This window comes from Oerskovia sp. PE-21s (assembly GCF_056158145.1).
In genome coordinates this window covers 228,668-456,246 of the sequence record NZ_JBUXJM010000003.1, presented here as the reverse complement: position 1 = coordinate 456,246, position 227,579 = coordinate 228,668, and the positions used below count along the sequence as shown (strand labels likewise).

Sequence of the window (227,579 nt, the reverse complement as noted above, 5' to 3'; positions counted from 1 at the left end):
ACCCGCGCCGCGATGCTCAGCGGGCGCAACCACCACTCGGTGGGCATGGGCAGCATCACCGAGACCGCGACCTCGGCGCCTGGGAACAGCTCGCTCAAGCCGAACACCAAGGCCCCGCTCGCCATGACGCTCAAGCTCAACGGGTACTCGACCGCGCAGTTCGGCAAGTGCCACGAGGTCCCGGTCTGGCAGTCCTCGCCCCTGGGGCCCTTCGACGCCTGGCCCTCGGGGGGCGGTGGGTTCGAGACGTTCTACGGGTTCATCGGCGGGGAGAACAACCAGTGGGACCCCGCGCTGTACGACGGGACGACGGCCGTCGAGCCGCCCGCGACGCCAGAGGAGGGGTATCACCTGACCGAGGACCTGGCCGACCATGCGATCAGCTGGATCCGCTCGCAGAAGGCACTCATGCCTGACCGGCCGTTCTTCGCATACTTCGCTCCCGGGGCGACGCACGCACCGCACCACGTCCCCAAGGAGTGGGCCGACCGGTACGCGGGCGCGTTCGACGACGGCTGGGACGCTCTGCGCGAGCGGACGCTCGCCCGCCAGAAGGAGCTGGGCGTCGTCCCCGCAGACGCCGAGCTCACCCCCCGCCACTCGGAGATTCCTGCGTGGGACGACATGCCTGACGAGCTCAAGCCCGTCCTTGCTCGCGAGATGGAGGTGTACGCGGGCTTCCTCGAGCACACCGACCACCACGTGGGGCGCGTGATCGATGCTCTCGACGACCTCGGGGTGCTCGACGACACGATCGTCTACTACATCATCGGCGACAACGGAGCCTCGGCCGAGGGGACCCTCAACGGTGCCTTCAACGAGATGGCGAACTTCAACGGCTTGGCCGGGCTCGAGACCGCCGAGTTCATGCTCTCCAAGATGGACGAGTTCGGGTCTCCGTCCTCCTACAACCACTACGCGGTCGGTTGGGCGCACGCGATGGACACGCCGTTCCAGTGGACCAAGCAGGTGGCCTCGCACTGGGGCGGTACGCGCAACGGCACGATCGTGCACTGGCCGAACGGGATCACGGGCAAGGGCGGGCTACGCAGCCAGTTCACCCACGTCATCGACGTCGCGCCGACGATCCTCGAGGCCGCGGGACTGCCCGAGCCGACCATGGTCAACGGCGTGCTCCAGTCGCCCATGGAGGGCACCTCCATGCTCTACTCGTTCGGTGACGCCGACGCCCCCGAGCGGCACGACCTGCAGTACTTCGAGATGTTCGGCAACCGCGGCGTCTACCACAAGGGCTGGAGCGCGGTCACCAAGCACCGCACCCCGTGGGTGCTCCTCGGCGGCACCACGGTCGGCTTCGACGACGACGTCTGGGAGCTCTACGACGGCACCGGTGACTACAGCCAGGCGCGCGACCTCTCGAGAGAGCATCCCGAGAAGCTGCACGAGCTCCAGCGACTCTGGCTGATCGAGGCGGTCAAGTACAACGTGCTTCCGCTCGACGACCGTACGGGCGAACGGCTCAGCTCCGACCTCGCCGGCCGCCCGACGCTCGTCCACGGCAACAGCCAGCTGCTGTTCCCGGGCATGGGCAGGCTCTCCGAGAACAGCGTGCTCAACATCAAGAACAAGTCGTTCTCGGTCACCGCGGAGGTCGAGGTCCCCGAAGGTGATGTGCACGGCGTGATCGTGGCACAGGGCGGCCGCTTCGGTGGGTGGAGCGTCTACGTCAAGGACGGACGGGCGAGGTTCGTCTACAACGTCCTCGGGATCCAGGAGTTCGGGACCGAGGCCGACGTGCCGGTCCCGGCAGGCACGCACCAGGTCCGCATGGAGTTCACCTACGACGGCGGAGGTCTCGGCAAGGGCGGGGACGTCACGCTGTACTACGACGGCGACCAGGTCGGTGCAGGTCGCGTCGAGGCCACCCAGGCCATGATCTTCTCCGCGGACGAGACCACGGACGTCGGCTACGAGTCGGGGACCTCCGTCAGCCCCGACTACACACCCCGGACGAGCCGTTTCACGGGCAAGATCCACTGGGTCCAGATCGACCTGGGCGACGACGACCACGACCACTTCATCGACCCCGACGAGCGCCTGCGGATTGCGATGGCGCGCCAGTGACCGGTCGGTGCGGCTTCCCCACCCGCGCACGGCCCGACGGCGCCGCTCACCTCGCAGGAGAGCGGCGCCGTCGACGGCCAGCGGTGCGTGGCGCTGCGGATCCCCGGATGCGCACGCGCACCGCCGGGCGCACGCTGAGACCTGCATCCGGCGCGACCACGGCGGGACCCCGGCGCGAGTCGAGCAGATGCTCGAGGGTGCGCGGCGCCGTCGGGAGCTGGACCACGACCGTCGAAGGAGCGGCCGAGGGCGCCGAGGCGACCCTCACGTGGCTCGAGGAACAGGAGATCTGACATGCCCTTCATCACCACCGCCGACGACACCCGCATCTTCTACAAGGACTGGGGGAGCGGGCAGCCCGTCGTGTTCAGCCACGGCTGGCCCCTGAACGCCGACGCCTGGGACGGGCAGCTCAACCTGGTCGCCTCCCACGGCTTCCGGGGGATCGCGCACGACCGGCGCGGGCACGGCCGCTCGACCCAGACGTGGGACGGCAACGACATGGACACCTACGCGGACGACCTCGCCGCGCTCATCGAGGCCCTCGACCTGACTGACGTCGTCCTCGTCGGCCACTCCACGGGCGGGGGAGAGGTGACCCGCTACCTCGGCCGTCACGGCACGGGCCGTGTCGCGAAGGCCGTGCTGCTCGGGGCGGTGCCGCCGCTCATGCTCCAGACCCCGGACAACCCCGACGGTGCCCCGATCGAGGCGCTGGACCAGATCCGTGCCGCGCTCCTCGCCGACCGGTCGCAGTTCTACCAGGACCTGTCGGTCGCGTTCTACGGCGGGAACCGGGAGGGCTCGGCGCTGACCCAGGGGGTGCGGGACCAGTTCTGGCGCCTGTCGATGCAGGCCGGGCTCAAGGCCGCCTACGACTGCGTCGAGCAGTTCTCCGAGACCGACTTCACCGCGGACCTGCGCTCGATCGACGTCCCGGTGCTCGTGGTGCACGGCGACGACGACCAGATGGTGCCCATCGGGGCCTCCGCGCTCAAGACGGTCGAGCTGCTCCAGGACGCGACGCTCGTCGTGCACGAGGGGCGCCCGCACGGGCTGTTCGGCGACTACGAGGCCGAGTTCGACGAGGACCTCCTCACCTTCCTCCGGTCCTGACGTCGCGTCCCCGGCACGCCGGGGCGCTCGCGGGACCGGCCGAGGCTTTGCGCTTCCCTCACCCTGCCCGACGGCGTCGCTCACCCTCGCGGTGAGCGGCGCCGTCGCGCTGTGCGGCCTGGGGCAGGGCGGGGCGGGGCGTTGTGCGGCGATGGGCGGGTCGGTCGGGATCACCCTTCTGACCTGCCCTTTTACCCGAATGGCGTCTCGATGACACCACTTTCTCAGACGGATGACGCCATTTCTCTTGCAATGACACCATTGATGGTGTCATAGTGGCGTCATGGAACTTACGAGATACGTCGACGAGCTGCAGCACCAGCTCGCCACCGCAGCCGCCGCCGGCGGGGACGAGGCCCGCGAGCTCGCCGGCCGCCTGTCGGCCCCGCTCGACGCCGCCGTCCGGCTCGTCCTGCTCGAAGCCCTCTCGACCGCGGCGACCGAGATCACGGCCGAGCTCGCACCGGGGGCGGTCGACGTCCGGCTCCGAGGGCGTGACCCCGAGTTCATCGTGACTCCCGCACCGACCTCGGCCTTCGAGGAGGACGCCGCCCCGGCGGCCGAGCCCGCCCGAGCGGCGGTGCTCGACCCCGACGACGTCAGCACGTCCCGCACGACGCTCCGCCTGCCCGACCAGCTCAAGGTGCAGGTCGAGGAAGCGGCAGCCCGTGAGGGCATGTCCGTCAACACGTGGCTCGTGCGCGCGGTCGCCGCCGCGCTCGCTCCCGTCGCCCCGTCCCGCCCGGCTCCCCGGGCCACCAGCACCTCCGGTCGCGTGACCGGCTGGGTGCGCTGACCCACCACCCACCACCGCCACACCCCGCGCCCCGCCTTCCCGGGGCGGACACGCTCACCCCTCTGGAGGATCCGTCATGCCCACTTTCGCCGCCCCCACGCCCGTCCCGGTCGTCATCGACGTCCCCTTCGGCAACCTGTACGTCGTCGCCGGCGAACGGGACGACGTCGTCGTGACCGTCCTGCCGGCCGACCCGGGCAAGTCCGGCTCCGTCCGTGCCGCCGAGGAGACCCGCGTCGAGCGCGACGGCGACGCCATCGCGATCGTCTACCCCAACGCCTGGAAGCAGTACGTCCTGCCGTTCGCCTCCGGTGGCGCGAAGGTCACCATCGAGCTCCCCGCCGGGTCGGACCTGCGCGGCAAGGCCGGCTCCCTCTACGCAGAGGGCCGGCTCGGGACCGTCGACCTCAACCTCAACGGTGGCAACGCCCGGCTCGACGACGTCGACCGCCTCGACATCAAGGTCTCGGCCGGGTCGCTCAGCGTCGGCCGGGTCTCCGGCACCGTCGAGGCCACCGTCTCGGCGGGCGGCCTGCGCGTCCGCGAGCTCGACGGCGACGCGACCGTCAAGGTGCCCAACGGCACCACCGAGATCGGCAGGACGACCGGGAGCCTGCGCGTCAACGGCGCGCACGGGGACATCTCGATCGACCGGTCGCACGGTGAGACGGTCGTCAAGTGCGCGCACGGCGGGATCCGCGTCGAGCAGGCCGTGAACGGTCGCGTCCAGCTCGAGAGCTCGTACGGGTCGATCGAGGTCGGCGTGCCCGAGGGCACGGCCGCCTGGCTCGACGCGACCTCGCAGCACGGCCAGGTCCGCAACCTCCTGCAGGACGCCGCCGGTCCCGGCGAGTCCGACCTGACGGTCGAGGTCCGCGCAGGCACCAGCTACGGCGACGTGATCGTGCGCCGTCCGCACGCCTGAGGCCACCTCTCCTCCCTGTCCCCAGCAGAAGTGCTCTCCCCGCTCGTCACTGCTCCACCTGCTCGTCCACCACCCTCGAAGGAGAAGCTCATGACCACCACAGTCCGCGGACCCGCGATCGAGGTCGCCGGCCTGCGCAAGTCCTACCGCTCGAAGTCCGGCACCCAGCTCGTGCTCGACGGCGTCGACCTCGTCGTCCCGGCCGGGACGATCACCGCGCTGCTCGGCCCCAACGGCTCGGGCAAGACGACGACCGTGGGCGTCCTGTCGACCCTGCTCGCCGCCGACGCCGGCACGGTCCGCGTCGCGGGCCACGACGTCGCCCGCGAGCCGGACGCCGTCCGTGCCTCGATCGGCGTGACCGGCCAGATCACGGCCGTCGACGAGCTGCTCACCGGCACCGAGAACCTGCGGCTCATGGCCGACCTCAACCACCTCGGGAAGTCCGCCGGACGTCGCCGCGCGACCGGGCTGCTCGAGCAGTTCGGTCTCGCCGAGGCGGCGGGCAAGCCCGTGGCCACCTACTCGGGGGGCATGAAGCGCAAGCTCGACCTCGCGATGACGCTCGTCGGCACGCCGTCGGTCGTCTTCCTCGACGAGCCGACGACGGGTCTCGACCCCCGCAGCCGACGCACCCTGTGGGACGAGGTGCGCGCGCTCGTCGAGGGCGGCACCACGATCCTGCTCACCACGCAGTACCTCGAGGAGGCGGACCGGCTCGCCGACTCCGTCGCGGTCCTCCACGACGGCCGCATCGTCGCCGAGGGCACGCCCGCCGAGCTCAAGTCCGTGCACGACGCGGGCTCGCTCGACGAGGTCTTCCTCGCACTGACCGAACCGCCCACCGAGGAGGAGGCCGGCACCGACGCCGCTGCCGCCGCCGGTCCGACACAGGACAAGGAGAACGTCCGATGACTGCCATCGCCACCACCGCCCCCACCACCACGGCCCGGCCCCGTCCGGTCGCCGACGTCGGGACCATGCTGCGCCGCAGCCTGCTGCGCGCCGTGCGCTACCCGGGCCTGACGGTCTTCATCGTCGGCGGCCCGATGGTCATGCTGCTGCTCTTCGTCTACGTCTTCGGCGGGGCGTTCGGTGCCGGCGTGGCTCCCGGGATCACGCCCGGCGCCGACGGTCGGGCCGCCTACCTGGACTACATCACGCCGACGCTCCTGGTCATCACCGTCGTCGGGGGCGCGACGTCGGTCGCAGTGAGCGCCGCGATGGACGCCGCGAGCGGCATCATGTCCCGGTTCAAGACCATGGCGATCTCGCCCGGGTCCATCCTCTCGGGGCACGTCCTCGGGTTCGCCGTGCAGGCCCTGATCGCCGTGGTCCTCGTGCTCGGAGCCGCGATCGCCATGGGCTACCGCCCCCAGGCCGACGCGCTCGACTGGCTTGCCCTCCTGGGCCTGTTCGTCCTGCTCGGGATCTGCCTCAACTGGCTGTGCGTCGCCATGGGGCTCAACGCCCGCAGCGTCGAGACCGCGAGCAACACGCCCATGCTCCTGCTGCTCCTGCCCTTCCTCGGCAGCGGGTTCGTGCCCGTCGAGACCATGCCGACGGCCGTGCGCTGGTTCGCCGAGCACCAGCCCTTCACGCCCATCATCGACACCGTGCGCGGGCTGCTCGCCGGGGGAGCGGGGCTCGCGGGCTCGACCGCGGTGCAGGCCGTGGCCTGGTCCGTCGTGATCGGGGTCGCGGGCTATGTGTGGGCGCGCGTGCTCTTCCGTCGCGAGCGTCGCCTCTGAGACGGGCACCGCGAGCGTCGGCGCGGTGAGCGCCGCCGGCAGGACCGAGGGCCGGCGTGTGACCAGTCGCACATCCGAGCGGCACCCCTCGCCAGGTGACCGCTGACCGCCCGCCCTAGGCTCGGTCGATGACGACGGACCCCCGCGAGCCGACCGTGTGCGTGCTCGCGCTCACGCCCCTCCTGGCGATCGAGATCGAGCCCGCAGGGCCGCACGAGACGTCGCCCGAGATCCACGTCCACCCCGGTGGCCAAGGGTTGTGGCTCGCGCGGATGGCGTACTCGCTCGGTGCGCACGCGATCGTGTGCGGGCCGTTCGGCGGCGAGACGGGGACGGTGGCCGCGCACCTGGCCCGCGCCGAGAACCTCGACCTGCGCGTGACCTCGACCGGCGCCAACGGGGCTTTCGTGCACGACCGGCGCAGCGGCGACCGTACCGAGGTCGTCGCTATGGAGCCCTTCCTCCTCAACCGGCACGAGGTCGACGACCTGTACGGCACGGTGCTCGTCGCGGCGCTCGACGCGGCGGTCACCATCCTCACCGGGTCGAGCACCCCTGTGGGTGTCCCGCCGGACTTCTTCGGCCGGCTGACCAAGGACCTGCACGCGGCCGAGCGCCAGGTGGTGGCGGACCTGTCGGGGGCCGAGGCCCAGTCCGTCGCGCAGGAGCCCGGCGCGGTCCTGAAGATCAGCCACGAGGAGATGGTCGAGGGCGGCTTCGCGCCCGACGACAGCGAGCGGTCGCTGCGCGCCGCCGCGGACGAGATGGTCGCCGCGGGGCCGCGCGCCGTGATCGTCTCCCGGGCCGAGGCGCCGTCGCTCCTGGTGACGCGGGAGCGCAGCTACACCGTGCAGAGCCCGTCCGTCACGACCGTGGACCATCGGGGGGCGGGCGACTCGATGACGGCGGGGATCGCCGTCGGGCTCGCGCGGGGGATGGACCTGCCCGACGCCGTGCGGCTGGGTGCCGCGGCCGGAGCCCTCAACGTGACCCGGCGCGGGCTGGGCACGGGGCACCGCGACCAGATCGAACGCTTCGCGCACCGCGTGACGGTGCGCGAGACCCACTGACCGCACCGGACGAGAAGGAGGCCATGATGCGCGCACTCATCACGAACGACGACGGGATCGACTCCCCGGGCCTGGCGGTGCTCGCCGGGGCGGCGCTCGACGCGGGGTACGAGGTCGTGGTCGCGGCACCCGCGCGCGAGTCCTCGGGCGCGAGCGCGGCCCTGCTGGGGGCCGAGGAGGACGGCCGCCTGGTCGTCGAGCCCCGGAGGGCCCCGGGCCTGCCCGACGGCGTGACGTCCCTCGCCGTGCGGGCCGCCCCCGCGCTCATCGCCTTCGTCGCGGCGTACGGCGGCTTCGGCGCCAAGCCGGACCTGGTCCTGTCGGGCGTGAACAAGGGCGCGAACACGGGCAACGCGATCCTGCACTCCGGGACGGTGGGCGCGGCCATGTCCGCGACGACCCACGGCATCGCGTCGGTCGCGGTGTCCATGGACGCCGCCGAGCCCCGCCACTGGGAGACCGCGCGCCTCGTGACGGACCACGTCGTGGAGTGGGTGGGACGCACGCCGCTCGGTCGCCGGGTCGTGAACGTCAACGTCCCCGACCGCTCTCCCGCCGACCTCCGGGGCCTGCGTCAGGCGCCGCTGGCGAGCTTCGGGCTGGTCCAGGCGCGCATCCGCGAGAACGACGACCGCAACCTGTCCCTCCAGTACTCGGGGACGGAGCGGCACTCCGAGCCGGACTCCGACACGGGGCTGCTCACGCGCGGCTGGGCGACCGTGACGCTGCTGCTCGCGCCGTACGCCGACGTGAGCCTCGAGGTGCCGGGGCTGCCCGAGCAGTGAGCAGCGCGCCTCCGGGTGGGTGGTCGACGCCCTGACGTGCAGGTGCGCGCACGGGGTGCCGAGACGGTCGGCGGGGCGTCGAGAACCCCCTCGCCCGTTGCGGGTGCGCAGTCCATGGGTGGCTGGAATGCTGCCAACATGTCACCAGCCAAGCCAGCCTCCCACGCCATCGTCCGGCAGCAGCAGGTCTTGCGAGACAGCCTGCCCTTCCAGGACACCCAGGACTTCGACGACGTCTCCCGCGGGTTCCTCGGCCGACGCACACCGAACGCGGTGACCGCCGCGGACGGCCGCGTCGTCTGGGACAACGACACCTACGACTTCCTCCAGGGCGAGGCCCCGGACACGGTCAACCCGAGCCTGTGGCGCCAGTCCCGGCTCGTCGCCACGCAGGGCCTGTTCGAGGTCGTCGAGGGCATCTACCAGGTGCGCGGCTTCGACCTCTCGAACGTCACCTTCATCGAGGGCGAGACGGGCGTGGTCGTGCTGGACCCCCTGCTCTCGGCCGAGACGGCCGCTGCGGCGATCGCGCTGTACCGCGAGCACCGCGGCGACCGTCCCGTCTCGGGCGTCGTCTACACCCACTCGCACGTCGACCACTTCGGCGGGGTCAAGGGCGTCACGACGCAGGAGGACGTCGACTCCGGTCGTGTCCCGGTCCTCGCCCCCGAGGGGTTCACCGAGCACGCTGTCGCCGAGAACGTGTACGCCGGCACGGCCATGGGCCGCCGCGCGGGGTACATGTACGGCGCTGCGCTCGCTCGCGGTCCGCAGGGACAGGTCGGGGCCGGCCTCGGCCAGACGACGTCGACCGGCACCATCACCTTGATCCCCCCGACGGTCGACATCACCACGACCGGAGAGGAGAAGACGGTCGACGGCGTCCGGATGGTCTTCCAGATGGCCCCCGACACCGAGGCGCCGTCGGAGATGCTCGTCTGGTTCCCGGACCACAAAGCGCTCTGCGCCGCGGAGGACGCGACGCACAACCTGCACAACCTGCTGACGCTGCGCGGCACCGTCGTGCGCGACCCGCACGCGTGGGCGGGCTACCTCACCGAGGTGATCGACCTCTTCGGCAGCGAGGCCGAGGTCGTCTTCGCGTCGCACCACTGGCCCACCTGGGGCAACGCTCGGATCGTCGAGTACCTCTCGCTCCAGCGTGACCTCTATGCGTACCTGCACGACCAGACGCTCCGCATGCTGAACAAGGGCCTGACGGGCACCGAGATCGCCGAGCAGATGGTCCTGCCACCCGCGCTCGAGAACTCCTGGCACGCACGGGGCTACTACGGTTCCGTGAGCCACAACGTCAAGGCCGTCTACCAGCGGTACATGGGCTGGTACGACGGCAACCCGTCGAACCTGTGGCGGCACACCCCGCTCGAGGCAGGCAGGCGCTACGTCGCGCTCGGGGGTGGCGCGGACGCCGTCGTCCTCTCGGCGCAGGCGGCCTTCGACGAGGGGGACTACCGCTGGGTCGCGGAGATCCTGAACCACGTCGTCTTCGCCGAGCCTGATCACACCGGGGCGCGCGAGCTGCTCGCGGACACCTACGAACAGCTCGGCTACGGGTCGGAGAACGGCACCTGGCGCAGTGTCTACCTCTCGGGCGCGACCGAGCTGCGCGACGGCCCGTTCGGTACGCCGACCGTCGCGGCCTCGTCGGACATGCTCGCGCAGCTGTCCCCGGCCATGCTCTTCGACGCCCTGGCGATCCAGGTCGACGGGCCGCGCGCATGGGACGAGAGGGCGACGATCGACGTCGTGCTGACGGACGTCGACGAGCGCTACCGGCTGTGGCTGCGCAACGGTGTCCTCACGTACAGCGCCGCCCCGCAGAAGGGGGCCGCCGACGTCACGCTCACCGGGACCAAGGGCGCTCTGCCGGTCCTGGCGAGCGGGCACGTCACCCCGGGCACGCTCGCCCAGGCGGGCATCGAGCTCAGCGGCGACACCTCCGTGCTCGGCCGGCTCGCCGCGCTCCTGGACCCGGGCGACAAGGACTTCGCGATCGTCACCCCCTGACGGTCAGGGTCCGTGCCGGCCGACGCCCTGGTGACCGGCACGGACCCTGCGGACGTCGCGGAACGGAACCCGCGATGCCCGCAGGACGACGAACCCGGGCGACGGAACGGCCCGCCGGGCACGGCGACCTGGCGGGGGCGACGCTCGAGGACGCGCGTCGCTCTGGCGGACGAGCGGAGGCACGAGGATGGGGAACGAGCGATCGAGGCACCACCGGATCGGCGGCGCCCGGCAGCAGTGGTCCGAGCGGGCCCGCCGGGCCTGGGCAGCCGTCGGAGCCCTTCTGCTGGCGCTTCCGCTGGCCCTCGTCCCCGCGATCCCGGCGGCCGCCGCCGACTGGGGCATCAGCAAGCAGGAGGTCTCCGCGGGTCCGTACGCCCCGGGGGACACCGTCCAGTGGATCGTCACCGTCTCCTGCTCCGACCCCAACGCGGACCCGTGCACCAACGCTGTGCTCACCGACCAGCTCCCGGACGGTCTCGAGCTCGTGTCCGCGTCGGTCCAGAGCGGGCCGGCCGGTGGTGAGATCGACGCCGACACAGACACCGGCACGGTCACCTACACCAACCCCGAGGTGTCGAACGGGGCGCAGGCCCAGATCGTCGTCACCGCACGGGTGGACCCCGACCTGCCCTACAGCGAGAACGGTGTGCCGATCACCAACACCGCGACCGTCGTGGCCGACAACGCGACCCAGCAGCAGGCCTCCGACGCGATCACGCCCGAGGTCCCGCTCGTCCTCGCCTCGACGACGACCAAGTCGATCGACCCGCCCGGGGCGCTCGCGGCCCCCGGGACGCCGGCGACCATGACGGTCGGCGCGACGAACACCTCGAACGACCCGGTCGACACCCTGGTGATCCAGGACCCGGTCGACCCTACGGCGACCCCCAACCCCTTCACCTACCTGGAGTACTCGGCGACGGGCACGATCACGATGCCCCCGAACGCCGACACCGTGACCACGCAGTACTGGGACGGGGACTCGTGGGAGACGCTCGACGGCTCGGTCGACCCGGCGGCCGTGCAGGGTGTGCGCTACACGTTCAGCGGCGACATCCAGCCGGGCGCGGCGGCGAGCGTGCCCGTGCAGGTGCAGCAGAGCGACGCGGTCGACGGCCTCGCGGAGGCGACGACGGTCACCAACGACGCGTCGTCGTACGTCACGCACACGGGCGGGCAGTCCACGGCCACCACGGCGAGCGACACGTACGTCATCACCCCGCCGGACAACGGCGTGACGGCGTCCAAGAGCTTCTCGCCCAGCACCGTGGCCGCGGGCGACCCCACGACCGTCACGATCGGTGCCACCAACACGGGGACCGCCGTCGGCTCCCTGACGATCACCGAGCCCGCCCCCGGGACCGACAACCCGTTCGAGGGCGACGACCCGCTGACCTTCACCGGCTTCGGGCCGACGGGGGACGGCACGGGCGTGCAGTGGCCCTCGGGGGCGAACGGCGCGACCGTGACCTTCACGTGCCTCGACGGCTCGACCCCCGAGGTCGACGCGACCGCCCCGAACACGCTCCCGAACCCACCGGACGGGTGCGTCGTGGTCGGCTTCACCGTGGTCTTCACGGGAGACCTGGCGACCGGCGCCGCGGCCTCGATCCCGTTCACCGCGGACACGGACCCCGACCAGACGACCGACGACGTCACGCACACCAACACCATCGAGGCCACCGTGCCGAGCGCGGAGCCCGCCACGGCCCCCGCCGACCTCGTGACCCTGGTCGACCGCCTGGCGACCGACACCGACAAGATCATGTCGCCCTCGACCATCCCCGCGGTGCCGGGGCAGTCCGTGATCGTGCAGCTCCCGACCCAGCTCCAGCCGTTCGGACCCGACGGCTCGACGACGAACGCGGACCAGGTCGTCGTCCAGGACCCGGTCGACCCGGCGAACCCCGGCGAGTTCTGGTCGAACTTCACCGCGTCCTCGGTGCGCACGACCGACGTGCCCGCGGGGTCGACCCTGACGGTCAGCTACTGGAACGGGAGCGGCTGGGTGCCCGCACCCGGCTGTGGGCCGTACACCGGACCGGCGACCGTGAGCTGCGACCTTCCCGCAGGTGCCGGAGGCGTCCGGTTCGTCTACGACTCGACCGGCGACGGCTTCCCGCCCGGGACGCAGTTCCAGCCCAACTTCACGGCCGAGTACACGGGTCCGGCCGACCGTGACACCCCGATCGAGAACTGCGGCGCGTCGAGCGCGTCGTCGGGCACGGTCGCCCCGACGCCCCCCGCGCAAGGCTGCGCCTCGGTCGACCCCTTCCCCGTGGACGGGCCGGGCGCGCTCGAGTTCGTCACCAAGGACTTCCTCGGCGGGACCCCGCCCAGCGTCCTCGCTCGTTCGGACGACCAGGTCACGGCGCAGATCACCTGGTCGACCAACGGCTTCTCGGGCGTGGACCCGATGGTGATCTCGGACGTGGCCGACCCGCAGAGCACCCCGATCGCGAGCTCGTTCTACGACGCGTTCGACCTCGTGCGGATCGAGGCGATCGATGCTGCGACCGACCCGCTGATCCCCTACGACCAGGTGACCGGCGTCGAGCTCTTCGTCGGCGGCGCGTGGGTCCCCGCGAGCGGCGACCCGTGCCCGTGCGTCGGGTCCTTCCCGGGGTACACGCTCACTCCCGACGAGCGGGCGTCGGCGACGTCAGTGCGCTTGACCTACCAGGAGTCGCCCGACCGCACCACGACGGGAGACCCGACGGCGCCGCAGCCCGGCGACGGCGTGGCGCGCTCGACGCTCGCGGACGGTCGCCACCTCGACCTGACCTTCCAGGTGCGGGACGTCAAGCGCTCCGACCCGAGCGCCCCGGTGCTGGGGTCGACCCACGGCGCGCTCTACAACACGACGGACCCCGGGATCGTCCTCGACACGGTGCGGGCGACCGGCACCTTCGAGGGCGACCAGTACACCGACACCGACGGCGCCGACGTGCTGATCATCGACCAGCCCCTCAACGTGACCGTCGCCAAGGACTGGACCGGCGGTCCCGTCTCGGTCCCGCCGTCGGACACCCCGGCGCGGTTCTACCCGACGACCGACGTGACCATCGCGGGGACCAACGCCTCGGCCGCCAAGGTGAGCCAGCTGCGGCTGGTCGAGCCGGGCGTCGCGACCTCGGGCGACGTGCAGACGGTGCCCGGGACCAAGCCCTTCGACGCGTTCACGCTGCGGGCGATCACCTTGGATCCGCCGGAGGGTACGCAGACGACGACGATCACGCTCACCTACCTGGGGGGCTCGACCGCGAGCTTCACCGAGGCCGAGGCGGAGGCGCTCACGACGAGCGACCTGGCCGACGTCGTCGGTGTCGTGACGTCGTTCGACGGCCTCGTGGCGTCCGGCGCGTCCGGCAGCATGAACCTTACGCTGCAGCTGCGCGAGAACGACCGCTACACCCTGACGCCCGTCACGGTCGCCGGGTACAGCCCGGTGCCGGACGGCGCGGTAGCGACCATCGCGGACCCGGGTGGCACTGACCAGGACGTCCGGCTCGCGTACGACGACGCGAGCATGGTCCTGCAGGACGCGGGGATCGCTCTCGACGTCGGCAAGACCTTCGACCCGGCGCAGATCGTCGAGCCGGGTACGGGCCCGGTGACGATGACGCTCAGAGGGCAGCCTCTCGGGCCGTCGCGCGCGGTCGAGATGGTGCTCGTCGACGACGACCCACGGTTCTGGAACCAGTACGACTTCGACGGCTTCGCGGGTGCCGCTCTGACGGCGCCCGTCCAGCAGGTGCGCGTGGACGCCTTCACCGGGGGCGAGTTCGTCGCGGGAGCCGGCGGCGTCGTCGTGAACGGCGGCTCGTGGGTCCTGGGTGACGAGACGGCCACGTTCGCGCTCCCCGACGGCGTGGCGCCGGGCGACGTGCAGGGCCTGCGGTTCACGTTCAGCCGGACCGACGGGTCGATCTGGGAGAACCCCGCGAACCCGACCCAGACCGTGCCTGTCTCGGTCGAGCGCCGGGAGGAGATGCGCACGGGCGGGCCGGTCCTGACGGACCTCGAAGCCAACGCGCCGGCCCCGGGCGAGAGTGCCCCGGGTGTCGCGACCAACACCGTGGACGGCACCGTGACGGGGGCCGACCTCGTCGTCGACCCCGAGAGCGGTCTGACGGTGCCCGTCTCGTCGACCGACGACCAGGCGGCGGAGCTCGTCTACGTCCACGCGACCAACGGGGTGCAGGTGGTGAAGACGTTCGACCGCGTCGTCACCGGGGGCACGCAGGCCCCCGACGCGACCTTCCCGATGAGCATCGCCGTGACCAACACCGGCAACCGTGCGATCAGCGAGCTCGTCGTCGAGGACTCCCCGATGCCGACCGACTCCGAGGGGGCGCAGCTCCGGCTGGCGGCCACGCCCGAACCGTACTCGTACCTGCTCACCGGGCCGCCGTTGGCCCCGGCCGAGGGGGACCCGCTTCCCGTCGACCCGGCCGACGTGACGGTCACCCGGACCGGGGACCTCCTCGGCCTGCGGTTCAGCTTTCCCGAGGGCACCGTGCTCGGCGTCGGTCAGACGTACACGGTCACTGTCCTGGTGCAGTTCCGCGTGGGGCTCGCCCCACAGACCCTCGTGTCGAACACAGCGGGCGTCACCGCCGACCGTCCGTGGGACCAGTGCCAGGCTCGGCTCGCCGAGCAGACGGGCGCGTGCGAGGCGGACGCCGACGTGACACCGATCCCCGCGGGCGTCCTCGCGCAGTCCAAGCTCGTACGGGCGACGAACGACGACGCGCTCGACGTCATCGTGGACCCCGCGTACAACGGCCCGCCGGTCGAGTGCACGCCGCTCCCGACGGGCCTCTACGCCTACCCGTGCACGCCGGTCATCGCACCGGGGCACGCCCAGACGTGGCACATTCGCATCGACAACGTCGGCAACCTGCCGATGGACAAGGTCGTGGTGTACGACCGCCTGCCGTCGGTCGGGGACACGGGATCCTCGTCCTCGTCCTCGCGGGGCTCGCAGTGGACTCCGATCCTGACGGTCGACCCACCCCCCGAGCTCGTCAACGCGCCCGAGGGGAGCGTGGGCTCGGTCTACTACACGACGTCGGACGACTACTGCATGGACGACCTCACCGACCCTATGGCCGAACCGGTCTGCCCCACCGACGACCCCGTGACGGGCTGGGTGCGGCTCGACGGCACCGAGGACCCCGCGCTGCTCGCGACGGTCAGGGCGCTGAAGTTCGTCGTCCAGTTCCCCGCGGACGACGAGTTCCAGCCGGGGGAGTACATCGCGATCGAGGGGACGACTCTGACCCCGGCCGTTCCTCCGGACGCAGGCGACCGGTCGATCGCCTGGAACTCGGCCGCGGCGTCGGCCGTCGTGGTCTCGCCACAGGGCGACCTGAACCTCCTGCCCACCGAGGGCACCAAGGTGGGGGTCGCGACCGCGACGGGGTCGCTCCAGGTGATCAAGCGGGTCGCCGGAGCAGGGGCCGTCAACGCCCCCGACACGTTCGACCTCTTCGTCCGGTGCACCTCTGCGCCCGGGACTCCTGTGGAGACCGTGCTGGACCCGATACCCATCACCGTGGCCCGCGACACCCCGGTCACGGTGCCCAACCTGCCGTACGGGTCCGTGTGCACCCTCACGGAGGACGGCTCGAACGGTCAGACCGAGCTGATCGTCGGGTCCGTCACGATCGGTGAGGCACCGACCGTGAACACGATCACGGCGGTCAACCGCTACGACCTCGCGAGCATCGAGGTGTCCAAGGACGTCGTGACGGACGCCGTCGACCAGGACGGGCAGCCGGTTCCCTTCGGCCCGTTCGAGGTCACGGTCGACTGCACGTTCCTGGGCGAGCCGGTCTACGCGACCGGGTACGGACCCGACGACCCGATGGTGGTCGAGATCGAGGACGACCAGACGGTCGAGCTCGACGGGCTTCCTGTGGGTGCCGTCTGCACGGTCGAGGAGACCGGGACGGGCAACGCCTCGTCCGTCACCATCACGGTGACGCAGCAGGCGAGTCCGCCCGTGAGCACGCCCGGGGCGTCCACGACGCTCACGCTGGCCGCTGACACCGACGAGGGCGCGAGCACCAACGACGTCGTGCTCACCAACGCCTTCGACGTCGGGGGGCTCGACCTTCTCAAGGTCGTCGAGGGTCAGGGGGCGCCCACCTACGGGGCCGGGCCGTTCACCCTCGCGGTGCGCTGCACGTTCGACGACGACGGCCCGGGGCCGGGCGCGCCACGCGTCGTCTACGACGACACCGTCGTGCTCGGCGCCGGGGCTCCCCTCGAGGCTCAGATCGCGAACCTGCCTGCGGGCGCGGTCTGCGACGTGACGGAGCCCGACGACGGCGGCGCGACCTCGACCACGATCGACCCCAGCCCGGTGACGGTCGCTGCAGGGACCGCCGTGATCGTCACGGCGGTCAACACGTTCGACGTGGGTGCCGTCACGGTGGACAAGGTCGTCGACGGCGAGGGAGCCGATCTCTACGGCGCCGGCCCGTTCACCGTGACGCTCAGCTGCACGGTCGACGGCCAGGCGCTCTCGATTCCGGGCGGGCCCACACGCACCCTCGTACCGGGGACGCCCGTCGTCTACGACGACCTGCCTGTCGGTGCGGCCTGCAAGGTCACCGAGACCCAGGACGGTGGCGCGTCCGCGTCGAGCATGACGGTCACGGTCGACGGTGGCGGGGCCATCGAGACCGACGGTCCGTCGGCCGACGTCGTCGTGCCTCCTGTCGACGCCCAGGGGGCGCCCACCACGGTGGGCGTCGTCGCGACGAACACGTTCGACCTCGGGTCGCTCGTGGTCGACAAGGTCGTCGACGGCGCCGGGGCCACGCTGTACGGCGCCGGACCGTTCGAGGTGTCGCTCGCGTGCACCTTCGACGACCAGGAGGTCGACGTCCCCGGCGGTGCCGTGCGCGAGCTCGTGCCCGGCGCCCCCGTGACCTACGACGGTCTGCCGGTCGGCGCGCGGTGCGAGGTCACCGAGACGGCGACGGGAGGCGCGACCACCACGGCGGTCTCCGCCGTGGGGGAAGGCGAGGCGGGCGCTGTCGTCGTCCCGGCGCTCGACGCCGGCACCGTGAGCGTGACGAACACGTTCGACGTCGGCGAGGTCCGCGTCGTCAAGACGCTGGCCGGTGCCGACGCCGCCGAGCACCAGGGTGACGTCTTCACCGTCTCGCTCGCGTGCACCCACGCCGTCGACGGCGTCCCGGTCGGCGTCGTGGTCCCCGGCGGGCCCACGCGCACGCTCTCGGCCGCCGACGACTGGGTCGCGGTGTACGAGGGCCTGCCGCAAGGCGCCACCTGCGTCGTGGCGGAGACGGACGCGGGTGGTGCGGACACGGTCCAGGTCGTCGTAGCCGGCGAGAGCACGCTCACCGACCCGGCCACGGCCCTCCCGGGGTCGGTCGAGTTCGCACTCCCTGTGGGGCCGGACGTCTGCGAGCCCGTCGAGGTCGTCAACACCTGGTCGCCGACGGGCGGCGGCATGGGCGGCGGGACGGCCGTCCACCAGGCGCTGATCACGGCCCTCACGCCCGCCGAGGTGGCGCTCGCCGCGGGCTGTGAGCGTGCGGCACCCGACGGTGCGCTGCCCGGCACGGGCGTGGACCTCGCCAGGGTCGGGACGCTCGTCGCGATCCTGCTCGTGCTCGGGACCACGGCCATGGTCGTGGTGCGTCGCCGGGACGCCTAGCGATCCTGCGCGCCCCCTCGACGTGCCGCCCGGGTGGCGAGTCGGGCCAGGTCGCCTAGGTTCGAGGGAGGTCAGGAAGTGGCCGACCGGGAGCCAGGTGCACCGCGCCTCGACCTGGTCTCCCGGGGACCGATGCGCCGGAGGGCCCGCACCTTCGCCCGTCATGTCGTGGGTCGGCACGGTTGCGCCGGCCACGCGGAGGAACCGCATGAACGCCCCAGACACACGCCGGCCGCGCCCGCAGCCCGCTCCCGACGACCCGCGCAAGCCGGACTCGCCCACCGACCTGCACACGCGTTCGTGGAAGCACGTCGCCCGGACGACGGTGCGTCAGTTCTCGCGCGACCAGTGCCTCGACCTCGCGGCGGCGCTGACGTACTACGCCGTACTGGCCTCGGCGCCTGCGCTACTGGCCGTCGTCTCGCTGCTCGGGCTCGTCGGTGACAGCGAGAAGATCGTCGACCGGGTGCTCGACATCGCGCAGTCGGTCGTCCCGGCCGACGCGATGGCGACGCTCACCCCGTTGGTCGAGCAGGTCGTGGGCGGCAGCGACCGCGCAGGCCTGGCGCTGGTCGTCGGCGTCGTCGTCGCGCTCTGGTCCGCCTCGGGGTACGTGGGAGCGTTCGGCCGGTCGATGAACCGCATGTACGAGGTCGAGGAGGGGCGGCCGGTGTGGAAGCTGCGACCCGTCATGCTCCTCGTGACCGCCGCGGTCGTGCTCATGGCGGCGCTCGTCGTGGTCGCCCTCGTGCTCTCCGGGCCGGTCGCCCGTGCGATCGGGGACGCCGTCGGGCTGGGTCCCGCCGCCGTGACGACGTGGAACGTCGCCAAGTGGCCCGTGGTGCTCCTGCTGGTGATCCTCATCGTGGCCGTGCTCTACCACACGACTCCCAACGTCCGTCAGCCCCGGTTCCGCTGGCTGAGCGTCGGAGCGGTCGTCGCGATCCTCGTCTGGGTCCTCGCGTCCGTCGGGTTCGGCTTCTACGTCGCGACGTTCGCCTCGTACGACTCGACGTACGGCGCACTGGGTGGCGTGATCGTCTTCCTGCTGTGGCTGTGGATCACGAACCTCGCGCTGCTCTTCGGAGCAGAGCTCGACGCCGAGCTCGAGCGCGCCAGGGAGCTCCAGGGAGGTATCGCGGCCGAGGAGACCCTCCAGCTCCCGCCGCGGGACACGCGCGCGAGCGACAAGCGCAGGCAGAAGCTCCAGGAGGACGTCGAGAGGGGCGGCGAGATCCGCAGGGCCGCCGAGGCCGCCCGCGCGAAGGACACGGGAGAGAGCGACACCCAGCAGGGCCGAGAGAGCTGACCGACCGACCGTAGGACGACGAGAGGACGAAGCATCATGCGAGCACTGACGTGGCAGGGCCGGGAGAAGGTCACGGTCGAGAACGTCCCGGACCCGACGATCCAGGAGGCGACCGACGCCGTGATCCGGGTCACGTCGACCGCGATCTGCGGCTCCGACCTGCACCTGTACTCCGTCCTGGGGATGTACCTCGACGCGGGCGACGTGCTGGGCCACGAGACCATGGGGGTCGTCGAGGAGGTCGGCGCGAACGCCACGCGCCTCAAGGTCGGGGACCGTGTGGTGGTCCCGTTCGGGATCGCCTGCGGGACGTGCTGGATGTGCACCCACGGACTGCAGTCGCAGTGCGAGACGACGCAGGTGCGGTCCCAGGACAAGGGCGCTGCTCTCTTCGGCTACACCCGGTTGTACGGTCAGGTGCCAGGTGGTCAGGCCGAGTACCTGCGCGTGCCCCAGGCCCACTACGGTCCGGTCGTGGTGCCCGAGGACGGCCCCGACGAGCGGTACCTCTACCTGTCGGACGTGCTGCCCACCGCGTGGCAGGCCGTCGAGTACGCGTCCGTCCCGGCGGGCGGCACCGTGGTCGTCGTCGGGCTCGGTCCGATCGGTCAGATGGCCGCGCGGGTCGCGCGCCACCGCGGTGCGGGCCGGGTGATCGGCCTCGACCTCGTGCCCGAGAGGCTCGCCATGGCCGAGCGGCACGGCGTGGAGACCCTCGACGTCTCGGCGGTCGACGACGTCGCGGGCGCGGTCCGTGACCTGACACAGGGGCGCGGCGCCGACGGGGTGATCGACGCCGTCGGGATGGAGGCCCACGGGTCTCCGGGGGCCTCCTTGTTCCAGAAGGCGGCGGGCGTCCTGCCGGACACCGTCGCCGGCGCGATCAACGAGAAGGTCGGTGTCGACCGCCTGGCCGCGCTCCTCACCGCGATCTCGCTCGTCCGCCGCGGGGGCACCGTATCGGTCGCCGGTGTGTACGGCGGCGCCAAGGACCCGTTGCCGATGATGGACCTCTTCGACAAGCAGGTCACGCTGCGCATGGGGCAGGCGAACGTCCGCCGCTGGGTCGACGACCTCCTGCCCCTCGTGGCCGACCCCGCCGACCCCCTGGGGGTCCTCGACCTGCGGACCCATCGGCTGTCGCTCGAGGACGCACCCCGCGGCTACGACCTCTTCCAGAAGAAGGAGGACGGCTGCATCAAGGTCGTCCTGGACCCCACGGTCCGGACGGCGCCCGCTGCGGAGAACGGGTCCTCGCGATGACGACACCGGTCGACGTCCGCCTGCTCGCGATCTACCTCAACGACCACGTGGCCGGAGCGACCGTGGGGGTGCAGCGGGTCCGGCGCATGGCGAAGGTGTACGACGGCACGGTCGTGGGGACGGTGGTCGCGCCGCTCGTCCCCCAGCTCGAGCAGGAGCGCGAGTGGCTCCTCGGGTGCCTGCGCCACCTCGACATCGCCGTGCGGCGCTACAAGGTGGTCGGTGCGTCGCTGGCCGAGAGGGTCGGACGCCTCAAGCTCAACGGGCATGTCCGCACCACGTCTCCGCTGAGCGCTCTCCTCGAGGTCGAGCTGCTGCGAGGCGCCGTCACGGGCAAGGCGAGCGGGTGGCAGACGCTCCTGGCCCAGGGCCGGGACCTGGGCCTCACCCCTGAGCAGGTCGCGGACCTCGACGGCCTGGTCGCCCAGGCGGACGGGCAGGTCCGGGCGCTCTCCGACCTGCTCGAGGTCCTCCATGCCAGGGTGTTCCGCCACCGGGCGCCCGACGGCGGAAGGTAGCCGTCGGGCTCAGGGCGCCGTGCGGGAGGAGCGGTCGCGCCCGCTGCGCCGTCGCTCGGTGATCCGCGCCGCCCAGCGCTCCCACGGCGGGCGGACCGCCCAGTTCACGGCGAGAGTGTGCCAGGCCCACCGGAACCGGCGACCCAGGGAGTCCGCGGACTCGAACGTGCGGCCCGAGACCCCGACGACCAGCCGGCCGTCGTAGCGCACGAGAGCGCCGCTGCCGAGCTGGAAGCTCAGGTCGGCGTCGTCGTGCACGTACGGGTCGTCGCGGTGGACCCGGTCCCGGACCTCCTGCCACGCGCTGGCTCGGAACGCCATGTTTGATCCCCACAGGGGCACGTTCGCGAGCGCGGCGCGCATGCCCCAGAAGTACCCGCGCATGTAGAAGACCCCCGTGACCCGGGCTCGCGCTCGGGGCAGGTCGTAGAAGCGGCCGGGGCCGGTGAGGGCGGCCATGTCGGGCTCGCGCACGAAGGCGGCGTGAATCCGTTCGAGCCAGTCCGGCGGCGGGAGCGTGTCGGCGTCGCAGCGCACGACGACGCCATCGGCCACGGCGTCGTATCCCGTCGAGGCGGCGGCGGGGATGCCCGGTGACGGTTCGTGGACGACGCGTGCACCGGAACGGCGTGCCACCTCGGCGCTGTCGTCACGGGAGGCGTTGTCGACGACGATCACCTCGTGCGGCCGGTGCGTCTGCCGGGCGACCGCCTCGAGACAGCGTTCGAGGTGCAGGGCGTCGTCCTTGACGGGGATGACGACGGTCAGGCGCACCGCACCACGCGGGGCGTACCCGCTCACGGGCTCCGCACCAGGAACAGGCCGGCCACGAAGGCGCCGACCCCACCGGCGACGAGGTCGCCCAGGGTGTCGCGATAGCCCACCTGGATGGCGGGGTCCACGTAGGTGGACCCCGCCCACTCACCGACCTCCCAGAGCAGCGCGAGCAGCACCCCCAGGCCCGTGGCGGTCACGACCGCGCCGAGCCGGGGTCGGCGGAGGTCGGTCGAGGGGAGCGGGTCGCCCCGGACCACGGGAGCGACGAGCGGACCGGGTACCCGCAGCGCCCCGAGGAAGACCAGGACGGCGTAGGCGAGGACGGTCAACGCCGCGGTCGCCGCCAGGTGCATCGCGAGGTCCAGCCACGGCACCCGCGCGTAGAGGTCGAGCAGCGCGATCCACGCGGCGACGCTCAGGACGAGCCCGACCGCGGGATCGACGACGCCCCTGAGGCCGATCGCCCGCGGGATCACGGTGCCGAGCAGGACGAGCGCGAGGAGCGCCGTCGCGACCGGTCCGTAGAGCACGGTGCCCACAGGAACGGCGGCCGCCGCGAGGACTCGCACGAGATCCCCGACGACCGTGGCCGTCGGGGTGCGCCGCAGGGCCTTGTCGGTGGTCATCAAGCCAACGTAGCCACCCCGCCCACGACCCGCTCGGCGATGGAGCCTCCCGCCGGTCGCGAGTCGCGCACACCCGTGCGAGCCTGCCCAGATGTCTGCCACGACCACCACGTCCCCGTCCACGCCCCTGAACCGCTCGGTCGGGGGGCGCCTGCTCTACGTCTTCATCCTGGGCGACGTGCTCGGTGCGGGGGTCTACGCCCTGGTCGGCGAGATGGCCGGGAAGGTGGGTGGCGCCGTCTGGCTGCCGCTGCTCGTCGCCCTCGGACTGTCCTTGCTGACCGCGGGTTCGTACGCCGAGCTGGTCACGAAGTACCCGGCCGCCGGGGGCGCGGCGGTGTTCGCCGAACGCGCTTTCAAGGTGCCGATCGTGTCGTTCCTCGTGGGGTTCTGCATGCTCGCCGCCGGTGTCACGAGCGCGGCGGGACTGTCCCTCGCCTTCGCCGGCGACTACTTCGGCTCGTTCGTGGACCTCCCGGTCGTGCCGGTCGCGCTCGTCTTCCTGCTCCTCGTCGCGGCGCTCAACGCGCGCGGTATCCAGGAGTCCTTGCGCGCGAACGTGGCGATGACCGCGATCGAGCTCTCGGGGCTGCTCCTGATCGTGGTGCTCGCGGCTGTCGTCCTCACGCGGGGCGACGCGTCGCCGGGCAGGGCGCTCGAGTTCGCCGAGGGCACGACCCCGGCGCTCGCGGTCCTCTCGGCCTCGCTCATCGCGTACTACTCGTTCGTCGGCTTCGAGACCTCGGCCAACCTGGCCGAGGAGGTCAAGGACGTCCGGCGGGTCTACCCCCGTGCGCTCTTCGGCGCACTGATCACCGCGGGCGTCGTCTACGTCGCCGTCGGCGTGGCCGCCGTCGCCGTGGCGCCCCCCGAGCAGCTCGCGGGCTCGACCGGGCCGCTGCTCGAGGTCGTCAAGGTCGCCGACGTCGTGCCGGAACGCGTCTTCGCCATGGTGGCACTCGTCGCGGTCGCGAACGGTGCCCTGCTCACGATGATCATGGCGAGCCGCCTCACCTACGGCATGGCGCGACAGGGTCTGCTGCCCGCAGGGCTGGCCCGGGTGCTCCCCGGCCGCCGGACTCCGTGGGTCGCGATCGTCGCGACGACCGCCGTGGCCATGGGCCTCGTCTTCACGGGGGACCTGGGTGCGCTCGCGGAGACCGTGGTGCTCCTGCTCCTCGTGGTCTTCATCAGCACCAACGTCGCGGTGCTGGTCCTGCGCAAGGACACCGTCGAGGAGGGCCACTTCCGTGTCGCGACCATCGTGCCGGTCCTCGGGACGGCAAGCTGCGTCCTGCTCCTGACCCAGCAGGCCGGGCAGACGTGGCTCCGCGCGGGAGCCCTCGTCCTGGTGGGCGTCGTGCTCTACCTGGTCACGATGCTCGCCCGCCGTCGGACGGGCGCGCCGACCCGCGGCGACCGATGATCGACGAGGTCCTGGCGCGCGAGCGGTGCTCTCAGCCGGTACCCACGGTCCGGACGAGGTCCTCGCGCAGGTGCCGTGCGTACCCCCCGGGGGTGCGACCCGTCGTGCGACCCGAGGTCAGGACCCGCCCCTCGTCGGAGGCCACGACGCGCGCGCCCGCGTCCCGGGCGCGCGCCACGAGGCCGACGTCCTCGTGCTCCGCGACCCCCGGGAAGCCGCCGGCGGCCAGGTAGAGGTCGCCGCGGATCCCCAGGTTCGCCCCGTGCACGTGCCCGTTCGCGTGTCCGACGGGATGCGTCGCCACCCAGGCAGCCCGCTGCGCGGGGGAGAGGTCGTCGAAGTCGGGACGCACCGTGCCGATCACCAGGTCGGCCCCCGCCTCCGCGAGCGCGACCTGGTGCGTGAGCCAGTGCGCGGGGACCGCCGAGTCGGCGTCGGTGCTCGCGATCCACAGCCGTGCCGGGCGGCCCCTGCCGAGCCGTCCTGTCGCGGCCTCGACCCCGGCGGCGCGTGCTGCCCCGACCCGTCGGCATCGGGTCTCCACCACGGTGAACGGTGAGGACCCGGCGAGCGAGGCCGAGCGGTCGGTGCAGTCGTCGAGGACGACCACGACCTCGACCCGCACGGCCGGTCGCTCGGCCCGGACCCGCGCGACCGCCACGTCGAGCGCGGCCAGGCAGCGGGGCAGAAGCTCCTCCTCGTCGTTCACCGGCACGACGACGGCCAGCCGTGTCACGCGGTCGGCGGCTCTCATGCGAGTCCTGCCTCCGCCGCGACCGAGCGCGCCGGTGGCCGGGCGAAGACCTCGAGCACGAAGTCCTCCTCCACGTGACGGACGACCCGCGCGAGCTCGGGGCGCGCGCCGAGGGCGGCGTGGACGTCGTCGCCCCGCAGCGGGTACTCGGGTACCGGGTGCCTCCAGTGGCACGCGACCAGGACGCCGTCCGCGGTGAGCGACCCGACCGCACGAGAGATCGCGGTCTCCAGGTCTTGCGTGCCGTAGTAGTACCCGACCTCGGAGAGCACCACGAGGTCGAAGAGGCCTTCGGGCCACTCGGCAGGCGTCTGGAGACGCACGAGCTCGACCTCGTCACCGAGGCGCTCGCGGGCTGCAGCGAGCGCGGCCGCGGCGACGTCGACCCCCACGAGACGGTCGCAGCGGGTGGCGAGGTCGGCGGTCAGGACGCCGGTCGAGCAGCCGATCTCCAGGCCGGCGCGAAACCGTGCACGCGGCAGTGACGCGAGGGTCACGGCGCGCTTGCGTTCCTCGTACCAGCGGGTCTCGAAGCCCCACGGGTCGGCCCGCCCGCGGTAGAACGAGTCGAAGAACTCCGCCGGCAGGCTCTCGGACGGTGGCGACGTCGTCGACGACTGGGCAGCCGAGGACCGGGCAGCCGAGGGGGGAGTCGAGGGCCGGAAGGAGGGGCCCGGGGCCTCGACGAACACCTCGACGTCGCGCTCGACGTGCCGCAGCATCTCCGGCCCGACCGTCGCCGCGTCCCGCGGGTCCGGGGACAGCGGCTCGACCTGCGACCGGTGCGAGGCCAGCGCGAGCCTCTTGGCGGCACGCTCGGGCGGCGTGAGCGTGAGCGTCCGCATGTGCTCCGTGCCCGCCGCGTCGTCGACGGCCGCCCAGTGCCACCACCAGACCGGGTACTCCAGGAGGCGGGCCCCCTGCTCGTGCGCGACCACGGCGGCCACCTCCCCGGCGACGCGGTGGTCGCGGTGACCGTCACCCCGCCACGGCGCGCACAGCAGCACCGGGCCGTCGTCACGGCCGGGCTCGTCCTCCGTCACCGCTGCGAGCACCGCGGACAGCCGTCGGTGCAAGGCCGCGCGGTGCTCTCGCAGCCCCCCGTCCGGCAGCCCGAGGAAGACCACGGCGGCGCCGGGCGCCGCGACGTCGAGCGCGTCCAGGAGCTCTCGGCGGCGCAGGCCTGCGAGCCGCGCGGGCGTGAGGGTCGGGGAGTCCGGGTGGGACGCCTCGCCGTCGGTCGCGACGACGACCGTGATCGGCGTGCCCTGACGGACCAGCCGCGCCACGAGCCCGCCTGCCCCGAGCGACTCGTCGTCGGGGTGTGCGGCGAGGAGGACCAGGTGAGGCACGGCGTGGGGCAGGTCGAGGGGAGGCAACCGTTCCAGCAGACCGCTCGTTCTCCAGGCGTCCTCGGTGGTGCCGGTGTCGCGATGGTCGAACGTCACCACGGCGCCCTCCCGCGGGCCACGAGATCACGGCCCAGCGACGCGTCGTCGCGCTCGGCGTGGTGCTGACGGACGTACAGCCCGAGGTCGGCGAGCCGGCGGGCGTAGCCCTCGTCGGTCGTCATCGGACCGGGGCCCAGGGCGTGCGAGCAGCGCTGCACGGTCTCCTCGACCGCACGGACGACGGTGCCACGCACCCGCCGGGCGAGCACGCCCGGGGCGACCCCGAGGTCCGGCGCGCCGTCCACGACGAGGCTCGCCTCGACGAGCACGGCTCGAGCGCCGGTCAGCGCGACGTCGACCGCTCCCAGGTGGGCCAGCGTGAGCTGGTCCGGCTCGCGACGCCGGGTCGCTGCGTACAGCTCGCGCGCGAGTCCCACGGCCCCGCCCCACCAGCAGGCCGCGACACCGATGCCGCCCCACGCGAAGCCCGGGCGGTCGAGATACCACCCGGCGTCCCCGACCGGGACCGCCGTGGCGCCGTCGAAACGTACGGGAGCGCTGACGATCTCCGGGAAGCCTCGGGCGACCCACGGGCCGTCGTCGGGCCGGACGCCCGCGGAGCGCAGGTCGACCGCGAACAGACGTCGCCCGCCCGTCGTCCACGCCGTCACGAGGGCGTGCGAGAGCGTCGCCGCGAGAGAGCACCACGGCTTGACGCCCGTGAGCCGCCATCCCTCCTCGCCCTCCTGAGCCTCCAGGCGCACGCCGGGCCCCTCAGCGGCGAAGACGCCCCAGGTGCTGGTCTCGTCGGCGCCGATCGAGCGCAGGTCCACCCCGCCCGGGACCTGCGCCAGGATGGCGAGCGCGTCGAGATGTGGTTCGAGGACCCGCGCGACGCCCACGTCGGCCGCGGCGGTCGAGGCGAGCAGCTCCCACAGGTCGAGCGTGCGCCCGGCACCCGGGGCAGGCGCGGAACGGCCGACCCCGGACGCCCAGGCCAGTGCCGCGACGACGTCCCCGCTCATCGTCGGCACCTGTGCGACGGTCGCCGCCAGGCGCCGGCTGCGCTCGTCGTCCTGGCGCGAGGGATCGAGGACGACGGCGGGGGGTTCGAGGACGGTGGTGCTCGGATCGGTCACGACTGCTCCTGGGGTCTACCGGGGGTTCCCGCAGACTAGGCGCGCTCCAGACCCCTCGCACGCCGCCGACACCTCGTGCGGCGTGAGGACGGTCACCTCGGTCTGCGACGCCAGGACAGGGTCGGGCTAGCAGAGATCCTGCCGGGTGTCCGCGACGTCGGTGATCGCGACGTCGACGTCGACGGCGTCGACCGGGGGAGCGAGGTCACCGAGGACGGAGGCAAGCTGCGCCGAGGTGGCCCGACGGACGGTCGAGGCGAGGGGCAGGAGAGGTTCGTCGAACGCCGCGAGGATCTCGATCGTGACGGTCACGAGCCGGTCCTGGTCGTCGGTCGAGCAGGTGATCGTGAGGGGAGCGGCGCCCGGTACGGCGCCGACGGCCTCGCGGAGGGTCGCGACGAGGACGTCGGACGCGACGAAGTACTCGACGACGCCGGAGGGCGAGGCGGTGCGACCACGGACCGGGGCCGAGGGGCGGAACGCCGAGAGGGCCTTGAGCAGCGCGTTCTCACGGACCAGGGTCCACCCCTGGTCGGTGTGGCGGCGCAGCGCCTGGGTGGCGCGCTCGAGGACTGCGTCGTCGTTCATCGCCATCCCTTCATCCGCTCGGCCAGTGTCGCGCGGGCCCGGTGGAGCATCCCGCGGACGGCGTCGTGCGTCGTGCCGAGGATGTCGGCGATCTCGGCGTAGTGCAGTCCTTCGACCTCGCGCAGCAACCAGCACGACCTCTGCAACGGTGGCAGAGCGAGGAGGGCGATGTCGAGGGCTTCGACGAGTGCAGCGTCGAGCGCGCCCTGGTCGGGTCGGCGGGAGGCGGACTCGACGAGCTCGTCCGGCAGGGGGACGGGGCGGCCGGCGGCGCGACCTCGATGGCGGTACGCCTGCCGGGTCGCGATCCCGAAGAGCCAGGTACGGGGTGCGGACTCTCCGCGGAAGCCGGGGAACCCCGTCCATGCCGCGACCAGGGTGTCCTGCAGGCAGTCGGCCGCGACCTCCGGATCGTGGACCATGCGCAGGACGTACCGGTACATCGCCGGGCCGTGCCGGTCGACGAGGGCCGTGAACGCCTCGCGATCTCCCAGCGCAGCGCGGCGCGCGAGCAGCAGGTCTGAGACCGCCCCCGCGTCTCCACCAGCACCGACGGCTTCCATCCGTTCGACGATAGCTCCCGGTGGACGGCTCGCCATGGGCAGGGTTGAATGTGACCTAGATCACACTTTGTAGTCGTGACGTTCCGGCGACGGGGCGGCACTCACTGGAGAACGTCGCAGACCGCCCGACCGTCGGGGCGGTCGCCCCGAGCACGAGGAGCGAACGATGAGCGAGCAGAGCACACCCACCACGGGAGCCACGGCACCCGGCACGGCTGCACGTCCCGGCGCCGCCGGGCAGGCCGGACCTGCGCGCGGGACGGTCGACCGCCCCTCCGCGCTCGCCTCCGAGCACGGCAGCACGACCATCGCGGACCAGGTCGTCGCCAAGATCGCGGGCATCGCGACCCGCAACGTCCAAGGGGTCTACGCCGTCGGGGGAGGAGCGGCCAGGGCGTTCGGCGCGATCCGCGAGTACATCCCGGGCAGCGGGAGCGACACCACGTCGGGCGTCCACGTCGAGGTCGGGGAGCGCCAGGCCGCCGTCGACCTGGATCTCGTCGCGGACTACGGCGTGTCGATCGCCGACCTCGCCCAGGCTGTCCGTCGGAGCGTGATCACCTCCATCGAGCGTATGACCGGGCTCGAGGTGACCGAGGTCAACATCGACGTCAACGACGTCCACCTGCCCGGGGACGACGCCGACTCGAGCTCCGACCGGCGCAGCCAGCGTGAGCAGTCCTCCGACAGCGGTGAGGGCGAGGACGGTGGCGGGCGGGTCCGATGACCTCGTCGCCACCTCCCGCCTCAGCACGTGGTTCCTCGGGGGAGGGCCAGGAGACGGAGACACCCACCCCCTTGGACGTCGCCGAGGCGTTCGAGCACGCGCATCCGGGGACGGGGCTCGGCGAGCCCCTGCGCCCTCCCTCTGGCCGTGTCCCGCCGCCGCTGCCCGACGACGTCGCCCAGGGCGAGACGGCCGAGAGGATCGTCGCCGCCGTGCTCGCCGTCCCAGGGGTCGTGCGACTGCACGCCGGGGTCTTCGGCGAGGTCGCCACGTACCTTCCCGGTCGTGCCGTCACCGGTGTCCGGCTCCGTCCCGAGGAGACCGAGGTCCACCTGGTCGTCTCGACGGACCGCCCGATCCCCGCGGTCGCTCGTGATGTCCACGAGTCCGTGCGTGCGCTGGCCCCCGGGCCGGTACGCGTGTACGTCGAGGACGTCGAGTCCCCGCCCTCATCATCGTCCGCGCTCTGAGCGGACACGTCCAAGGAGAGCACATGTCTGTGTCAACGATCGGTCTGCTGACCGGCATACTGCTGGCCCTCGCCGCGATCCTCGGAGGGTTCTGGGGGTTCGTCCTCGCGGCGGTCCTGGGCGGGGTCGGATGGGTCGCAGGAGCCCAGATCGAAGGGCGCATCGACCTCGGTGCTGCCTTCCGCAGCCGTCGCCATGTCTGACACGTCGTTCGCCCAGCCGTTGCCTTCACAGGGCTGGGAGGCGGCCTCCTCGGACGAGACGGCCGACGCTCAGGAGCGGGGCGCGCTGCGCGTCGCAGACCGGGTCGTGGAGAAGGTCGCCCGTGCCGCCGTGCTCGGCGTCCCCGGTGTCGCGCCCGTCGGGGCCACCGCCGGGACCGTGGGCCGAGCACTCGGCCGGACGTACCCGCACATCACCTGTTCCCGCGCGGGGGACCGTGCCCGGGTCCGGCTCGAGATCGCGATCGTGTGGCCGTACCCGGCCGCGGGGGTCGCCCATCAGGTCTGCGAGGCCGTGACCGAACGGCTCCGGGACCTCGCGGGGGTGCACGTCGACGAGATCCGCACCACCGTCACGCGCATCGTGGACCCGTCCGACGTCCTCGGTGCCACCGGTACGACCAAGGAGCGACGAGTCCTATGAGCACACCCATCGTCCCCTCCGCGCGGACCGTCCCTGCCCCGGCGAGGTCGCCGCGGGCCGGCCTCGTCCTGACGTCCTGGGCCTTCGTCCTGGCGATCCTGCTGCTGGTCGTCGCGGTCCTGGCCGGGCAGTCCGCAGTCGTGGCCGCGCGCGGGCAGGGCACGAGCTGGTTCCTGTCGCTCGCGGACGCCCTGGACGGACTCGAACCCGAGACGTGGGTCGGCGTGGCCGGGGCGCTCGTCGCCCTGGTCGGGCTCTGGTTGCTCTGGCAGGCCGTCCGCCCCCGTCCCCGCACCACCCAGCGCGTCGCGGCGGCCAGCGGTGTCCACCTGCGCTCGGCCGACATCGCGCGCTGGGTGAACGCGACCGCACGAGACGTGCCCGGTGTGCTCGACTCCAGCACCGCGGTGTCGCGGCGCGCCGTGCGCGTGACCGTCCGCACGACGGGCTCGCCCGACATCCTGACCGACGTCGACGCCGAGGTCGCCCACCAGCTCTCGGCCCTCGACAGCCCACCGCGCCTGACCGTGCGGGCCGGCGAGGGGCAGCGACCATGAACCGCGCCGTCCTGAGGCTCGATCGCGTGCTCCTCGCGCTGGCCGGGCTCGTGCTGATCGTCGCGGGTGCCACTGCGCTGCTGTGGACCACCGGCACCCTGGCGCAGTACGTCGAGGGCGTCCCCTCCTCGCTCGACACGTCCGCCGCGACCGACGCCACGGCCCAGACGTGGTGGCCCTACGTCACGGGAGCCGTCGCCGTTCTCCTCGCGACCGTTGCGGTGTGGTGGATGCTCGCGCACCTGCCGTCCCGGGCCGTCCCCGAACAGGACCTGCCGGGCTCCACCCGCACGGAGCGCCTGCGGATCGACCGGGGCGCCGTCGCGGAGGCGACGGCTCGTGCGGCCCAGCAGATCCCCAGCGTGCGCAAGGCGACCGCCACGCTGCGCGACGAGGGCCCCGAGCTCGTCCTCAGTCTGCTCGTCAAGGTCGACCCCGCCACCGACCTGCCCCGCCTCGCCACCCAGCTCGACGACCTCGTCGCCGACGCGGCGACGGTGCTCCCCGACGACAGGCTCCGCTCCCGCACGACCGTCAGGATGAGGACCAGCCGCCGTTCGGACGCAGGGCCCCGTGTCGAGTAGCGACCTGGACCCGCGCGAGGAGCGACCGGGCCGGAGGTGACGGTCGGACGTGCGTCCCGTCGGCGGTGCTCGCGGCGTCCGACTAGGTGGTCGGCCCCTGCTGCACCGCGTGACGACCGACCGCGACGACCGCGACGTCGTCCTCGCGGCCCGCGTCGTCGAAGGCGGAGACGAGGCGTTCGCACATCGTCGCCGGTGCGATCCCGGCGTTCTCGGCCGCCAGCAGGGCCAGCCGGTCGAGGACGTCGGGGAGAAAGGCCCCCCGGCGCTCCACGAGTCCGTCGGTCACGAGCACGAGCAGGTCGCCGTGCTGCAGCACGTCCTGGTGCACGGGCCGACCGTCCGGGTTCGGCAGGCCGAGGAGGCGTGAGCCTTCCTTCACCTGGAGCACCGTGCCGTCCGCGCGGACGACGAGCGCAGGCAGGTGGCCGGCGTCGGTGATCTCCACCGCGCCCGTCCGGGGGTCGAGCACGCAGACGCACACGGTCGCGTACTCGGGGTGGTCGCTGCGCAGCGCGTCGTTCAGGAGGTTGAGTGCGTGCCGGGCGTCGTGGCCCTCTCGGAGGTAGGCGCGGAGCGTGACGCGCACCTCCGCCATCACCGTTGCGGCGCGGAGCGAGTGCCCCTGGACGTCACCGATCACGACGGCGACCCTGCCGTCCGGGAGGTCGAACGCGTCGTAGAAGTCCCCGCCCACGTCGAGGCGCGCGTCGGAGGCCTCGTACCGGGCGGCGACCTCGAGGCCGCCGCTCACCTGCAGGCTCGACGGCAGGAGAGCCCGCTGGAGGGCGAGTGCGATGCGCTGCTCCTCCGCGAACGTCCGCAGGTTCGTGAGCGCGACGGTCGCGGCCTCGGCGAAGCGTCCGACGATCGCCTGATCCTCCTCCGAGAGCGTTCCGTCACCCTCGCCGAGCTGGACACCGAGGCCGCCGACGAGAGCGCCTCCGGCGTCGACGAGCCACATGGTCCACCATCGCGAGGGCCCGACCCCCGCCTCGTGGAGCAGGGGCTGCCAGGGCGCCGGGACGTCGTGGGGCGCGAACACGAGGGGCTTCCCGTCGCTCGGGGCCACCACCGGGACGGGGCCACGTCCGCGGACCAGCGTCGACCCTTCTGTGACACAGACGGAGCGCAGCACCAGGCCCGTCTCCGCCACCACCATCGCGACCACGGCCCGGCCGAGGACCGCGCAGGCGCTGCGCGCGGTGTGGTCCACGACGGCCTCGTACGAGCGGGCCTCGTGCAGGGGAACCAGGGCGTTGGTGAGCGCTTCGAGACGGCGAGCCGTGCGTCCCGCGCCCCGCTGGGCGTCGTGGCGTCGGCACAGTGCGCTGATGGTCGCGAGGAACTCGTCCCGGTCGAGCGGCTCGGGCAGGTACGCGTCCGCGCCACCTTCCAGGCCGGCGGTCCGGGAGGCGGCGTCGACGGCCGTCGCGGACACGTGCAGGACGGGGATGTGGGCGGTCGACGGGTCGGCCTTGAGCCTCCGGCAGACCTCACCGCCGTGGATGTCCGGCAGGTTGACGTCGAGCACCATCGTGTCGATGTGCGGGTTCGTGCGGACGAGGGCCTCGGCGCCGGTCGCCGCCTCGATCACCTCGAAGCCCGCACGACGGAGCCAGCTCGACATGATGTACCGGTGCGCTGCGGTGTCGTCGACCACGAGCACGGTGTGGGGCGAGGTCACCGGGCCTCCTTGGCCCGCCGCAACGTCGCGACGAGGGTGTCACGGGAGATTCCCGCCTTGGGGAGGAAGAGGACGCCGTCGAGGTCGTCCCGCACGGGCAGGGACGCGCTCGACATGAGCACGGTCCCGGTCGCCGGGTGCACCTCGCGGATCCTCGACCGGAGCGTCGGCCCGTCCGTGCCGGGGAGCCGGACGTCCAGGAGCGCGAGGTCCGCCGCGCCGTCGTGCAGCAGGGCCAGGGCGTGCGACGCGTCGTGCGCGACGCTGACGCGCGCGGCGTGGCCCTGCAACATCGCGACGATGACCGAAGCGAACGCCCGGTCGTCGTCCACGACGAGCACGTGCCCCAGGTCGGCGCCCTGGGGGACGGCCTCGGTGCGCATGGGCCTGACCGACACCTCGGACGGGAGCGACGGCAGGCGGAGCGTGAACACGCTGCCGACGTCCGGCTGCGACGAGGCAACGAGCGTCCCACCGAGCGCCTCCGAGGTCCGTCGTGCGTACGGCAGCCCCAGACCTGTCCCGCGCACCGAGGGCTGCAGACGGTTCGGCACCTGGACGAACTCCTCGAAGACCGACTCGACGTGGTCCTCGGGAATGCCGAGGCCCGTGTCACGGACGTCGAACCGCACCAGGTCTCCCTCCCTCTCCGCACGGAACTCGATTTGCCCCTCGTCGGTGAACTTCGCGGCGTTCGCCAGGAGGTTGCGCAGCACCCTCGCGGTGAGGCGCCGGTCCGTCACCAGGACGAGGTCGGGCGGGGAGGAGGTCCTGAGCGTCACCCCGGGCCGCAGGAGCGGCAGGGTCGTCCCCTGCAGCTCGTCGAGCAGCTGGGCGACGTCGACGGGCGCCGGCTCCACGTCCTCGTGGCCGGCCTCGGCCCGTGCGAGGTCGAGCAGCTCGTCGACGAGCTGGAGCATCGTCGTGGCGCTCTCGCGCAGGTAGGTCGCCTGCTGGGCCTGTTCCGCGTCGAGGTGGGAGTCGGCGAGCAGCGACGTCAGCCCGAGGATCGAGTTGACCGGGGAGCGCAGCTCGTGGCTCACGTTGCGCAGGAAGCGGGTCTTCGCCTCGTTCGCGGCCGCGAGCTCGCGACCGCGCTCGTCGAGCTCGGCGTAGAGGGCGACGACCCCCGTGTTCGTCTCCTCGAGCTCGGACGAGAGCTGGTCGTACATCGCGAGCACCCCACGGTTCGTCTCCTCGAGCTCCTCGTTGAAGCGCCGGAGGTACTCCTTCTGCTGCGTCAGCTCGTCGAGGGTGCGCACGAGCTCCGTGTTCTGCACTCGCAGCTCGTCCAGCGCGTCGGCGACGTGGGCTGCGGCGGTGGACCGTCGGACGCGGGCGAGCGAGGCCTCGTCGACGCGGGCCGTGACGCTCAACAACTTGGTGAGGACGACCCGGGTGCCGGTGGGTTCGATCTCGAGGTCCCGGACGAGCCGTCGCGCCGCCGGGACACCCCCGTCGCTCGAGTCACCGTCGAGCACGAACGCGACGTCGGGGGTGATCTCGGCGCGGAGGGTCGCCTGGGGGGTGCCCGGGACGACGGCGATGACGACGTCGGCGGTCCCGGTGGCGACCGCAGCTCTGCCCATCTCCGACAACGCGGTCGCGACCCGGACCTGGTCCTGGACGTCCAGCCCGAGCTGGCGGCAGATCTCACGGCCGGCGCGGCGCAGGGCGATCACGTCGGCGTCGGAGCGTAGCTGTGTGGCGAGGATGGGCATGGTCAGGTCTCCGACCACGTGACGGGCAGCACCGCCACGCACGAGTCGTCGGGGCGCACCGCGTGGTCACGCAGCAGGACGCCGGCGACGACGAGGGGGGATCGGGCGGCGAGGCCCGGATAGTCCCCGAGCGACCAGCGGTTGGTGAGTCCGTCGCTGTGCATCACGACGACGTCGCCCCGTTCGACCGGGTAGGTCGTCTCGCGCAGCTGGCGCGTCGGCACACCGGCGATGCCGGGGTGGGACACCAGGCCACGAGCGCGGTCGCCGTGGACGGTCCCGGAGATGTTGCCGAGGCCCGCGTAGCGCAGCACGCCGCCGTTCACCTGGGCGATCGAGACAGCGGCCCCGCGCGTTCCCGACAGGGCGCCGTGCACCCGCTCGAGGAGCGCGACGGGTGATCCCGCGGGAGCGTCGAGGAACGTCCGTACCGCAGCACCCGAGGCGGCCGCGGCGAGGGGCCCGTGTCCCAGGCCGTCCGCCACCATGAGGGTCGCGATTCCGGCGTCGTGACGGACGGCGAACGCGTCTCCGCACGCCTCCTGCCCGGTCATGGGTCGGGTCACGCCGGTCGGGCGACGCAGACCTGCCACCGTGCCCTGCCCGGCGAAGGTCGCGGCGATGACCGTGCCCTGTCCGGGCGAGGTCCACGCGTCCCACGAGGAGGCGAGGCGGGGGACGGTGCCGAGCCCGATACCGAGGGTTCCGCGGGTGGAGACTCCGTCCTGCATGGCTGCCGTGATGTCGCGCATGCCGGGGCCGGAGTCGGCCGCGAGCATCTCGAGCTCGGCGGCGTCCCCGGTCCGGCAGACACGCACGAGCACCCGCCCGGACCCGGCGTGCTTGACCTGGTTGGTGGCCAGCTCCGAGACGACGATGCCGACCTTCGCCGCACGGTCCTCGTCGAACCCCAGGTCCCGGGCGACGACGCTCGCCGCACGGCGAACGCGACCGACCGCCGACGGGTGGTCAACGGTGTACCACGTGCCGTTCTCGACGATGCTGCGGCGCTCGTCGACTCCGCTCGATGTCGTCATCGCGACCAGGTCGCGATCTCGACGCGCGTGCCGGCCCCGGCCGCGGTGTCGATCGCGAAGTGCTGGACGAGCCGGCGCGATCCCGACAGGCCCAGGCCGAGCCCGCCACCGCTGGTCCATCCGTCGGTCAGCGCCAGGTCGAGGTCCGGGATGCCTGGGCCGTCGTCCTTGAAGACGGCGCGCACGCCGGTCCGCGGGCCGTTGGCGACGAGCTCGACCTCGGCGGTGCCGCCGCCCCCGTACACGAGCGTGTTGCGGGCCAGCTCGCTCGCCGCGGTGACGAGCTTGGTCTGGTCGACCAGCGAGAGGCGCGCCTGCTGGGCGAGGGTTCGCACGAGCTGACGCACCTTGACGACGTCGGAGTCCGTGAGGATGGGCACGCGTTCGACGGTCGCCGTCGGGGCGCTCATCTCTCCTCGCGCTCAGCGGCGGCGAGAAGGACGTCCTCCGCCGACTCCTCGACCGTGCCCAGGAGCGCGAGGGCACGCTCGACGTCGAGCGCGGTGCGGACGTTCCCGAGGGACAGCCCCAGCTCGACCATCGTGATCGCGACGGCAGGGCGCATGCCGACGACGACGGTCGTCGCGTCGAGAACGTGCGAGATGCTGGCGGCCGAGGCCAGCATGCGTCCGATGAACGAGTCCACGATCTCCAGGCCGGAGATGTCGATGATGACCCCGCGCGCTCCGGTCTCCGTGATCCGCGTCGCGAGATCTTCCTGGAGCTGCAGGGCGGTGTCGTCCTGCAGGTCCACCTGGATCGAGACGAGGAGCGTCGAGCCGATCTTGAGAACGGGGACGCCGTCGGTCACGCGGGCAGGCCCTTCTGACGTGCCCCGCGGTCTGAGCGGAGGGCGTCGACGAGGGCGTCGGCGAGCGTCGCACGCGTGCGGATGTCGCCGAACTCGATGCCGAGGGCCACGATCGTCTGCGCGATCTGGGGCCGGATCCCGCTGATCGTGCACTCGGCCCCCATGAGGCGTGCCGCGACCACGGTCTTGAGGAGGTGCTGCGCGACCTGGGTGTCGACCGCGGGGACCCCCGTGATGTCGATGATCGCGTGCTCGCTGCCCGTGTCGACGAGCGTGTTGAGGAGGCGCTCCATGACCACCTGGGCGCGGGCGGAGTCGAGCGTGCCCACGAGCGGCACCGCGACGATGCCCTCCCAGAGCTTGACCACGGGGGTCGAGAGCTCCAGGAGCTGCTCGGCCTGCTCCGTGATGATCGACTCACGGGCGGCGGCGAAGGTCTCGAAGGTCAGCAGACCGAGCTGGTCGACGAGCTGGAGCAGCGGCACGATGTCGGTGTCGGGGGAGGCGAGGGGGTACAGGCCGTCCTTGAGGGCGAACAGGCCGATCGCGGTCTCGCGCGGCGTGAACCCGAGCCGGGCGCGGACCGCCGAGACGTCGGCGAGGATGCCGCGGAGCTGGTCGAACGCCGCGTCCGTCACGACCGTTCCACCTGCCCGGAGTCCGTCGACCAGGGCGTCGAAGATCTCGGCCTGCTCGCGCTCGAGCTCACCGCGGGAGGTGCGCCCGTGGAGCTCGCGCGCGGCCGCGTCGAGCCACGCGCTGCGGATGTCGTCCGCGCGGGTGGCAAGTGTCTGGGAGAGGGCTAGGGGTGCAGCTGTGGCGACGTCGGCCATCGACATTCCTTCCATGTCTTTGCCGCCTGCTCAAGGTCTCCAAGCAGTGGCGAGGGCTCATTCTAGCGGGGGTGGGCAGGGTCTTTTCCACCGTCCCGGACGCCGGTCCTCGGAGCGTCGGCCACCGTGCCGCGCGGCGGGTTCAGTCGCTCGGCGCAGCCGCCCTGAGCCTGTCGAGCAGGGGCCCGGCCGCCTGGTCGAGGAAGTCCTGCTGGCCCTCGTCGCCGACCTGGACGAGCGCGACGTCGGTGAAGCCCGCCTCCCAGTACGCCGACACCGCCTCGACGATCGCGTCGAGGTCGGGCCCGCACGGGATCGACTCCGCGACGTCCTCGGGACGGACGAACGCGCTGGCGCTCGCGAAGGCCTGCGTCGTCGGGAGGTTGGCGTTGACCGGCCACCCCAGGCCCGACCACCGGAACTGGTCGTGCGCCCGGGTGAGGGCCCGCTCGTGGTCGGTGTCCCAGCAGATGGGGATCTGGCCGATCTTGCGCGACGGCGGGAGCTCGGCCGCGTCGCGCGCCCGGTCCCAGGCGGTGACGAGCTCCGGCTTCGGTTCCGTGGCCACGAGGTGGTCCGCGAGCGTCGCGAAGGACGCCACCGACTGCGCGCCCGACACCGCGATCCCGATCTCGACCGGGGAGTCCGGCAGGTCCCACAGGCGGGCCGAGTCGACCTGGAAGTACTCACCGCGATAGCTCAGCAGCTCGCCCGTGAACAGCTCGCTGATGATGTCGACCGCCTCGACGAGCAGCCCGTGCCTCTCGTCGACCGCGGGCCAGCCTCGACCCACGACGTGCTCGTTCAGGTTTTCCCCGGCGCCGAGCCCGAGCGTGAAGCGACCGTCGGACAAGATCCCCAGCGTCGCCGCCTTCTGGGCGACCACGGCAGGGTGGTAGCGGATCGTCGGGCACGTCACGTACGTCATGAGGTCGACGCGCTCGGTCGCCTGGGCCACGGCACCCAGAACCGTCCAGGCATACGGGGAGTGACCCTGAGCGTCGAGCCACGGGAAGTAGTGGTCGGAGGACACCTCGAAGTCGAAGCCGATCCGCTCGGCGGCCACCGCGTAGTCCACCAGGGCCTTGGGGCCGGACTGCTCGGTCATGAGGGTGTAGCCGAATCTGGTCATGCGTCGATCCTCACGCTGCCCGGCGAGCCTCGCACCCCGGCCGGGGGCCTGCCTCCTCGCCCGGCCGCGGTCCGCGACTTCGCCCGGGGCTCAGCGGGTCCGGTAGCGTGCGTAGACAAGTCCGCTGTCGAAGGTCCGCTCCTCGACCAGGTCGAGGTCGAGCCGCACGCCGTCGGGGAAGAAGCGCTTGCCGCCGCCGACCACGCTCGTGGTGACGAACAGGTGGTACTCGTCCACCAGGCCGGCCTTGATCGCCTGGGCAGCGAGGTTCGGGCCGTCCACGGTGAGGTCGTGCTCGGACTCGGCCTTGAGCCTGCGCACGGCCTCGGGGTCGAAGGTCCGTTCGATCCTGGTCCTCGCGCTGGACACCGCCTCCAGAGTCGTGGAGTACACGACCTTCTCCGCGGCCTGCCACCCCTGGGCGTACCGGACGATGAACGGCGGTGCCGCCGGGTCGGCGTCCGCCGTCTCCCAGAAGACCATCGTCTCGTACATCCGTCGGCCGTAGAGGTAGGTGCCCACGTCGCGAAAGACGTCGTCGATAAAGGTGTGGACCTCCTCGTCGTCCGCACCCACGCCGAGGTCGCCCTCCGCCGCCTCCGCGTAGCCGTCGAGCGAGGTGATCATCGAGTAGATGAGGCGTCCCATGTCTTCTCCTCCGGTTCGCGCGCACCGACCGACGACGGTCGTGCAGGCTGTGACTGCGGAGCGGCGTGGAACTCATCGGACGGACAGCGTCGGCGGCTGTCCGGACTCAGAACTAGAGACCCGTCGTGCTCACGCCATGCTCTGCCTGCTCTGCGGTATACCCCTCGAACGTGAGCTGGTCGATGAGCCCGGAGCGAGAGAAGGAGGTGAGCTCGAGGTAGTTCGCTGCGCTGGCAGCGGCCTGCGCGTTCCAGTCGACGCCACCTTCGGCTTCTAGGCGGGCGATCGCGAACTCCGCATCCGGGGTGCTGAAACCCTCGAACTCGAGTTGCCCGGCCAGCCCGGAGCGTGAGAAGGCGGTGAGGTCGAGATAGTTCACCGCCGAGCGATAGGCGTTCTGCTGGGCGACCGAGCCGAGCCGCGCGGTCTCAGCGGCGGCAGCTGCCGCGGCGGCCGCCTCGTCGGCGATTCGCTGCTCCTCCGCGAGGCGTTTCGTCTCTGCCTGTGCCGCAGCGGCAGCCTCCTCCTCGGCCAGTCGCTCGGCCTCCGCGGTCTCTTCGGCAGCGATCTCTTCCGCGGACTTTTCGTCGTCCTGGCCGTCCTGCGTGGCGTTACTGCCGGCGACAGGCCTTTCCGATGCTCCGTCGCCGTTTCCGCTCAGAGCGGCCACGAGCACGATGAGCAGTATCGACGCTGCTCCGATTCCGGTGAGGACCTTGTGGCGCACGAACCAGGAATTCGTCGCGCGCTTTCCCGCGAACGACGGGGGAGCCGGCTCCGCTGCGCCCGTCGAGGCCGAAGGGCTCGTCGATGTTCCCACGAAGCCGTCGAGAGAGTCGTCGACCCAGAAATCCCAACCCTGCGGCGCCGGCTCCCACGAGGGATCGGGCTTCCATCCTGGCGGAGGTGTCCATCCCTGAGGGGGAGAAGGCCAGTTCGGCGGGGAGTTGTATCGCAGTGCCATGGCCACTCCTCTGGACATTCCTGTACATCGGTATGAGCAGCTTGGCACGGCGAAAGGTCAGGGTCTATGTCCAGGGGGCGGAAAAACACCGGCGCGGCGGGTGAATTCAGAGACCTGGTCCGGATGACGAGGTGGATTGTCGTACGTACTCTCACGTTTCTTTGCAGGATTTGCGAAAGGGGGATCCGGCCTGCACAGCACGACACCCCGGCCACCACAAAGGGCGGCCGGGGTGCCATCACTGCACGTCAGGAACTCGCGACTACCACCGCGAGCACCGACGATCAGAGGTCGTAGTACAGCTCGAACTCGTGGGGGTGCGGGCGCAGGCGGATCGGGTCGATCTCGTGCGTGCGCTTGTAGTCGATCCACGTCGCGATGAGGTCCTCGGTGAAGACGTCGCCCACCGTGAGGTAGTCGTGGTCGGCCTCGAGGGCGTCGAGGGCCTCGCCGAGGGAGGCGGGGACCTGCTGGATCGCCGCGTGCTCCTCGGGGGGCAGCTCGTAGAGGTCCTTGTCGATCGGCTCGGGCGGCTCGATGCGGTTCTTGATGCCGTCGATGCCGGCGAGGAGCTGTGCGGCGAAGGCCAGGTACGGGTTGGCCGACGGGTCCGGCACGCGGAACTCGACGCGCTTGGCCTTGGGCGAGGAACCGGTGACCGGGATGCGGATGCACGCGGAACGGTTGCGGGCCGAGTAGACCAGGTTGACGGGGGCCTCGTAGCCGGGGACCAGGCGGTGGTAGGAGTTCACCGACGGGTTCGTGAAGGCGAGCAGCGAGGGCGCGTGCTTGAGCAGGCCGCCGATGTACCAGCGGGCGAGGTCCGACAGGCCGCCGTAGCCCTTCTCGTCGAAGAACAGCGGCTCGCCGTCCTTCCAGAGCGACTGGTGCGAGTGCATGCCGGAGCCGTTGTCACCGAAGATCGGCTTGGGCATGAAGGTCGCGGACTTGCCGGCCTCCCAGGCGACGTTCTTGATGACGTACTTGAACTTCATCAGGTCGTCGGCCGCTGCGGTCAGCGTCGAGAAGCGGTAGTTGATCTCCTGCTGGCCGGCGGTGCCCACCTCGTGGTGCGCGCGCTCGACGTCGAGGCCGACCTGGTCGAGGACGGCGCACATCTCGTCGCGCAGGTCCGCCATCTGGTCGTTGGGGGAGACGGGGAAGTAGCCGCCCTTGTAGCGGGTCTTGTAGCCGAGGTTGCCACCCTCCTCGACGCGGCCGGTGTTCCAGGCCGCTTCCTTGGAGTCGAGGTGGTAGTACGACTCGTTCTGGCTCGTCTTGAACCGGACGTCGTCGAAGATGTAGAACTCGGCCTCGGGTGCGAAGAACGCGGTGTCGGCGATGCCGGTGCTGCGCAGGTACGCCTCGGCCTTGAAGGCGACGTTGCGCGGGTCGCGAGAGTACGCCTCGTCGGTGAAGGGGTCCACGATCGAGAAGTTCACGATGAGCGTCTTGCGCTTGCGGAACGGGTCGACGTAGGCCGTCGTGACGTCGGGGATGAGCTTCATGTCCGACTCGTGGATCGCCTGGAAGCCGCGGATCGAGGACCCGTCGAACATCATGCCGTCCGTGAAGGCGGACTCGGCGAACTGCGAGATCGGGATGTTGAAGTGCTGCATCACGCCCGGCAGGTCGCAGAACCGGACGTCGACGAACTCGACGCCTTCGTTCTGGGTGAAGGCGATTGCCTCCTCCGCGTTCTTGAACATCCGTAACTCCTTGGTAGTGGGTCCTCTGGCCGTACCTCCAGTGGCGCCTCGAACCTAGGCCTCAGGGGTTTCCCCACCGTGTACCGAGTGTTTCGTCCGTGTTACGCAGCGGCGGGCTGCGTGACATCGGCGCGACGGCGCACGACGGCGAGCCCTGTGCGGGCCTGGCGGGGCTCCCTCGACCGGGACGAACCGGGCAGGCGCCGGAACCCGCCTCACCGCCACGTAGGCTGGTGCCGTGGTGTCGCGTGAAGATGTGGGTTCCTGGCTCGAGGGTACGCCGACCGGTGGGGAGAACGGCCGAGGCGGTCGCCTCGGCCTGCCGTCCGACGGTCCTGGTTCGCTGGCGACGGTCGGCCGTCGCGCGGTCGCGCTCGTCATCGACTGGGTGCTGTGCCTGCTCATCAGCTACCTGGCCTTCGACGCGAACTCGATGGCGACGCTCGGCGTGTTCGCGGTCGAGAACCTGCTCCTGGTGAGCACGCTCGGCTACACGGTCGGCCACCGCGTCATGGGTCTGCAGGTGCGCGTCCTGGGCGGCGAGGGACGCATGGTGGGCCTGTGGCGGGCTCTGGTGCGCACGGTCCTGCTGTGCCTGGTCGTCCCGGCCGTGGTGTGGGACGGCGACGGCCGCGGCATGCACGACAAGGCCGCCGGCACGGTCATCGTCCGCGCCTGACACGCTCTCCCCGGCACGCACCGGCACGCACCGGCACGCACCACCCGTGTGCCCGACGGCGCCGCTCGCCTCGGCGCAGGGGCCAGCCTCAGCCCTCGCCCGCCCCGGGCGCGCGCCACACGAGCGTGTACCGCCAGTAGAGCCGGCGGCGCAGCCGGGCGCCGGGCAGGACCTGCCGTGCTGCCGCACGCAGCTCGGCGTGGCTCGTGGTGACCTCGGCGATCGGCGAGCCGTGCTCCCACTCCCCGCGACGTCGTCGGGCGATCCTTGCGGCGGGGACGGCAGCCGCGCTGACCGCCTGGTCCCAGGCCGTGCGCGGCCGTGTCAGTCCCACGACGGCGAGCGTCCCGCCCGGGGCGACCAGGTCGCGCAGGCGCCGCAGTCCCGCGTCGAGCGGGAGGTGGTGCAGGGTGGCGAGGGTCGTGACCAGGTCGAAGGGCCCGGCGAGCCCGGTGAGCGGGTCCAGGACGTCGCCCGTGACGTAGTCGAGGCCGGTCTGCCCGGGGGAGCCCCCGGCGGCGAGACGCGCACGGTCCACCTGCGCGGGGTCGAGGTCGAGCCCCAGCACCTCGCCGGCCCCGGCCGCTCGGAGCCGTCGCGTCAGGAGCCCCTCGCCGCAGCCCACGTCGAGCGCTGTGCGGGTCTCGGGGCCCACGAGCCGCGTGAGGACGGGGAAGTAGTGGGTGCTGTGATTCCAGTACGGGTCGCTCACGGGGCCTCCTTGCGTCGTCAACGTCAGCGTCGGCGTCGTCGGCGCGGGACGGGGATGCACGACGGCCCGCCGGTCACCGGGAGGTGACCGACGGGCCGGGTGCCAGGCGGTGCGGGGTCAGCGCCCGCGCATGCCCTTGCGGTCGGGACGCGCACGGGTGGGGTCGATGCCCTTGGGGATCGGCAGCTTGGCGCCGCCGAGCGCCTTGAGGCGCTTGAGGACCTCGGCGGTCTCCGGCTTGGTGAGCGTCGGGCGCAGCTTCTGCACCGTGCGCGCGACCTTCTTGAGCGGGACCTGGCCCTCGCCGTTGCCGCACTGGATCGTGGTGACGGGGACGTTCGGCAGGACGCGCGTGATGCGGCGCTTCTCGCCGTCGAGCAGCTTGGTGACGCGGTGCGTCGGGCCCTCGCCCACGAGCACGACCCCGGCACGCCCGACGCCACGGAACACGAGGTCCTGCTGCGGGGTCAGGGCGACGGGCTCGTCGTCGAACGTCCAGCCGCGGCGGATCGTGCCGAGCGCGGCACGCGCGGCCCCGGGCTGGCCCTCGATGCGGCTGTAGGCCGCGGTCTCCGCGCGGCGCGTCAGGACGAACAGCGAGCCGAGGAACGCGAAGGGCAGACCCACGATGAGGGTGTAGACCCACGGCCCCCAGGCCAGACCGATCCCGATCGCGACGGCGAGGATGCCGACGAACACGGCGAGCATGATCCACGTGACCGCCGGGTCCTCGGCGCGCGTCATCTTGTACGCGTCCCAGACCTGGTGATACCAGCGCTGCTTCTTCTGCTTCTTCGGCTTGGTGCCGTCGACCCCGGTCGAGGGGTCGGTGCTCTTGTTGCGGGCCATGGTGCCTCAGTCTAGTGGTGGCGGAGAGTGCTCCGGTGAAGGGGCGGGGACGGCGGCGAGCCGGGCCCCGCCCTCGATTCTCTCGCACGTCGGCGGGGGAACGGGAGCGAGGCCCGGCTCGGGCCGGTCAGGACCCCGGGAGGTCAGCGGGCCAGCAGGCTCGCGGCCTCCTGGCGGGCCGTCGTGGGCTCGGTCAGGTGCGCGAGCGCGGCCGGGATCTCCATGCCGCGACGCTTCATGGCCTGGCCCCACAGGCGGCCCGCGCGGTACGAGGAACGGACCAGCGGGCCGGACATGACGCCGAGGAACCCGATGCGCTCGGCCTCGTCCGAGAGCTCGACGAACTCCTCGGGCTTGACCCACCGCGAGACCGGGTGGTGGCGCAGCGACGGGCGCAGGTACTGAGTGATGGTGATGAGGTCGCAGCCTGCGTCGTGGAGGTCCTGCAGGGCCTCCTTCGCCTCGTCGATCGTCTCGCCCATGCCGAGGATGATGTTCGACTTGGTCACCAGGCCGGCCTCGCGAGCCCGCGTGATGACGGACAGCGAGCGGTCGTAGCGGAAGCCCGGGCGGATCTGCTTGAAGATGCGCGGGACCGTCTCGACGTTGTGCGCGAGGACCTCGGGGCGTGACTCGTTGACCGCGTCGAGCAGCTCGGGGATGGCGTTGAAGTCCGGGATGAGCAGCTCGACGCCCGTGCCCGGGTTGAGCGCGTGGATCTGACGCACGGTCTCGGCGTAGAGCCACGCGCCGCCGTCGGCCAGGTCGTCGCGCGCGACGCCCGTGATGGTCGAGTAGCGCAGGCCCATGGCCTGGACCGACTCGGCGACCCGGCGTGGCTCGTCCGCGTCGAAGTCGGCGGGCTTGCCCGTGTCGATCTGGCAGAAGTCGCAACGGCGCGTGCACTGGTCACCGCCGATGAGGAACGTGGCCTCACGGTCCTCCCAGCACTCGAAGATGTTGGGACAGCCCGCCTCCTCGCAGACCGTGTGCAGGCCTTCCTTGCGCACGAGACCCTTGAGCTCGGTGTACTCGGGTCCCATGGTCGCCCGGGTCTTGATCCACTCGGGCTTCTTCTCGATGGGTGTCGCAGAGTTGCGGGCCTCGACCCGCAGCATGCGCCGCCCTTCAGGTGCGATCGTCACGCGGTGTCTCCCAGTCCGTGGTGGGCGGTGGCCCCCTGGAGTCGTGCCCGGTATCGGGTGAAAGTCAGAGTACGCCAGGAGCCTGCGGGAGGGCGGTGGTGTCCACGTGGGCCGGACGTGACCTGAGCGACAGCCCGGTGACGACGAGCAGGACCGCGGCGACGGCCGGCAGCGCGAACGCGGCCGCCGTCCCCACGCCCTCGGCGACCTGGCCGCCGACGCTCGCGCCGAGCGCCACGCCCACGACGTTCGCGCTCGCGAGCATCGTCATGGCGGCGCCGCTGCGGCTGCTCGGGCTGAGGTCGCCGCCGACCGTGAAGATCGTGACCATGACCGGGCCGACGAACAGGCCCAGCAGAGCGAGCGCGCCGATCAGCGCGCCGAGCGACCCGCTGCCGCCCGCGAGGAACGCGAGGACGGCCGTGACGGTGAGGCCCGAGGCGAACGAGACCCAGCGCGAGCGTGCGCCGAAGCTCGCGGGCAGCGCGACCACGGCGAGCGCCGTGATGGCCGAACCGAAGCCGAGGACCGCGTAGACCAGGCCGGCCTGCTCCTCGGCGCCCGCGTCGCGCATGAACGACGTGACGGCCGTCTGGGTGCTGCCGAAGAGCATGCCCATCGCGAGCATCCCGAGGACGGGCACCAGGACGCGGCGCAGGAGGCCGACGAACGAGCCGTGGGCGTCGGCGCCCGCCGCGGCCTGGGCGGCGGCGGACGGCTTGGGGGCGCCGGGGGTCGCGGTCGGGTGCAGCGCGAACGCCAGCCCGAAGACCGCGCACACCGCGGCGGCGAACAGCATCGCGGCCTGCGGGGACCACACGCTCGCGAGGATGCCGACGAGGGCCGGACCGAGCACGAAGCCGATCTCGTCGGCCGTGCTCTCGTAGCCCATCGCGGCGAGCAGCGTGCGAGGGCGGTGCTGGGTCATGGCGATCCAGCGCACGCGCGCGAGCGGCCCCACCTGCGGGGCGAACGCGCCCACGAGCGCCGCGGCGCCGAGGATCACGCCCGAGGCAGCGCCGGTGCTCGCGGCCTGGACGAGCCCGACGACGGCCAGGACGTTCAGCGGCACGACGACGAGGAGCACCTTGCGCTGGCCGATCCGGTCCGCGAGGGATCCCTGCGTCGGGCCGCCGAGCGCCGTGCCGACGGCGGCGGCTGCGCTCGCGAGCCCGCCGAGGGCGAGCGAGCCCGTGGTCGTCGTGACCAGGAGGAGGGTGCCGATCGTGATCATCGAGAACGGCAGGCGTGCGAGGAACGCGATGGGCAGGAACGCCTTGCCGGCCAGGCGGGGGAGCTCGCCGTACGTGGCGAGCGTGCCGCGACGGGGCTCCGCGGGCTCGGGAGCCTGTGCGGGGGCGCCGGGCGTGCCGCCGGTGACGTCGGGGCGCGCGGGCGCGAGGGGGCTGGGAGTGCGGGTCATGAGGGTCCTTCAGGGTCAACCGTTCCGCGCACCGACCCACCCGTACTCCGGTTGCGCAATGATTCCCTTGAGGTGAGGCCCATTCTAGCGGTGAAGGTCCCGGAAGGGGAGAGGGCGGCGCGCCCGGTGTGCGCTAGCCGGCCGAGCCCGCAGCGGGGACGGTCGCGGCGGTCGTGCCGGCGGCCGCGAGGAGCGGCCCCAGGTGCTCGCGCAGCGCTGCGACCAGGAGCGGCGTGGCCTCGTCGATCGTGACCCGTCGGCCGGTCTCGAGCGTCAGGGACGTGACGTCGGCGTCGGAGATGCCGCACGGCACGATCCGCGAGAACTCCCCGAGGTCGGGGGAGCAGTTGAGCGCGAGGCCGTGCATGGTCACGCCGCGCGCGACGCGCACCCCGATCGCGCAGACCTTGCGCTCGCGCCGGGCCCCGGTCGCGGCCAGCCACACCCCGCTGCGCCCTTCGACGCGGTGGGTCGTCAGGCCCAGCGCGGTGCACACGTCCATGACCGCGGACTCGAGCGCGCGCACGTAGGCGACGACGTCGACGGGCTCGGCGAGCCGGACGATCGGGTAGGCCACGAGCTGCCCCGGCCCGTGCCAGGTGATCTTCCCGCCGCGGTCGACGTCGACGACGGGCGTCCCGTCGTCGGGACGGTCGGCGAGGTTGGTGCGTCTGCCTGCGGTGTAGACGCTCGGGTGCTCCACGAGGATCACGGTGTCCGGCGCGGTCCCGTCCACGACCTTCTGGTGGACCTGGCGCTGGAGGTCCCAGGCGTCCTGGTAGTCGGTGAGACCGGGGCCCTCGGTGCGCAGGTGCATGCGGTCAGGTTAGCCCTCGCCCGGTCGAGGGTGGGCCTCGACCATGGTGATGAGGATCTCACGCAGGGTCGCGATCTGTTCGTCGGTCAGGCCCCGGGTGCTCAGCTCTTCGGCGGGGCGCGGGCTCGCGGCGGCGAACGCGGCGGTTCGGCCGTTCGGGGTGATCGCGACGGCGCGGCGGCGGCGGTCGTTCACGTCGTCCTCGCGGGTGACGTACCCCGAGCGTTCGAGGCGGGCCAGGATGCGGCTCATGGTCTGCTCGGTGATGTGCGACTCGGCGGCGAGCTGGCGCTGGGTGCGGGGGCCCGCGAGCAGGTGCAGCAGGACGGGCATCGAGGCGTGGTTGAGGTCCCAGCCGTCGAGGTGGTGGTTCCACTCACGCTCGATCCGGCGGGTCACCGCCGACAGGAGCCGGCCCGTCGGCCAGTCCTTCGGTTCCCTGCTCACCGGGTTTGCGTCCACTTGCTTCTGAGACCTCCGTCGTCAATAGTACTCAGCATGCTGAGTAATCGCTGGAGTGGTGTGCTCCGAGGCCTGGTCATTGTCGCAGTGTTGGGAGTCTGGCTCGCCATCGGGGCGATCGGGGGCCAGGCGCAGGGCAAGCTCAGCACCGTCCAGACCAACGACTCCGCGGCGTTCCTGCCGTCGAGCGCCGAGTCCACCCGCGCGGCCGAGAAGGCCCAGGCGTTCGTCTCCGACGAGTCGCTGCCCGCCCTCGTCGTCGCCGTCCCGACCGACGGCGGGGCCGTCACGCCCCAGCAGCTCGAGACGCTCCAGACCGTCGCCGCCGACCTGCCCGGGCTCCCGCTGCCCGGCGCCGGACCCGACGACCCCCAGACCGTCGGGGACGCGCTCACCGCACCCCCCGTCGTCGTGCCCTCGCAGGACGGCGAGGCCGCGATGATCGTCGCGTCGCTCGACGCGTCGCAGTCCTCGGACCTCATGGCCGACGACGAGCGCGTCAACAACGCCGTGGTCGCCGAGATCCGGGCGGAGCTTGAGACCGTCCTGGCCGACTCGGGCCTCCAGGCCTGGGTCACCGGACCTGCGGGCTTCGTCGCGGACCTCGTCAACGCGTTCGGCGGGATCGACACGGTCCTGCTGCTCGTCGCGCTCGGCGCCGTGCTGATCATCCTCGCGATCGTCTACCGCTCGCCGATCCTGCCGTTCATGGTGATCCTCACCGCGGTGTTCGCGCTGTGCCTCGCCGGACTCGTCGTCTACCTCCTGGCCGACGCCGGCACGCTGACTCTCAACGGCCAGGCGCAGGGCATCCTGTCGATCCTCGTCGTGGGCGCCGCGGTCGACTACTCGCTGCTCGTCGTGGCGCGCTACCGCGAGGAGCTGCGCGTCGTGGAGAGCCCGTACACGGCCGTGCGACGCGCCCTGCGCGCCTCGATCGAGCCGATCTCGGCCTCCGCCGGGACCGTGATCGCGGGCCTGCTGTGCCTGCTGCTGTCCGACCTGGGCTCCAACCGGAGCCTCGGCCCCGTCGGGGCCATCGGCATCGCGGCCGCGTTCCTCGGTGCACTCACGTTCCTGCCCGCGCTGCTCGTGGTCGGGGGCAAGCGCTCGCGCGGCATCTTCTGGCCGCGCAAGCCCGCGTACGACCCCGCCGCGGCCGACGAGGCCGAGACCTCGGTGGCCTCTCCGGCGGCCCCGGCAGCGTCCGGGACCGCCGCCGCGGGGCCGCGCGACCTCGCGCTCGCCGCGAGCCACGACGTCGAGGTGCACGTCGCGGGACACGGCGTCTGGTCCCGCGTGGCGAGCTTCGTGGGTCGTCGCGACCGGGCCGTGTGGATCGTCACGGCCCTCGTCCTCGCGGGGTGCGCTGCCTTCGTCCCGACCTTCCAGGCCGAGGGCACGAGCGACTCCGACGTCTTCCTCACCCAGGTCGACTCGGTCGACGGGGAGCAGGTCCTCGAGGAGCACTTCGGGGGCGTGGGCGTCCAGCCCGCGATCGTGATCGCCCCCGAGGCCGATCTCGACGCCGTGCTCCAGGCCGCGACCGCGACCGACGGGGTCGCGTCCGCCGCCGCCGTGACCGAGGGCGGAACGGGCGGTGCCCCCGGGGCCCCCGCTCAGGGGCCGCCGCTCGTGGTCGACGGCGACGTGCGCGTCGACGTCGTGACCGAGGACCCGAGCGACACCAACGCCGCGACCCAGACCGTCGCCGCGCTCCGCGACGCCGTGCACGCGGTCTCGCCCGACTCGCTCGTGGGCGGTGCCAGCGCCGAGCGCCTCGACACCCAGATCGCGGGCGACCACGACCTGCGTGTCATCGTGCCCGTCGTGCTGGTCGTGATCCTGCTGATCCTCATGCTGCTGCTGCGCTCGATCCTGGCGCCGGTCCTGCTCATGGCGGCCAACGTGCTCTCGTTCGGCGCAGCCCTCGGGGTGTCGGCGATCGTGTTCAACCACGTGCTCGACTTCCCCGGTGCCGACCCGACCGTCCCGCTCTACGCGTTCTGCTTCCTCGTGGCGCTCGGCGTCGACTACTCGATCTTCCTCATGACCCGCGTGCGCGAGGAGTCGGGGATCATCGGCACCCGCCGCGGCACGCTGCGCGCGCTCGCCGTCACGGGGTCGGTCATCACGTCGGCGGGCGTGGTGCTCGCCGCGACGTTCGCCGCGCTCGGGGTGATCCCGCTGCTGTTCCTCGCTCAGCTCGCGTTCATCGTCGCGTTCGGTGTGCTCGTCGACACCCTGATCGTCCGCAGCCTGCTCGTCCCGGCACTGGTGCACGACGTCGGACGGGTCGTCTGGTGGCCGGGTGCGCTCCGGCGCGGCGCACCCTGAGGAGCCGCGGGCCCGGGCGGGCCGCCTCGCGTCAGGCGGCTCGCCCGGGACCCGCTCCGGTCCCGGACCTTCGGTCGGTGAGGTCCGTCAGGACCCTGTGGGCAGCGGCTCGGACGGGCAGCCGTCGAGCACGGCGGCCATCGCGTCGTGCTCCGACGGGGTGACCCACAGCTCGTACGAGGCCTTCACCGCGATCTGACGCGCGATGTACGTGCACCGGAACGCGTGGTTGGGCGGGAGCCAGGCCGACGCGTCGCGCGCGCCTTTGGACTGGTTGGCCGAGCCGTCGGAGGCGAGCAGGTTGAGGGGGTCGTTCGCGAAGCGCAGGCGGGTCTCGTCGTCCCACGACTGGGCGCCCTTGCGCCACGCGTCCATGAGCGGGATGACGTGGTCGATCTGGACGGCCGAGCTCGTCTTGTTGCCCCGGACGAAGCTGATCGTCGCGCCCGTGTAGGGGTCGTCGAAGGTACCCGTGCGAACCTCGCACCCCTTGTCGCGCGTCGAGTACGTGAGGTCGGTGAGGTCGCGGGCGAGGATGTCGTTGCGGGTGTCGCACCCGTTGGCGTCCACGTCGGCCCAGGCGGAGCCGAAGTTCTCCCGTTCGTAGCCGGTCGCGGCCGCGATCCCCTTGACCTCGAGCGTCTCGAGGGCGGCGCGGGCCGTGCCGGTCGTGGGGGCCTCGTTCGCCTCGATCGTCGGCTGGTCCACCGCGTTGGCGATGACGATCCCCAACGCGAGGGCGATGAGGGTGATGCGGAGCACGCGGCGCATGCGCGCGCTCCTCGTGCTCTTCGAGCTCTTGCTCTGGGTGCTCAACGGACGACCTTCCCGAACTCGGACAGGTGCCGAGAACGACAGTTCCAGGAGAATTCGGTACATTCTGCCAGTCTTCGGGAGTGCTCCGGGACGGCGGCTAGATTGGGCGCCATGAGTGCAACTACTGCGCAGGACCGTTTTCCCGGTAGTCGGCGGACGCGGGTCGGTCTGGTCGGGTACGGCGGTGCTGGCCGCGGCATCCACGCCCGGCTCGCCAGGGAGGCCGGGCTCGTCGTGACCGCGGTCGTCGCCCGGGACCCCGGACGTCGTGCCGCGGCCGAGGAGGACTGGCCCGGGGTGCGGCTCCACGACGACCTGGCCGGGCTCCTCGGTGAGCGCGGGACCTACGACGTCGTGGTGATCGCGAGCCCGTCGGCGCTGCACGCCGAGCACGCGGCCCAGGTCTCCGCGGCGGGCGTCCCGTTCGTGCTGGACAAGCCGATCGCGCTCGACGGGGCGCAGGCCGCCGAGGTCGTCGCGACGGCAGCCGCCACGGGGACCCCCTTCACGGTCTTCCAGAACAGGCGCTGGGACCCCGAGCAGCTGACCCTGCGGTCGGTGCTCGCGGCGGGCGACCTGGGTCGCGTGCACACGTTCGAACGCCGGTGGGAGCGGTGGCGTCCCGTGCCGCAGCAGCGGTGGAAGGAGAACGACCCGGTGGGCGGCGGGCTCCTGCTCGACCTCGGCCCGCACCTCGTCGACTCGGCCACCCAGCTCTTCGGCCCGGTCCGTTCGGTGTATGCCGAGCTGCGCGCCCTGACGACCCCGACCGAGGACGACGTCTTCCTGACGCTCCACCACGCGCCGTCGGACGGGCACGAGGTGGTCAGCCGGCTCTGGGCGGCCTCGGTCGTGGGCGCGCCAGGACCCCGCACGCGGGTGCTCGGCGACGCCGGGGCCTACGTCGTGACGACGTTCGAGAACGACGCGTCGCCCTTCGAGGTCTTCGACGAGGCGGGGCCCGCCGGGACCGAGGGGTGGGTCACCCGCGGGCGCGAGCGCGTGCCCGTGCCGCGCGCCCCGGGCGGGCACGCCGACTTCTACCGTGCCGTGGCCGCCTGGATCGATGGTGGTCCGGTGCCCGTCGACCCCGCCGACGCGGTGCAGACCGCGCACGTCCTGGACGTGGCGCGGGACAGCGCGCGGACCGGGCGGCGGATCGAGGTCTGACGGGCGCCGGCGCGCAGGAGCGGGTGCGGTCGCGCACGGGCGGAGCGCCGCGGCGTCGGCCTGTGGACAACCCGCCCTGCGTGGCCTGGCTCTGCTGGGATGGGAGCCATGTCGAGCGCTCGCCCTCCCCGCGTGCCCTGGGCCCCCCGCGCGGGCGTCCGGGACCGGGACGACCCGTCGGCACCCCCTCCTGCGGTGACGGACCTCCTGGCGCGCCGAGGCTGGGGCGTCGTCGAGCAGGGGGAAAGGCCGGACCCCGGCACGCTGGGGCCACGTCGCTGGGTCGCCTCCGACGGTTCGGGGCGCTACCACGACGTCTCTCTGGTGAGGGTGCCCGCCGATCCGGCGGCGAGGGACCTGCTCGTCGAGCGGCTCGACGCCCTGCGCCTGCTCGACCACGAGCACCTCGTCCCCGTCGAGGAGATCGTCGAGGGGGGCGAGGGCGTGCTCGTGCTCATCTCCCGGAGGCCGCCGGGAGGGGGCCTACGGCTGCTGCTGGCCTGCCGCGGCCCCCTCGAGGCGGGCGAGGCCGTGACGCTGCTCGTGCCCCTGGCGCAGGCGCTCGCCGCGCTGCACGCGTCGGGGCTGTCCTACGGAGGCGTCGCGGAGACGGACGTCCTGGTGGACGCCGAGGGCCGGGCGGTCCTGCGGGCACCGCTCGAGCTGTGCGCCCTGCCTGCGCCCGACGACGTCAGGTCGCTCGCCGAGCTCGTCGTGGGCGTCCTCCCACCCCCTGCGGGTGCACCGGTGCCGGGCGAGGCCGCCCCCGAGACGCCCGACCCGTCCCTCGCGGCACTGCACGCCGAGCTCGCCACGGCGCGGCGTGCGGATCCCCGCACCCGCCCCGAGGTGGGGACTTTCGCGGCCCTCTGCTACGAGGCCTCACCCCCGACACCGATCGCGATGCCCGACGGCGCCCGGCTGGCCGCGGCGGCCATCGCCGCCCGCCCGGCGCCCGCGCCGTCCCGGCGGGAGCCCTCGGCCGGGCGGGACGTATCGAGCGACGACACCGTGGTCCGGTCGCCGCGGAGGCCAGGACGGGGCGTGCCGCCTGCCGGCACGCATCCCGGTGCGGGCGGGCAGAGGGCGCTGCGACGGCGCGAGCACGGTGCCCGACGGCGTCGCTCGGCCTCCGGGGCACGGCCCCACCCCGCGCTTCTCGCAGGCCTCGTCCTGGTCGTGTGCTCGGCGCTCGTCACGGGCGGGATGCTCGTGCGCTCGCACCTCGCGGGCGCCGACCCGTCGGCCACCCGGCGCGCCGTCGAGCACGACGGCGCGCACGAGGCCGCCGGTGCCGTGCCGCCCGACCCGACCTCGCAGGCGCAGGACCCTGCCGCCGCGGCTGTCGAGCTCACGGAGCGCCGCATCGAGCTGCTCACGGGGGAGCGCGAGCCGGGGGAGGTGCTGGCCCCCGGTTCCCCCGCCGAGGCCGTGGACGCCGAACTCCTGGACACGATCGCCGCGTCCGGTGTCACGATCGAGGGGGCACGGGCCTCGGACGTGGAGGCGCACCTGGTCGTGCCGGGTGGAGACGGTCCTCCGACGGGCACCGGGACCGGAGCGGTGCCGCTACCTGGGACCGAGACCCAGGTCGAGGTCAGGTACTCGGTCTCCGAGCACACCCAGAGGGCGGCCGACGGCTCGGCCACGACGGTCGCGGCGACGAGAGCCTCCACGGCACGCCTCACGTTGCGCTGGACCGACGACGGGTGGCGGGTGAGCGGCGTGGCGTGACCGCGGTCCAGGCCTGACGGCTGGTCGGACTGCTCAGCGACCGGCGACCCACTCGGCCGCCGCCTCCAGGTCAGGGTGCTCGAACGCGAAGCCGCTGGCCTCCAGGACCCGCGGCAGGGCGCGCTGCGACCCGAGGATGTCGGACGCGAACTCCCCGAGCGCGACCTTGAGGGCGACCGACGGGACGGCCAGGGCGGCCGGGCGGTGCAGGGCCGCGGCCAGCGCCCGGGTGACCTCGGCGTTCGTGGCGGGAGCAGGGCCCACGAGGTTCACCGGGCCGTGCACGTCGGACTCGAGCAGGTGCAGCACGGCCGAGACGTGGTCCCGCAGCGTGATCCAGCTCCAGTACTGGCGACCGTTGCCGAGCCTGCCGCCCACACCCATCCTCAGGAGAGGGAGCATGCGGGCCAGCGCTCCGCCGTCGGGGGTCATGACGATGCCCGTGCGCAGGTGCGCGACCCGCACCCCCGCGTCCTGGGCAGGGCGCGTCGCGGCCTCCCACTCGGTGACGACGCGCGCGAGGAAACCGGTGCCCGGTCCCGACGTCTCGGTCAGCACCTCGGCGCCCCGGTCGCCGTAGTAGCCCACCGCCGTGCCCTGGAGGAAGACCGGCGGGGGAGCGTCGACGTGGGCGAGCGTGCGGGCGAGCAGCCCGGTGGTGCGCGTGCGGGACTCGAGGATCGTGCGCTTGTACTCGGTCGTCCAGCGGTGGTCGCCGACCCCGGCGCCCGCGAAGTTGACGACCGCGTCCGCGCCTTCGAGCGCGCGGGGGTCCAGGGCGTCCTCGTCGGGGTCCCAGAAGTGCTCGTGCGCGGTCTGCGGAGGTCTGCGCACCAGGCGCCGCACGGTGTCCCCGCGCTCGCGCAGCCGTTCGAGCAGCTCCGTACCGATGAGACCGTGCGACCCGGCCACGACGATGTCCATGCGACCACGGTACGGCCCCGACGGGCGACGCGCGCCGCCCGCGGCGAACCGTCCTCGCGGGTCGCGCCCGCGCGCCCGGGAGACGCCGCAGGCCCCCCGCCCGGAAGGGGCGAGGGGCCTGCGGCGTGGTGGGGCTCAGCGAGCTCCGAGAGTCAGAGACCGACCTCGGACTCGAAGGCGCCCTCCTCGATGCGGTTCTTGATCGCACCCAGGAAGCGGGCTGCATCCGCGCCGTCGACCAGGCGGTGGTCGTACGACAGGAAGATGTAGCTCATCGAACGGATCGCGATCGACTCGTTGCCGTCCGCGTCGGTCACGACGACCGGACGCTTGACGATCGTGCCCGTGCCCAGGATGGCGACCTGGCCACCGGGGACGATCGGCGTGTCGATCAGCGCGCCACCGGAACCGGTGTTCGTGATGGTGAACGTCGCGCCGCCCAGCTCGTCCGGCCCGATCTTGTTGACGCGGGTGCGGCCGGCGAGGTCGGCGATCTTGCGGGCGATCCCGGCGAGGTTGAGGTCACCGGCGTCCTTGATGACCGGCACGACCAGGCCGCGCTCCGTGTCGACCGCGATCCCGACGTTCTCCTGCGGGTGGTAGACGACCGAGTCGCCGTCGATGCTCGCGTTGATCTTCGGGTAGGCCTTGAGGGCCTCGACCGCGGCGAGCGTGAAGAACGGCAGGAACGTGAGGTTGGCACCCTCGCGAGCCTTGAAGTCGTTCTTGGCCTTGGCGCGCAGCTTGGCGACCTTGGTCACGTCGACCTCGACCACCGTCGTGAGCTGGGCCTGCGTCTGCAGGGCCTCGACCATGCGCGTCGCGACGAGCTTGCGCAGGCGCGACATCTTCTCGGTGGTCCCGCGCAGCGGCGAGACGGCCGGGACGCTGGCGGCCTTGGGCGCGGAGCCCGACGGCGCAGCAGCGGCAGGCGCCGGAGCCGCCTTGGCAGCCTCCGCCTTGGCGGCCGCCTCGAGGACGTCCTCCTTGCGGATACGGCCACCGACGCCCGTGCCCGTGAGGGACGCGACGTCGACACCCTTCTCCGCGGCGAGCTTGCGCACGAGCGGGGTCAGGTAGGAGCCACCGGTCGCGCCCGAGGTGGCGCGCGACGCGGGGGCCGCAGGAGCGGCGGGCGCCTCGGCTGCCGGAGCGGGAGCGGGAGCAGGTGCTGCTGCCGGAGCCGGTGCCGGTGCGGCCGGAGCCGCCTCGGGAGCCGGAGCTGCCTCGGGAGCCGGAGCCGGAGCCGGAGCCGGAGCTGCCTCGGGGGCCGGTGCGGCGGCGGCCGGAGCCGGTGCTGCTGCACCCGAGCCGACGATCGCGAGGACGGTGCCGACCTCGACGGTCTCGTCCTCCTGGACGAGGATCTGCTGGACGGTGCCCGCCACGGGGGAGGGGACCTCGGTGTCGACCTTGTCGGTCGAGACCTCGAGCAGGGGCTCGTCGACCTCGACGGTCTCGCCGACGGCCTTGAGCCAGCGGGTCACGGTGCCCTCGGTCACGGACTCGCCGAGCGCCGGGAGCTTGATCTCCTCGCCACCCGAGGCGGCGGGCGCCTCGGCAGCGGGAGCGGGCGCTGCGGCCGGAGCCTCAGCAGCGGGGGCCGGTGCCGGCTCCGCCGCGGGGGCGGGCTCGGCGGCCGGGGCGGGGGCCTCGGTGGCGGGAGCGGCCGGGGCCTCGGCAGCGGCCGGGGCTGCGCCCGCGCCGGAACCGATCACGGCGAGGTCGGTGCCGACCTCGACGGTCTCGTCCTCCTGGACGAGGATCTGCTCGAGCACGCCGGCGAACGGCGAGGGGATCTCGGTGTCGACCTTGTCGGTCGAGACCTCGAGCAAGGGCTCGTCGATCTCGACGCTCTCACCGACGGCCTTGAGCCAGCGGGTGACGGTTCCCTCGGTGACGGACTCGCCCAGTGCGGGCATCTGCACGTTGTCAGACATGACCTCTCGGGTCTCCTTCGATCGTTGGGTCAGTTGTGGGCGTGCAGCGGCTTGCCGGCGAGGGCCAGGTGGGCCTCTCCGAGAGCCTCGTTCTGCGTGGGGTGCGCGTGGACCAGGGCGGCGACGTCCTCGGGGTACGCCTCCCAGTTCACGATGAGCTGGCCCTCGCCGATGAGCTCGCCGACGCGGGCGCCGACCATGTGCACGCCGACGACGGGGCCGTCCTTCTGTCGGACGAGCTTGACGAAGCCCGTGGTCCCGAGGATCTTGCTCTTGCCGTTGCCGGCAAGGTTGTACTCGAGCGTCTCGACGCCGTCGGCGCCGTGGAGCTCCTTGGCCTTGGCCTCGGTCAGGCCGACCGAGGCGACCTCGGGCTCGCAGTACGTCACGCGGGGGATGCCCGACTCGACGATCGGGGTCGGGTCCAGGCCCGCGATCTGCTCGGCGACGAAGATGCCCTGGGCGAAGCCGCGGTGCGCGAGCTGGAGCCCGGGGACGATGTCACCGGCAGCGTAGATGTTGCCGACGCCCGTGTGCAGGCGCTCGTCGACGATCACGAAGCCACGGTCCATGGTGATGCCCTGGGCCTCGAAGCCCAGGTCGGCTGTGCGGGGGCCGCGGCCGACGGCGACCAGCAGGAGGTCGGCGTCGAACGTCTTGCCGGACTCGAGGGTCACGTGCACGCCCGAGTCGTCCTGCGTGACGCCCGAGAAGCGGTCGCCCAGCGTGAAGCCGATGCCGCGCTTGCGGAACGCGCGCTCGAGAGCCTTGGACAGCGACTCGTCCTCGTTGGGCACGAGGTGCGGGAGTGCCTCGATGATCTGCACGTCGGCGCCGAACGACTTCCAGACGCTCGCGAACTCGACACCGATCACGCCGCCGCCCAGGACGATCGCGCTCTGGGGCACGTAGTCCAGCGTCAGTGCCTGGTCGGACGTGATGACGCGGCCGCCGATCTCCAGACCGGGGAGCGAGCGGGCGTAGGAGCCCGTGGCGAGCACGACGTTCTTGCCCGTGTAGCGCTGGCCCGCGACCTCGACCGTGTCCGCGGCGACGAGCGTGCCGTGGCCTTCGATCACCGTGATCTTGCGGGACTTGATGAGGCCCTGCAGGCCCTTGTACAGCCCGGCGATGACGCCGTCCTTGTACGCGTTCACGCCGTTCATGTCGATGCCCTGCAGCTGGCTCAGGACGCCGTACGCGCTGCCCTCACGGGCGTTGTCTGCGAGCTCGGCGGCATGCAGCAGAGCCTTCGTGGGGATGCAGCCGTTGTGCAGGCAGGTCCCACCCAGCTTGTGCGCTTCGACGAGGGCGACGTTCAGGCCGAGCTCGGCGGCACGCAGCGCGGTGGCATAGCCGCCGCTGCCTCCGCCCAGGACGAGGACGTCGAAAGGTGTGCCGGTCTCGGCCACGTGCAGCTCCTTAGGCATACGAAAAGAGGGAGAGCAAAGTTCTCGTGACATCTTGGCACTTCGGTCAGCCGTACCCCAATCGGAACGCACACTCTTGCGTGTGATGCTCAAGACAGCCACGCCGGGCACGTCGTGGTGCCCGTCGTCCGTGCGTCGCCCGGCCGGTGGGCGATCCTGTCGCGCCAGCCCACAGGGGAGGCCGAGCCCGATCCCAGGAACGCTCCAGGCCGACCAAGTACCCTTCCTCCATGTCCAGGCTGTCGCAGCTCTTCTCCCGCAAGCCCGCGAACGGAGCGGGTGCGCCCGCCGGTGCCCCGTCGAGCGCGGACCAGCGTCGCGCGACCGTCGAGCACCTCGCCGAGTTCGCGCGCACCCGCGTGGGTGTCGAGGCGTACATCGAGCCGCCGACGAACGACACCCCCACCACGCTCATGCTCATCGCGACCACGGGGGAGTGGACGAGGCGCCGGGTCCCCGACGCCAAGGCGGCGCGCAAGCTCGCCGAACAGCTCGAGCTCCCCGTCTACGACGTGAACTTCACGGGCTACCCCCAGCGCATGCGCGACTGGAACTCCAGGCAGCGCAGGCGCTGACCCCGCCTCGGATGCGTGCTGCGCCGGGTGGCGGCCGCTGCTCCCGGCGGACGAGATGCGGCCGACGGGGGTCGAAGTCCCTCCTTGACCCCGGACGGCCGCATCTCGACTCCTCGACCGGTCGCAGAAGCCCCGACCGAGGACACCGGCACCTGGTCCGGATCCGAGGCAGACCGGAACGACGGACGGGCACGACCTCGACGGTCGCGCCCGTCCTGTCGTGCTCGCTCCCGCCGCTGCGACGGCCCGTGACGGGCGCAGCGGCCGACGACTACTTCTTCGTGGCGCGCGCCTCGAGCAGCTCGACGAGCGTGCGGACCGCGACGCCCGTGCCACCGACGGGCGTGTAGCCGAACGCCGAGCCCTCGTTGAACGAGGGGCCCGCGATGTCGAGGTGTGCCCACGGCGTGGTGCCGACGAACTCCTGCAGGAACAGACCTGCGACGAGCATCCCGCCGAAACGGTCGCCGATGTTCGCGATGTCCGCGACCTTCGACTTCATCGACGCGGCGAGCTCCTCGGGCAGGGGCATGGGCCAGAACTGCTCGCCCGCCGCCTCGGCCGCCGCGACGACCTCGCCACGGACGTCGTCGGACCCCATGACGGCCGAGACGCGCGTGCCGAGCGCGACCATCTGCGCGCCCGTGAGCGTCGCGACGTCGAGCACGACGTCAGGCTTCTCCTCGATCGCCGCGACCAGGCCGTCGGCCATGACGAGGCGACCCTCCGCGTCGGTGTTGAGGACCTCGACGGTCTTGCCGCCACGGATCGTGATGACGTCCGAAGGGCGCTGCGCCGTCCCCGACGGCATGTTCTCGGCGAGGCAGAGCCAGCCGGTCACCGCGACGGGCAGGCCGAGCCTCGAGGCCGCGAGCACCGTGTGCAGGACGGCGGCGGCGCCGGCCATGTCGGACTTCATGGCCTCCATGCCCTTGGCGGGCTTGATCGAGATGCCGCCCGAGTCGAACGTGATGCCCTTGCCGACCAGCGCGACCTTGGCGTGCGGGCGCGAGGGCGAGTAGGACACCTTGACGAGCCGCGGGCCGCGCGAGGAACCCTGGCCGACCGCGAGGATGCCGCCGTAGCCGCCGGCCGCGAGAGCCTTCTCGTCGAGGACCGTGACCTTGACGCCCGTGCCCTTCGCGGCGGCCTTGGCGATGTCGGCGAAGGCCGCGGGGAACAGGTCGTTCGGGGCGGTGTTGACCAGGTCGCGCGTCGCGTGGACCGCGGCGGCGATCGTCGCGGCACGCTCGACCGCGGCCTTCGCCTTGGCCCCGCGGGCGAGCGAGGTGAGGACCTCGATGGTCGAGACGGTACCGCCAGGCTTGGTCGCGCCCGCCCCGTCCCGGTAGCGCGTGAACGAGTACGCGCCGAGCAGCGCGCCCTCGGCGATCGCGGCGACCTCGGCCTCGTCCTTGGCGGGCAGGGCCACCGCGACGGACACGGCACCCTTGAGCTCGCGCACCGCGGCACCGGCCGCACGCCGCAGCGTCTCGGCCGCGAACGTGCCCGACTCGTCACGAGCGCCGAGTCCCGTCAGGACCAGGACGCCGGCCTTGAGGTGCGAGCCCGCGGGCACCGTGCGCACCTCGTCGCGCGCACCGGTGATGCCCAGCGCGGGCGCGAGGGACTCGAGCTCGGCGACCACCTCGCGGGGGAGGTCGTCCCCCACGACGGCCACGCCGTCCGATGTCGTCTGGGTCCCGACGACGAGCGCGTCCACCTTCACGCCGGTCGGGTTCTTGCTGGAGAGAGTGAGTTCAGCCACGGCTCGATGCTAGCCGCTGCGCGGAGCGGGGCCACCGGTACGGCGAGCCGCAGACGATTCCTGCCCGCGGCCCGGACGCCGGTAGGCTCGGCCCCGTGGTCCTCCCCCTCGTCCTCCTCGTGGTCGCGCTGTGCGCGGCCCTCACCGGTTGGGCCGGGTGGTTCGTCGCCCGCGACCGTGCCGTCGTCCTCAAGCAGCTCTGGGGCGGTGCCGTCATCGAGGGCGCGATCGTCCTGCAGATGATCGTCGCGGGCGTCCTCGCCGCGACGGGGAGCTCGGCGAGCGACCCCGTGAAGCTCTGGGGCTACCTGATCACCGCCCTGTTCATCCTGCCCGTCGCCGCCGTGTGGGCGTTCGCCGAACGCTCCCGCTGGAGCTCGGTCGTGCTCGCGGTCGCCGCGATCACCGTCGCGTTCCTCGAGTGGCGGCTGTGGCAGATCTGGACCGCCTGAGGAGAGATGGCGTGACCCACCCCGAGAACCCCGAGACCGCGCCCGACCCCGCGACCCGCGTGCCGCCGTCGGGCACTCCAGACGGCGCCAGCGCCCACGATCCGCGGGGCGCCCACGACGCACCCCGCAGGACGGGCAGCGGCTTCGGGCGCGTGCTGGTCCTCGTCTACGGGATCTTCGCGATCTCCGCGACCGCGCGCGCCTCGATCCAGCTCCTGCGCGACTGGCACGAGGCCCCCGTCGCGTACGGGCTGTCGGCGCTCGCCGCGGTGGTCTACATCGTCGCGACGATCGCGCTCGCCCGCGGGTCGGCGACGTCACGGACCGTCGCCTGGACCGCCGTGACGGTCGAGCTCGTGGGCGTGCTCGCCGTCGGCGCCTGGTCGCTGCTCGACCCGGCGGCGTTCCCGAAGCCCACGGTGTGGTCCGACTTCGGGATCGGCTACGGGTTCGTGCCGCTGGTCCTGCCGGTCGTGGGCCTCACCTGGCTGTGGCGCACGCGCCCGCCCCGGACCTCCACCACCGAACCGAAGGAATCCGCATGAGCCGGCTGTACTCCCTCCTCTTCAACGGCGTCTTCCGGCACATGGACCCCGAGAAGGCGCACGAGGTGGTGTTCCCGCTCATCTCCCTCGCCGGTCGTGCACCCGTCGTGGGTGGCGTCGTCCAGGGCGCGGCAGCCCCGTACCTGGGCCGCGGCGCGAACGGCCCCGGCAGCGTGCAGGCGCTCGGGCGCACCTTCCCCGCGCCGTTCGGCCTCGCGGGCGGGTTCGACAAGAACGCCAAGGCGATCCGCGGGCTCACGATGCTGGGCTTCGCGTTCATCGAGATCGGCACCGTGACCGCGAACGCCCAGCCCGGCAACGAGAAGCCACGCATGTGGCGCGAGCTGTCGCTGCGCGGCATCCGCAACCGCATGGGCTTCAACAACGAGGGCGCGGCGGCCGCGGCCCAGCGCCTCGAGGCCCTGCGCAGGTCTGCATCAGGTCGCGCGATCATGATCGGCGCGAACATCGGCAAGACCAAGGTCACTCCGGCGCAGGACGCCGCGGGCGACTACGCGACGAGCGCCGCGCTCCTCGCCCCCCACGCCGACTACCTCGTCGTCAACGTGTCCTCGCCCAACACCCCGGGCCTGCGCGACCTGCAGTCGACCGAGGCCCTGCGCCCCATCCTCCAGGCGGTCCGCGAGGCCGCCGACGACGCCACGCGCGCGGCCGGCGTCCGGCGCATCCCGCTGCTCGTCAAGATCGCGCCGGACCTCGCGGACGAGGACGTCGACGCCGTCGCGGACCTCGCGCTCGAGCTCGGCCTCGACGGCGTCATCGCGGTCAACACGACGATCGGGCACGACCTGGGCCCGGGCGGGCTCTCGGGTCCGCCGCTGCTCGAACGAGGGCTCGACGTCGTCGCCCGCCTCCGCGGCCGCCTCGGCCCCGACGTCACGATCATCGGCGTGGGCGGCATCTCGACCGCCGACGACGCGCGCGCCTACCTGGCGGCCGGCGCCGACCTCGTGCAGGGTTACACCGGCATGATCTACAACGGTCCGTTCTGGGCCGCGAGCATCAACCGGTCCCTGGTGCGCGACACGGCCCGGGGGACCCGAGGCGGAGGCGCACGATGATCCGACCCCAGTGGGTGTGGGAGCTCGACGACGTGGACGGGCGCCCGCTCACGACGCCCGTGAGCCCGGCGTTCACCAACCAGTTCGACGCCGAGCAGTGGCTCGGCGAGACGTGGCGCGAGCTCGCCGCGCAGGGAGCGGTCGCGGCACGGCTGCTCAACGACGGCGCGCAGGCCACGGCCACCGTGGAGCTGCGCACGGCGTAGGGCAGGGCCGTGCTGCGGGGAAGCCGCCTGCGGCCGCCTAGACTCGCGGACCGTGGACGACGACGTGTTCGGTCAGGGGAGCTCGCGCATCCGGTTCGACTGGGGGCTCACAGGGGCACGCGCCCTGCGCGGGGCTGTTCCCCCCGGGGACGCGGGGTTCCTGGCCGTCGTGGTCGACGTGCTGTCGTTCACGACCTCCGTCAGCGTCGCCGTCGACCGTGGTGTCGAGGTCTTTCCCTTCCCGTGGCGTGACGAACGTGCCGCAGACCACGCCGCGCGGCACCAGGCGACGCTCGCGCGCGCCCGGTCCGAGCGCGACGTGAGCCTGTCCCCGGCGTCCCTGCGTGATGCCCCCGGTCTCGCTCGGGTGGTGCTTCCCTCGCCCAACGGGTCGACGATCTCGCTCTCGCTCGCCGAGGACGGTGGGGCCGTGGTCGCGGCCTGCCTGCGCAACGCCGCGGCCGTCGGCGCGTACGTCAGGAGGTACCTCGGCGCGGATCCGGGACACGCCGTCGCGGTCGTGGCAGGTGGCGAACGGTGGCCGGACGGATCGCTGCGCCCGGCGGTCGAGGACCTCTGGGGAGCAGGCGCGGTCATCGCCGCGATCGTGGGTCACGACGACGGCCTGTCGCCCGAGGCGGAGGTCGCGGCGACGGCGTTCCGTTCGGCGTGCGTCGGGCCCGACGGCCGTGACGGACCCGCTGCGCTGCGTCACCGGCTCCGGCGCTGCGTGAGCGGGCGCGAGCTCGCCGACCAGGGGTTCGGGGCGGACGTCGAGATCGCGGCGGAGCTCGACGGCTCGGACGTGGTGCCTCTGCTCGTGGACGGTCGTTTCGTGGGGCACCGGGCAAGCGAGTCGCGCTGACAGCAGGCGTCCGGCCAACCCTCCGCGTCGCGGGCGGGCGCGCCACCGAGCATGCGGTTGCCGCTGGTCGAGCATGCGGTTGTCGTCGCGCAGGAGGCGATTCGCGACGTCAACCGCATGCTCGGCACCGTGGAGCGACCGAGGAGCGACCGTGGAGCGACCGAGGGGCCGCTAGCCCGTCACGTGCTCCCAGGCCGCCACCAGCCGCGGGACGGCCCGGCGGATCGCCTCGGCGTCGGGCGCGAAGGTGAGCCGGACGCGGGAGGTCGCGGCGCCGTCGGGAGTGAGGGACGGGCCCGGGTTGACGACGAGGCCCCGCACCGCCGCGGCCGCGGCGAGGGCGTGCGCGAGCGGGCGCCCCAGGTCGACCCACAGCGAGAGCCCGCCGGCGGGCGCGGTCACGTGCCACGACGGGATCGCGGCGGTGACCGCCGAGCGCAGGAGGTCGCGCTGCGAGCGCAGCAGGGGGAGCCTCTCGGCGAGGACCTCGTCGCGTCGGGCGAGCAGCTCGACGACCGCGAGCTGCTCGAGGACCGACGTCGCGATGTCGCTCGCGCCGCGGACGCGCGCGAGGTGCGCGACGACGTCGGGGTGCGCGCGGACCCAGCCCACGCGCAGGCCGCCCCAGAACGTCTTGGACGCCGACCCCACGGTGAGCAGGTGGCTCGTCGCGGACCCGTCGCCCGCGAGCGGCTCGGGCGCGGGGCCGTCGAGCGCGATGTCGGTGAGCGTCTCGTCGCCGATCACCGTGACCCGGTGCCGCAGCGCGATCCGTCGGACCTCGGCACGCTCGTCGGACGTGAGGCTGTAGCCCGTCGGGTTGTGGAAGTCGGGGACGAGGTACGCCAGGCGCGGGGTCGCCGCGCGGATCGTCGACTCGAACAGCGCGACGTCGAACCCGGGACCGTCGCCCGGCAGGCCTGCGCCCACGGGGAACCCGACGACGCGCGCCCCGCGCGCGACCATCGTCTCGATGCCGTGCGCGTACGTGGGGGACTGGACCACGACCCGGTCCCGCGGCCCCAGCAGCGACTGCGCGACCGTCGCGATCGCGTGCTGCGCGCCCGTGGTCACGAGGACCTGGTCCGGGGTCGTGGGTGTCCCGCGCTCGGTGAGCCGCTGTGCGACGGCCTCGCGCAGGGGCTGGAGGCCGAGCGGCTCGTACCCGCGCCCCGACAGGTAGCCGGGGAGCGCTTCGAGCGCGCGACCGTAGGCCGCGTGGAGCTGGGGCGGGGCGGCGGGGGCCGCCTGCCCCAGGTCGACGAGGTCCTCGGGTGGCTCGACGCCCACCGGTACGGGCGCGTCGCCGCCGCACCACTGCGGCTGGGCGCGGCGTGCGGGCCGGGGCAGGACCGCGACCGTGCCGACGCCCGTGCGGCTCGTGACGAACCCGCGCTCGCGCAGGGCCGCGTACGAGGCGGCCGTGGTCGTCCGGGAGACGCCGAGCGCCGCCGCGAGGTCGCGCTCGCTCGGCAGCCGCGTGTTCGGGGCGACCGTGCCGGACAGGACCGCGCCGCGGACGGCGTCGGCGAGCGCGGCGTACGCGGGCCCGCCGGACTGCCAGCCGGTCACGAGCGCCGCGAGCGCGGGGGCGGACAGGCGGCGGTGCACGGGCGGATGTGGCGGGGCGATGACGCCGGGGGACGTGGCGAGCGAGGTGGCCATGAGGCCACTCTTCCCGAATTGGCTATGGATCACCAGTCCACTGCGGGTGCACAGTAGGGGAGTGCCGACGAACTTCAGCCCCCTGCGCCGGACCGTCCAGCTCACGCTCGGACTGTTCGGCTTCTCCCTGACCATGGCCATGCTCATCCACTCGGGCATGGGTGCCATGCCGTGGGACGTCTTCCACCAGGGTGTGGCCCTGCGCTCCGGGCTCGCGCTCGGCGTCGTGGTCGTCGCGTCGAGCGTCGTGGTCATGCTGCTGTGGATCCCGCTGCGCCAGCGCCCGGGCATCGGCACGATCGCCAACATCGTCGTGATCGGGGCGACCCTCGACCCGTTCCTCCTGCTGCTTCAGCGCATCGCCCCCGACCCCTCCACGGCCGGACGCGTGGCGCTCGCGGTCGCGGGCGTGGCCCTCAACGGCGTCGCGACCGCCGCGTACCTCGGGGCGCGCCTGGGCCCGGGCCCCCGTGACGGGCTCATGACCGGTCTCGTCGCCCGCACGGGTTGGCCCGTGCGCCGGGTCAAGACCGCGATCGAGGTCCTCGTGGTCGCGATCGGCTTCGCGCTCGGCGGGACGCTCGGGTGGGCGACGGTCCTGTACGCGCTGGGCGTGGGGCCCGTCGTCCAGGTGGCCGCGCGGTGGCTCGCGCCGCACCTGCGCCCGGCGGTCGTCCCGGTCGAGGTGTCCGACGGCGTCGCGCACCTCACGCAGGACGTCGCGTCGGCGGACGGGGCCGTCGGCCCGGGGCCGGTCGAGGGTGCGCGCGGCACGCGTGGCACGGACGGTCTGGGAGAGGTACCGGGCGAACCCGAGCCCAACGCTGCCTAGGCTCGTTCGCCGCGGTCCGCGACCGGTCGTCGGGAACGTTCCTCCCCCGAGGGGGAAGCCCGACGACGGAGCGCACCCGGGGCGCGCGGGTGCGCTCCGTCGTCGGGCAGTCGGGCAGTCGGACGGCCGGGCCGCCACTTTGGCGCCCCGGCGGGGCCTAGTGCTGGTGCGCGGGCTCGGCGTGGTCGTGCTCGTGGTCGTGCGCGTCCTCGGCGTCACGGTCCGCGCGGACGTTGACCTTCCCTGCGGTCCAGTACCCGACGACCTGGTGCCGGTCGCGCGGCATGCCCCACGCGGACCGGAGCGTGCGGCGGATGTCGCGGCTCGCGGCGCTCTCGCAGGCGACCCACGCGTAGCCGGGGGTCTCCAGGACGGGCAGGGCGCGCACGGCCTCGACGAGCGCCGCACCCGGGCGCGCGCCCTGGGGGGTCACGAGCCAGGTGTAGGTCACGTCGCCACGGGTCTCGAGCTCCTGGCGGTCCTCGGGCGTCGGCACCTCCACGATCGCGTGCGCGACGCCGCCCGGCGGGAGCTCCTCGACGATGCGCCCGAGCCCGGGCAGACCGGTCGGGTCGGCGACGAGCAGTCGCCACTCGGCATCGGCCGGGGCGTCGTAGTAGCTGCGCGACTCGCCGCCCGCGAACACGCCCAGGACGTGACCCGGCTCGGCGCGCTCGGCCCAGTCTGACGCGAGGCCGCCCGGGTGCACGGCGAGGTCGATCACGATCGTGCGGCCCTCGTCGTGGACCCGGCGGGCCGTGTAGTGGCGCCACGGCGGCTCGGTGCCCTCGACGGGCACGACCCCGTAGTCGTCCTGGTTGAAGAAGTCGATCTCCGCGACCGTCTGACCGGGGGACGGGAAGGCGAGGTCGATGCGCTCGTCGCCCTGACCGTCGGTCGTCCACCTCCAGTCGCCGACGACCTCGAGGTGGACACGGACCATGTGCGGCGTGATGCGCGTCGCCGTGACGACGCGGGCCGGGAAGCAGGGGGAAGCCATCCGGCCACGGTAGGCCGGGGAAGGGTGTCGTGTGGGGCCAGGGAGTACCGCGAACCGGCCAACGCAGGACGTCGACGACCCCGGGCGCTCGGTGAGCACCCGGGGTCGTCGACGTCGGTCAGCAGAACCTCAGCCTGTCGGTGAGGCGGCGACACGAGCTCAGCGGGGCCCGGGGGCTCCCGCGGCCGTCTTGCCGGCGTCGCGCTCGACGACGTCGCCGAGGATCTCGTCGATCTTCGCCATGAGCTCGGCGGGGATGACCACGCCGGACGCCTTGACGTTCTCGGCGACCTGCTCGGGGCGCGAGGCGCCGATGAGGGCGGCCGCGACGTTGTCGTTCTGCAGGACCCACGCGACCGCGAGCTGCGCCTGCGTCAGGCCCAGCTCGTCGGCGACGGCCCCCAGCTGCTGGACGCGCGTGAGCACGTCCTCGGTCATGAACTGCTGGATGAAGCGCGAGCCGTTCGCGTCGGTGGCTCGCGACCCGGCGGGGGCGGGCTGGCCGGGCAGGTACTTGCCGGACAGGACGCCCTGGGCGACGGGGGACCACACGATCTGGGACAGGCCCAGCTCGCGCGAGGTCGGGACGACCTCGTCCTCGATGACGCGCCACAGCATCGAGTACTGGGGCTGGGAGGAGATGAGCTGGAAGCCGAGCTCCTTCGAGAGGGCGTGACCCGCGCGGATCTGGTCCGCGGTCCACTCGCTCACGCCGATGTAGAGGGCCTTGCCCTGGCGGACGATGTCGGCGAACGCCTGCATCGTCTCCTCGAGCGGGGTCGACTGGTCGAACCGGTGCGCCTGGTAGAGGTCGACGTAGTCGGTGCCGAGGCGCTTCAGCGAGCCGTTGATCGACTCCATGACGTGCTTGCGCGACAGGCCCGAGTCGTTGGCCCCGCCGGGGCCCGTCGGCCAGTAGACCTTGGTGAAGATCTCGAGCGACTCGCGGCGCTGCCCCTTGAGGGCGTCGCCGAGGACCTGCTCGGCCTTGGTGTTCGCGTAGACGTCCGCGGTGTCGAACGTGGTGATGCCGGCGTCGAGCGCGGCGTGGACGCACTGGGTGGCGACGTCGTTCTCCACCTGCGAGCCGTGGGTGAGCCAGTTGCCGTAGGTGATCTCGGAGATCTTGAGGCCGGAGTTGCCGAGGAAGCGGTAGTTGGGCATGGGGACAACACTAAGTTGCCCGGGGCACCTCGGGGAACTGGGGCCGTCCGGCGGACCGGACGCGAGCGGCTACGCGGGGAAGCTGCCGTGCTTCTTGTGCATGGGCTTGGGCAGGCGTGCACGGCGCAGCTGGAAGGCGCGCATCACGGCGTACATCGCGTTGCCCTTGGGGGAGTCCGGCCCGAACTTCGCGACCAGGCGCTTCTTGAGGGAGCGCCACATGATGAACGCGTCGATGATCGTGATGAGCACGATCCCGTAGAGCACGAAGATGATGATCGTCGCCATGTTCAGGTTCTGGGAGAACACGAACGTCAGGACGATGAAGACCAGGGCGACGGGCAGGAAGAACTCGCCGAGGTTCCAGCGGGCGTCCACGTAGTCGCGCACGTAGCGCTTGACCGGGCCCTTGTCACGGGCGGGCATGTTGCGCTCGTCGCCCGTCTGCATGGCCTGGAACTGACGGTCGCGGGCCTCACGCTGCTGCTGGCGCGCGGTCTTGGCCGCGGACTTGCGGTCCGAGGGCACGAGCGGGCGCTTGTTGGCGGCCTCGGCGACCTTGCGCTTGGGCGTCGGCCTGCCCTTGCCGGCCTTCTCGATCTCGGCTGCGGCGGCAACCGGGTCGGGGGCGTCGTTCGACGAGGGCGCGGAGGACTTGTTGCGTGAGAACACAGGTCCAGCGTAGTCGAGGACGGGGGCTGCCTCGGCACGGGGAGTGGGCAGGAGCGGAGGCGTACCGGCGGGTAGCGTTGCCCGGGTGAACAGCACACCTGGAACCAGCACCCTTCCCGAGCCCGACGACGTCGCTCACCTGCGCGCCCGGGTCGCCGAGCTCTTCCCCGCCCTGCGCGGGGACCTCGAGGCGCTCGTGCGCATCCCGTCCGTGTCCAACTCCGCGTTCGACCAGGCGCACGTCGCGGCGAGCGCCGAGGCCGTGGCGGAGCTCCTGCGCGGTGCGGGGCTGCCCGAGGTGCAGATCCTGCACGCCACGGGTGTCGCAGGCCCGCTCGGCGCGCCCGCGGTCGTCGCGCGCCGCCCGGCCCCGGAGGGGGCCCCGACGGTCCTGCTCTACGCGCACCACGACGTGCAGCCCCCGGGCGACGCGGCCGCGTGGGACACCGACCCGTTCGTCCCGACCGAGGTCGACGGCCGGCTGTTCGGTCGCGGTGCGGCCGACGACAAGGCCGGGATCGTGGCGCACGTGGGTGCGCTGCGGGCGCTGTCCGCGCTGGGCGACCTGCCGATCGGCGTGACGGTGTTCGTCGAGGGCGAGGAGGAGGTCGGGTCCCCGAGCTTCCTGCCGTTCCTGAACCAGCACGAGGACCTGCTCGCGGCCGACGTGATCGTCGTCGCGGACTCCGCGAACTGGAAGGTCGGCGTCCCGGGGCTCACCACGAGCCTGCGCGGGCTGGTGGACTGCGACGTCGAGGTCGCGGTGCTGGGCCACGCGGTGCACTCGGGCATGTTCGGCGGTCCGGTGCTCGACGCGCTCACGCTGCTCTCACGCCTGATCGCGACACTCCACGACGAGCAGGGCAACGTCGCGGTCGAGGGCCTGGTCTCCGCGCCGGACCCGACCGTCGACTACGAGGAGGCGGACTTCCGCGCGGACTCCTCGGTGCTCGACGGCGTCCGCCTCGCGGGCGAGGGGACGTTGACGGGTCGCCTCTGGACCAAGCCGGCGCTGTCGGTCATCGGCATCGACGCGCCGAGCGTCGCGCACGCGTCCAACACGCTGACCCCGCGCGCGACGGCCAAGATCTCGCTGCGGATCGCACCCGGCCAGGACCCGGCGGCCGCGCTCGCGGCGCTGCGCGCGCACCTCGAGTCGAACGCGCCGTTCGGTGCGCAGGTCACGGTGCGCGACGGCGAGACGGGCAAGCCGTTCCAGGCGCCGACCGACTCGTCCGCGATGCAGGCCGCACGCTGGGCGTTCGAGACGTCGTGGGGCACGGCGCCGGTCGACATCGGCATCGGCGGCTCGATCCCCTTCATCGCGGACCTGCTCGACGTCTTCCCCGACGCGGCCATCCTCGTGACGGGCGTCGAGGACCCCGACTCGCGCGCGCACGGCGCGAACGAGTCGGTGCACCTCGGCGAGCTCGAGAAGGTCGTGCTGGCCGAGGCGCTCCTGCTGACGCGCCTCGCACGGGACGCGCAGGGCTGAGTCGTCGCCGAGAACGGGTCTGCGGTCGGCATCGGCTCGATGACGACCGCAGGCCCGTTCTCGACCGGCGACCCCGGTGCTACGTTCGGAGCATGACCCCGCAGGAGATCGAGGAGCTCGTGCTGCTGCGCCGCGCCCGGGATCTCATGGACCGGGAGTACGCGGCGCCGCTCGACGTCCCGACCATGGCGCGCAAGGCCCTCATGTCTCCCGCGCACTTCTCGCGTCGGTTCCGGGCGACGTACGGCGAGACGCCGTACTGCTACCTCATGACGCGACGGATCGAGCGGGCGATGGCCCTGCTGCGGGGCGGGGCGAGCGTCACGGACGCGTGCATGGCGGTCGGGTGTACGTCGCTCGGCTCGTTCAGCTCGAAGTTCACCGAGGTGGTGGGCGAGACGCCCTCGGCGTACCGCGGCCGGGAGCACGCCGCGGTCAAGGCCATGCCGCCGTGCGTGGCCCAGGTCCTGACGCGCCCGGCGCGCAGCGCCGCCGCGGGGACCGCCGCGCGCTGAGCTCGGCGCCGGCCCGGTGCCGCACGCATCGAGCAGGATCGGAGAAGCGGGCGCGTGAGCCCCGTCCTAGAGTCGCGGTCATGACCATCTCACTGAAGTTCTGCAACATCACCGTCAACGACGTCGACGAGTCGATCGCGTTCTACAGCGACGCGCTCGGGCTCAAGGTGCACAACGACGTGGGCTCCGAGGGGTTCCGTTGGGTCACGCTCGGGTCGGACGCCCAGCCCGGGCTGGGCATCGTGCTCTCGGCGCCGCACGCGGGTCGCTCGCAGGCCGACGGCGACGCGCTCCAGGAGCTCATGACCAAGGGCGTCCTGCCGATCCTCGTGTTCGCGTCCGACGACGTCGACGCTCTCTTCGAGACAGTCCGGGCGTCGGGGGCCGAGGTCCTGCAGGAGCCCATGGACCAGGACTGGGGTCCGCGCGACTGCGCGTTCCGCGACCCGTCGGGCAACATGGTCCGGATCGCCCAGGCCGTCTGAGAGTCGTCGAGCGGGCCCCGGCGGCGGAGCCTGTCGCCGGAGGCCTCGGAGCCCACGCCGGCGAGGTGGCCCTGCCGTGGCGGTGGGAGTGGTGGTGGGATAGGGGCATGGCGAACGAGACGATGGTCCCCCTCCTGCCGTGCGCGTCGATCGACGAGATCCACGACTTCGCCGTGGCCCTCGGTTTCGAGGTGACCTACCGGCAGACCCGGCCCAACCCGTACCTCGCGCTGCGCCGCGGCGGCATCGACCTGCACTACTTCGCGATGGACGGCTTCCGTCCCGAGGACTCGTACGGCTCGTGCCTGGTCGTGGTCGACGACACCGAGCCCCTGTACGAGGCGTGGGCCGCCGGGCTGCGCGCGCTCTACGGGAAGCTGCCGCTGAGCGGCTTCCCGCGCATCACGCGGCCCCGTCGTCGGGCGAACGCGGGCGGGCTCAGCGGCTTCAGCCTCGTCGACCCCGCGGGGAACTGGTTGCGGGTCGTGCGGCGCCCCGAGGACCCCGCGCCGGCGACGGAGGATCTCGCGGACCCCGGCGCCGACACCTCGGCGGACCGGTCGCCCGCGGCGCGCTCGGGCTCGGGGGAGGACACCGGCCGCCCCGTCGGCCCGCCGGGGGAGTCGCGCCTGCTGCTCGCCGTGGCCAACGCGGTGGTCCAGGCGGACTCGCGCGGCGACGTCGGGCAGGCCGTGAAGATCCTCGACGGCGCGCTGCGCCGCGACGCGGAGGCCGGGGACCTGGGCGCCTCGGCCCGGGACCGGGTCGAAGCCCAGGCCTTCCGCGCGGAGCTCGCCGTCCGGCTCGACGACGCCGCGACCGCCCGGCGCATGCTCGACGACGTGGACCGGTGCGTGGCCTCGGCCCGGGGTCAGCACCTCACGCAGGACCTGACGACGGTCCTCGCCCAGCTCGAGGACGTCAGGGCATGGTTGTCGGCCCAGGGATGACGGACACCTCGCGGTAGTGCTCGACGACCGGGAACGGGTCGTAGAAGTGGTGCAGCAGCGCCTTCCACCGGAGGTACTCGGGCGAGCCGCGGAATCCCTCGGTGTGTGCCTCGAGGCTGTCCCAGCGCACGAGCAGGAGGTACGTCGAGGGGCGCTCGACGCATCGCGACACCGAGAGCCCGCCGAAGCCGGGCATCGCGGAGATGATCGTCCGGGCCTGCGCGAACGCCCTCTCGAAGGCGGCCTCCTGCCCGGGGACCACGTGCAGCAGGGCGTGCTCGAGCACCTCGTCCGTCATGGCCCGGAGCGTAGGGCGGCCCGGGCTCAGCGTGCCGCGACGTCCACGGCCTGGGCCCAGTCGCGCACGTCGGCCGGCAGCTCGGGGCTCACGGTCGAGGTGCCCAGGAGAGCGACGACGTCGGGCCCAGGGATGCGGTCTCCCGCCTTCGAGAGGAACCGGCCCGCGATCAGGCCGCGCGCGCACAGGTCGCCGCCGCGCGTGAAGACCTGCTCGAGGTAGACGACGCGCTCGTCCCACCCGAGCACGCGCGTCGTGATCTCGAAGCGGTCCCAGAGCTGGAGCGAGCGGCGGTACTTCATGGTCGAGGAGGCCACGACCGGGTACCAGCCCTTGTCGCGCAGGAGCCCGAAGGCGCCGAGGTCCGCGAGGAAGTTGCTGCGTGCCACGTCCATCATCTGCAGGTACACGCCGTTGTTCACGTGCAGGTAGAAGTCGAGGTCGCCCGGACGCACGCGCATGCGGGTCACCGAAGGGTCGAGGACCCCGCGGCCGGGGACGGCCCGGCGCGGCAGGGTGCTGGCGATCGTGAGCTGGATCTGTCGGGTCACCGTCGCAGGCTACTACCGAGCACGGGCGGTATCAGGTATCGCGGGTCGGGCGTCGCTCCTGGGCCCGGACGGGCGGGACCCGCCGGTGGGTTCGGGCCCGTCCAGGGAGCCGTGTGAGGATGGCCCCCGTGACTTCCCGAACCGCCGCCCCCGTTCCCGACGCCGCCCCGAAGCCCGTCGCCCTCGAGCCCTCGTCCGGACCCTCGAGGACGCCCCACCACTGGACCGTCCGCGCGTTCCGCGTCGTCGCGATCGCCGAGGCCTTCTCCTGGGCCGGCCTGCTCGTGGGGATGTACGTCAAGTGGGTCGCCGAGGCCTCCGAGATCGGCGTCAAGATCTTCGGCCCGGTCCACGGCGGTCTGGTCGTCGCCTACGTCGCGCTCGCGCTCGTCGTGGCCGTCCGTCAGCGCTGGTCGCTCCTGACCGTCTTCTTCGCGCTCGCGGCGACGCTGCCGCCGTTCCTCACGGTCTTCTTCGACCGGTGGGCGCACCGCTCGGGCCGCTACGAGGAGCGCGCCAGCGCCTGACCCCGCCGGTCGTGGCGCGGGCCAGGGGCTCAGCCCTCGTACTGCAGGGCGCGCCTGACCTCCTCGGCCACCTCGGCGTTCTCGAGCCGTTCGACGAGGTGCAGCGCCATGTCGATCCCGGCCGACACCCCGGCCGAGGTGACCACGTCGCCGTCGTCGACGAAGCGGGTCTCCGTGTCGACCAGGATGCTGGGGTCGAGCCGGGCGAGCTCGTCGACGTGGTCCCAGTGGGTCGTCGCGGGACGCCCGGCCAGCAGTCCGGCGGCGGCGAACGCGAGCGACCCCGTGCACACGCTGGTCAGCAGCGGGGTCCGGGCTCGCATCGCGTGCAGCCAGGCGAGGTGCGCCCGGTCCCCGACCAGCCGTTGGACGCCGGGCCCTCCAGGGTGCACGAGCACCTGGACTGGGTCGACCTCGTCGACCGACCCGTCGGGGACCATGTGCAGGCCCTGCGCGAGCCGCACCCCGCGCCCGTCCCAGGAGAACGTCGAGACCCGCGGCTTGAGGGCAGAGCGCTCGCGCCACGTCGTGAACACCTCGTAGGGGCCCGCGACGTTGAGCTCCTCGGCGCCGTCGAACACGAAGATCCCGACGCTCAGACCGTTCCCGGTCGTCATCCGTCACCCCCGAGGGTCGATGCGATGGTGCGACCGTCGGGCCCGCCGGCGGAAGCCGACGAACCCGACGGGTGGTGCTACAGCCCCGGCAGGGCGAGCATCTGGTCGAGCGCGACGCGCGCCCAGTGGGCGTCGTAGGCGTCGACCACGATGCGGTTGACCGTGCGCCCGGCGACGAGCGACTCCATGGCCCACACGAGGTGGGGCAGGTCGATGCGGTTCATGGTCGAGCAGAAGCAGACGGTCGAGTCGAGGTAGTGCACCTGCTTGTCCGGGTGTGCGCGCGCGACGCGGCGCACCAGGTTGAGCTCGGTGCCGATCGCCCAGGACGAGCCGGGCTCGGCCGCGTCGAGCATCTTGATGATGTACTCGGTCGAGCCGACGTAGTCCGCGGCCTCCACGACCTCGTTCTTGCACTCGGGGTGCACGAGCACGTTGACGCCCGGCACCGCGGCACGGATGTCGGTCACGTTGCGCTCGGAGAAGCGCCCGTGCACGGAGCAGTGCCCTCGCCACAGGATCATGCGTGCGTCGCGCAGCTCGGCGTCGGTCAGACCGCCGTTCGGCTTGCGGGGGTCGAAGACCACGCAGTCCGCGGGGGACATGCCGAGCTTCAGCAGCGCGGTGTTGCGCCCGAGGTGCTGGTCCGGCATGAACAGGACCTTGCCCGTGCCGTCCACACCACCCACCTGGTCGAACGCCCAGCGCAGCGCGACCTCCGCGTTCGAGGACGTGCAGATGGTCCCGCCGTGCCGACCCGTGAAGGCCTTGATCGCGGCGGTCGAGTTCATGTACGTGACGGGGAGAGTGACGTCGGCGATCCCGACGTCCTGGAGGACCTCCCATGCGTCCTCGACCTGGTTGATCGCGGCCATGTCGGCCATCGAGCAGCCCGCCGCGAGGTCCGGCAGGACGACCTGCTGGGCGTCCGAGGTGAGGATGTCCGCGCTCTCGGCCATGAAGTGCACGCCGCAGAAGAGGATGAACTCGGCCTCGGGACGTGCCGCGGCCTCGCGCGCGAGCTTGAACGAGTCGCCCGTGACGTCCGCGAAGTCGATGACCTCGTCGCGCTGGTAGTGGTGGCCCAGGACGAAGGCCCGCGAGCCGAGCGCGGCGCGGGCCGCACGGGCACGTTCGACGAGGTCGGGGTCGCTGGCCGCCGGCAGCTCGCCGGTGCACTCGACTCCTCGCTCGGAGGCCAGGTCCCGGCCCTGTCCGAGGAGCAGGAGGGGGGAGGGGGCAGGTTCCGCGAAGGCGCTGTCCAACAGGGTGCTCACGGGACCATCGTCGCACAACGGTCGGTCGGTCGAGCAGCCCTGTCGGGGCGGACGGCCTGGCACAATCGCGGCATGCGCCTCCTCCTCGCCGCCGCGGAACCGCTCGCCCTGACCGACGGGATCCTGTCCGCCGAGGACGTGTGCGCCCTGGTCGCGCAGACCTGGGCGGCCACGGTGCGCGGCGACGTGGACCCGTGCCTCCTGAACCCGGGCGCGGCCGGCTTCCTGCGCTCGCTCGCGGCCCACGCCCCCGAGCAGGTGGCGGTCGTCGTGCGCGGCGCAGCCGGTGACGACGTGCCCGCGACGTTCCGGCTCGGCCCCCCGTCGTCGACCGGCGCGCGCACCGCCTGGGTCGAGGCGGCGCTCCTGCGTCCTGCGGCGACCGAGGCGAGCACCTCCGCCGGTGGGCTGGGCGCGGCGACGAGCTACGGCGTCGGGCAGGTGGTCGCGCTCGCTGCCCGACGTGCCTCGCGCGTCGTCGTGGCGACGGGGGACGGCGGCGCGCACGACGCCGGGGCCGGGATGCTCGCGGCGCTCGCGGGGACCGGGGCGGGGCCGCTGACCCGCGGTGGGTCAGCGCTCGGTGCCACCACCGCCGAGGACGCCGCGCTCGCGCTGCGCGCCCGGGAGTCGCTGCGGTCCGTCGAGCTCGTCGGCGCGGTCGAGTCCGACCTGCCGCTGCTGGGCCTGCACGGAGCCAGCGGCGCGCTCGCGGCCGCACGGCCCGCGCTGGCGACGTTCGCCCAGGAGCTCGAGCGGGCGCACGGCCACTACGCGCACGAGGTCACGCGCGCGCTGGAGGGCGCGGCGCGCCGCGACCTGCTGTCGGGCGCTCCGAGCCTCTCCGGCCCGACGGCGTCCCCGGGGCTCGCGAGAGGGGTCGCGCAGCGCGCGGCCGCCGACCGCGCGCTGACCGGACTGCCCGGCGCAGGCGCAGGCGGGGGGCTGGGCTTCGGGATCGCGGCCGCCGGAGGGCGCCTGCTGCCGGGGACGTCGGTGGTCGCGGACGTCGTCGGTCTGGACGGGCGGGTCCGTGCCGCCGACGTCGCGGTCGTGGTCGTCGACCGCCTCGACGCGTCGACGACGCACGCCGGCGCACTGCCCGAGGTCGCGCGCCGGGCCGCCGCACGCGGGGTGCCCGTCGTCGTGCTGGCCCGCGAGCTCCTCGCCGGTCGGCGCGAGCAGGCCGCCGCAGGGATCAGCGGTGCCTACGAGCTCGGGCCGGACAGGGACGCGGCGCGTGCACGGGTCGCTCGCGTGGCCCGGACCTGGGCCGGCAGCGAGAGGTGAGCCCGGGCGTCGTACACTCGGGAACAGAACGATCTCCCGTCGTGTTGACGGGTATGCGAGAAGCCTGAGGACCGATCGGCCTGCCCGGGAGCGGGAGCCGCAGACCGACGGCACACCACGGGGCGAGAGCCCACCGAAGACTGTGCGGAGAACACGATGAGCGAGACCACCGAGACCGCCACCCACGGCGTCCTGCTGACGGACTTCGCGGCCGGCAAGATCCGCAGCCTCCTCGAGCAGGAGGGCCGCGACGACCTGCGTCTGCGCGTCGCCGTCCAGCCCGGTGGCTGCTCCGGCCTGATCTACCAGCTGTACTTCGACGAGCGGGTCCTGGACGGCGACGCCCTCAAGGACTACGACGGTGTCGAGGTCGTCGTCGACAAGATGAGCGTCCCCTACCTGGACGGCGCGACCATCGACTTCGCCGACACCATCGAGAAGCAGGGCTTCACGATCGACAACCCCAACGCGGGCAGCGCCTGCGCGTGCGGCGGTTCGTTCGGCTGATCCGCGAGCGTCGGCAGCCCGGCTGCGCGACGCCGAAGGACCTCGACGGCCCGGTCACCTCACGGTGGCCGGGCCGTTCGCGTCCGGGGCCGTGCCCGCCGGCTACCCGCCCAGACGGACGGTGACCGCCCAGGTCGTGCCGTCGTCGGGCGCCGCGTCGGGGACGTCCACCACGACGCTCTCGACGACGGTGTGGCCGCGCATGCGCGCCCAGGCCGGGACGTCGTGACGGGCCGCGGGGTCGGTCGACCAGACCGTCAGGACGTCGCCCGGGGCGTGGTCGCGGGCCGCGGCCGCGAGCCGGATGACGGGCAGCGGGCAGCGCAGGCCGCGCGCGTCCACAAGCGTGCCGGGCTCGTCGCTCACAGCCCGCTCACCCCGAGCGAGGCGCGCACGCGCGCGACGGCCCCGGGCAGGACCGCGAGGAAGCGGTCGACGTCCTCCTCGGTGGTGGCCCGGTCGAGAGCGATGCGCACGTTGCCGTGCGTCAGGACACCCATCGCCGCGAGGACGTGGCTGGGTTCGAGCGTGCTCGACGTGCACGCGGAGCCTGACCCGACCGCGAAGCCCGCCCGGTCGAGCTCGGTCACCAGGGCCTCGCCGTCGACGAACAGGAACGAGAACGTCACGAGGTGGGGGAGCCGGTGGTCGGGATCGCCCACGACCTCGACGTCGGGGATCTGCCCGACGACGGCGCGCACCTTGTCGACGATCGCCCGGCGCCGCGCGTCCTGGGCCGCGCGGTCCGCCGTGACGGACTGGAGCGCGACGGCCGCCGCGAACGCTGCCGGGACGCTGACGCCGCCGGGGAACCACGGCTCGGCGTCCTCGGGCCAGGTCCGGCGCCAGCGCACCCGGTTGCGGACCGCGAGGACGCCCACGCCCGCCGGGCCGCCCCAGTCGGCGGGATCGGCGGCGAGCAGGTCCCACGCGGACGGGACCTCCCCGTGCCCGACGACGGCACCCGCGTCCACGAGCAGCGGGACCCCCGCGGCGCGAGCGGCCCCGTGGACGGCCGCGACGGGCTGGACCGTGCCCACTTCGCCGTTCGCCGCCTGGAGCGCGGCCAGCGCGACGCCAGGGCGCGCCACCGCCTCGGTCATCGCGGCCTCGTCGACCCGGCCGAAGAGGTCGACCGGGACCCTGACGAGGGCGTCGGGCGTCTCCGTGAGCCCGACCGCGAGCTCGGCGGCATGGAGCACGGCGGCGCGCTCGACCGCTGAGACGACGATCCCCGGACCCGTCCGCCGCCGCCCGAGCGCGACCGCGCCCACCGCGGCGTGCAGGGCTCCGACGTGCGAGGGGGCGAGATGGACCTCCTCGGTCCGGGCACCGAGCGCGGCGGCGATCGCCTCGCGGGCGCCATCCAGGAGCACGGCGGCGCGACGCGCCTCGGCGTACAGGCGCCGGGGATCCGCCCACCCGTCGTCGACGGCCTGGTCGAGCGCGGTGCGCGCGAGGGGGTGCAGGGCCGCCCGACCACCGTTGTCGAGGTAGACCCGACGCGGGGGCGTCGTGGTGTCGGTCACATGAGCTCCTGAGGGCGTGCGAGGCGGCCAAGGAGGGGGTCCGAGGACGCCGATCGGCGAACTTTCATTGCAGACGCGCCGAATGTGCCGTGGGCGCGACGTACACCGTGCACCGTAGCGCGGGCCGCGCGGGAAGCGACGATCTGACAGATGCGTCGAGGGTGTGCCGAACCCCGGGATCTCGCGGGAAGTTGGCGGATTCGTCACGTTCAGAAGCCGCGTTGACGGCGCGAGAGAGGGCATTTGCGCGCTAGGCTCTGTGGGTCGAGGACGAAGGTTCTGCGGGGAACTCGTGGAGAAGATCGAGCCCCCCTGTCGAACGTTGAAGTGAAAGGCCCCCCTTGCACTCGCAATCCCCTAGCCGCACACGGCGAACCATCCTGCGAGCGACGGCTTCCGCCGTCGCGGTCGCAGCGTTGGCGTCCGGTTGTGCCAGTGAGACCGTTCAGCGCGGATTCCTCCCCGGATACTCCGACGGTGAGGTGACCGACCAGACCGCCCGCATCACGTCGCTGTGGAACGGGTCCTGGATCGCAGCACTCATCGTCGGCGTCATCACGTGGGGACTGATCCTGTGGTGCGTGGCCGCCTACCGCAAGCGCAAGGACGACCACGTCCTGCCCGTGCAGACGCGCTACCACCTGCCCCTCGAGATCATGTACACGGCAGTGCCGATCGTCATGGTGCTCGTGCTCTTCTACTACACCGACCGTGACATGACGGCGATCAAGGACCTCTCCGCAGAGCCTGACGTCGAGATCCAGGTCATCGGCAAGCAGTGGAGCTGGGACTTCAACTACCTCACGGACGACGTCTACGAGTCCGGCCAGCACGAGGCCAACGTCGGCGACCTCCGTTCGGAGGACGAGATCGAGGGTGCCCCCGGCACCGCGACCTCGCTGCCGACCCTGTACCTGCCGGTCAACGAGGTCGTCCGGTTCAAGCTGGACTCCCGCGACGTCATCCACTCCTTCTGGATCCCCGCGTTCCTCTTCAAGATGGACATGATCCCGGAGCGCACCAACGAGTGGCAGGTCACCCCCACGCGTGAGGGTGTCTACGCCGGCAAGTGCGCCGAGCTCTGCGGCGAGCACCACTCCGGCATGCTCTTCAACGTCGCCGTGGTCTCCCGCGAGGAGTACGACGCGCAGATGCAGAAGCTCGAGGACAAGGGCCAGATCGGCGAGCTCGGTCTCGACCTGAACCGCCTCCAGGACCCGAACCCCCCCGTCGTCACGGAAGGTGAGAACTGATGGTCGCGCAGGCCGAAGTCATTCCCGGTCTCGCCCCGAAGCGCCAGACGCTCGGACGAACCGTCATCAAGTGGGTCACCTCGACCGACCACAAGACGATCGGGTACATGTACCTGATCACGTCGTTCATCTTCTTCTGCATCGGTGGCCTCATGGCCCTCGTGATCCGTGCCGAGCTCTTCGAGCCCGGCATCCAGATCGTGCAGAGCAAGGAGCAGTACAACCAGCTCTTCACGATGCACGGCACGATCATGCTGCTGCTGTTCGCGACGCCGCTCTTCGCGGGCTTCGCGAACGTCATCATGCCGCTGCAGATCGGCGCACCTGACGTCGCCTTCCCGCGACTGAACATGTTCGCGTACTGGCTCTACCTCTTCGGCGGGCTCATCGCCTCGGCCGGGTTCTTCACGCCGCAGGGCGCAGCGTCGTTCGGATGGTTCGCGTACGCGCCGCTGTCCAACACGACCTTCAGTCCAGGTGCAGGCGGTGATCTCTGGGTCTTCGGCCTCGCGCTCGCCGGCTTCGGCACCATCCTGGGTGCGGTCAACTTCATCACGACGATCATCACGATGCGCGCCCCGGGCATGACCATGTTCCGCATGCCGATCTTCACCTGGAACACGCTCGTCACGAGCCTCCTGGTCCTGATGGCGTTCCCCCCGCTGGCCGCCGCGCTGTTCGCGCTCGGTGCGGACCGTCGCCTCGGTGCGCAGATCTTCAACCCGGAGAACGGTGGCGCCATCCTCTGGCAGCACCTCTTCTGGTTCTTCGGCCACCCCGAGGTCTACATCATCGCCCTGCCGTTCTTCGGCATCGTCTCCGAGATCCTGCCGGTCTTCAGCCGGAAGCCGATCTTCGGCTACAAGGGCCTGGTCTACGCGACGATCGCGATCGCCGCGCTGTCCGTGACGGTGTGGGCACACCACATGTACGTCACCGGCGCGGTCCTGCTGCCGTTCTTCGCGTTCATGACGATGCTCATCGCGGTCCCGACCGGTGTGAAGTTCTTCAACTGGATCGGCACGATGTGGCGCGGCAAGCTCACGTTCGAGACGCCCATGCTCTGGTCGATCGGCTTCCTCGTGACCTTCCTCTTCGGTGGTCTCACGGGAGTCATCCTCTCGAGCCCGGCGCTGGACTTCAGCCTCTCCGACTCGTACTTCGTCGTGGCGCACTTCCACTACGTGGTCTTCGGGACCGTGGTGTTCGCGATGTTCGCCGGCTTCTACTTCTGGTGGCCCAAGTTCACCGGGCGCATGCTCAACGAGAAGCTCGGCAAGATCCACTTCTGGCTGCTCTTCATCGGCTTCCACGCCACCTTCCTCGTCCAGCACTGGCTGGGCGTGGCCGGCATGCCGCGTCGCTACGCGGACTACATGCCGGAGGAGGGGTTCACGTGGATGAACCAGGTCTCGACGGTCGGCGCGTTCATCCTCGCCGCCTCGACCCTGCCGTTCCTCTGGAACGTCTACACGACCTGGCGCAACGCGCCCAAGGTCACCGTGGACGACCCCTGGGGCTACGGTGCATCGCTCGAGTGGGCGACGTCCTGCCCGCCGCCGCGGCACAACTTCACGTCGCTGCCCCGCATCCGCTCGGAGCGTCCCGCGTTCGACCTGCACCACCCCGAGGTCGCGGCCATGGACCACGCGGAGCCCAACCCGAACGTCCTGCAGCAGATCTACGGCGACGCAGACCGCCGTGGTGAGCAGCAGGTCGCCGCGGACCGTGTCGAGGGCAAGCAGCACCCCAGCGCCTCGTCCTCGACCATGATCATCGACGAGCCGCGCGACGGCGAGAAGGAGGACGGCAAGTGAAGGTCGAATCGAGGCTCCACCTCTTCCTCGCCCCGTTCTTCCTCCTGATGGCCCTCGTCTACGGGTTCTGGAGCCACTGGGAGCCCGTCGGTTCCGCAGCGCTGTTCCTGACCTTCGGGCTCGCGGCCATGATCGGTGGCTACCTGGCCCTCACCGCCAAGCGCATCGACTCGCGCCCCGAGGACGACCCGGACGGTCTCATCGAGCAGGGTGCAGGCGACCAGGGCGTCTACGCGCCCTGGAGCTGGTGGCCTCTGGCCATCGCGGGTGCCGCTGCGATCGCTTTCCTGGGCCTCGCGCTCGGCTGGTGGATCCTCGGGATCGGCGTCGTCCTCGGCGCCGTGGCCCTCGTGGGCTGGGTCTTCGAGTTCTCTCGCGGACAGCACGCGCACTGACCGACCGCACGACTCGACGGGCCCCGTCTCCCTCAGGGAGACGGGGCCCGTTCGCGTTGCCGGCACAGGGCAGCTCGGGAGGTCCGGGCCGCGGGAGAGCGGGGGAGCGCGGGAGCGGCCGAGGTGCAGGGTCCGCAGGGGTAGTGATGGGCTCACCGATATCGGGGAGCCAGTCCTCGCGGCCGTGCCGGGCCCTCGGGGGCCTCGCCTGGAGCGCGACCGTGCGTCGAGTGCGTCGAGTGCCTCGAGCGCGTCGAGGGCGCTCAGGAGGCCGCGGGCCACGGCCCGAGTCTTGAACCGCTGGCGGACGTCGGGAACGTCGTGCACGGCAGCCTCCTGAGCGGCCTGGGCGTGCACCGTGCCCTCGTCGGGTGGGTGTCTCACGCCCAGGTGAAAGGCGCTCGTGTCGTCGACGCGGATCTCGACCCCGGTCCAGACTCCGACGACCTGCACCGCGGCACCGAGCGAGCTCGGTGCGGTCGGGATCCCGTGAGTGCCACCACCCATGGTGCGTCCGGGCTGGGAGGCACGTGGTGGAGGCCGCCCGGTTCGTGCTCCAGGAGAAGCCCGTAGCGGCCTCGTGACGCACCGAGGTCTCCCGTCGCGAACGTGCCCCTTCCGTCGACCACGGCCATGGCCGGTCCTCCTCTCGCCGGCGCCCGTCACAGACGAAAGGGCCGCACAGACACCCCGAGAAGGGGTCTGTGCGGCCCGTGGGGCGACGCAGAGGGTCAGGCGGGGATGATGAGGCCTTCGCCCTGGGTGCGGGCGCGGGCAAGGCGCGCGTCGGCGTCGGCCCAGTTGACGAGGTTCCACCAGGCGGTGACGTAGTCGGCGCGCACGTTCTGGTAGTCGAGGTAGTAGGCGTGCTCCCAGACGTCGAGCAGGACGATCGGGACCAGGCCCAGGGCGATGTTGCCCTGCTGGTCGTAGAGCTGGACGATGATGAGCTTCTTGCCGAGGGTGTCCCAGGCGAGGATGGCCCAGCCCGAGCCCTGGACGCCTGCGGCGACGGCGGCGAAGTGCTTCTTGAACTTCTCGAACGAGCCGAAGTCCTCGGCGATGGCTGCGGCGATGTCGCCGGTGGGCTCGCCGCCGCCCTCGGGGGAGAGGTTGGTCCAGAACGCGGAGTGGTTGACGTGTCCGCCGAGGTTGAACGCGAGGTTCTTCTCGTGGAGGTTGACCGCGGCGAGGTCGCCGGAGTCGCGGGCCTCGGCGAGCTTCTCGAGTGCCGTGTTGGCGCCGGTCACGTAGGCCTGGTGGTGCTTGGAGTGGTGCAGCTCCATGATGCGGCCGGAGATGTGGGGCTCGAGTGCGCCGTAGTCGTACGACAGCTCGGGAAGGGTGTAGACAGCCATGCCGGTGTGCCTCCTGGATCGGTGCGCCGCACCGCGCAGGTGCGACATCTGTGGCGAAAGGTTCGGTCGGTGCGAACCGAGCGAACACGACACCCGTGGAACGCGAACGACCCGTGAGATGTTCCGGCGTGTGCCGGACCGTCTCACGGGTCGTTCTGCTCCGAGGGGAGCGGGTCAGTGCTTGGTGCTGCCGGTGTCGTCAGGGCTGACGATGTGGCTGCCGCCGCCGACCGCCGAGCCGGACTCCACGGCGGGCGTGGTGTCCGCGGCGCCGAGCGCGTCGTGCTCGCCGTGCGAGTGGGACGCGGCCACCTCCGAGGGGGTCACGGGCTCGACCCGGTCCTCGTAGAAGAAGCGCGACAGACGCTGCATCCGGCGGTCCTTCTTGTAGCCCTTGCGGCGGACACCGCGAGAGTCGGTCGCCGGCTCGATCTCCAGGGGAGCGTGCGCCGTGTAGTTCACACGGAGCCAGCGCTCCTGGTCGTCGAGCGGACGGTGGACCTCGATGTACTCACCGTGCGCGAAGCGCACGATGCGGCCGGTCTCGTGGCCGTGCAGGACGAGCTCGCGGTCCTTGCGCTGCAGCCCGAGGCAGATGCGCTTGGTGATCCAGAAAGCGATCACCGGGCCGACGAAGAGCAGCACCCGGAAGACCCACGTGATCGCGTTGATCGACAGGTGGAAGTGCGTCGCGATGAGGTCGTTCGACCCGGCGAGAGCCAGGATGATGAACGCCGTCAGGAAGCCGACACCCAGGCCTGTGCGGACCGGGACGTTGCGCGGACGGTCGAGCACGTGGTGCTCGCGCTTGTCCTTGGTCACGGCGGCCTCGAGGAACGGGTAGACCGCGAGGAACGTGAACAGCAGGCCCGGGATCACGACCGCAGGGATCAGGATGTTGAGCGAGAGCGTGTAGCCCGCGATCACGTACTCGGTCTGCCCGGGCATGAGTCGTAGCGAGCCCTCGAGGAACAGCATGTACCAGTCGGGCTGAGCACCGGCCGAGACGGGGGAGGGGTCGTACGGTCCGTAGTTCCAGACGTTGTTGATGGCCATCGTGGCGCCCATCGCGGCGATGACGCCGAACACCACGAAGAAGAAGCCACCGGCCTTGGCGACGTACACGGGGAACAGCGGGAAGCCGACCACGTTGGCGTTGGTGCGGCCGCCACCCGGGTACTGCGTGTGCTTGTGCAGCACGACGAAGAACAGGTGGAGGGCGACGAGCGCCAGGATCAGGCCCGGGACCACGAGGATGTGCAGCGTGAAGAGCCTCGGGATGATGTGCTCGCCCGGGAACTCGCCACCGAAGATGAAGTACGACATGTACGACCCGATGATCGGGATCGACTTGACGACGCCGTCGGTGATGCGCAGACCGTTGCCGGAGAGCACGTCGTCCGGGAGCGAGTAGCCCGTGAAGCCGGCGGCGAGCCCCAGGATCATCAGGAGGAACCCGACCATCCAGTTGAGCTCACGCGGCTTGCGGAACGCCCCGGTGAAGAAGACGCGCATCATGTGCGTCACGATCGCGGCCATGAAGAGCAGGGCCGACCAGTGGTGGATCTGACGCATCAGCAGACCGCCGCGCACCTCGAACGAGGTGTGCAGCGTCGAGGCGAAGGCCTCGGACATGAGCTGGCCGTTCATCGTGGCGGGCTCACCGTGGTACGTGACCAGGCCCATGCTCGGCACGAAGAACATCGTCAGGAAGAAGCCCGAGAGGATGAGGACGACGAACGAGTAGAGGGCGATCTCGCCCAGGAGGAACGACCAGTGGTCCGGGAAGACCTTGCGGGCGAACTCCTTGACGGCCCCGGCGATGCCGGTCCGCTGGTCCAGATAGTCTGCGGTCGCTTCAGCGGGTCCCGCGGTGCTGGTGCTCACTTGAGGCGCTCCCAGTAGCTCGGTCCGACGGGCTCCAGGAAGTCGCTCTGAGCGACCAGGTAGCCCTCGTCGTCAACGGTGATCGGCAGCTGAGGGAGCGGCCGCTTGGCGGGGCCGAAGACGACCTTGGCGCCGTCCGCGACGTCGAAGGTCGACTGGTGGCACGGGCACAGCAGGTGGTGCGTCTGCTGCTCGTAGAGCGCGACCGGGCACCCGACGTGGGTGCAGACCTTGGAGTAGGCGACGATGCCGTCGTACGACCAGTCCTTGCGGTCCTCGGCCTCCTTGAGGTCACGAGGGTCGAGACGGACCATCAGGACGATGGCCTTGGCCTTCTCGGAGATCCACTCGTGCGAGGTGCGCACCTCTTCCGGCACGTCGGGGATGACGTGGAAGGCGCTGCCGATCGTGACGTCCTCGGCCTTGATCGGGCGGCCCGAGGGGTCGAGCGCGAGGCGCATCTTGGGCTTCCAGAGCGTGTGGCGGAACTTGTTGACGTTCCAGTCTCCACCCACCTCGGCCACGAGGGGAACAGCGATCGCGAGCGGGAAGAGCGCGAGGGCGGTGACGACCGCGCCCTTGAGCACGCCACGACGGGCGATGCCCGAGTCCTGGGCACCCTCGGTCAGGGCCTGCACGGCCTCGGCGCGGACGGCGTCCGAGCTGCGCTGGGCGTGCCGCTCGTCGACGTGCTCGTGGTCCGACATGAGGGTCTTGGCCCAGTGGACCGCTGCGAGACCGATGCCGAGCAGCGAGAAGGCCAGGCCGAGACCGATGATCAGGTTGGCCGTGCGGATCCCCGCGATCGAGGTGTCGTCGGGCAGCGCGAAGAACGCGACCAGCATGCCGATGGTGCCGATGATCGAGATCGTGAAGAGGATCACGACCTGCTTCTCGGCACGCTTGGCGGCCTGGGGGTCACGGTCTGCCATCCGGCTCTTGTGAGCCGGGATACCCGGATCCTGGAAGCGGTCGAGCTCGCGCCCGTCCTGCTTGGTCAGGTCCGTCGAGTTCTGGTTGTCGCTCACGACGACTTCGCTCCGATCCACACAGCGGCGCCGATCAGCAGACCCATGCCCACGATCCACACCCAGAGGCCCTCGCTGACGGGGCCGAGAGAACCAAGGTCCAGCCCACCGGCGGAGCCCTCACGCTGCTCGACGAGGTACGCGATGACGTCGCGCTTCTCGTCGGGCGTGATGTTCATGTCGTTGAACACCGGCATGGACTGCGGGCCGGTCTGCATGGCCTGGTAGATGTTGCGCTCCGAGGTGTCCCACAGCGCGGGGGCGAACTTGCCCTCGGACAGGGCACCGCCGGCTCCGACGGCGTTGTGGCACATCGCGCAGTTGGTGCGGAAGACCGCAGCACCGTTCGACGGGTCTCCGAGCGCGGCGTCGACCTGCTCGTCCGTGGGGATCGCCGGGCCGGCGCCCAGGGAGGCGACGTACGCGGCGAGCTGCGCGGTCTGCTCCTCGTCGAACTGGCGCGGCTTCTGGATGGCCTGGGGGCCTTCCATCTGCATGGGCATACGACCCGTCGACACCTGGAAGTCGACAGCGGCCGCTCCCACGCCGACGAGGGACGGAACGGTGTCCGACCCCTCGGCGTTGGGGCCGTGGCAGGTGGCGCAGTTCGCCTGGAAAAGCTTCTGGCCTGTCTCGATGTCCTCGGTGCTGGCGGTGTCAGCGCTGGCTGGACTCGGGGCAAAGGCGGCGTAGACGCCGCCGGTGACCAGCAGCGCCAGCAGCAGCAGCACGACCGGTGCGAAGCGGTGGTGTCTGCGGGCGGCGAGTGCCTTCACGAAATGATCCTCGTCTCGCAAGTGGGGGGTGCAGGGGGCAGATGTGGTTGTCCGGGCATCGGTGCCGCGGGCGTCACCGCGTCAGCGGAGGATGTAGATCACGAAGAAGAGTGCGATCCACACGACGTCGACGAAGTGCCAGTAGTAGGACGTCACGATGCCGGTGGTGGCCTCGTGGTGCCCGAAGTTCTTGGCGGCGAAGGACCGACCGAGAAGGAACAGGAAGGCGATCAGACCACCCACGACGTGGAGTCCGTGGAAGCCCGTTGCCAGGAAGAAGACCGAGCCGTAGGGGTGCGACGAGATGGTGAGTCCCTCGTGCACGAGCTCGGCGTACTCGTAGACCTGACCGCCGATGAAGAACGCACCCATGAGGTACGTGAGCGTGATCCACTCGTTCATCCCCCACCGGTTGACCTGGAAGATCGATCCGGTGCGGACGGGCTGGAAACGCTCCGCCGCGAGGACACCCAGCTGGCACGTCACGGAGGACAGCACCAGCACCGACGTGTTGATCACGGCGAAGGGGATGTTGAGCTTCTCGGTCTGAGAAGCCCACTCCTCGGCGGGTATCACCGATCGTGCGGTGAAGTACATAGCGAACAGTCCAGCGAAGAACATGAGCTCGCTGGCCAGCCACACGATCGTCCCGACCGAGACAGGGTTCGGTCGGTTGACGCTCACGTGCTGGTGGGCGTGGGGGGCAGCCGTTGCGGTCGACACATCAGCCATTATGGCCGACGTGGGCGTGCTTTGGGCCACCGATCCGGGGGGTGGCGCGCGGCAAATCTCACAAAGTCTCCAGATTCTCCCACCAAGCCCTGCACTTCATGACGGATCACGGGGAAGTGCCATGAAACGGCGGGAATTCGGGGGTCGTGACCACGGCCTGGAACGCCCCTGTCCGTCGCGGCGCGCGAGGATGTCGCCCGGGCGTCCGACGTGCCAAGATGCCCAGGAGTGCTGTGCCTCCGGCTCGGCGATCGCGGTGGTCCACCACCGCACGACCGGCAGGCACGAGCAGGCTCGACCGGGAACCGGACGAGACCCGAACCAGAAGGAGGCGACGATGACGTCGACGACGAACGGCCTGACGACCACCACCACGGAGCAGGACGCGCTCTCCGAGGTCGGGCCGGTCCAGGCCGTGCGCGCGCCGCACATCCTGCTCTACAGCGACGACGTGACGGTGCGCGAGCAGGTGCGCCTCGCCGTCGGGCGTCGCGTGCGGGCGGGAGCTCCCGACATCGTCTGGAAGGAGGTCGCGACCTCCACCGCGGTCGTGGCCGCGGCCGACGCGGGCGGCTGGGACCTCCTGGTGCTCGACGGGGAGGCCGACAAGGCCGGCGGCATGGGCCTGTGCCGCCAGCTCAAGAACGAGATCTTCCGGTGCCCGCCGGTTCTGGTCCTCACCGGCAGGCCGCAGGACGGTTGGCTAGCATCGTGGTCGCTCGCCGACGAGGCCGTCCCCCGGCCGTTCGACGCCATCGAGCTGCAGCGAGCGATCGTCTCGCTGATCGAATGACCTCATGAAGGGCAGATCCCGTGACCACGACACCGGGCACTCCGGCAACCGTCCCGTCCGTCCTCGCACCCCAGGGCGCCTCCCTGGTGCCTGAGCAGACGGCGCCGTCGTGGCCGGGTCTCCTGTCCGAGCTCATCGCGGGTCGGGAGCTGACCCCGGAGCTGACGGCGTGGGCCATGGACATGGTGCTCTCGGGAGAGGTCAGCCCCGTGCGCCTCGCGGCCTTCCTCGTCGCGCTGCGCTCCAAGGGCGAGACCGTGGGCGAGCTGCGCGGCCTGGCCGACGCGATGCTCGCCCACGCGACCCGGTTCACGGTGCAGGGGCCGGCGGTGGACATCGTCGGGACCGGCGGCGACCGTGCGCACACGGTCAACGTCTCGACCATGGCCGCGGTCGTGATCGCCGGGACGGGCGTCCGCGTCGTCAAGCACGGCAACCGGGCCGCGTCGTCGTCGTCGGGCTCGGCCGACGTGCTCGAGGTCCTGGGCATCCGCCTCGACCAGTCCCCGGAGCGGGTCACGCAGCTGGTCGAGGAGGTCGGCATCACGTTCTGCTTCGCGCAGGTCTTCCACCCCTCGTTCCGGCACTCGGCGGTCGCGCGCAAGGAGCTCGGGATCCCGACGGCGTTCAACTTCCTGGGGCCTCTGACGAACCCCGCGCAGCCCGCCGCGACGGCCGTCGGGGTCGCCGACGCGCGCATGGCCCCGCTCGTGGCCGGTGTCTTCGCGTCGCGCGGCACCTCGGCCCTGGTGTTCCGGGGGGACGACGGGCTCGACGAGCTCGCGGCGACCGGCACGTCGACGGTGTGGGAGGTGCGCGACGGCTCCGTCACGACCAGCTCGCTCGACGCCGCGGCCGAGCTGGGCCTGCAGCGGATCACGGTCGAGGACCTGCGGGGGGCCGACGCGAGGTTCAACGCCGAGGTCGCACGACGCGTCCTGGCGGGCGAGGCCGGGCCCGTGCGGGAGACGGTGCTGCTCAACGCCGCGGCCGCACTGGTCGCGGACGCGAGCCTGCCCGGCACCGCCGAGGGGACGCTCGTCGAGCGTCTGCGCGCGGGCATGGCCCACGCGGCGACGAGCGTCGACTCGGGTGCGGCGGCGGGCGTGCTGGGTCGCTGGGTCGCCGCCTCGACACGATGACGACACACGCTCGGCGCCCCGGGTGACGGGGCGCCGACGGGCACCTGTGGGTGGCGGGCGGCGACGACGAGGGCGGGGCGCGGACGGGGGACCGTCCACGCCCCGCCCTCGTGCAGTGGTCAGTCGTCGAGCCCCAGGGCGAACGCCTGCTCGAGGTCGACGTCGGAGTAGGCGCGGAACGCGATGAACGTCTCGGTGCGCAGCACGCCCTCGATCTTGCTGACCCGGTCGGCGATCACGTCGGCGAGGTCGTCGTGCTCCTTGACGCGGACCATGGCGACGAGGTCGGCCTTCCCGGTGACCGAGTAGACCTCGCTGACACCGCGGAGCGAGGCGACCTGCGAGGCCACCTCGGGGATGAGGTTCGGTTCGGTGTCGATCAGCACGATCGCGGTCAGCATGGGTCCTCCGTCGGGTCCGAGGCGCGGGGCTCGTCGTTCGACGAACCGGGGTCCAATCTAGCCTCGACGTGCTGGGCGACGCGCTGCGCGGTGCGGTCGCGGTCCGCGAAGGCGCGCGCCGAGCGGACGGGCCAGGCGAGCGGGTGCGTCACGTCGACGAGCCGGACGCCGGGCTGCTCGAGCCAGCCGAGCACGAGCTCGGCCTCGTGCGGGTGGCACGCGGGCGCGGGGGCGACGGGCGGCGCGACCTCCTCGGCCGTCGCGACGAGGGCCTCGATCGTGGGCCACGGGTCGGCCCCCGGGGCTGAGACCCCGGTCGCCGCGAGGCGGGCGTGGCGCACCACGACGATCTCCCACCCGCCCCGGTCGAGGGGCTTGGCCGCCACGAGCTCGGCGCACTCCGCGAGCGGCCCGAGCCGTTGCGCGCGTCCCGCCCCGAGCAGGAACGCCTCGAGGCGGGCGGTGACCTCGGCGGCCTGCTCGTAGCGTTCGTCGGCGGCGAGCGCGGCGATCCGCGCCGTCAGGGGGTCGACGACGTCGCTCGGGTCCGCGAGCAGCGTCCGGCGGGCGCGTCCCACCACGGCGGGGTAGCCCTGCGGCTCCTGTGCCGTCGTGCAGGGCGCACCGCACCGTCCCATCTCGGCCAGCGCGCACGCGCTGGCCCCCGGGGAGGGCAGCAGCGGCAGGCGGGGCGTGCACTGGCGCAGGGGGAGCGCGTCGTGCAGCGCGTCGATCGCCTGCTGGGCCTGGCGCCGTGACGAGTAGGGGCCGATGTGCGCGGCGTCGGGCCTGACGTCCTGGACGATCGAGAGCCGCGGGTGGTGCTCGCGCGTCAGGCGCACCCAGCTCATGCGCTCGGGGAACTTGGAGCGACGGTTGTAGCGGGGCGAGTGCTCGGCGATGAGCCGCAGCTCGCGCACCTGGGCCTCGAGCACGGTCGCGCACACCACGGGCGTCACGGCGTGCGCGATGCGCACCATCTCGGTCATCCGGCTGCGCTTCTCGGCGGCCGTGAAGTAGCTGCGGACCCGGCGGCGGATCGAGGTGGAGGTGCCCACGTACAGGACCTCCTCGCCCGGTCCGCGGAACAGGTAGACCCCGGGGGCGTCGGGCAGGCCGTCGGCGAGCGTGCGCTTGCGCCGCACGTCCGGCGGGACGGGGTCCGTCGCGGTCGCGAGGTCCTCGAGGTGCGTGATGCCGAACGGGGCGAGCCGTTCGAGCAGGGCGTGCAGGACGTCGACCGTGGCGCGCGCGTCGGCCAGCGCCCGGTGCTCGGGCGTCACGGCCGCGTGGAAGAGCGCGGCGAGCGTCGAGAGCTTGTGGTTGGGGGCCTCGTCGCGGGTCACGACCCGACGGGCGAGGGGGACGGTGTCGAGGACCTGGTTGCCCGGCCAGTCGTAGCCCGCGTCGCGCGCGGCAGCCTTGAGGAAGCCGATGTCGAACGGTGCGTTGTGCGCGACCAGGACCGCTCCCCGGGAGAACTCGAGGAACGAGGGCAGCACGGCCTGGATCGGGGGCGCGGTCGCGACCATCGCGGTGCTGATCCCGGTCAGGCGGGCGATGAACGCCGGGACGGGGGTGCCGGGGTTGACGAGGGTCTGGAACTCACCGAGGACCTCCCCGCCACGGACCTTGACCGCGCCGATCTCCGTGATGCCCGACGAGGCGGGCGAGCCGCCCGTCGTCTCGAGGTCCACGACCACGAACGTGACGTCCTGCAGGGGGGTGCCCAGCTCGTCGAGGCCGAGCTGGACGGGGATGCTCCCGGGGACGACGTCGGGGGTGAACGAACGGACCGAGAGCTGCGGGGGAGCGGCCGAGGCTGCGGCGGTCGGGGACGACATGGGCCCGAACGTACCCGGGGGCACCGACACGGTCGGTGGCGGCCGCGCGGGACGCGGTGCACGCCCGCGCCGCGCCGTCAGGACCCGACGCCCCGTTCGCCCGTAGTGTTGACCCATGGATGGGACGAGTCGGGACAACAAGGACGCCGTGCCGCGCTCGGTCGAGATCCTGGGTGCGTCCGCGGGGTCGTCTCCGGAGGGTGACGTCGCACGTCCGCCGGTCCCGCCCGAGGTCCGCACCCAGCTCCTCGAGCTGGCCGCGCGCGTCCTGGGCGCGTGGGACCCCGCGACCGTCCCGGTCGCGCTGCGCCGCGTCAGGACGTTCGCGCCGCGCCGGCGCGCGGCGTCCGGAGCGGTGCCGCTCTGGCAGGCGCTCGAGACGAGCCCGTCCTTCCGGTCCGCGGTCGCGGCCGCGTGGAGCGCCGCGCACCCGTCCGAGGCGCGCGAGCTCGTGCCCGACGGCGCCGCGACCACCGCGACGACCGGCCCCGACACGTCGGCCGGGCCGGGCGACGACGAGCGGGCCCCCGGCTCGGGCGCCGTCTCGCTCGACAGGGGGACCGAGCCCCTGGTCGCCTCCGCGGAGCCGGCGAGCGCGACGCGGACCGTGCGCGAGGTGCCCGCTCCGGCGCCCGGCGCCGCTCCCGACCGCACGTCCGCCCGCGAGGCGAGAGGCGCCGTCGGGCAGGGCGGGGAGCCCGTCTCCACGGCCGAGACCGCCCGCGGCGGGGCGGAACGCGCTCTGGATCTCGCCGTCGGCGCGTTCCTGCTGCGTCCCGACGGCTGGGAGGACTACCTCGACCGGGCGCTCCAGGACGCTCAGGAGCGCGAGCAGGAGCAGCGCCGGGCCCAGGAGGCCGAACGGGCCGTGACCGAGCGCGACAGGGCCCTTGCCGAGCTCGACGCGGCCAGGCAGGCCGCGGCCGCCGACCGTGCCGCGCTCGAGGAGGCCCGTGCGGAGCTCGCGACCCTGCGTCGTACCGAGCGCAGGCTGCGCTCGGACGCCGACCGTGCCCGCTCCGAGGCGCGCGCCGCCCGCGCCGAGGCCGACGCGCGGACGCAGGCCGCCGAGGCGCTCGCCACCCAGGCCGCCGCCGAGCGGCGCGAGGCCGCGGTCGCGCTCGAACGCGCCCACGCTGCCCGCGACGAGGCCCGCACGCTCACGCATACCGGGGCCGAGCTCGCCAACGCTCGGGCGCGACTGCTGCTGGAGACGGTCGTCGACGCGGCGGTGGGGCTCCGCCGAGAGCTCGGGATCCCCCCGACCACGCTGCGGCCCGGCGACACCGTGGCTCCCCTCGAGGTCGACGCCGCTGGCCACGGCGCGGGCAGCACGACGCGACCGGGCTCGCGCGGGCGTGCGGGTGACGACCCGGCGCTGCTCGACGACGTGCTCGCCGTGCCCCAGATGCACCTGATCGTCGACGGGTACAACGTCAGCAAGACGGGTTTCGGGACGCTCACGCTCGCGCAGCAGAGACGCCGTCTCGTCGACGGGCTCGTCCGCATCGCCTCGCGCACGGGCGCCGAGGTCACGTGCTGCTTCGACGGCCAGGAGCTGGGCCACATGCCGCCCGCGAGCACGCGCGGGGTCCGGGTCCTGTTCTCGTCGGGGGAGATCGCCGACCACCTCATCCGGCGCCTGGTCGCCGCAGAGCCCGAGGGGCGGCCCGTGGCCGTCGTCACGAGCGACCGCGAGGTCGCCGACGACGTCCAGGCCATGGGCGCGGTGGCGATCGGCTCGCCCGCGCTCGTCGGGCGGCTCGCGCGGCTCTGACGGGTCGGCGGGCGCGTCACCGTCGGCAGGCGGGTGCGTCACCGTCGGCGGGCGGGTCGAGAAGCGACGACGGCCGGCCCCCTGGTGGGGACCGGCCGTCGTGCCCGTCGTGCGGGCGTCTCAGGTCACGTCAGATCACTGCGCGGGCAAGCCCGAGTAGATCGCGTCGACCTCGACCGAGAAGTCCTTGAGCACGACGTTGCGCTTGACCTTGAGCGACGGCGTCAGGTAGCCGTTCTCGACCGTGAAGTCCGTGGCCAGGATGGTGAACTTGCGGATCGACTCGGCGCGCGAGACGGCCTTGTTGGCGCGGTCCACCGCGGTGTCGAGCGCCGCGAGGACGTCGACGTCGAGCGCCGCGGCGTCGACGCTCATGGGTTCCTTGCCGTGCATCGCGAGCCAGCCGGGCAGGCCCTCGGGGTCGAGCGTCACGAGGGCGCCGATGAACGGCTGTCCGTCCCCGACGACGACGCACTGGCTCACGAGCGCGTGCGCGCGGATGCGGTCCTCGAGCACGGCGGGGGCGACGTTCTTGCCGCCCGCGGTCACGATGATCTCCTTCTTGCGCCCCGTGATGCGCAGGAAGCCGTCCTCGTCGAGCGAGCCCAGGTCGCCCGTGCGGAACCAACCGTCGATGAACGCGTCGGCCGTGGCCTGCGGGTTGTTGTGGTAGCCCCGGAAGACGTGGTGGCCCTGGAGGAGGATCTCGCCGTCCTCCGCGATCTTCGCGCCGCAGCCGGGGAGCTGGGGGCCGACGGTCCCGATCTTGGTCGCCGTGGGGCGGTTGACCGATGTCGGGGCCGTGGACTCGGTCAGGCCGTAGCCCTCGAGGATGCGAACGCCGATGCCGCGGTAGAAGTGGCCCAGTCGCTCGCCGAGCGGTGCGCCGCCCGAGACGGCCCACTTGGTCTGTCCGCCGAGGGCTGCGCGGAGCTTCTTGTAGACGAGCGCGTCGGCGACCTTGTGCTGGATCTTGAGCCCGAGGCCCGGCCCCTTGGGGTCGTCGAGCGCGCGCGACCAGGCGATCGCGGTCGCGGCGGCCCAGTGGAAGATCTTGACCTTGCCGCCAGCGGCTGCCTTCTGCTCCGAGGAGTTGTAGACCTTCTCGAACACGCGGGGCACCGAGAGGATGTACGTCGGCTTGAACTCGCCGAGGTCCTCGAGGAGGGTCTTGGTGTCGGGGGTGTGGCCGAGCACCGTGCCACCCGCGACCACGAGCACGCCGATGAAGCGCGCGAACACGTGCGCGAGCGGCATGAAGAGCAGCGTCCGGCCGTTGGCCTCGGCGAAGACCTCGGGCAGGGCCTCGACCGCGTTGACGGTCAGCGAGTAGAAGTTCTCGTGCGTGAGCTCGGCGCCCTTGGGGCGGCCGGTCGTGCCCGAGGTGTAGATGATGGTCGCGACGTCCGCGAGGTTCGCGAGGCCCCGGCGGCGGGCGATCTCGTCGTCGGTGACGTCCTTGCCCGCCTCCTTGAGCGCGGCGATCCCGCCGTCGTCGATGACGAACACGTCGCGGAGCCCAGGGGCCTGGTCGCGGACCTCGGCGACGGTCGCGGCGTTCGCGGCGGACTCCACGACGAGCAGCTTGACGCCCGCGTCGGAGAGGATCCACTGGACCTGCTCGGCGCTCGAGGTCTCGTACAGGGGCACGGGGACGGCGCCCGCCGCCCAGGTCGCCCAGTCGAGCAGCGTCCACTCGTAGCGCGTGCGGGACATGATGCCGACGTGGTCGCCGGGCTCGATGCCCAGCGCGACGAGGCCCTTGGCCACGGAGACGACGTCGGTGTCGACCTCCCGCGCCGAGAGGGTCTTCCAGGGGGCGCCCGGCCCGCTCTTGACCTCGATCATGGGGAGGTCTGGCCCGGCGGCGACGCGGGTAGCGAAGAGGTCGTTGAGGTTGTCGAGAGGATCGACATCGATGATGCGCGGTGCGCTGAACTCGTCCATGCTGGCTCCAGTGGCAGAAGTCGACGGTGTGAGAACAGTACCCACAGGTCGCAAGTGTCGTTGACCGCCTCCGAGTCGGTACTCTTCATGGTGCTGTGCGCTGTTGCGCAAGATTTCAGGCCGTACCTGGGTGAAGACCGGGAGCGACCGGACTTCGGAGCCGACGGACGTACGCAGAACCGATGCCGAGGCGGTGCACAACCGTTACCGGCTGGTGTTCTCATCGGGAGTTCCAGACCGCTACGTGAGTGAGGACCTGACATGCATGCCATCGGAGTCGACATCGGCGGAACGAAGATCGCCGCGGGTGTGGTCGACGAGAACGGCACGATCCTCGCGCAGACGCGTCGCGACACCGAGCCCGACGACGTCGCGAGCATCGACGCGGCGGTCGCGGACGTCTACGCGGAGCTGTCCAAGGAGTTCCAGGTCGGGGCCATGGGCCTGGCCGCTGCCGGCTTCGTGAGCCCTGACCGCACGTCGGTCCTCTTCGCCCCCAACATCGCGTGGCGCGAGTACCCGCTCGCCGACAAGGTCCGCACGCTGATCGGCGACGACGACGTCAAGATCGTCGTCGAGAACGACGCCAACGCCGCCGGCTGGGCCGAGTTCGCGTTCGGCGCCGGCCGCGACGCCTCCGACATGCTCATGCTCACCGTCGGCACGGGGCTGGGCGGCGCGATCATCGTCGACCGCAAGCTCGTGCGCGGGCGCTGGGGCGTGGCGGCCGAGGTCGGCCACATGCGCGTCGTCCCCGGCGGCCACTACTGCGGCTGCGGCCACGAGGGCTGCTGGGAGCAGTACGCCTCCGGGAGCGCTCTCGTGCGCGACGGCCAGGCCGCGCTCATCGCCCAGCCCGACCGTGCGGGTGCCCTCCTCGAGCTCGCGGGCGGCGACCCGTCCAAGCTCAACGGTCCCCAGATCACGCAGGCCGCGCAGGCGGGCGACGAGCTCGCGATCGAGCTGCTCGCGACCCTGGGCCGCTGGATCGGCGAGGGGGCCGCGTCGGTCACGGCGCTGCTCGACCCCGAGCTCATCGTGATCGGCGGCGGCGTGGGTGCGGCGGGCGACCTGCTGCTCCAGCCGGTCCGCAAGGCCTTCGCGGACCAGCTCTCGGCCCGCGGGCACCGTCCCGAGGCGCAGATCGACCTCGCCCAGCAGGGCAACGAGGCCGGCATCGTCGGCGCGGCGGACCTCGCCCGCAGCTAGTCGCCCCGCCCGGCCACGGCCCCGCCCTCCACGTGAGGCCGGGGCCGTGCTGCGCGCGGGGAGCGACGTCGTCGGGCAGGGCAGGGCGTCCCGCCGGTCGCGCCGCTCGGGCCCGACGGCGCCGCACCCTCAGACGACGGCGCCCGGACCCGCGTGGTCGTCCTCGCGACGGTGCGGCATGCGCCAGAGCAGCACGGCCAGGCCGGCGAGGAAGAGCCCGCCCGCGACCTGCGCGACGATCGTCGGGAAAGGTCGGAGCACGACCATGCCGACGAGCAGCAGGACCGGGATGCCCGCGACGAGGCCCCAGGCCATGGTCATGAGCGGGTCGCGTCCCATCCCGATCTCGGGGTCCGGGGGAGTGAAGTGGCTCTCGGCGTCCTCGAGGTCCTCGACCTCGGGCGTCGTCGGCCAGTCCCGAGGCCCCGGAGCCTGGACCCAGGGGGCGACGGGGAAGGTCTCGTGCAGGTCGCGCGGACCGGAGGGCGCCGTACGGTCCGTGCCGGCGGCGGACTCCGCGGCTGCGGACTCCGCCGCTGCGGACACGTCCGAGAGGTCCGCGACGATGTCGGCCCAGCGGGCATCGACGTCGGGAAGGTCGTCGTGGGGAGTGCTCGACCCGTCGGTCGATCCACCGTCGGTCGGGTCGGTCGCGTCGTCCTTCCCGTCGTTCTCACCCTGCGGTCCTGCATTCGGTGCGGCCATGGGGTTCACTCTAGAGTCGGAAGAGCGCCTCGTGTTCGCGAGGGCCACCAAGGAGGAACGTTGTTCTACTGGTTCATGAAGCAGGTGATGGTCGGCCCCCTGCTCCGGCTGCTCTACCGTCCGTGGACGCGCGGTATCGAGAACGTCCCTGACGAGGGCGGCGCGATCCTCGCGAGCAACCACCTCGCGGTCATCGACTCGTTCATCCTGCCTCTCGTGCTGAACCGCAAGGTGCAGTTCCTCGGCAAGTCTGACTACTTCACGGGCAAGGGCATCAAAGGGCGTCTGACGGCCGGGTTCATGCGCGGCGTGGGGACCATCCCGGTGGACCGCGCGGGCGGCAAGGCCAGCGAGGCCGCGCTCACCACGGGCCTGCGCGTCCTCGGCGAGGGCGAGCTGTTCGGCATCTACCCCGAGGGCACGCGCAGCCCCGACGGGCGCCTGTACCGCGGCAAGACCGGCGTGGCGCGGCTCGCGCTCGAGTCCGGAGCGCCCGTGGTCCCCGTCGCGATGATCGGCACCAACATCGCACAGCCCATCGGCAAGGTCATCCCCAAGCCCATGCGTATCGGGATCGTGGTCGGCGAGCCGCTCGACTTCAGCCGCTACCAGGGCATGGAGAACGACCGCTTCATCCTGCGCTCGGTCGCCGACGAGATCATGTACGCGATCATGAGCCTGTCGGGCCAGGAGTACGTCGACATCTACGCCGCGACGGCCAAGGCGCGCCTCGCCGCCGGGCCCGCCGCTACCACACCCCCGGCCTCGCCCGCAGCCCCTGGTGGCAGGCCGGTCCCGGACGTCCAGGTTCCGGAACCGCCGCAGGAAGAGCCCGCGCCGTCAGTAGACTGAGGGAGCAGGCCGTCCCGCTGCCCCGGGTGATCCCCGGCGTCGAACGACGCAGGCACGGCGGCATCCTTCAACGAGAGGCTCCTTTGCTATGTCTGATCGTCGGCAGGTCCGTCGCGTCGCACTCCTGACGGCCGGCGGGTTCGCCCCGTGCCTGTCCTCCGCCGTGGGTGGCCTGATCGAGCGCTACACCGAGCTCGCCCCCGAGGTCGAGATCATCGCCTACCAGCACGGCTACCACGGTCTGCTGACCGGCACCAAGATCGTCGTGGACGCCGAGACCCGCAAGAAGGCGGGCGTCCTGCACCGCTTCGGCGGCTCGCCGATCGGCAACTCGCGCGTCAAGCTCACCAACGCGAAGGACTGCGTCAAGCGCGGCCTCGTCCAGGAGGGCCAGGACCCGCTGCAGGTCGCCGCGGAGCAGCTCAAGGCCGACGGCGTCGACGTCCTGCACACCATCGGCGGCGACGACACGAACACCACGGCGGCAGACCTCGCGGCCTACCTCCACGAGAACGACTACGAGCTCACGGTCGTGGGCCTGCCCAAGACGATCGACAACGACGTGATCCCGATCCGTCAGTCCCTCGGCGCGTGGACCGCGGCCGAGGAGGCCGCCGGGTTCGCGCGCAACATCATCGGCGAGCACCGCTCGGGCCCCCGCATGCTGATCGTGCACGAGGTCATGGGCCGTCACTGCGGCTGGCTGACCGCCGCCTCGGCCGCCGAGTACCGCAAGTGGCTCGACACGCAGGAGTGGGTCCCGGGCATCGGCCTGACCAAGGAGCGGTGGGACATCCACGCGGTGTTCGTGCCCGAGCTCGCGCTCGACATCGAGGCCGAGGCCGCGCGCCTGCGCACCGTCATGGACGAGGTCGGCAACGTCAACATCTTCCTGTCCGAGGGTGCCGGCATGAACGAGATCGTCGCGCAGCTCGAGGCGTCGGGCGAGACGGTCGAGCGCGACCCGTTCGGCCACGTCAAGCTCGACACCATCAACCCGGGCGCCTGGTTCGCCAAGCAGTTCGCGGAGAAGCTCGGCGCCGAGAAGACCATGGTCCAGAAGTCGGGCTACTACTCGCGCGCTGCGGCCGCGAACGCCGAGGACCTGCGCCTCATCAAGTCGATGACGGACCTCGCGGTCGACTGCGCGTTCAAGGGCGAGTCGGGCGTGATCGGTCACGACGAGGAGAACGGCGACCGCCTGCGCGCGATCGAGTTCCCGCGCATCGCCGGCGGCAAGGCGTTCGACGTCTCCCAGCCGTGGTTCGGCGACCTGCTGGGCGAGATCGGCCAGCCGCTCGTGCCGGCTGCACCCGCGGAGCACTGATCCGCTGATGGCGACCACGACCGGCGCGGAGATCAGCCAGGGACTGGACGCGTTCCGTTCCCTCGTCGCGCAGCAGCAACCCACGTGGCCCGACGCCGCGGCCCTCGCGGACGTGTCCGCGCGGCTCGCGGCCTCCGCGCCGCTCGTGGTCCCCACCGAGGCCGACACCCTGCGCTCGCGGCTCGCCGCCGCGGGCCGGGGCGAGGCCTTCCTCCTGCAGGGTGGCGACTGCGCCGAGACGTTCGCGGACGCGAACGCCCTGCGCATCCGTAACAAGGTGCGCACCATCCTGCAGATGGCCGTGATCCTCACGCACGGCGCGAGCATGCCCGTCGTGAAGATGGGCCGGCTCGCGGGGCAGTACGCCAAGCCGCGCAGCTCGAACGACGAGACGCGCGAGGGCGTGACGCTGCCGGCCTACCGGGGCGACATGGTCAACGGGCACGCGTTCACCCCCGAGGACCGCGTGCCGGACCCCGAGCGCCTGATGCAGGCCTACCGGATCTCCTCGGCCACGCTCAACGTGGTCCGGGCGTTCACCGGCGGCGGCTTCGCCGACCTGCGCCAGGTGCACGAGTGGAACCGCGGGTTCATGCGCAACCCCGCCTACGCGCGCTACGAGAGCACGGCCGCGGAGATCGACCGCGCGATCCGCTTCATGAAGGCGTGCGGCGTCGACTTCGACGCGCTGCGCACGGTGGAGTTCTTCGTGAGCCACGAGGCGCTCATCCTCGACTACGAGCGCTCGCTCACGCGCATCGACTCGCGCTCGGGCGACGCCTACGACACCTCGGGCCACTTCCTGTGGATCGGGGAGCGGACGCGCCAGCTCGACGGCGCGCACGTCGACTTCCTGTCGCGCGTGGCCAACCCGATCGGGGTCAAGCTCGGTCCGACCACGGCCCCCGACGACGCGCTGCGCCTGATCGACAAGCTCAACCCGGACGCGGTCCCGGGCCGGCTGACGTTCATCACGCGCATGGGCGCGGGCAAGATCCGGGACGCGCTGCCCGCGCTCGTGGAGGCCGTGCGCGAGTCCGGTGCCCCGGTCACGTGGGTCACGGACCCCATGCACGGCAACACCATCACGTCGGCCAGCGGCTACAAGACCCGCCGCCTCGAGGACGTCCTGGACGAGGTGCGCGGCTTCTTCGAGGTCCATCGCGCTCTCGGCACGGTGCCCGGTGGCCTGCACGTCGAGCTGACCGGTGACGACGTGACCGAGGTGCTCGGCGGCAGCGAGGAGATCGACGACGCGGGCCTCGCCCTGCGCTACGAGACTCTCGTGGACCCGCGCCTGAACCACCAGCAGTCGCTCGAGATGGCGTTCCAGGTCGCGGAGATGCTCCAGGCCCGCTGAGCCGGTGCCCTCCCGCGGGCAGGTCCTCCGCAGCTCGACCCCACGCAGCCCGACGGCGGCGCACCTGCAGGTGCGCCGCCGTCGGGCTGCGCCGTGGTGGGGGAGAGCGGTTCGGCCCGGTCAGAAGACGTTGATGACGATCGTCGACCCCTTGGGCGCGGTCTTTCCCGAGCCTCCCGCCGGGTCCTGCGCGTAGACGATGTTGAGCGGGCTGATCCCCTGGGGGTGCCGGATCTCGACCGCGAAGCCCGCGTCCTTGAGCATCTTCTCGGCCTCGGTGACGTTGCGCCCGTACGTGCTGGGGATCTCGACCAGCGGCGGGCCGAGCGAGATCACGAGCGCGACCTTGTCGCCCCGGTGCCCCTCGGTGCCGTTCTCCGGGGTCTGGCTGATGACCAGGCCTGCGGCGACGGTCTCCGAGTAGTCGTCGGTCGAGCTCGGGTCGAGGCCGAGGCCGGTGAGGGTCGCGAGCGCGGCATCCTTCTCGACACCCACGACCTGCGGGACCGTCACGGGGGCAGGGCCCTGCGAGACGGTCAGCACCGGGACGGTCGAGTGGGCCACGGAGCTGCCCTCGGGCTCGGACACGCCCGTCACGATCCCTGCCGGGACCGTGTCGCTGTACGCGTCGACCGGGTCGCCCACGGTGAAGCCGGCGTCCTTCAACGCCTCGGTGGCCTCGTCGAGCGGCTTGCCCACGAGGCCAGAGGGGATCTCGATCATCTTGACGCCGAGCGAGACCAGCAGATGCACCGTGCCGTCCTTGCGGACCTTCTTGCCCGCCTCGGGATCGGTCGAGATGACCGTCCCCGCGGCGAACGTGTCGTCGTAGGCCTCCGTGACCTCGTTGCGGAGGTCGACCGCGACGAGCGTCTGCTGCGCCCCGGCCTGCGGGGCTCCGACGAGTCCGCCGGGCACGACCGTGTAGGCCCCCGGGCCGCTCAGGAACCACCACGAGGCGCCCGTGACGGCGCCCACGAGGAGCAGCACGATCGCGAGGCCCCACCACCAGCCGCGGCGGCGGCGCCGAGGACCGGGGGGAGGGGCGTCGGCCGCGCCGTCGTCGAGACCCGAGCCGTGGACGGCGCCGTGCGCGGCGAGCGCGTCGCGGTCGAGCGCGAGGGTGTGCTGCGCGCCCGCGTCGACGGCGACCGGGCGGGCGCCCACGAGGGCCGCCGTCGCGACGCCGAGCACGGCCGTGTCGGGGGAGCCGGCGCCCGGCGCCGGGTTGGCGCCGGCCGCCGAGGCGGTGCTCGGCGCCGCGGTCGAGCGCCGTTCGAGCACTGCGGGGTCGAGCACCTGCCGGGTCTGGCGGACCAGGGCGAGGGCTGCCGAGGCGTCGACCGGTCGGTCCTGCGGCGAGCGCGCCGCGAGGGCGCACACGAGCACGTCGACCTCGGCGGGGATCCACGGCTCGAGGTCGGACGGCGCCGGGACGTCGGAGTTGACGTGCTGGAACGCGACCTGCAGGGGCGTCTCGCCCGTGAACGGGTGCCGGCCCGTGAGCATCTCGTACGCCAGGACGCCCACGGAGTACACGTCGGTACGTGCGTCGCAGCGGCCCGCCGTGATGAGCTCGGGGCCGAGGTAGGCCACGGTGCCGAGAATGGTGCTCGTCGCGGTCGACGCGCCCTCGCTGACGGCGCGGGCGAGGCCGAAGTCCGCGACCTTGACGCGTCCCGACTCGTCGAGGAGCACGTTCTCGGGCTTGACGTCGCGGTGGACCAGCCCCTTGCGGTGGGCTGCGGCGAGAGCGTCCAGGATCTCCTCGAGCAGGCCGAGCGTGCGACCCACGCTGAGCGATCCCTCGGCCTGCAGGACGTGGCGGAGGTTCGTGCCGGGCACGTACTCCATGGTCAGGTAGCTGGTCTCGCCGTCGATCCCCTGGTCGTACACGGCGACCACACCGGGGTGGGCCAGTCGCGCGGCGGCGCGTGCCTCGCGCCGGAAGCGTGCGACGAACTCTCCACCGTCGGTGCCCTCCGCGAGGTGCGGGTGCATGACCTTGAGCGCGACCTCCCGGTCGAGGCGTCGGTCCACGGCCAGGTACACGGTCGCCATCCCGCCGCGTGCGATCCTGGAGACGACGTGGTACCGCCCGTCGACCAGGCGGCCGACGAACGGATCAGAGGTCATAGTTGCCACGTCGGAAGTCTAGGCGTCCTGGCGCACGGAACAGGTGAGGCCGTGCTCGGGCGGTGTGCGGGTCGTGCGGACGGAGCGTGACGAAGCCCCGGCGGGCGCGAGCCCGCGCGCCCCGTAGGCTTGACCCGTGACTGACGTGACTGACCTCGAGCAGCTCGTGACCGAGTGGCTGACCCTTCCCGACCTCGCCGAGGTGCTCGGCACCGACATGACCCAGGCCCGCAAGATCGCCCAGGACAGGCGTGTGGTCGGCGTCAAGCGCGGCGAGCGCTCCTCGTTCCAGATCCCTGCGGCGTTCGTGGTCCCGGCGCACCTGGCCAACCCTGCCAACGCCAAGCCCGCGCCCGAGAACCCCGACGAGGGCCGCAAGGTGGTCCTCATGTCGCTCCAGGGCACGATCGCCCTGCTGACCGACTTCGGGTACTCGGACGTCGAGATCCTCGAGTGGCTCTTCTCGCCCGACGAGGCGCTGGGGACCACGCCCATGGCGGCCCTGCGTGCCGGTCGCAAGGCAGAGGTCCGGCGCGTGGCGCAGGCTCTGCTCTGACGTCGTCGCCGCGTCGACGGGCGGCCCCCACCGGGGGCTGCGCCCGACGACGAGCGCCCGCCTCAGGCCGAACGCTGGACGGCGGCGCGCGCGAGCTCGGCGACCATCTCGGTCCCGGGCGAGGCCAGGCCCGCCGCGTCGAGCGCGGCGAAGGCCTCGTCCGTGAGGTCGGCGATGAGGCGCTCGACCGCGTCCACGGCGCCGGTCTCGACCAGGACTCCGCGCAGGGTCTCGACGGTGTCCTGGTCGAGGTCGGGGTCCCCGAGCGACTCCAGGAGCAGAGCGCGCTGCGTCGGGGTCGCGGTGCGCAGGGCCCGTGAGACGAGGACGGTGCGCTTTCCCTCGCGCAGGTCGTCGCCCGCGGGCTTGCCCGTGACCGACGGGTCGCCGTAGACCCCCAACACGTCGTCGCGCAGCTGGAAGGCCTCGCCCAGCGGCAGCCCGTACGTGGGGACCGTGGCGAGGGCCTCGGCAGGGGCCCCGGCGATCGCCGCACCGAGCGCGAGGGGGTGCTCGACGCTGTACCGGGCGGACTTCGAACGGATCACGGCCCGCGCCCGCGCCTCGTCGGCGTCGAGGTCGACGCCCCACGGGACGGCCTGTGCCAGCACGTCGAGGTACTGGCCGACCGTCACCTCGGTCTGCATGTCGTCGAACAGCGCGCGGGTGCGCAGCGCGAGGTCCTCGGGGAGCCCGACGAGCCCTGTACGGATCTCGGCCTGGCTCGCGATGAGGCACAGGTCGCCGAGCAGGATCGCGCTCGACGAGCCGTACTGGACGTCGCTGCCGGACCAGCCGGCCTCGCGGTGGTGGGCTGCGAACGCCCGGTGGGCCGCGGGGGCGCCGCGGCGGGTGTCCGAGTTGTCCATGACGTCGTCGTGGAACAGGGCTGCGGCCTGGAACAGCTCGAGCGCCGCGCCGGTGCGCACGGCGGCGGGCCGCCTGCCGTCGTCGACCTGGCCGCCGTGTGCCCGCCAGGACCAGTAGCAGAACGCGGCCCGCAGGCGCTTGCCCCCCGTGAGGAGGGCCGCGGTCGCCTCGGCCAGCGGCGCGGCGTCCTCGCTGAGGGACGCGAGGTGGACCCGTTGGTCGTCGAGGAAGGCGCGGAGGGCGGCGTCGACGTCGGGACGGAGGTTCTCGCGGTCGACAGGCAGGGAGGGAGCGGGCGCGGGGGCGTCGGCAGGCATGAGGGCAGCCTAGGTCACGCGGGCGGCACGACCTGGCCGCTGATCGTGACCAGGCGTGCGTCGGTCGTGTCGAGGACCCCGACGGACAGGGTCTCGGTCGCCCCGTCGGCCGTGGCCCGGTTGAAGGCGACCTGGCCGCTGAGACCCCCGGGGACGCTGCCGGGCAGCGCGGCGAAGCCCGCCGCGGTCATCGACTGCGCGTAGAAGTCCAGGATCTCCTGGACGGCTGCGGGGGAGGACAGGTTGAGCGTCACCTGGCGCAGGGCCAGGCCCTCGACGTCAGCCGCGGAGCTGGCCAGGACCTCGGCGTCCGGCGGGACGGGGACGACGTCGGTGGGGAAGCCCTCGACCAGCGACCCCGCGACCGAGGAGTCGTCGAACGTCGGCATGGGCGTCTCGGGGGCCCCCGCCCCGTCGACCGGCAGGACAGGGTCCGACGACGACGTCCCGGCCCCGGGGCCCGGCTCGCGCGACCTGTCCGCCGGGGCCGTGCAGCCCGCGAGCACGCCGGCCAGGACGCAGACCGAGACGACGAGGACCGGTGCCGTGCGGAGGCGGACGGACGGTGTCCCGGAGGAAGGTGAAGAGCGACGCACCCCCACACCGTAGTCAGTGCGCGGCACCGAGCCCGACCACAGTCCATCCGGTCGTCCACAGGGCCGCCCTCGCGGCTCGCACGGTGTGCGACGGCGCTGGGATGGCGGCATGACAACGACGATCCGGGCTCGCGGGCCCCAGGAGCTCCTCGCCTACATCCCCTTCCGTCTCGGCTACCGCCCGCAGGACAGCGGCGTCCTGGTCAGCCTGCGCACGTCCCGCGGCAGGGTCGGTCTCGTCGCGCGGGTGGACCTCGACGACCTGGCGGACCTCGAGCGCGGTCCCCAGGTGGCCAGGACGCTCGTCTCGCACCTCTCCTCGGACGGTGCCACCCGTGCGGTCCTCGTGGTCTACGCCGACGTCGACCTGCGCGCAGGCGGTGCGCCCGCCGCGCGCGAGCGTGCCGCGGTCGAGCACTGGACCGACGCCGCCGAGGGGTTCCTCGGGCGGCCCGAGGTCTGGGTCGTCACGGGGACCGGCTACCACGGTGCCGACTGCGTGGACAGGAGGTGCTGCCCGCCCGGGGGGCGCCCGCTCGCGGAGATCGAGTCCACCGAGGTCGGGGCGCACATGGTCCTCGCCGGGGCCACGGTGGCGTCCAGCCGGGCGCAGGCCACGGCCGTCCCGGTGCTCGACGCCGTGGCCCGTCGCCGGGCGTCCCGGGCCGCGGCCCGCTGGCGAGCCCGACGGGACGCCGCGCTCGCGACGCACGACCACGACGCGCTCGCCGCCTGGCGCCAGGAAGGGCTCGACGCATGGCGTGCGGCGACCGCGCACGTCGAGGAGCGCTGCCGTGCGCTCGCCCAGGGCGCCCCGGGCGGCCGGTCGACGCACCCCGCTCCCGTGCAGGCGACGATCCTGGGACGTCTCGAGGTCGCGCTCGAGTGCGTCCCCGTCCGGGACGCGGTGCTGCTCTCGTTCGTCGCGGGCAACGACGAGATCGCTTTCCTCACGGCCACCTCGGTCGCGGGGGAGCAGGTCGAGGTCGGGACTGCGGCGGCGCTCGCGGCCGTCGTCGACCCTGACGCAGGACTGCCGCCCGACCCCCTGCGGGCCCGGTGCGCACGGGAGGTCCTCGAGGCCGTCGCCGGTGCCGGGCGTCGCGGTGGGCAAGCACCCGCACTGACTCTCCTGGCGCTCCTCGCATGGTGGGACGGCGACGGCGTGCTCGCGACCGACCGGCTCGCGGCGGCCCTGGACGCAGACCCCGGTTACCGGTTGGCGCTGCTCGTCGAGCGCGCGCTCGAGGCGGGGCTCGCCCCGGGGTGGGCGCGCCGGCAGGATCGGCGAGTGCGACGGGCGACGTGAGGATCGGTGTTCCGGTACCGTCGCACGTGCCGGGGTGGTCCCGGATCGCGGCACGAGCGCCACCCGCTCCACGCGCGCCAGCAGGCATGCCCAGGCATGACGGAGGAATCCCATGACAGTCGTTGTCGGTTACCTGTCCACCCCCGAGGGGAGCGAGGCGCTCTCGACCGCGGTCGACGAGGCCGTCGCCCGTCGGAGCGAGCTGCTGGTGGTCGTGAGCGACAAGGGCGGGCAGGCCTCGCCCACGCAGGAGGGCGAGCGGATCGAGGACATCGCCCGGATCACGGCTCCTCTCGACGCCGCGGGGCTGGCTCACCGGGTCGTCACCGGCACGGGGGAGGTCGCCGAGGACCTGGTGGGGACCGCCGAGGCCCACCAGGCCGAGCTCATCGTGATCGGCCTGCGGCGACGCAGCCCGGTCGGCAAGCTGATCCTCGGCTCGAACGCACAGCGCATCCTGCTCGACGCGCCCTGCCCGGTCCTCGCGGTCAAGCCCGTCCGCACCTGACGTCCGGAGCCGGTCGGCGCGTCGCGGAACCGGTCGCGAGGCCTGCCACAACGGTGTGGTGGGCCGGCGCCCCGCTCGCCAGGTGTGACGCGAACCCCTGAGGAGGGAATCTTCGGCCTCGCCGGGGCGTTGACCAGGGGACGACATCCCAGCGGGGTGGACGTGCGCAGGCCTGTCGGCGGCGACTCACCCGCGTCGGAACACTCTTCACGGCGTCCGTTGACGGATCGGCCGGTACAATATAGGTGTCCGCACATGATCCGAGAGTCCTCCGATCTCCCGGGCACGCCCCTCCAGTGATTGCCGAAAGGTCGGTTTGTGGCGCCCTCTTCACAGAACCCCGCTCTCCCGCACGAGTTCGAACACCCCGCCCTGCAGGAACTCCTGCGCAAGGGGAGTGAGAACGGTCGGGTCGACGCCGAGAGCTTCCGCAACGCCTGCGAGAGCGCGACGATCGGCGACCCCAAGCGACTGAAGGCCGTGCTCCGCGCACTGGCCGGTGCCGGTGTCGAGGTCGAGATCCCCGTCGCGACGAAGGTCGCCGCGGCCACCTCGTCGCGCTCCACGACGACGTCGCGAGCCGTGAAGCCCGCGACCAAGAAGGCGACGACTCCGCGAGCGAGCGCCGTCACGACGACGCGCACCGCAGCAGCCGCCGAGGCGGCCGCCGCTCCCGAGGCAGCCTCCGCCGAGGACGCCGCGCCCGCAGCTAAGGCTCCCGCGACCCGCAAGCGCGCCGCGACCGCCAAGACCGCCGCGCCCAAGGCGACCGCCGCTCGCAAGAAGCGCGGTGCCAAGGACGACGAGGACTCCGAGGAGGTCGTGGTCGAGGACCTGGTCGAGGCCGACGAGGAGACCGAGACCGCAGCCCCCGCGGCCAAGCCGGGCGAGGAGCCCGACGAGTCGCGCGGCTTCGTCTACTCCGACGCGGACGACGACGACGCCCCGGCCCAGCAGGTCGTGACCGCGGGTGCCACCGCGGACCCGGTCAAGGACTACCTCAAGCAGATCGGCAAGGTCGCGCTGCTGAACGCCGAGCAGGAGGTCGAGCTCGCCAAGCGCATCGAGGCCGGCCTGTTCGCCGAGGAGCGCCTGAGCTCGGGCGACACGTTCGAGCCCAAGCTGCGCCGTGAGCTCGAGTGGATCTCCTCGGACGGGCGCCGGGCGAAGAACCACCTCCTCGAGGCCAACCTGCGTCTGGTCGTCTCGCTCGCCAAGCGCTACACGGGCCGCGGCATGCTGTTCCTGGACCTGATCCAGGAGGGCAACCTCGGTCTGATCCGTGCGGTCGAGAAGTTCGACTACACCAAGGGCTACAAGTTCTCGACGTACGCCACGTGGTGGATCCGTCAGGCCATCACGCGCGCCATGGCCGACCAGGCCCGCACCATCCGTATCCCGGTGCACATGGTCGAGGTCATCAACAAGCTGGCGCGCGTGCAGCGCCAGATGCTCCAGGACCTGGGCCGCGAGCCCACCCCGGAGGAGCTCGCCAAGGAGCTCGACATGACCCCCGAGAAGGTCGTCGAGGTCCAGAAGTACGGCCGTGAGCCCATCTCGCTGCACACGCCGCTCGGTGAGGACGGTGACAGCGAGTTCGGTGACCTCATCGAGGACTCCGAGGCCGTCGTCCCCGCGGACGCCGTGAGCTTCACGCTGCTCCAGGAGCAGCTGCACCAGGTCCTCGACACGCTCTCCGAGCGTGAGGCCGGCGTCGTCTCGATGCGCTTCGGCCTGAGCGACGGGCAGCCCAAGACGCTCGACGAGATCGGCAAGGTCTACGGCGTGACGCGTGAGCGCATCCGTCAGATCGAGTCCAAGACCATGTCGAAGCTGCGTCACCCGAGCCGCTCGCAGGTCCTGCGCGACTACCTGGACTGATCGGCCCGGCAGTCGCCACGCACAGTGCCGAGAAGGCCCGCACCCCGGACGGGGTGCGGGCCTACTCGCGTCGTCGCCCGCGCAGGTCCTGCGCGGGTGGTGCACCGGGGCCGGGAGGGGCGTGGCGCCGTCGGGCGGGGTTTCCAGCATGCGACGGTCCGACGGCGGAGCGCAGCTCGGTAGGACGTCTCGCCGCGGACCCGGCCGGGCACGAAAGAACCCCGGCCGGTGGCGTGCACCGGTCGGGGTTCAGGAGTGCGGCGCGCTACGAGTGCGCGCCGGGTCGTGTCAGCGGGCGCCGTGCTCGGCGAGCAGGCGGTCCGTCTCGTCCTGGACGTGCGTGGCGATGTCTGCGAACGCAGCGGCGTGCGCGCGCGCGTGGTGGGCGCAGAAGAGGAGCTCCCCACTGGGCATGGTCACGCGCACGTAGGCCTGAGCGCCGCAGCGGTCGCAACGGTCGGCCACGGTCAGCGGTTGAGTCGTCGTAGCAGTCACGTGACCATGTAATCACCTCGGGGCGCGTTCCTCGTACCGAAAGGGCCCGGGTTCGCTACCCGCGTAGCCGCACGGTTCCGGGAATACGTCGGGATCGTGTGGAGGTCCGGTCGGCTGCGGCCCGGCGGACCGAACCTGTGGGTGGCAGCGTCTAGGCTTTCCCTTCGTGACGACCACCTCTGAGTCCAGCTACACCGCGCGGCACCTCTCCGTCCTCGAAGGCCTGGAGGCCGTCCGCAAGCGGCCCGGCATGTACATCGGGTCCACCGACTCGCGCGGACTCATGCACTGCCTGTGGGAGATCATCGACAACTCGGTCGACGAGGCACTCGCGGGCAACTGCGACGCGATCGAGGTCGTGCTGCACGCCGACACCTCGGTGACCGTCAAGGACAACGGGCGAGGCATCCCCGTCGACATCGAGCCCAAGACGGGGCTCAGCGGTGTCGAGGTCGTCTTCACCAAGCTGCACGCGGGCGGCAAGTTCGGCGGCGGCTCGTACACGGCGTCGGGCGGCCTGCACGGCGTGGGCGCCTCGGTCGTCAACGCCCTGTCCTCGCGCCTCGACGTCGAGGTGGACCGCGGCTCCAAGACCTACCGCATGACGTTCCACCGCGGCGAGCCCGGAGTGTTCGCCGACCCCAAGACCGGGCCCGACCCCGACGCGGCGTTCACGCCGTTCGTCGAGCGCTCCGAGCTGGCCGTGGTCGGCAAGGCCCCGCGAGGCAGGACGGGCACGCGCGTGCGCTACTGGGCGGACCGCCAGGTCTTCCCCAAGACCGCGGTGTTCTCCTACGACGAGCTCGTGACCCGCGCCCGCCAGACGACGTTCCTCGTGCCCGGCCTCAAGATCACGCTCCGCGACGAGCGCGGCCTGGCGGGCACACCGGGCGCCGACGGTCCGGTCGAGGAGAGCTTCCAGCACTCGGGCGGCACGGTCGACTTCGTCGACTTCCTCGCGCCCGACCCGGCCGTCACCGCGACGTGGCACCTGACGGGCTCGGGCACGTTCAAGGAGACCGTGCCCGTGCTCGACGACCGCGGGCACCTGACCCCGCAGGAGGTCACGCGTGACTGCGAGGTCGACGTGGCGCTGCGCTGGGGCACCGGCTACGACACCGAGCTGCGGACCTTCGTCAACATCATCTCGACGCCCAAGGGCGGTTCGCACCTCGCAGGCTTCGAGGCCGGGCTGCTCAAGATCCTGCGCAAGGGGGTCGAGACCAACGCCCGTCGCCTCAAGGTGTCCACGAAGGACGCCTCGGAGCGCATCGAGAAGGACGACGTCCTCGCGGGTCTCACGGCCGTGCTGACCGTTCGCCTGGCGGAGCCGCAGTTCGAGGGACAGACCAAGGAGGTCCTCGGCACGGCCCCCGTGCGTGCGATCGTGGCCCGCGTCATCGAGCAGCAGCTCGGCGCCATGCTGACCTCGACCAAGCGCGACGAGAAGACGCAGGCCTCGCTGCTCCTCGACAAGGTCGTCGCCGAGATGCGCGCGCGCATCACCGCGCGCAAGCAGAAGGAGATCTCGCGCCGCAAGAACGCGCTCGAGACCTCCTCGCTGCCGTCCAAGCTCGCGGACTGCCGCAGCGACGACGTCGAGCGCAGCGAGCTCTTCATCGTCGAGGGCGACTCGGCGCTCGGTACCGCAAAGCTCGCGCGCAGCTCCGACTTCCAGGCGCTGCTGCCCATCCGCGGCAAGATCCTCAACGTCCAGAAGGCCTCGGTCACGGACATGCTCCGCAACGCTGAGTGCGCCGCCATCATCCAGGTCATCGGGGCGGGCTCGGGCCGGTCCTTCGACCTCGAGGGCGCGCGCTACGGCAAGGTCGTCCTCATGACGGACGCCGACGTCGACGGTGCGCACATCCGCACGCTCCTGCTCACGCTCTTCTTCCGGTACATGCGCCCCCTCGTGGACGCGGGCCGGGTCTACGCGGCCGTGCCACCGTTGCACCGCGTCGAGGTCATCGGCGCGGGCTCGCGCAAGAACGAGTACATCTACACGTACTCCGAGGCAGAGCTGCGCGACGTCCTCAAGAAGCTCGACAAGTCGGGCAAGCGCTACAAGGACGACATCCAGCGCTACAAGGGCCTCGGGGAGATGGACGCCGACCAGCTCGCCGAGACCACCATGGACCCGCGCCACCGCACGCTGCGCCGTGTCACCGCCGAGCACGCGGAGTCCGCCGAGCGGGTGTTCGAGCTCCTCATGGGGTCGGACGTCGCCCCGCGCAAGGACTTCATCATCGCGGGCGCCGCGGGCCTGGACCGGGCGCGGATCGACGCGTGACGTTCCGTCTGCTGGGCACCCGGAGCCTGGTCGCGGGCTCGTTCATAGACTTCACGGTGTGAACCCCCAGACTCTTCGTGCCACCCCGGCGCGCTCGCTGACCGCCCTCGCGTCGCTCCTGCTCGCCGTCGGCCTCCTCGCCGGTTGCGGTGCGACCGACGACGCCCCGGCGGACGACACCTCGGCGTCGTCGTCGGTCGCTGCTGACGACGACGCGTCCGACGCCCCCGACGACCCGACCGACGGCGCCGACGACTCCGAGCTCTCCTACGAGGGCGTCGCCGGGAAGACGGCGCTCGAGCTGCTGCTTGCTGCCGACCCGAGCGCGACCCTCCAGGGCGAGGGCGACATGGCGTTCGTGACGGGCATCGGCGGCGTCGCCGCGGACCCGGCCGGCGAGTTCTGGGCGCTGTACGTGAACGGTGAGATGGCCCAGGTCGGCGCCGGGTCGCTCGTGACGGAGACGGGAGACGAGATCACGTGGAAGCTCGAGAAGTTCACCTCCTGACACGCTGGTGGCGCCCCGCGATCGCGGTAGCGGTCGTGACGCTCGCCGTCGTCTTCCGCCTCGTGCGCGAGGAGATCGGCGCCCCGCCGAACCTCGAGCTCGTGACGTCCGCGGCGTTCGCGGCTGCGGTCCTCGTACGCCACCGCCTGGCGTTCCTGGCCCCGCTGCTCGTCGCGGTGGTCTCCGACCTGGTGCTCGGCAACACGTCGATCGCGCTGTTCACGTGGAGCGCCTGGCTCGTGGTCGGGCTCGCGGCACTCCTGACCCGCAACACCTCCGGCTGGGGTCGCGTGGGCGCGGCCGCCGGGCTGGGCGTGGGCGGGTCGCTGTGGTTCTTCCTCTGGACCAACTTCGGCGTCTGGTTCCAGGGGCGCGGCGTCTGGTACCTGGCCGGGGTCGACGGGCTCGTGGCCAGCTACGTCGCCGGCCTGCCGTTCCTGCGCACCATGCTGATCGGGAACCTCGTGCTCCTGCCGGTCGTGGCTGCCGGGACGCTGCTCGTCGAGCGGCTCGAACGGTCGCACGGGCTCGCGGCGGTGCCGCAGGCGGCGTGAGCGCCTGCGTGCGCTCGAGGTAGGACGTCTTGCGCGAGGGAGGACGTGCTGCGTGCTACCTCGCGCAAGACGTCCTCCCTCGGTGCTGTCGTCAGGGGTCGAGGCGCTTGCGCAGGAGGCAGAACTCGTTGCCCTCGGGGTCGGCGAGCACGTGCCACGACGCGTCGCCCGTCTGCCCGACGTCCGCGCGACGCGCGCCCAGGGCCAGCAGGCGTTCGAGCTCGGCGTCCTGGTCCCGGTCGGTCGCGTTGACGTCGATGTGCAGAGGGAGCTTGCCCGTCTTCGGGTCGTTGCTCGGGCTCAGGACGATGGTCGGCTGGAGGCCGCCGAACCCGACGTCGGCCGGGCCGATCTCGATCGCCCCGTCCTCCCGCCCGAGCTCGACGTAGCCGAGGACTCCGCTCCAGAACCGCGCGAGCAGCTCGGGGTCGGCGCAGTCGAGGACGAGCTCACTGATGCGGGATGCCATGCCCCGCAGTCTACGAAGGTGACGGCGGTCACGTCAGGCGAATTCCTGGCTGCACGCTGGTCCGTGCCGCCGCCGGTGACGCGCCGGCAAGACGGTGACGCCGCACCCGTCGCGGGTGACGCAACCCGATGCCGAGGGTGACGGAATCCGGCGGCGAGGGCAACGTCGTCGGACAGCGAGGGCGACGACCACGAGCCCTGCGGTCACCCGAGCTGTTCGGCCAGCGCGACGATGATCCCCTCCGGTCCGCGGAGGTAGCAGAGCCGGTAGGCGTCCTCGTACCTGACGATCTGGCCGACGAGCGTGGCTCCGTGCCCCCGCAGCCGTTCGACCGTGTCGTCGATGTCGTCGACCGCGAACATCACGCGGTGCAGGCCCAAGGTGTTCGACGGTGCACGGCCCAGGCCGACGTCCACGGCCGCAGGGGAGTGGTAGGTGCTGAGCTCGAGTCGGCCAGGACCGTCGGGCACGCGCATCATCGCGATCTCCGACCGCATCTCGTCGAGCCCGACGACGTCCCCCGCCCAGGCGCCTTCGATGGGCGCCCTGCCCTCGAGCTCCAGCCCGAGCTCGACGAAGAATGCCACTGCCGCGTCGAGGTCGTCGACGACGATGCCGACGTTGTCGAGCCTCTGGACGGTCATGAGTGCTCCTGTCTCAGGTGTTCGGCCCGGCCTGCCGGTCGACGCCGCGGTCTGCGGCCGCCATGTCGCCCGTCGAGGGCGTGCCGTCGGCAAGACCGTAACGCAGCAGCACGGTGCCCGCAGGGCTGGCGGCGGGCGGTTGGAGCAGTGTCAGGTTGGTGGGCACGGCACCGCCGTCGAACACCGACTTCCCGACACCGAGGACGATGGGGTGCACCCACAGGTCGAGGCGGTCGAAGAGCTTCTCGCGCAGGAGCGTCTGCACCAGGCCGAGGCTGCCGACGACCTTGACGTGCTCGTGCCGGTCACGGATCTCCCGCACCGCGGCGGCGAGGTCGGGGCCGAGGAGCGAGGACCCGGCCCAGGACAGGTCAGGCTTGCCCCGCGAGGCGACGTACTTGGGGATGCGGTTGAAGAGTGCGGCGAAGTCGCTGTCCTGACCGCCCTCCTGGTGGGGCCAGTAGGCGGCGAAGATGTCGTACGTGCGGCGGCCGAGCAGGAGGGCGTCGGTGCCCTCGTACGCGGCGGCGACCTGCTCCCCGGCCACGTCGTCCAGCAGGGGCGCCTGCCAGCCGCCGAACGGGAACCCGATGGGGTCCTCGTCGGGCCCGCCGGGCGCCTGCCCGACGAGGTCCAGGGTCGTGAACAGCTCGATCTCGATCGATCCCATGATGTGCTCCGGTGGGTCGGCGGCGTGGTCAGGGTGTAGACCGGGCTGTGGGGTGGAAGTCATCGGCGGTGGTCCCGGCAACCGCGCAGGTGCGGTGACTGGCGCACCGTCGTCGCCGCAGAGGTCGAGTGCGGTGCCGGGCGCCCGGGGACGTCAGTCGCCGAACAGGTCGTAGCTGCCGCCGGCCGCGACGGGGACGGTCGCCCTGCGCACGACGACGAGGTGGCGCGGGAGTGGGGCCGGACCGTCACTAGCGGATGAACGCGGTCAACAGGGTGCGCCGCGCGTGGCGGGCCGAGGGTGCCCGCAATAGGCAGGCGTAGTAGCCGGACTCCGAGTACTCCAGCACCCACGCCGCGGGTTGGATAGCGGCCCTCACCGTGATCGCTTCCGACTGCCTTCTGAGGCGCCAACCTCTCCAGCGGCTCGTTCACGTGCCGATGTCGCGCCAGCCCGGGTCTCGAGTTCGGCGATTCGCTTCCTGGCCGCAGTCAGCTTGGCCTTCTCCTCACTGGTCTGGCCCGGCTCGAGATCATTATCGGTACGGTCCTCTCTGCGACAGGCGGAGATCGTGCGCCATGTCCGCGGGCTTGCGGCCCAACTCGAGCCGGTCCAACACCTTGCTGCCTACGGCGCTGCGGTCCCCGGCGCCAGCGCGGCTAAGGGGCAGCCCGACACCAGAGTAGGTCGAGTCAGGCGGGACGAGCAGACAAAAGCCGTGGGCGACGGGTGAAGTTGGCAGAGTGGGGACGGAACGCGGCGTGCCATCCGTCCTTGCCAAGGTTCGACGGCTAACGTTCGAACGTCATCCTGTGCGAGTTGTCGCAGGCCGTGACGTCGTTCGAAGGAGACCAGAACCAGCCATGAGGATGCGTCGGCTTCGCCTCCAGAACTTCCAGTCGTTCGGCCCTGACCCGACAGTCATCGAGCTAAACGACCTCACGTACGTACTCGGCCCGAACGGATCCGGAAAGACCGCAGTCCTACAAGCGCTGTCGCGACTCTTCAGCCCGCTGGCAACTCAGCGCAGAGTCCAGGTCCAAGACTTCCATGTACCCGCCGCCGGAGACTCCGCAAGACTCCACCTCGCCCAGCCGACGCTGTGGCTTGAGGTCGACATCGAGTTTCCGGAGGCCGCAAACGACCAGGGGCACCCGTCGATCCCGCCCTACTTCTCCCATATGGCCATCGAGACCGAGGAGGGCGTTCCGCAAGTCAGAGTCCGCCTCACCGCGGCTCTCGCGCCGGACGGGGAGGTCGACGAGAAGATCGAGTACGTTCTTGAGGTCGATGCAGACGGTGAACCCACATCCCGTGCCGACATGTCGCGCCACGACCGTGCCCATATCGAGGTGCATTACCTCCCTGCGCGTCGGGACCCGGCTGACCACATCTCCTTCACGACTGCATCGCTCATCGGTCGGGTCCTGCGGGCTGCTGACTGGAGCTCGGAGCGAGGTTCGTTGAGCGACATCATGTCGAGCGTGACTGACGTGCTCGCTGGCAACGTTGCCGTCGCCACGATCGGGACTCAACTGGCGAAGGAGTGGTCGGGCCTACATGCGGGGACGTTCTTCCAGGACCCATCCATTGCATTCGGCCACGGTGACCTGGAGGGCGTACTCCGCCGGTTGACTGTCACATTCGCACCCTCGCACGGTGACGTATCACTGCCGTTCGACCGGCTTAGCGACGGACAGAAGTCTCTGCTGTACATCTCGATGGTGCTGGCCTGGCACAGGTTGGCTCAGAGCGTGCTCGCCGGTGATGAACCAGCTCTCGACCCGGACCGACTTCGGCCGCCGGTCCATACTGTCCTCGCGTTGGAGGAGCCAGAGAACAGCCTCGCACCACAGTACCTCGGCCGCATTATCCGCCAGTTGCGCGAAGCCAGCCAGCAGGGCGACGTTCAAGCCCTGATCGCCACGCACGCGCCAACGCTGCTGCGCCGAGTGCATCCCGAGTCGATCTGCTTCGTTCGGCTCAACGGCAGGCGCGAAACCACGGTTCACCGCATTTTCCTCCCTGAAAACGACCAACTGGCCGCCAAGTACGTTCAGGAGGCGGTCCAGGCCTACCCCGAACTCTACTTCTCGCGCCTGGTGGTCCTAGGCGAGGGGGCCAGCGAACAGGTAGTCCTGTCGCGCATACTGGCGGCGGCGGGGGTTGCCGAGGATGATGCCTCGGTCTCGGTCGTGCCGTTGGGTGGGCGGCACGTCAACCACTTCTGGCGGCTACTCAACGAACTCAAGATTCCTTACGTAACGCTGCTCGACTTGGACTCCGGACGCCACCAGGCTGGCTGGGGACGGGTTCGCAACGGGTTGAACAAGGTCAACGATGTCAGGACCCCGCCTCCGTTTACGGCTGCATACTTCCCTAACCTCCCGAACTGGAGCGACGACCACAGTTTCCCGCAGTTCGATGAGCCCGGGTACCCGCCTGGTAGCGGCCCGCTCGCCGCTCTCGAGGACCAGGACGTCTTCTTCTCGGAGCCCATCGACCTGGATCTGATGATGCTCGCTGCCTATCCGGCGGCGTACGAGACGAACCCGACCCGGCCGGATGAAGCGGCGATTATAGCGGTGCTCGGCAAGGGGCACGTAAACGAGCACCATCTCGGAAGTGACGTCTTGTACCTGTTCGACGATTACCACGCCAAGTTCGACCTCAAGAGCAAACTCGCCACCCATCTTGAGGCGCTCTCCAAATTGACTGACGACGATCTGCTCGAAGGGCTTCCCGCTGTACTCAGCCGACTTGTCGAGCGCGTCAAGGTAATGCTCGCGGAGCTGCCCGAGTGATCCCGAAGTGGGAGTGGCAACCAGTTGACGACCTGCGTCTTGAGCCGAACGCTCTCAGTGCTGCGACGGCAACCAGCAGGAACGTGGTGGTCGCCGCGGGCCCGGGCGCGGGCAAGACTGAGCTGCTGGCCCAGCGGGCCGACTTCCTCCTACGAACTGGCGCGACGGCCTACCCACAGAGGATCCTTGCCATCTCGTTTAAGGTGGACGCGGCACGGAACCTGCGGGACCGTGTCCGCATCCGCTCAGGAAGCCAGTACGCCGCGCGGTTCGACAGTTTCACCTTCCACGCTTTTGCCAAGCGACTGATCGACAACTATCGACCCGCCCTCACCGGACAGAACGCGCTAGGACCTGCCTACCGGATCGACGCTACGGACCGGATCCGCGGTGAGCAGATCACTTTCGACGATCTCGTTCCGTTCGCGCTGGAGATCCTTGAGGCGAACCCGTACGCGCGAGGCGCCCTTCGCCAGACTTATAGCCACGTGTTCCTCGACGAGTTTCAGGACGCCACCAGAAGTCAGTACGAACTGCTGAGAGCCGCGTTCCTAGACACGAGCACAATCCTAACGGCAGTCGGCGATGTCAAACAACGAATAATGGCCTGGGCGGGCGCGCTCGACGCGATTCTGGAAACATTCGCCAACGACTTCCAGGCGGAATCGCTTCCCCTTTACCAGAACTTTAGGTCGGCGCCCCGACTCCGCAGAATGCAGAACCGGATGATCGAGGACATCGACCCGGCCGCTGCCAGCCCCTCCGATGACCTCCTGGGCGACGAGGGCATGATCCGCGTACTTGATTTTGACAGTCAAGTTGACGAGGCAGCTGCGATCGTCGACGTCATCGACCGCTGGCTTGATCGGGGTGTCCCGCCGAGCGAGATCGCGATTTTGATCCGTAACCAGCCCAAGCAGGTTGGAGAGGCGCTCGCCGAGCGGCTACGCGATCGCGGAACTCCGTACCGAAATGAGCAGGAGAGCCAGGACCTGGCCGCCGAGCCCATCGCTAATCTGATCTTTAACTTCGTCTGGGTCGTTGCAGGGGATCGCCGTCCCGCGGCGTATGCAGAACTGATGCGTGTTGCGTCGCGAGGAAGCGCCACCGAGGAGGTGGCGTCCCAGTTTGACAGTCAGTTGAAGCGTCTTCTTCGTACTACGCGGGCGGCGGTTCGAACCTCGCCGCAAATCCGATCCGACATCGGATCATGGCGGGCATTGATCGGAACATTCTTGGACCTTGTGTCGCGTCCCGTGCTAAGTGCGTTGTCGCCTGCGTACCAACAGGGTGGGCGTATCGATGTCGTCATAAATGCGGCGGTTGATGCGTTCGGCTTGGAGCTCGCGGTCGACGGTGAACCCATCGAAGCGCTCAGGCGCCTGTCGGAGCGAGATGCAGTCAAGATCCTGACGATCCATAAATGCAAGGGCTTGGAGTTCGAGAAGGTCGTCGTGATAGGCGTCGAGGAAGAGATGTTCTGGGGCGATGCGGCGAGGGAAGAGTTCTTTGTGGCGATCTCCCGTGCAAAGCAGGAACTCGTACTCACCTATGTCAACGTGCGAGCCCGTCCGATCCAGCCCGTAAAGTTCTGGAACGTGGACCGTAAGCCTCACGCCGAACTCCTTGCCTACGCCAAAGAAGCCTGATCCGCCCCTCGGGTGGCGGGTGGTGCAACATTAGTGTCGAACTCACAAGTCCGTCCATGCAAACTCTGGGATTGCTGCATGTCTAGGTGACTCCGGGTCGTTGCGGGCTCTGCGGGCGCGTGGGGTGGCGAGGTGCATGGTAGCTGCGACCTTGATTCAAAATTGGCGAATCTCGTTGTGTTCCGGTCCGCCGTGCGATTGGCCAGGTCGGTTTGCAGTCCGCGTTCACAATGTGGCGCGGCCGTGCCCTTTGCTGCAGTTCAGGGCCGCCCAAATTCTTTCGTTTCCCGCCAAGTCTTCCTGCCCCGCGGGCTATCACGACTTTGCTGCGTTTTGGTTATGGTGAACGGCGACCGGCGAGGCCACGTTACGTGAACGAACGAACATCCTCGCACGGTATGACCCGCATGAACGGCGCTGAGCAGGCCAGACGAGCCTCAGCCGGACCTCACACCGAGAAGTACTTCGCCTCAGCGTGGTGGAACACGAACGCGTCCGTCGACTGCTCCGGGTGCAGCTGCAGCTCGTCGGACAGCACCACACCCGCCCGCTCGGGCTTCAGCAGCTCGACGACCTTGCGGCGGTCCTCCATGTCGGGGCACGCCGGGTACCCCAACGAGAACCTCGCCCCGCGGTACTTCAGGTCGAACATCCCTTGGACGTCGTCGGGCTCCTCGCCCGCGAACCCCAGCTCGGAGCGCACGCGGGAGTGCCACATCTCGGCGAGCGCCTCGGTGAGCTGCACGGACAGGCCGTGCAGCTCCATGTACTCGCGGTACTTGTTGGCCGAGAACAGCTTGGCCGTGTGCACGTCGACGGTGTCGCCCATGGTCACGAGCTGGACGGGCAGGACGTCGTAGCGCCCGGTCTCCTCGACCCACGAGCGCGGCTTGACGAAGTCCGCGAGGCACAGGTGACGGTCGCGTCGTTGCCGGGGGAACGTGAAGCGCAACCGCTCGGTCCCCACCGGACCGCCCGAGCCGCCGTCGGGCCCGTCGTGGTGCCCGACGACCACGTCGTTGCCCTCCGACCAGACCGGGAAGTACCCGTAGATCACGGACGGGTCGACGATCCCGTCGGTGCGGATCTGCTCGAGCCACGCGTTGAGGCGCGGGCGCCCCTCGGTCTCGACGAGCTCCTCGTACGACGCCCCGGCCGCGCCTTCCGCACCGGACGAGCGCCCCGGCTTGAGACCCCACTGCCCCATGAACGTCGCGCGCTCGTCGAGGAACGCCGCGTAGTCGGCGAGCTGGATGCCCTTGACGATGCGCGTCCCCCAGAAGGGCGGGTCGGGGACCAGGTTGTCGGCCGCGACGTCGGAGCGGGCGGGCAGGTCCTCCTCGGGCGTCTGCGTCACGGTCACGGTCGCGTGCCGGCGCTTCTTGAGGGGAGGCAGCCCGACGGCGTCGCGCGCCTCTCCCCGCGCCACGCGGACGAGCGGTTCCATGAGTCGCAGGCCTTCGAACGCGTCACGCGCGTAGCGGACCTCGCCCTGGTAGACCTCGGCGAGGTCGTCCTCGACGTACGTGCGCGTCAGGGCCGCGCCGCCCAGCAGGACGGGCCAGCGCTGCGCGTACCCGCGGGCGTTGAGCTCCTCGAGGTTCTCCTTCATGACGACGGTCGACTTCACGAGCAGCCCGCTCATGCCGATCACGTCGGCGTCGTGGGCCTCGGCGGCCTCGATCATCGCGGCGACGGGCTGCTTGATGCCGATGTTGACCACGGTGTAGCCGTTGTTGGTCAGGATGATGTCGACGAGGTTCTTGCCGATGTCGTGCACGTCGCCGCGCACGGTGCCGATCACGATGGTGCCCTTGGACCGGCCGTTCGCGTCCTCGGACTTCTCCATGTGCGGTTCGAGGTAGGCCACGGCGGTCTTCATGGCCTCGGCCGACTGCAGCACGAACGGGAGCTGCATCTCGCCCTTGCCGAACAGCTCGCCCACGACCTTCATGCCTTCGAGCAGGTGGTCGTTGACGATGTCGAGGGCCTTCCAGCCCTCGTCGAGCGCGGCCTGGAGGTCGGTGTCGAGCCCCTTGAGCTCGCCGTCGACGATGCGTCGCTCGAGGCGCTCGCCCAGGGGCAGGGCCGCCATCTCGGCTGCGCGGGCATCCTTGAGCGACGCCGAGTCGACGCCCGCGAACAGGTCGAGCAGGCGGGCCAGGGGGTCGACCGTCATGTTCCCCTCGGCGTCGAACTCGCGGCGGTCCCACACGAGGTCGAGCGCGGCCTGGCGCTGCTCGTCGGGGATCTTCGCGAGCGGCAGGATCTTGGCCGCGTGCACGATCGCGGAGTCGAGCCCGGCCTCCACGGCCTCGTGCAGGAACACCGAGTTGAGGACGACGCGCGCGGCGGGGTTGAGCCCGAACGACACGTTGGAGACGCCGAGCGTGGTGTGCACGCCCGGGTAGGCGGCCTTGAGCGCGCGGATCGCCTCGATGGTCTCGATCGCGTCGCGTCGCGTCTCCTCCTGCCCGGTCGCGATGGGGAAGGTCAGGGTGTCGACGACGATGTCCTCGATGCGCATGCCCCAGGTGCCCACGAGGTCGTCGATGAGACGCGAGGCGATCGCGACCTTGGCCTCGGCCGTGCGGGCCTGGCCGTCCTCGTCGATCGTCAGCGCGATGACCGCGGCGCCGTGCTCCTTGACGAGCGGCATGATCCGCGCGTAGCGCGACGTCGGACCGTCGCCGTCCTCGAAGTTCACCGAGTTCACGACGGCGCGCCCGCCGATGAGCTCGAGCCCCGCCTGGATCACGGGCGGCTCGGTCGAGTCGATCACGAGCGGCAGCGTCGAGGCGCTCGCGAGCCGCGAGACGACCGCGCGGGCGTCCGCGACGCCGTCGCGCCCCACGTAGTCGATGCACACGTCCAGCAGGTGGGCGCCGTCGCGCGTCTGGGCGCGCGCGATCGCGACGCACTCGTCCCAGTTCTCGGCCAGCATGGCCTCGCGGAACGCCTTGGACCCGTTGGCGTTGGTCCGCTCGCCGATCGCGAGGAACGAGGCGTCCTGGTCGAAGTCGACGTGCGAGTACAGGCTCGCGACGCCGACCTCGCGCGCGGGGCTGCGCGGGGTGACGGGCCGGGCGCGGACGGCCTCGACGACCTGGCGCAGGTGCTCGGGCGTGGTGCCGCAGCACCCGCCCACGAGGCCCAGTCCGAACTCGGTGACGAACTGGGCGTGCGCCGCGGCGAGCTCGCTCGGCGTGAGCGGGTAGGAGGCACCGTTCTTGCCCAGCACGGGCAGGCCCGCGTTGGGCATGCACGTCACGGGGATCTCGGCGTGCTTGGACAGGTGGCGCAGGTGCTCGCTCATCTCGGCGGGTCCCGTGGCGCAGTTGAGGCCGATCGCGTCCACGCCGAGCGACTGGAGCGTCGTGAGGGCCGCGCCGATCTCCGAGCCCATGAGCATGGTGCCCGTGGTCTCGACCGTCACCTGCACGATGACGGGCACCGAGCGCCCGACGTCGCGCATCGCGGCGCGCGAGCCGTTGACGGCGGCCTTGGCCTGGAGCAGGTCCTGGCTGGTCTCGACCAGGATCGCGTCGACGCCGCCGTCGAGCAGTCCCGCGGCTTGCTCGGCGAACGTGTCGCGCAGGTTGGCGTACGTGGTGTGCCCGAGGCTCGGCAGCTTGGTCCCGGGTCCCATGGAGCCCAGGACCCAGCGGGGCTGCTCGGGGGTCGACCACGCGTCGGCGCGCTCGCGGGCGATGCGTGCGCCCGCGGCGGCGAGCTCGCGGATGCGGTCCTCGATGTCGTAGTCCGACAGGTTGGACCAGTTGGCGCCGAACGTGTTGGTCTCGACGCAGTCGACGCCGACCGCGAGGTAGGCGTCGTGCACGGCCGCGATGATGTCGGGGCGCGAGACGTTGAGGATCTCGTTGCAGCCCTCGAGCTGCTGGTAGTCCTCGAGGCTCGGGTCCTGCTCCTGGATCATGGTCCCCATGGCGCCGTCGGCCACGACCACGCGGGTGCGCAGGGCGTCGGCGAAGGCGGCGGATCGGGCGTCGGCGGCGTCGTGGGACATGGACGGAACTGTAGCGCCGGGGGAGCGCGTGCCGCCGGGGCGTCCGGCAAAACAGGGTGCCGCGTCCGGCGCGCGCCCCTAGCGTGGTGCCCATGAGCTCAGCACCCTCCGCCCGTCAGCCCCTCGCCCCGATCGCGGAGCGCGTCGCCGCGCCCGACGTCGTGCCCGTCCCGCACGTCGAGGGGCTCACGTGGCGGCCGCTGACCGTCGAGGACACGCCTGCGCTCTTCGGCCTGATCGCGGCCGTCGAGGAGCACGACCAGCACCCGTACCGCACCGCGCTCGAGGAGACCGAGGAGATCTTCGAGGGCGACTGGCGCGACCTGCCCCGCGACACCCTCGTCGGGCTCGACGCGGACGGTGAGCCGCGCGCCTACGCGTCGGTCGACACCCGCCCCGGCGACACGACGGTCGTGCGGGCGTTCGTCCAGGGCGCCGTCCACCCGCAGTGGCGAGGCCGGGGCGTCGGTCGCCAGGTCATCGCCTGGTCGACGGCGCGCGCTCGTCAGCTTCTCGCGGCCTCGGGCAAGGAGCTGCCCGCGCGCATCGCGGGCTACGCCCAGGACGACGACGAGCTCGAGTGCCGCCTCTTCGAGGCCGCGGGCTTCACCGCGAACCGCTTCTACTCGAACCTGCGGCGCGACCTGTCGCTCCCGGTACCGGAGGTCACGCTGGGCGAGGGGCTGCGCCTCGTGCCGTGGTCGCCCGAGCTCGACGAGGCCACGCGGCTCGCGCACAACGACGCGTTCCGCGACCACTGGGGCAGCGAGCCCGCGACGCCCGAGTCCTGGGTGCACGGACGCAGCATGTTCGCCCCCGGGTGGAGCGTCCTCGTCGTGGACGACTCGCCCGCCGTCGGGGACGACTCGCCCGCATCGGTGGACGGCTCGCCCGGCGAGGGCAGCCTGCCCGACGACGTCGCTCCCGCAGGGAGCACGGGCGGGGGTCCGGTCGTGGCCGGGTACCTGCTGTCGGGACGCTACGAGCACGACTGGCCCGTGCAGGGCTACTCGAGCGGCTACACCGAGACCTTGGGCGTGCGCCGGGCCTACCGCGGACGCAAGATCGCGGTCGCGCTGCTCAGCGCGGGCATGGCGGCGTACCGGGCGAGCGGCATCGACTACGCCGAGCTCGACGTCGACACCGAGAACCCCTCGGGTGCGCACGGGCTCTACGCGAGCCTCGGCTACGAGAAGAAGGACGGCTCACGGATGTACTCGATCGAGCTCTGAGGCTCTACCGTGTTCCCAGCCCGGCGTGGCAACGGTGCCACGCTGCTGGGACACCCGCGACCCGGGTGCCCCTCGCCTCGAAAGGGAACACCGTGGTTGCCTCGATCTCGCGCGTCTCGCACGCCCCCGTCCCGTCCACCCTCCTGAGGCGGCGCCCCGCGGCGCTCGCGGCCGGGGCGTTCCTGCTGCTCTCGGCGGTGCACCTCGGGGCGCACCTGGCCGGGGCCGAGCGGCTCGCCGAGGTCACGCAGTGGTTCGTCATGCCGCTGCTCGCGCTGGTCGTGTGGGCGGCGACGGCCGGTGGCCGACGGTCCCGCCTCGTGCGCTGGACGATCGTCGCGCTGGGCTTCTCGTGGCTCGGCGACAGCGCGCCGGACCTGTCGAGCGGGGACGTCTCCTTCCTGACCATGGTCGGGTTCTTCCTGCTCGCCCAGCTCGCGTACGCGGTCGCGTTCTGGCCGCGCCGCGGGGCGAGCCTGCTGCGCCGTCCGCTCCTGCTCGTGCCCTACGGGATCGCGCTCGGGGCCCTGGTCGCGGTGTGCGCCCCGCACGCGGGCGCGCTGCTCGTCCCGGTCATGGTCTACGGCGTGTGCCTGACCGTGATGGCGGTGCTGTCGACCGGCGTGGACCGGGTCGCGGGCGTCGGGGGCGCGATCTTCCTCGTCTCGGACGCGCTCATCGCGCTCGGGGCCTTCGTGCCGGGCTTCGAGGTCCCGGGGCCGTTCTCGTCCGGGTTCTGGGTCATGCTCACCTACCTCGCGGGGCAGGCGCTGCTCGTCGTCGGGATCCTGCGCCGGGACGCACAGGACGGGTCCGCAGCGGGCGTCTCCGGCGGGTCGTCGTCCGTCGCCGGCGGGGCGTCGGGCGCGCGGTCGGCCTGAGCGGGCGGTTGCGCAGAGCCCGCAGGAACGCGAACGACCGTGGGGTCGACCGGAGGACCCGGTCGACCCCACGGTCGTCCACCCAGGGACGGGAGGCTCAGCCGACGCCGATCGCCGTGATCGGCACGTCGAGCGGCGCGCCCGAGCCGTCGCGGCGCTGGTCGACGGGTGGCAGCTCGACGGGCTGACCGGCGGAACCGACGGCCCGGCCGGGGCCGCGCCCGACCCACGCGAGGATGAGCGTGTCCTCGCCCTTGAGGAACCGCTGGGCACGCACGCCGCCCGTCGCGCGCCCCTTGCCGGGGTAGAGCTCGTACGGCGTGACCTTGCCCGAGCCGGCCTGCGTGCCCGGTAGCGCGTCGGAGGCCCCGGCGACGGTCACGACCGTCATGAGGTCGCGGCTCGCGGCGTCGATCACGCCGAAGAACGTGACCTGCTGGCCCGGGGCCAGCTTGATGCCCGCCATGCCGGCTGCGCTGCGTCCCTGAGGGCGCACGGCCGACGCGTCGAAGTGCAGCAGGCTCGCGTCGGAGCTCACGAACACGAGCTCGTCCGCGTCCGTCACGGGGGCCGCGCCGACCACGGCGTCGCCCTCCTTGAGGGAGATGACCTCCCAGGAGTCCCGGTTGGTCGGCATGTCGCCCGCGATGACGCGCTTGACGACGCCGCCCGCGGTGCCGAGCGCGAGCGTGGGCGCGTCGGGGTCGAGGGAGACGATCGTGAGCGGCTTCTCGCCGGCCTCGAGGCTCACGATCTCGCTCAGGGGCACGCCGCCGGACAGGCTCGGGGCGCCGTCGGTCGGGGGGAGGGCGGGCAGGTCGAGCACCGAGAGCCGTACGACGCGGCCCTTGCTCGTCACGAGCCCCACGTCGCTGCGCACGCTGGCCAGCACGGCGCAGTTCAGGGCGTCGTGCGAGTGGCGGCGCCCGCCCGTGCCCGGCTCCGTCGCGTCGCCCGTGCGTGCCAGGAGCCCCGTCGCGGACATCAGCGCCCAGCACGGGGTGTCCTCGACCTCGAGCGGGACGGCCGAGATGGTCCCCAGGACGCCCTGCGCGGACGTGGGGGACGCTCCCGCGGACTCGAGCAGGATGGTGCGTCGCGGGGTCCCGTAGACCTTCGCGACCTCCTTCATCTCGGCCGAGACGACCGCGCGGAGCTTGGCGTCGTCGCCCAGGATCTCTTCGAGCTGGGCGATCTCCAGGCGCAGCGCCTCCTGCTCCTTCTCGAGCTCGAGGCGCGAGAACTTGGTCAGGCGCCGCAGCCGCAGCTCGAGGATGTACTCGGCCTGCGGGTCGGACAGGTCGAAGACCTCGCGCAGGCGGGTGCGCGCCGTCTCGGCGTCGTCGCTCGACCGGATCACCTGGATGACCTCGTCGATGTCGACGATCGCGAGCAGCAGACCCTCGACCAGGTGCAGGCGTTCCTTGCGCTTGGCGAGGCGGTAGGAGCTGCGACGACGGACGACGTCGATGCGGTGGTCGACCCAGACCTGGAGGAGCTCGCGCAGACCGAGCGTGCGGGGCTGGCCGTCGACGAGCGCGACGTTGTTGATGCCGAACGAGTCCTCGAGCGGCGTGACCTTGTACAGCTGCTCGAGCACGGCCTCGGGGTTGAAGCCCGTCTTGATCTCGACGACGAGGCGCAGCCCGTGCGCGCGGTCGGTCAGGTCGGTCGCGTTGGTGATGCCGACGAGCTTCTTCGACTTCACGCCCTCGGCGATCTTCTCGATGACCTTCTCCGGCCCGACGAGGTAGGGGAGCTCGGTGAAGACGATGCCCTTGCGCTTGGCCGTGATGTTCTCGATGCGTGCGGTGGCCCGGGTGCGGAACGAGCCGCGGCCCGTGCGGTAGGCGTCGCGGATGCCGTCGAGGCCCACGATCTTGCCGCCGCCCGGCAGGTCCGGCCCGGGGATGAAGCGCATGAGCGCCTCGAGGTCTGCGGTGGGGTGCTTGATGAGGTGCTGCGCCGCAGCCACGACCTCGACCAGGTTGTGCGGCGCCATGTTGGTCGCCATGCCGACCGCGATGCCCGCTGCGCCGTTGACGAGCAGGTTGGGGATCGCGGAGGGCAGGACCTCGGGCTGGGTCAGCTTGTTGTCGTAGTTCGGGATGAAGTCGACGACGTCCTCGTCGAGCCCGACCGTCATGGCCATGGCGGCGCTCGCGAGCCGCGCCTCGGTGTAGCGCGGCGCGGCCGGCCCGTCGTCGAGCGACCCGAAGTTGCCGTGCCCGTCGACGAGCGGCAGGCGCAGCGAGAACGGCTGGGCCAGGCGCACCAGGGCGTCGTAGATCGCGGTGTCGCCGTGGGGGTGGAGCTTGCCCATGACCTCGCCGACGACGCGCGCGGACTTCACGTGCCCGCGGTCCGGGCGCAGGCCCATGTCGGACATCTGGAACAGGATGCGGCGCTGGACGGGCTTGAGCCCGTCGCGCGCGTCCGGCAGGGCGCGGGCGTAGATGACCGAGTACGCGTACTCGAGGAAGGACCCCTCCATCTCCGTCGTGACGTCGATGTCGATGATCTTCTCGTGGACCTCGCTCGGGTCGAGCGGGGCTTTCGAGGCGGACGGTCTGCGCGCCATGGGTCGTCGGGCTCCTGCGGGTCGATGGGTCGGGTGCTTCGGTGCGGTCGGCAGTGCGGTCGGCGGGCCGGACGGCCGGGCACGAGTGCTCGTCGGCGAACGGTAGCGCGGCCCACCGACATCCGGGCCCTCATTCTCCCGCGCGCCGGGCGCGCCGCTGACCAGGGTCGCTCCGACCAGTAGCCTAGGGCGGGTGAACGGACACGACGTCCCGGCCCACCCTGACCCGGCGCCGCACCCGGACCAGTATCCGGTCGAGTGGGAGGCCGACGTCGTGCTGCGCGACGGTACGACGACGCACGTCCGCCCCATCCGGCCCTCCGACGCCCCGGCGCTCCAGCGCTTCCACATGGGCCAGAGCGAGCGCTCGACCTACCTGCGCTTCTTCGCGAACATCGAGCGGCTCTCGGACCGGGACCTCGAACGCTTCACGGTCGTCGACCACTCCGAGCGCGTGGCGCTGGTGGCCGTCAAGCGTGTCGGCCAGGACCTGCGCGAGGACATCATCGGCGTCGCGCGCTTCGACAAGGTCACCCCCCACGAGGCCGAGGTCGCCTTCAACATCGCCGACGCCGAGCAGGGCCGCGGGCTGGGGTCGGTGCTCCTGGAGCACCTGGCTGCCGCGGCCCGCGAGCGAGGGGTGCGCAGGTTCACCGCCGAGGTGCTGCCGCAGAACGGCAAGATGCTCGCGGTCTTCCAGGAGGCCGGCTATGTCGTGAGCCAGCACGTCGACGACGGGATCGTGGCGGTGAGCGTCGACCTCGACCCGACGGACCGCTCGCGCGAGGTCATGGCGGACCGCGAGCACCGTGCCGAGGCCCGGTCCATGCACGGCCTGCTCACGGCCCGCCGGGTCCTGCTCGTGGGTCCCGGCCCGACGGCGCCGCCCGGCACCGCGGACCGGCTCCTGGCCGAGCGCGTGCTCGCGAACGCGCTCCGCGACCCGGGCGACGGGACGTTCGAGGTGGTCGGCATCGCCGCGCCCCGCGGCCCCGAGCCCCCACTCCTGCCCGGTGGCGAGCACCGCGAGGAGCGTCACGGCGGAGGGGACCCGAGCCCGGTCGACGACGGCCGGGACGACCAGCACGGTCATGGCTCCGCGCACGGGCACCTGCACGACGCCGCCGTGGCCGCCGAGCTCGTCGAGGAGCTGGTCGAGGAGCTCGACCACGAGGCCGCCGCGCCCTCGGTTCGCTTCAGGGACCGCATCGCGGACGTCACCGGGCCCGTCGACCTCGCGCTCCTGGCGCTGCCTCCCCGCGAGGCGATCGCCGCGACGGCCGAGCTCGAACGCCTCGGGGTGCGCGCCGTCGTCGTGCTCTCCGCGGGGTTCGCCGAGACCGGTCCCGACGGGCTCGCGCTCCAGCGCGACCTCCTGCGCACCGCGCACACCGCGGGCATGCGCGTGGTCGGCCCTGCGACGTACGGGCTCCTGACGACCCACGCCGGGCACCGGCTCAACGCGAGCCTCGCGGAGGAGGTGCCCCCCGCGGGCAGCATCGGGATCTTCTGCCAGTCCGCGCCCACGGCCGTGACGCTGCTGGCGACGGCCTTGCGCCGCGGCATCGGCATCTCGTCGTTCGTGTCCGCCGGGCACCGCGCCGACGTCTCGGGCAACGACCTCATGCAGTTCTGGCAGGACGACCCCGAGACCTCGGTCGTGTGCCTGTACCTCGAGTCGATCGGGAACCCCCGCAAGTTCTCGCGCATCGCGCGCCGCCTGGCCTCGGTCAAGCCCGTCGTGGTCGTGACCGCCGGACGCTCGGGGCAGGTCGTGCCGCCCGGGCACGCCGTGCGTTCCACCCGTGCCCCGCGGCGCACCCTCGACGAGATGCTGCGCCAGTCCGGCGTGATCCACGCCGAGAACACCCACCACCTCGTCGACATCGCCCAGCTCCTCGCGAACCAGCCGCTGCCGACCGGGCGGCGCATCGGGATCCTCGCGTCCTCGGCAGCGCTGACGGCGCTCGTCGCCGAGGCCGTGGTCTCGGCCGGGCTCGTGGTCTCCGACCGCTCGACCTTCCTGCCCGAGGACGCCGACGACGAGCAGATCGAGTGCGCGGTCGCTGCGCTCTACGCCCCCGACGCGTGCGACGTCGTCGTCGCGGTGCACGTCCCCACCGTCCGACCCCGCGTCGGCACGGTCTCGCGGGCCGTCGCCCGGGCCGCCGCGGCGAGCGGGCGCACCACGGTCGCGAGCGTCCTGGGGCTGCACGGGCTGGCGACCGAGCTCAGCGCGCAGAACCCGGCCGACCCCGACGGGCCACGCCTGCACGTGCCCGCCTACTCGACCCCGGAGGACGCGGTCGCGGCGGTCGGCGCGGTCGTGGGGTACGCGCGCTGGCGCGACGCCGACCACGGCACGGTCGAACGCCCGGCGGGGGTCGACTCGGACCGTGCGCGGGCGATCGTGGAGGGCGCGCTCGCGGGGGACTCCGTGGTCGACCTCGACGCGGACACGGCGTCCGCGCTCCTCGCGGCCTACGGCATCGAGCTGTGGCCCTCGCGCCGTGTCCGGACGGCCGACGAGGCCGTGGCGGCGGCGCACGAGATCGGCTGGCCGGTCGCCCTCAAGAGCACCGCCGAGTCGCTCCGCCACCGTGCGGACCTCGGGGGAGTGCGCCTCGACATCGGTGACGAGGACGAGCTGCGCGACGACGTCGGGCAGATGCGGGCCTCGCTCGCGGCCGTGCTGCCCGCGGGGAACCCCGGGCGGACCGCACCGGGGGAGGACCGCGACCCGGACGCCGATCCCGCGGCCGACCGGCCGACGGGCCCCGCGCCGTTCGAGGTCCAGCGCATGGCCGGCGCGGGTGTGGCGTGCGTCCTGCGCTCGACCGAGGACCAGCTCTTCGGGCCGGTCGTCTCGTTCGGTCTCGCGGGCGACGCGGTCGACCTCCTGGGCGACGTGAGCTACGGGGTACCCCCGCTCACCGACGTGGACGTCGCCACGATGGTGCGCTCGATCCGCGCTGCGCCGCGCCTGTTCGGCTACATGGGGGCGCCCGTGGCGGACACCGCGGCGATCGAGGACCTGCTCGCGCGCATGTCGCTCATGGCGGACGAGCTGCCCGAGCTGCGCAGCGTCGAGCTGTACCCGGTCGTGGTCGCCGAGCACGGCGCCGCGGTCCTCAGCGCGCGTGTCCAGGTGGCCGGCGCGCAGCGCGCCGACGCCCTGCGGCGTGCGCTCCCGGGCTGAGCCGTCCACAGGTGCGCGGGCGGGCTGGCCCCGCCGCGCCGCACGGTGGGAGAATGCGCGGGTGCCATCTGCTGAATCCCCCTCCCGGACCGACCTGACCTCCCAGCTGCGCCGCGCGGGCTACTACCCGGAGCTCGTGCAGGACGTGCTCGACGTCGCGATCGCCGGTGAGGACCTCGTGTCCCACCTCGTCTACGTCGAGACGACGTTCGACGTCGAGGTCCGTCGCCACCTCACGGTCCTGGTCCTCACGCCGACCCGCCTGATCACCGCGCACGTCGACGACCACCCCGCGGACAGCGAGAACCCGTCCGCGTCGGCCGCGGCGACCACCGAGTCGGTGCCGATCACCGAGCTGCGCTCGGTCTCGCTCTCGCACGTGGTCGTGGACCCGGAGAAGCACCGCAGCGGCACGCCGCCCATCGAGGTGACCCTCGCGATCGGCTGGGGGGCCGTGTCTCGGGTGGACCTGGAGCCGGCCCAGTGCCCGGACCCGGGATGCGAGGCGGACCACGGTCTGACGGGGCAGATCACGCCCGACGACATCGTGGTGCGCGTGAGCGCCGAGGCAGAGGGCCGTGACGCGGTGCGCAACGCCCTCGCGTTCGCCAGGGCACTGTCGGCCGCGACGGCCCACGGCGTGGGCCGGGCGAGCCGGTGACGGTCCTGCCCGAGGTCCTCCCGGACGGGCTGCTCGCGCCGCGCTACGACGGGCTCGCCCTGAGCTCGGTGCTGCCCGGCGCCGCCGGTGCCCTCGGCGTGGACCTCACGACCTCGACCGGCACGCGTTCCCTCCAGGCCCGCGCGGACCTCGGCCTGCCCGCCGCCGACCGCGTGTGCGTCGTGCTGGTCGACGGCCTGGGCCACGAGAACCTCACCGAGCGCGCCGGCCACGCGCCGTTCCTGCGGTCGCTGCTGGGCTCCTCCCGAGTCCTCACGTCGAGCTTCCCCAGCACGACGGCCGCGGCGATCGGCACGTTCGGGACGGGAACCTCTCCCGGTCGCACCGGGATGCTGGGCTACACCCAGCGTGACTCGGTCTCCGGCCGCCTCGCGAACATGGTCTCGTGGGAGGGCGCCGCGGACCCGCGGACCCTGCAGCAGGAGCCGCCCGTGCTCGAGCGCCTCGCCGAGTCCGGGCTCGAGGTCTCGTCGGTGGGCCCCGCCCGGTTCGCGGGCTCGGGCATGACCGTGGCCGCGCTGCGCGGCGCACGCTATCTCGCGGCCGAGTCCATCGCGGACCGCGTCGACACCGTGGCGTTCGAGCTCACGGCCCCCGGGATCGTCTACCTCTACTGGGGCGACGTCGACAAGGCCGGTCACCACCACGGCTGGCGCTCGCGGCAGTGGGGCGACGCGCTGTCGGACCTCGACCGCGAGCTCGGACGCCTCGCCCGGTCCCTGCCGCACTGCACCCTGCTGATCGTGACGGCCGACCACGGCATGGTCGACGTCGACCGCTCGAAGCGCTGGGACGTCGCGAAGACCCCGGAGCTGGGGCGCGGCGTCGAGCTCGTGGGCGGCGAGCCCCGTGCGGTGCACGTCTACGCCCGCGCGGACCAGGCCGCCGCGGTCGCGGCGCGCTGGTCGTCGGTCCTGGGCGACCAGGCGATCGTGGCGCTGCGCGAGGACGCGATCGCCGCGGGCTGGTTCGGGCCCGTCGCGGACCACGTGCTCCCCGCGATCGGGGACGTGGTCGTCGCGATGCGTGGCCGTGCCACGGTCGTCGACTCGCGCACCCAGACGGCGGCGTCCCTCCAGCTCGTCGGCGTCCACGGGTCGCTGACCCGCACCGAGATGCAGGTCCCCCTGCTCGCCACGACCACCTGACCGGGACTCCCGTCCCGCCCGGCCCGCGCCCCGCGCCCGGGCGCCCTCCGGGGACCTTCCCCGTACACGAAAGGCCCACGACCGTGGCAGAGCTGGTCTTCTTCTCCGGCACGATGGACTGCGGAAAGTCCACCCTCGCCCTGCAGCTCGACCACAACCACTCGGCGCGGGGCCGCACGGGGCTCAAGTTCTCCCGCAACGACCGTGCGGGGACGGACCGGCTCTCCTCGCGCCTCGGCCTCGAGGTCGCCGCGCACGAGGTCCGAGACGACACCGACTTCTGGTCGTTCGTGGTCGACGCGCGTCGGCACGGCGAGACCGTGGACTACCTGATCTGCGACGAGGCGCAGTTCTACTCGACGACCCAGGTCGAGCAGCTCGCTCGCCTGGTCGACGAGGTCGAGATCGACGTCTTCGCGTTCGGCATCACGGCGGACTTCCGCTCGCACCTGTTCCCGGGCTCGGCGCGGCTCATCGAGCTGGCCGACCGGGTCGAGGTGCTCCAGGTCCAGGCGCTGTGCTGGTGCGGCGCCCGTGCGACGCACAACGCGCGCACGGTCGACGGCTGGATGGTCGTCGAGGGGGCGCAGGTCGTGGTGGGCGACACCGACAGCGCGAGCGAGGTCGCGTACGAGGTCCTGTGCCGACGGCACCACATGCGGCGCATGACCTCCGCGTCGGCGCGGCTGCGCTCGACGAGCGGGGACGGTCTGGCGCTCGACCTGTCGGACGACCCGGCGGCGGGCTGAGGGCGACCGCGGCGACGCGGGCGGGCGGTGGCCCGCCCGCGGTCGCTCGTCAGTGCTCGGGCTTGGCCCCGAAGACGATCTCGTCCCAGCTGGGCACGCTCGCGCGGGGCTTGCGCCCGCTGCGCCGCGGCTCGGCCGGGGGAGTCGCGGGTCGGCTGCGTTCTTCGGCGTCGTCGCGGTGGGCGCGCGCGGTGCCGACCGGTGCGTGCTCGTCGGACCCGACGTCGGTCGACCGGTCGTCCCTGGAGAGGTGCTCGTGGCGGCCCGACCCCGCGGGGTGGGCGTCGCGCGCGGCCTGGTCGGGAGGCTCCTCGGCCGGGTCCTGGCTCTCGTCCTGGCCCGCGTCACGGCGGGCCGACCGGGACGGGTGAGCGCCGTCGTCGGGCCGGTGGTGCGCTCCCTGGCGCCCGACCTGACCCAGGGTGATGACCTTGGCTCCCGCGGACTCCTCGTCGCCGCGCGCGTCGTCGCGGCGCGAGGACCGGTCACCCAGGTCGAACGTCTGCGGCGGGCCGAAGCCCTCGAAGAGCGCCGGGTCGTCGTCGCGGTGCTGACGCACCCCGCGTCGTTGGCTCAGGTCGTCGAGGATCGAGGTCGTGTCCTCGTGCAGCGGCAGGGGTTCGACGACCGGGACGTCCGCAAGGCCCTCGGACCGTTCGGTGTCCGGACCTCGCTCGGGCGACGCCGCCGACGGGGCCTGCCCGCCGCCGCGCGCCGCGTGATCGAAGATCGCGCCCCGCACGCCCCGCACGGGTTCCTCCTCGGGCATGGCCCCGGAGAGCCAGCGGGCCTCGTCCTCGAGCGCGTGCAGAGAGCGGGACGAGGGGTCGTAGGACCAGCGGGCGCTGCGGGCGCGGTCCCCGATGAGGAACAGGGCCGTGACGGTCCACGCCGCGCCGTGGGGGCGGGCCGCGGACCACTCGACGTCCTCGGGCTCGACGCCGCGGGCCGTCAGCCGCTCCGTGACGAGCTCGCCCAGGGTGGGGGAGGACTCGTCGTGCCCGAGGCGGTTCTTGCGCACCTGCTCGACGACGAACTCCTGCTCGGCGAGCACGGGCCCCTCGAAGCGGCGCACCTGCTCGATCGGGATGCCCGCCTTCTCGGCGACCTCCCGGGCGCTGTGCCCAGCGCGCAGCTGGGACTGGATCTCGCGCACGGGAAGGACGCCGGGGGCCTGGGCGCGCAGCTGTTCGAGCTGGGTGCGGTCGCGGCGCACCGCGGCGCGCAGCGCGTCGTCGATGGGCAGCGTGAACCGCGCACCGTCGGCCCCGGTGAGGACGAGGGTCTCCCCGTCCTCGTGCAACCTCACCAGCTCGAGCTCGTTCATGAATCCTCCAACGCCGTGCAGACCGGCTCGTCGCCGGTGGGCCTGCACTCCCGAGAGTGCCATCCCGGATCGCCGTCGCGGCGCAGGCGGCTCGGTGTGCCGCGTTCCGGGGTCTGCTGGGATGATTCTCCCCGTGATCGAGTTCCCGATGGACGACGTCCTCGAGCTGGGCGCTGTGTTCTGCGCCGCACTGTCCGGCGGTCTGTCCGCGATCCGCAAGTCCTTCGACATCTTCGGGGTGCTCGTGCTGGCCTGGGCGACAGGCCTGGGCGGCGGGATCCTGCGCGACGTGCTGATCGGCGCGACGCCCCCCGTGGGGATCTCGAGCTGGCGTCTGGTGGTGGCGGCGCTGGCCGCGGGCGTGGTCATCTACTTCTTCCACCCGCGCCTGGAACGCATGCGGCGCGGCATCGTCGTGCTCGACGCGGGGGCGCTCGCGCTGTTCGTGATCGTCGGGACGACCAAGGGTCTCGACTACGGGGTGGGCCTCATGGCCGCGGTGATCGTCGGCACCCTGACGGGGATCGGGGGCGGGATCCTGCGCGACCTGCTCACGAGCGAGGCGCCGCTCATCCTCCAGGACCGCCAGCTCTACGCCGTGCCCGCGATCGTGGGGGCGCTCATCACGGCGGTCCTGTGGCGCGAGGGCTGGCTCACGGGGTGGACCCAGCTCGCGACGATCGCGCTCATCTTCGGCTTCCGGCTGGTCTCGCTGCGGCTCGGCTGGACCGTCCCCGGCCCGTGGTCGGGTCGTCGGGGCGGAGCGGGGTCGGGCAGGATGTGAGGCGTGACCTTCTTCATCGATGACCCCCGCCTGCCCGACGACGTCACGATCGCGGGTCTGCGAGCCCTCGCCGAGAGCCTGGCCAGGGAGGCCGGGGCACTCGTGCGCGACGGCCGGCCCGAGCACGTCGAGGTGGCCGCGACCAAGTCGAGCGCGGTCGACGTCGTGACGGCCATGGACGCCGAGTCCGAGGCCCTGCTGCGGCGCATCATCGCCCGCGAGCGGCCCGACGACGCGATCCTCGGCGAGGAGGAGGGGGCGTCGGCGGGCACGTCCGGGCTGACCTGGGTCATCGACCCGATCGACGGCACGGTGAACTACCTGTACTCGGTCGCCTCGTACGCGATCTCTGTCGCCGTGGTGGCCGGTCCGCCCGACCCGGCCGAGTGGACCGTGCTCGCGGGCGCCGTGCACTCGATCGTCGACGGCCGGACCTGGACGGCCGGGCTCGGCGCCGGCGCGACCCTCGACGGCGAGCCCGTCGTCGTCAACCCCGCGGGCCCGCTCGCGACCTCCCTCGTCGGGACGGGCTTCGGGTACGACGCCGACCGGCGGCGCCACCAGGCGCGGGTGCTGGTGGACGTGCTGCCGCAGGTGCGGGACATCCGTCGGCTCGGCTCGGCCGCGATCGACCTGTGCCTCGTCGCGACCGGCAGCCTGGACCTGTACTACGAGCGCGGCCTCAACCCCTGGGACCTCGCGGCGGGAGCGCTCGTCGCGCAGGAGGCGGGCGCCACGGTGACGGGGCTGCGCGGGCGGGCGGCCGGGGTCGAGATGACGGTCGCCGGTGCGCCGCAGGCCGTGTCAGACCTGGTCGTGGTCCTGGAGGCGGCTGGTGCCGATTCCGACGGCGCCCCGTGAGGGAACCCGTCGGGCCTGGTGAGGGGTGACGAGGACCACTCGCGTCGGGGATGCGCCGGGGCGGTAAATGGTGCAGAATCCGTTCGCCCCCGGGAACAATTCCTGGTGGCTGAGCATTACACCGCGTACACCAGTCAGGACGTCCAGCAACACGTCCTACGGAGTGCCTGTTCGACGGCCTTCGCCGGACCGAACGACCCCCATGTTCGACCACGACGTTCCGGAGTGTGACCCCACAGATGGCAACTGACTACGACGCCCCCCGCAAGAGCGAAGAGGATCTCAGCGAGGACTCGATCCAAGAGCTGCAGGCTCGTCGCTCTGACAAGAGCTCGGGCGTTGTGGACGAAGACGAGACCGAAGCTGCGGAAGGGTTCGAGCTCCCGGGCGCGGACCTCTCCGGCGAAGAGCTCTCGGTCCGCGTGCTGCCTCGACAGGCTGACGAGTTCACCTGTTCGAGCTGCTTCCTCGTGCACCACCGCAGCCAGCTCGCGTACGAGAAGAACGGGCAGCAGATCTGCTCGGAGTGCGCGGCCTGACGGCCTGAGCCCCAACGACGGACGGCCGCCACCCCTCGAGGGGTGGCGGCCGTCCGCGCGTCCGGGGTCAGCGGGGGGCGGGCTCAGCGGGGGGACGGCCCGGCGTCGGACGCGCTGCCCGTCCCTGCGCCCGCCGCGGGGGCGCTCGCGGCCAGGGCCGCGGCGAGGTCGGCCGCGTGCCGGGTGGAGACGAGCCAGTACGGGGTCGGGTCGGCCGGGTCGACGAGCTCGACGCGCACACCGGTTCGTGCCCAGGCACGCAGGCAGACGTACGCACGGGCGTCGAGCGAGGGCCCGAGCTCGCGCGTCATGGCCGTGCGGTCGAGCGCCGTGACGGACCCCAGGAGCGACGTCGGGATCGTGGCCCGACCGGCGCGCAGGACAGGAAGGCCGTCGGGGCCGGGGGACACCGAGACCACGGGCGAGGTCCACCACGCGAGCACGAGGAGCACCACGAGGGCCACGACCGCCGTGCTGATCGACAGCACGTCGTCGACGGGCCACAGCGCCACACCGAGGATGACGGCGAAGGCGGCGGCGGCGGACCACCCGCCCGGACCGGGGAACAGGCGTTCGCTGTAGGCAGGGGCAGGCTGAGGCATGTGCCCATCATCCCAGGTCCTTCCGACGTGCTCGCCGTGCGTGGGGAGGGAGCGGGAGCACGGCCTGCTGTCCGGGTGTTCGCGGGTCCGCCCGCCGCGGACTAGGCTCTGCGGGTGCCCATCGACGAACCGGCGGCCCCGACCGCCCTCGCCCCCGTGCCCGCCCGACCGGGCGACGTCGAGGTGCTGGTCCAGCTCCTCGACGACGTGACCCCGGTCCCCGCCTACGCCCACCCGGGCGACGCCGGTGCGGACCTCGTGACGACCGTGGACGTGGAGATCGCGCCGCAGGGCCGGGCGACGGTCCCGACCGGGCTCGCGATCGCGCTGCCCGACGGGTATGCCGCGTTCGTCCACCCCCGCTCGGGCCTCGCAGCCAGGCACGGTCTGACGATCGTCAACGCGCCCGGCACCGTCGACGCGGGGTACCGCGGCGAGATCAAGGTGATCCTGCACAACACGGACCCACAGGTCCCCGTCGTGCTGCGCCGGGGGGACCGTATCGCCCAGCTCGTCGTCCAGAGGGTCGAGCACGCGCGCTTCCTGCAGGCCGAGCGGTTGCCGGGCTCGCACCGCGGCGAGGGCGGGTTCGGGTCGAGCGGCGGGTGGGTCGCGGCGCAGTGAGCCCCGCGATGCCGGGGTGTTCGCCCGTGGCCGAGGACGGTCACGCGGGCGGCGCACCGGTCTAGGGTGGTAGGAGCAGGGGTCGGTCTCGCCGTCCCGAACGAGCCGTGGTCGATGGTCGACGCGGCGAAGAGCTGAAGGAGAACGTCCGTGGGTTTGTTCCGGCGTAGTGCGTCGCAGAAGTCGAGCGACGAAGCGGTCGCCGCCGAGGGCTCCGGGACCGAGGAGACCGCAGAGGCGGTCGACACCCCGGGGACCCCGGCGCCTGTCGCGCCCGCGGCGGGCGCTCGCGGCCCGTTCGACTCCTCGCAGGTGAGCGAGCTCGGTGCTCGTGCGGACCTCGGGGCCATCTGGCTGCCGGGCGTCCCGGGCATGGAGCTGCGCATGGAGGTCGACAAGAAGACGCAGAAGATCACGGGGGCCGCCGTGGCGGTCAACGGTTCCGCGCTGCAGATCCAGGCGTTCGCGGCTCCCAAGACCATGGGCATCTGGGACGAGATCCGGGAGGAGATCGCCGAGTCCGTCCGTCAGCAGGGCGGGACGGTCGACGACATCCCCGGGACGTTCGGTCGCGAGCTGCTCGCGAAGCTCCCGGCGACGGGCCCGGACGGTCAGAAGGGCTTCCGTGCGGCCCGGTTCGTGGGCGTCGACGGTCCGCGCTGGTTCCTGCGGGGGGTCCTGACGGGCAAGGCCGCAGCGGACCCGGAGGCGGCCCGGCTGCTCGAGTCGGTCTTCGCGAACATCGTCGTCGTCCGTGACCAGAACGCCCGCCCCCCGCGCGACCTGCTCGCGATGCACCTGCCTGGCCAGGCACCGCGGCCTGCGGCAGCTCCGGAGGGGGCGGCTCCCTCGCTCCCCGCCTTCGACCCGCTCACGCGCGGGCCGGAGATCACCGAGAGGCGCTGACCATGACGCTGCGCCAGGCACTGCACTCCGTGCTGGCCTCCCAGGAGGAGATCGCCGCGGACGAGGAGCGTCACGACTCGGCCAGCCAGGTCGGGTGCTCGGCCGTCTCCGACCTTGCGAACCGCAAGCGCGCGACGGTCTCGGGCGTCATGCGCTCGGTCATCCTGCGCCCGCGCGAGGGCGTGCCGACGGTCGAGGCCGAGCTCTACGACGGGTCGGGCTCGCTCGACCTGGTGTGGCTGGGCCGCCGTCGTATCGCGGGCGTCGAGCCCGGTCGGCGTGTGCGCGTCGAGGGGCTGGTCTGCGAGATCGCGGGCCGTCGCACCATGTTCAACCCCCGCTACGAGCTGCGCCCCCGCGCAGGCGAGTGAGTCCGTGACCCTTCCTGCTGGCGAGAGAGACGACATGACGCACGAGCCCACGCGTGAGCGCGGCCCGGTGGACCCCGCCCAGGAGGTCGAGGAGGTCGCCGACGCGATCGACGACGTCGTCCCACCGGAGGAGGGGGCCGCCCGAGGCGTGCGCGCCCTGGCGGGGGAGTCGTTCTCGCTGGCCGAGACCATCGGCGGGGTGCGCGGGCTCGTGGAGTCCATGGCTCCGGGCCTCGTGTTCGTGGTCGTGTTCATCGTGACGGGCAACACCCTGCGTCCCGCGCTGATCGCGTCGGTCGCGGTCGCGCTCGTGGCCGTGGCGGCCCGCCTGGTCCAGCGCACGCCCGTCACGCAGGCGTTCGGGGGCTTCCTGGGCGTCGCGATCGGCGTGCTGTGGGCGTGGCGCTCGGGCGAGGCGCAGAACTACTACGCGGCGGGACTGCTCACGAACGCGGCCTACCTGGTGGCGATGGCCGTCTCGGTGCTGGTCCGGTGGCCCGTGGTGGGCCTGGTCGTCGAGGCGCTGCGCAGCGGGTGGACGGACGGGGACAAGGTCAAGGCCGCGGTCGCGGCGAGCGACGTGCCCGACGGCGCCACCGCCTCGGGAGCGTCCGTCGCCCCGGGGGAGGGCGCCGAGGGCAGGGTCGGCAGCGTCGAGGACGCCCAGGACGAGCCGGCTCCCGGCGCGTTCCGGGCGTGGGCCCAGCGCTGGCGCGGGGACGCGGCGCTCATGCGCCGCTACGCGCTGGCGACGTGGCTGTGGGTCGGGATGTTCGCCGTGCGCCTGGCCGTCCAGGTCCCCCTGTTCATGGCCGGGGAGGACGCGGTGGCCTGGCTCGGCACGGCCCGCCTCGTCATGGGGATCCCGTTGTGGGCGCTGACGCTCTGGTTGACGTGGCTGCTGGTCCGCCGCCCGCACGCGGACGCCGCCCCCGCGAGCGTCTGAAGCCGCTGACAGGGCCGCGCCCCTCCCCAGGTCCGAAGGCCCGAGCGGAGCCGCGCCGGCTCAGACGGGCAGGCCGGTCGTCTCGTCGATGATCCCGGTGCCCTCGTCGGGCGACGGGTTGATCAGGATCCGCAGGAGCTCGGCCTCGTCGACGTCGCGGCCCGTGACGATGAGCAGCTCGTCGCCGACCTCGAGCGTGTCGTCGATGCTCGGCGCGATGGGCTGGGTCCCGCGGACGATCGCCGCGAGCACGGTGTCCTGGGGCCAGGCCACCTGGCCGACGCGCGTGCCGATGAGCGGCGAGTCGGGCGGCAGCGTGAGCTCGAGGATGTCCGCGCCCGACTGGTGGAACGTGAAGATCCGGACCAGGTCGCCGACCGCGACGGCCTCCTCGACCATCGACGTCATGATGCGGGGCGTCGAGACTGCGACGTCGACGCCCCACGACTCGTCGAACATCCACTCGTTCTTGGGGTTGTTGACGCGTGCGACGGTTCGCGGGACCCCGAACTCGGTCTTCGCGAGGAGCGAGACGACGAGGTTGACCTTGTCGTCGCCCGTGGCCGCGACGATCACGTCGCACTCGTCGACCTTCGCCTCGGCGAGGGTCGAGAGCTCGCACGCGTCGGCGAGGAGCCAGTCGGCGTCGGCGACCTGCGCGACGCGCATCGCGGCAGGCTGCTTGTCGATGATCATGACCTCGTGGTCGTGGCTGAGCAGCTCGCGGGCGATCGAGCGCCCGACGGAACCGGCTCCGACGATGACGACGTGCATCAGTTCTCCTCGATCTTGGGGGCGTGCGTGAGGAGGCGCTCGACCGTGGGCGCGTCGGCAGCGCGCATGAGCACGTGCAGCACGTCGTTCTCCTGCAGGACGGTGCTGGGGGTCGCGAGGACGCCCTCGCCGAACCGGCCCAGGAACGCGACGCGCGCTCCGGTCGCGGACTCGATCGTCGCCACGGAGCGCCCGACCCACTCGGGGTGGAAGTCGGTCTGCGCGAGCCGGACCTGCCCCGAGGGGTCGCGGTACTCGTCGGTCGCGCCGAGAGGGAGCATCCTGCGCAGCACCTGGTCGGAGGTCCACCGGACCGTCGCGACGGTCGGGATGCCGAGGCGCTGGTAGATCTCGGCGCGGTGCGGGTCGTAGATGCGGGCCACGACGTTGTCGACGCCGTAGGTCTCGCGGACCACGCGGGCAGCGAGGATGTTGGAGTTGTCCCCGTCGGAGACCGCGGCGAACGCGTACGCGTCCTCGATCCCCGCCTGGACCAGGGTGTCCCGGTCGAAACCCAGCCCCGTCACCTTCTTGCCGGAGAACTCCGCGGACAGCCGTCGGAAGGCGTCGGGGTTCTGGTCGACCACGGCGACCGAGTGGCCGCGGTTCTCGAGAGACTGGGCGAGGGTGGCGCCGACACGGCCACATCCCATGATCACGAAGTGCACGGACGAAACGCTACCGCGCACGCGCGCCTTGCCGGTACAGGCCGGTAGACGTCGGCACCGGCCGGCACCGGCCGGCACCGGCCGGCACCGGCCGGCACCGGCTGGCACCGGCTGGCACCGGCCGGGCACACCGGCCGGCACGAGCGGGCGCGGCGGCGGGGCCGAGGATGGCGCGGCGGAGCCCTCGCGGAGATCCGTCGGGGCGGTGGAGGGGTCAACGGCACCTGGAGGGCCTAGCATGGGCCAACGTGTCGGATATCGCTGATGCCGCCAAACGCCTGTTGCTCGGACGTCCCGTCCGCAGCGACGACTTGGGGCACACCCTGCTGCCGAAGCGCATCGCGCTCCCGGTCTTCGCCTCGGACGCGCTCTCCTCGGTGGCGTACGCCCCCGACGAGATCCTCCTGACCCTGTCGATCGCGGGCCTCGCGGCCACGACGATCTCCCCGTGGGTGGGTCTCGCGGTCGTCGTGGTCCTGCTGACCGTGGTCGCGTCGTACCGCCAGAACGTGCACGCCTACCCGTCGGGCGGCGGTGACTACGAGGTCGCCACGGTCAACCTCGGCCCCACGGCCGGTGTCGGCGTGGCCTCGGCACTCATGGTCGACTACGTCCTCACGGTGGCCGTGTCGATCTCCTCGGGAGCCCAGTACGCGGCGGCAGCCATGCCGTTCCTGCGGGGTCATGAGGCGGCGTTCGCGATCACGCTCGTGGTGCTGCTGACCCTGGTGAACCTGCGAGGGGTCAAGGAGTCCGGGTCCTTCTTCGCGATCCCGGTCTACCTGTTCATGTTCGCCATCGGGATGACGGCCGTGGTCGGGTTCGTGCGGTACGCCACGGGGACCCTGCCCATGGCCGAGAGCGCGTCCTACCAGCTCGTCGCGGAGAGCCATTTCGACCAGGGGCTGACCGGGATCGCAGGGGCGTTCCTCGTCGCGCGAGCCTTCGCGTCGGGCTGTGCCGCGCTCACGGGTGTCGAGGCCATCAGCAACGGCGTGCCGGCGTTCAAGAAGCCCAAGTCCCGCAACGCGGCCACGACGCTCGCGCTGCTCGGGTCGATCTCGGCCTTCATGATCATGGCGATCCTCTTCCTCGCGCAGAAGACCGGCGTGCACTTCGCCGAGAACCCGGCCGAGCAGCTCACGATCGACGGCCAGCCCGTGCCCGCCGACTTCGTGCAGGACCCGGTGATCGGCCAGCTCGCGCAGGCGATCTTCCAGGGCTTCCCGCTCGCGTTCTACCTGGTTGCCGCGGTGACGGGGCTGATCCTCGTCTTCGCCGCGAACACGGCGTTCAACGGGTTCCCGGTGCTGGGTTCGATCCTGGCCAAGGACGGCTACCTCCCGCGTCAGCTCCACACGCGCGGCGACCGGCTCGCGTTCTCGAACGGGATCGTGACCCTCGCGGTCGCGGCGATCGCCCTGATCTGGGCTTTCGACGCGCAGGTCACGCGCCTGATCCAGCTCTACATCGTGGGCGTCTTCGTGTCCTTCACGCTCTCGCAGCTCGGCATGATCAAGCACTGGACACGCGAGCTGCGCACGACCCCGGACCCGCGCTTCCGCACCAAGATGAAGCGGTCCCGCGTCGTCAACGCGATCGGCTTCGGCATGACGGGCACGGTCCTGATCATCGTGCTGCTGACCAAGTTTACGCACGGTGCGTGGATCGCGATCCTCGCCATGGGCGTGGTGTTCGTGCTCATGCGGGCCATCCGCAAGCACTACGACTCGGTGAGCGAGGAGCTCACCCTGGGCGAGGACCCGGCCGCGGCACGTGCCCTGCCGAGCCGCGTCCACGCCCTCGTCCTGGTCTCCAAGCTGCACAAGCCGACCATGCGTGCGCTCGCCTACGCCCGTGCGTCGCGTCCCTCCGTGCTGGAGGCCGTGACGGTCGGCGTGGACCCCGAGGAGGTCGCCGAGTTCACCGCCGAGTGGGAGGCCCTGGACCTCCCGGTCCCGCTGCGCGTCCTCGACTCGCCGTACCGCGAGATCACGCGCCCGATCCTGTCCTACGTGCGCTCGATCCGTCGGGAGAGCCCGCGCGACCTCGTCGTGGTCTACATCCCCGAGTACGTCGTGGGGCACTGGTGGGAGCACCTGCTGCACAACCAGAGCGCGCTGCGGCTCAAGGGCCGGCTCCTGTTCACCCCGGGCGTCGTCGTGGCCTCGGTGCCGTGGCAGCTGTCGTCGACCAAGGGTCAGACGGGGCTCGAGAAGGAGAACTTCGCGGCCCAGCAGCGGATCAACCGCCGCTACTGAGCGCGCCACGGGCCGCCCGCGCGAGGGGGGTCGGTCTCCGGTTCGCCGAAACGTGTGCGGTCCCACGCCCCGTCGGCGAACGGTCCGGAGCCCGGAGCGGTTCGCGTCCGGGATACTAGGGGAGTGTCTGAAACCCTGAACCCCACGTCCACCGCCCCCGAGTCTCAACCTCTGGTCGAGCTCGAGGTCGGACCTGTCGCGCACGGCGGCCACTGCGTCGCGCGACTCGACGGGCGCGTCATCTTCGTCCGGCACGCGCTGCCCGGCGAGCGGGTGCTGGCCCGGATCACCGACGACGGGGAGGCTGCCAAGTTCTGGCGCGCCGACGCCGTCGAGATCCTCGAGGCCTCCGAGGACCGGGTCCCCGCAGCCTGGCCCGCGGCAGGTCCTGGCGGGGCAGGAGGCGGCGAGCTCTCGCACGTGTCCCTGCCCGCGCAGCGCCGGTGGAAGGCCGCCGTCCTGCAGGAGCAGCTCAAGCGCCTCGCCGGCCTTGACCTTCAGGTAGAGGTTGAGGGTGCCCCCGGGGACGACGAGCGGGGTGGCCTCGGCTATCGCACGCGCATCGACCTGGTCGCCGACGACCAGGGCCGTGCGGGCATGCGCGTGTTCCGCTCGCACGACGTCGTCGCGCTCGACGAGATGCCGCTCGCGACGCCCGAGGTCGCGGCCCTCGCCGAGGCCGAGGAGGTCTTCACGCGTCGCTGGCGTCCGGGGACGACCCTCGAGCTCGTGGCGCCGGCAGGGGGCGGCGACCCGATCCTGCTGGTCGACGGTGTCGTCTGGCACTCGGGCCACATCGATCGGCGACCCCACGCACGTCGGGCCGTGACCGAGACCGTCACGGTCGCCGGGACCGAGCACTCGTTCCGCGTGGCCGCCGACGGTTTCTGGCAGGTCCACCGCGAGGCACCCGCGCTGCTCGCGGAGGCCGTGCTGCGGGCCGCCGGACCGCTCGACGAGGCGACCGTGGTCGACCTGTACTCGGGCGCCGGACTCTTCACGCTGCCGCTCGCCGACGCCGTCGGCGAGACCGGGCGCGTCGTGGCGATCGAGGGCGACGAGCGGGCCGTCAAGGACGCCCGCCGCAACGCGTTCGAGAAGCCGCAGGTCGAGCTCCACCACGGCCCGGTGGAGAAGGTGCTCGCGGCCAAGGACCACGCCGCGCCGACGGCCGACGTCGTGGTCCTCGACCCGCCGCGCACGGGCGCCGGGCGCAAGGTCGTCGACGCGGTCGCCGCGCTCCAGGCCCCCCGAGTGGTCTACGTCGCGTGCGACCCCGCAGCCCTGGCCCGCGACATCGCCTACTTCGCGAAGCACGGGTACGCGGTCGAGTCGGTCACCGGGTACGACCTGTTCCCGCACACCCACCACGTCGAGGCGATCGCGGTCCTCTCGCGGTGAGCCGGGGGGCGTCCGGAGCCCCTGACCTGTACCTTCGTGCGGACGGCACCGGGACAGCCGGCGTTCGCCTGTCGCCCGTGCCCGTCTCGGGAGACGATGGGTGGACGTGCCGGGTCCCGCCGGCCTGATGAGCAGAAGAGGGCGCATGCAGGTCACCGTGGTGGTTCCGACGTTCAACGAGGGTCCGAACGTGGGCGAGCTCGTGCGCCGCCTCGGCGACGCGGTCGAAGGGCTCGACGCGGAGCTGCTGTTCGTCGACGACTCCCGGGACGACACCCCCGACGTGATCCAGCGGGTGGCCACGTCCTCGCGGCTGCCCGTGCGGCTGCTGCACCGGGACGACCCGGTCGGTGGGCTGAGCGGCGCGGTGGTCGAGGGGTTGCGGGCCGCGCGGGGCGAGTGGGTCGTGGTCATGGACGGGGACCTGCAGCACCCGCCAGAGATGGTCCCGGTGCTCCTGGAGACCGCTCGGGAGACCGGAGCCGACGTCGTGGTCGCCTCGCGCTACGTCGGGGGAGGTGACGCGGGCGGTCTCGACGGGCGCTGGCGTCACCTCGTGTCGACCGCGTCCTCGCTGCTGGCCCGCTCGATGTTCCCGGTGCGGCTGCGGAACGTGACCGACCCCATGACCGGGTTCTTCGCCGTCCGCACGGCGTCGATCGATCTCGCGGGGCTGCGCCCCCGAGGGTTCAAGATCCTGCTCGAGGTCCTCGCGCGCAACAAGGTGGCGGTGGTCGAGGAGCCGTTCGTCTTCGGGGAGAGGTTCGCCGGCGAGTCGAAGGCGACGTTCGCGAACGGGTTGCGGTACCTCCAGCAGCTCACGGCGCTGCGGTTCGGCCGGCTGTCGACGTTCGCGCTCGTGGGCGCGTTCGGCGCGGTCATGAACCTCGCGATCATGTGGGGTCTGGAGCAGTTCGGCGTGCACTACATGCCTGCCGCGGTGGTCTCGGCCGCGGTCACGATCGTGACCAACTTCCTGCTGCTCGAGCACTTCGTCTTCCACGACCTGCGCTCGGAGGGGCGCAGCGTGTGGCGGCGCGCCGCGCAGTCCTTCACGTTCAACGGCATCGAGGCCGCGGTGCGGCTGCCGTTCCTGCACTGGCTCGTCGTCCTGACGGGGATGCCACCCGTGCTCGCCCAGGCGCTGACCCTCGTCGTCGCGTTCCTCCTACGCTTCGTCTTCCACGCCCAGGTCGTCTACCGACCGCGCAAGGACACCCCCGAGCGCGTCACCCCGTTGACGGGTGAACCGTCGGGCACGACGCGCGACGACGAGTAGGACCCACGCCACCTGCCATGATGGTCGCCGCGCTCCGGACGGACGCGACCGACCGACCGGAAGGGTGCACGCATGGGGATCGTCGACAACGCGGTCTACGTCGACGGACGGCGCACGGCCAACCCGTCGAGCCTCGACGAGACCTTCGAGACGCTGCGCGAGCGGCGCGGGCTCGCGTGGATCGGCCTCTACCGGCCGAGCGAGGCCGAGATCCGTGCGGTCGCCGACGAGTTCTCGCTGCACCGTCTCGCCGTCGACGACGCGATCGCGGCCCACCAGCGGCCCAAGCTCGAACGCTACGACGACAACCTCTTCGTGGTCCTGCGTCCGGCCCGCTACCTGGACGCCGAGGAGCGCGTCGAGTTCGGCGAGCTGCACGTCTTCGTCGGGCCCGACTACGTCGTGACGGTCCGCCACGCCGAGTCCCCGGACGTCGGCGCGGTCCGCCGCCGCCTGGAGGCGACGCCCGAGCTCTTGCGCCTCGGTCCGGAGGCCATCCTCTACGCGGTGCTCGACCAGGTCGTCGACGAGTACGCCCCTGTGGTCGCCGGGCTGCAGAACGACATCGACGAGATCGAGGACCAGCTGTTCAGCGGGGACCCCGCCGTCTCACGACGGATCTACGAGCTCTCGCGCGAGGTCATCGCCTTCCAGCGCGCCACCCACCCGGTCGTCGGCATCCTCCAGGCGCTCGAGCGCGGCTCCGAGAAGTACGGCGTCGACATCGAGCTCCAGCGGAACCTGCGCGACGTGCTCGACCACTCGTTGCGTCTCGCGGAGCAGGCCGACTCGTTCCGGGTGCTCCTGCAGAACGCCCTCATGGTGCAGGCCACGCTCGTCGCGCAGCACCAGAACGAGGAGATGCGCAGGCTCTCCGAGACGAGCCTCGCGCAGGGCGAGGAGGTCAAGAAGATCTCGTCCTGGGCGGCGATCCTGTTCGCCCCCACGCTCGTCGGCACGATCTACGGCATGAACTTCGCCCGGATGCCCGAGCTGGACTGGGTCTACGGGTACCCGCTCGCGATCCTCGCGATGGTCGCGATGGGGTTCACCCTCTACGCGATCTTCAAGCACCACCGGTGGTTGTGACGCGTCCGGGCGCTCGGTCGTCCAGCCTCGACAGGGCACGGCGGCGCGCGGCGGGCACAATCGAGGGGTGAGCAGCCTCGCCGACGACGACACGTCCGCGACCGGACCCCAGGGCCCGGCGGGCGCTCCGCCGTCGGGCCGGGGGACGGGACCGCAGGACGGCGCCCCCGCGTCACGTCCCGGCGCGGAACCCGGGCTGAGCGCCCAGGAGGTCGCGGCGCGCGTCCGGGCCGGGCAGACCAACCTGACCACCCGCTCGACCTCGCGCTCGCTGACCGCGATCCTGCGCTCCAACGTCTTCACGCTGTTCAACCTGATCCTCGCGATCGCCGTGACGCTCGTCCTCCTCACGGGCAGGTGGCCCGACGCGGTCTTCGGGTTCGTGGTCGTCATCAACGCGGCGATCGGCATCGTCACCGAGTACCGGGCCAAGCGGACGCTCGACCGTCTCTCGATCCTCACCGCGCCCTACGCCCGGGTCGTGCGGGACGGCACCGAGCAGCAGGTCGCGCTCGACGAGGTGGTCCTCGACGACGTGCTGCTCGTCGGGACGGGCGACCAGGTCCCGGCCGACGCCCGGGTGCTCGACGTCACAGGGCTCGAGGTCGACGAGTCCATGCTCACGGGGGAGTCGCGCCCCGTGCGCAAGGCCGTGGGCGACGAGGTGCTCTCCGGGTCGGCCGTCGTCGCAGGCGCCGCGGTGTGCCGCGTGGTGCGGGTGGGCGAGGAGGGGTACGCCCAGCGCATCACCTCCGAGGCCAAGAAGTTCTCGGTCGTCCGCTCCGAGCTGCGCGAGGGCGTCAACAAGATCCTCAAGGTCGTCTCGATCGGGATCGTGCCCATCTCCTTGCTGCTGTTCTGGAGCCAGCTGTACTACACGGGCGGCGTGCGCGAGTCGATCGCGGACGGGACGTGGCGCGACGGCGTCGTGGCGGCCGTCGCGGGCGTCGTCGGGATGATCCCCGAGGGCCTGGTCCTGCTCACCTCGCTCAACTTCGCGATCGCGGCCACGCTGCTCGCACGCCAGAAGGTCCTCGTCCAGGAGCTGCCCGCGGTCGAGATCCTCGCACGCGTCGACGTCCTGTGCCTCGACAAGACCGGCACCCTCACCGACGGGCACGTCGCCCTGACCGCGCTGCGCCCCCTGGCCGCCGTCGAGGGCGCGCGCGAAGCGCTCGCGGCGCTCGCGGCCGACCCGGACGGCAACGCGACGTCCAAGGCGCTCGCCGAGGGGCTCGCGGACACGGCGCCCGCTGCGGTCGCCGAGGCCGTCCCCTTCTCCTCGGCGCGCAAGTGGAGCGCGGTGCGCACCGGCGCGGGGGCGTTCGTGCTGGGAGCGCCCGAGATCCTGCTCGCCGGGCGCACCGACGGTCCGGCGGCGACCGCGCTCGCCGAGGTCCACGAGTCCGCGGGCACGGGGGCGCGCGTGGTCCTGCTCGCGCACGCCCCGACCGGACTCCCGACGGCGCAGGCGCCCCTCCCGTCCGACCTCGCCCCCGCGCTGCTCGCGGTGCTCGGAGAGCGCATCCGCCCCGACGCCGCGCAGACGCTCGAGTACTTCCGGCGCCAGGGGACCCGGGCCAAGGTCATCTCGGGCGACAACCCCGACACGGTCGCGGCGATCGCGACCTCGGTCGGGCTGCACGGGGAGGGCGTCAGGGTCGAGGGCTTCGACGCGCGCGAGCTGCCGACCGACCCCGACGAGCTCGCCGACGTCGTCGCCGCGCACGACGTGTACGGGCGCGTGACGCCCGAGCAGAAGCGCGCGATCGTGCACGCGCTCCAGTCCCGCGGCCACGTGGTCGGCATGACGGGCGACGGCGTCAACGACGCCCTGGCGCTCAAGGACGCGGACCTCGGGATCGCGATGGGCAACGGCGCGCCCGCGACCAAGGCCGTCGCGCGGGTCGTGCTGGTCGACGGGCGGTTCGCGACGCTGCCCGGGGTGCTGGGGCAGGGGCGCCGGGTCATGGCGAACATGGAGCGCGTCGCGAGCCTGTTCCTCGCCAAGACGACGTACGCCGCGATCCTCGCGGTGTCGGTCGTGCTGCTCGTGTGGCCGTACCCGTTCCTGCCCCGGCACATGACGCTCGCGGGCTCGCTCACGATCGGCATCCCGGCGTTCTTCCTCGCGCTGCCGCCCAACGACCGGCGCTACCTCGCCGGGTTCCTGCGGCGCGTGCTGAGCTTCGCGATCCCGGCGGGCGTGGTGATCGGGGCCGTGATCCTGGCGGTGTACGGGTACCTGCGCCCGCTCGTCGGGACGGACGACGCACGCTCGGCCGCGACGCTCGTGCTCGTCGGGGTGTCGTTGTGGATCGTGGGCATCCAGGCGCGGCCGGTCAACGGGTGGAAGATCGCGCTGATCGCTGCGCTCGCGGCCTGCGCGGCGCTCGCGGTGGCGGTCCCGTGGGTGCGGGACTTCTTCGCGCTCCAGGTCCCGACGGCGAGCGAGGCGGTGGTCATCGCGGTCGCCGTGGTCGTGGGGTGGGTCGCGATCGAGGCCGTGTACCGCGTGCTCACGCCGCGGCTCGGGGGAGGGTCCACGGCCGGTCGCACCAAGGTCGATATCTTGACGTCAAGATAAATGCGCTATGCTGTGTGTCGGCGACATTTCGGAGCGTCGCCGGCCCGGCGTAGGCTGGGCAAAGCCCCCAGAACCATCTTGATCGTCATTCGACGACCTGCCGTGCCGGGTGCACGGCGCGGGCCGCAGAGCCCGCGCGGTGCCCCGGCCGCGGTGGTCGTCACCACCCTCGCCAGGTAGAAGGAGCAACCGTGAGCAGCGTCGACACGTTCGGGTCGAAGGGAACACTGGAGGTCGGTGAGAACTCGTACGAGATCTTCCGTCTCTCCGCGGTCGAAGGCGCGCAGCGCCTCCCGTACAGCTTGAAGATCCTCGCGGAGAACCTTCTGCGCACCGAGGACGGCGCCAACATCACCGCGGACCACGTGCGTGCCATCGCCGCCTGGGACCCCGACGCGCAGCCCGACACCGAGATCCAGTTCACGCCGGGTCGCGTCATCATGCAGGACTTCACGGGAGTGCCCTGCGTCGTGGACCTCGCGACCATGCGTGAGGCCGTCGCGGACCTCGGCGGCGACCCGTCGCGCATCAACCCGCTCGCGCCCGCCGAGATGGTCATCGACCACTCGGTGCAGATCGACGTCGCGGGCCGCCGCGACGCGTTCGAGCGCAACGTCGAGTTCGAGTACCAGCGCAACCACGAGCGCTACCAGTTCCTGCGCTGGGGCCAGACGGCGTTCGACGACTTCAAGGTCGTCCCCCCGGGCACCGGCATCGTCCACCAGGTCAACATCGAGTACCTGGCGCGCACCGTCATGACGCGTACCGTGAGCACTGCTGACGGGGACGTCCTGAGGGCCTACCCCGACACGTGCGTCGGCACCGACTCGCACACGACCATGGTCAACGGCCTGGGCGTGCTCGGCTGGGGCGTGGGCGGCATCGAGGCCGAGGCCGCGATGCTCGGACAGCCCGTCTCGATGCTCATCCCGCGCGTCGTCGGCTTCAAGCTCAGCGGCCAGATCCCCTCGGGCGTGACCGCGACCGACGTCGTCCTCACGATCACGCAGATGCTGCGCCAGCACGGCGTCGTCGGCAAGTTCGTCGAGTTCTACGGCGCGGGCGTCGCGGCCGTGCCGCTGGCCAACCGCGCCACCATCGGCAACATGAGCCCCGAGTTCGGCTCGACCGCCGCGATCTTCCCGATCGACTCGGTCACGGTCGACTACCTGCGCCTGACCGGCCGGTCCGAGGAGCAGCTCGCGCTCGTCGAGGCCTACGCCAAGGAGCAGGGCCTCTGGCTCGACCCGACCGACCCGAGCTACGTCGAGCCGGTCTTCTCCGAGTACCTCGAGCTCGACCTCTCGACGGTCGTCCCCTCGATCGCCGGCCCCAAGCGTCCCCAGGACCGCATCGAGCTGTCGAACGCCAAGTCCGCGTTCGCCCGCGACCTGCCGACCTACGCCCCCGAGGTCGTCGACGTCGTCGACGAGGCCGAGAAGGAGTCCTTCCCGGCCTCCGACTCGCCCGCGATCCACGCCAACGGGCGCCGGACCGTCCCGGTCACGGACACCAACGGCAAGCAGTTCGACCTGTTCCACGGTGCGGTCGCGATCGCCTCGATCACGTCGTGCACCAACACGTCGAACCCGTCCGTGATGCTCGCCGCGGCGTTGCTCGCGAAGAAGGCCGTCGAGAAGGGCCTGGAGGCCAAGCCGTGGGTCAAGACCTCCATGGCCCCGGGCTCGCAGGTCGTCACGAACTACTACGAGAAGGCGGGCCTGTGGCCCTACCTCGAGAAGCTCGGCTTCCACCTCGTGGGCTACGGTTGCGCGACCTGCATCGGTAACTCGGGCCCGCTCGACGAGAAGGTCTCCGAGGCCGTCAACGAGCACGACCTGTCGGTCGTCTCGGTGCTCTCGGGCAACCGCAACTTCGAGGGTCGCATCAACCCCGACGTCAAGATGAACTACCTGGCCTCCCCGCCGCTGGTCATCGCGTACGCCCTCGCGGGCACCATGGAGTTCGACTTCGAGCACGACCCGCTGGGACGCAACGAGGACGGCTCGCCGATCTTCCTGCGCGACATCTGGCCCACGCCGGAAGAGGTCCAGGCGACGATCGACTCCTCGATCGACCGTGCGATGTTCACCAAGGACTACGCGGACGTCTTCACGGGTGACGAGCGCTGGCGCGCCCTGTCGACCCCCGAGGGCAACACGTTCGAGTGGGACCAGCAGTCCACCTACGTCCGCAAGCCCCCGTACTTCGAGGGCATGTCGGCGCAGCCGTCCCCGGTCACCGACATCTCGGGTGCCCGCGTGCTGGCCAAGCTGGGCGACTCGGTCACGACCGACCACATCAGCCCTGCCGGGTCGATCAAGGCGGACTCGCCGGCCGGTGTGTACCTCGCCGAGCACGGCGTCGAGCGTCGCGACTTCAACTCCTACGGCTCGCGCCGCGGGAACCACGAGGTCATGATCCGCGGCACGTTCGCGAACATCCGCCTGCGCAACCAGCTTCTCGACAACGTCGAGGGCGGCTTCACGTTCAACTTTGTGAAGAACGCTCAGGACACCATCTACGACGCCGCGCAGGACTACGCCGCGGCCGGCACGCCGCTCGTCATCCTGGGTGGCAAGGAGTACGGCTCCGGCTCGTCGCGTGACTGGGCTGCCAAGGGCACCGCGCTCCTGGGCGTCAAGGCCGTCATCACCGAGAGCTTCGAGCGCATCCACCGCTCGAACCTGATCGGCATGGGCGTCCTGCCGCTGCAGTTCCCGGCCGGCGAGTCGGCAGGGTCGCTGGGCCTGGACGGCACCGAGACGTTCGACATCTCGGGCGTCACGGCGCTCAACGAGGGCACGACGCCCCGGGCGGTCAAGGTCACCGCGACCAAGGCCGACGGCACCTCCGTCGAGTTCGACGCCGTCGTGCGCATCGACACCCCGGGTGAGGCCGACTACTACCGCAACGGCGGCATCCTGCAGTACGTGCTGCGCTCGCTCGTCAACGGCTGACGAACGGCTCCCGCTCACGGTGAGCGGCGTCGTCGGGCCCGGGTTCTTCCCGAAGGCCCGACGGCGCCGCGCACCTCGCGCGGGACGCACGACGACGGGGCGTCCCACCACCGGGTGGGGCGCCCCGTCGTCGTGTTGATCAATTTCCCTCGTCAGGCCGTGATATGCCGCCAACCTGCCGCGTAGTTCATGAGCACCTGGACTTCTCGTCCGTTTCGGGACTCGTAGATCGATCGGGCCAGCACGGGATGTCGGAGCACCCTAGTGCCGAGGGGGACGCCCCACGTGCTGTCGTCCGGGTACCACTCCCACCGATGCTCGTAGTCGATGCTCCAGATGTACCGAACGACCGTCTCACCTGTGGCGGTAGGAATGCCGAGCCAGAGCTCTTTCGGACGGTCGTCGGCGCCTTCTATCCACCGTGCGACGTCCGCCTTGGACAGCCTCCAGTAACGGCGGCCACGCTCACGAGCATCAATGTCGTCCCATGGAGCCTCTGGATCCCACCCCGCCCGGATCTCGCCGCTACCCGCATGCTCGTGGAGGACCTTGATTCGGTTTGCGACCGGGAGCAGGGCTGGCGGTAGGGCTGGAGAAAGATCGACGCGATAGTCGCTTGCCAGGAGTTCGAGCCGCGTGCCTTTGACCAGGAGCGCGGACGTGCCTGGGCGAATCTGCGAGAGCGCGAGCGTCTCCGCCCGTATGGGGACCTCTCGAATCGTCATGGGGAGGTGGCGCGACTGCGCGTTCTCCCGGGGGGTGGGCGAAGCCGCTGATTCCGGAAGATGCTGGGACAGATCCGTGATCTCGTTGCGTACGTGGATCACCTCCTGATGGTGGCCAGGGATCGCATTGGTCAGTGGCGGAAGCCCTGCAGCGGAGAGCACCTCTGCGAGCAGCGTCATCGCGAGGGACTCGGCGGCATAGGCCGCAGACTCGTTCGGAATGTCTTGCGCAAGGATCAGTGCAGGTACCGACTCGCCGCGTTCCAGGATTTCGCGAATGCGATGGGACTTGCCGCCCAGGCGTTCGTGATCACGGTTGGTGCTCTCCAGATGGTTTCGGACTTCCCTCTCATGGTGGGCAAAGCGCCTTCCTTTCCCCTTCCCGACGTAGAACGCGCTCTGCAGGTGGTTCTTGCCCACGCGCAGTCGCGCTGGATCGAGTAGCGCATAGATGTAGTAGCAGTCGTCGTCGTGAGACTCAGCCATGGTGGCCCCCGCGTTCGTCGTGAGATTTCCGGCCAACGATCCCGTACCCGCTGGCATTTAGCCACGCCCCGCGCGGAGTGATCTGGGTGATCTCGACGAACCGTGGCTACCGACGACCGCGAGCGCTTGCAGCCGTAGGGGAGCGAGCAGTCGTGCGTGCGAGCTAGGAGTCGCGCGCCCGCTGCGTGAAGGTGCCCGCCGTCACAGCCGCGTACGACCGGCGCACGATCTCCTCCAGGACGTCGAGGTCGTTCGTCGACAGGTCCTTGAGGTACACGCAGACGAGACCGGTGGTGTGCGGGCCGAGGCGCGCGAGCAGGTCCTCGTGGGCTCCCGTGCCGTCCGGCAGGTACACCGTGGACGCGGCCTTGCGCGGCGAGAACCCCGCCGCTCCCGCGTCGCCCTGGCGGCCGCTCGCGTACTCGTAGTGGTACTGGCCGAACCCGATGATCGACGGCCCCCACATCACGGGCGGTTCCCCCGTGACCCGCTGCATGAGGGCGAGGAGCGTGTCCGCGTCGCGACGGCGGACCGTGTGGGTGACGGTCGCGAGGAACGCGTCCACGTCGCCGTCGTGCGGGCGGGTCTTGTTGTCCGGGGCCATGTGCCAGTATCTCGCCGCTGGGTGCCGGTGGCACGTATCTCGCGAGGAGGGCCCGAGGCGCGACCGCGTTCGCACGTGGACCCGGCCGCCGTACGGGACGGGCGGCTCAGTCGTCCCCGAGCACCTGCGCGAGCGTCTGGGCGCCCAGCTCGGCGAACGACGGGTTGTCGTCGGAGTGGGCCGCGAAGGCCGTGCCGAGGACCAGCGCCCACCCACGGGCTCGCTCCCACGTCGCGTCGTCCGTTCCGCACCGCGCGGTCACGGCGTCGCGGAACACACGGCGTCCCGCGGCGTCGAACGTGAGCCAGGCGGTCGCGAGATCGGTGGCCGGGTCGCCGCTCGTCATGTCTCCGAAGTCGACCACGGCCCCCAGCCGGTGGTCGCCGGGCGCGAGCACCAGGTTCGCCGGGTGCAGGTCGCCGTGCAGCCACAGCGCCGGCCCGTCCCACGGGGGAACCTCGACGAGGCGGGACCACAGGTCGAGGAGGGCGCCGTCGTCGGGCACGTGGCCCGACGTGAGGCGCTCTCGGACCGACTCGTCGCGAGCGGCCAGGGGGACGCCGCGGAACGGGTTGACGGGCGCCTCGGGCGGGGCCGGGACGTGCAGGGCCGCGAGGAAGGCGGCGAGGTCGGGGGCGAGCGCGCGGCGCAGGGCTCGGTCGACCGCGAGGGCGCTCAGCCCGTCGAACCACGGGACCACGCTCCACGACCAGGGGAAGGCCGGACCGGCTGACCCTTCGGAGGGGAGCCCGACCCGCACGGGAGCGGGGACCGGCACGGGAAGGCGCGCTGCGAGGCCCGGCAGCCACTCCTGCTCGTGACGCACGAGCCCGGCGGCACCCTCGCGGCGCGGGACCCGCACGGCCAGGTCGTCGCCCAGGCGCAGCACGACGTTGTCCCACCCGTTCGCGACCACGGTCAGGGGCAGGTCTGCCAGGTCCGGGTGCTGAGCGGCGAGCAGCGCGCGGACGAGCTCGACGGTCACGTCGACGTCGGGGGAGGGCATGTCGGGCACGGAGGAACCCTAGCGGTGCGACGGCGTCGCCTGCGCCCAGGCCTGAGACGCGCGGGCCGAGGCGAGGTGGCGAGGGCGCGCCACGACCACGATCAGACCGGCACCTCGACCGTGCGCGCCGCGTCCCACGGCTCGGCCCAGCCCAGCCGGTCCAGGAGCGCGTCGAGGATCGCGCCCGTGAACCCCCACACGAGGTGCTCGCGCCCGTCCGCGGACACCAGGAACGCGGGGCTCTTGTGCGTGTCCCGCCCACGGCGCACGACGGCGGTGCGCCGGTTCGCGGGGTCCGTCAGGTCCGCGACGGGCACCCGGAAGACGTGCGCGGACTCGGCCGAGTCGACCACGGCCACGGGCGTGGGACGCGCCCACCATCCCAGGACGGGGGTCACGAGGTGGTTGCTCACGGGCAGGGGGAGCGGGGACAGCGTCCCCAGGACCTCGACCCCGTCACGGTCGAGCCCGGTCTCCTCGACGGCCTCGCGCAGGGCCGCGTCGACCAGGTCCGCGTCCGTGTCGTCGAGGCGGCCGCCGGGGAACGAGACCTGCCCCGGGTGGTGGCTCAGCGTCGAGGCCCGTGCGAGCAGCAGCACGTCGAGGTCGGCGGCGACCGGGAGAGGCGCGGCGCCGGGCCGGGACGTGTCACGGGACGCCGCGACGTCGTCGAGCACGCCGAACAGGACCAGCACCGCGGCCTGCCGCACGCGCGACTCGTCGAGCGTGCCGATCGCGTAACGCCACGGGCGTGGCCACGGTGCGCCGTCCTGGGCGAGGGCCGCGAGGTCGGCGCGGGCCGACCTCGCGGACGGGGAGACTGTCACCAGCCCGCGGGCAGCGGACGCCCCTCCTCGTACCCGGCGGCCGACTGGATGCCGACCACGGCGCGCTCGGCGAACGCCTCGAGCGAGTCTGCCCCCGCGTACGTGCACGAGCTGCGCAGCCCCGCGGTGATCTCGTCGATCAGGTCCTCGACGCCCGGACGAGCCGGGTCGAGGTACATGCGCGACGACGAGATGCCCTCCTCGTACAGCCCCTTGCGAGCCTGCTGGAACGGCGAGCCGCCCGCGGTGCGGGCCGCGACCGCGCGGGCCGAGGCCATGCCGAACGACTCCTTGTACAGGCGGCCCGTGCCGTCGTCGTGCAGGTCGCCCGGGGACTCGTGCGTCCCCGCGAACCACGAACCGATCATGACCTGGGACGCGCCCGCCGCGAGAGCCAGGGCGACGTCGCGCGGGTGGCGCACCCCGCCGTCGGCCCAGACGTGCTTGCCCAGCTCGCGCGCCGCCTCGGCGCACTCGAGGACCGCGGAGAACTGCGGGCGACCCACGGCCGTCATCATGCGCGTGGTGCACATGGCGCCCGGCCCGACGCCGACCTTGACGATGTCCGCGCCCGCGGCCACGAGGTCGCGCACGCCCTCGGCCGTCACGACGTTGCCCGCGACGATCGGGACCTGCGGGTCCAGGGAACGCACGGCCTCGAGGGCCTGGAGCATCTTGACCTGGTGGCCGTGGGCCGTGTCGACCACGAGGACGTCGGCGCCCGCGGCGAGGAGCTCGGCGGCCTTCGCCTTGACGTCGCCGTTGATGCCGACGGCCGCGGCGACGCGCAGGCGGCCCGAGCCGTCCACGGCGGGGGAGTAGACGCTCGAGCGCAGCGCGCCGCGACGCGTCAGGACGCCCACGAGGTGTCCGTCGCGCACGACCGGCGCGACCTTGCGGCGCGAGCGGTGGAGCTCGTCGAACGCGGCCTCCAGACCGCCCGGTCCGGTGACGACCGACGCCTCGACCACCTGGGGGTGCGCGGACATGACCTGGTGGACCTGCGTGAAGCGGTCCACGCCCAGGCAGTCGGCCTCCGTGACGACGCCGACCGGGCGGTCACCCTCGAGGACCACGGCCGCGCCGTGGGACCGCTTGCCGATCAACGTCAGGGCCGTGTGGACCGTGTCCGTGGGGGAGACCACGACGGGGGTCTCGATGACGGGGTCCTTGCTCTTGACGTCGGCGATCACGTCCGCGACGACGTCGGTCGGCACGTCCTGCGGGATCACGACGATCCCGCCGCGGCGCGCGACCGTCTCGGCCATGCGCCGGCCCGCGACGGCCGTCATGTTCGCCACGACGAGCGGGATCGTGGTGCCCGTGCCGTCGTCGGACGACAGGTCCACGTCGAAGCGCGACGTGATCTCGGAGCGGGACGGGACGAGGAACACGTCGCCGTAGGTCAGGTCTGTGGTGGGCCGCTGGCCCGGCAGGAAGCGCACCCCAGCAGTCTACGGAGGGACGCCAGAGGGGGAGGGTGGATCGGGTGCGCACCGCGTGCAGACGTCGTGACCAGCCCTTTCCGGGCGCGAGCACCCTCCCTGACGGCCTAGAGTTGTCGGGCTAGTCGAATGGCAGGCGGAACGGAGCGGTTATGACCCTGTTGAGCAGCATCACGTCCCCGGAGGACCTCCGGCGACTGACCCCCCAGCAGGTGGAGACCCTCGCCGCGGAGATCCGCGAGTTCCTCGTCTCCGCCGTCTCCCGCACGGGCGGGCACCTCGGGCCGAACCTCGGCGTCGTCGAGCTGACCCTCGCGATGCACCGTGTGTTCGACTCGCCCAAGGACTCGTTCGTGTTCGACACGGGCCACCAGTCCTACGTGCACAAGCTGCTCACGGGCCGCCAGGACTTCTCCGCGCTGCGCAAGCGCGACGGCATGTCCGGCTACCCGAGCCGCGCCGAGTCGCCGCACGACATCGTCGAGAACTCGCACGCGTCGACCGCGCTGAGCTGGGGCGACGGGATCGCCAAGGCCAACGTGGTGCGCGGCCTGCGGGACCGGCACGTCGTCTCGGTCATCGGCGACGGCGCCCTCACGGGCGGCATGGCCTGGGAGGCGCTCAACAACATCGCCGAGAGCCAGGACCGGCGCCTGGTGATCGTCGTCAACGACAACGGCCGCTCCTACTCGCCGACCATCGGCGGCATGGCGCACCACCTGTCGACCTTGCGCACCACGCGCGGCTACGAGAACTTCCTCGACTGGGGCAAGCGCACGCTCTCGCGCTCGGGCGCCCCCGGCCGGTTCGCGTACGAGTGGCTGCACGGGCTCAAGAAGGGGCTCAAGGACGTCGTCGCGCCCCAGGGCATGTTCGAGGACCTGGGCATCAAGTACGTCGGCCCGGTCGACGGCCACGACATCGAGGCCCTCGAGCACGCGTTCGTGCGGGCCCGCTCCTACGGAGCGCCCGTGATCGTGCACGTCATCACGGAGAAGGGCCGTGGCTACACCCCGGCCGAGCAGGACGTCGCCGACCGCTTCCACGCCGTCGGGCAGATCCACCCCGAGACGGGGCTGCCGGTGGCACCCTCGCGCTTCGGTTGGACGTCGGTCTTCGCCGACGAGATCGTCACGATCGGTCGTCGTAGGCCCGACGTCGTCGCGATCACCGCGGCCATGCTGCACCCGGTGGGCCTCGCGCCGTTCGCCGAGGCGTTCCCCGAGCGCACGTTCGACGTCGGCATCGCGGAGCAGCACGCGGCGACCTCGGCCGCGGGCATGGCCTTCGCGGGCCTGCACCCGGTCGTCGCGGTCTACGCGACCTTCCTCAACCGGGCGTTCGACCAGGTCCTCATGGACGTGGCGCTGCACAAGGCCGGGGTCACGTTCGTGCTCGACCGCGCCGGCATCACGGGCGAGGACGGTGCGAGCCACAACGGCATGTGGGACATGGCGATGCTGCGCATCGTGCCGGGTCTGCACCTGGCCGCGCCGCGCGACGAGCCGACGCTGCGCGACGCGTTGCGCCACGCGGTCGACATCGACGACGCGCCCTCGGTCGTCCGCTACCCCAAGGGCGCGGTCGTCGCGCCGATCCCCGCGATCGAGACGGTCGACGGTGTCGACGTCGTCGCACGCCACGACGCCGTCCCGGCCAAGAAGACCGCCTCGACCTCGACCGCACCGGCCCGCAAGGTCCTGCTCGTGGGCGTCGGGTCGATGACCGGCACCGCGATGGCGGCCGGGGAGGCGCTCGCGGCCCACGGCGTGGACGTCACGGTCGCGTCCCCGACCTGGGTCCTGCCCATGCCGTCCGCCCTCGTGAAGCTCGCGGGCGAGCACGACCTCGTGGTCACGATCGAGGACGGCCTCGCCGACGGCGGCGTGGGCTCTCTCCTGGGGCAGCGGGCGGTCGAGGCCGGGATCACGGTGCCCGTGGTCCCGCTGGGCCTGCCTACGGTCTTCCTGGACCACATGTCGATCGACCAGGTCAAGGCCACGCACCGCCTCACGGCGCAGGACGTCACGCGCGACGCGCTCACGGCGCTCGCGCTGCTCTGACCTCCGCACGGCGGGGAGATCGACGAGGGGCGCGGACCGCACGGTCCGCGCCCCTCGTCGTGCGCTCCGGTGCAGGCCCGACGGCGCCGCGCCCCCGAGCGGCCGTCGCGCCTCAGGCCAGCGTCGCCTCCGCGGCCCGCTCGACCACGGCGCGCAGGTCGCCCGAGCTCGCGAACCACGTGCGTTGGCGTCCGGCGCCGCCGCCGTTCGACCACAGCCGTCCGAGCAGCTCGGTCACGGCGTCGAGGTCGCCCGCGTCGACGAGGGCCTCGCGCACGTGCGCGACGAGCTGGCCCACGACGTCGTGCGCGGTCGCGGGCTTCCACGTGAGGGGCGAGACCAGGTCGCCAGAGATCCCCGAGCGCCCGGCCCGCCAGGAGGCGGTGCGCAGGAGCTCGGGGTGCAGCATGGGTGCCGAGACGCCCGCGTCGGCCTCGCGTGCCGCGGTCTCGACGAGCCCGCGCGCCAGGGCCGCGAGCAGGGTCGCGGTGTCGGCGTCGAGGCACACGTCCGCGACGCGGATCTCGACCGTGGGGTAGGACGCGGACAGCCGGGCGTCGAAGTAGATCATCGCGGTGTCGAGGATCGTGCCCGTGGCGACCAGGGCGTCGACCGTGGCGCGGTACGCCTCGGGCGTGCCGAACGACGGGGCCGGGCCCGCCGTCGGCCATCGTGACCAGACCTGGGAGCGGAAGCTCGCGTACCCGCTGTCCTCGCCCTGCCAGTACGGCGAGTTGGCGCTCAGCGCGAGGAGCGGGGCGAGCCAGGGACCGATGCGGTCGAGGACCGCGACCCCCTCGGCATCGGACGAGACCGCGACGTGGACGTGGCAGCCGCCCGTGAGCTGTTCGCGTGCCGTGAGCCCGAACGCGGCGCGCGCCGCGAGGTAGCGGAGCTTGCCGACCGTGGTGGGGGAGACGGGGACGGGCGACGTGCCGAGGGCCACGATGCGCGCGTCGCGCTGCTCGGCGGCCTTGTTGGCCCGGATGCGCCCCTCGCGGATCTCCTGGGCGAGGTCCGACAGGTCGGCGCAGGGGTGCGTGCCGGTCTCGAGCTGCTCCTCCATGAGCTCGAGCTCGAGGTCGCCGCCGGGGGCGTCGTCGGACCGGTCCGGGCGCGAGCCGCCCGACGCCCCGAGCCCTCCCTCGGTGATCTCGGTGGTGCCGGACGATTCGATGACCTCGGTCGCGACGGCGGTGGGGATGCCGTCGGGCCCGACGAGGAGGAACTCCTCCTCGACTCCCATGGTTCGCATCGAGGCAGTCTCACACGCGCGGGGGGCTCTTCGCACGCAGTGGGGCGCCCGGCTCGTGCATAGGGGCCTCGAGGCGTGTCGGACAGCTCGCCTGAGGATGCCGCTCGTCGCCGGCCCGGGCCCAGTACCGGGGGGCGACGGGCGGCATCTCGACGTGTCCTCCCGCCCGTGGGCGTGGGGACGGCTGCGTCGGTGCGTGGGCGCGCGGGCGCCCGTAGGGTGGGATTTTGGGCGGAGCTGAGGACGGTACGGGGGCGGGGGTGGTACGCAAGGGACTTTGGTCCCGAACGAGAGGTCTAAAGACTCCCACGAAAAGGTCATGTGAAGACCGTCACAAGGTGGAATGAAGTCGCTTAGATGCATGTTGAAGAACGTAGAAGGGTTGGAATTCCGCCATTCTCGAGGCGTCGAACCTCGAATCGCCGCCGCGGCCTGTGAGCCAGGTGACAGCGTCTTTGCCACGCCGACACCCTCTGCGGGTCGTAGCCTGAAGGGGCGAAGGAGAACGGCAGGACGGCACGGATTTCCCGCGTCGACCAAGGTCTTTACCCCCGCCGCGCAGGCAGCGCGGTGTGGACGTCGAGGAGAGTGATATGACCAGCATTTCCGAGGCTCGCAGCACCACTGGCGGCCAGGACGACGCGACCGTCCCCGCATGGGCCGGCTTCACCGCAGGTCCCTGGCAGGACACGGTCGACGTGCGTGACTTCATCCAGCGCAACTACACCCCGTACGAGGGTGACGACTCCTTCCTCGCCGGGCCCACCGAGCGCACGACCGGCATCTGGGCCAAGCTCTCCGAGATGTTCCCCGCCGAGCGCGAGAAGGGCATCTACGACGTCGACCCGCACACGCCCGCCGGCATCACGGCCCACGCGCCCGGGTACATCGACAAGGACTCCGAGGTCATCGTCGGCCTCCAGACCGACGCCCCGCTCAAGCGCGCGATCATGCCGAACGGTGGATGGCGCATGGTCGAGGGCGCGCTCGAGACCTACGGCTACCCGGTCGACCAGGAGCTCAAGAAGGTCTTCAGCGAGTACCGCAAGACCCACAACCAGGGCGTCTTCGACATCTACCCGCCCAACGTCCGCGCAGCGCGCAGCTCGCACATCATCACGGGCCTGCCCGACGCGTACGGCCGCGGCCGCATCATCGGTGACTACCGCCGCGTCGCGCTGTACGGCGTCGACCAGCTCGTCGCCGCCAAGAAGCTCGACAAGCTGGACCTCGACACCCAGCCGTTCAGCGAGAAGATCGTGCGCGAGCGCGAGGAGCACGCGGAGCAGATCCGCGCGCTCGGCGAGCTCAAGGAGATGGCCGCCTCCTACGGCTACGACATCTCCGGCCCGGCCACCAACGCCCGCGAGGCCGTCCAGTGGCTCTACTTCGGCTACCTCGCCGCGGTCAAGGAGCAGAACGGCGCCGCGATGTCGCTGGGCCGCACCTCGACCTTCCTCGACGTGTACCTCGAGCGCGACCTGGCGAACGGTGTCATCACCGAGGAGCAGGCGCAGGAGATCATCGACGACTTCGTCATCAAGCTGCGGATCGTGCGCTTCCTGCGCACCCCGGAGTACGACTCCCTGTTCTCGGGCGACCCGACGTGGGTCACCGAGACCATCGGCGGCATGGGCGACGACGGTCGGCCGCTCGTCACGAAGAACTCGTTCCGCTTCCTGCAGACGCTCTACAACCTGGGCCCGGCCCCCGAGCCCAACATGACCGTCTTCTGGAGCCCGCGCCTGCCGCAGGGGTTCAAGGACTTCTGCGCCAAGGTCTCGATCGACACCTCGGCCGTCCAGTACGAGTCGGACGAGCAGATCCGCCCGGCCTGGGGTGACGACGCCGCGATCGCGTGCTGCGTCTCGCCCATGGCGGTCGGCAAGCAGATGCAGTTCTTCGGTGCCCGCGTCAACCTCGCCAAGACCCTCCTGTACGCCATCAACGGCGGCAAGGACGAGGTCACGGGCAAGCAGGTCTCCCCGGTCGTCGCCCCCGTGCCCGAGGGCCAGCCCCTCGACTACGACGACGTCCGCGCCCGCTTCGACAAGACCATGGACTGGCTGGCCGAGACCTACGTCGAGGCGCTCAACTGCATCCACTGGTCGCACGACAAGTACGCCTACGAGCGTCTCGAGATGGCCCTCCACGACAAGGAGGTCCTGCGGACCATGGCCTGCGGCATCGCGGGTCTCGCGGTCGCGGCGGACTCCCTGTCGGCCATCAAGTACGCCACGGTCACGCCCGTGTTCGACGAGCGCGGCATCGTGGTCGACTACCAGACCGAGGGCGACTACCCCGCGTTCGGCAACGACGACGACCGTGTCGACTCGATCGCGGTCGAGCTCGTCGAGTCGTTCATGGCGAAGATCCGTTCGCACAAGATGTACCGCGACGCGCTGCCCACGCAGTCCGTCCTGACCATCACGTCGAACGTCGTCTACGGCAAGGCCACGGGCAACACTCCCGACGGCCGCCGCGCGGGCGAGCCGTTCTCCCCGGGGGCCAACCCCATGAACGGCCGCGACACGCACGGCATGCTCGCCTCGGCCCTGTCGGTCGCGAAGCTGCCGTACAACGAGGCGCAGGACGGCATCTCGCTGACCAACACGGTCGTCCCGAGCGGTCTGGGCCGCACCCGTGACGAGCAGGTCGCGAACCTCGCCGGTCTGCTCGACGCGTCGGTCGGTGGCGACGGCTACCACATGAACGTCAACGTGCTGGTGAAGGAGACTCTCGAGGACGCCATGGAGCACCCCGAGAACTACCCGCAGCTCACCATCCGCGTCTCCGGGTACGCCGTGAACTTCGTGCGGCTGACCCGCGAGCAGCAGCTCGACGTCCTCTCGCGGACCTTCCACGGCGCTCTCTGAGCGCAGAACGGCGGAACCATCATGACGACTCTCTCGACGCCCGCAGCAGGCCAGGTGCCCGCGCGTGCCGCCGCCCGCTACGGGGTCGACGGGGTCGCCTCGGCTCCGCTGCCGTGGCGGACCTCCGGTGACGGCCTGGGTCACGACAGCGACCTGGACGCACCGGAGGCCCCCCGCCGCCGGACGGGGGCCGGGGTCTCCGGCCTCTCGACGGCCGAGGACCTCGACCGGCACGACAAGCTCGCGATGATGCGCTCGGGCGAGCTGGGCTCCGTCCACTCATGGGAGCTCGTGACCGCGGTGGACGGTCCGGGCACGCGCCTGACGGTGTTCCTCAACGGGTGCCCGCTGCGGTGCCTGTACTGCCACAACCCCGACACCCTGCAGATGAAGGACGGGGAGCCGGTCACGGCCGACGAGCTGCTGGCCCGCGTCAAGCGGTACCTGCCGGTCTTTCGCGCCACCAAGGGCGGGCTGACGCTCTCGGGCGGCGAGGTGCTCATGCAGCCCGCGTTCGCCGCGCGCATCCTGCGGGGCGCCAAGGAGATGGGTGTGCACACCACGCTCGACACCTCGGGCTTCCTCGGGGCGAACCTGAGCGACGAGATGCTCGCGGACACCGACCTGGTGCTCCTCGACGTCAAGTCGGGCGACCCCGAGACCTACGAGAAGGTCACGGGGCGTGCCCTGGAGCCCACGCTGACGTTCGGGCGACGGCTCGCCGAGTCGGGCCTGCCCGGCGGCGTCACGGCCGAGCACCCGGTCGAGGTCTGGATCCGCTACGTGCTGGTCCCGGGCCTGACCGACCAGGCCGAGCACGTCGACGTCGTCGCGGACTACGCGGCCTCGCTCAACGAGATCCGGCCCGGCACGGTCACCCGGGTCGAGGTCCTGCCCTTCCACCAGATGGGCCGGGACAAGTGGGAGACGCTCGGGCGCGAGTACGAGCTCACCGACACCCCGGCGCCCGACGTCGAGCTGGTCGACCGCGTGCGCGACCAGTTCCGGGCGAAGGGGCTCACGGTCTACTGACCGGCCGCCCGGCCCTGAACGACGAGCCGCGGCCCCTGGATCCTGTGATCCGGGGGCCGTTCGTCATGTCCGGGTGAGCGCGGCGGTCAGCCACGGGCCCAGCACCGGCAGCACCGCGTCCGGCTGCATGGCCCGGGTGTGGTCCAGGCCGTCGAGCAGGCGCACGTCCCAGCCCGCGGTGCGCAGCTCGTCGGCGTGCGCGGCGAGCGCGCCGCCGATGCTCACGTGCACCCCGCCCCACTTCTCGCCGTACTCGATCTCGTCGGCCGTCCCGGCGAACGCGAGTCGCGGACACGTCACCTGGTCCAGCGCGGCCCGGTCGTCGAACCCGTCGAGCGCCTCGTACAGGGTCACGAACTGGCGCGCCTGGCCCTCGCCGAGCGTCATGTCGAACGCGTCCCAGTCGAAGTCCTCCGCGTCCTGCGCGGCCGTGGCCGCGTCGTCCGGCGCCTGCGCACGCTCCTCCTGCCCGACGACGTCGCTCGCCTCGCGCTGCGTCGTCGGGCCGTCCCGGGGCTCGACCGGCGCTCCGTCGGCACCGGCCGTCATGGCATGCGTCGCGCGCGTGACCGCGAGCATGCCCGCGTACGGCCCACCCCGCGGGGGGAAGCCGCCCATGACGAGCGCGCTCAGGCGCCTCGTGCGCAGCGCGAGCTGGAGGCCGCTCAGCGCGAGCCACGAGTACCCGTAGTACGCGAAGGTCTCGGCGCCTGCGGCGTCGGCGATCGCAAGGAGGTCGGCCGCGACGTTCTCCGGAGTCAGCGTGTCGGGGGCCGGGTGAGCCATGCGGTGGCCCTCGTAGTCGGCTGCGGCCACGCGGAACGTGGGGGAGAGGGCGTCGACCAGGGTCCGGCCCAGCGCAGGGTCGACGCCCCACCTGCGGAGCTCGTCGGCCTGCGGCCCCGCGGCCGGGACCGGGTTGACCGGGAGCACGACGGCGGGGCCCGTCCCCGTGACCTCGACGGGGATGGTGCTCCCGTCGTGAAGAATCGCGGTGGTGTGGTGCGTGACCGGGGAACCGTTCGACGTCATGCGAGCCACGCTATCGCGCACCGTGGGGCGCGGTGCGAGCCCGAAATGCCTGGATCCTGGTGTCCGGATGACGGAGGATCGAGGAACACCCCACCGACCCCGAGGAGAACCCGTGCCTGCTGCCCCCGCCGCTCCGTCCAGCGCTGAGCCGTCGACCCCCGTCGCACGGCTCGTGCGCAGCCCCCGCCTGTCCGACGTCGCCGAGTACGCGTACTCGGCCGTCGTCCCGTCGGGCGCGCGGCTCGTCTACGCCGCAGGCGCGTGTCCGCTCGACGCGGACGGCGCGACCGTGGGCGTCGGGGACGTGCGGGCGCAGGCCGCCCAGAGCATGGCGAACCTCGCGGTCTCGCTCGAGGACGCAGGCGCGACCTTCGGGGACCTCGTCAAGACGACCGTGTACGTCGCCTCGGCCTCGCAGGACGACCTCGTGGCCGCGTGGGAGGTCGTGCGCGACACGCTCGCCCCGCACGACCCGCCGAGCACGCTCCTCGGCGTCGCCGCGCTCGGCTACGACGACCAGCTCGTCGAGGTCGAGGCGGTCGCGGCGATCCGCTGACCCCTCCGCTCGCGGCGCCCGGGCATACCGTGGGAGGCATGGACCTCCCACCTCAGACACCCCTGACCCCGCTGACCGAGGACTGGACCCGGGCGCTCGCGGTCGTGGCCCACCCGGACGACATGGAGTTCGGTGCGGCCGCGGCCGTCGCCCGCTGGACCGGGCAGGGCAAGACCGTGGTCTACGCCATGGTCACGAGCGGCGAGGCCGGGATCGACGGCCTCGCCCCCGACGAGGCGCGCGCCGTGCGCGAGGCCGAACAGGTCGCGTCGGCCGCGATCGTGGGCGTGGACGAGGTCGAGTTCCTCGGCCTGCCCGACGGCGTGCTCGAGTACGGGCTGCCGCTGCGGTCGGCCGTCGCGGCGGCGATCCGTCGTCACCGCCCCGAGGTCGTCATCACGGGCAACTACCGCGAGACCTTCCCGGGCGGGATGCTCAACCAGGCCGACCACATCGCGACGGGCCGCGCCGTCGTGGACGCCGTGCGCGACGCAGGCAACCGCTGGGTCTTCCACGACCAGGTCGAGGCGGGCCTGGAGCCGTGGGGCGGCGTGCGGCAGGTCTGGGTCGCAGGGTCTCCCGACGCGGCCCACGGCGTCGACGTGACCGGGACGTTCGACGCGGGCGTGGCCTCGCTCCGTGCCCACGCCGCCTACATCGCCGGTCTCGGGTGGGAGCACTTCGACCCGGCCGAGTTCCTCGCGACCATGTCCCGGGCGGGCGGCGCTCGCATGGACGTCGAGCACGCCACCGCGTTCGAGGTGCTCCGCATGGGCTGGGAGGACTAGCGCACCGCGCCTGCCGCCTGGGGAGCACGCGCGCTCTCGACAGGAGCGCAGCGGCCATCTGCCCTACCGTGTGTCAGGGGTACCCGCCCCGAGCCCGTCACGGGAAAGGGCAGTGCGATGAGCGACGCTGCGCAGGTCGATGGACAGGTCGGAGCCAAGGCGGGCGGGGTGCTCGCGGCGACCTGCATCTCCACGTTGGTGGTGAACGCGAACACCTCGGCGGTCAGCATCCTGCTCCCGGCGATCTCCGAGGACACCGGAACGTCGGTGACCACGCTGCAGTGGGCGGTGACGGGCTACTCGCTCGTCGGGGCGGCGGTCATCGTCACCTCGGGCTCGTTGGGCGACGTCTTCGGCCGGCGGAGGGTCTTCCAGCTCGGGCTGCTGCTGTTCGTCGCGTCGTGCATCATGATCGCGCTGGCCGGGTCGGGGGGCATGGTCATCGCCGGTCGCGTGATCCAGGGCGCGGCGGGGGCGACGATCCTCGCGTGCGGGCTCAGCCTCCTGTCGGTCGCGAACTCGGGCGACGCACAGCTACGCGCCGTCTCGCTGTGGGGCGCTGCGGCGGCCGTGGGGGCTGCGGCCGGGCCGTTGGTCGGCGGCGTGCTCGTCGACGTCACGGGGTGGCAGGGGCTGTTCTGGATCGACGCAGGGATCGCGGTCCTGTGCATGGTGCTGACGGTGTTGACCGTGGCCGAGTCGAGGGACCCGGACCGACCGAGGACGATCGACTACGCGGGCACCGTGCTCATCGCGCTGACGCTGACGCCCCTCATCCTGGGCGTGACCAAGAGCGGCGACTGGGGCTGGTTCTCGGTGGCCACGCTGGGGTGCTTCGCGATCTCCGTCGGGGCGGCCGTCGCGTTCGTCGTCGTCGAAGGGCGGGTCGCGGTCCCGCTCGTGGACCTCGCCCTGCTGCGCAACCGGGTCCTCGTCGGGTCGACCGTCGCGATCCTCATCGGGGCGGGCACGATCAACGGCCTGATGTACCTCCTGAGCCTGTACTTCCAGGACCCCGCCACGCTGGGCTTCAGCCCGCTCCAGGCGGGGCTCGCGACGCTCCCGGCCACCGTGGGTCTCGTGGTGGTCGCCCCGCTCGTGCCGCGGCTCGCGGCGAAGATCGGCGGTCGGCAGACGATCGGCTTGGGCTTCGCGCTGACGACGGCCGGCTTCGTGGTCGTGGGCCTCGTGAACGAGTCCTGGGTGTACACCGCGTTCCTGCTGCCGTTGGTCGCTATCGCGGTCGGCATGGGCCTGTCCAACGGTCCTGCGTCGGCGGCCGCCACGGCCGCGGTGCCGGAGAACCAGGTCGGTGGGGCCTCAGGGATCTCCAACATGGCCCGGTACGTCGGCGCTGCGGTCGCGACGGCGCTGGCAGCCACCATCTACGGCAACGTGATCGCCAACCGGACCGCTGACGGGGCCGCGCAGAGCGAGGCACTGGCGGGGGGACTGGCGGCCGCCGCGTGGATGATGGCCATCTTCAGCTTCCTCGGCGTGCTCATGGCGGTCGTGATCGGGCGCCACCGTGCGACGAAGGGCACGCTCGACGACGCCGCCGCGGCGGCCGCCTCGGTCTCCTTCACGCTGCCGACCTCGGCGACCGCGGGACAAATCGGCTCAGACCGGGGCTGAGCGCTCCCTCGCGGGGCGGTGCGGTTCACTCGATCTGGATGACGTGCGCCCGGTTCCTCGGGCGGCACACTCGAACCAAGGCCTGACCGACGACGTCGACGGAGGCAGTGATGACCACGCAAGCACTCCCGCAGGACGCGCGATGAGCGCCGCCGACGTCCCCGCCGACGTCCCCGTCGACGGCGCGGCGGCAGTCCCGGCCGCCCGCACCCGCGCGACGAACACCCAGTGGATCTCCTGGGTCGCGCTGGCGATGATGACCACCAGCTCGGTCGCGAGCCTGCGCGCTGCGCCCACGATGGCCGTCTACGGCCTGGCCTGCGTGTTCCTCTACCTGCTGCCCGCGGTCGTCTTCCTGCTGCCGACCTCGCTGGTGTCCGCAGAGCTCGCCTCCGGGTGGACGGGCGGCATCTACAAGTGGGTCTCCGAGGGCATCTCGAAGCCCATGGGCTTCCTCGCGGTGTGGTGCCAGTTCGCCATGACGATCTTCTACTACCCGAGCCTGCTCGGGTTCGTCGCGAGCACGCTCGCGTACGTCATCAATCCCGCTCTCGCCAGCAGCGGGGTGTGGACGGCGGCCGTGATCATCGTCGTCTACTGGTCCGGGGTCTGGGTCTCCTCGCGCGGCACCAAGGGCGTCGCCGGCCTCGCGAGCGGCGGGCTCATCATCGGGACCCTGATCCCCGGGGTCGTGCTCGTGACCCTCGGTGTCGTCTTCCTGGGTCAGGGGAACGAGTCCGCGGCACCCATGACGGCCGACAACCTCCTGCCGGCCTGGGCCGGGCTCTCGAGCCTCGTCCTCATCGTCAACAACTTCCTGTCCTACTCCGGCATGGAGATGAACGCGGTCCACGTGTCGTCGCTGAAGGACCCCGCCAAGCAGTTCCCGAAGTCGATGTTCCTCGCGATGGGGATGGTGCTGGCGATCTTCATCCTTCCCGCGCTGGCCATCAGCTGGATCGTGCCCGCCGAGGAGCTCTCGCTCACGGCCGGTGTGATGCAGGCCTTCGACGCGGTGTTCGCCAACTTCGGGTGGCAGTGGCTGACGCCCGTCGTGGGCATCATGCTCGTCACGGCCTCTCTCGGTGGCATGCTCACGTGGCTCGCCGGTCCGTCCAAGGGCCTGCTGCTCATCTCCCGCCAGGAGGGGTACCTCCCACCGTTCCTGCAGCGGCTCAACAAGAACGGTGTCCAGCAGAACATCCTGGTCGTCCAGGGCATCGTGACCACGGTGATCGGCCTCGCCTACGCGCTGATCCCCGACGTCTCGAGTGCCTACTGGATCTTCTCCGTCATCACGACGCAGGTGTACCTGATCATGTACCTGTTGATGTTCGTGGCCGCGATCAACCTGCGCCGACGTCAGCCCGACCACCCGCGCGGGTTCCGGGCCCCGATGCTCGTGAGCCTGTGCGGCGTGGGCTTCGCGGCCTCTCTGGCGGCGCTGCTGGTCGGGTTCGTCCCGCCCTCCCAGTTCTCCTCCGGCAGCCCGCTGGTCTACTTCCTCGTCGTGGGCGGCGGGGCCCTGGGGCTGGGCCTGTTCGTCCCGTTCCTGTTCTACCGGTTCCGCAAGCCGGCCTGGAAGCAGGCCGAGGCGACGGAGGTGGCCTCATGAGCACGTCGGCGGAGAACCAGCCTCGGCACGAGCGTCGGTGGATCTACGTCGGCGCGTGCGTGATCCTCGTCGCGATGGTCGTGTGGGGGATCCTCGCGTTCACGACCGTCAGGGAGTCGGCCCGCGCGTCGGAGAAGGCGGACGAGCTGATCGCGGCCCTCGAGGACGCCGGGGTGCGCACCCCCGACAAGGACCAGGTCGTGCGCGTCCTCGGCGACGACGGCGGTGCGACCTGCGCCAACCCCAACGAGGCGCTGAGCCGGGCGACCCTGCTCGCGCAGCTCGCGAACGGGGCGACGGGACCGGGCGCCCGGCCCGTCATCGCCGACAGCCGCGTGGTCCAGGGCCAGCTGCTCATCATCGAGGTCTACTGCCCGGACGAGCTCGACGAGTTCCAGGCGTTCGTCGACGACCTCAAGACCGCCGACGTGGCGGGGTAGGGCCGAGACCGCCGCGGCGGTCCCGCACTACGGCTAGTCCTCCTCGGCTACCCAGTAGCACCCCGAGCTCGACTCGCCCAGCACCACGAGACCCGTGTCGAAGGTGTACTCCGTCGCGGGGTTCCAGCCGTCGGACTCGAACAGCGAGCCGAACCAGGGGTCAGTGGGAGGAGTCGCATCCTCGGGGGCGTGCCCGAGCGCTGAGCCGCCGAAGTACTGGAGGAACTCCTCCGAGGGTGCGCAGTTGGTCGCGTACCGGGCCCCGCGCTCACCGAAGGAGCCGATGAACTCCTCGGCGAGCCGTCGTGCACGATGCTCGGGCATGATCTCGTCGGCATACGCGATGCCGATCCGCAGCAGGGTGGTCAGCAGCTGGCGTGCGCCGTCGGCCCCGACCTCCACCCAGCCTCTGCCGATCGGGGTGAGGCCCGTGGCGCGCGCGACGGCGTCGAACCCGGTCGCGGGAGGCAGCACGGACAGCCAGATCTCCTCTGCGGGGCGATCTCGCAGGAGCTGGGCGACGTCGTCGGGGAGCGGCATGCGGCCGACTGTAGCGGCCCGGCCGGCGTCTTCCGTGCGGGCTGGGACCTTCAGCCGTCCTCGAACGGCGGCTCGCCGTGTCGCCAGACCATCCAGACGCCGTCCTCGAAACCGGTGAGGAGCGCGATCTCCGGCCCGGTCAGCTCGTCCCCGGGTCGGCGACATCCGCAGCGGGCCGCTCTCGAAGTGGATCCCGATCCCCGTCGTCGCGTCCGTCCCGATCACCGTCTGGCCGATGAGCGCGCGCAGCGCGTCCGCCCACCCTCCGTCGCCGTCGGAGAGTCGACGGCCGTCCTGCTCGACGACGGGCGGCGCGTTGCACGTCAGGACGGGTTCGTCTGGCCCCGACGACGGTTCGAACCGCAGCTGCACGTAGTCCCGGACGAACTGCACCGACGCGAGCTCGCAACCGACGAGTCGCCCGAGGATCTGGTCCAGAGTGTCCACGCGCATGACTCCACGGACCTGTGCGGCGCCTGACCGGCGGGACGTCGTCACAGGTCGGCGTCGCCGTCGCCCCGCGGCGCGTCGACCAGCGCGTCCTGCACCTCGGCGTCCCGCACCTCGCCGTCCGCCACGATCCCCTGGGCGACCGTCGCACCGCCGCCACCCACGACCGGCTCCCCGCCCAGCCACCGCGCCTGCTCGGCCGCGACGATCGTCTGCGCGAGCCGTGCCTCCGACACGTCGACCGCGCCCGGCAGCGCGTCGGCCAGGACGCTGCGTCGCGCGTAGGCGTCGAACAGCCGGGCCTTGGTGCCGAGGATCTCGACCATGCGCTCGTCGACCGTGTCGGCGACGAGCAGCCGGTGGACCTGCACGGTGCGCACCTGGCCCATGCGGTGGGCGCGTGCGACGGCCTGGGCCTCGGTCGTGGGCTTGACCTGCGGCTCGCACAGGATGACGACCGAGGCCGCCTGGAGGTTGACGCCGACCCCGCCCACGTCGATCTGGCTCACGAGCGCGCGGGGCACGGGCGAGGCCGTGAAGTCGTCGAGGATGGTCTGGCGGGCGCTGGCCCCCACGGACCCCGTGAGCGGCCCGGCCGCGAGGTCGCCCAGCGCGCGCACCACGAGGTCGACGACGTCGCGGAAGTACGTGAACACCACGACCTTGCGGCCGTTCCCCGTGGCCTCCTCGACGAGCTCGACGAGCCGGCGCACCTTGGCGGAGTCCTCGGGGTGGTCGACGGCGTACGCGGCCCGGCGCATGGCCATGAAGCTGCCCTCGCGCACCGCGGCGCGGTAGGCGGCGCCGTCGGCCGGGCCGAACGTCTCCCACTCCTCGACCTGGACGAGCTCGGGCAGCTCCTCGAGCACGTCCTCCTGGTTGCGCCGGAGGTACACGGGGGCCACGGCGAGCCGGAACCTCTCGGCTCCCGCGGCGCCGTGCGCGGCGCTGACCTGCTCGGCGACGTCGGGCTGGAGGTAGGCCACGAGGCGTCGGAACTCCTCGACGCGGTTCTCCATGACGGTGCCGGTCAGGAACAGCACGTGCCCGGTGCGCCTGGCCCAGGCGGCGACGGCCTGCGACCGCTTGGCCTCGGGGTTCTTGACGTAGTGCGCCTCGTCGACCACGAGCATCGCGGGCGTGGGCAGGTCGAGAGGTAGGAGCCCGACCTGCTCGAACGTCGTCACGGCCACACCCCCTTCGCGCGCCCACTGCGCGGCCTCCTCGGCACGCTCGGGGCCGTGGACGTCGAGCGAGCGCAGCGTGCTGTGCCGCCCGACCTCGCGCACCCAGCTCGTCATGACGCTCGCGGGGCACACCACGAGGAAGTGCGTCGCGCCGCCCACGGCGAGGTGCGCCATCGCGGCGATGGCCTGCACGGTCTTGCCGAGGCCCATCTCGTCGCCCAGGATCGTGCGCCGCTGGGCGAGGGCGTAGCGCGCCCCGAACGCCTGGTACCCGCGCAGCGAGGCGGTCAGGAGGGACTGGTCGAGCGGCTGGTCGTTCACCCGGGCGAGGAGGTCGGGCGGCAGGTGGCCCTCGGTGGCCCCGAGGTCGCGCCCGATGTCCACGACGTCGTCCAGCAGCGCGTAGTACGCCGCCGAGCGCGCCCGGAAGTCCGTCCACGCCTCGAAGGCGTCGACGGGCGCGGCGTCGAGGGCGGCGACGCGCTCGGCGGCCGCGACGGCCCCGGACCGCTCGGCGTCGGCGACCAGCCGCGCGAGGTCGCGCACGGCGTCCGCTGCCCGACGGCGCCGCGCGGGCAGCGAGAAGAAGGTCCGGACCGCGCGGGTCGCCTCCTGGGCCGCGACCCGGTGCTCGGTGTGCCCCTCGAGGAACGTGACGATCACCTGTCGGTGGACCGTGGCGGCCGTGCGTGCCGCATCGAGGCCCGCGAGGGCCTGGACGAGGCCGGTCGTGAACGGGTCGCCGGGGGCGTCGTCGATCCGGAACCGCAGGGTCTCCTGGACGGCGTGGGCGATCTGCGCCGCGGCCGCGAGACAGTGCGTCGCGGTCTGCGGGCCGATCCCGGGCAGCCGTTCGAGCCCGGCGGGTCCCGCGCGCAGCACGGCTCCGACGGTCGTGATGCCCCCGTCGACCAGGCGACCGACGCGCAGTCGCTCACCGCTGACCTCGCGCAGCCGCTCGACCCCGATCGCCGAGAGCTCGCCCAGGACCTTGTCCTCCTGGCTGGAGCCGAACGCGGTGCGCACGTGCTCGCGGAACCGGGCCGGCGCCCCGGCGAGACCCGAGAGCAGCGCCGCGACCTCGTCGGCCTGGGCGACGACCTCTCGGGCCCGCGCGGGCGTGGGGCGTGAAGAGTCGGGCGTCTTGAACGAAGGCGTGGGCGAACTACTCAACATCGCTATCCGTGCTACGCACGCAGAAACTCCGAGGCGGGTACCTGTTGGAGCGCCGATTGGACCTGCTGGTCCAGCCAGATCGCCAAGTTGTGTAGGTGGGGGCCCGCATCGTCAGAGCTGAGGAGGTGATCCCTCAATCGCGCCTTGTACTTCTCCAGCTTGTTCCGGTCGGCCTGCAATACAGAGTCCTCTAGAGTCCTACTCAAGTGCTTGCCCGGGACAATCTCAAGAATTACATCTGTCGGAAGGTAGCGTTCAATGCCAACAAACTTCTCGCCAAGATCAGGATTCGCCAGGCCTACGGGCGTGGTTACGCAGGAAGAGTGGGGGTGCCCTGTGAGCGCATCGTTGTATCGACGCGAATCGGTTGCTTCCCAGTCTCGGACGACTATTATCGGACCTGTGAGCGGCCTGCTCGCGATTGCCGCAGCATTTGCCTTGAGGAAAGTCAGGACATTGTCTCCGCCTGATTTGAGATCGAGATCCTCATCGCAGACAATCCTCCATTGGGGCCTAACGCCCGCCTCAATGAGTGCACGCTCGAAGTATGCCTTATCGATCGAGCCTTCAACGATCACAAGTGGAACATCCGGTCGTTGTGAAAGCGGGTGGCGGTATACAGATATCGCCTGGTGGTTTGATGAGAGGATCGCATCTCGGGCCGACAGGAGAGAGATTTTGCTCCCTTCGGTCTTTGAGGTAGAAATCTCCATCATGGCTGCGTTATCGGCGACGGAAACAAACTCGTCCACATGTGTCGTGAGTAGAATCTGACGCCTACTGTCCCGTGCATACGCTCGGAGGTCATCGGCGTACTTAAATCGGAGGCCAGAATGCAGGTAACTCTCAGGTTCCTCAAATGCCCAGACTGAGGCTTGAACCCAACCGAAACTCTGACTGCGTGCGGCGCGGTCCGCTAGGTCCAAGAAGTGAAGGAGCATGAATGACTGGGCGCCCGAACCCTCAAGTTCTGGGGACCGCGAGACCGAGTCTCCCGATATTGTCGAGATTAGGAGCTCGAACGCAAGGTCAGCGAAATTGTGAGGGAGCATCGGGTGCATTGCGAGCCCGGGGATACCCTCAGCGACACTGCTAGAGACTTCGTCGAACATTCGACTCGCTGTCCGTGCGAGCGCCCCCATTACGGTATCTGGCGCTGATTCGCGGTACTCGCGCGTTCCTTGGAGTCTGGACATGAGCGTCCTGCGCACCGGAGCCACCAACCCTGTCATGACATCGACAGGGCGGACGTGGTTTGGGATATAGCGAAAATCGACTGAGCGGAGAAAGGCTAGTACCGAGTTCTCCTGTGCTCGGGTATCTGCGTCTTGGAGGGTGTCGAGGTCTGGCCCAAACTCGAGTCGTGATGACGTTGACGGCAGGCCCGCCTCAAGGAACCAGGTCCGACGAATGCCGATTTTGTCGGAGATTCCATGCTCGTCGAGAAAGTCATCCTGACCTCGCACGTGAACTTCGCCGGAGAGCGCTAATTCCACGCCGACTGAGATCTCTTTTCGCTTTCCTTTTGGAGAGTAGCCCGAGTAGTCGCGTCCAAGGTCGATCGCGGCGCCCGTTTCATCGATGCTGTCGGTGAAGAGGACGGATAGCGCTCGGAAGATGTTCGATTTTCCGCTGGAATTCAGACCGACGATAGGTGTGTATTCGGAAAGTGGCCCAATATCAATGCTTCGAATCGATCGGAAGTTCGCTACCTGAACCCGTTCAATTATCTGTGCCAACGAACGTACTCCCCAGATGAGTCGCATGCTTGTCGGGGAAGTATGGCACATGTCGTTGTCTGGTTGGCGATGCTCTTGACGATCATCGGGCCACTTGCCCTAGACATGACCACCCGTGGTATCGGTTGCTGGCCATTCTGAACCCGAGGGTGGTCGGCCCGCTCCGAGGAGCTGACCGACCACCCTCGGGTCCGGTGCGAGAGGCGAGCGACGCGTCAGGCGACCTGCGCCGGGACGTTCGCGACGCCGTCGGGCAGGAGACGGCGGCCCAGGACCTTCGCCGAGTACCCCGTGCGGTCCAGGTATGGCGTGATGCCGCCGTCGTGGAACGGCCAGCCTGCACCCAGGATCATGCAGAGGTCGATCTGCTCGGGGCCCTGGACGACGCCCTCGTCGAGCATGTGGCCGATCTCCGTCGTGAGAGCGGTCAGGACCGCGTCCAGCACGCCCGCCTCGTCGAGCGCGCCCGGACCGCCGGCCTCACCCGTGCCGAAGTACGCCTGGATCGGCGGGTCGACGCTCGCGGGGATGCCGCGCGCCGGGGCCGGCAGGACGACCTTGGTGCCCTCGGCCACGAGCTTCTCGAGCCCGGGGGAGGACGGGAAGCGGTCACCCAGGTCCTCGCGCAGCGAGGTCAGGACGTGCAGGCCCACGGCGGGGCCCACGAGGTCGAACAGCGCGAACGGGCCCATGGGCAGGCCGAGCGGGCGCAGCGCGCGGTCGGCGACCTCGACCGAGGTGCCGTTCTCGACGGCCTCCACGATCTTGCCCAGGAGCAGCACGAGCAGGCGGTTGACCACGAAGCCCGGGCGGTCGGCGACGCCCACCGCGGTCTTGCGCAGGGCCTTCGAGACCGCGAACGCCGTCGCGAGGGCCTCGTCCGAGGTCTTCTCGGCCCGGACGACCTCGACGAGCGGCATCTGCGCGACGGGGTTGAAGAAGTGCAGCCCCACGACCCGCTCGGGGTGCGCCAGGTCCGCGGCCATCTCCGTGACCGACAGGGCCGAGGTGTTGGTCGCGAGGATCGTGTCGGGGCCGATGATGCCCTCGAGCTCCGCGAAGACCTTCTTCTTGAGACCCAGGACCTCGGTCACGGCCTCGATCACGAAGTCGCAGCGCGAGAACTCGGTGATGTCCGTGGTCCCGTGGACCGAGGACAGGACCTTGGCCCCCGTGTCCTTGCTCATGCGGCCCGTCGTGACGAGCTTCTCGACCGTCGTGCGGACGTAGTCGAGCCCGTGCTGCACGCGTTCGGCGTCGAGGTCGCGCATCGTCACGGGCACGCCCAGGCGCTGTGCGAACAGCAGCGCGAGCTGGGCCGCCATGAGGCCCGCGCCCACGATCCCGACCGAGGTGACCGGGCGGGCGAGCTTCGGGTCCGGGGCGCCCGCGGGGCGCTTGCCGTGCGAGACGAGCTGGAACGCGTAGACGCTCGCGCGCATCTCGTCGGACATGATGAGGTCCGCCAGGGCCTCGTCCTCGGCCGCGAAGGCCTCGTCCTTGGTCGCGGTGCGAGCCGCGGCCAGGAGGTCGAGCGCCCGGTACGGCGCGGGCCGGGACCCGTGCACGACGGCGTCGAGCTGCTTGCGCGCACCGGCCACGACCGCGTCCCACACCGGGGCGGGGTCGAGCTCGCGGCGCTCGACGACCGTGGTGCCGCGCACGACGTCGGCGGTCCAGCGGATCGAGGACTCGAGGAAGTCCGGTGCCTCGAACAGCGCGTCGGCCAGTCCGATCTCGAAGGCCTCCTTAGCCTTGAACGGCTTGTTGGCGCTCGGGCGCGTGAGGACGACGTCCATGGCCTTCTCGATGCCCACGAGGCGCGGCACGATGTACGCGCCGCCCCAGCCCGGCACCAGGCCGAGGCCGACCTCGGGGAGCGCGAGCGCGGGGGCGTCGGTCGCGACCGTGCGGTAGTCGCAGTTGAGCGCGACCTCGAGGCCACCGCCCAGGGCCAGGCCGTTGATGTACGCGAACGTCGGGACGCCCATCTCTCCCAGCAGGCGGTAGGCGGCGTGGCCGCCGCGGCCCAGCTCGAGCGCCTCGTCGCGGGTACGCACCGTGGCGACCTGCGTGAGGTCGGCGCCCGCCGCGAGGAAGTAGGGCTTGCCCGTGACGGCGACGGCCGCGATCTCGCCGCGCGCCGCGCGCGCCTGGAGCGCGGTCAGGGCGGCCGTGAGCTCGGCGATGCCGCCCGGCCCGAGCGTCGTGGGCTTGGTGTGGTCGAGGCCGTTGTCGAGGGTGAGGAGCGCGAGCGTGCCCGCCCCGCCCGGCAGCTCGACGTCACGGACGAGGGAGTGGGTCACGCGCTCGGCACGAGGCGCTGTCGTCTGGGTGCTCATGGGTCAGTTCTCCCCGTTCGTCTCGTCGGTCGTGTGGCCCGAGTAGTCGGCGTGGTGCGGGTTCTCCCAGATCACGGCGCCGCCCATCCCCAGGCCCACGCACATCGTGGTCAGGCCGTAGCGGACCTCGGGGTGCTGCTCGAACTGGCGCGCCAGCTGCGTCATGAGGCGTACGCCCGACGCCGCGAGGGGGTGACCCACCGCGATCGCGCCGCCGTACTGGTTGACGCGCGCGTCGTCGTCGGGCAGGCCGAAGTGGTCGAGGAACGACAAGACCTGTACGGCGAAGGCCTCGTTGATCTCGAACAGGCCGATGTCCTCGATGCTCAGCCCGGCCTGGGCCAGCGCCTTCTCGGTCGAGGGGATGGGCCCGATGCCCATGACCTCGGGGTCGACGCCCACGTACGCGAACGACACGAGGCGCATGCGGGCCGGCAGCCCGAGCTCGGCCGCGACGTCGCCCGCCGCGAGGAGCGCGACCGCGGCGCCGTCCGTCAGCGGGGACGCGTTGCCCGCGGTGACCTTGCCGCCGGGGCGGAAGGGCGTCTTGAGGTTCGCGATGTCCTCGACGGTCGTGCCCGGGCGGGGCAGCTCGTCGGCCGTGGCCAGGCCCCAGCCCTGCTGCGGGTCGCGCAGCGCGACCGGGACGAGGTCCGGGGTGACGTCGCCGTTGGCGAGGGCCTTGGCGTACTTGGCCTGGCTCGCGACGCCGTACGCGTCCGCGCGCTCCTTGGTCAGGTGCGGGAAGCGGTCGTGCAGGTTCTCGGCCGTCGATCCCATGACCAGGGCCGTCGAGTCGACGAGCTTCTCGGCGACGAAGCGCGGGTTGGGGTCCGCGCCCTCGCCCATGGGGTGGTGGCCCATGTGCTCGAGGCCGCCCGCGAGCGTCACGTCCTGCGCGCCGATCGCGATGGCCGACGCGGTCGTGGTGACCGCGGTCATGGCACCCGCGCACATGCGGTCGATCGCAAAGCCCGGGACGGACTTCGGCAGGCCGGCCAGCACGGCGACGCTGCGTCCGAGGGTCAGGCCCTGGTCGCCCGTCTGGGTCGTCGCGGCGAGCGCGACCTCGTCGATCCGCTCGACGGGGAGCTCGGGGCGTCGGCGCAGCAGCTCGCGCACGGCCTTCACGGCGAGGTCGTCGGCACGGGTGTTCGCGTAGATGCCGTCGGGACGGGCCTTGCCGAACGGCGTGCGCACCCCCTCGACGAAGACGACGTCGCGGACGGTCCGGCGCGAGCCCGAACCCTTGCTGGCCACAGTCATGGCTTCTCCTGATCTGGACGGCGGTGTCCCTGAGCGTCACCGCTCAGCGTTGGTACAGGCTACCCGCGGTACCAGGAAAATGCACGAAACTGTGAGACCGAGTATCGACGATGAGCAACGGACCCGCTCAACCACTGAGGTTCGAACGGGTCCGTCGTGAGGGCCTGGGCGGGCGCGCGGCGATACGCAGTCTCGCGAGGTCCGGGGCGTGCGGGCGCGCCTGGTGCTGTCCTCAGCTCCCGCCGCGCAGCCTGCGCACGACCTTCTTGGCGGTCGGCAGGCCCTTGTTCCAGGCGGTGTACCACATGGAGAACGGCACGTCGATGCTCCCGACCAGCTCGTCCTCGTGGCTCGCGAAGCCGCGCTTAAACGTCGAGATGCCGTCGTTGAGGAGCCCGTTGACGTCGTAGCGCACCACGCCGCGCTCGCGCATCGCGTTGATCGCGTGCCACTTGAGCCCGTAGTTGGCGCGCAGCCGCTGCCCCTCCTCGTCCATCCCTCCGTACAGCTCGAACGACGTCCGGGCCGAGGCCGCGAACCACACGAACGAGACCGGCCGGTCGTGCGGGCCGCCCTCCGACGAGCGCGCGAAGGCAGCGAAGACGGGGGAGTGCTCTCCCAGCTCGTCGAAGACTCGCTCGTAGTACGAGTCCTCGTGCAGACCGAAGCCCGCGCGTTCGGCCGTCTGGCGGTACAGGCGCAGGCATGCCCCGAGCTCGCCGCGCGTCGTCACGGCGCGGAACTCCAGGTCCTCGCGCTCCGACTTGCGGATGTACTGGCGGGTCTTCTTCGCCATGTCGGCCATGAGCTCGTCAGGCGTCCTGCGCAGGTCGAGGATCAGCGTCGTCGGGTAGAGCACGGGGTTGACCGCGGGGACCGCGCCGTCGAGCTCGAGCGAGGTCCCGGCGTCCCAGTCGGGTTCGAGCGTGATGCCCACGCCGCCCACGTTCTTGCGGCACCACTGCACCACGGCCTCGGTCACGGCCGAGCGCGTCGCGGGATACCCGACGCCGTCGGGCATGACGACCGGTCCGCGCGGGACGTAGCTCAGCGCCTTGAACTGCGCGGGCAGCGAGCGGACCAGCACCTGGGCGAGGCCCAGCACGGTCCCGTCGGGCCCCACGACCTGCAGGCGGCGAGGCGTCCAGGCCCCGGCCCCCTTGACCTCGCCCCACCCCCAGAGCTGGAGCGGGTGGCCGCCCATCGCGAGCACCTGCTCGTCCCATGCGGTGCGGTCGGTGATCGTCGTGACGGTCAGGGAGGAGGACTCGGACAACATGCCCCTGACCTTACCGGCGGGGGGAAGGGCCGGACGACGGCGTCGCGTCGCGCGGTCGCCCGGGCGTCACTCGGGGGCGCCACCGTCCGTCGGGTCCGCAGGCGGGACCGACGCGGGATCCGCGAGGGCCGCCGCGAGGGGCTCGGCCACGAGGCCGACCTGCCACTCGCGGGCACCGCGCCCGCGCAGGAACTGCGCGACGTGCTCGGCGTCGAGCGGTGCGGGCGGCGTCCAGCACACGCGACGCAGCGCGTCGGGCTGCAGGAGGTTCTCGATCGGGACGTCGTGCTCGTCCGAGAGGCGCTGCACCACCGCACGCGCCGTCTCCAGGCGGCGGGCGGCCTCGGGGTCGCGCTCGGCCCAGGCACGCGGAGGCGGCGGGGCGTCGCTGCGCGGCCCGCGCGAGCTCGGCAGGGCGTCCTGCGGCAGGGCCAGGGCCTTGTCGATCGCCTGCTGCCACGACGCCGCGCGGCGGGCCGTGTTGCGGCCCGAGAACGCGGGCAGCCTGACGAGCTCCGGCACCGAGCGCGGCATGGCCTGGGCCGCCGCGACGATCGCACGGTCGGGCAGCACCCGGCCCGGGGCGATGTCCCGACGACGGGCGTTCTCGTCGCGCGCCTCCCACAGGCTGCGCACGACCGCGAGGCTGCGCGGGTTGCGCAGCGCGTGCACGCCCGACGTGCGTCGCCACGGCTCCTCGCGGGGCGGGGGCGGGGGAGCCGTGCGCACGGCCTCGAACTCCTGCGCGGCCCACTCGGCCTTGCCCTGCTCCTCGAGCCGCTCGCCCAGGATCCTGCGCAACGGGATGAGCACCTCGACGTCGAGCGCGGCGTAGCGCAACCAGTCCTCGGGCAGCGGGCGCGTCGACCAGTCCGCGGCCGAGTGCTCCTTGGCGAGGCCGAGACCGAGGACCTCCGCGATGACCGCGGCCAGCCCCACGCGCTCCATGCCCAGCAGGCGGGCCGCGAGCTCGGTGTCGAAGATGCGGGCCGGGTGCAGGTTCTGCTCGGCGAAACCGGGCAGGTCCTGCGAGGCGGCGTGCAGGATCCACTCGGCGTCGCCCACGGCCTCGCGCAGCGGCGAGAGGTCGGGGACGCCGATGGGGTCGATGAGCGCGGTGCCGGCGCCCTCGCGGCGCACCTGGACGAGATACGTGCGCTGGCCGTACCGGTAGCCCGAGGCGCGCTCGGCGTCGGCCGCGACGGGGCCCGTCGCGGCGGCGAACGCCGCGACGACCTCGGCGAAGGCCTCGGGGGTGTCGATCACGGGACCGACGCCGTCAGCGGGCTCGGTGAGCGGGATCACCGAAGGCGCGACGGGCGCAGCGGGTGCAGAAGACGTGTCGGACGTCGCGGGCGCGTCCGGCTGGGCGCCTGCGGCCGCAGCCGCAGGGGTGCCGTCGCGGCCGTCGGGCGCGTGCGAGAACGAGGGGGTGTGGGCCGAGCTCATGGACCCACGGTATTGCGTCGCGAGCGCAACGACGTCACGCCGTCCGGGAGAGGCGGCAGACCGGCGGCCGTGCACAGCAGAGTGGACCAGGCGTCGAGGTGTGGTCCGAGGTCGGTCGAGGTGGGTGTCCAGGAGGCCCGGATCTCGAGGTCGACGCCGTTCGCCTGGCCTGCGAGGGCGCCGAAGCTCTCCGACAGGACCCGGGTCACGGTGCCGCCCTCGGCGAGCGCGTCGACACCCGATCGGTCGAGCGCCTCCTCGAGCCACGTCCAGGCGACCTCGCCGAGGAGCGGGTCCGTGGCCTGCTCGGGGTCGAGGGTCGCGCGCACGAGCGTCACTACCCGGAACGTCCCGTGCCACGACTCCTGGCCCGCGGGGTCGTGCAGCACGATGAACCGTCCGCTCGCGAGAGCCTCGCCCGCGGCGTCGGTGCCGTCGACCTCGCCCGTGAGCGCCAGGGCGAACGGGGCGATGCGGCTCGGCGCCGTGACCTCGTGGAGCCTGACCTCGGGGCGCACCCGGCGGCGGCCGATCGACTCCAGGGCGCGCAGGAAGTCCGGCGGTGCGGGGGTTTCTCCGGACTTGATCACAGCGGCACAGTACGAGCAGATGTCCACATCCTGGAGGTAAGGCGCGCGGAGGAGATCGAATCGTGATCGCCGGACTAGGCTGTCCTGAGTGTCCGCCGGCGCTCGTCGCCGGCACGTCTCGCCGGCGACCGGGACTCCTGCTCGCCGGTGCCCGCACCTACCCCGAGGAGCACAGCAGATGTCAGCCCGCGCACAGATCGGCGTCACCGGACTCGCGGTCATGGGCCGCAACCTGGCCCGCAACTTCGCCCGTCACGGCTACACGACCGCGGTGCACAACCGCTCCTTCGCCAAGACGCAGTCGCTCATCGCGGACCACGGGAGCGACGGCGATTTCATCCCCTCCGAGTCGATGGCGGACTTCGTCGCGTCGCTCGAGCGCCCCCGCAAGGTCGTCGTCATGGTCAAGGCCGGCGCCGCCACCGACGCGGTGATCGCCGAGCTCGTCCCGCTCCTCGAGCAGGGCGACATCATCATCGACGCCGGCAACGCGCACTTCCCCGACACGCGCCGCCGTGAGGCCGAGCTCAAGGAGAAGGGCCTGCACTACGTGGGCACCGGCGTCTCGGGCGGCGAGGAGGGCGCGCTCAACGGCCCCAGCATCATGCCCGGCGGCGCCCCCGAGTCCTACGAGACCCTCGGCCCGATCCTCGAGGACATCTCGGCCAAGGTCGACGGCGTGCCCTGCTGCACGTACGTCGGCCCGGACGGCGCGGGTCACTTCGTCAAGATGGTGCACAACGGCATCGAGTACGCCGACATGCAGCTCATCGCCGAGGCGTACGACCTCCTGAAGCAGGGCCTCGGGGCCTCCGCGCAGGAGATCGGCGAGATCTTCGCCGAGTGGAACAAGGGCGACCTCGAGTCGTTCCTCATCGAGATCACGGCCGACGTGCTCCAGCACGTCGACGCCGAGACCGGCAAGGCCTTCGTCGACGTCATCCTCGACCGCGCGGAGCAGAAGGGCACGGGCCGCTGGACGGTCCAGAACGCCCTCGACCTGGGCGTCCCGATCACGGGCATCGCCGAGGCGACGTTCGCCCGCGCGCTGTCGGGCTCGGTGCCGCAGCGCACCGCGGCCGTGGGCGTGCTGCCCGCCGACGCCGGCGAGTGGGAGATCACGGACCGCGACGCGTTCGTCGAGGACGTGCGCCGCGCGCTGTACTCCTCGAAGGTCGTCGCGTACTCGCAGGGCTTCGACCAGATCGCCGCGGCGTCCCAGGAGTTCGGCTGGAACATCGACCGCGGGGCCATGGCCCGCATCTGGCGGGGCGGGTGCATCATCCGGGCCCGCTTCCTCAACCGCATCACCGAGGCGTACGAGCGCGACGAGAACCTCCCGCTGCTGCTCGCCGACCCGTACTTCACGCGGACCGTCGGCGAGGGCGTCTCGTCCTGGCGCCGGATCGTGGCGCAGGCCGCGCTCAACGGTGTCCCCACGCCCGCGTTCTCGTCGTCGCTCGCCTACTACGACGGCGTCCGTGCGGAGCGTCTGCCCGCCGCGCTGATCCAGGCGCAGCGCGACTTCTTCGGCGCGCACACCTACCAGCGCGTCGACAAGCCCGGCGTGTTCCACACCGAGTGGTCGGGCGACCGCAGCGAGACCGACGCATGACGGGCACCGCCCTTCCCGACCTCCTGCCCGTCGGTGTCGGCGGGGACATCGGGGTCTACGCGATGGTGCGCGCGTTCCACGAGCAGTACGGGACCGACGCCGTCGTGATCTCGAGCGTCGCGACGCGGGCCATGGCCGACTCGTCGTTCGTCACCAACGTCGTGACCCCCGGCATCGACGACCCCGAGGTGCTCGTCGCGGCGCTCGAGCGCGTCGCGGCCCAGCACCCGGGCAAGACCCTCGTGCTGCTCACGAACGCCGACTGGTTCGTGCGCTCGCTCGTCGAGAACAGGGCGCGGCTCGAGGACAAGTACGTCATGTCCTACTGCACGCTCGACGTGCTCGAGCAGGTCTCGAGCAAGGAGGGCTTCGCGGAGGTCTGCGACCGCCTGGGCATCCCGACGCCGCGGACGGTCGCGGTCTCCGTGCCCAAGCTCGTCGCGGACGGTGGGCTCGCGGCGATCCCGTCGCTGCCCGTCGACCTGGCGTTCCCCGTGGTCGCCAAGCCCTCCTCGAGCGCGGACTACCACTACGTGTCGTTCCCGGGCAAGCGCAAGATCCACCACGTGGACTCGCGGGCCGAGCTCGACGAGCTGCTCGGACACCTCGTGACGGCCGGGTATGCCGGGACGTTCCTCGTCCAGGAGTTCATCCCCGGCGACGAGACCCAGATGCGTTCGCTGACCGCCTACCGTGACTCCCACGGTGCGATCACGCTCCTCGCGACCGGGCGCGTCCTGCTCGAGGAGCACACGCCCGGCACGCTGGGCATCCCCGCGGCGATCCTCACCGAGCCCTACGAGGACGCCATGGAGGCCGCGAGCCGGTTCCTCGACAGCGTCGGGTACACGGGGTTCGCGAACTTCGACTACAAGCTGGACCCCCGCACGGGGCAGCACGTGTACTTCGAGATGAACCCGCGCATCGGCCGCAACAACTACTACGTGACCGCGGCCGGGGCGAACGTCGCGCGGGTCCTGGTCGAGGACCGGGTCCTGGGGAACTCGATCGAGCCGGTGCGGGCCACCAAGGAGGTCCTGTACTCGGTCGTCCCGTTCCGGCTCCTGCTCAAGTACATCCTGGACCCCGCCCTCCGCCGGCGTCTGCAGGCCGTCAAGGACCGGGGCGACGCCGTCAACCCGCTCAAGTACGCGCGGGACGGGGGCATCAAGAGGCGACTGGTCGTCGAGGCGATGACCCAGAACTTCTACCGCAAGTACAAGAAGCACTACCCCGAGCCGACCACCACGGGGTACTGAGGTCACCGCGCCGGGGGGCGGGAGACGCTGAGAGGTCCGACAGGACCCGACCGCGCGCCGCGCCGTCCACGATCGGTCGCGGGAACGGCACGAGGGCCGTCACCACCAGGTGGTGACGGCCCTCGTCGTACGTGCCGCACGCGCCGCGTGCTCCGGGGAGGAGCCCGACGCAGGTCGCGCGGCGCTCGCGCGGTGGTGCCGCGGTGGCGTCAGCCCAGCTCGCTCGTGCCCGAGTACAGGTGCAGCACGGGTACGTGCAGCTCCTCGCGGGCCCGCGAGGCCCAGTCCTGGTGGAACGTGTCCTCGATCGCGTGCGGGTAGGTGACGATCGCGATCTCGCGGACGTCGCCCGCGGCGACGGCGGCGCGCAGCGCGGGCAGCGGGTCGTCCTCGGTCACGGCGCCGTCGGCCTCACGGCCCGCGGCGCGCAGCTCGGCGACGCTCGCGTCGAGCCGCTCCTGGGCGGTGGCGCTGGCCTGGGCGCGCGAGGGCTCCTTGCCGAGCACCTCGTCCCAGGCCTCCTTGAGCTCTCCCACGCTGAGGTGGTCGATGATCGCGGAGACGACGTTGCGCTCGGTGTCGGCAGGCACGAGGACCCGGTAGGCGAGGGTCTCGTCGGGGTGGAGGGACAGGATGTGCTCCACGTCCACGGCGGCGAGGGTGTCTTCGGTCAGGACGAGGATGGTGTCGGTCACGGGACCAGACTAGCGATTGTCGTCACCGCAGCGCCCACCGGGCGACCAGCGTGCCGTCGGCGTGGAGCAGGTGCGCCAGGCGCGGGTGCACGAGCGGGGCGCTCGCGGCGGGGCCGTCGGGGGTCCCCGTCTCGCGCTGGGTGCGGGTTCCGGCGGGCACCGGCGGGAGCCCGCCGACGATGCGCCCGGGCCCGGGCCCCACGAGCACGGGGGTCGTCGTGACGCACAGCTCGTCGAGCAGGTCGCGGGCCAGGAGGTCGGCGAGCAGGTGAGGTCCGCCCTCGCACAGCACCTTGTCGAGGCCTCGCGCAGCCAGGGCGGCGAGCCCGGCACGCAGGTCGGGTCCGGGCGTGGGCGAGGGGAGGTCCCGCGGGGTGCGCGGCGCACCCGGGGGAGCGCCGTCGTCGGGCCCGACGACGAGGATCCGGTCTGCCGGCACGCTCGCTCCCGCGACGCTCGCCCCGTGCTCGCCCGTGATCACCAGCGGCGGCCGGTCTCCCCCGGAGAGCGAGGGGGGCAGGTGCCCGCTGCGCGTGACGACGGCGAGCTCGAGCGGCCCCCGGCCTGCTCGCAGGTGCTCGAGGCCGCGCGGTACGTCGAGCGCGGTGTAGCCCTCGGCGCGGGCCGTGCCCGCCCCGACGAGCACGACGTCCGCCAGGGCCCGCAGCACGCGGAAGACGCGCCAGTCGGCCGCGTCGTTGATGGTGCCCGAGCGGTGGTCGGGCCCCCAGGCCCCGCCGTCGACGCTCGCGACCATGTTCGCGCGCACGTGCGGCCCGGGGGGCGCCGCGTAGAACGCGGCCAGCGCCTCCTCGTCGGGCGCAGGCTCCAGGCGCGTCCCCGCGAGGTGGCCCGAGCCCGCCGGGCCGAGCAGGACGTCCAGGGCAGGCAGGGACGGCGCGCGCGGGCCCGTGCTCGCGGGTGGCGGCGGAGGGGGCGTGGTGACGTCCGACACAGCACTCATCCCGCCAGGCTAGTGCGCGTAGGCTGGATCCTCGTGACTGCTGCGCCTCCCGATCTCGCCGGGAACCCGTCCGACCCGTCGACCCCGCCGCGCGTGCGGGCCCTGGCCGACATCCGGCCCGTCGTGCCGCCCACGCGCCTGCTCGCGGACCTCGTGCCGCCGCGCCACTTCTCGGGCGCCCGCTTCTCGACGTACCGGGCGAACCCCGCCTACCCGAGCCAGGCCACGACGGTCGCGCGACTCGAGGAGGTCGGCGCCCAACTCGCGCCGAACGCCTCGGGCAAGGTGCGCCGCGGCCTGTTCGCCAAGCGCAAGGCGGCCCCCGCGATCTACATGGACGGCGGGTTCGGCGTCGGCAAGACGCACCTGCTGACCTCCCTGGCGCACGCGGTGGGCCCCGACGCGGCCTACGGGACGTTCGTCGAGTACACGAACCTCGTGGGCGCGCTGGGGTTCCAGGCCACGGTCGACGCGCTGGCGACCAAGCGCCTGGTCTGCATCGACGAGTTCGAGCTCGACGACCCGGGCGACACCGTCCTCATGTCGCGCCTGCTGCGCGAGCTCGCGGACCGCGGCGTCGCGCTCGCCGCGACGTCCAACACGCTGCCCGGGTCGCTCGGCGAGGGGCGGTTCGCGGCCGAGGACTTCCTGCGCGAGATCCAGGCCATGGCCGCGCGCTTCGAGGTCATGCGCGTCGACGGCGAGGACTACCGCCACCGCGCGGTCGTGACCGAGACGCAGCCGCTGCCCGCGCACCTCGTGGCGCGCGTCGCGGCGTCGCACCCGGGCGCGACGCTCGACTCTCTCGACGAGGTCCTCGACCACCTGCGCGGGGTCCACCCGAGCAAGTACGGCGCGATGCTCGACGACGTCACGCTCGTCGCGCTCACGGGCGTGCACCCCGTCACGGAGCAGTCGGCCGCGCTGCGGCTCGTCGTCCTGGTCGACCGCCTGTACGACCGGGACGTCCCGGTGCTGCTCGCGGACGACGCGGTCGGGGCCGACGGTGCTCTTGGAGCCGAGGCCGGGACGAACCGTGCCGCGGTCTCCTCGCTGTTCACCGAGGAGATGCTGCGCGGGGGCTACCGCAAGAAGTACTTCCGGGCGTTGTCCCGCCTGGGCTCGCTCGCCGAGGACGGCCGCGCGCTCACGCGGACTCCAACCGCCTGAGCTCGGCCGCGACGTCGAAGTCGGCGGGCGGCCATCCCAGGTCGAGGCGGCGCAGGGCGTCGAGCACGAGCTCGGAGACCGCGACCCGCGCGAACCACTTGGCGTCCGCGGGGACGACGTACCAGGGGGCGACCTCGGTGTTCGTGCGCTCGATCGCTGCCTGGTAGGCCTCCTGGTACGCGGGCCACTTCAGCCGCGCGTCGATGTCCCCCGGGTCGTACTTCCAGTGCTTCTCGGGGCGCTCGAGCCGTTCGCGCAGACGAGCCTTCTGCTCGTCGAGGGACACGAACAGCGCGACCTTCACGATCGTCGTGCCGGACTCGACGAGGTCGGCCTCGAACGCGTTGATCTGGTCGTAGCGTGCCTCCCAGACCTCGGGCGGCACGAGGTCGTCGACGCGGGCCACGAGCACGTCCTCGTAGTGCGAGCGGTCGAAGACGCCGAGGTAGCCGGGGTCCGGCAGCGCGCGCCGGATACGCCACAGGAAGTCGTGCCGGCGCTCCTCGGCAGTGGGCACCCCGAAGGACGTGTGCTGGACGCCCTGCGGGTCCACCAGCCCGATCACGTGCCGCACGATCCCGCCCTTGCCTGCGGTGTCCATACCCTGCAGCACGAGCAGGACCGAACGGTTCCCGCCGCTGCGTCCCTCGGCGAACAGCCTCTCCTGCAGCTCGGAGAGCTCGTCGGCGTGCGCGTCGAGGAGCCGTTCGGCGTCCTTGCGTCCCTGCGACCACCCGGGGGTGGCCGCGCGGTCGAACGTCGCGAGGTCGAGTCCCCGGGGAGCACGCAGCGCCTCGACGGGCGGTACCTCCCAGTCGAGCGAGCGCCTGGCGCCCGCCCTGCCGCGGGCGCGGCGCGAGGCGGGGTCGAGCACCGCGCCGGACGGGTGGGGCGGTGCGGCGGGGTCGGACGAGTGCTTTCCCATCCGGCGAGACTAGTCAGCGTGACGTGAGGACGACAGCCGAACGGGCGCCGAGGTGCACCGAGGACCCGCTCGCTGCGACCGGGGGAGAGGCCGGGCCGGGGAACGCGCCGGCCGGACGGACGGCTCGCGCCCCCTCGTCGGGAGGAGGCCACTGCGCGGTCACGTGCCACGCGCGGCGCGAGGCGGGCAGGAGCGTGGTGCGCGGCTGCGACCCGATGTTGACCGCCGTCACCAGCTTGCCCCGCTGGACCAGGACGACCCCGCTCGGGCCGCGGTGCACCAGGCGGGGCGTGTCGTCGGGGACCGCACGGCGCAGCGCCAGCAGCGTTCTCCACCACGCGTGCAGGCGGGCCGAGACGGGGAGCACCAGGCGCGGGACGAACGCCGAGGCGAGGACGAGCGCCGCGGCGAGGGCGCGGGCGTCGTCGTCGGCGCTGGCGGTACCGGTGCCGGTGGTGCCGTGGTCACCCTCGTGCCCTGCGGCCGTGCAGGCCGGAGGGGCGAGCCCGACCATGATGCGTTCGGCGTCCGGGACGGTCAGGAGCCTGCTGAGGGAGCCGAACCACGTCGGGTCGGTCTCGCGGGCGCGCACGAGCAGCTCGTGGAACGCGTCCTCGACCTCGTGGACCCACACCTGGCTCAGACCACGGCCGCCCTGCTCGGCGGGGACGAGCATGCGCGGGTCCCTCGTGTCGCACTCGCCCACGAGCCGGACCGGTCGCTGATGGGCCGTCGTCGCCGCGTCGGCCGTGCGTGCGACCTCGACGAGGACGTGCACGGGAGAGGCGTCCGCGAGGTCCTGGACCCGGGCGATGCGCAGCACGTCGACGTGGAAGTCGTCGAACCACCGCCGGGCGCTCGACGTGATCCAGTCGTGGACCTCGCGGCTGCCCGCGCGGTCGAGGTTGATCCTGCGCCCGCTCGGCAGGTCGGCCGGAGGCGGCGGCACGGGCTCGTCGGGGACCGGCGGGCCCGTGAGGTACCCGGTCAGCGTCGGGCGCAGCCGCGTCCGCTGGGGCGACAGGTAGGGCGCGAACGACTGGAGGAAGACCGCTCCCGGCGCGGCACGGTGGTAGGCCACGCCGAGGGAGACGCCGAGCCCGCGGGCGTGGGCGGCGTCGACGAAGCGCTGGAGCGCCCGAGGTCCCCCGAACTCCTCGCACACCGTGTACAGGTGCGGGCACACGACCCCCGCCACCGAACCGATCGTGTGCAGCTCGACCACCGCGACGCCCAGGTCGACGAGCTCGTCGAACCGGTCGGCGGCGGCGTCCAGCGTGCCCTCGGGCGTGAACGTCCCGACGTCGATCTCGAGGACCGCGCCCTGGGCCGACGGCCCGGCCCACCTGTCGTCGGTCCAGGCGAAGGTCGGGTCGAACGAGCGGCTCCAGCCCAGCAGGCCGTGCGGCTGACGGGGGCTGCGGGGGTCCGGCAGGGGGCGTCCGCCGTCGACCGAGAAGGCGTAGTCGGTGCCGGGGGCCAGGTCGTCGTCGGCGCTCCACCAGCCCGGGAGGTCCATCCCGACCAGGCGCAGGGGGCGCCGTTCGCTCCGGGTGCCCGTGGGGTCCTGGTCGTCGGGGGTGACCCCGCCCGCGAGCGGGAGGACCACCTCGAGCGTGCGCGCCTGCGGGGCCCACACGACGGGGCGTGGCCCCGGGACCGTGAGCGTCGGCGGTGGGTCGGGCGGCTTGGTGATGTTGCGGTAGCGCGACGTCATGCGGCGTGCACCTCGCGGGCCTCCCGGACCAGCAGGACCGTCGCGAACGACGCGACCGTGATCCGGTCGCGGGCGGCGTGCACGGACGGCTCGGGCTCGCCCGGGGACTCGGTGCGCACGAGCGTGCGCCACGACGCGCCGTACGCCGCATCGGGCAGCGTGAAGTCGAGCGGGGAGTCCGAGGCGTTGAGCAGCAGCAGGAACGAGTCGTCGACGATGGGCTCGCCGCGCCGGTCGCGCTCGGGCAGGTCGTCCCCGCCCAGGAAGACCATGACGGACCGTGCGTACCCCTGGTTCCAGTCGGTCGTGTCCATGCGGCTGCCCGAGATGTCGAACCAGTCGATGTCCGGGATCTCGCCGTCGGGTGTGCCGGCCGGGCCCTGGAAGAAGCGGCGGCGGTGGAGCAGGGGGTGCGCCCGCCGGATCCCGACCATGCGACGGGCGAAGGCCAGGAGGTCGCCGCGCTCGTCGTCGAGCCCGTCCGGGCCGCCCCAGTCCATCCAGGTGATCTCGTTGTCCTGGCAGTAGCCGTTGTTGTTGCCGTGCTGCGTGCGCCCGATCTCGTCCCCGTGCGAGAGCATGGGGACCCCTTGGGACAGGAGCAGCGTCGCGAGGAAGTTCCGCCGTTGGCGCGCCCGCAGCGCGCGGACCTCGGGGTCGTCGGTGGGGCCCTCGACGCCGCAGTTCCACGACCGGTTGTGGTTCTCTCCGTCTGCCCCGCCCTCGCCGTTGGCCTCGTTGTGCTTCTCGTCGTAGGAGACCAGGTCGGTCAGCGTGAAGCCGTCGTGGGCCGTGACGAAGTTGATCGACGCGATGGGCTTGCGGCCCGTGTGCTCGTACAGGTCGGAGGAGCCCGTGAGGCGGCTCGCGAACTCTGGCAGCATCGCGGGCTCGCCGCGCCAGAAGTCGCGCACGGTGTCGCGGTACCGCCCGTTCCACTCGGTCCACAGGGGAGGGAAGCCGCCCACCTGGTAGCCGCCGTCACCCAGGTCCCAGGGCTCGGCGATGAGCTTGACCTGGGACACGACCGGGTCCTGCTGGACGATGTCGAAGAACGCCGAGAGCCGGTCCACCTCGTGGAACTGCCTGGCCAGGGTCGCCGCGAGGTCGAACCGGAACCCGTCGACGTGCATCTCGGTGACCCAGTAGCGCAGCGAGTCCATGATGAGCTGGAGCACGTGGGGCGAGCGCATGAGCAGCGAGTTGCCCGTGCCGGTCGTGTCGAAGTAGTGGGCCTCGTCGCCGTCGACGAGCCGGTAGTACGCCGCGTTGTCGATCCCGCGGAAGGACAGCGTGGGCCCCAGGTGGTTGCCCTCGGCCGTGTGGTTGTAGACCACGTCGAGGATGACCTCGATGTCGGCCTCGTGGAGCGCCTTGACCATGGCCTTGAACTCCATGACCTGCTGGCCGCGCGTGCCGTAGGCCGTGTAGCCGTTGTGGGGCGCGAAGAACCCGATGGTGTTGTAGCCCCAGTAGTTCGACAGACCCTTGGCGACGAGCCCCGGGTCGTTCACGAACTGGTGCACGGGCATGAGCTCGACCGCCGTGACCCCGAGCGCCGTGAGGTGCTCGATCACGGCCGGGTGCGCCATGCCCGCGTACGTGCCGCGGAGCTCGTCGGGCACGTCGGGGTGGCGCATCGTCATGCCCCGCACGTGCGCCTCGTAGATGACCGAGTCGTGGTAGTCGTGCTGGGGCGGGCGGTCGTGGCCCCAGTCGAAGAACGGGTTCACCACGACCGAGAGCATCGTGTGTCCCAGCGAGTCCTCGGTGTTGGTCGGGACCCCAGGGTCCGAGACCGCCGACGGGGTGGGAGGCGCGGCCGTGTCCTGGTCGTCGTCCGGCTCGTCGGTCGCCGCGTCCGGGGCGAGCGGTCCGTCCGGGGCCGCGGCGCCGTCGGGTACCTCGCCGAAGCGGTACGAGAACAGCGACTCGTCGCCGTCGACCTGCCCGTCGATGGCCTTGGCGTACGGGTCGACGAGGAGCTTCGACGGGTTGCACCGCAGGCCCGACGCCGGGTCGTACGGGCCGTGGACGCGGTAGCCGTAGCGGGTGCCCGGGCCGAGCCCGGGCAGGTACACGTGCCACACGTGCGCGTCGACGTCCTCCAGGACGACGCGCGTCTCCAGCGGGCGCCCCTCCGCGTCGGTCTCGTCGCCGATCAGGCACAGCTCGATTCTCTCGGCGACCTCGGAGAAGAGCGCGAAGTTGGTGCCCGTCCCGTCGAAGGTCGCGCCCAACGGATACGGTCGCCCTGGCCAGGTCTGCATAGGTCGACCTTTTCATCCCGCGGGCGTGTTGTCTCCCACGGCACGCTCCCGCGGGTGTGCGGCGGCTCACGCCCCGGCGGACGGACCGGGGGGAACGGGCGGAGCGCCCGGGGCCGCCGGCGGCGCGACCGCGTCCTCGACCGTGCGCACCACGCGCCCCTGAGCCTCGGTCTCGCGGAACCAGTCGGAGCTGCGCAGGCGTCCCACGAGCCCCGGGTCGACCTCCGCGAGGACCAGGCGGCAGTCGTGCGCGGCGAGCTCGTCGTCGAGCCCCTCGAGCTCGTCGACGACGGTCGAGGACACCCAGTCCATGGCGCTCGCGTCGAGGACGACGGTCCGGGCGCTCGCGGCCTGGACGAGCGCGAGGACGCGCTCGAGGGTCGGGCGGACGTTGGCCGTGTAGAGCATCGACCGCAGGCGCAGCACGAGCGGGTCGCCGGTTGCCGGGCTGCCGGTCTGTGCCGTGGGCCCGGCCGGCACCGAGGGGTCGGCCCCGCTCGTCACGTCCCAGCCGCCCGGACCACGCGTCAGCACCTCGACCTGCGGGCGGTCGAGGTCGCGCAGCACGATGAACAGGGTCAGGAGCACCCCGGCGGCCACGCCGGCCAGCAGGCCCGAGACGAGTCCGACGAGCGTGGTCGCGACGGCGATCCACAGCTCGGAGACGTCGAACCGGGTCAGGGCGCGGAACTCGCGGACGTCGACGAGGCCGAGCGTGGCCACGAGCACGACAGCGCCGAGGGTCGCCTCCGGCATGTGGTCCAGGACGGGGGCGAGGAACAGCGCCACGAGGACCGCGAGCAGCGCGGTCACGACGCTCACGAGCTGGCTGCGCGCCCCGGCGCGTTGGGCGACGGCCGACTGGCTGAACCCGCCGGCTGCGGGGATGACCGCGGTGAACCCGCCCACGAGGCTCGCGGCCCCGACCGCGAGGAGCTCCTGGTCGGGGTCGACCCGTGCCTCCTTGCGGTTGCGGACCTCGCGCGCGACGGCCACCGACTCGAGGAACGCCATGATCGCGATGGCCGCGGCGGCGGGCAGCAGGTGGGGAACGTCGCCGAGGCGGGGCACGACGATCGCGGGCAGCCCGGCGGGGATGGGCGAGACGAGGGACACGCCGCGTTCGGTGATTCCGCCGAACGCCGAGGCGAGGATCCCGCCGACCACCACCAGGAGGGGAGCGGGCAGGCGGGGCCAGACCCGGCCGATACCCACGAGCGCGGCGAGCGAGACGAGCGAGAGGAGCACGGTCGTGCCGTTGACGTCCGAGAGCGCGTGGGCCGCCGCGCGGACCTCGGGCAGGAAGCCGTGCCCGTGGAGCGTCTCGTCGGCGCCGAGGAGCTTGGGGACCTGCCCCACGGCGACGGTCAGGCCGACGCTCGCCTTGATGCCGGTGAGCGTCGCATGGCTGATGTTCTCGACGAGGGACCCGAGCCGCAGCAGGCGCGCGGCGAGCAGGATCGCCCCGACCAGCACGGTCAGGGTGGCCAGGGCACGGATCCGCACCTCGGAGTCGCCACCCCCGCTGACCGTCGAGAGTCCGACGAGCGACGTCGCCACGAGGGTCGCGATGGTCGAGGTCGTCGACATGCTCAGGGCGCGGGACCCGCCGAGCGCGGCGTAGACGACCATCGGCAGCATGCACGTGTAGAGGCCGTACTGGACGGGGAGGTCCGCGATCGTCGCGTAGGCCATGGCCTGGGGCACGACCACGGCCCCGGCGGTCAGGCCGGCCAGGACGTCGGTGCGCAGCCAGGCGAGGTGGTAGCCGCGCAGCGTGGGGAAGAGGCCGGGGAACGAGCGCGACCGTGCGGGCTCCGTCATGGCCCGAGTATCGCCCGCGACGTGGGGAAGCGCGCCTCGGCGCCCGTGCCCGACGACGTCGCTCGCCGTCGTCGGGCTGCGTGAGGCCTGGTGGGACGGGCGCCGGGTTTCCTGGGGGACCGGTCCGGCGGGGGAACCTCACCGTTCATAATAGTGTGCCAAGCGCGGACGATTCACGGGAGCCCGGCCGGCGGGCGGCTCACCGCCTCGGCCCGGACGGCCCGAGGCCGGCCCGACATCGGCGCGGGATCGTGCAACGGGCCGCCGGACCTGCTAGACCGGAGGTATGAGCAGCACGAGCGAGCACCGCACGTCCGACGCGGTCGACCTGAACGAGAGCGACGTCTCGTCCGCACGCATCTCTCCCCGCACCCGCTTCCGGCTCGAGGACGAGGCGGACGCCGACGTCCGCGAGGGCGGGGACGCCTCGAAGGCCCCGCACTCGCTCTCCGAGGCGGAACGGCAGCCGAGCGACGGCATGTCGAGCGGACGGTCCTGGGACGACCCCGACGAGCTCTGACCCGTCGAGGCTTGGTCTCCTGGGTCCGCCGGTCTGCGAGGCGTTGTCGGCGAGACACGCGCGCGACGCGGGGGAGCGGCCGTCAGTCGAGCGTGGGCAGCCGGTCCCGGTCGACCTCGACGAGACGCGGCATGCCCGCGGGGGCGACCTTGCTCAGCGCGACGTAGCGCGCCTCCGCGCGGTGGAGCCGGATGTGCTCGTCGAGCGACCAGTCCGGGCCGTTCGTGAGCTGCATCCCGCACGAGCAGTCGATCGTGACGCGCCCCTCGGCCGTGCGGCCGACCTGGCCGATGGTGACGTGCGACGTGCGCGCCTCGGCCTTGGCGCGGCGCATCGAGGCGCTGACCGGCTCGGCGGTGACGGGTTCGTTGACGCGGGAGTCCACCCGACGAGCCTAGACGCTGCCGGGCGCGCCGACGGAATCAGTGCTCGTGGGCCAGCCCCAGGGCGTGCGCGCGTTCGTGCTCGGCCTCGGCGGCCTCGCGGGCGGCGATCCGCGCGCGCACCTCGGCCCGACGCAGCGGCGGCACCGTGCTCGGCGGCTGGCGACGTTCGGGCAGGTCCGCGAGGAGCCTCGTGACGGTCGCAGCGATCTCGGCGACGGCGACGTCGATCGGGCCCCGGGTCGAGGTGCTGACCGTCTGGACACCGGCGACCTTGCGGACGAACTGGAGGGCCGCAGCATGGATCTCCTCGTCGGTCGCCGGAGGCTCGAGCCCGCGCAGGGCGGTGATGTTTCGACACATGCTCCCGACGCTACGGGGCGCCTGCCGGGCCTTCAAGGGATAGGTGCGTCCCGCCGTCGGGGCGCGCGCTGCGCCGGGGGAGCCCGTCCTCCTGGGACCGCCCCGCAGGAGGACGGCCCCAGGGGGACGGGATCACGTCGCCGGGACGTGCTTCTCGATGAACGCGGCGATCGCCGTCTGCTCGGAGGCGACCGCTGCGAGGTCGGGCTTGAACGGCCGGCCGTCGAAGTAGCGCGGCTGGCTGCCCTCCGGGCCGTGGCAGGCGTCGATCGACGTCCGCCACTTCTCGGCGTGCTCACGCCACTCGACGCGGTCCACGAGCGCGGGCTCGGTGAACCAGACGTTCCACGTCAGCAGGTTGCCCGGCGCGAGCAGGTTCCCCGAGGACAGGTTGAACACGTACATCACGAGCTCGTTGAAGTCGTCGACGAGATCGTCACCCGTGAGGGCGACGGGCGCGATCTCCGCCGCCAGGTTCGCGACGGCCCAGGCCGTGTCGTGGTGCTGGGCGAAGGGTGGGATCGGGAACCAGTCCGTCTGGCCCGAGCGCCCGGGAAGGACCGGCTCGGACGGCTCGCCGTGGCGGTGGATGGGCACGCGGATGGCGTGCTCCTTGTCGGCGGGGAACGGTCGACCGGTCGTCGAGAAGAAGTCCCACAGGAGCTGGACGAGGGGGCTCTGCACGGCGCTCGGGCTGAACCAGATCTTGCCCTCGACCGTCAGGTCGGCCGCGACCGTCCTGCTCGGCTCGTCGACCCACCCACGCTGCCCCGTCACGGAGACCTCGATGTTGAGCGTCCCGAACGACGGCGAGCACGTCCCCTGCTGCGGGCAGATGACCGAGTACACCCGTCCCGTGCTCGTGTACCCGACCCGCGAGATGTCCGGGGCGAACATCTGGAACGCGCGGGAGTCGGGCGTCCCCGGGACGGTCTCCCAGCTGAACTCGGGCCACAGGACCGCCTGCTGGCGATCGAGCAGGTCGATGTTCGCCATGTTCTCGAGCAGCGGCAACGACGTGAGGTCGGGATCGGGGTAGGCGAAGGCGGGGTCCGACTCGGCGAACCCGCCGACCCATCCCGGCGGGACGGGCGTGCTCTGGTCAGGTGTCACGTTCTGCTCCTCGGTAGCTCGACTCGTCCGGGCGACGCCCTGCCGACCGGACCTGAGGAAGGTCGTTCCTCAGGCAGTGCCCCCACGTGCGGCCGTGGATCGCCCAGCGTGCCCTTCCCGGTGGGTGGCCCGCGCTCGGCGCTTCGGTGCTTCGGTGCTGGAGTCGTGCCCTGGCGTCGTCGACAGGTGTGCTCCGCGTCACACCGTCCCACGGGTGGCCGTGCTGCGCGCGGGGGAGGGGCCGGGGCTCGAATGCTGGCGGGCCAGGGCCTCGGCGGGTGCGACGAGCGACGGTGGGCGTCCGTGGTGGGCCGAAACCGGTGACGGCACGGGCATGAGAAAAGGCCGTCCCGGTGGGGGACGGCCTTCGTGTGGTGGGCGATACTGGGATCGAACCAGTGACCTCTTCCGTGTCAGGGAAGCGCGCTACCGCTGCGCCAATCGCCCAGGGCTGGTCTGCGAGAGAACAGCGCAAGGGGTACTGCTGTGCTGAGAGGTGGAGATGGGATTCGAACCCACGTGCACGGCTTTGCAGGCCGCTGCCTCGCCTCTCGGCCACTCCACCAGGTCGAACCCGACAGGTCCGAAGACCTATCCGAGCGGACGACGGGATTCGAACCCGCGACCCTCACCTTGGCAAGGTGATGCTCTACCACTGAGCCACGTCCGCGCGACCGACCTCGACCGGATCTCTCCGGCGTTTTTCGGCGCGTCACAGACTCTAGCCGACAGATGGGGCAAGAGTCCAAATAGCCCCAGGTGAGAGGGCTGGAGGGCGTAGTTTCGCCCGCCGCGGGCCCGCGGCGGGCCCGTCGAGGGGCGAAGGGGCCGTCCGGGGGGCACGGTCGAGCTCGCCCGGCGCGAACCTGCCGCGCGAGGCTGCCGCCAGCAGGTTCGCGAGATGAGTGGGTGCGTCCGAGACGGGTCTCCGGGGCTGTGTCGCGGGCGCCCGTCTCGGACGGAAGCACCCACCTCACGTCGACGGGGAACGCCAAGGTCCGGGCATGAGAAAAGGCCGTCCCGGTGGGGGACGGCCTTCGTGTGGTGGGCGATACTGGGATCGAACCAGTGACCTCTTCCGTGTCAGGGAAGCGCGCTACCGCTGCGCCAATCGCCCAGGGCTGGTCTGCGAGAGAACAGCGCAAGGGGTACTGCTGTGCTGAGAGGTGGAGATGGGATTCGAACCCACGTGCACGGCTTTGCAGGCCGCTGCCTCGCCTCTCGGCCACTCCACCAGGTCGAACCCGACAGGTCCGAAGACCTATCCGAGCGGACGACGGGATTCGAACCCGCGACCCTCACCTTGGCAAGGTGATGCTCTACCACTGAGCCACGTCCGCGCGACCGACCTCGACCGGATCTCTCCGGCGTTTTTCGGCGCGTCACAGACTTTAGTGGACCGAAGCGCCGGGCGTCCAACCGGACGGGCCGCCCCCCGAGGATCGGTAGCGTTGTCACGTGCCAGCTCAGCGATGCCAGAACCCCAGGACCCGCGAAGTTCCGCGGCTTCCTGACGATCCGTCGGTGTGGGGCAGGTGGGGCGAATGAGGCGCGGGTCACGCTCCGAGGCCCCGCGCGAGGCGGACGAACGGCCCGCACCCCGGCCCTCTGACCTGCACGGGGACCACGAGACGGCCCGTACGGCCCGTACTCCGAGCACAGCCCGACCGACCGGCCTCGCCGTCGATGCACCTGCCGTCACCGGTACCGGCTTCGCATCGTTCGCCGGCCGTCACGGCGCAGGCGTCGTCGAGTGCATCGACCTCGCGGTCGACTCCGCACGCCTGGCGGAGGGGCTCTGGTTCGTCGTCGCCGACTTCGAGGACCCCGCGCACGGCGGTCGGGCCCGCGCGTGGCGCTTCGCCCACCACGGGGGGACCGAGGCCGACCTGCCCGCGGACGCGACGCCGTCGGGCGGGGAGGGCGCCTGGTGCGGGCCTGCGCCCGACGCCTGGCGCAGCTCGCTGTCCCGCGAGGAGTACCAGGCCGCCGTGGCGGCCGTCCGCCACGCCGTGCACGAGGGCGACGTCTACCAGGCGAACATCTGCCGCGTCCTGGCCGCGCCCCTGCCCGCAGGGGACCGCGAGCCCGACGCCCGGGCGCTCGCCCGCATCCTCGCGGCCGGCAACCCCGCCCCGTACGCGGGCGCGATCCAGGTTCCCGCAGCGAGCGGCGTCGACCCCGTGTGGGTCGTGACGGCCTCGCCCGAGCTGTTCCTGCGGCTCGAGGACGGCGTGCTGTCGTCGGGGCCCATCAAGGGCACCGCGCCCACGGTCGACGGCCTGCGGGAGAAGGACCGTACCGAGAACGTCATGATCACCGACCTGGTGCGCAACGACCTGCAGCGCGTGAGCGCGCCGGGCTCGGTCGAGGTCACCGACCTCCTGGCCGTCGAGGCGCACCCGGGCCTCGTGCACCTGGTCTCGCGCGTACAGGGGCGCGTGACCGTGGACGAGGACGCTCCGGGCGGCCTGTGGGGGCAGGTGCTCGCGGCCACGTTCCCGCCCGCCTCGGTGTCGGGGGCGCCCAAGTCCTCGGCGCTGCGGATCATCCGCGAGCTCGAGCGCGGACCCCGCGGCCCCTACTGCGGGGCGGTCGGCTGGGTCGACGGCGCCACGGGCGAGGCCGAGCTGGCCGTCGGCATCCGGACGTTCTGGTGGGCCGACGACGAGCTGAGGTTCGGGACCGGGGCGGGCATCACGTGGGGGAGCGACCCCGCCGAGGAGTGGGAGGAGACCGAGCTCAAGGCGGCGCGGCTCGTCGCGCTCGCGTCGGGCGGGTCTGCGGCGACGGGCGAGCCTGCGGCAGACTGAGGTCATGTCGATCGTCGTGTGGGTGGATGGGTCCTTCGTCGAGCCGCGGGAGCGCGCGCTGAGCGCGCTCGACCACGGGGTGACCGTGGGGGACGGGATCTTCGAGACGTGCGCCGTGTACGGCGGGCAGGCGTTCGCCCTGACACGTCACCTGCGGCGCCTGGGCCGGTCCGCGGCAGGCATGGGCCTGCCGGAGCCTGACGAGGCGCGCGTCCGCGACGGTGTCGCGCAGGTCCTCGCCGCGGCCGGGGAGAGCGCGGGGCGCCTGCGCATCACGGTCACGGGCGGGTTCGGGCCGCTGGGCTCGGGGCGCGAGGACGGTGCGGAGACGATCGTCATCGCCGCAGGCCCCGCGTCGCCCGGCCCGACGTCCCACGCCGTCCGCTCGCCCTGGGTGCGCAACGAGCGCTCGGCCGTGGCAGGGCTCAAGACGACCTCGTACGCCGAGAACGTCGTCGCGCTCGCCGACGCCGTCGCACGCGGCGGCGACGAGGCGATCCTCGCCAACACGGTCGGCGAGCTGTGCGAGGGCACGGGTGCGAACGTCCTCGTCGAGGTCGGCGGCGAGCTCGTGACGCCCCCGCTCTCGTCGGGCTGCCTCGCGGGCATCACGCGCGAGCTGCTCCTGGAATGGGCTGCGGAGGACGGGCTGCCCGTCCGGGAGGCGGCGCTCCCGTTCTCGGTCCTCGACCGGGTCGTGGCCACGGGGCCCGACGGCGGAGCCTCCTCGGGCATGGGCCTCGCCCTCGCGGGGAGCGTGCGCAACATCCAGCCCGTGGTTTCGCTCGACGGCGTCCCCGTGCGCGTCGGGGAGCTGTCGCTCGCGGCGCGCGAGCTGTTCGACCGGCGTCGGCGGGAGCGCATGGACCCGTGACGGGAGGGTCGATGGGCTGGTGAGGCCCGGAATCCAGCCGCTGCGGACCCCGCAGCGCTACGCTGGGGGAGTCCCGTCGCGACGGGCCGGAAGGCCGCTCCGGAGGCCAGTTCGCGATCTGGGTCGAAATACGGCTAATATCTTCCAGGACGCACGGCCGGACCGGAAGGTTCAGTCGCAGCGGGCGATTGGCGCAGTGGTAGCGCGCTTCGTTCACACCGAAGAGGTCACTGGTTCGAACCCAGTATCGCCCACCGAAGGAGAAGGCCCCTGATCAGCGGAAACGCTGGCCGGGGGCCTTCTGCGTCGCCCTATGCTCTGGCGCCTGCGGGCAACGCCTCTCGCGATCAGCGTTTCCTTTCGGCTAGGGAACCAAGCCGAACTCTGCATAGATCGGACTGAGGTGCGTGTCACCCACGCGGTATCCCTCCGGCGCGATGGGCGCGACCGCGTCCGTGAGGTCGGCGTCGACGATCTTGCTCACGGTGAAGAGTCGCCACGGTGTTGGCGCCCCCGGGGAGTGCGTCCAACCATCGGTCTGGTATCCCCGGATCATCTCCTTGCCGGTGGTGGCGTGGAGCCCGTGAGCCGTCGGGATGACCACGCGCTCAAGACCGTCGTAGGTGAACCTGATGCTGCGCTTCTGCTGAACTGCCTCGGTGTAGTTGACCATGGCGGGCAACCTACGTGAGGCAAATCACCCTGAAAAGGATGAACTTCCCCGCCGGGACGGCGCCCCACCCGGTGCTTCGACCAGGTGGGGCGCCGTCGTCGGGAGGCTCGAACGGTGCGGGCCACCGCAGGGGTCAGGCCGAGACCGTCTCCCGGGGGAAGAGGCGCGCCATGACGTCGGCGAGCGTGATGACCCCGGCGACCGTGGCGCCGTCGGTCACGACGGCCAGGTGGTTGCGGGTCTCGCGCATCTGGGCCAGGGCCGCGTAGACGGGGACGGAGGTCTCCAGGGTGAAGGGCGGTCGCATGAGGTCGGCCGCGGGGCAGTCCTCGGCCACGTCGAGCGTGTCGCGCACGTGCACCACGCCCGAGACCGCGGAGCCGTCGCCGAGCAGGATCCGCAGGTGGCCCGACGTGCGCGTGGCCTCCTGGACGTCGCGGACCGTGGCGTCGAGCGGCACCTTCGTCGGCCTCCCGCTGTCGGCGAGCAGGTCGCCCACCGTGAGGGTCTGCAGGTCCAGCGCCCCGGAGAGCTGGGCGAAGTAGGACGGGTCCAGGGCGCCGACGTTCGCCGAGTGCTCGACGAGGTGGCGCAGGTCGTCGGCGCTCTGCCCGGAGGCGACCTGGCCGGTGGGCTCGACGCCCACCCTGACCAGGCACCAGTTGGCCATGTTGTTGAGCCCGGTCAGCAGGGGGCGGGTCAGCCACATGAAGCCGCGCATCGGGATGGCGAGCAGGGTCGCCGAGGTCTCGGGGTGAGCGATGGCCCAGGACTTGGGGGCCATCTCGCCGACGACCAGGTGCAGGAACGTCACGATGATCAGCGCGAGGACGAAACCGGCCACGTCCGCAGCCCACAGCGGTGCGCCCCACGCCTCGAAGGCCGGGGTGAGCCAGTGGTGGACGGCCGGCTTGGTGATCGCGCCGAGAGCCAGGGTGCAGGCGGTGATGCCGAGCTGGGAACCCGCGAGCAGCACGGTCAGCTCGGTCGAGCTGCGCAGCGCGGCGCGCGCCGAGCGGCTGTTCGGCGCGGCGTCCTCCAGGCGGTGGCGCTTGGCCGCGAGCAGCGCGAACTCGACGGCGACGAAGAACGCGCTGAGCGCGATGATGACGACGGTGATGGCCACGACGACCCAGGGGTTGCTCATCGGTCGCCCTCCTCGGTCTGGGCCTCGGTCGCCGTGGGCGCCGTGGCAGGGTCTGGGTCGGGCGTCGCGGGCGGCTGGTAGTCGGTCGGGAAGACCACGCGGACCAGGGACGGGACGTGGCGGTCGACCTCGACCACGTCGACGCGCATCCAGGCCGGTTCGGGCTCGTCTGTCAGGGCGAGGTCGGCGGGGTCCAGGGGGAGCTGGACGACGATGCTCTCGCCGGGCTCGAGCAGCGATCCGTGGTGGTCGATCACGAGGCCTGCGATGGTCTCGTAGTCGCCTCGGGGCAGGTCACGGCCGATCGCCCGCTCGACCTCGTCGATGTGGGTGTCGCCGGGCATGACCCAGATCCCGTCGTCGTCCCGAGGGGCGATGGTGGGCGTCGCGGGGTCGTGCTCGTCGGTGATCTCCCCGACGAGCTCCTCGGCCAGGTCCTCGGCCGTCAGCACGCCCGCGAAGCCGCCGTACTCGTCGATCACGCACGCGAGCTGGTTGTGGGTCTCGGTCAGCTCGCGCAGCGCGTCGGGCAGGCTCATCGCCGTCGGGATCACGACCACGGGGCGCATGAAGCTGTGGGCCTGGACCTCGTCGCGGTGCGCGGTGGTCAGGACGTCGACGAGGTGGACGACGCCGACGACCTGGTCGTCGTCGGTCAGCACGGGGTAGCGCGAGTGACCGGCAGCCATGCGGGCACGCACCTCGGCGAGGGTGTCGTCGACGTGCACGACGTCGACGTGGGCACGCGGGATCATGGCGTGCTCGACGTCCTGGTCGGGGAAGTCCAGGATGCGGTCCAGGAGCACGGAGAGCTCGGCGGGGAGGTCGCCGCTCTGGCGCGAGTCCGCGACGATGTGCTCGAGGTCACGGGCCGTGGCCGAGTGCTCGACGTCGTGGACCGGCTCGATCCGCAGGGCTTTGAGCAGGAGGTTCGAGGCCTGGTCGAAGATCTTGATGAGCCAGCCGAACACCGCGAGGTAGATGGTCGTCGAGCGGGCGAGCCACAGGGCGACGGGCTCAGGGCGGGCGATCGCGAGGTTCTTGGGGAACAGCTCGCCGAAGATCATCTGGACGAACGTCGAGAACACGAGCGCCAGGACGGTGCCCACCGCGATGCCCACGCCGGTCGGTACACCGACCCCGCCCAGGGCAGTACCCAGGGACTCACCGACGAGCGGCTCGGCGACGTAGCCGACCAGCAGCCCGGTCACGGTGATGCCGAGCTGGGCGCCCGAGAGCATGAAGGACGTGCGCTTGGTGACCGCCAGGGCGCGCTGGGCGCCGGCGTCCCCGGTGCCGGCACGCGCACTCAGGCGCGACCGGTCCACGGCCATGTACGCGAACTCCTGGGCGACGAAGTAGCCGGTCACCGCCGTGATCGCGACGATCACGACGACGCCGAGCAGCAGTGTCAGCACCCACATCAGAACCTGCACCCCCTCGTCGCAGCATCGGTGGCCGGCTCAAGGGGGTTCGTACTGTCTGCGTCCATGTCTCTCTCAGATCGCGGGTAGATTCCGACAGGTCAACGCGGAAGCGCGCCCGGGCGTTCCCGGAATCTCGCTCCTATTCTCCCTGCCGCCGGCCCGTGCTCCGTGCAGGGGCCTCAGGGGCAGGGGGACCGGGGACGTAGGGTGTGAGCGACGACCGACGACCGGACCGAGGAGTGCGACGTGGCGACGAAGGCCGTGGCAGAGGCGACCGTCAGCGACGTGCTGGCCGAGCTGAGGGCCCTCGAGGACCCGAAGATCCGTGCGGTCAACGAACGCCACGGCGACGACCACGGCGTCAACCTCACCAGGCTGCGCGCGGTCGCGAGGTCCCGGGGGACGCAGCACGACCTCGCGGGTCAGCTCTGGGAGACGGGCGACACCGCGGCGCGGCTCGTCGCGATCCTGGTCTGCCGCCCCAAGGACTGGTCAGCCGACGAGCTCGACGCCATGCTGCGTGACGCGCGCGTCCCCAAGGTGCACGGCTGGCTCGTGAGCTACGTCGTCAAGAAGAGCCCGCACGTCGAGGAGCTGCGCACCGCGTGGTTCGCGGACCCCGACCCGGTCGTCCAGAGCGCCGGGTGGGCCCTGACGACCGCCCGGGTCGCGAAGGCCCCCGAGGGCCTCGACCTGCCCGGGCTCCTCGACCGTGTCGAGGCCGGCATGAAGGACGCGCCCGAGCGCCTCCAGTGGGCCATGAACGAGTGCCTCGCGACCATCGGCATCCACCACCCCGAGCTCCGCGACCGTGCGGTCGGCATCGGCGAGCGGCTCGAGGTCCTCAAGGACTACCCGACGCCCCCGGGCTGCACGTCGCCCTTCGCCCCGACGTGGATCGCGGAGATCGTCCGGCGTCAGGCCCAGGCGTAGCGCCTCCTGCCCCGGGCCCGACGCCGGAGCGCACCTGGCGCGCGAGGCGTCACGCGACCGGCACGACCTCCCCGGTCACGCAGTCAGCGCGGAACGCCCGCTCGAAGCGGTCGTCGCCGGCTTGGACCGCGCACCTCACGACCACGAAGCCTGCAGCGACGTCCTGCGCGGTCACGGTGTAGGTCGGCGTGAAGTACAGGGCGTCCTCGCCGGGCGCCAGGCGCTCGGCCGGGAACTCGGCCGCGACGTCCCCGTCGAAGGTCCCGCTCAACGCAGCCGTGACCGGCTCCGTGCCACGGTGCCGGAAGCGCCCGGTGAACGCCAGGATGTCGCCCGCGCGCAGCCCCGGCGCGGCCGGTCCGTAGTTGACGTCCTGCGCCTCGCGCGTGCCGAGGACCTGGTCGCCGTCGTACCCCTGGCCGATTTCCTTCCAGGTGTGCACGCCCCAGTCGCCGCCCTCGGCCGAGATGACGTGCGACGCGCCCACGCTGACCCACTGGGCGGGACGCCCGGGGGTGATCGAACGCAGCACCACCTTGAAGGCGCCGCCGTCGTCGTCCTGGTAGGTCCGGGTGGCGTCGGCGAGGGCGGCGGGGGACAGGGCATCGGCGTCGACGCGGGCGAACACGATCTCGCTGTACCCGGCGCGCTCGTAGAGCACGCCGAGCGACCCGTCGCCGAGCACGGTGCCCGTCGAGTAGGCGCTCGAGCCCGCGCAGATCGTCAGCGCGGGCCGCCAGGTCGTGCCCTCGTCGTGCGAGACGCTGAGCACCGTGTTGCGGCGCAGGTCGGCGTCGCGGTTGTTGGTCACGAGCAGGGGAGCGGCCGCGTCGGTGACGGCCCCGAGCCGCAGGATGCTGCCGTTGTCGCTCGGGTCGGGCAGGTCCGGCACGGGCGTCAACGGCCCGTAGGAGTGGCCGCCGTCGGTCGAGACGGCCTGCACCCGGCAGCCCTTGGCGCGCGAGCTCAGGAGCACGCGTCCGTCGTGCAGCTCCACGACCTTGTTCTCGTTGGCGCCTGGCCCCGTGGGTTCGCCCAGCGTCCACGTGTCGCCGTGGTCGTCCGAGTACGCCGACGCGGCGCGGATCTCCCCGCCCAGGAGCAGGACCATCTGCTGGAGCAGGCGCCCCGCGTACGGTCCGGTCTCGAGCTGGATCCCGGCGCCGGCCGCGGCGAAGAGCCCCGTGACGCCCTGCGGCTTGAGCGAGGCCGTCATACGCCGGGGGGACCAGGTGAGGCCGTCGTCGTCGGAGGACGACAGGTCGACGTGCTGGACGTCGTCCTCGGGCTCGAGCCCCTCGACCGCCTCGAAGAACCCGGCGTGGGTCCCCGCGGCGTGGAAGCAGAAGATCCGTCCCGTCACCTTGTCGACGAGCAGGCTCGGGTCGCCGAAGCCCTGGAGCCCCGTACCGACGCGCACGTCCTGCTGCGGACCCCACGTGCGCCCGTGGTCGAGGCTGCGCCGGACCAGGAGGTCGATCGTGTTCGGCAGGTCGTCGAGGTTGGGTCGCCCGTCGTACGCCGCGAGGACCGTGCCGCGCGTCGAGACGGCCAGGGCGGGGATGCGGTACTGGCGGTGGCCGCCGACGCCGCGGGCGGCGAGCACCTGATGGGTGATTTCGTGGGGGTTCGTGCGCATCCCCTAGATGTACCCCGGCCCGCGCCCAGGACCAAGCTCCACCGGGCGGCGAGTCCGCGTGCTCGCCCGTCGAGGGGCCTCGAGAACCCCGCCCGACGGCGTCGCGCACCTCCGCGCGGAAGGTGCGCGACGCCGTCGGGCCCGTCAGGCGGACCGGGCCTCGCGTGCCGCCGTCCACGGGACGGCGCGGCCCGCGGCGAGCGAGGCCGGGACCGAGAGCACGCGCTGGTTCGTGCTCCCGCGGAACGGCAGCGTGAGGTCCCGGTGCGCGATCTCGAACCGGCCGTCGACCAGGACGTCGAGCTCGGCGAGCAGGTCCTGCTTGTCGACCGACCCCGCGCAGAGCTCCTCGAACGTGTAGCCGGTCCAGCACCACACGTCCTTGGCGCGACCGAACGTCTCCCGCAGGCGGCGCACGACGCCCAGGCACACGCCGGTGTTGAGGAACGGCTCGCCGCCGAGCAGCGACAGACCCTGGACCGACTCGTGCGCGAGGTCCGCCAGGATGCGCTCCTCGAGCTCGGTCGAGTACGGCGTGCCGTAGCGAAAGCCCCACGTCGCCTCGTTGAAGCAGCCCTCGCACGCGAACAGGCACCCGCTCACGTACAGGCTGCAGCGCACGCCCTCGCCGTCGACGAACACGAACGGCTTGTAGTCCGCGACGTGCCCCTGGCTGAGACGCTCGGCGAGCCAGTCGGGCTGCGGGTCTCGTGACATCGCGACCTCAGGCTTCCGCGGTGCCGACGTCGCCCGCGTCTCCCGCGGACCCCGGCTGGTCGAGGTCACCGAGGCTCACGGCCCCGGCCATGTGCTTGACGCGCGAGGAGATCTCGACGTGCCGCCCGTGCACCATGGGGCGCTGCTGGGGGTTGCCGAGGTACCCGCACGTGCGCTTGACGACGTCGCACGTGCGCGGGTCGGTGTTGCCGCAGCCCGGGCACGCGAAGCCGCGCGCCGTGGGCGTGAAGTCGCCCGCGTACCCGCACGCGTAGCAGCGGTCGATCGGGGTGTTCGTGCCGAGGTACCCCACGCGGTCGTAGGCGTAGTCCCAGACGGCCTCGAGCGCCTTCGGGTTCTGCTGGAGCACCGGGTACTCGCAGTAGTGGATGAACCCGCCCGAGGCGTACTGCGGGTAGTCCATCTCGAAGTCGAGCTTCTCGAACGGCGTCGGGTCCTTGCGCACGTCGTAGTGGAAGCTGTTCGTGTAGTACTCCTTGTCGGTGATGTCGGCGACCACCCCGAACTTCTCCCGATCGAGCCGCGCGAAGCGGTCCGTGAGGCTCTCGCTCGGCGTCGAGTAGACGCTGAACTGGTAGCCGTGCTCGGCGGTCCACGCGGACGTGTGCTCCTTGAGGGTCCGCAGCACGCGCAGCGTCATCTCCTTGGCCTCCGGGTCGGCCTCCCACGCGCCGCCGTGGAACGCGGCAGCGACCTCGTACAGCCCGATGTACCCGAGCGAGACCGTCGCGCGCCCGTCGCGGAAGAGCCGGTCGACGTCGTCGTCGGGGGCCAGGCGCTCGCCGAACGCGCCGTGCACGTACAGGATGGGCGCGTTGCCCGGGACGGCCTCCTTGCACCTCTCGATGCGGTAGACCAGGGCGTCGTGGACCGTGGCCAGGCGCTCCTCCAGCAGCCCCCAGAAGACCTCCTGGCTGCCCTGGGCCTCCAGGGCGATGCGCGGCAGGTTGAGCGTCACCACGCCGAGGTTCATGCGGCCCTCGACCACGTCGTCGCCGTCCTCGTCGGTCCAGCCCTGGAGGAACGAGCGGCAGCCCATGGGCATCTTGAAGCTGCCCGTGAGCTCGACGATCTTGTCGTAGCTCAGCACGTCGGGGTACATGCGCTTGGTCGCGCACTCCACGGCGAGCTCCTTGAGGTCGTAGTTCTCGTCGCCCGGCTCCAGGTTGACCCCGCGGCGCAGCGTGTAGATGAGCTTGGGGAAGATCGCGGTGCGCCCCTCGGCCCCCAGTCCCTTGATGCGGATCTGCAGGGTCGCGCGCTGGATCTCGCGCTCGAGCCAGCCCGTGCCGAGCCCGAACCCGACCGAGGTGAACGGCGTCTGCCCGTTGGACGTGAACAGCGTGTTGATCTCGTACTCGAGGCTCTGCATCGCGTCGTAGATGTCCTTGGCCGTCTTGGCCCGCGCGTACGCGTCGTGCGTCGAGGCGTCGGGGAGCCAGTGCTCGGCCTCGACGAGGTGCTTGGCGTAGTTGAGCTCGGCGTACGGGGCCAGGAGCTCGTCGATCCGGTTGACCGAGCACCCGCCGTACTGGCTCGAGGCGACGTTCGCGATGATCTGCGTGATCTGCGCGGCCGCGGTCTGGATCGAGCGGGGCGGCTCGACCTGCGCGTTGCCGATGCGGAACCCCTCGGACAGCATCGTCCGGAAGTCGATCAGGCAGCAGTTCGTCATGGGGGCGTAGGGGTGGTAGTCGAGGTCGTGATAGTGGATGTCGCCCTTCTGGTGGGCGTTCGCGACGTGCGGGGGCAGCATGCGCAGGCCGACCGCCTTGCCCACCGCGCCCGCCGTCAGGTCGCGCTGGGTGTTGAAGACGTCCGCATCCTTGTTCGCGTTCTCGTTGACGACCGCCGAGTCCTTGGCGATCAGCCCCACGATCGAGTGGTTGAGATCGGTCGAGCGGCTGCGCGCGAAGTCACGCTGGACCCGGTAGTCGATGTAGGCGCGGGCCACGTCGTACTCGCGCGAGGCGAGCAGCTCGTGCTCGACCACGGCCTGGATCTCGTAGATCTGCACCACGTCCGTGAAGCGCACCGAGATCTCGGCGACCACCCGGTCGAGGACCGCGTCGAGGGCGCGCTCGTGGAAGGGCGTCGCGGCCCCGTGGACCTCCTCGTAGGCCTTGCGGAGCGCCGCGCGGATCCGGGCGTCGTCGAACGCGAGCGCTCGACCGTCACGCTTGAGCACCGTGAGAGCGCCCGTCGCCCCCGACGTGACGTCCTCGCCCTGCTCGACCCCGACCAGGCCCATGCGACCACAACCTCTCTGCGGGACGTCCCGTGCCTGCACAGGCAGGAGGGGGCGCCGATGACTACTAGATGTAGTAGCAATTACACCCGTTCAATCCCACATGTAGTGGCCAATCTCGGGCGCGCCGGGACCTTCCTCCCTGAGGTCGGGACGTTGGTCACCCGTGGGGAGGACCTTTGGGTCCGCTGCTCCGGCGGGGGCGATGCAGGTGAGCGACTCGGCTGTCGAGTCGCTGCGAAGCCTGGTAGACCGGGCAGGGTGGGCAGCGCGCCGGTGCCCTCCCGCGGACGAAGGAGCCAGGACATGACCCGTCGACACGTCGCGTGGGCAGGCGAGGACGACCCCGGTCGGGTGGACGCCGCCGTCCTGTCCCTCGGCGCCGACCGGTTCGAGGCACTGGGCACCTCGTGCTCGACGACGTGGGTCATGGCGTGGTCCCTGACCCTCGGGCCACGGTGGGTCACGCGGCGGCTCGACGTGACCGTGCGCGGACAGGACTGGTCACGGGACCTGCGGCTCGAGCGCAGCAGCGCAGGGGAGTGGAGCGCACGGGTCGGGCACGTCGGCTCAGCCCCTGTCGACCTCGCGACTCCCGGTACCGACGACCCGTCGGCGCTCGCGGACGCGCTCGACTGCGACCTCGCGCTGTGCCCGGTCACCAACTCCGTGCCGGTCCTGCGCCTGGGGCTGCTGGGACCGGACGCCCCCGCCGAGCCGACCCGACTGACCATGGCCTGGGTCGAGGTCCCGTCGCTGCGTGTGCTGCGCAGCGACCAGGTGTACACGGCGCACGCCCCCTACGACCCCGAGGCCGGTCGCGCGGTCGTCAGGTACTCGAGCGCGACCCGCGACGTCACCGCGGACCTCACCGTCGACGAGGACGGGATCGTCATCGACTATCCGCACCTCGCCCGGCGGACACGCTGAGGCGCGCGCCCACCGTGCGGCTCCGGCAGGTCGCGACCGGCGGGAGCCGCCTACAGTGAGAGCGACCGGTGGTCGGCACCCCCGCAGGAGGAACTCATGGTCGAGGCAGCGGACGCGCAGGGTCGGATCGGGCCGCCCGCCGCGGGCGACGAGGTCGCGACGCTCCTCGGGTCCCTCGAACGTCAGCGCGCCACGTTCGCGTGGAAGGCCGGCGGGCTGGACGCGGACGGGCTCGCGGTACGCGTCGCGGCGTCCGCGGTCACGCTCGGTGGCCTCCTCAAGCACCTCGCGTTCACCGAGGAGCTGTTGCTCTCGACCAAGCTGCACGGACGCCCTCCAGGAGCGCCCTGGGACGCGGTCGACTGGGACCGTGACCCGCAGTGGCCGTGGACCTCGGCAGCGCAGGACGCACCGCGGTACCTGTACGACCTGTGGCGTGCCGCCGTCGTCCGGTCCCGCGCGGCGATCGACGAGGCGCTCGCGGACGGCGGCCTGGACCGCCGTCTCGTCTGGCAGCCCGAGGCCGGGGCCGACGGGGAGCGGTCGAGCCTGCGCAGGGTCCTGGTCGACCTGATCGAGGAGTACGCCCGGCACGTGGGGCACGCCGACCTGATCCGCGAGTGATCGACGGCCTGGTCGGCGAGGACCCGCCCGGCATCCCCGCGGAGTACCCGCCGCCAGGACGGTGACGGTCGGCCGCAGGCGGGTGAGGGCCGCCCCCGTACGGCGAGCACGTGGCGCGCCGCATCAACCGCCTGATCCGTGCGCTGCGGGTCGCGCCGGTCGGCCCGTGGGCCGGCCGCCCGCATCGTCCGAGGGGTCGTTCTCCGAGCCCCCGGACCGTGACCGTGGCCTCGACACGTCCGCCGACCCCGCGGAGCTCTCGCTGGTCAGCACGATCGTGACCCCCACGGCACAGAGCACGAAGCCGGCGAGAGCCGTCGCCGTGAGCCTCTCGCCGAGGAGCGCCGCGCCCGCGGCGGCCGTCGCCGGCGCGATGAGGAAGAGGAGCGCGTTGAGCGCTGTGATGCCCACGCGGCGCAGCAGCCACCAGTAGAGACCGTAGGCGGCGAGCGTCGGGACGGCGGCCGCGAACGCGGCCGCGAGCCAGAAGGAGGTCGAGGCAGGTGGCGTGAGCGTTCTCGTCGCCGCGGCGAGAACCACGAGCGCCACGGCCGTCACGACGACGTGGATGGTCAGCGTCGCCAGGACGCCTGCGTGCGCGTCCGATCGTCTCTGGAGGAAGGTGGCGACGATGAGGCAGGACATGGCGAGCACGGGCAGCAGGTAGACCGCCGGTTGCGTGGCCGAACCTTCGAGCTGCGACCGCACGACCAGGAGAACCCCGACGGCGCCGACGAGCAGCCCCGCCCACTGGGCTCCGCGCACCCGGAGCCCCAGCAGCGGGCCGACGAGCACCGCGACCACGAGCGGCTGCACCGCGTCGATCAGCGCGACCGTGCCCGTCGCGACGCCGGCCGTTATCGCGGCGTAGACGAAGACGCAGTAGCCGAACTGGGCGAACAGGCCGATGGCGGACTGACGCCGCAGGGCTGCCGTACCTACCTCGCGGACCGCACCCGTGGCGAGCCCGAGGACGAGCAGCACGCCCGCCAGGGGGACGAACCGCCAGACGAGCAGCGTGAGCGGCGAGACCTCGACCGTGGCGATCGCCGCGACGAGGAAGCCGGAGCTCCAGGTCGCCACGAAAGCGGTAGCCGCCAGGACCGTCACACCGACATGAAGTAGACCGATCTGTTTACTCATCGTCGCGACTATACAGACTTGTATAGTTGGTGTCGTGCCTACTCCTGTTCCCGAGCTCGCTCCGCTGACCCCCGGCGCTCGTCGCGTCCTCGACGCCGCATCGCGGCTCTTCTACGAGCGCAGCATCCATTCGGTCGGCGTCGACGCGATCGCCGAGGCCGCGGGCGTCACCAAGAAGACGCTGTACGACCGGTTCGGTTCCAAGGAGGCACTGGTGGTGGCGTATCTCCAGCACCGGGATGCGCGATGGCGGGAACATGTCGAGGAGCGCCTGGCCATGGTTCCCGAACCGGGCGTCGAGCGAGTGCTGACGGTCTTCGACGCCGCGGTCTCCTGGTCCGCCGAGAACAGCTCCAAAGGGTGCAGCGCCATCAACGCACGGGCCGAGGTCGGCGACGGGCACGACGGTCACCCGGTGTTCCCCGAGGTGGTGCGCCAGAAGAGATGGCTGCTCGAGCTGTTCGACGAGCTGTGCCGGGAGGCCGGGGTGCGGGACCCTCACGCGACGGCGCGCGCCCTGATGCTGCTCTACGAAGGCGCCATCGTCACGGTCGGCATGGAGACGTTCGCGCATCCCTTCGAGAGGGCTCGGGGCGTGGCGCGCGTCCTGCTCGAGTCGCAACCACCGCTGACGGAGCAGGCCTGCACGCCGTAGCGCCTGCGCGCACCGGCGGGCAGGGCGCCGGAGGCGAGGTGGTGGAGTGGCGCGCCGGGAGCGGTCAGCTCCCGTCGCGCAGGTCGCGGGGCGGGGTGTCGTCGAGCACGATGCGGTCGAAGACCGCAGTGCACGTCTCGCCCAGGGGCGCCTGCGCGAGGAAGCCCACCCGGACCGGCTCGTCGGAGTAGAGGCGGAAGAGGCGGACGAACTCCCACGCCTCGCCGTCGCGCGAGGCGTGGAACGCCCACGCGGGGCCGGTCCGCACGACCCGCAGGTGCACGGTCTCGTCGTCGACGTCCCAGGAGTTGCAGTCGTCGGTGTACTCGTTCGTGACGGTCGAGACGACCATCGCCTGGCCGTTCGGCGCCTGCTCGAAGCAGAGCTTGGCCCAGTGCGCGTCGTCGGCCCACAGCACCAGGGCGCCCGCGTCGAACGTCGTGCGCTCGGTCGTCACGCGGACCCGGGCGGCCAGCGCGAGCTCGGCGGGGGCGTCGAACACGAGCGCCGGGGCAGCGTGCTGCGGTGCGGCGCCCAGGGCGTCGTTCGTCCAGTCGGTGCCCGACGGGGCAGTCACGGTCACGGCGCCGTCAGCGACCTGACCTGCGCCTTCGTGGGACAGCCAGCGCAGCGGGGGGAGAGAGATGTTCGTCACGGCCGACACCCTACCCACGCGAGCGCTCGGATGTGGAAGCGCTCCCGCGTGGCGTGCGCCGCCGTCGGGCAGGAGCACCGACGGCGAGCCCGCCCGGCATCGGTGCTCCCCGTCCGTCAGGACGGCAGCGGGTCCAGGCGGAACGTCGCCGCGGCGCCCCCGGCGCCGGTCACGGAACCGACGATCGCGGGCCCGTAGCGGTCGTACTTCGCGTGGTAGGCCGCGTCGAGCGCCGGGTGGACCGAGCCGTCGGGCTCCACGAACGCGACGTCCTTCTCGACCCCTCCTGCCCGGATCCGACCGCGCGGATCGGCGAGGGCACGGCGGAACCAGCCGTTGTCCCGGCCGTAGGCCGACCGGACGTAGATGTCGTCTCCCACCCGCACGACCCAGATGGTCACGAACGGGCGCTGGCTCCCGTCGGCGCGCAGCGAGGAGACCTGGAGCTCCTCGGCACCGCCGACCTTGTCGAGCTCGTCGTCGGTCCAGGCAGTCGTCGTCCGTTCGGTCATGGCTCGCGCTCCTCGGTGGTCGCTGGTCGTCGATCGGCGGGAACGGTCTGACGGGACCGCCTCCCGTCCGAACATACGGCGGACCGGCGCGCGCTGGGAGGTTCTCCTGGTACCCCGCACCGCTCGGCTCCTTCGCCCGCGCGTCCGTGACCAGCTGCCGTTGCGGTCCCCGTCGCGCGGAGCGAGACTCGGTCGATGGCGAGCGCGCGCACCACGGCCACAGACGACAAGGCGATCCTGCAGCGGTCTCTGCAGGCGGCGCGCGACGCGCTGCTCTGGAAGGTCGAGGGGCTCGACGAGCGCTCGGCCCGCTGGCCGTGGACCCCCACGGGGACGAACCTGCTCGGGCTGGTCAAGCACGCGGCCGGGGTCGAGGTCGGCTACTTCGGCCAGGCCTTCGGGCGTGGATGGCCGAGACCGGACGAGCTGCCCTGGATCGACGACGACGCCGAGGACGACGCCGACATGTGGGCCACCGCCGACGAGCCGGTCGCGGCCGTCGTGGACCTCTACCGCCGGGTGTGGGCGTTCTCCGACGAGACCATCGCGACGCGCGACCTCCACGCCGTCGGACGGGTCCCCTGGTGGCCTGCCGAGCGTGCCGAGGTCACTCTCCTCCAGGTCATGGTTCACGTCACGGGCGACCTGGCACGTCACGCGGGCCACGCGGACGTGCTGCGCGAGCTGACCGACGGGAGCGCGGGGCTCAGGGCGGACAACGACAACCTGTCGCCCCGCTCGGCGGCCGACCGGTCCAGGCACGTCGAGCGGCTGCGCGCGGTCGCGGACGAGGCCCAACGACGCGCGGACGCGTCGGGCCGCGGGGAAGGGGAGCCGAGGGCGCCGCGTGCGTGACGTCGTCGGGCCCGGTCATCCCCGCGGGGCGCCCGCTGGGACGCCCAGGGCGGAGGAACGTCCGTCCCTGCGCCGCGAGGCCGTCCGGACGGTGGCCCAGACGACCAGGCCGACCCCCGCGCCGAGCACGGGGTAGGTCGCGGCCAGGCGCGCGAGGGAGAAGGCGGTCACGGCATGGTCGGTCGCGACGAGGCGCACCACGGCCCCGACCATCCCCACCGTCGCCCCCGCGCACACGGCGAGCACCGCCGAGCGCAGGTGCTGCGGCTGCGCGACCGGCTCCGCGCGTCGCCACCAGCGCACCGTGAGGGCCGTGATCGTCACGCAGCCGACGAGCGAGCTCCCGTGCTGGAGGTACTTGTAGGCCATCACGCCCGCGACGGGCGCGCGCAGGACGTCCCACGTCTGGACCGCGGTGCCGCGCAGGTGCGTGAAGTCGTCCCAGAGGATGTGCGTGAGCGTGCCCGCCACGGCGAACCCGACGACGGCCCCTGCGACCGCGAGCGGGGGAGCGGTGCCCGCCGGCGCACCGGGTCCGGGCGCGGACCGGCGGGGGAGCGCGGCCAGGAACGGTCCGCGGACGACGAGCACCCACAGCGCGGTGAACACGAGCGCGAGAGCGAGGTCCACGGTCACGACCCCCAGCAGGCGGTGCGTGGGACGGGCCAGCTCGTCGGCGCCCGGGACCAGGACGTCGAGGAAGAGCGGGGCGTCGGGCACCATCGCGCCGACCGCGAAGGCGGGCAGTGCCCACAGGAGCAGGTTCGGCGAGAGTGCGCGCCGCGCCCGGCGACCCGCGAGGGGGAGGGACACCAGGGCGTGGACGGGGGTGTACGGCACGCGGCACATCATGGCAGCGGCCGCGAGGGGCGGGAAGCTCGTCCCGGCCGTCGGTCAGACCTGGAGACGTCGGACATCTCACACTTTTCGGGCCGGCTTCTCCCTCGGGCAGAAATAGTGTGCCAAGCGCCCATTCACCCAGAATCGAGCCCTCCGTACCCGGCTCACCTCGCAGCGGGGAAAAGCCGGGCCTCGACCGTCGCCCCGAACAGGCCGTCGGCGCCGCCCGTCCCGTGGAAGGAAGCTCCGGACGGCGGTAGTTTCGCTGGAGCGGGGCACGAGTCCCGCGACCGACCTGGTGCGAAGGAGACGAGCATGGGAATCGACGACGCGAAGGACAAGGCGGCTGCCGCCGCCGGCCAGGCCAAGGAGGGCCTGGGGGGACTGGTCGACAAGGCCAAGGGCTTCCTGACCGACGACAAGATCGACGAGGTCGCCGAGAAGATCAAGGGAATCGCGCCGGACTCGGTCGACGTGCACGTCGACACCCTGGCCGAGAAGGCCAAGGAAGCGAACGACTGATCCGGCGCGGTAAGCACGCGACCGGTCGAGGTCGGTAACATCGAGGGGCGCCGCCGTCTGGTGGCGCCCTTTCCACTGCCCTGTCGAGCCGCTAGGAGCGCGCACCGTGTCAGACGTTCTCTCGTCACCCTTGTCCATCACTCTCGACGGGGAACGGACCACGGTGGAGACGGGGACGACCGGCCTGGACCTGTTCCAGGGCCGCCGTGACGTCGTCGTCCTGCGCGTGAACGGTCAGCTCAAGGACCTCGACACCGCCGTCGCCGAGGGCGACGAGGTCGAGGGCGTGACCATCGACTCGCCCGACGGCCTCGACGTGCTGCGCCACTCGGCCGCCCACGTCCTGGCCCAGGCAGTCCAGCAGGTCAACCCCGACGCCAAGCTCGGCATCGGCCCGCCCATTCGTGACGGCTTCTACTACGACTTCGACGTGGAGACCCCGTTCACCCCCGACGACCTCAAGGCCCTCGACAAGGCCATGGCCCGCATCGTCAAGGACGGCCAGACGTTCAAGCGTCGCGTGGTGACCGAGGACGAGGCGCGCGCCGAGCTCGCGAACGAGCCCTACAAGCTCGAGCTGATCGGCCTCAAGGGCTCCGGCTCGGTCGACGAGGAGGCAGGAGAGGGCGTGTCGGTCGAGGTCGGCGCCGGCGAGCTCACCATCTACGACAACCTGCGTCGCGACGGCTCCGTGGCCTGGAAGGACCTGTGCCGCGGCCCGCACCTGCCCAGCACTCGCCTCATCGGCAACGGCTTCCAGCTCATGCGCAGCGCCGCGGCCTACTGGCGCGGCAGCGAGAAGAACCCCCAGCTCCAGCGCGTCTACGGCACGGCGTGGCCCACCAAGGACGAGCTGCGCGCCTACACCGAACGCCTGGCCGAGGCCGAGCGCCGCGACCACCGTCGCCTCGGCGTCGAGCTCGACCTCTTCTCGTTCCCCGACGAGATCGGCTCCGGGCTCGCGGTCTTCCACCCCAAGGGCGGGATCATCCGCAACGAGATGGAGGAGTACTCGCGCAAGCGGCACATCGAGGCGGGTTACTCGTTCGTCAACTCCCCGCACATCACCAAGGAGAAGCTGTACCAGGTCTCCGGGCACCTCGACTGGTACGCCGAGGGCATGTACCCCCCCATGCACCTCGACGAGGAGCGCGACGCCGACGGCACGCTGCGCCGCGCCGGGCAGAACTACTACCTCAAGCCCATGAACTGCCCCATGCACAACCTGATCTTCGACGCGCGCGGGCGCTCGTACCGTGAGCTCCCGCTGCGGCTCTTCGAGTTCGGGACGGTCTACCGCTACGAGAAGTCGGGCGTCGTCCACGGCCTGACGCGTGCCCGCGGCTTCACCCAGGACGACGCGCACATCTACTGCACGCGCGACCAGATGAAGTCCGAGCTGACCGACGCGCTCAACTTCGTGCTCGACCTGCTCAAGGACTACGGGCTCGACGACTTCTACCTCGAGCTCTCGACGCGCGACCCCGAGAAGTCCGTGGGGACCGACGACGCCTGGGAGGAGGCGACCGAGACGCTGCGTCAGGTCGCCGAGGAGTCCGGGCTGGCGCTCGTGCCGGACCCGGGCGGCGCCGCCTTCTACGGTCCCAAGATCTCGGTCCAGGCGAAGGACGCGATCGGTCGTACGTGGCAGATGTCCACCATCCAGCTCGACTTCAACCTGCCGGAGAAGTTCGACCTCGAGTACCAGGCCTCCGACGGCACCCGCCAGCGTCCCGTCATGATCCACCGCGCGTTGTTCGGCTCGATCGAACGCTTCTTCGCGGTGCTCACCGAGCACTACGCGGGTGCCTTCCCGGCGTGGCTCGCGCCGGTCCAGGTCGTCGCCGTGCCGGTCGCGGAGCCCTTCAACGACTACCTGGCCGACGTCGTCGCCCAGCTCCGTGCGCAGGGCATCCGCGCCGAGGTCGACTACTCGGACGACCGCTTCGGCAAGAAGATCCGCACGGCCAGCACCCAGAAGGTGCCGTTCGTGCTCATCGCCGGTGGCGAGGACGTCGAGGCCGGCGCGGTGTCGTTCCGGTACCGCGACGGGCGCCAGGACAACGGCGTGCCCGTGGCCGAGGCCATCGAGCGGATCGTGTCTGCGGTCCGCGAGCGCAGCCAGGTCTGACGCGTGACGTCGGACGGCGCAGTGGCCGGGTACTCGGTCGAGGGCCCGCAGGGGCATCCTCGGTTCGACGACGGGATGGACCGGTTGTGGACGCCGCACCGGATGGTCTACATCGGTGGGCAGGACAAGCCGGTCGACGACCGGTCGTCGTCGTGCCCGTTCTGCCGGGTCCCTGCGCTGTCCGACGAGGACGGGTTGGTCGTCGCGCGGGGCACGTGGTGCTTCGTGGTGCTCAACCTGTACCCGTACAACCCGGGGCACCTGATGGTGTGCCCGTACCGGCACGTGTCGGACTACACGGAGCTCACGCCCGAGGAGACCGACGAGCTGGCGCGGCTGACGCAGCAGGCGATGCGGGTCACGCGTGCGGTGTCGGGTCCCGACGGTTTCAACCTGGGTATGAACCAGGGAGCGGTCGCGGGGGCCGGTATCGCGGCGCACCTGCACCAGCACGTGGTGCCGCGGTGGTCGGGGGACGCGAACTTCCTGCCGATCGTGGCGCACACCAAGGCCGTGCCCGAGCTCCTGGGGGACACCCGGGCACGGTTGGCGGCGGCGTGGGACGACGTAGGGCCTGCGGGCCCCGACGCGGCCGACGAGAACGACGTGGCGCCGGTGGCGCCCACTTCCGAGGAGAGCTAGATGTTCGGTCGGCTGCGCGCCGTCGTGACGAGGTTGTTCACGCCGATCGCGGCGTTCCTGCTGCGTGTCGGGGTGTCCCCGGACGCGGTCACGATCGTGGGGACGCTCGGGGTCGTGGCGTCCGCGCTGTGGCTGTTCCCGACGGGGCACCTGTTCGCGGGGACCATGGCGATCATGGTCTTCGCGTTCTCGGACGCGCTCGACGGTGTGATGGCGCGGCTGTCGGGGCACTCGGGGCCGTGGGGCGCGTTCCTGGACTCGACGCTGGACCGCCTGGCGGACGCCGCGATCTTCACGGGCCTGATCGTGTGGTTCGTGCGCACGGAGAACACGTGGGGCATCACGGTGGGGCTCGCCTGCCTGGTGCTCGGGTCGGTGGTCCCGTACGCGCGAGCCCGGGCCGAGGGGCTCGGCATGACGGCTGCGGTCGGCATCGCGGAACGTGCCGACCGGCTGGTCGTGACGCTCGTCGCGGCGGGGCTCGTGGGTCTGGGGCTGCCGGTGGCGGTGCTGGTCGTGGTGCTGGGGCTGCTCGCGGCCGCGAGCGCCGTGACGGTCGTGCAGCGCATGGCGACGGTGCGTCGTCAGGCGGTCGCGGCGGGGGCTGCGCCGTCGGGCGGGGCTGCGGCGTCCGAGGGTGGTGCCTGACGTGGGGGTGAGTGCTGACAAGGCGTTCACGTTCGCGTGGCGCAACGCGCACAAGGTGCCGGAGCCGCTGCTGCGGGGGTTGTTCACGGCGATCGCGGACGTGGCGTGGGCCACGCGCAAGGGGGGCGTGCCGCAGCTGGAGAGGAACCTGGCGCGGGTCCGTCCGGACCTGGACGCGCGGGGCCTGCGCCGGCTGAGCCGGGCGGGCATGCGCTCGTACATGCGGTACTACCGCGAGGCGTTCACGTTGCCGGCGGCGTCTCCTGCGCAGATCGAGGCGCGGGTGCGGTTGGAGGGGTACGAGAACTGCCAGCGGTTCACGTCGCAGGGGGTGACCCCGGTGCTGGCGCTGGGGCACATGGGCAACTGGGACCTGGCGGGGGCGTACGCGACGCCGCACATCGCCCCGGTGCTGACGGTCGCGGAGCGGCTCAAGCCCGAGGAGCTGTTCCAGGAGTTCCTGGCGTTCCGCAACTCGTTGGGGATCGAGATCCTGGCGCTGGGGGACGGGGACGTGTTCCGTGAGCTGATGCGCGGTGCGCGGGGGCCGGGCAAGCTCATCCCGTTGCTCGCCGACCGTGACCTGACGTCGCGGGGCGTGGAGGTGGACCTGTTCGGTGAGCGGGCCCGGGTGGCGGCGGGACCGGCTGCGCTGGCGGTCTCGACGGGGGCGCCGTTGTTGACGGCCTCGATCCGGTACGAGCGGCTGACGGGAGTGCGTCGTCGGGCGGCGGGGACCCCGTGGGGGATCGTGATCCGGTTCTTCCCGCCGGTCACGGTGCCGGACGGTGTGCCGCGCAGCGAGCGGGTGGCGGCGGTGACGCAGGCGTGGGTGGACCAGCTGGCGGAGGGCGTCGCCGCGGACCCGGAGGACTGGCACATGCTGCAGAAGGTGTTCGTGGCGGACCTGGACCCGGACCGGTACGCCCGGACGCGGGCGAAGGACGCGCAGGGTTCGACTGGTGGAGGGGCGGTGGGCTCGGCATGAGCCTGAAGGTCGGGATCGTGTGCCCGTACTCGTTCGACGTCCCGGGCGGTGTGCAGTTCCACATCCGGGACCTGGCGGAGGCGCTCATGGCGCAGGGTCACGAGGTGTCGGTGCTGGCGCCGGCGGACGAGGACACTCCCATCCCGGACTACATCACGTCCGCGGGGCGTGCGGTGCCGGTGAAGTACAACGGTTCGGTGGCGCGCATGACGTTCGGCCCGGTCACCGCGGCGCGCGTGCGCCGGTGGTTGGACGCGGGCCAGTTCGACGTGCTGCACCTGCACGAGCCGGTGACGCCGTCCCTGAGCATGCTGGCGCTGTGGATCGCGCAGGGGCCGATCGTGGCGACGTTCCACACGGCCCTGATCCGGTCGCGGGCGCTGCAGGTGGTGTACCCGCTGGTGCGGCAGAGCCTGGAGAAGATCTCGGCGCGCATCGCGGTCTCGGAGGACGCTCGGCGCACCCTCGTGGAGCACATGGGTGGTGACGCGGTCGTGATCCCGAACGGGGTGTACGTCGACACGTTCGCCGCCGCGGAGCCGTCGGCGAGGTGGCAGGGGACGCCGGACGCGCCCACGATCGCGTTCCTGGGGCGACTGGACGAGCCGCGCAAGGGCCTTCCGGTCCTGACGGCCGCGATCCCGCGCATCCTGGAGCAGGTCCCGGGGGCGCGCTTCCTGGTCGCGGGTCGCGGGGACCAGGGGCGTGCCGACGCCCTGGAGGCCCTGGGCGAGGCCGCGAGCGCCGTGGAGTTCCTGGGGTCGATCTCGGACGAGGAGAAGGCGTCGCTGCTGTCGTCGGTGGACCTTTACGTCGCGCCGCAGACGGGCGGGGAGAGCTTCGGGATCGTGCTGGTGGAGGCGATGAGCGCGGGGGCGTGCGTGGTGGCTTCGGACCTGGGGGCGTTCCGCCGGGTCCTGGACGAGGGGGAGGCGGGGGCGTTGTTCCCGGTGGGGGACTCGGCCGCGCTGGCGGAGACGGTGGTGCGGGTCCTGGCGGACCCTGCGGGCCGGGAGCGGTACTGCGAGCGGGCGATCTCGTTCGTGCGCAGGTTCGACTGGTCGACGGTGACGGCCGAGGTGCTCGCGGTGTACGAGATGGCGTTGGCGGCCTCGGACGCCGTGATCCCGGTGCACGAGGACCCGGCGTCGTTGCGTGGCGGCCGCCGGTTGGGGTTGTGGCCCCGCGCGGAGCAGGAGAGGAACCCGTCGTGACGTGGTCGGAGATCGCCATCATCGTGGTGGCCGTGGTGCTGGTGGCGGGGTGGGCCCTGTGGGTCGCGGCCTCGCGGCTGGACCGGTTGCACCGCAAGGTCATGGCGTCGCGGCTGGCGCTGGACGCGCAGCTCGAGCGGCGTGCGTCGGCGGCCCTGGACCTGGCGGGGGCGGGGGAGCTGGACCCGGCGAGCTCGGTCCTGGTCGCGGAGGCCGCGTACGCGGTCCTGGACGACGACCTGCGCATGCGGGAGGTCGCGGCCGCGGTGCCGGGCCTGGCGGAGCTGGTGGTGGCCCCGGAGGGGGTGCGCAGGCCCGACGGCGGCGCACCGCTGGTGCAGGCGCCTCGCCTCCTGGCGGGGGTCGGGATGCAGCGCGCGATGGCGGAGAGCGACCTGTCGGCCACGTTGCGCGCGGCGCTCGAGGACCCGCAGGACGTCGCGGAGATCCGCGCCTCGCCCCTGGGGGCCGACCTGCTGGCCGCGCTGGCGGGGGCCTGGTACCGGGCGCAGATCGCCCGCCGTTTTCACAACGAGGCCGTCGCGCAGACGCAGCGCCTGCGCCGCACCTGGTACGCCCGGGCGTTCTCCCTGGCGGGGCACGCGCCCATGCCGGCCACGGTCGAGCTGGACGACGCCTGGCCCTCGGGGTTGGACCGCAACCCCTGAGCGGTCGCCGTGCCCGAGGGGTGAGCGCGCGTCCGTAGACTGGTGGTGACGTGCAAGCATGTCGGCGGCGCGAGCGTGACCCCTGCTCGTGCGTCCCAACGTGAAGATTCGAGGTTTCGCGGTGTCCGTGGAGAATTCCGGCGAGAACAGCCCCCAGGTGACCGACGTCGTCGGCTCGGCCAAGGTCAAGCGCGGCATGGCCGAGATGCTCAAGGGCGGCGTCATCATGGACGTCGTCACCCCTGAGCAGGCGAAGATCGCCGAGGACGCCGGCGCGGTGGCCGTCATGGCGCTCGAGCGCGTCCCGGCGGACATCCGCGCCCAGGGCGGCGTCTCGCGCATGAGCGACCCCGACATGATCGACGGCATCATCGCGGCCGTCTCGATCCCCGTCATGGCCAAGGCCCGCATCGGCCACTTCGTCGAGGCGCAGGTGCTGCAGGCCCTGGGCGTCGACTACATCGACGAGTCCGAGGTCCTGACCCCGGCCGACTACGCCCACCACATCGACAAGTGGGCGTTCGACGCGCCGTTCGTGTGCGGGGCGACGAACCTGGGCGAGGCCCTGCGCCGCATCACCGAGGGCGCGGCCATGATCCGCTCCAAGGGCGAGGCCGGCACGGGCGACGTGTCCAACGCGACGACCCACATGCGCACCATCCGCGCCGAGATCCGCCGCCTGACGTCCCTGCCCGAGGACGAGCTGTTCGTCGCGGCCAAGGAGCTCCAGGCGCCGTACGAGCTCGTCAAGGAGGTCGCCGCGACGGGCAAGCTGCCCGTGGTCATGTTCACCGCGGGCGGCATCGCGACCCCGGCCGACGCCGCCATGATGATGCAGCTCGGCGCCGAGGGCGTGTTCGTCGGCTCCGGCATCTTCAAGTCCGGCAACCCCGCCCAGCGTGCGGCCGCGATCGTCAAGGCCACCACGTTCTACGACGACCCGGCCGTCCTCGCGGACGTCTCGCGCGGCCTGGGCGAGGCCATGGTCGGCCTCAACGTCGACGAACCCGCGCGATCGATCCAGTTCGCAGAGCGCGGCTGGTGACCGCGCCGGCCGGTCGGGGCGTCCCGGAGCCCCGGGAGCACTCCTGCGTGTCCTCCTCGTGACGAGCACCCCCGACCGGCCCGCCGGCACCACCCCGGACGGGGTGGACGCACCCGCTGCGCCCACCCCGCCCGCCCCGACGTCCCTCGGCCCCGACTGGGTCCTGGGCCCCGACGGGCTGCGCCACCGGCGCGGCGCCCGCGTCCTGCTCCTCGACGCCGCGGACCGCGTCCTGCTCGCCCGCGGCCACGACACCGACCAGCCGGACCGCTCCTGGTGGTTCACCATCGGCGGCGGCATCGAACCCGGCGAGAGCGACCTCGACGCCGCGGTGCGCGAGGTCCGCGAGGAGACCGGGCTGCACCTGGACCCCACCGCGCTCGAGGGCCCCGTGTGGACCCGCTCCGCGATCTTCGACTTCTACCGCGAACGCTGCCGGCAGGACGAGGTCTTCTACCTCGCCCGCCTCACCGACCAGCACACGAACCGTCCCCTGACCCGCGACGGCTGGACCGAGGTCGAGCACGACGTCGTCGACGAGATGCGCTGGTGGACCCTGCCCGAGCTGCGCGCCGTGACCATCGAGGTCTTCCCCGCCGGGCTGCCCGACCTCCTCCAACCGCTCCTGCACGGCTGGGACGGGAGCACCCGCCACCTCGGCGAAGCCACCGAGTAGCCCGCCGGGCCCCACCCGCCCGGCGAGCACCCGGGCCGAGCACCGCCGTCGGGCACCCACGCAGCGCGCGGCAGGCGGCGCGTACGATGGGCGATCGTGAAACCGGTCATTGGAGTCCTCGCCCTGCAGGGCGACGTCCGCGAGCACGTGGCCGCCCTCGAGGTGGCCGGCGCCCGCGCCGTCACCGTGCGGCGCCCCACCGAGCTCGCCGCGATCGACGGCCTCGTGCTGCCCGGCGGGGAGTCGACCACGATCGACAAGCTGCTGCGGATCTTCGAGCTGTTCGACCCGCTGCGCACCGCGATCGGCGCCGGGCTGCCCGTGTACGGGTCGTGC

Annotated in this window: 200 protein-coding genes and 7 tRNA genes (2 of these 207 running past the window's edge); 107 read left to right on the top strand and 100 right to left on the bottom strand. The window is 72.0% G+C overall.

All coding sequences use genetic code 11. The features are described from left to right. The 14 genes from ACZDYF_RS07970 to ACZDYF_RS07905 form a co-directional block, all read left to right on the top strand. Window positions 1-2,085: the 3' portion of a sulfatase-like hydrolase/transferase gene (locus ACZDYF_RS07970; protein ID WP_475055263.1), read on the top strand. The gene continues 282 nt to the left of window position 1, outside the view; only the last 2,085 of its 2,367 coding nucleotides appear in the window; the start codon falls outside the window, past its left edge; its stop codon occupies window positions 2,083-2,085. 107 nt (window positions 2,086-2,192) lie between these two features. After that, window positions 2,193-2,378, top strand: a complete 186-nt coding sequence (locus tag ACZDYF_RS07965) for a hypothetical protein (protein ID WP_475055262.1) — start codon at window positions 2,193-2,195, stop codon at window positions 2,376-2,378. 1 nt (window position 2,379) lies between these two features. Further along, window positions 2,380-3,201: an alpha/beta fold hydrolase gene (locus tag ACZDYF_RS07960; protein ID WP_475055261.1), complete on the top strand. Its 822-nt coding sequence runs from the start codon at window positions 2,380-2,382 to the stop codon at window positions 3,199-3,201. Window positions 3,202-3,484: 283 nt separating this feature from the next. Then, window positions 3,485-3,997, top strand: coding sequence for a histidine kinase (locus ACZDYF_RS07955; RefSeq protein ID WP_191789050.1), 513 nt, complete (start codon window positions 3,485-3,487; stop codon window positions 3,995-3,997). 76 nt (window positions 3,998-4,073) lie between these two features. Continuing rightward, a complete protein-coding gene (locus tag ACZDYF_RS07950; protein WP_191789051.1) occupies window positions 4,074-4,922 on the top strand; it encodes a DUF4097 family beta strand repeat-containing protein in 849 nt (282 codons plus the stop codon). Between the two features lie 90 nt (window positions 4,923-5,012). Further along, a complete protein-coding gene (locus ACZDYF_RS07945; protein WP_475055260.1) occupies window positions 5,013-5,837 on the top strand; it encodes an ABC transporter ATP-binding protein in 825 nt (274 codons plus the stop codon). Continuing rightward, window positions 5,834-6,673, top strand: a complete 840-nt coding sequence (locus ACZDYF_RS07940; protein ID WP_191789053.1) for an ABC transporter permease — start codon at window positions 5,834-5,836, stop codon at window positions 6,671-6,673. Before ACZDYF_RS07945 ends, ACZDYF_RS07940 begins: the two co-directional genes overlap by 4 nt. A gap of 128 nt (window positions 6,674-6,801) precedes the next feature. Continuing rightward, on the top strand, window positions 6,802-7,743 hold the full coding sequence (locus tag ACZDYF_RS07935; protein WP_475055259.1) for a 1-phosphofructokinase family hexose kinase: 942 nt from the start codon (window positions 6,802-6,804) through the stop codon (window positions 7,741-7,743). Window positions 7,744-7,766: 23 nt separating this feature from the next. Further along, window positions 7,767-8,528 (top strand): 5'/3'-nucleotidase SurE, encoded by a 762-nt coding sequence (gene surE / locus ACZDYF_RS07930; protein WP_475055258.1) that lies wholly within the window; start codon window positions 7,767-7,769, stop codon window positions 8,526-8,528. A 138-nt stretch (window positions 8,529-8,666) separates the two neighbouring features. Continuing rightward, on the top strand, window positions 8,667-10,556 hold the full coding sequence (locus ACZDYF_RS07925; protein ID WP_475055257.1) for an alkyl/aryl-sulfatase: 1,890 nt from the start codon (window positions 8,667-8,669) through the stop codon (window positions 10,554-10,556). Between the two features lie 187 nt (window positions 10,557-10,743). Further along, window positions 10,744-18,258 carry a DUF5979 domain-containing protein gene (locus ACZDYF_RS07920; protein ID WP_475055256.1) on the top strand — a complete coding sequence of 2,505 codons (7,515 nt, stop codon included), beginning with the start codon at window positions 10,744-10,746 and terminating at the stop codon, window positions 18,256-18,258. A 208-nt stretch (window positions 18,259-18,466) separates the two neighbouring features. After that, entirely contained in the window at window positions 18,467-19,567 is a 1,101-nt protein-coding gene (locus ACZDYF_RS07915; protein WP_475055255.1) for a YihY/virulence factor BrkB family protein, read from the top strand. 36 nt (window positions 19,568-19,603) lie between these two features. Further along, window positions 19,604-20,830, top strand: a complete 1,227-nt coding sequence (locus ACZDYF_RS07910; protein WP_475055254.1) for a zinc-dependent alcohol dehydrogenase — start codon at window positions 19,604-19,606, stop codon at window positions 20,828-20,830. Beyond that, on the top strand, window positions 20,827-21,348 hold the full coding sequence (locus tag ACZDYF_RS07905) for a hypothetical protein (protein WP_475055253.1): 522 nt from the start codon (window positions 20,827-20,829) through the stop codon (window positions 21,346-21,348). The genes ACZDYF_RS07910 and ACZDYF_RS07905 overlap by 4 nt, the downstream gene beginning before the upstream one ends. A 9-nt stretch (window positions 21,349-21,357) precedes the next feature. Here ACZDYF_RS07905 and ACZDYF_RS07900 read toward each other — a convergent pair whose 3' ends face one another. Continuing rightward, window positions 21,358-22,149: a glycosyltransferase family A protein gene (locus tag ACZDYF_RS07900; RefSeq protein WP_475055252.1), complete on the bottom strand. Its 792-nt coding sequence runs from the start codon at window positions 22,147-22,149 to the stop codon at window positions 21,358-21,360. Continuing rightward, a complete protein-coding gene (locus tag ACZDYF_RS07895) occupies window positions 22,146-22,751 on the bottom strand; it encodes a DUF2238 domain-containing protein (RefSeq protein ID WP_475055251.1) in 606 nt (201 codons plus the stop codon). Before ACZDYF_RS07895 ends, ACZDYF_RS07900 begins: the two co-directional genes overlap by 4 nt. A 91-nt stretch (window positions 22,752-22,842) precedes the next feature. Between ACZDYF_RS07895 and ACZDYF_RS07890 the strand changes: the two genes are divergently transcribed. Continuing rightward, the gene (locus tag ACZDYF_RS07890) at window positions 22,843-24,177 is read left to right on the top strand and encodes an APC family permease (RefSeq protein WP_475055250.1); all 1,335 of its coding nucleotides are present in this window, start codon (window positions 22,843-22,845) and stop codon (window positions 24,175-24,177) included. A gap of 31 nt (window positions 24,178-24,208) precedes the next feature. Here ACZDYF_RS07890 and ACZDYF_RS07885 read toward each other — a convergent pair whose 3' ends face one another. From ACZDYF_RS07885 to ACZDYF_RS07865, 5 genes are all read right to left on the bottom strand, one after another. Continuing rightward, on the bottom strand, window positions 24,209-24,931 hold the full coding sequence (locus ACZDYF_RS07885; RefSeq protein WP_475055249.1) for a glycosyltransferase family 2 protein: 723 nt from the start codon (window positions 24,929-24,931) through the stop codon (window positions 24,209-24,211). Then, window positions 24,928-26,379 carry a PIG-L family deacetylase gene (locus ACZDYF_RS07880; protein ID WP_475055248.1) on the bottom strand — a complete coding sequence of 484 codons (1,452 nt, stop codon included), beginning with the start codon at window positions 26,377-26,379 and terminating at the stop codon, window positions 24,928-24,930. The genes ACZDYF_RS07885 and ACZDYF_RS07880 overlap by 4 nt, the downstream gene beginning before the upstream one ends. Then, window positions 26,376-27,461, bottom strand: a complete 1,086-nt coding sequence (locus ACZDYF_RS07875) for an acyl-CoA dehydrogenase family protein (protein WP_475055247.1) — start codon at window positions 27,459-27,461, stop codon at window positions 26,376-26,378. The genes ACZDYF_RS07880 and ACZDYF_RS07875 overlap by 4 nt, the downstream gene beginning before the upstream one ends. Before the next feature lie 126 nt (window positions 27,462-27,587). Beyond that, a complete protein-coding gene (locus ACZDYF_RS07870) occupies window positions 27,588-28,049 on the bottom strand; it encodes a hypothetical protein (RefSeq protein ID WP_475055246.1) in 462 nt (153 codons plus the stop codon). Further along, window positions 28,046-28,612, bottom strand: a complete 567-nt coding sequence (locus tag ACZDYF_RS07865; protein ID WP_204809196.1) for an RNA polymerase sigma factor — start codon at window positions 28,610-28,612, stop codon at window positions 28,046-28,048. The genes ACZDYF_RS07870 and ACZDYF_RS07865 overlap by 4 nt, the downstream gene beginning before the upstream one ends. Window positions 28,613-28,778: 166 nt before the next feature. On the opposite strand from ACZDYF_RS07865, the gene ACZDYF_RS07860 reads away from it, so the two are divergent. The 6 genes from ACZDYF_RS07860 (at window position 28,779) to ACZDYF_RS07835 (ending at window position 31,595) form a co-directional block, all read left to right on the top strand. After that, window positions 28,779-29,339, top strand: coding sequence for an Asp23/Gls24 family envelope stress response protein (locus tag ACZDYF_RS07860; RefSeq protein ID WP_204809194.1), 561 nt, complete (start codon window positions 28,779-28,781; stop codon window positions 29,337-29,339). 71 nt (window positions 29,340-29,410) lie between these two features. Continuing rightward, window positions 29,411-29,809, top strand: a complete 399-nt coding sequence (locus ACZDYF_RS07855; RefSeq protein ID WP_475055245.1) for an Asp23/Gls24 family envelope stress response protein — start codon at window positions 29,411-29,413, stop codon at window positions 29,807-29,809. Window positions 29,810-29,832: 23 nt separating this feature from the next. Then, entirely contained in the window at window positions 29,833-30,012 is a 180-nt protein-coding gene (locus ACZDYF_RS07850; protein ID WP_475055244.1) for a DUF2273 domain-containing protein, read from the top strand. Next, window positions 30,005-30,454 carry an Asp23/Gls24 family envelope stress response protein gene (locus ACZDYF_RS07845; protein WP_475055243.1) on the top strand — a complete coding sequence of 150 codons (450 nt, stop codon included), beginning with the start codon at window positions 30,005-30,007 and terminating at the stop codon, window positions 30,452-30,454. The genes ACZDYF_RS07850 and ACZDYF_RS07845 overlap by 8 nt, the downstream gene beginning before the upstream one ends. Further along, complete coding sequence (locus tag ACZDYF_RS07840) at window positions 30,451-31,011, top strand: DUF6286 domain-containing protein (protein ID WP_475055242.1); 561 nt, start codon at window positions 30,451-30,453, stop codon at window positions 31,009-31,011. The genes ACZDYF_RS07845 and ACZDYF_RS07840 overlap by 4 nt, the downstream gene beginning before the upstream one ends. After that, window positions 31,008-31,595 (top strand): hypothetical protein, encoded by a 588-nt coding sequence (locus ACZDYF_RS07835; protein ID WP_475055241.1) that lies wholly within the window; start codon window positions 31,008-31,010, stop codon window positions 31,593-31,595. Before ACZDYF_RS07840 ends, ACZDYF_RS07835 begins: the two co-directional genes overlap by 4 nt. 82 nt (window positions 31,596-31,677) lie before the next feature. Here the strand turns inward: ACZDYF_RS07835 and ACZDYF_RS07830 are convergent, their stop codons facing one another. The 10 genes from ACZDYF_RS07830 to glnA all read right to left on the bottom strand — a co-directional run bounded on the left by ACZDYF_RS07830 (window position 31,678) and on the right by glnA (window position 42,137). Beyond that, window positions 31,678-33,282, bottom strand: coding sequence for a SpoIIE family protein phosphatase (locus tag ACZDYF_RS07830; RefSeq protein WP_475055239.1), 1,605 nt, complete (start codon window positions 33,280-33,282; stop codon window positions 31,678-31,680). After that, a complete protein-coding gene (locus tag ACZDYF_RS07825) occupies window positions 33,279-35,003 on the bottom strand; it encodes an ATP-binding protein (RefSeq protein ID WP_475055237.1) in 1,725 nt (574 codons plus the stop codon). The genes ACZDYF_RS07830 and ACZDYF_RS07825 overlap by 4 nt, the downstream gene beginning before the upstream one ends. Window positions 35,004-35,005: 2 nt before the next feature. Next, entirely contained in the window at window positions 35,006-36,040 is a 1,035-nt protein-coding gene (locus ACZDYF_RS07820; RefSeq protein WP_475055236.1) for an ATP-binding SpoIIE family protein phosphatase, read from the bottom strand. Further along, a complete protein-coding gene (locus tag ACZDYF_RS07815) occupies window positions 36,037-36,450 on the bottom strand; it encodes an ATP-binding protein (RefSeq protein WP_475055233.1) in 414 nt (137 codons plus the stop codon). The genes ACZDYF_RS07820 and ACZDYF_RS07815 overlap by 4 nt, the downstream gene beginning before the upstream one ends. Then, window positions 36,447-36,851: an STAS domain-containing protein gene (locus ACZDYF_RS07810; protein WP_138824210.1), complete on the bottom strand. Its 405-nt coding sequence runs from the start codon at window positions 36,849-36,851 to the stop codon at window positions 36,447-36,449. The genes ACZDYF_RS07815 and ACZDYF_RS07810 overlap by 4 nt, the downstream gene beginning before the upstream one ends. Beyond that, window positions 36,848-37,684, bottom strand: a complete 837-nt coding sequence (locus ACZDYF_RS07805; RefSeq protein WP_475055229.1) for an STAS domain-containing protein — start codon at window positions 37,682-37,684, stop codon at window positions 36,848-36,850. The genes ACZDYF_RS07810 and ACZDYF_RS07805 overlap by 4 nt, the downstream gene beginning before the upstream one ends. Window positions 37,685-37,826: 142 nt before the next feature. Next, window positions 37,827-38,816 carry a TIGR03557 family F420-dependent LLM class oxidoreductase gene (locus ACZDYF_RS07800; RefSeq protein ID WP_191789074.1) on the bottom strand — a complete coding sequence of 330 codons (990 nt, stop codon included), beginning with the start codon at window positions 38,814-38,816 and terminating at the stop codon, window positions 37,827-37,829. 90 nt (window positions 38,817-38,906) lie between these two features. Next, on the bottom strand, window positions 38,907-39,464 hold the full coding sequence (locus ACZDYF_RS07795; RefSeq protein ID WP_204809187.1) for a dihydrofolate reductase family protein: 558 nt from the start codon (window positions 39,462-39,464) through the stop codon (window positions 38,907-38,909). 112 nt (window positions 39,465-39,576) lie between these two features. Further along, a complete protein-coding gene (locus ACZDYF_RS07790; RefSeq protein WP_475055226.1) occupies window positions 39,577-40,428 on the bottom strand; it encodes an Ltp family lipoprotein in 852 nt (283 codons plus the stop codon). Between the two features lie 284 nt (window positions 40,429-40,712). After that, entirely contained in the window at window positions 40,713-42,137 is a 1,425-nt protein-coding gene (gene glnA / locus ACZDYF_RS07785; RefSeq protein ID WP_138824214.1) for a type I glutamate--ammonia ligase, read from the bottom strand. A gap of 238 nt (window positions 42,138-42,375) precedes the next feature. Between glnA and ACZDYF_RS07780 the strand changes: the two genes are divergently transcribed. After that, window positions 42,376-42,816, top strand: coding sequence for an RDD family protein (locus tag ACZDYF_RS07780; RefSeq protein WP_191789076.1), 441 nt, complete (start codon window positions 42,376-42,378; stop codon window positions 42,814-42,816). Between the two features lie 88 nt (window positions 42,817-42,904). Here the strand turns inward: ACZDYF_RS07780 and ACZDYF_RS07775 are convergent, their stop codons facing one another. The 6 genes from ACZDYF_RS07775 to ACZDYF_RS07750 form a co-directional block, all read right to left on the bottom strand. After that, window positions 42,905-43,528, bottom strand: a complete 624-nt coding sequence (locus ACZDYF_RS07775) for a class I SAM-dependent methyltransferase (protein ID WP_475055221.1) — start codon at window positions 43,526-43,528, stop codon at window positions 42,905-42,907. Between the two features lie 117 nt (window positions 43,529-43,645). Beyond that, entirely contained in the window at window positions 43,646-44,377 is a 732-nt protein-coding gene (locus tag ACZDYF_RS07770; RefSeq protein WP_191789078.1) for a DUF4191 domain-containing protein, read from the bottom strand. A 143-nt stretch (window positions 44,378-44,520) separates the two neighbouring features. After that, on the bottom strand, window positions 44,521-45,522 hold the full coding sequence (gene lipA / locus ACZDYF_RS07765) for a lipoyl synthase (protein WP_138824215.1): 1,002 nt from the start codon (window positions 45,520-45,522) through the stop codon (window positions 44,521-44,523). A 64-nt stretch (window positions 45,523-45,586) separates the two neighbouring features. Next, window positions 45,587-46,945, bottom strand: a complete 1,359-nt coding sequence (locus ACZDYF_RS07760) for an MFS transporter (RefSeq protein WP_475055216.1) — start codon at window positions 46,943-46,945, stop codon at window positions 45,587-45,589. A 133-nt stretch (window positions 46,946-47,078) separates the two neighbouring features. Then, window positions 47,079-47,762, bottom strand: a complete 684-nt coding sequence (gene lipB, locus ACZDYF_RS07755) for a lipoyl(octanoyl) transferase LipB (RefSeq protein WP_475055213.1) — start codon at window positions 47,760-47,762, stop codon at window positions 47,079-47,081. Between the two features lie 9 nt (window positions 47,763-47,771). Then, window positions 47,772-48,209 (bottom strand): MarR family winged helix-turn-helix transcriptional regulator, encoded by a 438-nt coding sequence (locus tag ACZDYF_RS07750; protein ID WP_307824120.1) that lies wholly within the window; start codon window positions 48,207-48,209, stop codon window positions 47,772-47,774. 51 nt (window positions 48,210-48,260) lie between these two features. On the opposite strand from ACZDYF_RS07750, the gene ACZDYF_RS07745 reads away from it, so the two are divergent. After that, window positions 48,261-50,561 (top strand): MMPL family transporter, encoded by a 2,301-nt coding sequence (locus ACZDYF_RS07745; protein ID WP_475055209.1) that lies wholly within the window; start codon window positions 48,261-48,263, stop codon window positions 50,559-50,561. An 87-nt stretch (window positions 50,562-50,648) separates the two neighbouring features. Here ACZDYF_RS07745 and ACZDYF_RS07740 read toward each other — a convergent pair whose 3' ends face one another. Further along, on the bottom strand, window positions 50,649-51,332 hold the full coding sequence (locus ACZDYF_RS07740; protein ID WP_239527396.1) for an HNH endonuclease family protein: 684 nt from the start codon (window positions 51,330-51,332) through the stop codon (window positions 50,649-50,651). Between the two features lie 156 nt (window positions 51,333-51,488). On the opposite strand from ACZDYF_RS07740, the gene ACZDYF_RS07735 reads away from it, so the two are divergent. Then, on the top strand, window positions 51,489-52,547 hold the full coding sequence (locus ACZDYF_RS07735; RefSeq protein ID WP_475055207.1) for a Gfo/Idh/MocA family protein: 1,059 nt from the start codon (window positions 51,489-51,491) through the stop codon (window positions 52,545-52,547). Between the two features lie 195 nt (window positions 52,548-52,742). Then, the gene (locus tag ACZDYF_RS07730) at window positions 52,743-54,281 is read left to right on the top strand and encodes a hypothetical protein (RefSeq protein WP_475055204.1); all 1,539 of its coding nucleotides are present in this window, start codon (window positions 52,743-52,745) and stop codon (window positions 54,279-54,281) included. 33 nt (window positions 54,282-54,314) lie between these two features. Here ACZDYF_RS07730 and ACZDYF_RS07725 read toward each other — a convergent pair whose 3' ends face one another. From ACZDYF_RS07725 to lpdA, 3 genes are all read right to left on the bottom strand, one after another. Next, window positions 54,315-55,205: a TIGR01777 family oxidoreductase gene (locus ACZDYF_RS07725; RefSeq protein WP_475055202.1), complete on the bottom strand. Its 891-nt coding sequence runs from the start codon at window positions 55,203-55,205 to the stop codon at window positions 54,315-54,317. 152 nt (window positions 55,206-55,357) lie between these two features. Further along, window positions 55,358-57,145, bottom strand: a complete 1,788-nt coding sequence (sucB, locus tag ACZDYF_RS07720; protein ID WP_475055200.1) for a 2-oxoglutarate dehydrogenase, E2 component, dihydrolipoamide succinyltransferase — start codon at window positions 57,143-57,145, stop codon at window positions 55,358-55,360. A gap of 29 nt (window positions 57,146-57,174) precedes the next feature. Next, entirely contained in the window at window positions 57,175-58,575 is a 1,401-nt protein-coding gene (lpdA, locus tag ACZDYF_RS07715) for a dihydrolipoyl dehydrogenase (RefSeq protein ID WP_475055198.1), read from the bottom strand. 230 nt (window positions 58,576-58,805) lie between these two features. On the opposite strand from lpdA, the gene ACZDYF_RS07710 reads away from it, so the two are divergent. Then, on the top strand, window positions 58,806-59,150 hold the full coding sequence (locus ACZDYF_RS07710) for an oxidoreductase (RefSeq protein WP_191789089.1): 345 nt from the start codon (window positions 58,806-58,808) through the stop codon (window positions 59,148-59,150). Window positions 59,151-59,421: 271 nt separating this feature from the next. On the opposite strand, the gene ACZDYF_RS07705 is transcribed toward ACZDYF_RS07710, so the two are convergent. Continuing rightward, the gene (locus ACZDYF_RS07705) at window positions 59,422-60,918 is read right to left on the bottom strand and encodes a leucyl aminopeptidase (protein WP_475055192.1); all 1,497 of its coding nucleotides are present in this window, start codon (window positions 60,916-60,918) and stop codon (window positions 59,422-59,424) included. Between the two features lie 95 nt (window positions 60,919-61,013). Here ACZDYF_RS07705 and ACZDYF_RS07700 point away from each other — a divergent pair, with 95 nt between their 5' ends. The 5 genes from ACZDYF_RS07700 to ACZDYF_RS07680 are packed head-to-tail and all read left to right on the top strand — an operon-like array spanning window position 61,014 to window position 64,068. Next, window positions 61,014-61,370 (top strand): hypothetical protein, encoded by a 357-nt coding sequence (locus tag ACZDYF_RS07700; RefSeq protein WP_030153088.1) that lies wholly within the window; start codon window positions 61,014-61,016, stop codon window positions 61,368-61,370. An 11-nt stretch (window positions 61,371-61,381) separates the two neighbouring features. Further along, window positions 61,382-61,915, top strand: coding sequence for a hypothetical protein (locus ACZDYF_RS07695; protein ID WP_475055187.1), 534 nt, complete (start codon window positions 61,382-61,384; stop codon window positions 61,913-61,915). After that, the gene (locus tag ACZDYF_RS07690) at window positions 61,912-62,997 is read left to right on the top strand and encodes a quinone-dependent dihydroorotate dehydrogenase (protein ID WP_475055184.1); all 1,086 of its coding nucleotides are present in this window, start codon (window positions 61,912-61,914) and stop codon (window positions 62,995-62,997) included. Before ACZDYF_RS07695 ends, ACZDYF_RS07690 begins: the two co-directional genes overlap by 4 nt. Beyond that, the gene (locus tag ACZDYF_RS07685) at window positions 62,994-63,203 is read left to right on the top strand and encodes a hypothetical protein (protein ID WP_191789092.1); all 210 of its coding nucleotides are present in this window, start codon (window positions 62,994-62,996) and stop codon (window positions 63,201-63,203) included. The genes ACZDYF_RS07690 and ACZDYF_RS07685 overlap by 4 nt, the downstream gene beginning before the upstream one ends. Window positions 63,204-63,255: 52 nt before the next feature. Next, on the top strand, window positions 63,256-64,068 hold the full coding sequence (locus tag ACZDYF_RS07680; protein ID WP_475055178.1) for a 2-phosphosulfolactate phosphatase: 813 nt from the start codon (window positions 63,256-63,258) through the stop codon (window positions 64,066-64,068). A gap of 171 nt (window positions 64,069-64,239) precedes the next feature. Here the strand turns inward: ACZDYF_RS07680 and yczR are convergent, their stop codons facing one another. After that, entirely contained in the window at window positions 64,240-65,733 is a 1,494-nt protein-coding gene (yczR, locus tag ACZDYF_RS07675) for a MocR-like transcription factor YczR (protein ID WP_475055177.1), read from the bottom strand. A gap of 61 nt (window positions 65,734-65,794) precedes the next feature. Here yczR and yczE point away from each other — a divergent pair, with 61 nt between their 5' ends. Beyond that, window positions 65,795-66,565: a membrane protein YczE gene (gene yczE, locus ACZDYF_RS07670; protein ID WP_475055174.1), complete on the top strand. Its 771-nt coding sequence runs from the start codon at window positions 65,795-65,797 to the stop codon at window positions 66,563-66,565. Window positions 66,566-66,722: 157 nt separating this feature from the next. Here yczE and ACZDYF_RS07665 read toward each other — a convergent pair whose 3' ends face one another. The 3 genes from ACZDYF_RS07665 to ACZDYF_RS07655 form a co-directional block, all read right to left on the bottom strand. Continuing rightward, on the bottom strand, window positions 66,723-67,565 hold the full coding sequence (locus ACZDYF_RS07665; RefSeq protein WP_475055172.1) for a siderophore-interacting protein: 843 nt from the start codon (window positions 67,563-67,565) through the stop codon (window positions 66,723-66,725). A 159-nt stretch (window positions 67,566-67,724) separates the two neighbouring features. Beyond that, window positions 67,725-68,729 carry an aldo/keto reductase family protein gene (locus tag ACZDYF_RS07660; protein WP_191789096.1) on the bottom strand — a complete coding sequence of 335 codons (1,005 nt, stop codon included), beginning with the start codon at window positions 68,727-68,729 and terminating at the stop codon, window positions 67,725-67,727. 69 nt (window positions 68,730-68,798) lie between these two features. Then, a complete protein-coding gene (locus tag ACZDYF_RS07655; protein WP_475055170.1) occupies window positions 68,799-69,401 on the bottom strand; it encodes a DUF3043 domain-containing protein in 603 nt (200 codons plus the stop codon). 85 nt (window positions 69,402-69,486) lie between these two features. On the opposite strand from ACZDYF_RS07655, the gene ACZDYF_RS07650 reads away from it, so the two are divergent. The 4 genes from ACZDYF_RS07650 (at window position 69,487) to ACZDYF_RS07635 (ending at window position 72,846) form a co-directional block, all read left to right on the top strand. Continuing rightward, window positions 69,487-70,896 carry a M20/M25/M40 family metallo-hydrolase gene (locus ACZDYF_RS07650; protein WP_475055167.1) on the top strand — a complete coding sequence of 470 codons (1,410 nt, stop codon included), beginning with the start codon at window positions 69,487-69,489 and terminating at the stop codon, window positions 70,894-70,896. Window positions 70,897-70,988: 92 nt separating this feature from the next. Further along, entirely contained in the window at window positions 70,989-71,411 is a 423-nt protein-coding gene (locus ACZDYF_RS07645; protein ID WP_475055165.1) for a helix-turn-helix transcriptional regulator, read from the top strand. A gap of 80 nt (window positions 71,412-71,491) precedes the next feature. After that, complete coding sequence (locus ACZDYF_RS07640) at window positions 71,492-71,896, top strand: VOC family protein (RefSeq protein WP_475055163.1); 405 nt, start codon at window positions 71,492-71,494, stop codon at window positions 71,894-71,896. Between the two features lie 107 nt (window positions 71,897-72,003). Further along, complete coding sequence (locus ACZDYF_RS07635) at window positions 72,004-72,846, top strand: hypothetical protein (protein ID WP_475055161.1); 843 nt, start codon at window positions 72,004-72,006, stop codon at window positions 72,844-72,846. Here the strand turns inward: ACZDYF_RS07635 and ACZDYF_RS07630 are convergent. Continuing rightward, on the bottom strand, window positions 72,818-73,144 hold the full coding sequence (locus ACZDYF_RS07630; RefSeq protein ID WP_475055159.1) for an antibiotic biosynthesis monooxygenase family protein: 327 nt from the start codon (window positions 73,142-73,144) through the stop codon (window positions 72,818-72,820). The two genes, ACZDYF_RS07635 and ACZDYF_RS07630, sit on opposite strands and share 29 nt — an antisense overlap. Before the next feature lie 26 nt (window positions 73,145-73,170). Next, complete coding sequence (locus tag ACZDYF_RS07625; RefSeq protein WP_400273461.1) at window positions 73,171-73,695, bottom strand: acyl-CoA thioesterase; 525 nt, start codon at window positions 73,693-73,695, stop codon at window positions 73,171-73,173. A 128-nt stretch (window positions 73,696-73,823) separates the two neighbouring features. Here ACZDYF_RS07625 and ACZDYF_RS07620 point away from each other — a divergent pair, with 128 nt between their 5' ends. Continuing rightward, window positions 73,824-74,222: a DUF3817 domain-containing protein gene (locus tag ACZDYF_RS07620; RefSeq protein ID WP_475055157.1), complete on the top strand. Its 399-nt coding sequence runs from the start codon at window positions 73,824-73,826 to the stop codon at window positions 74,220-74,222. 29 nt (window positions 74,223-74,251) lie between these two features. Here the strand turns inward: ACZDYF_RS07620 and ACZDYF_RS07615 are convergent, their stop codons facing one another. Then, a complete protein-coding gene (locus tag ACZDYF_RS07615) occupies window positions 74,252-74,839 on the bottom strand; it encodes a DJ-1/PfpI family protein (protein ID WP_475055155.1) in 588 nt (195 codons plus the stop codon). A 77-nt stretch (window positions 74,840-74,916) separates the two neighbouring features. After that, window positions 74,917-76,116 carry a quinolinate synthase NadA gene (gene nadA, locus ACZDYF_RS07610; protein ID WP_475055151.1) on the bottom strand — a complete coding sequence of 400 codons (1,200 nt, stop codon included), beginning with the start codon at window positions 76,114-76,116 and terminating at the stop codon, window positions 74,917-74,919. A gap of 72 nt (window positions 76,117-76,188) precedes the next feature. Here nadA and ACZDYF_RS07605 point away from each other — a divergent pair, with 72 nt between their 5' ends. Both ACZDYF_RS07605 and ACZDYF_RS07600 read left to right on the top strand, forming a co-directional pair. Further along, window positions 76,189-77,406 (top strand): glycerate kinase, encoded by a 1,218-nt coding sequence (locus tag ACZDYF_RS07605; protein ID WP_475055147.1) that lies wholly within the window; start codon window positions 76,189-76,191, stop codon window positions 77,404-77,406. Window positions 77,407-77,562: 156 nt separating this feature from the next. Continuing rightward, the gene (locus ACZDYF_RS07600; protein WP_030153043.1) at window positions 77,563-77,913 is read left to right on the top strand and encodes a HesB/IscA family protein; all 351 of its coding nucleotides are present in this window, start codon (window positions 77,563-77,565) and stop codon (window positions 77,911-77,913) included. 102 nt (window positions 77,914-78,015) lie between these two features. Here the strand turns inward: ACZDYF_RS07600 and ACZDYF_RS07595 are convergent, their stop codons facing one another. Next, window positions 78,016-78,279, bottom strand: a complete 264-nt coding sequence (locus ACZDYF_RS07595) for a sulfurtransferase TusA family protein (RefSeq protein ID WP_191789108.1) — start codon at window positions 78,277-78,279, stop codon at window positions 78,016-78,018. Beyond that, complete coding sequence (locus tag ACZDYF_RS07590) at window positions 78,276-79,442, bottom strand: cysteine desulfurase family protein (protein WP_475055144.1); 1,167 nt, start codon at window positions 79,440-79,442, stop codon at window positions 78,276-78,278. Before ACZDYF_RS07590 ends, ACZDYF_RS07595 begins: the two co-directional genes overlap by 4 nt. A gap of 341 nt (window positions 79,443-79,783) precedes the next feature. Between ACZDYF_RS07590 and ctaC the strand changes: the two genes are divergently transcribed. Genes ctaC through ACZDYF_RS07575 form a run of 3 tightly spaced genes read left to right on the top strand, consistent with a single transcriptional unit; the run spans window position 79,784 to window position 82,907 of the window. Next, window positions 79,784-80,695, top strand: a complete 912-nt coding sequence (gene ctaC, locus ACZDYF_RS07585) for an aa3-type cytochrome oxidase subunit II (protein WP_191789110.1) — start codon at window positions 79,784-79,786, stop codon at window positions 80,693-80,695. After that, the gene (gene ctaD, locus ACZDYF_RS07580; protein ID WP_191789111.1) at window positions 80,695-82,512 is read left to right on the top strand and encodes an aa3-type cytochrome oxidase subunit I; all 1,818 of its coding nucleotides are present in this window, start codon (window positions 80,695-80,697) and stop codon (window positions 82,510-82,512) included. The genes ctaC and ctaD overlap by 1 nt, the downstream gene beginning before the upstream one ends. Beyond that, on the top strand, window positions 82,509-82,907 hold the full coding sequence (locus ACZDYF_RS07575; protein ID WP_138824250.1) for a cytochrome c oxidase subunit 4: 399 nt from the start codon (window positions 82,509-82,511) through the stop codon (window positions 82,905-82,907). Before ctaD ends, ACZDYF_RS07575 begins: the two co-directional genes overlap by 4 nt. A gap of 731 nt (window positions 82,908-83,638) precedes the next feature. Here the strand turns inward: ACZDYF_RS07575 and ACZDYF_RS07570 are convergent. The 5 genes from ACZDYF_RS07570 to ctaE form a co-directional block, all read right to left on the bottom strand. Next, on the bottom strand, window positions 83,639-84,265 hold the full coding sequence (locus tag ACZDYF_RS07570; protein ID WP_129429624.1) for a superoxide dismutase: 627 nt from the start codon (window positions 84,263-84,265) through the stop codon (window positions 83,639-83,641). Window positions 84,266-84,439: 174 nt separating this feature from the next. Next, entirely contained in the window at window positions 84,440-86,152 is a 1,713-nt protein-coding gene (qcrB, locus tag ACZDYF_RS07565; RefSeq protein WP_191792014.1) for a cytochrome bc1 complex cytochrome b subunit, read from the bottom strand. Then, complete coding sequence (gene qcrA / locus ACZDYF_RS07560) at window positions 86,149-87,180, bottom strand: cytochrome bc1 complex Rieske iron-sulfur subunit (RefSeq protein ID WP_307824113.1); 1,032 nt, start codon at window positions 87,178-87,180, stop codon at window positions 86,149-86,151. Before qcrA ends, qcrB begins: the two co-directional genes overlap by 4 nt. After that, window positions 87,177-87,956 carry a cytochrome bc1 complex diheme cytochrome c subunit gene (gene qcrC, locus ACZDYF_RS07555; protein ID WP_191792015.1) on the bottom strand — a complete coding sequence of 260 codons (780 nt, stop codon included), beginning with the start codon at window positions 87,954-87,956 and terminating at the stop codon, window positions 87,177-87,179. Before qcrC ends, qcrA begins: the two co-directional genes overlap by 4 nt. Window positions 87,957-88,037: 81 nt before the next feature. Beyond that, a complete protein-coding gene (ctaE, locus tag ACZDYF_RS07550) occupies window positions 88,038-88,688 on the bottom strand; it encodes an aa3-type cytochrome oxidase subunit III (RefSeq protein WP_191792016.1) in 651 nt (216 codons plus the stop codon). A gap of 337 nt (window positions 88,689-89,025) precedes the next feature. On the opposite strand from ctaE, the gene ACZDYF_RS07545 reads away from it, so the two are divergent. Both ACZDYF_RS07545 and trpD read left to right on the top strand, forming a co-directional pair. Further along, a complete protein-coding gene (locus ACZDYF_RS07545; protein WP_225227406.1) occupies window positions 89,026-89,481 on the top strand; it encodes a hypothetical protein in 456 nt (151 codons plus the stop codon). Between the two features lie 86 nt (window positions 89,482-89,567). Then, window positions 89,568-90,623 carry an anthranilate phosphoribosyltransferase gene (gene trpD / locus ACZDYF_RS07540; protein WP_475055500.1) on the top strand — a complete coding sequence of 352 codons (1,056 nt, stop codon included), beginning with the start codon at window positions 89,568-89,570 and terminating at the stop codon, window positions 90,621-90,623. A 119-nt stretch (window positions 90,624-90,742) separates the two neighbouring features. Here trpD and ACZDYF_RS07535 read toward each other — a convergent pair whose 3' ends face one another. Further along, a complete protein-coding gene (locus ACZDYF_RS07535; RefSeq protein ID WP_138824253.1) occupies window positions 90,743-91,024 on the bottom strand; it encodes an Lrp/AsnC family transcriptional regulator in 282 nt (93 codons plus the stop codon). Then, a complete protein-coding gene (locus ACZDYF_RS07530; protein WP_191792017.1) occupies window positions 91,018-92,868 on the bottom strand; it encodes a DEDD exonuclease domain-containing protein in 1,851 nt (616 codons plus the stop codon). The genes ACZDYF_RS07535 and ACZDYF_RS07530 overlap by 7 nt, the downstream gene beginning before the upstream one ends. Window positions 92,869-92,983: 115 nt before the next feature. Between ACZDYF_RS07530 and ACZDYF_RS07525 the strand changes: the two genes are divergently transcribed. Beyond that, the gene (locus tag ACZDYF_RS07525; protein ID WP_475055136.1) at window positions 92,984-94,645 is read left to right on the top strand and encodes an NYN domain-containing protein; all 1,662 of its coding nucleotides are present in this window, start codon (window positions 92,984-92,986) and stop codon (window positions 94,643-94,645) included. Between the two features lie 135 nt (window positions 94,646-94,780). Here the strand turns inward: ACZDYF_RS07525 and ACZDYF_RS07520 are convergent, their stop codons facing one another. Beyond that, complete coding sequence (locus tag ACZDYF_RS07520) at window positions 94,781-96,592, bottom strand: AMP-dependent synthetase/ligase (protein ID WP_475055134.1); 1,812 nt, start codon at window positions 96,590-96,592, stop codon at window positions 94,781-94,783. 261 nt (window positions 96,593-96,853) lie between these two features. Here ACZDYF_RS07520 and ACZDYF_RS07515 point away from each other — a divergent pair, with 261 nt between their 5' ends. Next, window positions 96,854-97,801, top strand: a complete 948-nt coding sequence (locus tag ACZDYF_RS07515; protein WP_475055132.1) for an ROK family glucokinase — start codon at window positions 96,854-96,856, stop codon at window positions 97,799-97,801. Between the two features lie 129 nt (window positions 97,802-97,930). Here ACZDYF_RS07515 and ACZDYF_RS07510 read toward each other — a convergent pair whose 3' ends face one another. Then, window positions 97,931-98,506, bottom strand: a complete 576-nt coding sequence (locus ACZDYF_RS07510; protein ID WP_204809145.1) for a hypothetical protein — start codon at window positions 98,504-98,506, stop codon at window positions 97,931-97,933. 60 nt (window positions 98,507-98,566) lie between these two features. Between ACZDYF_RS07510 and ACZDYF_RS07505 the strand changes: the two genes are divergently transcribed. From ACZDYF_RS07505 to ACZDYF_RS07495, 3 genes are all read left to right on the top strand, one after another. Further along, on the top strand, window positions 98,567-99,358 hold the full coding sequence (locus ACZDYF_RS07505) for a lysophospholipid acyltransferase family protein (RefSeq protein WP_475055130.1): 792 nt from the start codon (window positions 98,567-98,569) through the stop codon (window positions 99,356-99,358). Window positions 99,359-99,446: 88 nt separating this feature from the next. Next, complete coding sequence (locus tag ACZDYF_RS07500) at window positions 99,447-100,685, top strand: pyrophosphate--fructose-6-phosphate 1-phosphotransferase (protein ID WP_191792022.1); 1,239 nt, start codon at window positions 99,447-99,449, stop codon at window positions 100,683-100,685. Window positions 100,686-100,692: 7 nt separating this feature from the next. Next, window positions 100,693-102,045 (top strand): class II 3-deoxy-7-phosphoheptulonate synthase, encoded by a 1,353-nt coding sequence (locus ACZDYF_RS07495; protein ID WP_191792023.1) that lies wholly within the window; start codon window positions 100,693-100,695, stop codon window positions 102,043-102,045. Between the two features lie 120 nt (window positions 102,046-102,165). Here the strand turns inward: ACZDYF_RS07495 and pknB are convergent, their stop codons facing one another. Beyond that, window positions 102,166-104,181, bottom strand: coding sequence for a Stk1 family PASTA domain-containing Ser/Thr kinase (pknB, locus tag ACZDYF_RS07490; protein ID WP_475055127.1), 2,016 nt, complete (start codon window positions 104,179-104,181; stop codon window positions 102,166-102,168). Between the two features lie 136 nt (window positions 104,182-104,317). Between pknB and ACZDYF_RS07485 the strand changes: the two genes are divergently transcribed. Continuing rightward, window positions 104,318-104,737 carry an Rv2175c family DNA-binding protein gene (locus tag ACZDYF_RS07485; protein WP_318243822.1) on the top strand — a complete coding sequence of 140 codons (420 nt, stop codon included), beginning with the start codon at window positions 104,318-104,320 and terminating at the stop codon, window positions 104,735-104,737. Window positions 104,738-104,799: 62 nt separating this feature from the next. Here the strand turns inward: ACZDYF_RS07485 and ACZDYF_RS07480 are convergent, their stop codons facing one another. Continuing rightward, entirely contained in the window at window positions 104,800-105,924 is a 1,125-nt protein-coding gene (locus ACZDYF_RS07480) for a polyprenyl synthetase family protein (protein WP_475055125.1), read from the bottom strand. A gap of 14 nt (window positions 105,925-105,938) precedes the next feature. After that, window positions 105,939-106,520, bottom strand: a complete 582-nt coding sequence (locus tag ACZDYF_RS07475) for a hypothetical protein (protein WP_475055123.1) — start codon at window positions 106,518-106,520, stop codon at window positions 105,939-105,941. A gap of 109 nt (window positions 106,521-106,629) precedes the next feature. Here ACZDYF_RS07475 and ACZDYF_RS07470 point away from each other — a divergent pair, with 109 nt between their 5' ends. The 3 genes from ACZDYF_RS07470 (at window position 106,630) to ACZDYF_RS07460 (ending at window position 110,218) form a co-directional block, all read left to right on the top strand. Further along, window positions 106,630-107,829, top strand: a complete 1,200-nt coding sequence (locus ACZDYF_RS07470; RefSeq protein ID WP_475055121.1) for a DUF4192 domain-containing protein — start codon at window positions 106,630-106,632, stop codon at window positions 107,827-107,829. 112 nt (window positions 107,830-107,941) lie between these two features. Continuing rightward, the gene (locus ACZDYF_RS07465; RefSeq protein ID WP_191792027.1) at window positions 107,942-108,337 is read left to right on the top strand and encodes a universal stress protein; all 396 of its coding nucleotides are present in this window, start codon (window positions 107,942-107,944) and stop codon (window positions 108,335-108,337) included. A 318-nt stretch (window positions 108,338-108,655) separates the two neighbouring features. Further along, on the top strand, window positions 108,656-110,218 hold the full coding sequence (locus ACZDYF_RS07460; protein ID WP_204809136.1) for an RNA polymerase sigma factor: 1,563 nt from the start codon (window positions 108,656-108,658) through the stop codon (window positions 110,216-110,218). Between the two features lie 288 nt (window positions 110,219-110,506). On the opposite strand, the gene ACZDYF_RS07455 is transcribed toward ACZDYF_RS07460, so the two are convergent. After that, window positions 110,507-110,713, bottom strand: coding sequence for a DUF7455 domain-containing protein (locus ACZDYF_RS07455; protein WP_191792029.1), 207 nt, complete (start codon window positions 110,711-110,713; stop codon window positions 110,507-110,509). A gap of 166 nt (window positions 110,714-110,879) precedes the next feature. Here ACZDYF_RS07455 and ACZDYF_RS07450 point away from each other — a divergent pair, with 166 nt between their 5' ends. The 3 genes from ACZDYF_RS07450 to ACZDYF_RS07440 are packed head-to-tail and all read left to right on the top strand — an operon-like array spanning window position 110,880 to window position 114,068. Beyond that, a complete protein-coding gene (locus ACZDYF_RS07450; RefSeq protein ID WP_191792030.1) occupies window positions 110,880-113,006 on the top strand; it encodes a DNA gyrase/topoisomerase IV subunit B in 2,127 nt (708 codons plus the stop codon). A gap of 58 nt (window positions 113,007-113,064) precedes the next feature. Beyond that, window positions 113,065-113,514 carry a DUF4430 domain-containing protein gene (locus tag ACZDYF_RS07445; protein WP_475055118.1) on the top strand — a complete coding sequence of 150 codons (450 nt, stop codon included), beginning with the start codon at window positions 113,065-113,067 and terminating at the stop codon, window positions 113,512-113,514. Beyond that, complete coding sequence (locus tag ACZDYF_RS07440) at window positions 113,487-114,068, top strand: DUF6580 family putative transport protein (RefSeq protein WP_475055117.1); 582 nt, start codon at window positions 113,487-113,489, stop codon at window positions 114,066-114,068. The genes ACZDYF_RS07445 and ACZDYF_RS07440 overlap by 28 nt, the downstream gene beginning before the upstream one ends. 91 nt (window positions 114,069-114,159) lie before the next feature. Here the strand turns inward: ACZDYF_RS07440 and ACZDYF_RS07435 are convergent, their stop codons facing one another. From ACZDYF_RS07435 to ACZDYF_RS07425, 3 genes are all read right to left on the bottom strand, one after another. Continuing rightward, window positions 114,160-114,537, bottom strand: a complete 378-nt coding sequence (locus ACZDYF_RS07435; protein ID WP_475055116.1) for a VOC family protein — start codon at window positions 114,535-114,537, stop codon at window positions 114,160-114,162. Window positions 114,538-114,740: 203 nt separating this feature from the next. Further along, a complete protein-coding gene (locus ACZDYF_RS07430) occupies window positions 114,741-115,181 on the bottom strand; it encodes a VOC family protein (RefSeq protein WP_475055115.1) in 441 nt (146 codons plus the stop codon). 13 nt (window positions 115,182-115,194) lie between these two features. Further along, complete coding sequence (locus ACZDYF_RS07425) at window positions 115,195-115,851, bottom strand: dihydrofolate reductase family protein (RefSeq protein WP_475055113.1); 657 nt, start codon at window positions 115,849-115,851, stop codon at window positions 115,195-115,197. 863 nt (window positions 115,852-116,714) lie between these two features. On the opposite strand from ACZDYF_RS07425, the gene ACZDYF_RS07420 reads away from it, so the two are divergent. Next, window positions 116,715-118,655, top strand: coding sequence for an ATP-dependent nuclease (locus ACZDYF_RS07420; protein WP_475055112.1), 1,941 nt, complete (start codon window positions 116,715-116,717; stop codon window positions 118,653-118,655). After that, window positions 118,652-120,304, top strand: coding sequence for a UvrD-helicase domain-containing protein (locus ACZDYF_RS07415; protein ID WP_475055110.1), 1,653 nt, complete (start codon window positions 118,652-118,654; stop codon window positions 120,302-120,304). The genes ACZDYF_RS07420 and ACZDYF_RS07415 overlap by 4 nt, the downstream gene beginning before the upstream one ends. A gap of 448 nt (window positions 120,305-120,752) precedes the next feature. Here ACZDYF_RS07415 and metH read toward each other — a convergent pair whose 3' ends face one another. After that, window positions 120,753-124,331, bottom strand: a complete 3,579-nt coding sequence (gene metH, locus ACZDYF_RS07410; protein WP_475055109.1) for a methionine synthase — start codon at window positions 124,329-124,331, stop codon at window positions 120,753-120,755. 92 nt (window positions 124,332-124,423) lie between these two features. On the opposite strand from metH, the gene ACZDYF_RS07405 reads away from it, so the two are divergent. After that, window positions 124,424-125,563, top strand: coding sequence for a GNAT family N-acetyltransferase (locus ACZDYF_RS07405; protein WP_475055107.1), 1,140 nt, complete (start codon window positions 124,424-124,426; stop codon window positions 125,561-125,563). A gap of 92 nt (window positions 125,564-125,655) precedes the next feature. Then, window positions 125,656-126,444: a lysoplasmalogenase gene (locus ACZDYF_RS07400; RefSeq protein ID WP_475055105.1), complete on the top strand. Its 789-nt coding sequence runs from the start codon at window positions 125,656-125,658 to the stop codon at window positions 126,442-126,444. Window positions 126,445-126,541: 97 nt separating this feature from the next. Here the strand turns inward: ACZDYF_RS07400 and ACZDYF_RS07395 are convergent, their stop codons facing one another. Next, window positions 126,542-129,025, bottom strand: a complete 2,484-nt coding sequence (locus tag ACZDYF_RS07395) for a DNA gyrase/topoisomerase IV subunit A (RefSeq protein WP_475055104.1) — start codon at window positions 129,023-129,025, stop codon at window positions 126,542-126,544. 193 nt (window positions 129,026-129,218) lie between these two features. Here ACZDYF_RS07395 and ACZDYF_RS07390 point away from each other — a divergent pair, with 193 nt between their 5' ends. The 4 genes from ACZDYF_RS07390 (at window position 129,219) to ACZDYF_RS07375 (ending at window position 134,803) form a co-directional block, all read left to right on the top strand. Beyond that, on the top strand, window positions 129,219-132,224 hold the full coding sequence (locus tag ACZDYF_RS07390) for a bifunctional acetate--CoA ligase family protein/GNAT family N-acetyltransferase (protein WP_475055102.1): 3,006 nt from the start codon (window positions 129,219-129,221) through the stop codon (window positions 132,222-132,224). Between the two features lie 61 nt (window positions 132,225-132,285). Next, window positions 132,286-132,885: a DUF5998 family protein gene (locus tag ACZDYF_RS07385; RefSeq protein ID WP_191792040.1), complete on the top strand. Its 600-nt coding sequence runs from the start codon at window positions 132,286-132,288 to the stop codon at window positions 132,883-132,885. Beyond that, window positions 132,882-134,054, top strand: a complete 1,173-nt coding sequence (locus ACZDYF_RS07380) for an alkaline phosphatase family protein (protein WP_475055100.1) — start codon at window positions 132,882-132,884, stop codon at window positions 134,052-134,054. The genes ACZDYF_RS07385 and ACZDYF_RS07380 overlap by 4 nt, the downstream gene beginning before the upstream one ends. A gap of 83 nt (window positions 134,055-134,137) precedes the next feature. Then, on the top strand, window positions 134,138-134,803 hold the full coding sequence (locus ACZDYF_RS07375; protein WP_191792042.1) for a thymidine kinase: 666 nt from the start codon (window positions 134,138-134,140) through the stop codon (window positions 134,801-134,803). A 49-nt stretch (window positions 134,804-134,852) separates the two neighbouring features. Here ACZDYF_RS07375 and sepH read toward each other — a convergent pair whose 3' ends face one another. Then, window positions 134,853-136,130 carry a septation protein SepH gene (gene sepH / locus ACZDYF_RS07370; protein WP_475055098.1) on the bottom strand — a complete coding sequence of 426 codons (1,278 nt, stop codon included), beginning with the start codon at window positions 136,128-136,130 and terminating at the stop codon, window positions 134,853-134,855. Window positions 136,131-136,263: 133 nt separating this feature from the next. Between sepH and ACZDYF_RS07365 the strand changes: the two genes are divergently transcribed. The 3 genes from ACZDYF_RS07365 (at window position 136,264) to ACZDYF_RS07355 (ending at window position 138,314) form a co-directional block, all read left to right on the top strand. Further along, entirely contained in the window at window positions 136,264-136,914 is a 651-nt protein-coding gene (locus ACZDYF_RS07365) for a trimeric intracellular cation channel family protein (RefSeq protein ID WP_307824109.1), read from the top strand. A 3-nt stretch (window positions 136,915-136,917) separates the two neighbouring features. Further along, on the top strand, window positions 136,918-137,775 hold the full coding sequence (locus ACZDYF_RS07360; RefSeq protein WP_475055096.1) for an inositol monophosphatase family protein: 858 nt from the start codon (window positions 136,918-136,920) through the stop codon (window positions 137,773-137,775). A 239-nt stretch (window positions 137,776-138,014) separates the two neighbouring features. After that, window positions 138,015-138,314, top strand: coding sequence for a DUF4193 domain-containing protein (locus ACZDYF_RS07355; protein ID WP_030152516.1), 300 nt, complete (start codon window positions 138,015-138,017; stop codon window positions 138,312-138,314). Window positions 138,315-138,397: 83 nt separating this feature from the next. Here ACZDYF_RS07355 and ACZDYF_RS07350 read toward each other — a convergent pair whose 3' ends face one another. Next, a complete protein-coding gene (locus ACZDYF_RS07350; protein ID WP_475055094.1) occupies window positions 138,398-138,916 on the bottom strand; it encodes a DUF3093 domain-containing protein in 519 nt (172 codons plus the stop codon). Between the two features lie 120 nt (window positions 138,917-139,036). Between ACZDYF_RS07350 and dut the strand changes: the two genes are divergently transcribed. From dut to ACZDYF_RS07330, 4 genes are all read left to right on the top strand, one after another. Next, window positions 139,037-139,540, top strand: a complete 504-nt coding sequence (gene dut, locus ACZDYF_RS07345) for a dUTP diphosphatase (RefSeq protein WP_475055496.1) — start codon at window positions 139,037-139,039, stop codon at window positions 139,538-139,540. Between the two features lie 150 nt (window positions 139,541-139,690). Then, window positions 139,691-140,446 carry a DUF3710 domain-containing protein gene (locus tag ACZDYF_RS07340; RefSeq protein ID WP_475055092.1) on the top strand — a complete coding sequence of 252 codons (756 nt, stop codon included), beginning with the start codon at window positions 139,691-139,693 and terminating at the stop codon, window positions 140,444-140,446. Window positions 140,447-140,448: 2 nt separating this feature from the next. Continuing rightward, a complete protein-coding gene (locus ACZDYF_RS07335; protein WP_138824289.1) occupies window positions 140,449-140,817 on the top strand; it encodes an OB-fold nucleic acid binding domain-containing protein in 369 nt (122 codons plus the stop codon). Between the two features lie 34 nt (window positions 140,818-140,851). Continuing rightward, entirely contained in the window at window positions 140,852-141,763 is a 912-nt protein-coding gene (locus ACZDYF_RS07330; RefSeq protein WP_475055089.1) for a DUF3159 domain-containing protein, read from the top strand. 60 nt (window positions 141,764-141,823) lie between these two features. On the opposite strand, the gene ACZDYF_RS07325 is transcribed toward ACZDYF_RS07330, so the two are convergent. Further along, window positions 141,824-142,537 carry a potassium channel family protein gene (locus ACZDYF_RS07325; protein ID WP_191792048.1) on the bottom strand — a complete coding sequence of 238 codons (714 nt, stop codon included), beginning with the start codon at window positions 142,535-142,537 and terminating at the stop codon, window positions 141,824-141,826. Then, window positions 142,537-143,190 (bottom strand): potassium channel family protein, encoded by a 654-nt coding sequence (locus ACZDYF_RS07320; RefSeq protein WP_191792101.1) that lies wholly within the window; start codon window positions 143,188-143,190, stop codon window positions 142,537-142,539. Before ACZDYF_RS07320 ends, ACZDYF_RS07325 begins: the two co-directional genes overlap by 1 nt. Window positions 143,191-143,453: 263 nt before the next feature. On the opposite strand from ACZDYF_RS07320, the gene ACZDYF_RS07315 reads away from it, so the two are divergent. The 6 genes from ACZDYF_RS07315 (at window position 143,454) to acnA (ending at window position 154,782) form a co-directional block, all read left to right on the top strand. Further along, window positions 143,454-145,466: an APC family permease gene (locus tag ACZDYF_RS07315; protein WP_191792049.1), complete on the top strand. Its 2,013-nt coding sequence runs from the start codon at window positions 143,454-143,456 to the stop codon at window positions 145,464-145,466. A 123-nt stretch (window positions 145,467-145,589) separates the two neighbouring features. After that, on the top strand, window positions 145,590-146,867 hold the full coding sequence (locus ACZDYF_RS07310) for a class I SAM-dependent RNA methyltransferase (RefSeq protein WP_475055085.1): 1,278 nt from the start codon (window positions 145,590-145,592) through the stop codon (window positions 146,865-146,867). A gap of 145 nt (window positions 146,868-147,012) precedes the next feature. Next, window positions 147,013-148,146, top strand: a complete 1,134-nt coding sequence (locus ACZDYF_RS07305; RefSeq protein ID WP_191792051.1) for a glycosyltransferase — start codon at window positions 147,013-147,015, stop codon at window positions 148,144-148,146. Between the two features lie 72 nt (window positions 148,147-148,218). Continuing rightward, window positions 148,219-149,235, top strand: coding sequence for a magnesium and cobalt transport protein CorA (locus ACZDYF_RS07300; protein WP_191792052.1), 1,017 nt, complete (start codon window positions 148,219-148,221; stop codon window positions 149,233-149,235). 67 nt (window positions 149,236-149,302) lie between these two features. After that, window positions 149,303-151,822, top strand: coding sequence for an HAD-IC family P-type ATPase (locus ACZDYF_RS07295; RefSeq protein WP_475055083.1), 2,520 nt, complete (start codon window positions 149,303-149,305; stop codon window positions 151,820-151,822). A 191-nt stretch (window positions 151,823-152,013) separates the two neighbouring features. Continuing rightward, a complete protein-coding gene (acnA, locus tag ACZDYF_RS07290) occupies window positions 152,014-154,782 on the top strand; it encodes an aconitate hydratase AcnA (RefSeq protein WP_191792053.1) in 2,769 nt (922 codons plus the stop codon). Window positions 154,783-154,934: 152 nt separating this feature from the next. On the opposite strand, the gene ACZDYF_RS07285 is transcribed toward acnA, so the two are convergent. The 5 genes from ACZDYF_RS07285 to guaB1 form a co-directional block, all read right to left on the bottom strand. Further along, window positions 154,935-155,993 carry a GIY-YIG nuclease family protein gene (locus tag ACZDYF_RS07285; RefSeq protein ID WP_475055081.1) on the bottom strand — a complete coding sequence of 353 codons (1,059 nt, stop codon included), beginning with the start codon at window positions 155,991-155,993 and terminating at the stop codon, window positions 154,935-154,937. Window positions 155,994-156,156: 163 nt separating this feature from the next. Further along, entirely contained in the window at window positions 156,157-156,597 is a 441-nt protein-coding gene (locus ACZDYF_RS07280) for a DUF1801 domain-containing protein (protein ID WP_475055080.1), read from the bottom strand. A gap of 106 nt (window positions 156,598-156,703) precedes the next feature. Further along, entirely contained in the window at window positions 156,704-157,603 is a 900-nt protein-coding gene (locus tag ACZDYF_RS07275) for an aminoglycoside phosphotransferase family protein (RefSeq protein WP_475055489.1), read from the bottom strand. Between the two features lie 101 nt (window positions 157,604-157,704). Then, window positions 157,705-158,430, bottom strand: coding sequence for an NUDIX hydrolase (locus ACZDYF_RS07270; RefSeq protein ID WP_475055078.1), 726 nt, complete (start codon window positions 158,428-158,430; stop codon window positions 157,705-157,707). After that, window positions 158,427-159,875, bottom strand: coding sequence for a GMP reductase (gene guaB1, locus ACZDYF_RS07265; RefSeq protein WP_475055075.1), 1,449 nt, complete (start codon window positions 159,873-159,875; stop codon window positions 158,427-158,429). The genes ACZDYF_RS07270 and guaB1 overlap by 4 nt, the downstream gene beginning before the upstream one ends. A 152-nt stretch (window positions 159,876-160,027) precedes the next feature. Between guaB1 and dxs the strand changes: the two genes are divergently transcribed. Beyond that, window positions 160,028-161,938 (top strand): 1-deoxy-D-xylulose-5-phosphate synthase, encoded by a 1,911-nt coding sequence (gene dxs / locus ACZDYF_RS07260; protein ID WP_204809099.1) that lies wholly within the window; start codon window positions 160,028-160,030, stop codon window positions 161,936-161,938. Window positions 161,939-162,050: 112 nt separating this feature from the next. Here dxs and ACZDYF_RS07255 read toward each other — a convergent pair whose 3' ends face one another. Then, window positions 162,051-163,193 carry a carboxylate-amine ligase gene (locus ACZDYF_RS07255; RefSeq protein WP_475055073.1) on the bottom strand — a complete coding sequence of 381 codons (1,143 nt, stop codon included), beginning with the start codon at window positions 163,191-163,193 and terminating at the stop codon, window positions 162,051-162,053. Between the two features lie 593 nt (window positions 163,194-163,786). Here ACZDYF_RS07255 and pflB point away from each other — a divergent pair. Then, window positions 163,787-166,069, top strand: a complete 2,283-nt coding sequence (pflB, locus tag ACZDYF_RS07250; RefSeq protein ID WP_475055072.1) for a formate C-acetyltransferase — start codon at window positions 163,787-163,789, stop codon at window positions 166,067-166,069. A gap of 21 nt (window positions 166,070-166,090) precedes the next feature. Beyond that, window positions 166,091-167,101 (top strand): pyruvate formate-lyase-activating protein, encoded by a 1,011-nt coding sequence (gene pflA, locus ACZDYF_RS07245; protein ID WP_191792060.1) that lies wholly within the window; start codon window positions 166,091-166,093, stop codon window positions 167,099-167,101. Window positions 167,102-167,164: 63 nt separating this feature from the next. Here the strand turns inward: pflA and ACZDYF_RS07240 are convergent, their stop codons facing one another. Continuing rightward, window positions 167,165-168,133 carry an alpha/beta hydrolase gene (locus ACZDYF_RS07240; protein WP_475055069.1) on the bottom strand — a complete coding sequence of 323 codons (969 nt, stop codon included), beginning with the start codon at window positions 168,131-168,133 and terminating at the stop codon, window positions 167,165-167,167. A 112-nt stretch (window positions 168,134-168,245) separates the two neighbouring features. Between ACZDYF_RS07240 and ACZDYF_RS07235 the strand changes: the two genes are divergently transcribed. The 5 genes from ACZDYF_RS07235 to ACZDYF_RS07215 all read left to right on the top strand — a co-directional run bounded on the left by ACZDYF_RS07235 (window position 168,246) and on the right by ACZDYF_RS07215 (window position 173,167). Then, on the top strand, window positions 168,246-168,689 hold the full coding sequence (locus ACZDYF_RS07235; protein ID WP_475055067.1) for a RidA family protein: 444 nt from the start codon (window positions 168,246-168,248) through the stop codon (window positions 168,687-168,689). A gap of 38 nt (window positions 168,690-168,727) precedes the next feature. Further along, window positions 168,728-169,477, top strand: coding sequence for a PIG-L deacetylase family protein (locus ACZDYF_RS07230; RefSeq protein ID WP_191792063.1), 750 nt, complete (start codon window positions 168,728-168,730; stop codon window positions 169,475-169,477). 117 nt (window positions 169,478-169,594) lie between these two features. Next, the gene (locus ACZDYF_RS07225; RefSeq protein WP_475055064.1) at window positions 169,595-171,112 is read left to right on the top strand and encodes an MFS transporter; all 1,518 of its coding nucleotides are present in this window, start codon (window positions 169,595-169,597) and stop codon (window positions 171,110-171,112) included. A gap of 142 nt (window positions 171,113-171,254) precedes the next feature. After that, window positions 171,255-172,727 carry a glutamate/gamma-aminobutyrate antiporter GadC gene (gene gadC, locus ACZDYF_RS07220; RefSeq protein ID WP_475055061.1) on the top strand — a complete coding sequence of 491 codons (1,473 nt, stop codon included), beginning with the start codon at window positions 171,255-171,257 and terminating at the stop codon, window positions 172,725-172,727. After that, the gene (locus ACZDYF_RS07215) at window positions 172,724-173,167 is read left to right on the top strand and encodes a hypothetical protein (RefSeq protein ID WP_475055059.1); all 444 of its coding nucleotides are present in this window, start codon (window positions 172,724-172,726) and stop codon (window positions 173,165-173,167) included. Before gadC ends, ACZDYF_RS07215 begins: the two co-directional genes overlap by 4 nt. A 33-nt stretch (window positions 173,168-173,200) precedes the next feature. On the opposite strand, the gene ACZDYF_RS07210 is transcribed toward ACZDYF_RS07215, so the two are convergent. From ACZDYF_RS07210 to ACZDYF_RS07175, 8 genes are all read right to left on the bottom strand, one after another. After that, the gene (locus ACZDYF_RS07210) at window positions 173,201-173,707 is read right to left on the bottom strand and encodes a hypothetical protein (protein ID WP_475055058.1); all 507 of its coding nucleotides are present in this window, start codon (window positions 173,705-173,707) and stop codon (window positions 173,201-173,203) included. 494 nt (window positions 173,708-174,201) lie between these two features. Then, window positions 174,202-176,517 carry a DEAD/DEAH box helicase gene (locus ACZDYF_RS07205; RefSeq protein WP_475055055.1) on the bottom strand — a complete coding sequence of 772 codons (2,316 nt, stop codon included), beginning with the start codon at window positions 176,515-176,517 and terminating at the stop codon, window positions 174,202-174,204. A 14-nt stretch (window positions 176,518-176,531) separates the two neighbouring features. Further along, window positions 176,532-178,286, bottom strand: a complete 1,755-nt coding sequence (locus ACZDYF_RS07200; protein ID WP_475055052.1) for an AAA family ATPase — start codon at window positions 178,284-178,286, stop codon at window positions 176,532-176,534. A gap of 188 nt (window positions 178,287-178,474) precedes the next feature. Continuing rightward, window positions 178,475-180,601: a 3-hydroxyacyl-CoA dehydrogenase NAD-binding domain-containing protein gene (locus tag ACZDYF_RS07195; protein WP_475055050.1), complete on the bottom strand. Its 2,127-nt coding sequence runs from the start codon at window positions 180,599-180,601 to the stop codon at window positions 178,475-178,477. 3 nt (window positions 180,602-180,604) lie between these two features. Then, window positions 180,605-181,867, bottom strand: a complete 1,263-nt coding sequence (locus tag ACZDYF_RS07190; protein WP_475055049.1) for a thiolase family protein — start codon at window positions 181,865-181,867, stop codon at window positions 180,605-180,607. A 232-nt stretch (window positions 181,868-182,099) separates the two neighbouring features. Continuing rightward, on the bottom strand, window positions 182,100-183,146 hold the full coding sequence (locus tag ACZDYF_RS07185) for a lipid II:glycine glycyltransferase FemX (RefSeq protein WP_475055047.1): 1,047 nt from the start codon (window positions 183,144-183,146) through the stop codon (window positions 182,100-182,102). Window positions 183,147-183,212: 66 nt separating this feature from the next. Further along, a complete protein-coding gene (locus tag ACZDYF_RS07180; RefSeq protein WP_475055045.1) occupies window positions 183,213-184,595 on the bottom strand; it encodes an HRDC domain-containing protein in 1,383 nt (460 codons plus the stop codon). Then, window positions 184,592-185,185 carry a DUF3000 domain-containing protein gene (locus ACZDYF_RS07175; protein WP_318243829.1) on the bottom strand — a complete coding sequence of 198 codons (594 nt, stop codon included), beginning with the start codon at window positions 185,183-185,185 and terminating at the stop codon, window positions 184,592-184,594. Before ACZDYF_RS07175 ends, ACZDYF_RS07180 begins: the two co-directional genes overlap by 4 nt. Window positions 185,186-185,363: 178 nt before the next feature. Here ACZDYF_RS07175 and gndA point away from each other — a divergent pair, with 178 nt between their 5' ends. Both gndA and ACZDYF_RS07165 read left to right on the top strand, forming a co-directional pair. Next, window positions 185,364-186,800 carry an NADP-dependent phosphogluconate dehydrogenase gene (gene gndA, locus ACZDYF_RS07170; RefSeq protein WP_191792073.1) on the top strand — a complete coding sequence of 479 codons (1,437 nt, stop codon included), beginning with the start codon at window positions 185,364-185,366 and terminating at the stop codon, window positions 186,798-186,800. Then, the gene (locus tag ACZDYF_RS07165) at window positions 186,797-188,059 is read left to right on the top strand and encodes a carboxylate--amine ligase (RefSeq protein WP_191792074.1); all 1,263 of its coding nucleotides are present in this window, start codon (window positions 186,797-186,799) and stop codon (window positions 188,057-188,059) included. The genes gndA and ACZDYF_RS07165 overlap by 4 nt, the downstream gene beginning before the upstream one ends. Window positions 188,060-188,268: 209 nt before the next feature. Here ACZDYF_RS07165 and ACZDYF_RS07160 read toward each other — a convergent pair whose 3' ends face one another. Further along, window positions 188,269-188,754, bottom strand: coding sequence for a hypothetical protein (locus ACZDYF_RS07160; RefSeq protein ID WP_191792075.1), 486 nt, complete (start codon window positions 188,752-188,754; stop codon window positions 188,269-188,271). Between the two features lie 22 nt (window positions 188,755-188,776). Continuing rightward, on the bottom strand, window positions 188,777-189,718 hold the full coding sequence (locus ACZDYF_RS07155; protein WP_475055040.1) for a dihydrofolate reductase family protein: 942 nt from the start codon (window positions 189,716-189,718) through the stop codon (window positions 188,777-188,779). Window positions 189,719-189,751: 33 nt separating this feature from the next. Between ACZDYF_RS07155 and zapE the strand changes: the two genes are divergently transcribed. Then, window positions 189,752-190,888: a cell division protein ZapE gene (gene zapE / locus ACZDYF_RS07150; protein WP_435876337.1), complete on the top strand. Its 1,137-nt coding sequence runs from the start codon at window positions 189,752-189,754 to the stop codon at window positions 190,886-190,888. Here zapE and ACZDYF_RS07145 read toward each other — a convergent pair. The 4 genes from ACZDYF_RS07145 to ACZDYF_RS07130 form a co-directional block, all read right to left on the bottom strand. Next, window positions 190,866-191,813: a polyphosphate kinase 2 family protein gene (locus ACZDYF_RS07145; RefSeq protein ID WP_400273496.1), complete on the bottom strand. Its 948-nt coding sequence runs from the start codon at window positions 191,811-191,813 to the stop codon at window positions 190,866-190,868. The two genes, zapE and ACZDYF_RS07145, sit on opposite strands and share 23 nt — an antisense overlap. 13 nt (window positions 191,814-191,826) lie before the next feature. After that, window positions 191,827-193,530, bottom strand: coding sequence for an alpha-amylase family protein (locus ACZDYF_RS07140; RefSeq protein ID WP_475055035.1), 1,704 nt, complete (start codon window positions 193,528-193,530; stop codon window positions 191,827-191,829). Continuing rightward, window positions 193,527-195,800: a glycogen debranching protein GlgX gene (glgX, locus tag ACZDYF_RS07135; protein ID WP_475055034.1), complete on the bottom strand. Its 2,274-nt coding sequence runs from the start codon at window positions 195,798-195,800 to the stop codon at window positions 193,527-193,529. Before glgX ends, ACZDYF_RS07140 begins: the two co-directional genes overlap by 4 nt. A 66-nt stretch (window positions 195,801-195,866) precedes the next feature. Next, the gene (locus tag ACZDYF_RS07130) at window positions 195,867-197,624 is read right to left on the bottom strand and encodes a SulP family inorganic anion transporter (RefSeq protein WP_475055033.1); all 1,758 of its coding nucleotides are present in this window, start codon (window positions 197,622-197,624) and stop codon (window positions 195,867-195,869) included. A gap of 286 nt (window positions 197,625-197,910) precedes the next feature. Between ACZDYF_RS07130 and ACZDYF_RS07125 the strand changes: the two genes are divergently transcribed. Beyond that, entirely contained in the window at window positions 197,911-198,144 is a 234-nt protein-coding gene (locus ACZDYF_RS07125; RefSeq protein ID WP_191792081.1) for a hypothetical protein, read from the top strand. 82 nt (window positions 198,145-198,226) lie between these two features. On the opposite strand, the gene ACZDYF_RS07120 is transcribed toward ACZDYF_RS07125, so the two are convergent. The 9 genes from ACZDYF_RS07120 to ACZDYF_RS07080 all read right to left on the bottom strand — a co-directional run bounded on the left by ACZDYF_RS07120 (window position 198,227) and on the right by ACZDYF_RS07080 (window position 201,343). After that, window positions 198,227-198,529, bottom strand: coding sequence for a hypothetical protein (locus ACZDYF_RS07120; protein ID WP_475055031.1), 303 nt, complete (start codon window positions 198,527-198,529; stop codon window positions 198,227-198,229). Between the two features lie 37 nt (window positions 198,530-198,566). Then, window positions 198,567-198,890 carry a DUF2277 domain-containing protein gene (locus ACZDYF_RS07115; protein ID WP_475055029.1) on the bottom strand — a complete coding sequence of 108 codons (324 nt, stop codon included), beginning with the start codon at window positions 198,888-198,890 and terminating at the stop codon, window positions 198,567-198,569. 132 nt (window positions 198,891-199,022) lie between these two features. Continuing rightward, a complete protein-coding gene (locus ACZDYF_RS07110) occupies window positions 199,023-200,003 on the bottom strand; it encodes a hypothetical protein (protein WP_475055028.1) in 981 nt (326 codons plus the stop codon). Window positions 200,004-200,375: 372 nt separating this feature from the next. Then, window positions 200,376-200,450: transfer RNA gene (locus tag ACZDYF_RS07105), tRNA-Val, on the bottom strand. A gap of 47 nt (window positions 200,451-200,497) precedes the next feature. Next, window positions 200,498-200,568, bottom strand: a tRNA-Cys gene (locus ACZDYF_RS07100). 33 nt (window positions 200,569-200,601) lie between these two features. After that, a tRNA-Gly gene (locus tag ACZDYF_RS07095) sits at window positions 200,602-200,673 on the bottom strand. Window positions 200,674-201,045: 372 nt separating this feature from the next. Continuing rightward, a tRNA-Val gene (locus ACZDYF_RS07090) sits at window positions 201,046-201,120 on the bottom strand. Window positions 201,121-201,167: 47 nt separating this feature from the next. Then, a tRNA-Cys gene (locus ACZDYF_RS07085) sits at window positions 201,168-201,238 on the bottom strand. Window positions 201,239-201,271: 33 nt separating this feature from the next. Beyond that, window positions 201,272-201,343, bottom strand: a tRNA-Gly gene (locus ACZDYF_RS07080). Between the two features lie 204 nt (window positions 201,344-201,547). Between ACZDYF_RS07080 and ACZDYF_RS07075 the strand changes: the two genes are divergently transcribed. The 3 genes from ACZDYF_RS07075 (at window position 201,548) to ACZDYF_RS07065 (ending at window position 203,944) form a co-directional block, all read left to right on the top strand. Next, on the top strand, window positions 201,548-202,816 hold the full coding sequence (locus ACZDYF_RS07075; RefSeq protein WP_475055026.1) for a chorismate-binding protein: 1,269 nt from the start codon (window positions 201,548-201,550) through the stop codon (window positions 202,814-202,816). 4 nt (window positions 202,817-202,820) lie between these two features. After that, the gene (locus tag ACZDYF_RS07070; protein WP_475055025.1) at window positions 202,821-203,690 is read left to right on the top strand and encodes an aminotransferase class IV; all 870 of its coding nucleotides are present in this window, start codon (window positions 202,821-202,823) and stop codon (window positions 203,688-203,690) included. A 182-nt stretch (window positions 203,691-203,872) separates the two neighbouring features. Continuing rightward, window positions 203,873-203,944, top strand: a tRNA-Val gene (locus tag ACZDYF_RS07065). Between the two features lie 110 nt (window positions 203,945-204,054). Here the strand turns inward: ACZDYF_RS07065 and ACZDYF_RS07060 are convergent. The 3 genes from ACZDYF_RS07060 to ACZDYF_RS07050 all read right to left on the bottom strand — a co-directional run bounded on the left by ACZDYF_RS07060 (window position 204,055) and on the right by ACZDYF_RS07050 (window position 206,934). Further along, window positions 204,055-204,363, bottom strand: coding sequence for a hypothetical protein (locus ACZDYF_RS07060; protein ID WP_475055023.1), 309 nt, complete (start codon window positions 204,361-204,363; stop codon window positions 204,055-204,057). 133 nt (window positions 204,364-204,496) lie between these two features. After that, window positions 204,497-205,510 (bottom strand): hemolysin family protein, encoded by a 1,014-nt coding sequence (locus tag ACZDYF_RS07055; RefSeq protein WP_475055022.1) that lies wholly within the window; start codon window positions 205,508-205,510, stop codon window positions 204,497-204,499. Beyond that, window positions 205,507-206,934 (bottom strand): hemolysin family protein, encoded by a 1,428-nt coding sequence (locus tag ACZDYF_RS07050; RefSeq protein WP_475055021.1) that lies wholly within the window; start codon window positions 206,932-206,934, stop codon window positions 205,507-205,509. Before ACZDYF_RS07050 ends, ACZDYF_RS07055 begins: the two co-directional genes overlap by 4 nt. 249 nt (window positions 206,935-207,183) lie before the next feature. Between ACZDYF_RS07050 and ACZDYF_RS07045 the strand changes: the two genes are divergently transcribed. Further along, window positions 207,184-207,870 carry a DNA alkylation repair protein gene (locus ACZDYF_RS07045; protein ID WP_475055020.1) on the top strand — a complete coding sequence of 229 codons (687 nt, stop codon included), beginning with the start codon at window positions 207,184-207,186 and terminating at the stop codon, window positions 207,868-207,870. A gap of 49 nt (window positions 207,871-207,919) precedes the next feature. On the opposite strand, the gene ACZDYF_RS07040 is transcribed toward ACZDYF_RS07045, so the two are convergent. The 3 genes from ACZDYF_RS07040 to nrdD all read right to left on the bottom strand — a co-directional run bounded on the left by ACZDYF_RS07040 (window position 207,920) and on the right by nrdD (window position 212,498). Further along, window positions 207,920-209,509: a sialidase family protein gene (locus ACZDYF_RS07040; protein WP_475055019.1), complete on the bottom strand. Its 1,590-nt coding sequence runs from the start codon at window positions 209,507-209,509 to the stop codon at window positions 207,920-207,922. A gap of 144 nt (window positions 209,510-209,653) precedes the next feature. Beyond that, entirely contained in the window at window positions 209,654-210,226 is a 573-nt protein-coding gene (gene nrdG / locus ACZDYF_RS07035; RefSeq protein WP_475055017.1) for an anaerobic ribonucleoside-triphosphate reductase activating protein, read from the bottom strand. A 7-nt stretch (window positions 210,227-210,233) separates the two neighbouring features. Further along, window positions 210,234-212,498, bottom strand: a complete 2,265-nt coding sequence (gene nrdD / locus ACZDYF_RS07030) for an anaerobic ribonucleoside-triphosphate reductase (RefSeq protein WP_475055016.1) — start codon at window positions 212,496-212,498, stop codon at window positions 210,234-210,236. A 303-nt stretch (window positions 212,499-212,801) separates the two neighbouring features. On the opposite strand from nrdD, the gene ACZDYF_RS07025 reads away from it, so the two are divergent. Together ACZDYF_RS07025 and ACZDYF_RS07020 are read left to right on the top strand one after the other, a co-directional pair. Then, window positions 212,802-213,425 (top strand): putative glycolipid-binding domain-containing protein, encoded by a 624-nt coding sequence (locus ACZDYF_RS07025; RefSeq protein WP_475055015.1) that lies wholly within the window; start codon window positions 212,802-212,804, stop codon window positions 213,423-213,425. A gap of 96 nt (window positions 213,426-213,521) precedes the next feature. After that, window positions 213,522-214,049, top strand: a complete 528-nt coding sequence (locus ACZDYF_RS07020; protein ID WP_475055013.1) for a mycothiol transferase — start codon at window positions 213,522-213,524, stop codon at window positions 214,047-214,049. A gap of 123 nt (window positions 214,050-214,172) precedes the next feature. Here the strand turns inward: ACZDYF_RS07020 and ACZDYF_RS07015 are convergent, their stop codons facing one another. After that, a complete protein-coding gene (locus ACZDYF_RS07015) occupies window positions 214,173-215,192 on the bottom strand; it encodes a DMT family transporter (protein ID WP_475055012.1) in 1,020 nt (339 codons plus the stop codon). Window positions 215,193-215,226: 34 nt separating this feature from the next. On the opposite strand from ACZDYF_RS07015, the gene ACZDYF_RS07010 reads away from it, so the two are divergent. Then, window positions 215,227-215,847 carry a TetR/AcrR family transcriptional regulator gene (locus tag ACZDYF_RS07010; RefSeq protein ID WP_475055009.1) on the top strand — a complete coding sequence of 207 codons (621 nt, stop codon included), beginning with the start codon at window positions 215,227-215,229 and terminating at the stop codon, window positions 215,845-215,847. Between the two features lie 64 nt (window positions 215,848-215,911). On the opposite strand, the gene ACZDYF_RS07005 is transcribed toward ACZDYF_RS07010, so the two are convergent. Together ACZDYF_RS07005 and ACZDYF_RS07000 are read right to left on the bottom strand one after the other, a co-directional pair. Beyond that, window positions 215,912-216,502 (bottom strand): DUF1349 domain-containing protein, encoded by a 591-nt coding sequence (locus ACZDYF_RS07005; RefSeq protein ID WP_307824103.1) that lies wholly within the window; start codon window positions 216,500-216,502, stop codon window positions 215,912-215,914. A gap of 116 nt (window positions 216,503-216,618) precedes the next feature. After that, window positions 216,619-217,014, bottom strand: a complete 396-nt coding sequence (locus ACZDYF_RS07000; RefSeq protein ID WP_475055006.1) for a DUF2255 family protein — start codon at window positions 217,012-217,014, stop codon at window positions 216,619-216,621. A gap of 195 nt (window positions 217,015-217,209) precedes the next feature. Between ACZDYF_RS07000 and ACZDYF_RS06995 the strand changes: the two genes are divergently transcribed. Next, the gene (locus tag ACZDYF_RS06995; protein WP_475055005.1) at window positions 217,210-217,869 is read left to right on the top strand and encodes a DinB family protein; all 660 of its coding nucleotides are present in this window, start codon (window positions 217,210-217,212) and stop codon (window positions 217,867-217,869) included. 15 nt (window positions 217,870-217,884) lie between these two features. Here the strand turns inward: ACZDYF_RS06995 and ACZDYF_RS06990 are convergent, their stop codons facing one another. Further along, a complete protein-coding gene (locus ACZDYF_RS06990; RefSeq protein WP_475055004.1) occupies window positions 217,885-218,709 on the bottom strand; it encodes a DUF4184 family protein in 825 nt (274 codons plus the stop codon). Window positions 218,710-219,024: 315 nt separating this feature from the next. Here ACZDYF_RS06990 and ACZDYF_RS06985 point away from each other — a divergent pair, with 315 nt between their 5' ends. From ACZDYF_RS06985 to pdxT, 10 genes are all read left to right on the top strand, one after another. Continuing rightward, window positions 219,025-219,231, top strand: a complete 207-nt coding sequence (locus tag ACZDYF_RS06985; protein ID WP_364073274.1) for a hypothetical protein — start codon at window positions 219,025-219,027, stop codon at window positions 219,229-219,231. A gap of 106 nt (window positions 219,232-219,337) precedes the next feature. Then, on the top strand, window positions 219,338-221,362 hold the full coding sequence (gene thrS / locus ACZDYF_RS06980; RefSeq protein ID WP_475055000.1) for a threonine--tRNA ligase: 2,025 nt from the start codon (window positions 219,338-219,340) through the stop codon (window positions 221,360-221,362). A gap of 75 nt (window positions 221,363-221,437) precedes the next feature. After that, window positions 221,438-222,004, top strand: coding sequence for an HIT family protein (locus tag ACZDYF_RS06975; RefSeq protein ID WP_475055485.1), 567 nt, complete (start codon window positions 221,438-221,440; stop codon window positions 222,002-222,004). Further along, complete coding sequence (pgsA, locus tag ACZDYF_RS06970) at window positions 222,005-222,652, top strand: phosphatidylinositol phosphate synthase (protein ID WP_475054999.1); 648 nt, start codon at window positions 222,005-222,007, stop codon at window positions 222,650-222,652. Between the two features lies 1 nt (window position 222,653). Beyond that, complete coding sequence (locus ACZDYF_RS06965; protein WP_372440728.1) at window positions 222,654-223,640, top strand: phosphatidylinositol mannoside acyltransferase; 987 nt, start codon at window positions 222,654-222,656, stop codon at window positions 223,638-223,640. Between the two features lie 2 nt (window positions 223,641-223,642). Further along, a complete protein-coding gene (locus ACZDYF_RS06960) occupies window positions 223,643-224,854 on the top strand; it encodes a glycosyltransferase family 4 protein (RefSeq protein WP_191790530.1) in 1,212 nt (403 codons plus the stop codon). After that, window positions 224,851-225,522: a hypothetical protein gene (locus ACZDYF_RS06955; RefSeq protein ID WP_475054998.1), complete on the top strand. Its 672-nt coding sequence runs from the start codon at window positions 224,851-224,853 to the stop codon at window positions 225,520-225,522. The genes ACZDYF_RS06960 and ACZDYF_RS06955 overlap by 4 nt, the downstream gene beginning before the upstream one ends. 121 nt (window positions 225,523-225,643) lie before the next feature. After that, window positions 225,644-226,567: a pyridoxal 5'-phosphate synthase lyase subunit PdxS gene (gene pdxS, locus ACZDYF_RS06950; RefSeq protein ID WP_191790484.1), complete on the top strand. Its 924-nt coding sequence runs from the start codon at window positions 225,644-225,646 to the stop codon at window positions 226,565-226,567. Window positions 226,568-226,625: 58 nt separating this feature from the next. Beyond that, window positions 226,626-227,243: an NUDIX hydrolase gene (locus tag ACZDYF_RS06945; RefSeq protein ID WP_475054997.1), complete on the top strand. Its 618-nt coding sequence runs from the start codon at window positions 226,626-226,628 to the stop codon at window positions 227,241-227,243. A 93-nt stretch (window positions 227,244-227,336) separates the two neighbouring features. Continuing rightward, window positions 227,337-227,579: the start of a pyridoxal 5'-phosphate synthase glutaminase subunit PdxT gene (gene pdxT / locus ACZDYF_RS06940; RefSeq protein ID WP_364073450.1), read on the top strand. It continues 420 nt past the right edge of the window; 243 of the gene's 663 nt are visible here — the first part of the coding sequence; it begins with the start codon at window positions 227,337-227,339; its stop codon lies beyond the right edge, outside the window.

What these genes read in the sequence shown, in the direction of transcription:
- ACZDYF_RS07000 (WP_475055006.1), bottom strand. Translation starts at nt 217,014, where the DNA reads ATGACCGAACGGACGACGACTGCCTGGACCGACGACGAGCTCGACAAG.
- gndA (WP_191792073.1), top strand. Translation starts at nt 185,364, where the DNA reads ATGTCAGCCCGCGCACAGATCGGCGTCACCGGACTCGCGGTCATGGGC.
- ACZDYF_RS07960 (WP_475055261.1), top strand. Translation starts at nt 2,380, where the DNA reads ATGCCCTTCATCACCACCGCCGACGACACCCGCATCTTCTACAAGGAC.
- ACZDYF_RS07350 (WP_475055094.1), bottom strand. Translation starts at nt 138,916, where the DNA reads ATGCCTCAGCCTGCCCCTGCCTACAGCGAACGCCTGTTCCCCGGTCCG.
- ACZDYF_RS07430 (WP_475055115.1), bottom strand. Translation starts at nt 115,181, where the DNA reads ATGACCGTCCAGAGGCTCGACAACGTCGGCATCGTCGTCGACGACCTC.
- lpdA (WP_475055198.1), bottom strand. Translation starts at nt 58,575, where the DNA reads ATGCCTAAGGAGCTGCACGTGGCCGAGACCGGCACACCTTTCGACGTC.
- ACZDYF_RS07330 (WP_475055089.1), top strand. Translation starts at nt 140,852, where the DNA reads ATGACGCACGAGCCCACGCGTGAGCGCGGCCCGGTGGACCCCGCCCAG.
- ACZDYF_RS06995 (WP_475055005.1), top strand. Translation starts at nt 217,210, where the DNA reads ATGGCGAGCGCGCGCACCACGGCCACAGACGACAAGGCGATCCTGCAG.
- dxs (WP_204809099.1), top strand. Translation starts at nt 160,028, where the DNA reads ATGACCCTGTTGAGCAGCATCACGTCCCCGGAGGACCTCCGGCGACTG.
- ACZDYF_RS07665 (WP_475055172.1), bottom strand. Translation starts at nt 67,565, where the DNA reads ATGGCTTCCCCCTGCTTCCCGGCCCGCGTCGTCACGGCGACGCGCATC.
- ACZDYF_RS07905 (WP_475055253.1), top strand. Translation starts at nt 20,827, where the DNA reads ATGACGACACCGGTCGACGTCCGCCTGCTCGCGATCTACCTCAACGAC.
- ctaD (WP_191789111.1), top strand. Translation starts at nt 80,695, where the DNA reads ATGGTCGCGCAGGCCGAAGTCATTCCCGGTCTCGCCCCGAAGCGCCAG.
- ACZDYF_RS07255 (WP_475055073.1), bottom strand. Translation starts at nt 163,193, where the DNA reads ATGCGAACCATGGGAGTCGAGGAGGAGTTCCTCCTCGTCGGGCCCGAC.
- ACZDYF_RS07770 (WP_191789078.1), bottom strand. Translation starts at nt 44,377, where the DNA reads ATGGCCCGCAACAAGAGCACCGACCCCTCGACCGGGGTCGACGGCACC.
- ACZDYF_RS07230 (WP_191792063.1), top strand. Translation starts at nt 168,728, where the DNA reads ATGGACCTCCCACCTCAGACACCCCTGACCCCGCTGACCGAGGACTGG.
- ACZDYF_RS07825 (WP_475055237.1), bottom strand. Translation starts at nt 35,003, where the DNA reads ATGCCCATCCTCGCCACACAGCTACGCTCCGACGCCGACGTGATCGCC.
- ACZDYF_RS07835 (WP_475055241.1), top strand. Translation starts at nt 31,008, where the DNA reads ATGAACCGCGCCGTCCTGAGGCTCGATCGCGTGCTCCTCGCGCTGGCC.
- ACZDYF_RS07530 (WP_191792017.1), bottom strand. Translation starts at nt 92,868, where the DNA reads ATGTCGTCCCCGACCGCCGCAGCCTCGGCCGCTCCCCCGCAGCTCTCG.
- ACZDYF_RS07145 (WP_400273496.1), bottom strand. Translation starts at nt 191,813, where the DNA reads ATGGGAAAGCACTCGTCCGACCCCGCCGCACCGCCCCACCCGTCCGGC.
- ACZDYF_RS07500 (WP_191792022.1), top strand. Translation starts at nt 99,447, where the DNA reads ATGTCTGATCGTCGGCAGGTCCGTCGCGTCGCACTCCTGACGGCCGGC.
- ACZDYF_RS07405 (WP_475055107.1), top strand. Translation starts at nt 124,424, where the DNA reads ATGAGCTCAGCACCCTCCGCCCGTCAGCCCCTCGCCCCGATCGCGGAG.
- ACZDYF_RS07535 (WP_138824253.1), bottom strand. Translation starts at nt 91,024, where the DNA reads ATGCTGACCGCGATCGTGCTGATCGACACCGAACCGAACCTCATCCCC.
- ACZDYF_RS07075 (WP_475055026.1), top strand. Translation starts at nt 201,548, where the DNA reads ATGAGGCGCGGGTCACGCTCCGAGGCCCCGCGCGAGGCGGACGAACGG.
- ACZDYF_RS07745 (WP_475055209.1), top strand. Translation starts at nt 48,261, where the DNA reads ATGCTGAGTAATCGCTGGAGTGGTGTGCTCCGAGGCCTGGTCATTGTC.
- ACZDYF_RS07215 (WP_475055059.1), top strand. Translation starts at nt 172,724, where the DNA reads ATGAGCACGTCGGCGGAGAACCAGCCTCGGCACGAGCGTCGGTGGATC.
- ACZDYF_RS07050 (WP_475055021.1), bottom strand. Translation starts at nt 206,934, where the DNA reads ATGTGGGTGCTGACACTGCTGCTCGGCGTCGTCGTGATCGTCGCGATC.
- ACZDYF_RS07645 (WP_475055165.1), top strand. Translation starts at nt 70,989, where the DNA reads ATGACCCCGCAGGAGATCGAGGAGCTCGTGCTGCTGCGCCGCGCCCGG.
- glgX (WP_475055034.1), bottom strand. Translation starts at nt 195,800, where the DNA reads ATGCAGACCTGGCCAGGGCGACCGTATCCGTTGGGCGCGACCTTCGAC.
- ACZDYF_RS07890 (WP_475055250.1), top strand. Translation starts at nt 22,843, where the DNA reads ATGTCTGCCACGACCACCACGTCCCCGTCCACGCCCCTGAACCGCTCG.
- ACZDYF_RS07465 (WP_191792027.1), top strand. Translation starts at nt 107,942, where the DNA reads ATGACAGTCGTTGTCGGTTACCTGTCCACCCCCGAGGGGAGCGAGGCG.
- ACZDYF_RS07525 (WP_475055136.1), top strand. Translation starts at nt 92,984, where the DNA reads ATGGATGGGACGAGTCGGGACAACAAGGACGCCGTGCCGCGCTCGGTC.
- ACZDYF_RS07600 (WP_030153043.1), top strand. Translation starts at nt 77,563, where the DNA reads ATGAGCGAGACCACCGAGACCGCCACCCACGGCGTCCTGCTGACGGAC.
- ACZDYF_RS07200 (WP_475055052.1), bottom strand. Translation starts at nt 178,286, where the DNA reads ATGCGACTCATCTGGGGAGTACGTTCGTTGGCACAGATAATTGAACGG.
- ACZDYF_RS07735 (WP_475055207.1), top strand. Translation starts at nt 51,489, where the DNA reads ATGAGTGCAACTACTGCGCAGGACCGTTTTCCCGGTAGTCGGCGGACG.
- ACZDYF_RS07180 (WP_475055045.1), bottom strand. Translation starts at nt 184,595, where the DNA reads ATGAGCTCGGCCCACACCCCCTCGTTCTCGCACGCGCCCGACGGCCGC.
- ACZDYF_RS07320 (WP_191792101.1), bottom strand. Translation starts at nt 143,190, where the DNA reads ATGGGATGTGGCCGTGTCGGCGCCACCCTCGCCCAGTCTCTCGAGAAC.
- ACZDYF_RS07190 (WP_475055049.1), bottom strand. Translation starts at nt 181,867, where the DNA reads ATGACTGTGGCCAGCAAGGGTTCGGGCTCGCGCCGGACCGTCCGCGAC.
- pgsA (WP_475054999.1), top strand. Translation starts at nt 222,005, where the DNA reads ATGTTCGGTCGGCTGCGCGCCGTCGTGACGAGGTTGTTCACGCCGATC.
- ACZDYF_RS07915 (WP_475055255.1), top strand. Translation starts at nt 18,467, where the DNA reads ATGAACGCCCCAGACACACGCCGGCCGCGCCCGCAGCCCGCTCCCGAC.
- ACZDYF_RS07710 (WP_191789089.1), top strand. Translation starts at nt 58,806, where the DNA reads ATGTCCAGGCTGTCGCAGCTCTTCTCCCGCAAGCCCGCGAACGGAGCG.
- ACZDYF_RS07435 (WP_475055116.1), bottom strand. Translation starts at nt 114,537, where the DNA reads ATGGCATCCCGCATCAGTGAGCTCGTCCTCGACTGCGCCGACCCCGAG.
- ACZDYF_RS07335 (WP_138824289.1), top strand. Translation starts at nt 140,449, where the DNA reads ATGACGCTGCGCCAGGCACTGCACTCCGTGCTGGCCTCCCAGGAGGAG.
- ACZDYF_RS07300 (WP_191792052.1), top strand. Translation starts at nt 148,219, where the DNA reads ATGGGGATCGTCGACAACGCGGTCTACGTCGACGGACGGCGCACGGCC.
- ACZDYF_RS07630 (WP_475055159.1), bottom strand. Translation starts at nt 73,144, where the DNA reads ATGACGGACGAGGTGCTCGAGCACGCCCTGCTGCACGTGGTCCCCGGG.
- ACZDYF_RS07185 (WP_475055047.1), bottom strand. Translation starts at nt 183,146, where the DNA reads ATGTTGTCCGAGTCCTCCTCCCTGACCGTCACGACGATCACCGACCGC.
- ACZDYF_RS07795 (WP_204809187.1), bottom strand. Translation starts at nt 39,464, where the DNA reads ATGGGACGCCTCATCTACTCGATGATCACCTCGCTCGACGGCTACGCG.
- ACZDYF_RS07605 (WP_475055147.1), top strand. Translation starts at nt 76,189, where the DNA reads ATGCGCCTCCTCCTCGCCGCCGCGGAACCGCTCGCCCTGACCGACGGG.
- ACZDYF_RS07165 (WP_191792074.1), top strand. Translation starts at nt 186,797, where the DNA reads ATGACGGGCACCGCCCTTCCCGACCTCCTGCCCGTCGGTGTCGGCGGG.
- pflA (WP_191792060.1), top strand. Translation starts at nt 166,091, where the DNA reads ATGACGACTCTCTCGACGCCCGCAGCAGGCCAGGTGCCCGCGCGTGCC.
- ACZDYF_RS06985 (WP_364073274.1), top strand. Translation starts at nt 219,025, where the DNA reads ATGGGAATCGACGACGCGAAGGACAAGGCGGCTGCCGCCGCCGGCCAG.
- ACZDYF_RS07395 (WP_475055104.1), bottom strand. Translation starts at nt 129,025, where the DNA reads ATGGCGCGCAGACCGTCCGCCTCGAAAGCCCCGCTCGACCCGAGCGAG.
- ACZDYF_RS07865 (WP_204809196.1), bottom strand. Translation starts at nt 28,612, where the DNA reads ATGGAAGCCGTCGGTGCTGGTGGAGACGCGGGGGCGGTCTCAGACCTG.
- ACZDYF_RS07070 (WP_475055025.1), top strand. Translation starts at nt 202,821, where the DNA reads ATGTCGATCGTCGTGTGGGTGGATGGGTCCTTCGTCGAGCCGCGGGAG.
- ACZDYF_RS07800 (WP_191789074.1), bottom strand. Translation starts at nt 38,816, where the DNA reads ATGACCAGATTCGGCTACACCCTCATGACCGAGCAGTCCGGCCCCAAG.
- ACZDYF_RS07480 (WP_475055125.1), bottom strand. Translation starts at nt 105,924, where the DNA reads ATGCCTGCCGACGCCCCCGCGCCCGCTCCCTCCCTGCCTGTCGACCGC.
- ACZDYF_RS07965 (WP_475055262.1), top strand. Translation starts at nt 2,193, where the DNA reads ATGCGCACGCGCACCGCCGGGCGCACGCTGAGACCTGCATCCGGCGCG.
- sepH (WP_475055098.1), bottom strand. Translation starts at nt 136,130, where the DNA reads ATGAACGAGCTCGAGCTGGTGAGGTTGCACGAGGACGGGGAGACCCTC.
- ACZDYF_RS07805 (WP_475055229.1), bottom strand. Translation starts at nt 37,684, where the DNA reads ATGGCCGACGTCGCCACAGCTGCACCCCTAGCCCTCTCCCAGACACTT.
- ACZDYF_RS07470 (WP_475055121.1), top strand. Translation starts at nt 106,630, where the DNA reads ATGACAACGACGATCCGGGCTCGCGGGCCCCAGGAGCTCCTCGCCTAC.
- ACZDYF_RS07060 (WP_475055023.1), bottom strand. Translation starts at nt 204,363, where the DNA reads ATGGTCAACTACACCGAGGCAGTTCAGCAGAAGCGCAGCATCAGGTTC.
- ACZDYF_RS07635 (WP_475055161.1), top strand. Translation starts at nt 72,004, where the DNA reads ATGGCGAACGAGACGATGGTCCCCCTCCTGCCGTGCGCGTCGATCGAC.
- ACZDYF_RS07660 (WP_191789096.1), bottom strand. Translation starts at nt 68,729, where the DNA reads ATGCCCAACTACCGCTTCCTCGGCAACTCCGGCCTCAAGATCTCCGAG.
- ACZDYF_RS07885 (WP_475055249.1), bottom strand. Translation starts at nt 24,931, where the DNA reads ATGAGAGCCGCCGACCGCGTGACACGGCTGGCCGTCGTCGTGCCGGTG.
- ACZDYF_RS07195 (WP_475055050.1), bottom strand. Translation starts at nt 180,601, where the DNA reads ATGAGCACCCAGACGACAGCGCCTCGTGCCGAGCGCGTGACCCACTCC.
- ACZDYF_RS07725 (WP_475055202.1), bottom strand. Translation starts at nt 55,205, where the DNA reads ATGGACATCGTCGTGGCCGGGTCGCACGGTCTCATCGGTACGGAGCTG.
- ACZDYF_RS07820 (WP_475055236.1), bottom strand. Translation starts at nt 36,040, where the DNA reads ATGACGACATCGAGCGGAGTCGACGAGCGCCGCAGCATCGTCGAGAAC.
- ACZDYF_RS07910 (WP_475055254.1), top strand. Translation starts at nt 19,604, where the DNA reads ATGCGAGCACTGACGTGGCAGGGCCGGGAGAAGGTCACGGTCGAGAAC.
- ACZDYF_RS07920 (WP_475055256.1), top strand. Translation starts at nt 10,744, where the DNA reads ATGGGGAACGAGCGATCGAGGCACCACCGGATCGGCGGCGCCCGGCAG.
- ACZDYF_RS07040 (WP_475055019.1), bottom strand. Translation starts at nt 209,509, where the DNA reads ATGCGCACGAACCCCCACGAAATCACCCATCAGGTGCTCGCCGCCCGC.
- ACZDYF_RS07325 (WP_191792048.1), bottom strand. Translation starts at nt 142,537, where the DNA reads ATGCACGTCGTCATCGTCGGAGCCGGTTCCGTCGGGCGCTCGATCGCC.
- ACZDYF_RS07690 (WP_475055184.1), top strand. Translation starts at nt 61,912, where the DNA reads ATGAGCCGGCTGTACTCCCTCCTCTTCAACGGCGTCTTCCGGCACATG.
- ACZDYF_RS07155 (WP_475055040.1), bottom strand. Translation starts at nt 189,718, where the DNA reads ATGAGTGCTGTGTCGGACGTCACCACGCCCCCTCCGCCGCCACCCGCG.
- ACZDYF_RS07895 (WP_475055251.1), bottom strand. Translation starts at nt 22,751, where the DNA reads ATGACCACCGACAAGGCCCTGCGGCGCACCCCGACGGCCACGGTCGTC.
- sucB (WP_475055200.1), bottom strand. Translation starts at nt 57,145, where the DNA reads ATGTCTGACAACGTGCAGATGCCCGCACTGGGCGAGTCCGTCACCGAG.
- ACZDYF_RS07955 (WP_191789050.1), top strand. Translation starts at nt 3,485, where the DNA reads ATGGAACTTACGAGATACGTCGACGAGCTGCAGCACCAGCTCGCCACC.
- pknB (WP_475055127.1), bottom strand. Translation starts at nt 104,181, where the DNA reads ATGACCTCTGATCCGTTCGTCGGCCGCCTGGTCGACGGGCGGTACCAC.
- ACZDYF_RS07760 (WP_475055216.1), bottom strand. Translation starts at nt 46,945, where the DNA reads ATGACCCGCACTCCCAGCCCCCTCGCGCCCGCGCGCCCCGACGTCACC.
- ACZDYF_RS07495 (WP_191792023.1), top strand. Translation starts at nt 100,693, where the DNA reads ATGGCGACCACGACCGGCGCGGAGATCAGCCAGGGACTGGACGCGTTC.
- ACZDYF_RS07815 (WP_475055233.1), bottom strand. Translation starts at nt 36,450, where the DNA reads ATGAGCGCCCCGACGGCGACCGTCGAACGCGTGCCCATCCTCACGGAC.
- ACZDYF_RS07425 (WP_475055113.1), bottom strand. Translation starts at nt 115,851, where the DNA reads ATGGGATCGATCGAGATCGAGCTGTTCACGACCCTGGACCTCGTCGGG.
- ACZDYF_RS07950 (WP_191789051.1), top strand. Translation starts at nt 4,074, where the DNA reads ATGCCCACTTTCGCCGCCCCCACGCCCGTCCCGGTCGTCATCGACGTC.
- ACZDYF_RS07850 (WP_475055244.1), top strand. Translation starts at nt 29,833, where the DNA reads ATGTCTGTGTCAACGATCGGTCTGCTGACCGGCATACTGCTGGCCCTC.
- ACZDYF_RS07305 (WP_191792051.1), top strand. Translation starts at nt 147,013, where the DNA reads ATGCAGGTCACCGTGGTGGTTCCGACGTTCAACGAGGGTCCGAACGTG.
- ACZDYF_RS07510 (WP_204809145.1), bottom strand. Translation starts at nt 98,506, where the DNA reads ATGGCCGCACCGAATGCAGGACCGCAGGGTGAGAACGACGGGAAGGAC.
- yczR (WP_475055177.1), bottom strand. Translation starts at nt 65,733, where the DNA reads ATGGCCACCTCGCTCGCCACGTCCCCCGGCGTCATCGCCCCGCCACAT.
- ACZDYF_RS07845 (WP_475055243.1), top strand. Translation starts at nt 30,005, where the DNA reads ATGTCTGACACGTCGTTCGCCCAGCCGTTGCCTTCACAGGGCTGGGAG.
- ACZDYF_RS07225 (WP_475055064.1), top strand. Translation starts at nt 169,595, where the DNA reads ATGAGCGACGCTGCGCAGGTCGATGGACAGGTCGGAGCCAAGGCGGGC.
- ACZDYF_RS07140 (WP_475055035.1), bottom strand. Translation starts at nt 193,530, where the DNA reads ATGACGTCGCGCTACCGCAACATCACCAAGCCGCCCGACCCACCGCCG.
- ACZDYF_RS07685 (WP_191789092.1), top strand. Translation starts at nt 62,994, where the DNA reads ATGATCCGACCCCAGTGGGTGTGGGAGCTCGACGACGTGGACGGGCGC.
- ACZDYF_RS07025 (WP_475055015.1), top strand. Translation starts at nt 212,802, where the DNA reads ATGACCCGTCGACACGTCGCGTGGGCAGGCGAGGACGACCCCGGTCGG.
- ACZDYF_RS07945 (WP_475055260.1), top strand. Translation starts at nt 5,013, where the DNA reads ATGACCACCACAGTCCGCGGACCCGCGATCGAGGTCGCCGGCCTGCGC.
- ctaE (WP_191792016.1), bottom strand. Translation starts at nt 88,688, where the DNA reads ATGGCTGATGTGTCGACCGCAACGGCTGCCCCCCACGCCCACCAGCAC.
- ACZDYF_RS07130 (WP_475055033.1), bottom strand. Translation starts at nt 197,624, where the DNA reads ATGACGGAGCCCGCACGGTCGCGCTCGTTCCCCGGCCTCTTCCCCACG.
- lipB (WP_475055213.1), bottom strand. Translation starts at nt 47,762, where the DNA reads ATGCACCTGCGCACCGAGGGCCCCGGTCTCACCGACTACCAGGACGCC.
- ACZDYF_RS07115 (WP_475055029.1), bottom strand. Translation starts at nt 198,890, where the DNA reads ATGTGTCGAAACATCACCGCCCTGCGCGGGCTCGAGCCTCCGGCGACC.
- ACZDYF_RS07870 (WP_475055246.1), bottom strand. Translation starts at nt 28,049, where the DNA reads ATGAACGACGACGCAGTCCTCGAGCGCGCCACCCAGGCGCTGCGCCGC.
- ACZDYF_RS07520 (WP_475055134.1), bottom strand. Translation starts at nt 96,592, where the DNA reads ATGGACGAGTTCAGCGCACCGCGCATCATCGATGTCGATCCTCTCGAC.
- nrdD (WP_475055016.1), bottom strand. Translation starts at nt 212,498, where the DNA reads ATGGGCCTGGTCGGGGTCGAGCAGGGCGAGGACGTCACGTCGGGGGCG.
- ACZDYF_RS07860 (WP_204809194.1), top strand. Translation starts at nt 28,779, where the DNA reads ATGAGCGAGCAGAGCACACCCACCACGGGAGCCACGGCACCCGGCACG.
- ACZDYF_RS07840 (WP_475055242.1), top strand. Translation starts at nt 30,451, where the DNA reads ATGAGCACACCCATCGTCCCCTCCGCGCGGACCGTCCCTGCCCCGGCG.
- ACZDYF_RS07020 (WP_475055013.1), top strand. Translation starts at nt 213,522, where the DNA reads ATGGTCGAGGCAGCGGACGCGCAGGGTCGGATCGGGCCGCCCGCCGCG.
- ACZDYF_RS07925 (WP_475055257.1), top strand. Translation starts at nt 8,667, where the DNA reads ATGTCACCAGCCAAGCCAGCCTCCCACGCCATCGTCCGGCAGCAGCAG.
- ACZDYF_RS07420 (WP_475055112.1), top strand. Translation starts at nt 116,715, where the DNA reads ATGAGGATGCGTCGGCTTCGCCTCCAGAACTTCCAGTCGTTCGGCCCT.
- metH (WP_475055109.1), bottom strand. Translation starts at nt 124,331, where the DNA reads ATGTCCCACGACGCCGCCGACGCCCGATCCGCCGCCTTCGCCGACGCC.
- ACZDYF_RS07240 (WP_475055069.1), bottom strand. Translation starts at nt 168,133, where the DNA reads ATGACGTCGAACGGTTCCCCGGTCACGCACCACACCACCGCGATTCTT.
- ACZDYF_RS07125 (WP_191792081.1), top strand. Translation starts at nt 197,911, where the DNA reads ATGAGCAGCACGAGCGAGCACCGCACGTCCGACGCGGTCGACCTGAAC.
- ACZDYF_RS07940 (WP_191789053.1), top strand. Translation starts at nt 5,834, where the DNA reads ATGACTGCCATCGCCACCACCGCCCCCACCACCACGGCCCGGCCCCGT.
- ACZDYF_RS07935 (WP_475055259.1), top strand. Translation starts at nt 6,802, where the DNA reads ATGACGACGGACCCCCGCGAGCCGACCGTGTGCGTGCTCGCGCTCACG.
- ACZDYF_RS06975 (WP_475055485.1), top strand. Translation starts at nt 221,438, where the DNA reads ATGGACCGGTTGTGGACGCCGCACCGGATGGTCTACATCGGTGGGCAG.
- surE (WP_475055258.1), top strand. Translation starts at nt 7,767, where the DNA reads ATGATGCGCGCACTCATCACGAACGACGACGGGATCGACTCCCCGGGC.
- ACZDYF_RS07570 (WP_129429624.1), bottom strand. Translation starts at nt 84,265, where the DNA reads ATGGCTGTCTACACCCTTCCCGAGCTGTCGTACGACTACGGCGCACTC.
- ACZDYF_RS07055 (WP_475055022.1), bottom strand. Translation starts at nt 205,510, where the DNA reads ATGAGCAACCCCTGGGTCGTCGTGGCCATCACCGTCGTCATCATCGCG.
- ACZDYF_RS07355 (WP_030152516.1), top strand. Translation starts at nt 138,015, where the DNA reads ATGGCAACTGACTACGACGCCCCCCGCAAGAGCGAAGAGGATCTCAGC.
- ACZDYF_RS07515 (WP_475055132.1), top strand. Translation starts at nt 96,854, where the DNA reads ATGCATGCCATCGGAGTCGACATCGGCGGAACGAAGATCGCCGCGGGT.
- pflB (WP_475055072.1), top strand. Translation starts at nt 163,787, where the DNA reads ATGACCAGCATTTCCGAGGCTCGCAGCACCACTGGCGGCCAGGACGAC.
- ACZDYF_RS07545 (WP_225227406.1), top strand. Translation starts at nt 89,026, where the DNA reads ATGACGTCGACGACGAACGGCCTGACGACCACCACCACGGAGCAGGAC.
- nrdG (WP_475055017.1), bottom strand. Translation starts at nt 210,226, where the DNA reads ATGTCACGAGACCCGCAGCCCGACTGGCTCGCCGAGCGTCTCAGCCAG.
- ACZDYF_RS07285 (WP_475055081.1), bottom strand. Translation starts at nt 155,993, where the DNA reads ATGGCTGAGTCTCACGACGACGACTGCTACTACATCTATGCGCTACTC.
- ACZDYF_RS07790 (WP_475055226.1), bottom strand. Translation starts at nt 40,428, where the DNA reads ATGGCACTGCGATACAACTCCCCGCCGAACTGGCCTTCTCCCCCTCAG.
- ACZDYF_RS07015 (WP_475055012.1), bottom strand. Translation starts at nt 215,192, where the DNA reads ATGAGTAAACAGATCGGTCTACTTCATGTCGGTGTGACGGTCCTGGCG.
- gadC (WP_475055061.1), top strand. Translation starts at nt 171,255, where the DNA reads ATGAGCGCCGCCGACGTCCCCGCCGACGTCCCCGTCGACGGCGCGGCG.
- ACZDYF_RS07740 (WP_239527396.1), bottom strand. Translation starts at nt 51,332, where the DNA reads ATGCGCCGCGTGCTCCGCATCACCCTCATCGCCCTCGCGTTGGGGATC.
- glnA (WP_138824214.1), bottom strand. Translation starts at nt 42,137, where the DNA reads ATGTTCAAGAACGCGGAGGAGGCAATCGCCTTCACCCAGAACGAAGGC.
- ACZDYF_RS07210 (WP_475055058.1), bottom strand. Translation starts at nt 173,707, where the DNA reads ATGCCGCTCCCCGACGACGTCGCCCAGCTCCTGCGAGATCGCCCCGCA.
- ACZDYF_RS07280 (WP_475055080.1), bottom strand. Translation starts at nt 156,597, where the DNA reads ATGGCCCCGGACAACAAGACCCGCCCGCACGACGGCGACGTGGACGCG.
- ACZDYF_RS07615 (WP_475055155.1), bottom strand. Translation starts at nt 74,839, where the DNA reads ATGACGACCGGGAACGGTCTGAGCGTCGGGATCTTCGTGTTCGACGGC.
- ACZDYF_RS07640 (WP_475055163.1), top strand. Translation starts at nt 71,492, where the DNA reads ATGACCATCTCACTGAAGTTCTGCAACATCACCGTCAACGACGTCGAC.
- ACZDYF_RS07275 (WP_475055489.1), bottom strand. Translation starts at nt 157,603, where the DNA reads ATGCCCTCCCCCGACGTCGACGTGACCGTCGAGCTCGTCCGCGCGCTG.